Source organism: Streptomyces caatingaensis (assembly GCF_001187435.1).
Classification (GTDB): Bacteria; Actinomycetota; Actinomycetes; order Streptomycetales; family Streptomycetaceae; genus Streptomyces; species Streptomyces caatingaensis.
The window spans coordinates 916067-1143059 of sequence record NZ_LFXA01000002.1 but is presented as its reverse complement, the minus strand read 5'-3'; the positions used below and the strand labels follow the sequence as shown (position 1 = coordinate 1143059).

The 226993-nt window shown below is 74.9% G+C and carries 206 protein-coding genes and 4 pseudogenes (1 of these 210 only partly in view); 109 read left to right on the top strand and 101 right to left on the bottom strand.

Features of this window, described 5'->3' with window-relative positions:
- Positions 1–5 precede the first annotated feature (5 nt).
- Positions 6–446: a DUF2267 domain-containing protein gene (locus AC230_RS05680; RefSeq protein WP_049714782.1), complete on the top strand. Its 441-nt coding sequence runs from the start codon at positions 6–8 to the stop codon at positions 444–446.
- A gap of 239 nt (positions 447–685) precedes the next feature.
- A complete protein-coding gene (locus AC230_RS05675) occupies positions 686–1987 on the top strand; it encodes an FAD-dependent oxidoreductase (protein ID WP_078870966.1) in 1302 nt (433 codons plus the stop codon).
- Between the two features lie 40 nt (positions 1988–2027).
- On the opposite strand, the gene AC230_RS05670 is transcribed toward AC230_RS05675, so the two are convergent.
- A complete protein-coding gene (locus AC230_RS05670; RefSeq protein WP_049714781.1) occupies positions 2028–2669 on the bottom strand; it encodes a carbonic anhydrase in 642 nt (213 codons plus the stop codon).
- Positions 2670–2946: 277 nt separating this feature from the next.
- Between AC230_RS05670 and crcB (AC230_RS33450) the strand changes: the two genes are divergently transcribed.
- Genes crcB (AC230_RS33450) through crcB (AC230_RS05655) form a run of 3 tightly spaced genes read left to right on the top strand, consistent with a single transcriptional unit; the run spans position 2947 to position 4159 of the window.
- Positions 2947–3438 (top strand): fluoride efflux transporter CrcB, encoded by a 492-nt coding sequence (gene crcB, locus AC230_RS33450; protein WP_049714780.1) that lies wholly within the window; start codon positions 2947–2949, stop codon positions 3436–3438.
- Positions 3435–3788 (top strand): DUF190 domain-containing protein, encoded by a 354-nt coding sequence (locus AC230_RS05660; RefSeq protein WP_049714779.1) that lies wholly within the window; start codon positions 3435–3437, stop codon positions 3786–3788. Before crcB (AC230_RS33450) ends, AC230_RS05660 begins: the two co-directional genes overlap by 4 nt.
- A complete protein-coding gene (gene crcB, locus AC230_RS05655) occupies positions 3785–4159 on the top strand; it encodes a fluoride efflux transporter CrcB (protein ID WP_049714778.1) in 375 nt (124 codons plus the stop codon). Before AC230_RS05660 ends, crcB (AC230_RS05655) begins: the two co-directional genes overlap by 4 nt.
- A 431-nt stretch (positions 4160–4590) precedes the next feature.
- On the opposite strand, the gene AC230_RS05650 is transcribed toward crcB (AC230_RS05655), so the two are convergent.
- Positions 4591–5193, bottom strand: coding sequence for an isochorismatase family protein (locus AC230_RS05650; protein WP_049714777.1), 603 nt, complete (start codon positions 5191–5193; stop codon positions 4591–4593).
- A gap of 147 nt (positions 5194–5340) precedes the next feature.
- The gene (locus AC230_RS05645) at positions 5341–6339 is read right to left on the bottom strand and encodes a GlxA family transcriptional regulator (protein ID WP_049714776.1); all 999 of its coding nucleotides are present in this window, start codon (positions 6337–6339) and stop codon (positions 5341–5343) included.
- 317 nt (positions 6340–6656) lie between these two features.
- Between AC230_RS05645 and AC230_RS05640 the strand changes: the two genes are divergently transcribed.
- Complete coding sequence (locus AC230_RS05640; protein WP_049714775.1) at positions 6657–6869, top strand: DUF4287 domain-containing protein; 213 nt, start codon at positions 6657–6659, stop codon at positions 6867–6869.
- Positions 6870–7008: 139 nt separating this feature from the next.
- Here the strand turns inward: AC230_RS05640 and AC230_RS05635 are convergent, their stop codons facing one another.
- Entirely contained in the window at positions 7009–7788 is a 780-nt protein-coding gene (locus AC230_RS05635) for an NAD(P)H-dependent oxidoreductase (RefSeq protein ID WP_049714774.1), read from the bottom strand.
- Positions 7789–7968: 180 nt separating this feature from the next.
- On the opposite strand from AC230_RS05635, the gene AC230_RS05630 reads away from it, so the two are divergent.
- Positions 7969–8820: a helix-turn-helix transcriptional regulator gene (locus AC230_RS05630; protein WP_049714773.1), complete on the top strand. Its 852-nt coding sequence runs from the start codon at positions 7969–7971 to the stop codon at positions 8818–8820.
- 126 nt (positions 8821–8946) lie between these two features.
- Here AC230_RS05630 and AC230_RS05625 read toward each other — a convergent pair whose 3' ends face one another.
- The 7 genes from AC230_RS05625 to AC230_RS05600 form a co-directional block, all read right to left on the bottom strand.
- The gene (locus AC230_RS05625; RefSeq protein ID WP_078870964.1) at positions 8947–9381 is read right to left on the bottom strand and encodes a lasso peptide biosynthesis B2 protein; all 435 of its coding nucleotides are present in this window, start codon (positions 9379–9381) and stop codon (positions 8947–8949) included.
- Positions 9382–9483: 102 nt separating this feature from the next.
- Positions 9484–11316, bottom strand: a complete 1833-nt coding sequence (locus tag AC230_RS05620) for an asparagine synthase-related protein (RefSeq protein ID WP_049714771.1) — start codon at positions 11314–11316, stop codon at positions 9484–9486.
- Between the two features lie 6 nt (positions 11317–11322).
- Positions 11323–11466, bottom strand: coding sequence for a lasso RiPP family leader peptide-containing protein (locus AC230_RS31795; RefSeq protein ID WP_107082053.1), 144 nt, complete (start codon positions 11464–11466; stop codon positions 11323–11325).
- Between the two features lie 240 nt (positions 11467–11706).
- On the bottom strand, positions 11707–12834 hold the full coding sequence (locus AC230_RS05615; protein WP_049714770.1) for a multicopper oxidase domain-containing protein: 1128 nt from the start codon (positions 12832–12834) through the stop codon (positions 11707–11709).
- A 152-nt stretch (positions 12835–12986) separates the two neighbouring features.
- Positions 12987–13943, bottom strand: a complete 957-nt coding sequence (locus tag AC230_RS05610) for a Gfo/Idh/MocA family protein (RefSeq protein WP_049714769.1) — start codon at positions 13941–13943, stop codon at positions 12987–12989.
- 51 nt (positions 13944–13994) lie between these two features.
- Positions 13995–14834: a VOC family protein gene (locus AC230_RS05605; RefSeq protein WP_049714768.1), complete on the bottom strand. Its 840-nt coding sequence runs from the start codon at positions 14832–14834 to the stop codon at positions 13995–13997.
- A gap of 292 nt (positions 14835–15126) precedes the next feature.
- Positions 15127–16428 carry a cytochrome P450 gene (locus AC230_RS05600; protein WP_241833089.1) on the bottom strand — a complete coding sequence of 434 codons (1302 nt, stop codon included), beginning with the start codon at positions 16426–16428 and terminating at the stop codon, positions 15127–15129.
- Positions 16429–16928: 500 nt separating this feature from the next.
- On the opposite strand from AC230_RS05600, the gene AC230_RS05595 reads away from it, so the two are divergent.
- The 3 genes from AC230_RS05595 to ligD all read left to right on the top strand — a co-directional run bounded on the left by AC230_RS05595 (position 16929) and on the right by ligD (position 20475).
- Positions 16929–18731, top strand: coding sequence for an AMP-dependent synthetase/ligase (locus tag AC230_RS05595; protein WP_049714766.1), 1803 nt, complete (start codon positions 16929–16931; stop codon positions 18729–18731).
- 252 nt (positions 18732–18983) lie between these two features.
- Positions 18984–19328, top strand: coding sequence for a hypothetical protein (locus tag AC230_RS05590; RefSeq protein ID WP_049714765.1), 345 nt, complete (start codon positions 18984–18986; stop codon positions 19326–19328).
- Between the two features lie 178 nt (positions 19329–19506).
- Entirely contained in the window at positions 19507–20475 is a 969-nt protein-coding gene (gene ligD, locus AC230_RS05585; RefSeq protein WP_049714764.1) for a non-homologous end-joining DNA ligase, read from the top strand.
- Positions 20476–20490: 15 nt separating this feature from the next.
- Here ligD and AC230_RS05580 read toward each other — a convergent pair whose 3' ends face one another.
- Both AC230_RS05580 and AC230_RS05575 read right to left on the bottom strand, forming a co-directional pair.
- Positions 20491–21090: a DNA polymerase ligase N-terminal domain-containing protein gene (locus tag AC230_RS05580; RefSeq protein WP_049714763.1), complete on the bottom strand. Its 600-nt coding sequence runs from the start codon at positions 21088–21090 to the stop codon at positions 20491–20493.
- Positions 21091–21166: 76 nt separating this feature from the next.
- Positions 21167–21910: an SDR family oxidoreductase gene (locus tag AC230_RS05575; protein ID WP_049714762.1), complete on the bottom strand. Its 744-nt coding sequence runs from the start codon at positions 21908–21910 to the stop codon at positions 21167–21169.
- 70 nt (positions 21911–21980) lie between these two features.
- On the opposite strand from AC230_RS05575, the gene AC230_RS05570 reads away from it, so the two are divergent.
- Positions 21981–22907, top strand: coding sequence for a LysR family transcriptional regulator (locus tag AC230_RS05570; RefSeq protein ID WP_049714761.1), 927 nt, complete (start codon positions 21981–21983; stop codon positions 22905–22907).
- 16 nt (positions 22908–22923) lie between these two features.
- Here the strand turns inward: AC230_RS05570 and AC230_RS05565 are convergent, their stop codons facing one another.
- The 3 genes from AC230_RS05565 to AC230_RS05555 form a co-directional block, all read right to left on the bottom strand.
- The gene (locus AC230_RS05565) at positions 22924–23334 is read right to left on the bottom strand and encodes a hypothetical protein (protein ID WP_049714760.1); all 411 of its coding nucleotides are present in this window, start codon (positions 23332–23334) and stop codon (positions 22924–22926) included.
- Positions 23335–23405: 71 nt separating this feature from the next.
- Positions 23406–23954, bottom strand: coding sequence for a GNAT family N-acetyltransferase (locus tag AC230_RS05560; RefSeq protein ID WP_107082052.1), 549 nt, complete (start codon positions 23952–23954; stop codon positions 23406–23408).
- A 135-nt stretch (positions 23955–24089) separates the two neighbouring features.
- On the bottom strand, positions 24090–24857 hold the full coding sequence (locus AC230_RS05555; protein ID WP_049714759.1) for a VOC family protein: 768 nt from the start codon (positions 24855–24857) through the stop codon (positions 24090–24092).
- Positions 24858–25047: 190 nt separating this feature from the next.
- Between AC230_RS05555 and AC230_RS05550 the strand changes: the two genes are divergently transcribed.
- Positions 25048–25695, top strand: coding sequence for a TetR/AcrR family transcriptional regulator (locus AC230_RS05550; RefSeq protein WP_049714758.1), 648 nt, complete (start codon positions 25048–25050; stop codon positions 25693–25695).
- Positions 25696–25800: 105 nt separating this feature from the next.
- Positions 25801–26289 (top strand): LURP-one-related/scramblase family protein, encoded by a 489-nt coding sequence (locus AC230_RS05545; RefSeq protein ID WP_049714757.1) that lies wholly within the window; start codon positions 25801–25803, stop codon positions 26287–26289.
- 37 nt (positions 26290–26326) lie between these two features.
- On the opposite strand, the gene AC230_RS05540 is transcribed toward AC230_RS05545, so the two are convergent.
- A complete protein-coding gene (locus AC230_RS05540) occupies positions 26327–26668 on the bottom strand; it encodes a hypothetical protein (RefSeq protein ID WP_157868515.1) in 342 nt (113 codons plus the stop codon).
- A 207-nt stretch (positions 26669–26875) separates the two neighbouring features.
- Here AC230_RS05540 and AC230_RS05535 point away from each other — a divergent pair, with 207 nt between their 5' ends.
- On the top strand, positions 26876–27781 hold the full coding sequence (locus AC230_RS05535) for a hypothetical protein (protein ID WP_049714755.1): 906 nt from the start codon (positions 26876–26878) through the stop codon (positions 27779–27781).
- A gap of 66 nt (positions 27782–27847) precedes the next feature.
- A complete protein-coding gene (locus AC230_RS05530) occupies positions 27848–28195 on the top strand; it encodes a hypothetical protein (RefSeq protein ID WP_049714754.1) in 348 nt (115 codons plus the stop codon).
- Positions 28196–28237: 42 nt separating this feature from the next.
- Here the strand turns inward: AC230_RS05530 and AC230_RS05525 are convergent, their stop codons facing one another.
- The 4 genes from AC230_RS05525 to AC230_RS31790 form a co-directional block, all read right to left on the bottom strand.
- Positions 28238–28666: a lasso peptide biosynthesis B2 protein gene (locus AC230_RS05525; RefSeq protein WP_049714753.1), complete on the bottom strand. Its 429-nt coding sequence runs from the start codon at positions 28664–28666 to the stop codon at positions 28238–28240.
- Positions 28663–28920 (bottom strand): lasso peptide biosynthesis PqqD family chaperone, encoded by a 258-nt coding sequence (locus AC230_RS05520; protein WP_277816836.1) that lies wholly within the window; start codon positions 28918–28920, stop codon positions 28663–28665. Before AC230_RS05520 ends, AC230_RS05525 begins: the two co-directional genes overlap by 4 nt.
- Entirely contained in the window at positions 28917–30761 is a 1845-nt protein-coding gene (locus AC230_RS05515; RefSeq protein ID WP_157868514.1) for an asparagine synthase-related protein, read from the bottom strand. The genes AC230_RS05520 and AC230_RS05515 overlap by 4 nt, the downstream gene beginning before the upstream one ends.
- A gap of 85 nt (positions 30762–30846) precedes the next feature.
- A complete protein-coding gene (locus AC230_RS31790; protein ID WP_107082051.1) occupies positions 30847–30984 on the bottom strand; it encodes a lasso RiPP family leader peptide-containing protein in 138 nt (45 codons plus the stop codon).
- A gap of 264 nt (positions 30985–31248) precedes the next feature.
- Here AC230_RS31790 and AC230_RS05510 point away from each other — a divergent pair, with 264 nt between their 5' ends.
- The 6 genes from AC230_RS05510 to AC230_RS05485 all read left to right on the top strand — a co-directional run bounded on the left by AC230_RS05510 (position 31249) and on the right by AC230_RS05485 (position 36710).
- On the top strand, positions 31249–32067 hold the full coding sequence (locus tag AC230_RS05510; protein ID WP_049714751.1) for an SGNH/GDSL hydrolase family protein: 819 nt from the start codon (positions 31249–31251) through the stop codon (positions 32065–32067).
- Positions 32064–33254 (top strand): acyltransferase family protein, encoded by a 1191-nt coding sequence (locus tag AC230_RS05505; RefSeq protein WP_241833088.1) that lies wholly within the window; start codon positions 32064–32066, stop codon positions 33252–33254. Before AC230_RS05510 ends, AC230_RS05505 begins: the two co-directional genes overlap by 4 nt.
- Before the next feature lie 47 nt (positions 33255–33301).
- Positions 33302–33889, top strand: coding sequence for a GerMN domain-containing protein (locus AC230_RS05500; protein WP_241833087.1), 588 nt, complete (start codon positions 33302–33304; stop codon positions 33887–33889).
- A gap of 102 nt (positions 33890–33991) precedes the next feature.
- Positions 33992–34678, top strand: a complete 687-nt coding sequence (locus AC230_RS05495; RefSeq protein WP_049714750.1) for a response regulator transcription factor — start codon at positions 33992–33994, stop codon at positions 34676–34678.
- A gap of 77 nt (positions 34679–34755) precedes the next feature.
- Complete coding sequence (locus tag AC230_RS05490; RefSeq protein WP_049715054.1) at positions 34756–36207, top strand: sensor histidine kinase; 1452 nt, start codon at positions 34756–34758, stop codon at positions 36205–36207.
- Complete coding sequence (locus AC230_RS05485; protein WP_049714749.1) at positions 36204–36710, top strand: GerMN domain-containing protein; 507 nt, start codon at positions 36204–36206, stop codon at positions 36708–36710. The genes AC230_RS05490 and AC230_RS05485 overlap by 4 nt, the downstream gene beginning before the upstream one ends.
- Before the next feature lie 13 nt (positions 36711–36723).
- Here AC230_RS05485 and AC230_RS05480 read toward each other — a convergent pair whose 3' ends face one another.
- Positions 36724–37908: an FAD-dependent oxidoreductase gene (locus tag AC230_RS05480; protein WP_049714748.1), complete on the bottom strand. Its 1185-nt coding sequence runs from the start codon at positions 37906–37908 to the stop codon at positions 36724–36726.
- A 159-nt stretch (positions 37909–38067) separates the two neighbouring features.
- On the opposite strand from AC230_RS05480, the gene AC230_RS05475 reads away from it, so the two are divergent.
- Positions 38068–38673, top strand: a complete 606-nt coding sequence (locus tag AC230_RS05475; protein ID WP_049714747.1) for a TetR/AcrR family transcriptional regulator — start codon at positions 38068–38070, stop codon at positions 38671–38673.
- An 89-nt stretch (positions 38674–38762) separates the two neighbouring features.
- Positions 38763–40151 (top strand): cytochrome P450, encoded by a 1389-nt coding sequence (locus AC230_RS05470; protein WP_198535419.1) that lies wholly within the window; start codon positions 38763–38765, stop codon positions 40149–40151.
- Between the two features lie 85 nt (positions 40152–40236).
- Here AC230_RS05470 and AC230_RS05465 read toward each other — a convergent pair whose 3' ends face one another.
- Positions 40237–41787: an AMP-binding protein gene (locus tag AC230_RS05465; protein WP_049714745.1), complete on the bottom strand. Its 1551-nt coding sequence runs from the start codon at positions 41785–41787 to the stop codon at positions 40237–40239.
- A 257-nt stretch (positions 41788–42044) separates the two neighbouring features.
- Here AC230_RS05465 and AC230_RS05460 point away from each other — a divergent pair, with 257 nt between their 5' ends.
- Positions 42045–42365: a nuclear transport factor 2 family protein gene (locus AC230_RS05460; RefSeq protein WP_049714744.1), complete on the top strand. Its 321-nt coding sequence runs from the start codon at positions 42045–42047 to the stop codon at positions 42363–42365.
- A gap of 144 nt (positions 42366–42509) precedes the next feature.
- Here the strand turns inward: AC230_RS05460 and AC230_RS05455 are convergent, their stop codons facing one another.
- Both AC230_RS05455 and AC230_RS05450 read right to left on the bottom strand, forming a co-directional pair.
- The gene (locus AC230_RS05455; protein WP_049714743.1) at positions 42510–42851 is read right to left on the bottom strand and encodes a hypothetical protein; all 342 of its coding nucleotides are present in this window, start codon (positions 42849–42851) and stop codon (positions 42510–42512) included.
- Between the two features lie 55 nt (positions 42852–42906).
- The gene (locus AC230_RS05450) at positions 42907–43932 is read right to left on the bottom strand and encodes a D-alanine--D-alanine ligase family protein (RefSeq protein WP_049714742.1); all 1026 of its coding nucleotides are present in this window, start codon (positions 43930–43932) and stop codon (positions 42907–42909) included.
- A gap of 109 nt (positions 43933–44041) precedes the next feature.
- Between AC230_RS05450 and ubiG the strand changes: the two genes are divergently transcribed.
- Positions 44042–44749: a bifunctional 2-polyprenyl-6-hydroxyphenol methylase/3-demethylubiquinol 3-O-methyltransferase UbiG gene (gene ubiG / locus AC230_RS05445; RefSeq protein ID WP_053160995.1), complete on the top strand. Its 708-nt coding sequence runs from the start codon at positions 44042–44044 to the stop codon at positions 44747–44749.
- A gap of 112 nt (positions 44750–44861) precedes the next feature.
- Here the strand turns inward: ubiG and AC230_RS32415 are convergent, their stop codons facing one another.
- A complete protein-coding gene (locus AC230_RS32415) occupies positions 44862–45215 on the bottom strand; it encodes an SH3 domain-containing protein (RefSeq protein ID WP_049714741.1) in 354 nt (117 codons plus the stop codon).
- Between the two features lie 305 nt (positions 45216–45520).
- Between AC230_RS32415 and AC230_RS05435 the strand changes: the two genes are divergently transcribed.
- The 7 genes from AC230_RS05435 (at position 45521) to AC230_RS05405 (ending at position 52820) form a co-directional block, all read left to right on the top strand.
- A complete protein-coding gene (locus tag AC230_RS05435) occupies positions 45521–46720 on the top strand; it encodes an ROK family transcriptional regulator (RefSeq protein WP_049714740.1) in 1200 nt (399 codons plus the stop codon).
- Positions 46721–46753: 33 nt separating this feature from the next.
- Positions 46754–48040: a 6-phospho-beta-glucosidase gene (locus AC230_RS05430; RefSeq protein WP_049715052.1), complete on the top strand. Its 1287-nt coding sequence runs from the start codon at positions 46754–46756 to the stop codon at positions 48038–48040.
- A gap of 25 nt (positions 48041–48065) precedes the next feature.
- The gene (locus tag AC230_RS05425; RefSeq protein WP_078870961.1) at positions 48066–49178 is read left to right on the top strand and encodes an N-acetylglucosamine kinase; all 1113 of its coding nucleotides are present in this window, start codon (positions 48066–48068) and stop codon (positions 49176–49178) included.
- Positions 49179–49313: 135 nt separating this feature from the next.
- Positions 49314–50786 (top strand): MFS transporter, encoded by a 1473-nt coding sequence (locus AC230_RS05420; protein WP_049714739.1) that lies wholly within the window; start codon positions 49314–49316, stop codon positions 50784–50786.
- 364 nt (positions 50787–51150) lie between these two features.
- Entirely contained in the window at positions 51151–51780 is a 630-nt protein-coding gene (locus tag AC230_RS05415) for a DUF1707 SHOCT-like domain-containing protein (protein ID WP_049714738.1), read from the top strand.
- 23 nt (positions 51781–51803) lie between these two features.
- Positions 51804–52133 carry an antibiotic biosynthesis monooxygenase family protein gene (locus tag AC230_RS05410; protein WP_049714737.1) on the top strand — a complete coding sequence of 110 codons (330 nt, stop codon included), beginning with the start codon at positions 51804–51806 and terminating at the stop codon, positions 52131–52133.
- A 141-nt stretch (positions 52134–52274) separates the two neighbouring features.
- Complete coding sequence (locus AC230_RS05405; RefSeq protein ID WP_241833086.1) at positions 52275–52820, top strand: hypothetical protein; 546 nt, start codon at positions 52275–52277, stop codon at positions 52818–52820.
- Positions 52821–52934: 114 nt separating this feature from the next.
- On the opposite strand, the pseudogene AC230_RS30760 reads toward AC230_RS05405, so the two are convergent.
- Positions 52935–53267 (bottom strand): annotated as a pseudogene (locus tag AC230_RS30760) (N-acetyltransferase family protein); the annotation flags it as partial.
- 119 nt (positions 53268–53386) lie between these two features.
- Positions 53387–54700, bottom strand: a complete 1314-nt coding sequence (locus AC230_RS05400) for a M64 family metallopeptidase (protein ID WP_049714735.1) — start codon at positions 54698–54700, stop codon at positions 53387–53389.
- Positions 54701–54822: 122 nt separating this feature from the next.
- Between AC230_RS05400 and AC230_RS05395 the strand changes: the two genes are divergently transcribed.
- The 4 genes from AC230_RS05395 (at position 54823) to AC230_RS05380 (ending at position 61289) form a co-directional block, all read left to right on the top strand.
- Positions 54823–57171, top strand: a complete 2349-nt coding sequence (locus AC230_RS05395; protein WP_078870960.1) for an NACHT domain-containing protein — start codon at positions 54823–54825, stop codon at positions 57169–57171.
- Between the two features lie 101 nt (positions 57172–57272).
- Positions 57273–58121: a DUF4328 domain-containing protein gene (locus AC230_RS05390; protein WP_241833085.1), complete on the top strand. Its 849-nt coding sequence runs from the start codon at positions 57273–57275 to the stop codon at positions 58119–58121.
- 117 nt (positions 58122–58238) lie between these two features.
- A complete protein-coding gene (locus AC230_RS05385) occupies positions 58239–59579 on the top strand; it encodes a carboxylesterase/lipase family protein (RefSeq protein ID WP_049714733.1) in 1341 nt (446 codons plus the stop codon).
- Between the two features lie 303 nt (positions 59580–59882).
- Positions 59883–61289 carry an erythromycin esterase family protein gene (locus AC230_RS05380; protein ID WP_049714732.1) on the top strand — a complete coding sequence of 469 codons (1407 nt, stop codon included), beginning with the start codon at positions 59883–59885 and terminating at the stop codon, positions 61287–61289.
- An 81-nt stretch (positions 61290–61370) separates the two neighbouring features.
- Here the strand turns inward: AC230_RS05380 and AC230_RS05375 are convergent, their stop codons facing one another.
- Together AC230_RS05375 and AC230_RS05370 are read right to left on the bottom strand one after the other, a co-directional pair.
- On the bottom strand, positions 61371–62456 hold the full coding sequence (locus AC230_RS05375; protein WP_049714731.1) for a polyprenyl synthetase family protein: 1086 nt from the start codon (positions 62454–62456) through the stop codon (positions 61371–61373).
- A gap of 55 nt (positions 62457–62511) precedes the next feature.
- Positions 62512–64152: an ABC-F family ATP-binding cassette domain-containing protein gene (locus AC230_RS05370; RefSeq protein ID WP_049714730.1), complete on the bottom strand. Its 1641-nt coding sequence runs from the start codon at positions 64150–64152 to the stop codon at positions 62512–62514.
- Between the two features lie 432 nt (positions 64153–64584).
- Here AC230_RS05370 and AC230_RS05365 point away from each other — a divergent pair, with 432 nt between their 5' ends.
- The 3 genes from AC230_RS05365 (at position 64585) to AC230_RS05355 (ending at position 67397) form a co-directional block, all read left to right on the top strand.
- Positions 64585–65652, top strand: coding sequence for a saccharopine dehydrogenase family protein (locus AC230_RS05365; protein WP_198535418.1), 1068 nt, complete (start codon positions 64585–64587; stop codon positions 65650–65652).
- Positions 65649–66230 (top strand): TetR/AcrR family transcriptional regulator, encoded by a 582-nt coding sequence (locus tag AC230_RS05360; RefSeq protein WP_049714729.1) that lies wholly within the window; start codon positions 65649–65651, stop codon positions 66228–66230. Before AC230_RS05365 ends, AC230_RS05360 begins: the two co-directional genes overlap by 4 nt.
- Positions 66231–66530: 300 nt before the next feature.
- Positions 66531–67397: a PLL family lectin gene (locus tag AC230_RS05355; RefSeq protein ID WP_157868513.1), complete on the top strand. Its 867-nt coding sequence runs from the start codon at positions 66531–66533 to the stop codon at positions 67395–67397.
- A 15-nt stretch (positions 67398–67412) separates the two neighbouring features.
- On the opposite strand, the gene AC230_RS05350 is transcribed toward AC230_RS05355, so the two are convergent.
- Positions 67413–67865 carry an iron chaperone gene (locus AC230_RS05350; RefSeq protein ID WP_049714727.1) on the bottom strand — a complete coding sequence of 151 codons (453 nt, stop codon included), beginning with the start codon at positions 67863–67865 and terminating at the stop codon, positions 67413–67415.
- A 119-nt stretch (positions 67866–67984) separates the two neighbouring features.
- On the bottom strand, positions 67985–68611 hold the full coding sequence (locus AC230_RS05345) for a TetR/AcrR family transcriptional regulator (RefSeq protein ID WP_049714726.1): 627 nt from the start codon (positions 68609–68611) through the stop codon (positions 67985–67987).
- A gap of 94 nt (positions 68612–68705) precedes the next feature.
- Between AC230_RS05345 and AC230_RS05340 the strand changes: the two genes are divergently transcribed.
- Entirely contained in the window at positions 68706–69650 is a 945-nt protein-coding gene (locus tag AC230_RS05340) for a beta-ketoacyl-ACP synthase III (protein ID WP_049714725.1), read from the top strand.
- 33 nt (positions 69651–69683) lie between these two features.
- Here the strand turns inward: AC230_RS05340 and AC230_RS05335 are convergent, their stop codons facing one another.
- On the bottom strand, positions 69684–69875 hold the full coding sequence (locus AC230_RS05335; protein WP_049714724.1) for a DinB family protein: 192 nt from the start codon (positions 69873–69875) through the stop codon (positions 69684–69686).
- A 206-nt stretch (positions 69876–70081) separates the two neighbouring features.
- On the opposite strand from AC230_RS05335, the gene AC230_RS05330 reads away from it, so the two are divergent.
- Complete coding sequence (locus tag AC230_RS05330) at positions 70082–71629, top strand: N,N-dimethylformamidase beta subunit family domain-containing protein (protein ID WP_078870959.1); 1548 nt, start codon at positions 70082–70084, stop codon at positions 71627–71629.
- Here AC230_RS05330 and AC230_RS05325 read toward each other — a convergent pair whose 3' ends face one another.
- A complete protein-coding gene (locus AC230_RS05325) occupies positions 71630–71995 on the bottom strand; it encodes a DUF488 domain-containing protein (protein ID WP_049714723.1) in 366 nt (121 codons plus the stop codon). It abuts the gene before it with no gap.
- Positions 71996–72163: 168 nt separating this feature from the next.
- On the opposite strand from AC230_RS05325, the gene AC230_RS05320 reads away from it, so the two are divergent.
- Entirely contained in the window at positions 72164–72640 is a 477-nt protein-coding gene (locus AC230_RS05320; RefSeq protein WP_241833084.1) for a hypothetical protein, read from the top strand.
- 12 nt (positions 72641–72652) lie between these two features.
- Here the strand turns inward: AC230_RS05320 and AC230_RS05315 are convergent, their stop codons facing one another.
- The 3 genes from AC230_RS05315 to AC230_RS05305 are packed head-to-tail and all read right to left on the bottom strand — an operon-like array spanning position 72653 to position 76603.
- Positions 72653–74071 carry an NAD-dependent malic enzyme gene (locus AC230_RS05315; protein WP_049714721.1) on the bottom strand — a complete coding sequence of 473 codons (1419 nt, stop codon included), beginning with the start codon at positions 74069–74071 and terminating at the stop codon, positions 72653–72655.
- Between the two features lie 49 nt (positions 74072–74120).
- Positions 74121–75569: an aspartate ammonia-lyase gene (gene aspA / locus AC230_RS05310; RefSeq protein WP_049714720.1), complete on the bottom strand. Its 1449-nt coding sequence runs from the start codon at positions 75567–75569 to the stop codon at positions 74121–74123.
- Positions 75570–75607: 38 nt separating this feature from the next.
- Entirely contained in the window at positions 75608–76603 is a 996-nt protein-coding gene (locus AC230_RS05305; protein ID WP_049714719.1) for an asparaginase, read from the bottom strand.
- Between the two features lie 141 nt (positions 76604–76744).
- On the opposite strand from AC230_RS05305, the gene AC230_RS05300 reads away from it, so the two are divergent.
- A complete protein-coding gene (locus tag AC230_RS05300; protein WP_049714718.1) occupies positions 76745–77200 on the top strand; it encodes an Lrp/AsnC family transcriptional regulator in 456 nt (151 codons plus the stop codon).
- Positions 77201–77219: 19 nt separating this feature from the next.
- On the opposite strand, the gene AC230_RS05295 is transcribed toward AC230_RS05300, so the two are convergent.
- Positions 77220–77543: a UBP-type zinc finger domain-containing protein gene (locus AC230_RS05295; protein WP_049714717.1), complete on the bottom strand. Its 324-nt coding sequence runs from the start codon at positions 77541–77543 to the stop codon at positions 77220–77222.
- 242 nt (positions 77544–77785) lie between these two features.
- On the opposite strand from AC230_RS05295, the gene AC230_RS33445 reads away from it, so the two are divergent.
- Both AC230_RS33445 and AC230_RS33440 read left to right on the top strand, forming a co-directional pair.
- Positions 77786–78529 carry a hypothetical protein gene (locus AC230_RS33445; protein ID WP_241833083.1) on the top strand — a complete coding sequence of 248 codons (744 nt, stop codon included), beginning with the start codon at positions 77786–77788 and terminating at the stop codon, positions 78527–78529.
- On the top strand, positions 78526–79836 hold the full coding sequence (locus tag AC230_RS33440; protein ID WP_241833082.1) for a sensor histidine kinase: 1311 nt from the start codon (positions 78526–78528) through the stop codon (positions 79834–79836). The genes AC230_RS33445 and AC230_RS33440 overlap by 4 nt, the downstream gene beginning before the upstream one ends.
- A 28-nt stretch (positions 79837–79864) precedes the next feature.
- Here the strand turns inward: AC230_RS33440 and AC230_RS05280 are convergent, their stop codons facing one another.
- Together AC230_RS05280 and AC230_RS05275 are read right to left on the bottom strand one after the other, a co-directional pair.
- On the bottom strand, positions 79865–80809 hold the full coding sequence (locus AC230_RS05280; protein ID WP_241833081.1) for an alpha/beta hydrolase: 945 nt from the start codon (positions 80807–80809) through the stop codon (positions 79865–79867).
- Between the two features lie 80 nt (positions 80810–80889).
- Positions 80890–81774: a LysR family transcriptional regulator gene (locus AC230_RS05275; protein ID WP_049714715.1), complete on the bottom strand. Its 885-nt coding sequence runs from the start codon at positions 81772–81774 to the stop codon at positions 80890–80892.
- 116 nt (positions 81775–81890) lie between these two features.
- Here AC230_RS05275 and AC230_RS05270 point away from each other — a divergent pair, with 116 nt between their 5' ends.
- A complete protein-coding gene (locus tag AC230_RS05270; protein WP_049714714.1) occupies positions 81891–83090 on the top strand; it encodes a flavin-dependent oxidoreductase in 1200 nt (399 codons plus the stop codon).
- 53 nt (positions 83091–83143) lie between these two features.
- On the opposite strand, the gene AC230_RS05265 is transcribed toward AC230_RS05270, so the two are convergent.
- Positions 83144–83512, bottom strand: a complete 369-nt coding sequence (locus tag AC230_RS05265; protein ID WP_049714713.1) for an ArsC/Spx/MgsR family protein — start codon at positions 83510–83512, stop codon at positions 83144–83146.
- A 121-nt stretch (positions 83513–83633) separates the two neighbouring features.
- Between AC230_RS05265 and AC230_RS05260 the strand changes: the two genes are divergently transcribed.
- The 10 genes from AC230_RS05260 (at position 83634) to AC230_RS05215 (ending at position 96803) form a co-directional block, all read left to right on the top strand.
- Positions 83634–83930 (top strand): hypothetical protein, encoded by a 297-nt coding sequence (locus AC230_RS05260; protein ID WP_049714712.1) that lies wholly within the window; start codon positions 83634–83636, stop codon positions 83928–83930.
- A 122-nt stretch (positions 83931–84052) separates the two neighbouring features.
- Positions 84053–85864, top strand: a complete 1812-nt coding sequence (locus AC230_RS05255) for an HSP90 family protein (protein WP_049714711.1) — start codon at positions 84053–84055, stop codon at positions 85862–85864.
- A complete protein-coding gene (locus tag AC230_RS05250) occupies positions 85861–88776 on the top strand; it encodes a tetratricopeptide repeat protein (protein ID WP_049714710.1) in 2916 nt (971 codons plus the stop codon). The genes AC230_RS05255 and AC230_RS05250 overlap by 4 nt, the downstream gene beginning before the upstream one ends.
- 233 nt (positions 88777–89009) lie before the next feature.
- Complete coding sequence (locus AC230_RS05245) at positions 89010–89636, top strand: CBS domain-containing protein (protein ID WP_049715045.1); 627 nt, start codon at positions 89010–89012, stop codon at positions 89634–89636.
- Positions 89637–89674: 38 nt separating this feature from the next.
- The gene (locus AC230_RS05240; RefSeq protein WP_049714709.1) at positions 89675–90265 is read left to right on the top strand and encodes a TetR/AcrR family transcriptional regulator; all 591 of its coding nucleotides are present in this window, start codon (positions 89675–89677) and stop codon (positions 90263–90265) included.
- A 433-nt stretch (positions 90266–90698) separates the two neighbouring features.
- On the top strand, positions 90699–92423 hold the full coding sequence (gene polX / locus AC230_RS05235) for a DNA polymerase/3'-5' exonuclease PolX (RefSeq protein WP_049714708.1): 1725 nt from the start codon (positions 90699–90701) through the stop codon (positions 92421–92423).
- A gap of 53 nt (positions 92424–92476) precedes the next feature.
- Positions 92477–93310, top strand: coding sequence for a pentapeptide repeat-containing protein (locus AC230_RS05230; protein ID WP_049714707.1), 834 nt, complete (start codon positions 92477–92479; stop codon positions 93308–93310).
- 78 nt (positions 93311–93388) lie between these two features.
- Positions 93389–93994 (top strand): TetR/AcrR family transcriptional regulator, encoded by a 606-nt coding sequence (locus tag AC230_RS05225; protein ID WP_049714706.1) that lies wholly within the window; start codon positions 93389–93391, stop codon positions 93992–93994.
- Positions 93991–95175, top strand: a complete 1185-nt coding sequence (locus AC230_RS05220) for a GDSL-type esterase/lipase family protein (protein ID WP_049714705.1) — start codon at positions 93991–93993, stop codon at positions 95173–95175. The genes AC230_RS05225 and AC230_RS05220 overlap by 4 nt, the downstream gene beginning before the upstream one ends.
- A gap of 245 nt (positions 95176–95420) precedes the next feature.
- Positions 95421–96803, top strand: coding sequence for a cytochrome P450 (locus AC230_RS05215; RefSeq protein ID WP_049714704.1), 1383 nt, complete (start codon positions 95421–95423; stop codon positions 96801–96803).
- A gap of 22 nt (positions 96804–96825) precedes the next feature.
- Here the strand turns inward: AC230_RS05215 and AC230_RS05210 are convergent, their stop codons facing one another.
- Both AC230_RS05210 and AC230_RS05205 read right to left on the bottom strand, forming a co-directional pair.
- The gene (locus tag AC230_RS05210) at positions 96826–97599 is read right to left on the bottom strand and encodes an aminotransferase class IV family protein (RefSeq protein WP_049714703.1); all 774 of its coding nucleotides are present in this window, start codon (positions 97597–97599) and stop codon (positions 96826–96828) included.
- Positions 97600–97669: 70 nt separating this feature from the next.
- Positions 97670–98851 (bottom strand): annotated as a pseudogene (locus tag AC230_RS05205) (amino acid adenylation domain-containing protein); the annotation flags it as partial.
- Between the two features lie 492 nt (positions 98852–99343).
- Between AC230_RS05205 and AC230_RS05200 the strand changes: the two are divergent.
- A complete protein-coding gene (locus AC230_RS05200) occupies positions 99344–100792 on the top strand; it encodes an amidase (RefSeq protein WP_049714701.1) in 1449 nt (482 codons plus the stop codon).
- A gap of 3 nt (positions 100793–100795) precedes the next feature.
- Here AC230_RS05200 and AC230_RS05195 read toward each other — a convergent pair whose 3' ends face one another.
- From AC230_RS05195 to AC230_RS05180, 4 genes are all read right to left on the bottom strand, one after another.
- Complete coding sequence (locus AC230_RS05195) at positions 100796–101635, bottom strand: helix-turn-helix domain-containing protein (protein WP_049714700.1); 840 nt, start codon at positions 101633–101635, stop codon at positions 100796–100798.
- A 211-nt stretch (positions 101636–101846) separates the two neighbouring features.
- Positions 101847–103616: a sugar-binding protein gene (locus tag AC230_RS05190; protein WP_049714699.1), complete on the bottom strand. Its 1770-nt coding sequence runs from the start codon at positions 103614–103616 to the stop codon at positions 101847–101849.
- A gap of 89 nt (positions 103617–103705) precedes the next feature.
- Complete coding sequence (locus AC230_RS05185; protein ID WP_241833080.1) at positions 103706–105175, bottom strand: FAD-binding oxidoreductase; 1470 nt, start codon at positions 105173–105175, stop codon at positions 103706–103708.
- Between the two features lie 243 nt (positions 105176–105418).
- A complete protein-coding gene (locus AC230_RS05180; protein WP_049714697.1) occupies positions 105419–106126 on the bottom strand; it encodes an RraA family protein in 708 nt (235 codons plus the stop codon).
- A 173-nt stretch (positions 106127–106299) separates the two neighbouring features.
- Here AC230_RS05180 and AC230_RS05175 point away from each other — a divergent pair, with 173 nt between their 5' ends.
- From AC230_RS05175 to AC230_RS05165, 3 genes are all read left to right on the top strand, one after another.
- Positions 106300–106686: a CU044_2847 family protein gene (locus AC230_RS05175; protein ID WP_049714696.1), complete on the top strand. Its 387-nt coding sequence runs from the start codon at positions 106300–106302 to the stop codon at positions 106684–106686.
- Positions 106686–111092, top strand: a complete 4407-nt coding sequence (locus AC230_RS05170) for an nSTAND1 domain-containing NTPase (protein WP_049714695.1) — start codon at positions 106686–106688, stop codon at positions 111090–111092. The genes AC230_RS05175 and AC230_RS05170 overlap by 1 nt, the downstream gene beginning before the upstream one ends.
- Positions 111093–111181: 89 nt before the next feature.
- Positions 111182–111859, top strand: a complete 678-nt coding sequence (locus AC230_RS05165; protein WP_049715044.1) for a flavin reductase family protein — start codon at positions 111182–111184, stop codon at positions 111857–111859.
- Positions 111860–111880: 21 nt separating this feature from the next.
- Here AC230_RS05165 and AC230_RS05160 read toward each other — a convergent pair whose 3' ends face one another.
- Complete coding sequence (locus AC230_RS05160; protein WP_241833078.1) at positions 111881–112660, bottom strand: hypothetical protein; 780 nt, start codon at positions 112658–112660, stop codon at positions 111881–111883.
- A gap of 189 nt (positions 112661–112849) precedes the next feature.
- Positions 112850–113017: an ester cyclase gene (locus AC230_RS31770; protein WP_241833077.1), complete on the bottom strand. Its 168-nt coding sequence runs from the start codon at positions 113015–113017 to the stop codon at positions 112850–112852.
- A gap of 363 nt (positions 113018–113380) precedes the next feature.
- Here AC230_RS31770 and AC230_RS05150 point away from each other — a divergent pair, with 363 nt between their 5' ends.
- Positions 113381–115177, top strand: a complete 1797-nt coding sequence (locus tag AC230_RS05150; protein WP_049714693.1) for a chloride channel protein — start codon at positions 113381–113383, stop codon at positions 115175–115177.
- Positions 115178–115195: 18 nt separating this feature from the next.
- Here the strand turns inward: AC230_RS05150 and AC230_RS05145 are convergent, their stop codons facing one another.
- Positions 115196–115675, bottom strand: a complete 480-nt coding sequence (locus AC230_RS05145; protein WP_198535417.1) for an RICIN domain-containing protein — start codon at positions 115673–115675, stop codon at positions 115196–115198.
- A 165-nt stretch (positions 115676–115840) separates the two neighbouring features.
- Here AC230_RS05145 and AC230_RS05140 point away from each other — a divergent pair, with 165 nt between their 5' ends.
- Positions 115841–117085 (top strand): MFS transporter, encoded by a 1245-nt coding sequence (locus AC230_RS05140; RefSeq protein ID WP_157868512.1) that lies wholly within the window; start codon positions 115841–115843, stop codon positions 117083–117085.
- Positions 117086–117103: 18 nt separating this feature from the next.
- On the opposite strand, the gene AC230_RS05135 is transcribed toward AC230_RS05140, so the two are convergent.
- Together AC230_RS05135 and AC230_RS05130 are read right to left on the bottom strand one after the other, a co-directional pair.
- A complete protein-coding gene (locus AC230_RS05135) occupies positions 117104–118285 on the bottom strand; it encodes a L,D-transpeptidase (protein WP_078871014.1) in 1182 nt (393 codons plus the stop codon).
- Positions 118286–118526: 241 nt separating this feature from the next.
- Positions 118527–119399 (bottom strand): universal stress protein, encoded by an 873-nt coding sequence (locus AC230_RS05130; protein WP_049714691.1) that lies wholly within the window; start codon positions 119397–119399, stop codon positions 118527–118529.
- Between the two features lie 136 nt (positions 119400–119535).
- On the opposite strand from AC230_RS05130, the gene AC230_RS05125 reads away from it, so the two are divergent.
- Positions 119536–120117 (top strand): TIGR03086 family metal-binding protein, encoded by a 582-nt coding sequence (locus AC230_RS05125; RefSeq protein WP_049714690.1) that lies wholly within the window; start codon positions 119536–119538, stop codon positions 120115–120117.
- A gap of 51 nt (positions 120118–120168) precedes the next feature.
- A complete protein-coding gene (locus AC230_RS05120; RefSeq protein WP_157868511.1) occupies positions 120169–120900 on the top strand; it encodes a hypothetical protein in 732 nt (243 codons plus the stop codon).
- Between the two features lie 37 nt (positions 120901–120937).
- Here the strand turns inward: AC230_RS05120 and AC230_RS05115 are convergent, their stop codons facing one another.
- Positions 120938–122131, bottom strand: a complete 1194-nt coding sequence (locus AC230_RS05115) for a serine hydrolase domain-containing protein (RefSeq protein WP_049714689.1) — start codon at positions 122129–122131, stop codon at positions 120938–120940.
- A 290-nt stretch (positions 122132–122421) separates the two neighbouring features.
- Here AC230_RS05115 and AC230_RS05110 point away from each other — a divergent pair, with 290 nt between their 5' ends.
- From AC230_RS05110 to AC230_RS05095, 4 genes are all read left to right on the top strand, one after another.
- Entirely contained in the window at positions 122422–123690 is a 1269-nt protein-coding gene (locus tag AC230_RS05110; RefSeq protein WP_049714688.1) for an MFS transporter, read from the top strand.
- Between the two features lie 79 nt (positions 123691–123769).
- On the top strand, positions 123770–126172 hold the full coding sequence (locus AC230_RS30750; protein WP_078870956.1) for a phosphotransferase: 2403 nt from the start codon (positions 123770–123772) through the stop codon (positions 126170–126172).
- 162 nt (positions 126173–126334) lie between these two features.
- A complete protein-coding gene (locus tag AC230_RS05100) occupies positions 126335–126703 on the top strand; it encodes a hypothetical protein (protein WP_049714687.1) in 369 nt (122 codons plus the stop codon).
- A 122-nt stretch (positions 126704–126825) separates the two neighbouring features.
- On the top strand, positions 126826–127974 hold the full coding sequence (locus AC230_RS05095; protein WP_049714686.1) for a permease: 1149 nt from the start codon (positions 126826–126828) through the stop codon (positions 127972–127974).
- An 18-nt stretch (positions 127975–127992) separates the two neighbouring features.
- Here the strand turns inward: AC230_RS05095 and AC230_RS05090 are convergent, their stop codons facing one another.
- From AC230_RS05090 to AC230_RS05065, 6 genes are all read right to left on the bottom strand, one after another.
- Entirely contained in the window at positions 127993–128298 is a 306-nt protein-coding gene (locus AC230_RS05090; RefSeq protein WP_049714685.1) for a hypothetical protein, read from the bottom strand.
- Positions 128299–128407: 109 nt separating this feature from the next.
- Entirely contained in the window at positions 128408–129058 is a 651-nt protein-coding gene (locus tag AC230_RS05085; RefSeq protein ID WP_049714684.1) for a response regulator, read from the bottom strand.
- 29 nt (positions 129059–129087) lie between these two features.
- Complete coding sequence (locus tag AC230_RS05080) at positions 129088–130695, bottom strand: sensor histidine kinase (RefSeq protein WP_241833076.1); 1608 nt, start codon at positions 130693–130695, stop codon at positions 129088–129090.
- Between the two features lie 189 nt (positions 130696–130884).
- The gene (locus tag AC230_RS05075) at positions 130885–132138 is read right to left on the bottom strand and encodes an amidohydrolase (protein ID WP_049714682.1); all 1254 of its coding nucleotides are present in this window, start codon (positions 132136–132138) and stop codon (positions 130885–130887) included.
- A 193-nt stretch (positions 132139–132331) separates the two neighbouring features.
- Positions 132332–133282, bottom strand: a complete 951-nt coding sequence (locus AC230_RS05070) for a PrsW family intramembrane metalloprotease (RefSeq protein ID WP_049714681.1) — start codon at positions 133280–133282, stop codon at positions 132332–132334.
- Positions 133283–133377: 95 nt separating this feature from the next.
- A complete protein-coding gene (locus AC230_RS05065) occupies positions 133378–134088 on the bottom strand; it encodes a DUF998 domain-containing protein (protein WP_241833075.1) in 711 nt (236 codons plus the stop codon).
- 113 nt (positions 134089–134201) lie between these two features.
- On the opposite strand from AC230_RS05065, the gene AC230_RS05060 reads away from it, so the two are divergent.
- The 3 genes from AC230_RS05060 (at position 134202) to AC230_RS05050 (ending at position 138176) form a co-directional block, all read left to right on the top strand.
- Entirely contained in the window at positions 134202–135500 is a 1299-nt protein-coding gene (locus AC230_RS05060) for a streptophobe family protein (protein ID WP_049714680.1), read from the top strand.
- Positions 135501–135519: 19 nt separating this feature from the next.
- Entirely contained in the window at positions 135520–136020 is a 501-nt protein-coding gene (locus AC230_RS05055) for a gamma-glutamylcyclotransferase family protein (protein WP_078870954.1), read from the top strand.
- Positions 136021–136403: 383 nt separating this feature from the next.
- Complete coding sequence (locus AC230_RS05050) at positions 136404–138176, top strand: M4 family metallopeptidase (RefSeq protein ID WP_078870953.1); 1773 nt, start codon at positions 136404–136406, stop codon at positions 138174–138176.
- Positions 138177–138248: 72 nt separating this feature from the next.
- On the opposite strand, the gene AC230_RS05045 is transcribed toward AC230_RS05050, so the two are convergent.
- Positions 138249–140342: a SpoIIE family protein phosphatase gene (locus AC230_RS05045; protein ID WP_049714679.1), complete on the bottom strand. Its 2094-nt coding sequence runs from the start codon at positions 140340–140342 to the stop codon at positions 138249–138251.
- 292 nt (positions 140343–140634) lie between these two features.
- Here AC230_RS05045 and AC230_RS32410 point away from each other — a divergent pair, with 292 nt between their 5' ends.
- From AC230_RS32410 to AC230_RS30735, 3 genes are all read left to right on the top strand, one after another.
- A complete protein-coding gene (locus tag AC230_RS32410) occupies positions 140635–141135 on the top strand; it encodes a cupin domain-containing protein (RefSeq protein ID WP_053160993.1) in 501 nt (166 codons plus the stop codon).
- A gap of 2 nt (positions 141136–141137) precedes the next feature.
- Positions 141138–142583 carry an MFS transporter gene (locus AC230_RS05035; RefSeq protein ID WP_053161035.1) on the top strand — a complete coding sequence of 482 codons (1446 nt, stop codon included), beginning with the start codon at positions 141138–141140 and terminating at the stop codon, positions 142581–142583.
- A gap of 655 nt (positions 142584–143238) precedes the next feature.
- Positions 143239–143487 carry a P27 family phage terminase small subunit gene (locus AC230_RS30735; protein WP_241833074.1) on the top strand — a complete coding sequence of 83 codons (249 nt, stop codon included), beginning with the start codon at positions 143239–143241 and terminating at the stop codon, positions 143485–143487.
- On the opposite strand, the gene AC230_RS33430 is transcribed toward AC230_RS30735, so the two are convergent.
- The 4 genes from AC230_RS33430 to AC230_RS05020 all read right to left on the bottom strand — a co-directional run bounded on the left by AC230_RS33430 (position 143370) and on the right by AC230_RS05020 (position 148180).
- Positions 143370–144131, bottom strand: a complete 762-nt coding sequence (locus tag AC230_RS33430; RefSeq protein WP_241833117.1) for an NsdA family TPR-like regulatory protein — start codon at positions 144129–144131, stop codon at positions 143370–143372. The genes AC230_RS30735 and AC230_RS33430 overlap by 118 nt on opposite strands.
- Positions 144132–144776: 645 nt before the next feature.
- Complete coding sequence (locus tag AC230_RS05030) at positions 144777–145241, bottom strand: large conductance mechanosensitive channel protein MscL (protein WP_049714678.1); 465 nt, start codon at positions 145239–145241, stop codon at positions 144777–144779.
- A 138-nt stretch (positions 145242–145379) separates the two neighbouring features.
- A complete protein-coding gene (locus tag AC230_RS05025; protein ID WP_078870952.1) occupies positions 145380–146426 on the bottom strand; it encodes a hypothetical protein in 1047 nt (348 codons plus the stop codon).
- Positions 146427–146638: 212 nt separating this feature from the next.
- Positions 146639–148180: an MFS transporter gene (locus AC230_RS05020; RefSeq protein ID WP_049714677.1), complete on the bottom strand. Its 1542-nt coding sequence runs from the start codon at positions 148178–148180 to the stop codon at positions 146639–146641.
- Between the two features lie 135 nt (positions 148181–148315).
- On the opposite strand from AC230_RS05020, the gene AC230_RS05015 reads away from it, so the two are divergent.
- Positions 148316–148969 carry a TetR/AcrR family transcriptional regulator gene (locus tag AC230_RS05015; protein ID WP_049714676.1) on the top strand — a complete coding sequence of 218 codons (654 nt, stop codon included), beginning with the start codon at positions 148316–148318 and terminating at the stop codon, positions 148967–148969.
- 85 nt (positions 148970–149054) lie between these two features.
- Entirely contained in the window at positions 149055–150314 is a 1260-nt protein-coding gene (locus AC230_RS05010) for a mannosyltransferase family protein (RefSeq protein ID WP_107082046.1), read from the top strand.
- Between the two features lie 139 nt (positions 150315–150453).
- Here AC230_RS05010 and AC230_RS05005 read toward each other — a convergent pair whose 3' ends face one another.
- Entirely contained in the window at positions 150454–151356 is a 903-nt protein-coding gene (locus AC230_RS05005) for a helix-turn-helix domain-containing protein (RefSeq protein ID WP_053160992.1), read from the bottom strand.
- 118 nt (positions 151357–151474) lie between these two features.
- Here AC230_RS05005 and AC230_RS05000 point away from each other — a divergent pair, with 118 nt between their 5' ends.
- Entirely contained in the window at positions 151475–152527 is a 1053-nt protein-coding gene (locus AC230_RS05000; RefSeq protein ID WP_049714675.1) for an NAD(P)-dependent alcohol dehydrogenase, read from the top strand.
- A 271-nt stretch (positions 152528–152798) separates the two neighbouring features.
- Here AC230_RS05000 and AC230_RS04995 read toward each other — a convergent pair whose 3' ends face one another.
- Positions 152799–153872 carry a S1 family peptidase gene (locus tag AC230_RS04995; RefSeq protein WP_049714674.1) on the bottom strand — a complete coding sequence of 358 codons (1074 nt, stop codon included), beginning with the start codon at positions 153870–153872 and terminating at the stop codon, positions 152799–152801.
- 508 nt (positions 153873–154380) lie between these two features.
- Here AC230_RS04995 and AC230_RS04990 point away from each other — a divergent pair.
- Positions 154381–155781, top strand: a complete 1401-nt coding sequence (locus AC230_RS04990; RefSeq protein ID WP_049714673.1) for an FtsW/RodA/SpoVE family cell cycle protein — start codon at positions 154381–154383, stop codon at positions 155779–155781.
- 106 nt (positions 155782–155887) lie between these two features.
- Positions 155888–156694 (top strand): putative hydro-lyase, encoded by an 807-nt coding sequence (locus tag AC230_RS04985; RefSeq protein ID WP_049714672.1) that lies wholly within the window; start codon positions 155888–155890, stop codon positions 156692–156694.
- On the opposite strand, the gene AC230_RS04980 is transcribed toward AC230_RS04985, so the two are convergent.
- Complete coding sequence (locus AC230_RS04980) at positions 156679–157587, bottom strand: LysR family transcriptional regulator (RefSeq protein ID WP_049715030.1); 909 nt, start codon at positions 157585–157587, stop codon at positions 156679–156681. The two genes, AC230_RS04985 and AC230_RS04980, sit on opposite strands and share 16 nt — an antisense overlap.
- Before the next feature lie 101 nt (positions 157588–157688).
- On the opposite strand from AC230_RS04980, the gene AC230_RS04970 reads away from it, so the two are divergent.
- Positions 157689–158882: an MFS transporter gene (locus AC230_RS04970; RefSeq protein WP_241833073.1), complete on the top strand. Its 1194-nt coding sequence runs from the start codon at positions 157689–157691 to the stop codon at positions 158880–158882.
- 9 nt (positions 158883–158891) lie between these two features.
- On the opposite strand, the gene AC230_RS04965 is transcribed toward AC230_RS04970, so the two are convergent.
- The 3 genes and pseudogenes from AC230_RS04965 to AC230_RS04955 all read right to left on the bottom strand — a co-directional run bounded on the left by AC230_RS04965 (position 158892) and on the right by AC230_RS04955 (position 162233).
- A complete protein-coding gene (locus tag AC230_RS04965; RefSeq protein ID WP_157868510.1) occupies positions 158892–159830 on the bottom strand; it encodes a TIGR04222 domain-containing membrane protein in 939 nt (312 codons plus the stop codon).
- 8 nt (positions 159831–159838) lie between these two features.
- Positions 159839–161081, bottom strand: a pseudogene (locus AC230_RS04960) (MbnB/TglH/ChrH family RiPP precursor modification enzyme).
- Positions 161082–161219: 138 nt separating this feature from the next.
- Positions 161220–162233 (bottom strand): isopenicillin N synthase family dioxygenase, encoded by a 1014-nt coding sequence (locus tag AC230_RS04955; protein ID WP_049714668.1) that lies wholly within the window; start codon positions 162231–162233, stop codon positions 161220–161222.
- A 698-nt stretch (positions 162234–162931) separates the two neighbouring features.
- Here AC230_RS04955 and AC230_RS04950 point away from each other — a divergent pair.
- From AC230_RS04950 to AC230_RS04935, 4 genes are all read left to right on the top strand, one after another.
- The gene (locus AC230_RS04950) at positions 162932–163324 is read left to right on the top strand and encodes a rodlin (protein ID WP_049714667.1); all 393 of its coding nucleotides are present in this window, start codon (positions 162932–162934) and stop codon (positions 163322–163324) included.
- A 243-nt stretch (positions 163325–163567) separates the two neighbouring features.
- A complete protein-coding gene (locus AC230_RS04945; protein ID WP_049714666.1) occupies positions 163568–165316 on the top strand; it encodes a carbohydrate binding domain-containing protein in 1749 nt (582 codons plus the stop codon).
- 100 nt (positions 165317–165416) lie between these two features.
- Complete coding sequence (rodA, locus tag AC230_RS04940; RefSeq protein WP_053160990.1) at positions 165417–166607, top strand: rod shape-determining protein RodA; 1191 nt, start codon at positions 165417–165419, stop codon at positions 166605–166607.
- Between the two features lie 101 nt (positions 166608–166708).
- A complete protein-coding gene (locus tag AC230_RS04935) occupies positions 166709–167386 on the top strand; it encodes a DedA family protein (RefSeq protein WP_049714665.1) in 678 nt (225 codons plus the stop codon).
- Positions 167387–167484: 98 nt separating this feature from the next.
- Here AC230_RS04935 and AC230_RS04930 read toward each other — a convergent pair whose 3' ends face one another.
- Complete coding sequence (locus AC230_RS04930) at positions 167485–168429, bottom strand: polysaccharide deacetylase family protein (protein ID WP_049714664.1); 945 nt, start codon at positions 168427–168429, stop codon at positions 167485–167487.
- A gap of 458 nt (positions 168430–168887) precedes the next feature.
- On the opposite strand from AC230_RS04930, the gene AC230_RS04925 reads away from it, so the two are divergent.
- Together AC230_RS04925 and AC230_RS04920 are read left to right on the top strand one after the other, a co-directional pair.
- Positions 168888–170249, top strand: coding sequence for a type I glutamate--ammonia ligase (locus AC230_RS04925; RefSeq protein ID WP_049714663.1), 1362 nt, complete (start codon positions 168888–168890; stop codon positions 170247–170249).
- A gap of 1 nt (position 170250) precedes the next feature.
- Positions 170251–171381 carry an amidohydrolase family protein gene (locus AC230_RS04920; protein WP_049714662.1) on the top strand — a complete coding sequence of 377 codons (1131 nt, stop codon included), beginning with the start codon at positions 170251–170253 and terminating at the stop codon, positions 171379–171381.
- Positions 171382–171391: 10 nt separating this feature from the next.
- On the opposite strand, the gene AC230_RS04915 is transcribed toward AC230_RS04920, so the two are convergent.
- On the bottom strand, positions 171392–172819 hold the full coding sequence (locus AC230_RS04915) for an MFS transporter (protein WP_078870949.1): 1428 nt from the start codon (positions 172817–172819) through the stop codon (positions 171392–171394).
- 118 nt (positions 172820–172937) lie between these two features.
- Between AC230_RS04915 and AC230_RS04910 the strand changes: the two genes are divergently transcribed.
- Complete coding sequence (locus tag AC230_RS04910) at positions 172938–173522, top strand: TetR/AcrR family transcriptional regulator (protein WP_049714661.1); 585 nt, start codon at positions 172938–172940, stop codon at positions 173520–173522.
- On the opposite strand, the gene AC230_RS04905 is transcribed toward AC230_RS04910, so the two are convergent.
- Positions 173512–175068 carry an AMP-binding protein gene (locus AC230_RS04905; RefSeq protein ID WP_049714660.1) on the bottom strand — a complete coding sequence of 519 codons (1557 nt, stop codon included), beginning with the start codon at positions 175066–175068 and terminating at the stop codon, positions 173512–173514. The genes AC230_RS04910 and AC230_RS04905 overlap by 11 nt on opposite strands.
- A gap of 224 nt (positions 175069–175292) precedes the next feature.
- On the opposite strand from AC230_RS04905, the gene AC230_RS04900 reads away from it, so the two are divergent.
- The 3 genes from AC230_RS04900 to AC230_RS04890 all read left to right on the top strand — a co-directional run bounded on the left by AC230_RS04900 (position 175293) and on the right by AC230_RS04890 (position 178894).
- Entirely contained in the window at positions 175293–176537 is a 1245-nt protein-coding gene (locus AC230_RS04900) for a glycosyltransferase (RefSeq protein WP_049714659.1), read from the top strand.
- A 72-nt stretch (positions 176538–176609) separates the two neighbouring features.
- Positions 176610–177917: a wax ester/triacylglycerol synthase domain-containing protein gene (locus AC230_RS04895; protein ID WP_049714658.1), complete on the top strand. Its 1308-nt coding sequence runs from the start codon at positions 176610–176612 to the stop codon at positions 177915–177917.
- 47 nt (positions 177918–177964) lie between these two features.
- On the top strand, positions 177965–178894 hold the full coding sequence (locus AC230_RS04890) for an alpha/beta fold hydrolase (protein WP_049714657.1): 930 nt from the start codon (positions 177965–177967) through the stop codon (positions 178892–178894).
- Positions 178895–178927: 33 nt separating this feature from the next.
- On the opposite strand, the gene AC230_RS04885 is transcribed toward AC230_RS04890, so the two are convergent.
- The 3 genes from AC230_RS04885 to AC230_RS04875 form a co-directional block, all read right to left on the bottom strand.
- A complete protein-coding gene (locus tag AC230_RS04885) occupies positions 178928–179848 on the bottom strand; it encodes a D-alanyl-D-alanine carboxypeptidase family protein (RefSeq protein WP_049714656.1) in 921 nt (306 codons plus the stop codon).
- A gap of 198 nt (positions 179849–180046) precedes the next feature.
- The gene (locus tag AC230_RS04880) at positions 180047–181633 is read right to left on the bottom strand and encodes a phospholipase D-like domain-containing protein (protein ID WP_049714655.1); all 1587 of its coding nucleotides are present in this window, start codon (positions 181631–181633) and stop codon (positions 180047–180049) included.
- Positions 181634–181834: 201 nt separating this feature from the next.
- Positions 181835–183196 (bottom strand): FAD-binding oxidoreductase, encoded by a 1362-nt coding sequence (locus AC230_RS04875; protein ID WP_049714654.1) that lies wholly within the window; start codon positions 183194–183196, stop codon positions 181835–181837.
- A gap of 205 nt (positions 183197–183401) precedes the next feature.
- Here AC230_RS04875 and AC230_RS04870 point away from each other — a divergent pair, with 205 nt between their 5' ends.
- Entirely contained in the window at positions 183402–184061 is a 660-nt protein-coding gene (locus AC230_RS04870) for a class I SAM-dependent methyltransferase (RefSeq protein WP_049714653.1), read from the top strand.
- Positions 184062–184097: 36 nt separating this feature from the next.
- On the opposite strand, the gene AC230_RS04865 is transcribed toward AC230_RS04870, so the two are convergent.
- The 3 genes from AC230_RS04865 to AC230_RS04855 all read right to left on the bottom strand — a co-directional run bounded on the left by AC230_RS04865 (position 184098) and on the right by AC230_RS04855 (position 186762).
- Positions 184098–185357: an MFS transporter gene (locus tag AC230_RS04865; protein ID WP_049715027.1), complete on the bottom strand. Its 1260-nt coding sequence runs from the start codon at positions 185355–185357 to the stop codon at positions 184098–184100.
- Positions 185357–185980: a winged helix-turn-helix domain-containing protein gene (locus AC230_RS04860; protein ID WP_049714652.1), complete on the bottom strand. Its 624-nt coding sequence runs from the start codon at positions 185978–185980 to the stop codon at positions 185357–185359. The genes AC230_RS04865 and AC230_RS04860 overlap by 1 nt, the downstream gene beginning before the upstream one ends.
- A 77-nt stretch (positions 185981–186057) precedes the next feature.
- Positions 186058–186762 carry an SDR family oxidoreductase gene (locus AC230_RS04855; RefSeq protein ID WP_049714651.1) on the bottom strand — a complete coding sequence of 235 codons (705 nt, stop codon included), beginning with the start codon at positions 186760–186762 and terminating at the stop codon, positions 186058–186060.
- An 81-nt stretch (positions 186763–186843) separates the two neighbouring features.
- Between AC230_RS04855 and AC230_RS04850 the strand changes: the two genes are divergently transcribed.
- Positions 186844–187161, top strand: a complete 318-nt coding sequence (locus AC230_RS04850; protein WP_049714650.1) for an ArsR/SmtB family transcription factor — start codon at positions 186844–186846, stop codon at positions 187159–187161.
- A gap of 37 nt (positions 187162–187198) precedes the next feature.
- On the opposite strand, the gene AC230_RS04845 is transcribed toward AC230_RS04850, so the two are convergent.
- A complete protein-coding gene (locus tag AC230_RS04845) occupies positions 187199–188338 on the bottom strand; it encodes an alpha/beta hydrolase (RefSeq protein ID WP_049714649.1) in 1140 nt (379 codons plus the stop codon).
- Positions 188339–188520: 182 nt separating this feature from the next.
- Here AC230_RS04845 and AC230_RS04840 point away from each other — a divergent pair, with 182 nt between their 5' ends.
- Both AC230_RS04840 and AC230_RS04835 read left to right on the top strand, forming a co-directional pair.
- The gene (locus AC230_RS04840) at positions 188521–189081 is read left to right on the top strand and encodes a GNAT family N-acetyltransferase (RefSeq protein WP_049714648.1); all 561 of its coding nucleotides are present in this window, start codon (positions 188521–188523) and stop codon (positions 189079–189081) included.
- A 259-nt stretch (positions 189082–189340) separates the two neighbouring features.
- Complete coding sequence (locus AC230_RS04835; protein WP_241833071.1) at positions 189341–191404, top strand: PIG-L family deacetylase; 2064 nt, start codon at positions 189341–189343, stop codon at positions 191402–191404.
- Between the two features lie 45 nt (positions 191405–191449).
- Here AC230_RS04835 and AC230_RS04830 read toward each other — a convergent pair whose 3' ends face one another.
- The 5 genes from AC230_RS04830 to AC230_RS04810 form a co-directional block, all read right to left on the bottom strand.
- Positions 191450–192205, bottom strand: coding sequence for a thioesterase II family protein (locus tag AC230_RS04830; protein ID WP_049714646.1), 756 nt, complete (start codon positions 192203–192205; stop codon positions 191450–191452).
- A gap of 76 nt (positions 192206–192281) precedes the next feature.
- Complete coding sequence (locus AC230_RS04825) at positions 192282–193937, bottom strand: GMC oxidoreductase (RefSeq protein WP_049714645.1); 1656 nt, start codon at positions 193935–193937, stop codon at positions 192282–192284.
- Between the two features lie 180 nt (positions 193938–194117).
- Positions 194118–195518: a condensation domain-containing protein gene (locus AC230_RS04820; RefSeq protein ID WP_049714644.1), complete on the bottom strand. Its 1401-nt coding sequence runs from the start codon at positions 195516–195518 to the stop codon at positions 194118–194120.
- Positions 195519–195871: 353 nt separating this feature from the next.
- Complete coding sequence (locus AC230_RS04815) at positions 195872–198700, bottom strand: nSTAND1 domain-containing NTPase (protein WP_049714643.1); 2829 nt, start codon at positions 198698–198700, stop codon at positions 195872–195874.
- A 282-nt stretch (positions 198701–198982) separates the two neighbouring features.
- Entirely contained in the window at positions 198983–200059 is a 1077-nt protein-coding gene (locus AC230_RS04810; RefSeq protein ID WP_049714642.1) for an NADH:flavin oxidoreductase/NADH oxidase, read from the bottom strand.
- 103 nt (positions 200060–200162) lie between these two features.
- Between AC230_RS04810 and AC230_RS04805 the strand changes: the two genes are divergently transcribed.
- Positions 200163–200543, top strand: coding sequence for an ArsR/SmtB family transcription factor (locus AC230_RS04805; protein WP_049714641.1), 381 nt, complete (start codon positions 200163–200165; stop codon positions 200541–200543).
- A gap of 24 nt (positions 200544–200567) precedes the next feature.
- On the opposite strand, the gene AC230_RS04800 is transcribed toward AC230_RS04805, so the two are convergent.
- A complete protein-coding gene (locus tag AC230_RS04800; RefSeq protein WP_049714640.1) occupies positions 200568–201782 on the bottom strand; it encodes an acyl-CoA dehydrogenase family protein in 1215 nt (404 codons plus the stop codon).
- Positions 201783–201956: 174 nt separating this feature from the next.
- On the opposite strand from AC230_RS04800, the gene AC230_RS04795 reads away from it, so the two are divergent.
- Complete coding sequence (locus tag AC230_RS04795; protein WP_049714639.1) at positions 201957–202646, top strand: TetR/AcrR family transcriptional regulator; 690 nt, start codon at positions 201957–201959, stop codon at positions 202644–202646.
- Between the two features lie 56 nt (positions 202647–202702).
- On the opposite strand, the gene def is transcribed toward AC230_RS04795, so the two are convergent.
- Positions 202703–203290: a peptide deformylase gene (def, locus tag AC230_RS04790; protein WP_049714638.1), complete on the bottom strand. Its 588-nt coding sequence runs from the start codon at positions 203288–203290 to the stop codon at positions 202703–202705.
- A 166-nt stretch (positions 203291–203456) separates the two neighbouring features.
- Between def and AC230_RS04785 the strand changes: the two genes are divergently transcribed.
- The 5 genes from AC230_RS04785 (at position 203457) to AC230_RS32890 (ending at position 207973) form a co-directional block, all read left to right on the top strand.
- Positions 203457–204695, top strand: a complete 1239-nt coding sequence (locus AC230_RS04785) for a MurT ligase domain-containing protein (RefSeq protein ID WP_049714637.1) — start codon at positions 203457–203459, stop codon at positions 204693–204695.
- Between the two features lie 26 nt (positions 204696–204721).
- A complete protein-coding gene (locus tag AC230_RS04780; RefSeq protein ID WP_049714636.1) occupies positions 204722–205450 on the top strand; it encodes a type 1 glutamine amidotransferase in 729 nt (242 codons plus the stop codon).
- Between the two features lie 124 nt (positions 205451–205574).
- Positions 205575–206600, top strand: a complete 1026-nt coding sequence (locus AC230_RS04775) for a 6-phosphofructokinase (RefSeq protein ID WP_049714635.1) — start codon at positions 205575–205577, stop codon at positions 206598–206600.
- A gap of 110 nt (positions 206601–206710) precedes the next feature.
- The gene (locus tag AC230_RS04770) at positions 206711–207697 is read left to right on the top strand and encodes a cytochrome c oxidase assembly protein (RefSeq protein ID WP_049714634.1); all 987 of its coding nucleotides are present in this window, start codon (positions 206711–206713) and stop codon (positions 207695–207697) included.
- 114 nt (positions 207698–207811) lie between these two features.
- Positions 207812–207973, top strand: a complete 162-nt coding sequence (locus tag AC230_RS32890) for a hypothetical protein (protein WP_049714633.1) — start codon at positions 207812–207814, stop codon at positions 207971–207973.
- 78 nt (positions 207974–208051) lie between these two features.
- On the opposite strand, the gene AC230_RS04760 is transcribed toward AC230_RS32890, so the two are convergent.
- The 12 genes from AC230_RS04760 to AC230_RS04705 all read right to left on the bottom strand — a co-directional run bounded on the left by AC230_RS04760 (position 208052) and on the right by AC230_RS04705 (position 218009).
- Entirely contained in the window at positions 208052–208456 is a 405-nt protein-coding gene (locus tag AC230_RS04760) for an SSI family serine proteinase inhibitor (RefSeq protein WP_241833069.1), read from the bottom strand.
- A gap of 137 nt (positions 208457–208593) precedes the next feature.
- A complete protein-coding gene (locus tag AC230_RS04755; protein WP_049715025.1) occupies positions 208594–208851 on the bottom strand; it encodes a hypothetical protein in 258 nt (85 codons plus the stop codon).
- A gap of 62 nt (positions 208852–208913) precedes the next feature.
- On the bottom strand, positions 208914–209741 hold the full coding sequence (locus tag AC230_RS04750; protein WP_049714632.1) for an MOSC domain-containing protein: 828 nt from the start codon (positions 209739–209741) through the stop codon (positions 208914–208916).
- Positions 209742–209884: 143 nt separating this feature from the next.
- Positions 209885–211429: an alpha/beta hydrolase gene (locus AC230_RS04745; protein ID WP_049715024.1), complete on the bottom strand. Its 1545-nt coding sequence runs from the start codon at positions 211427–211429 to the stop codon at positions 209885–209887.
- Positions 211430–211590: 161 nt separating this feature from the next.
- Positions 211591–212496: an urease accessory protein UreD gene (locus tag AC230_RS04740; RefSeq protein ID WP_078870947.1), complete on the bottom strand. Its 906-nt coding sequence runs from the start codon at positions 212494–212496 to the stop codon at positions 211591–211593.
- Positions 212484–213176, bottom strand: a complete 693-nt coding sequence (gene ureG / locus AC230_RS04735) for an urease accessory protein UreG (protein WP_049714631.1) — start codon at positions 213174–213176, stop codon at positions 212484–212486. The genes AC230_RS04740 and ureG overlap by 13 nt, the downstream gene beginning before the upstream one ends.
- 150 nt (positions 213177–213326) lie before the next feature.
- Positions 213327–214010: an urease accessory protein UreF gene (locus tag AC230_RS04730; protein ID WP_049714630.1), complete on the bottom strand. Its 684-nt coding sequence runs from the start codon at positions 214008–214010 to the stop codon at positions 213327–213329.
- The gene (locus tag AC230_RS04725; RefSeq protein WP_049714629.1) at positions 214010–215758 is read right to left on the bottom strand and encodes an urease subunit alpha; all 1749 of its coding nucleotides are present in this window, start codon (positions 215756–215758) and stop codon (positions 214010–214012) included. Before AC230_RS04725 ends, AC230_RS04730 begins: the two co-directional genes overlap by 1 nt.
- Complete coding sequence (locus tag AC230_RS04720; RefSeq protein WP_049714628.1) at positions 215751–216062, bottom strand: urease subunit beta; 312 nt, start codon at positions 216060–216062, stop codon at positions 215751–215753. Before AC230_RS04720 ends, AC230_RS04725 begins: the two co-directional genes overlap by 8 nt.
- A gap of 18 nt (positions 216063–216080) precedes the next feature.
- Positions 216081–216383: an urease subunit gamma gene (locus AC230_RS04715; protein ID WP_049715022.1), complete on the bottom strand. Its 303-nt coding sequence runs from the start codon at positions 216381–216383 to the stop codon at positions 216081–216083.
- A gap of 419 nt (positions 216384–216802) precedes the next feature.
- Entirely contained in the window at positions 216803–217447 is a 645-nt protein-coding gene (locus tag AC230_RS04710) for an HNH endonuclease family protein (RefSeq protein ID WP_049714627.1), read from the bottom strand.
- A gap of 277 nt (positions 217448–217724) precedes the next feature.
- Positions 217725–218009: a type II toxin-antitoxin system Phd/YefM family antitoxin gene (locus tag AC230_RS04705; protein WP_049714626.1), complete on the bottom strand. Its 285-nt coding sequence runs from the start codon at positions 218007–218009 to the stop codon at positions 217725–217727.
- A 214-nt stretch (positions 218010–218223) separates the two neighbouring features.
- On the opposite strand from AC230_RS04705, the gene AC230_RS04700 reads away from it, so the two are divergent.
- The 3 genes from AC230_RS04700 (at position 218224) to AC230_RS04690 (ending at position 220154) form a co-directional block, all read left to right on the top strand.
- Positions 218224–218883: an ATP-dependent Clp protease proteolytic subunit gene (locus tag AC230_RS04700; protein WP_049714625.1), complete on the top strand. Its 660-nt coding sequence runs from the start codon at positions 218224–218226 to the stop codon at positions 218881–218883.
- A gap of 6 nt (positions 218884–218889) precedes the next feature.
- Positions 218890–219195, top strand: coding sequence for a hypothetical protein (locus AC230_RS04695; protein ID WP_049714624.1), 306 nt, complete (start codon positions 218890–218892; stop codon positions 219193–219195).
- Between the two features lie 488 nt (positions 219196–219683).
- A complete protein-coding gene (locus AC230_RS04690; protein WP_049714623.1) occupies positions 219684–220154 on the top strand; it encodes a C40 family peptidase in 471 nt (156 codons plus the stop codon).
- A gap of 60 nt (positions 220155–220214) precedes the next feature.
- Here the strand turns inward: AC230_RS04690 and AC230_RS04685 are convergent, their stop codons facing one another.
- Positions 220215–220643: an ATP-binding protein gene (locus tag AC230_RS04685; RefSeq protein WP_049714622.1), complete on the bottom strand. Its 429-nt coding sequence runs from the start codon at positions 220641–220643 to the stop codon at positions 220215–220217.
- Positions 220644–220948: 305 nt separating this feature from the next.
- Positions 220949–222172 (bottom strand): 8-amino-7-oxononanoate synthase, encoded by a 1224-nt coding sequence (locus tag AC230_RS04680; RefSeq protein WP_049714621.1) that lies wholly within the window; start codon positions 222170–222172, stop codon positions 220949–220951.
- Positions 222173–222393: 221 nt separating this feature from the next.
- Here AC230_RS04680 and bioB point away from each other — a divergent pair, with 221 nt between their 5' ends.
- The 5 genes and pseudogenes from bioB to AC230_RS04655 all read left to right on the top strand — a co-directional run.
- Complete coding sequence (gene bioB / locus AC230_RS04675; protein ID WP_049714620.1) at positions 222394–223566, top strand: biotin synthase BioB; 1173 nt, start codon at positions 222394–222396, stop codon at positions 223564–223566.
- Positions 223559–224881: an adenosylmethionine--8-amino-7-oxononanoate transaminase gene (locus tag AC230_RS04670; RefSeq protein ID WP_049714619.1), complete on the top strand. Its 1323-nt coding sequence runs from the start codon at positions 223559–223561 to the stop codon at positions 224879–224881. Before bioB ends, AC230_RS04670 begins: the two co-directional genes overlap by 8 nt.
- 54 nt (positions 224882–224935) lie before the next feature.
- Positions 224936–225658 (top strand): annotated as a pseudogene (gene bioD, locus AC230_RS04665) (dethiobiotin synthase); the annotation flags it as partial.
- A 142-nt stretch (positions 225659–225800) separates the two neighbouring features.
- The gene (locus tag AC230_RS04660; protein ID WP_049714617.1) at positions 225801–226454 is read left to right on the top strand and encodes a class I SAM-dependent methyltransferase; all 654 of its coding nucleotides are present in this window, start codon (positions 225801–225803) and stop codon (positions 226452–226454) included.
- A gap of 44 nt (positions 226455–226498) precedes the next feature.
- Positions 226499–226993, top strand: the 5' portion of a protein-coding gene (locus AC230_RS04655) for a TIGR03621 family F420-dependent LLM class oxidoreductase (RefSeq protein ID WP_049714616.1). 366 nt of this gene lie beyond the right edge of the window; only the first 495 of its 861 coding nucleotides appear in the window; it begins with the start codon at positions 226499–226501; its stop codon lies off the right edge, out of view.

The following is a 226993-nucleotide window of genomic DNA, read 5'->3' as shown; positions in this document are numbered from 1 at the left end:
CACCGATGCAGCACAGCCAGGCCCCGGCGGCGCCCGGCACCACGCCGGCCCTGTCGTACGACCGGATGCTGGAGCAGGTCCGCCGCAACGGCGCCTACGCCACCCGCGAACGGGCCGAGCACGCCGTCACCGCGGTCCTGTCCGCCCTCGGCCGCCGGCTCACGGGAGAGGAACGCGTCGAGCTGGCCGCCCGCCTGCCCCGCGAGGCCGCGGAGATCCTCGCCGCGCAGATCCCGCAGAACACGCCCATGACCGGCTGGGCGTTCGTCAAGGACATCGCCGACCGCACCGGCGCCGGCCTGGCCATCACGCGCTGGGACGTGGGGTCGGTGCTGACCGTCGTCGCCCGCCTCGCCGGCCCCGCGCTGCTCGACCGCATCCTCACCCAGCTCCGCCCCGGCTACGCGCTCCTCTTCGGCCGCGCCGAACTCCTCCAGGCGGCCTGACCCCGCCCCGGCCGGCGAGGGCGGCGCCCGCCGGCGGCCCGTCCCGCGCCGCCCGTGCGCGGCCGCCGCCGGGCGCGCGGGCGCATGGCGATGCGCGTCTGCCGATAGTCCAGCAGGGCACTCCCCTCCCGGGGCACACTGGACCTCCGGGGAGGACGTATGCGGCGTTGTGAGCGTATGCGTCCGAACCGGTCTGTCCGCGTCCGGGGAGAACGTGGCTCGAGGGGTCGGGGGGTCGGATGACGCAGGTGGTTCCGTCGCACGGTGTGCGGCACGGGTCGGGGCGGCGCAGGCCGGTGGTGGTGATCGGCGCGGGGCCGTACGGCCTGTCGGTCACCGCGCACCTGCGTGCCGCGGGTGTGGACGTCCGCGTCTTCGGTGAGGTCATGGGCAGTTGGCGCCACGCCATGGCCACGGGGATGTTCCTGAAGTCGACACCGCAGGCGACGGACCTGTCGGCCCCGGTGCCAGGGGGGACGCTGGCCGACTTCTGCCGGGCCGTGGGCGAGAGCGTGCTGACGGAGCTGACGCCCATCCCGTGCACGACGTTCGTCCGGTACGGCATGTGGTTCACCGCGCGGCACGTCGGCGAGGTGGAGAACACGCAGGTGCGGACCGTCGAGCGGTCGCGCACCGGCTACCGGGTCCGCCTGGAGGACGGCGAGGAGATCGACGCGGCGGCCGTGGTCGTGGCCACGGGGCTGGGCGCGCTCGCCCACATCCCTCCCCGGCTCCTCCCCCTGGCGCCGCGCGGCACCGGGCCCGAGGCCGCGCTGTCCCACACCAGCCAGCACACCGACCTCTCGCGTTACTCGGGACGGCGCGTGGCCGTGGTGGGCGGCGGGCAGTCCGCCCTGGAGAGCGCGGCCCTCCTGCACGAAGCGGGCGCCGACGTCCACGTCCTCGTCCGCGGCCCCCGCGTCCGCTGGGGCGAGACCCCGGTCCTCCACCGCCCCCTGCGCCGGCGGCTCCTCAAGCCGTCGTCGCCCCTCGGCACGGGCTGGGCCCTGGCCACCGTCTGCCACGCGCCCCACGCGGTGCGCGGTCTGCCGGCCCCTGCCCGGCTCCTGCTCCACCGCCGGGCCCTGGGGCCCTCGGGCGGCTGGTGGCTGCGCGAACGCGTCGAGGGCGTCGTGCCCGTGCACTGCTCCCGCCACGTCGTCCGGGCCGGTCTCCGCGACGGGCGGGCGGAGCTGACGCTTGCGGGCACGGGGGACGGCCCGACGGCCATGACCGTCGACCACCTCCTGGCCGCCACCGGCTACCGCCTCGACCTGAACGCCCTGGAGTTCCTCTCGCCGGTGCTGCGGCACCGGCTCGACCGCGTCCCCGGGTCACAGGCGCCCCGGCTGACCGGGACGTTCGAATCGTCGTTCCCCGCCCTGTACTTCACCGGCTCACTGGCGGCCCCCACCTTCGGCCCCATGCTCCGCTTCGTCGCCGGCACCGCCTTCGCCGCCCGCCGCATCACCGCCCACCTGACCGCGAGCGCCCTCCCCGCCGCGACGGGCGGGCGGGAAGGGCGGCACCCGCCGCGGTGAGGGGGGCGGGGTGTGGCCCCGCCGTCCACGGCCGGAAGGGTCAGGCCCCCGTGGCGACCGCGGTGTCGAGGCCGCGGGCCGCGACGAGCCGCGCGCTGCCGTCGGCCAGGCGGTAGGACAGGCCCACGACGGCGGCCTGCCCGGCGGCGACCTTCCCGGCGAGGGCCCGGGAGCGGTCCAGCAGCAGGTCGACGGTGTGCTTGACGTGTTCGGCCAGGATCTCGTCCGGCTCCACGCGGCCGGCGGCGCGGGCCGCCAGCACGCTGGGGGTCACCCGTTCGACGACGTCCCGTACGTACCCCGTGGCGGGCACACCGTCCTCCAGCGCGGCGCAGGCGGCCCCGACCGCGCCGCAGGAGTCGTGGCCGAGCACCACGACCAGGGGGCAGTCCAGTATGCCGACGCCGTACTCGATGCTGCCCAGCACCTCCGGCCCCACCACGTGCCCGGCCGTGCGCACCACGAACAGGTCGCCCAGCCCCCGGTCGAAGATGATCTCCGCGGCCAGGCGTGAGTCCGAGCACCCGAACAGCACCGCGAAGGGCTGCTGGCCCGGCGCGATCTCGGCGCGGCGGGTGGCGTCCTGGTTCGGGTGTTCGGGGCTGCCCGCGACGAAGCGCCGGTTACCGGCCAGCAGCAGTTCGAAGGCGTCGGAGGGCGTCAGTGTCTGGTTCTCGGTCATGGCCGCAGCCTACGAGCAGGCACCCGCCGGCCACACCGCCCGGTCCCCGTTCCCGCCCGCCGGCCGGCCGCCATCGCGGCACCCGACCGCGCACGGCTCCGATTGGGGCCGCCGCGGCCGGGCCGATATTCTGGCCGGTGGCGGTGCCCCTGCCGGGGTGCCGCGCGGCGGTGGGGCCCGCCGTACCCGAACCGCAGCACCGGCTGCTGCCAACGGTCCCTGCTTGCGATCGATTCGCACCCGCGTACGGGTGCCGGCAGGTAGGGAGAAGTGTGTCGTGACAACGCCCCGAGGAGTGCGGGCCGCACGTGAGCCCGTCGACCCGGACCCCGAAAAGGCCCGCCCCGCACCGGCGCGCCCCCGCTGGACGGCCGGGCAGGGCCCGGTCGTCGCCGTGGTCTCGCTCGGCGGCGGCATCGGCGCCGCCGCCCGCTACGGCGCCTCCGTGCTCTGGCCCACCGCCGCCGACGCGTTCCCCTGGACGACGCTGGCCGTCAACGTGGCCGGATGTGCCGTGATCGGCGTGTTCATGGTCGTGATCACCGAGGTGTGGGCGGCCCACCGGCTGGTGCGGCCGTTCTTCGGCACCGGCGTCCTCGGCGGCTTCACGACCTTCTCCACCTACGCGGTGGACGTCCAGCGGCTGGCCGGGCACGGCCGCGCGGCGATCGCGCTGGCCTACCTGGCGCTCACCCTCGTGGCGGCCCTGGCGGCGGTGTGGACGACGGCGGCGCTGACCCGGCGCCTCATCCAGTGGAGGGTGTCATGACGCGGCTCAAGGGCAGTGCGATGCGGCTGACGGTCCTCATCGGGGAGAACGACACCTGGCACCACCGGCCGCTGTACACCGAGATCGTCCACCGCGCCCACGCCGCCGGGCTGGCCGGGGCGAGCGTGTTCAAGGGCATCGAGGGCTTCGGCGCCTCGTCCCTGATCCACACCTCCCGGCTGCTGTCGCTCAGCGAGGACCTGCCGGTCGCGATCGTCATCGTCGACGGCGAGGACCGCGTCCGCGCCTTCCTGCCGCACCTGGACGAGCTCGTCGCCGAGGGGCTCGTCCTCCTGGACACCGTCGAGGTCCACCGTTACGTGGGCCGTGCCGGGGAGGACCGGCCATGACCTGGGCTCTGGTGATCATCGGGGCGATGGCGGGCGCCCCCGCCCGCTACCTGACCGACCGGGCCGTGCAGAAACGACACGACACGGTCTTCCCGTGGGGCACCTTCACCGTCAACGTCGCCGGCTGTCTCGTCCTCGGCCTGGTCACCGGCGCCGTCGCGGCCGGTGCCGCCCCGTCGCGGGTGCAGTCGCTGGTGGGCACGGGGCTGTGCGGGGCGCTGACGACGTACTCCACGTTCTCCTACGAGACGCTGCGGCTGGCCCAGGACGGGGCGCGCTTCTTCGCCGCCGCCAACGCGCTGGGCAGCGTCGCCGCCGGCCTCGGCGCGGCCTTCACCGGCACGGCCCTCGCCCAGGCCGTGTGGGGGTGACGGCCGGCGCCGGGAGACGGCACGGCACGCCGTGAGGCGTCTCACCCGGTCGTCTGCAAACGCACCACCGCCCCCGCGGCACCTCGCCCGGGATCATGACCGGCCGTTCCCGGCCGCAACGCAAGTACCGGATCGGGTGAGCGGCCACGCCCGGGTGAATCGCGCTACCGGCCGCCGGCAACCGGTTCACAAAGCACAGCAGGGGTGCGTTTGCAATTCGAACACGGCCGGCAGCCCGGCTGCCACGCGGACCTGATCCACGTCCTGGTCGCGGGCGAGCTCCGAGAAAGCGGCACCTTCGGGGAGTTGCTCGCCCCGACGGCGGCCGGCGTCTTCCGCGAGCTGTACGGCCCGAAGAGACGGCCGGGGCCGCCGCCTCGTGGTCGAGGCGGCCCCGGCGCGCGTCCCGGGTGGCGGCGGGCGCTGTCGGGTCAGCCCGTGAGGTCCCGCACGCGGGGTGCCACGAGGCCGAAGAGGTCGCCGATCGTCGTCAGTGCGGCGGTCTGGAGGGTCGCGGCGGGGAGGGCCGTGCCGTCGGGGGCGGCGAGGGTGCGGGTCGCGGTGGCCTCGGCGACGACGGTGGGCCGGTAGCCGAGGGTGAAGGCGCCCTGGGCGGTGAAGGCGACGCACATGTGGGTCATGAATCCGGCCAGTACCAGGTCGGGTCCGGCGCCCAGGTCGCGCAGGGTCTTCTCCAGGCCGGTGTCGTGGAAGGCGTCGGGGAACCGCTTGACCACCACCGGCTCGCCCTCGGCCGGTGCGACCTCCGGGCTGATGGCACCGATCTCGGCCCGGATGTCATAGGGGGTGCCCTCGCCGCCGTCGTTGACGACGTGCACCACGGGCGCGCCCTGGGCGCGGGCGGCGCCCAGCAGACGGGCGCCGGCGGCCAGCGCCTCGTCGGCCCCGTCCAGGGCCATGACGCCGGTGCGGTAGGTGTTCTGGAAGTCGATCATGATGAGGGTGGCATCGGCGAGCCCGGGGAGCCGGGGGTCCAGGCCGATGACGTCGCGCAGCGTGCTGGACATGGGCATGGTTGTCCTCTCTGTGGGCATGGCTGCCCTCTCTGGGTGGGTGAAGGTGACAGAAGGCGGTCGGCCGCGACCGGGGGCGGACCCAGCAGGGCGTGGCCACGCACCGGCGCCGCCCTCAACAGACGCCGCTGACAGGTGCGCTGGCCGTCAGGCCGGCGTGGTGGTGCGGAAGCGGCGCCGGTAGGCGGCCGGGCTCGTGGCGATCCGCCGGCGGAAGGCGCGGTGGAGGGTTTCCACCGAACGCAGGCCGGTGGCCCGGGCGACGGCCTCCAGGGGCAGGTCGGTGGTCTCCAGCAGGCGGCGGGCGGCCTCGACGCGCAGGGCCTCGACGTACGCGGCCGGGGTGGCCCCGGTCTCCCGGGTGAAGACGCGGGTGAAGTGCCGCTCGCTCAGGCACATCCGGGCCGCCAGCGCGGCCGCGGACAGATCCGCGTCGAGGTGGTCGGCGATGTGCCGGCGCAGCTCGTCGATGTCCCGGCGGGACGTGGGCGGGTGGCTGATCGGCACACTGAACTGGCTCTGGCCGCCCTGGCGTTTGAGGTAGACGACGAGCTGCCGGGCGACCGCGAGCGCGAGATCCTCGCCGTGGTCCTCGGCGACCAGGGCGAGGGCCAGGTCCAGACAAGCGCTGATGCCCGCTCCGGTCCACACCTTCCCGGAGCGGATGAAGATCGGGTCGGGATCGACGGTGACCTCCGGGTGATCGGCGGCGAGCCGGCCGGCGGTGGACCAGTGCGTGGTCGCCGCCCGGCCCTCCAACAGACCGGCGGCCGCCAGCAGATGGGCTCCCACGCACACGGAGGCGACGCGCCGCGCGTGGGGTGCGGTGTCCTTGATCCAGTCCACGACGCGGGGGTCGATCCGCGGCCGGAGGCCGTCGGCCTCCACGTCCACCGCGCCGGGCACCAGGAGCGTGTCCACGTCCGTCCCGACGTCGGCGAAGCCGAGGTCGGTGACGACCCGCACGCCCGCGGAGGTGGCCACCGCCTCCCCGGCCGCCCCGGGCCCGGCCAGCCGGACCCGGTAGCGGGCCCGGCCGCCGGACTCGCGGTCGGCCAGCGTGAAGACCTCGGCCGGCCCGGTGACATCGAGCAGATCGACGTCGGGGAAGACCGCGATCACGACGCGGTGACTGGTTTCGGACATGCCCCCATCGTCCGTCCCGGCCGGTGCGACCGCAATGACGGGCTTGTGTCACATCCGGACATCCCAGGGCCGTGCGGCCACCGGGCCGGCCGGCGCTCGGCCCGCCGGGCCCGAGGCGGCCAAGAGGGCTCCGGCACGGCCCGGTCGCAGGTGTTCTTCGATCACGCCGTCGGCCGTCGCCTCCGGTCCTCCACCGGCCAGGGGGCAGCGCCGGGACACGTCGGACACCGTTCGCGACCGCGGCGAGACGCACCGCCTGACGAGTGGACGCCCCGGCGGGCCACGTCGTTGTCAGTGGCGGCTGGCAGACTGCGGCCATGACTGAAACCGTGAAGGGCCCCGCCAGTTACTTCCCGTCGATCGAGAAGAAGTACGGCCGTCCGATAGCCGAGTGGAAGAACCTCATCCGGACTTCGCCGCTGACCAAGCACATGGAGCTGGTGGGCTGGCTCAAGACCGAGCACGGCCTGGGGCACGGCCACGCCAACGCCCTGGTCGCCCACACCCTCGCGGAGGCCGGCGGCCGGTAGCAGCGGGCCGCCGGGGCCGGGTGCGCCCGACCCGTGCGGGGAGGGGGACTTCGGCCGTCCGGAGCGGGGGGTGCCCGGAGCCGGGAGCAGATGGCCGGCCGCCTCGGCCGCCGCCCCCGCCTCCCCGGGCCACCCGCGGTCACCCCCGCACGTGCAGCCCGAAACCCGTGCGGCCCGCGGGCTCCAGCCCCTCCTTCAAGCGCAGCGAGGGGATCTCGTAGTCGCCGAAGTTCTGCGGCCGGAACGCTATCGGCTCGGTCGACTCCAGGGTGAGCAGGCGCTGTTCCCATGCCTTGGCGATGTCCGGGTAGTCCGCGCCGGTCATCCGGTCGGCACCGTACAGCACGAACGGCGGCAGCACCTCGATGCCCGGGTAGTAGAGGATGCCGTGGTGGATCGGGAACAGCAGGTCGTCGATCGGCCCGTTGATCCCGCGAGCGGCGTAGTGCGACTCCGGTCCGCCGACGGTCACGGACAGCAGAGCCTTCCGGCCCGCGAGGGTGCCTTCGCCGAAGCGCTCGCCGTACGCGGTGTCGTTGTGCTCGCCGACGCCGTACGCGAAGTGGTAGGTGAACACCCGGTCCACCCAGCCCTTGAGGATGGCGGGCATCGTGTACCACCACAGCGGGAACTGAAAGACGATCACGTCCGCCCACAGCAGCTTCTCCTGCTCGGCACGGACGTCCGCCGTGAGGTCCCCGGCGTCGAAGGCCCGCCCCGAGTCCCGGGCGACCTTCAACGGGGTCGAGGCGTGGGGGCCGTAGTCCGTGGCGTCCACCACCGCCTTCCAGTTCATCGCGTACAGATCGCTCACCCGTACCTCGTGCCCGGCGCTCTCCAAGGTGGAGACGGCGAGGTCCTTCAGCGAGGCGTTGAGCGACTTCGGCTCGGGATGGGCGTGAACGATCAGCGTCTTCATGGGAAGTCCTTCGGATCGGATGGTGCCTTGGACCGGCTTCATCGGCTTCACCGGCTTCGATTGCCTCCGATCCTGGACGCCACGGCGCCCGGCGTTCAGGGACGCCGCCACCGTCGGACGGGAGTTCCTGGGATCGGCAGGGCCACCCTCACCGGTGTGCCCGGAAGCCATACTGGGCACATGGACGATCTCGCGGGCTTCCTGCGGACCCGGCGTTCCCGGGTCGACCCGGCGGCTGTCGGCATCCCCACCGACAGCCGCCGCCGGGTCGAGGGGCTGCGCCGTGAAGAGGTCGCGCACCTGGCCGGGGTCAGCGTCGACTACTACGTACGCCTTGAGCAGGGGCGCGCGACCCAGCCCTCCGAGCAGGTCCTCGACGCGCTCGCCCGCGTCCTCGGGCTGGACGAGACCGAACGCGGGCACCTCCACCGGCTCGCACGGCAGCGCCGGCGCCGCGCGAAGGCGCCGGGCGGACGGGTCCGGCCGGAGCTGCTGCGCGTCCTCGACCTGGTCACCGGCGCCCCCGCGCTGATCATGGACCACCGCCTGGACGTGCTCGCCGGCAACCGCCTCGCCGGGCTCCTCTACGGCCGGCCGATTCCGGGCCTGAACACCGCCCGGCACCTCTTCCTCGAGGAGACCGGGTGCGGCCTCTACGCGGACTGGGAGACCTGCACCCTCGACGTGGTCGGGCACCTGCGCCTGGCCGCCGGCAAATACCCCGAGGACCCCCGGCTGACGTCGCTCATCGGCGAGTTGGCGATGGGCAGCGAGCGCTTCCGCCGCCTCTGGGCCCGCGCGGACGTCCGCGCCCGCACCCATGGGCGCAAGACGTACCGGCACCCGCTGGTCGGACTGCTGGAACTGCACCAGGAGAACTTCCCGCTGCCGGACGCGTCGGGCAGGGAGCTGCTGGTGCTCTCCGCGGCCCCCGGCAGCCCCGCCGAGGACGGCCTGCGCCTGCTCGCGGGCCTGGACGCGGCCGGCGGCGACGCCGCCAGTCCCACGGTCAACGCTCGGGTGCGCGAGTGACGCGCACGACGGCACCGTGACCGGCGGCCGGTGCGCCACCCGCCGGCGGGACCGCGTCGCCCCGCACGCGGGTCGGCGGTCGCGTCCGCCCAACTGACACCGGCCCTCAGGCCGTTCGGGACGCCGTCACGACCTGTCGTCCTGCCGCACGGCGGGGACGGTCATGAGGCGGTGGTAGTAGCCCGCCGGGTGGGGTTCGCCGACCGGCCGGCCGTCCACCTCGACCCAGGCGTGGGCACGGAACGGATTCGTCCGTACTCCTGCGCACCAGTCGGGCCATACGCCGCGCATCCGGCACAACAACGTGGTGGCGACGGACCGTTGGAGGCATCCCTCCCCCGCGCAGCGGAGGCTGACCGCGGTGACGTGCCGCCGGGCGTCGAGCGCCTGGTCGGTGGTGGCGGGGGCGGCGCCGCGCCGGACGGCCGTGAGCACGCGGCGCAGACGGCGGGGCGGGAGCAGGGTGAGCAGCCGGGCCGCGACGACGGCCAGGAGGACGGGCGGACGGCGGCGCCAGGGGACCGCCGCCCGCCCGGTCCCGTGGATCATGGTGTGGCTCATGCGGACAACACCCCCGTCCGGTTCGGAGCGCGCGGTGACGACGGGAACGGGACGCCCGGAGCGCCGCGTTCGGTGGCGCGGCGACCGGGGCGCGGGCGACGGTCACATCGGCCCTCCGGTGGCGGCGGGGCTGGACCGGCAGGCACGGAGCCAGAGTTCGCAGCCGAGGGTGGGGTCGAGGTGCCGCAGGACGTCCGGCCGGGGGCGTGAGCCGAGCAGAGCGGTACGGAGCGCAGGGGCGTCGACGAGACCGGCACGCACCAGTGCGGAGTCCCCGAAGAGGCCGGCGAGTTCCGCCCGGCCCCGGCGGATTCCCTCGTGGAGCTCCGCGGAGAACTCGCCCTTCGTGGTGCGGCAGAGGAGGGCCGGGGGCACGATGCCGCACAGGGCGTCGGCGAGGACGGGTTTGTAGCGGTCGGGCACGTTGCGTTCGGCCACGCGGACGGCCAGGGCGGCGTCGAGGACGGCGTCGTCCAGGTAGGGCGCGGCGAGTTCGGGCCGCAGGCCGGCCTGGTTCACCACGCGCAGGCACCGCCCTCCCGCCCGGAGGAGGCTGAGCGCCGCGTGCTGGCCCCGCTCGCGGGCGAGCGGTCCGGGGCCGTCGGCCGCGGCCGCCCGCAGCAGACGCGCCACCGTGTGCACCGCGTCGGGTGTGGCCCAGGGCGGCATGCGCGCCTCGTCCCCCCAGGTCAGGACGTAGTCGTCGGCGGGAACCGGGGCGGGGTCCCGCCGGGCGGTGAGGCCGTCCGCCCAGCGGGCCAGCCACCGGGCGAAGGAGTCGCGGGCGGCCAGCCGGCGCAGCAGCGGCCTCGTACGGATCCGGTGGGCGGCCCGGATCCTGCGGATCCTGGCGAACGCGGCGAGCGGGTGGCTGCGCACGTAGTCGTACAGGTGCGCGGTGGGGGCCGTGAAGAGCTCGTCCCCGCCGCCGCCGGTGAGGTGCAGCCGTGAGCCCTCCGCGGCCATCAGCGCGGCGCCCGCGGCCAGCCTCCCGCCGTAGCGCACCCACGTGCCGGGCTCGTCGGGGGTGGGACCGCCCGCGTCGGTCAGGCCGTACGGCAGGTGCGCCGGGGAGGGCGGCGGCATCACGTGCTCCGCGCCCGGCAGCCGGACGGCCGCCCGCAGGGCCCAGGAGGTGTCGTCGTTCGCCGGGTCACGGCCCGTCCAGTGCAGGGTGACCAGGCGGGACGGGCCGCGGGCCGCGAGGAAGCACAGGCTGGTGGAGTCCATGCCGCCGGACAGGTCGGCGCTGACCGTCCCCCCGCCGGCCGTGCAGGAACCGACGGCCTCGGTCAGCGCGCGACGGATCACGAGTGCCGCGTCGGCGCGCGGCCGCACCGGCTCCGGCGGGCTCCACCACGGGCGGGTACGGGCCCGGCCGTCGGGTTCGAGCAGCAGGCCGTAGCCCGGCCGCACGCCCTCGACGCCTCGCCAGACGCACCGGGTGTCCAGCGGGTACGGCGGCGGCGAGGACAGCAGGTGGAGCGCCAGGGTCTCCTCGTCGAGACCCGCGCGGGCCAGCCGCGCCAGGATGTCGGAGCGGTCGGCGGCCACTTCCGCGCCGCCCACCCGGGTGCGGAAGACCAGTCGTGTGCCGGAGGCGCTGCCGCGCACCCAGGCCCGTCCCCCGACCGTGGCCGCCACGTGGTGGCTGCCGGCCAGGCCGCGTACGGCCTGTTCCACCTCCGTGATGTCGCGGACCCGGGCCAGCCGGGCCGCGAGGCCGTCGGCGGTGACCGGGCATCGCCCGATCACCGCCAGCCGCGCCGTGCCGGCGGCGGCGACCGTCATGTGCCCGTCCGGCCAGGCCCCGAGCAGCCAGGGCCGGCCCGAACCGTGCTCGACGGCCGCCGTCGCCGTGGTGCGCAGAAGGCGTGCACCGGCGAGGCCGGCCTCGCCGTCCGGCAGGACCGCGAACCACACCTCGCCGGTCACGGGCCGTCAGCCCTGGGCACCGGCCGACGGGTACCAGGGCCACATCACGCTGTAGTCCGGCCAGTTGCCCTGCGGCACACCCCTGGTCAGCTCAGCGAATTCGCCGGCCTCCACCATGCGGGGCGGCTCGTACACATCGTTGCGCTCCATGGGAGATCACCTCTCCGGTGAGGTCGTGCTTCCGGTGCGGCGGCATTCACAGCCCCGCGATCCGGAGATGCCCCACCGTCAAGGCGATACGCCGAGAGGCCGTTTTATCCACTCGCACGAGTGGAAAGGGCTATGTATTTCTTGCTGGAAATACGGCGAGTCCGAAAGCCGGCCCGACGAGACGGTCGAAGCCGGCTTCGTTGAAGCGGTCGAAGCCGGCCCGTCGAAACGGTCAGACGGTCACTCGACGCGATAGCGGGTGATCATGCCCTCCATCATGTGCTCGTCGACGTGGCAGTGGAACAGCCAGTTCCCCGGATTGTCGGGGCGCATGTCGGCGGTCACCACGGTCGCGGGCAGCACCGTGACCACGTCCGCGCGGTGGCCGTGGACGGTGACCGTGTTGCCGTGCCAGTGGGGGCTGTGCGAGTCGTTCCTGCCGCCCAGGCCGATGACGTACCAGCGGACGGCCGTGTCCTTGCGCAGGACAAGCGCCGGGCGGGCGTCGGAGGTCCCGGCCGGGCCGTTGCCGAACATGAAGCCGTTGACGCACTGCTTCTGGTGGGCGTGCGCGAAGTCGCGGTGCCCGGTGTCGATCTTCTGGCCGCGCCCGTAGCGCCTGATGTTCTCCTTGAGGTAGGGGCTGCGGCCTTCGTCGAACTGGCAGAAGAGCGCGAAGACTTCGCGGTCGACGTCGCGGGGGACGGTGTGCCGGCCGGCCGCGCCGCGCCGGGTGATCACCATCGGCCCGACGAGCCCGGAGTTGGTGCCGGGGACGCCCATGCCGGTGCTGTGGTCGTGGTAGAGCCAGCCCAGGGACGACGGGTCGCCGGGCCCGGGCCCGGCCCGCTCCGGGACCTGCCAGACGTAGGTGTGGGTACCGCCGGGCGGCACGACGCCGCCGTCGGAGCCGGAGCCGCCGTCGTTGAACGCGACCCCCTCGTCACCCCGCGAGTAGAAGACGGCATGGGGGTGGATCGACGCCATGAAGGCCGTGTTGTTGCGGAACACCACCTTGATCGTGTCACCCACCTGAGCACGGATCACCGGCCCGAGCAGCCCCATGTACGCGTCGCCGGGGCGCGGCACCAGCTTGGTGAACGTGCCGTCGGTGTACTCGCGGTACTGCGATTTGCAGTAGACCGAGCCCAGGCGGTTGCGCCCGGGGCGGGCCTTCACCTGCTCCATGGCGGAGAACGCCTTGCCCGAGACGAGATTCCGGCCCTGGGGCACGTAATCCCACGTCACCGGGTCGGCGGCGATGTAGTAGACCTGCGTGACGGGCTCCTGCGGGTTGCCGCGCGGCAGCCCGTGGGCCATGGCGGGCGGGAGGCAGAGTCCGCCGCCCAACGCGGCCGTGAGCCCCATGATCTGACGCCGGGAATACCCTCGTTCACATGCAGTCACGAACCCGACCATACGCGGAAGGACCGGAACAAGAACGCTGAAACACCCATACGTGCTAACGAGCACCACACTGCGGGAGAACGGCGGACCACGGCCCGCCGCCACGGCGTGGGTCACGGCCGGGCGCGGCGAGCACTGTTGACCTTCCGGTCGAGGTCGAGGGTGAGCCGCAGAGCGTCCAGGACGCTGTCCGGGGCGATCCGGTTCGCGGCCTTGCCGTGCAGGACGTCCATGACGTGCCCGATCATGGCCGTGTACTGGTCGGCGGGCGGCAGGACGAGGTCGTGGGCGCCGTCGGGGGTGTAGACGGTGACGGTGCCGGAGGGCTTGCCGTCGAAGCCCGTCGTGGACGAGGCGTCCAGCACGCCGTGCTCGAACACCGCGGTGTAACCGCCGCGGGCCCCCCACGACGTGGGCATCAGGGAGGAGACCGAGCTGCGGGCCATCGCGTGCCCGAAGCGGAGGACGGCGTCGACGGCACCGGAGTCGTCATCGCGCGCCACGGTCGTCACGGTGAGGTCCTGGGGCAGGCCGAGGGTGCGGGTGATGACGTCCATGTCGCTGTGCATCGCCTCCAGCGGCAGCACCTTCAGCCCGAGGGAGGCCCCCGGCCACAGGTGCGCGGTCAGGTTCCACAGCGTCAGCTGCTCCAGCCGCCCGTGGGCGCCTTCGCGCACCGCGTCGAACAGGGCCTGGTTGGCCGGGACGAACCGTTCGAACATGTCCACGAACACCTGCCTGTCGCTGCGCGCGGCGGCCTCGGCGACCCGCTCGGCGTCCTCCATGCTGCCGGCCAGCGGCAGCTCGACCAGCACGTGCTTGCCCGCCTCCAGGGCCCGCAGCGTGTACGGGGCGTGCAGGGGGACCGGCAGGCAGATGTCCACCAGGTCGAACGAGGCGTCGTCGAAGGCGGCGTCCATGTCGGTGGAGGCGGCGAAACCGAACCGGCCGGCCACCTCGGCGGTCTTCTCCGCGTCGCGGCCGAACATCACCACGTCCACGTCGCCGCGCGCGGCGTAGACGGCGGCGTGTGCCCGGCCGAAGCCGGTTCCCAGCAGTGCGATCTTCATCGTGTCTCTCCTCGTCATGCGGTGCGGGTGGGCGGGAAGGGCGGGCCGGGTTCAGCCGGCCGCCGGCCGGGCGGGCGGGGAGAACAGGCCGAAACGGTTGCCGCGGGGGTCGGTCAGGCGGGCGTGGACCGTGCCGTCCGGGCGGGAACACGGGCCGAGCTCCGCCCGGCCGCCCAGCCTCCGTGCCGCATGCGTCGTGGCGGCCACGTCGGTGACCAGGAAGCAGGGCATCACGTGGTCGGCCCCTCCGGCGTCGTCCCGGCCGTGGTCCCACAGGCCGCCGGACGGCCACCGCGCGCCGGGGCCGAAGACGTTGAAGTACGGCGTGCCGCCTGCGGTGCCGTCCCTCTCGAACCGCCAGCCGAACGCCGCGCGGTAGAAGTCGGTGGTCTCCCGCACGTCGGCGGTGCCGATCTCGAACCGGCCCATCGCCCCCGGCTCCGGTGTGCGGGCGGTCTGCCGCATGTACGCGTCCGTCCCGGCGATCCGCTCCTCGAACCGCCGCGAGGCGGACCGGGAGAACAGGGAGAAGAGGTTGCCGCGCGGATCGGCCAGGCGGGCGAAGACGGTCACGTCCGCCACCTGCGTGGCCGGCACGACGACGGTGGCACCGAGTCCGGTGAGCCTCTCCACGTCCGCGTGGACGTCGGCGGACAGGATCGAGAGGTTGACGGCCTCGTCACCGGTGTCGCCCTGCTGGATCGCGCCCATCGGCCAGGGCGCGCCGGGGGCGAGGATGCGGGTGTAGGTGCGGCCGTCGACGGACGAATCGGGATCGATCTCGAAATTCCAGCCCAGCAAAGGGCCGTAGAAACCGGTGACGGCGTCGGGGTCGGTGGTGCCGGTGCCGATCTCGAACCAGACGACCTGACCCGGGGATATGAAACTCATCGGAGACCTTCCTTTCCACGCCTGGCTCCGCATCCAGGCCCGTCCGGACGATTCGCCGGGGGGAACGCCGGGAGCGGATCTGCCGCATCGGATGGAGCTTTGGAGGGCTTCGCTCTCCGGCGCGCGCCTTCACGTTAGGAGGCTTTTAGGACACGTCACGTCCGCAAAGCGGGGCAATGCGAAAGGCACGGGCTCGATGACGGTGCCCGCATGCGGCAGCGCACCGAGGCCGGTTCGGTGGCGTTCCACGTCCGTGGAATGGGCGGGACCGGCGACAGGACGTCGGGGGGCTTCAGCAGTTCTGCCGCCCCTGGCCGCGCGGGGTGAGGGTCAGGCCGACGCGGCCGCGCGGGGGCAGGGCGACGGCGAGGCGGGGACGGGGATCGGCGCACGACACCCGCACGTCGTAGCGGCTCAGTACGGTGGCCAGGACGAGCACCGACTCCATGAGGAAGAAGGCCTGCCCCACGCACTGGTGGAGGCCGTCCCCGAAGGGCAGGTAGGCCAGCGGGTGCCGCTCGCGCACGGCCCGCTTCTCGAACCGGGCGGGATCGAAGCGCAGCGGGTCCGGCCAGAACTCGGGCAGCCGGTGGGTGAGATACGGGGACAGGACCAGCGTGGTACCGGCCGGGACGGGCACGCGGCCGAGCATGTCGTCCCGGCGGGCGACCCGGGGGACGGCCCAGGCCATCGCGTACAGCCGCATCACCTCGGCCATCACCCGCCGGGTGAACACCAACTGCCGTGCGTGCCCGGGCCGCGGCGGCCCGCCCGCCAGCACGTCGTCCGCCTCCCGGCGCACGCGCGCCGCGACGTCGGGGTGCCGGGCCAGCATCACCCAGGCCCAGGTGAGCGTGAGGGCGCTGGACTCCGAACCGGCCACGAAGAGGGCCACGATGTCCTGCCGGACGTGCTCGTCGCCCAGCGGCCGCCCGTCGGGCCCCCTGCCGCGCAGGAGGCCGCTCATCAGGTCCGGTCCGCCCCCGCCCTGCCGGCGGGCCCGCTCGATGACGGGCGACAGGGTCCGGTTCAGGGTGCGGGTGGCCCGCAGGAACGCCCGGTCCCCCGGCATGGGCACCCGGTGCGGCACGAAGGGCATCGCCATGCGCCACAGCAACGAGCCCAGCGCCGTGGCCACTTCGCGGCCCAGCCGGTCGCACTGCGCGGGGCCGATGCGGGAGCCGAAGAAGACCGGGTTGATGACCCGGTGCACCAGCCGGGTCATCTCCACGACCGCGTCCACCGGCCGCTCCCGTGCCCGGCCGGCCAGCTCCTCCACGGCCCGCCCGACCGAGGCGGCGATCCCCTCGCCCGTCCGCCGCAGGTATCCGCCCGACATGCCCTTGCACAGGACGTCGCGGCTGGCCAGCCACTCCGGCCCCTCCCCCGCGATGCCCCGGCCGGTCAACCGCCCCAGCGCGTCCCACATGGCCGCCCCGCGGACGTAGTTCTCCGCCGCGTCGCGCAGCACGTGCCGCACGTGGTCGGGGTGCGTGACCAACAGCGGCCGGAACGGCCCGAGTTCCAGGCGCACCACCGCCCCCTGCGCCTGCCGCCCGACTCCCTCCACCAGCCCCAGCGGCCCCCCTCTCACCACCTCCCGCAGAACCCGATGAAGGGACACGGCGTGCGCACGATCGATGGCGGGTGAGGGTGAGGGCATGGAACAGCCACCTTTCAGCTCCGATTCGGCTCCGGTCGCCCGGCGAAGGACAAAGCCTGTCAAGGCCCGCTTCGGCCTGCCCGGCAGCACGGCCGAAGCGGCGGCCGTTTCACCCGCCTCCTGGCGACAGGTTCATCGCCGACGGGGGCATGGGCAGCCGGGTCGTGACCGGTCGCACAGGGCGGCGCCCTGGCCCATCTGTGCCCAGCCCGTCACGGCGCGGGCGCCAGGGCGGGCGGTCGCGTCCAGGGCCGGTCGCAGGGCTTGGCCAGGGTGACGCCGTCGCCGGTGGCCCGGAAGTGCAGGAACCCGCCCGCGCACCGGTGGCCATGCCACGAATGGCCGAATATGCGCAGGACGCGCTCTGGCCCTCCCCCGTCCCGGCACAAGACCCTCGTACTGCCGGATCTCCCTGCTTCGAGGAAGAGTTGATGACTGCATCGACGGTGTGTGAGGCGTTCCAGGCGACAGTGGCGACACGGCCGGACGCGGTCGCGTTGCGGACCCCGGGGGACGGGCGGACGGTCACGTGGGGCGAGTACGGGCGCAGGGTGCGGCGGATCGCGGCCGGGCTCGCGGCCCTCGGGGTCCGCCGCGGGGATCTCGTGGCGTTGATGCTCCGCAACCGGCCCGAGTTCCACCTGGCCGACATGGCCGTACTGCATGTGGGGGCGACACCGTTCTCGGTGTACAACACCAGCCCGGCCGAGCAGCTCCGGTACCTCTTCGGCCACGCCGGGGCCACGGTGCTGATCACCGAGGAGGCGTTCCTGGACCGCGTCCGCGCCGTCCGGCCGCGCACCGGGCTGCGGCACGTCGTCACCGTCGACGGGACGGCGGCACGGGACGTGCTGCCGCTGGAGCGGCTCGAAGCCACCGACGAGGGGCTGGACTTCGAGGCGTCGTGGCGGGCGGTCCGGCCGGAGGACCTGCTGACGGTCATCTACACCTCGGGCACGACCGGCCCGCCCAAGGGCGTCGAGATCACCCACGCCAACCAGATGGCGATGTACGACGCGTGGCGCCGGGTGAGCTCGCTGGAGGCGGGGGACACGACGCTGTCGTACCTGCCTTCCGCGCACGCCGTCGACCGGCTGCTCACGCACTACGCGGCGGTCGCGAGCGGCGCCGAGGTCGTCTCGCTCGCCGATCCGTCCCAACTGGCGCCCGCCCTGCGGCAGATCCGTCCGACGAAGTTCGCGGGTGTGCCCCGTGTGTGGGAGAAGTTCCGGACCGCGCTGCTCGCCGGGATCGCGGCCGAGCCGGACGAGGCGCGCCGCGCGGCGGTCCTGGCCGCGATCGAGACCGGCCGGGCCAGGGTACGCGCCGAGCAGGCGGCGCGGTCCGGCCACGGACCGGGCCCGGACGAGGACTTGAACCGCCGGTGCGCGGCCGCCGAGGAGCAGGTCTTCGCTCCGCTGCGCGCGCTGCTCGGGCTGGACCGGTTACGGATGGCCGCGGTGGGCGCGGCACCGTCCGCACCGGCGATGCTGGAGTTCTTCGCGGCCATCGGCGTGCCCGTCCACGAGGGGTGGGGGATGACGGAGCTGTCCGGTCTCGTCACGCTCAACCCGCCGGACGCGGCCAGGATCGGCACCGTGGGCCGGGCGCTGCCGGGCATCGAGCTGAAGCTGGCCCGGGACGGCGAACTCCTCGTCCGCGGCCCGGTCGTGACACGCGGCTACCGGAACGCCCCGGAGAAGACGGCGGAGTTGATCGGCGCCGACGGCTGGCTGCGCACCGGGGACATCGCCACCATCGACGACGACGGCTACGTGACCATCGTGGACCGCAAGAAGGAGCTCATCATCAACGCGGCGGGCAAGAACATGTCGCCCGCCAACATCGAGGCCGCGCTGAAGAGCGCCGACCCCCTGATCGGCCAGTGCGTCTGCGTCGGCGACCGCCGCCCCTACAACGTCGCGCTCGTCGTCCTCGACCCCGACGCCCGCACCGCCTTCGCCCGCGCCCACGGCCTGCCCGACACCTCCCCCGCCGCCCTGGCCGCCGACCCGCACCTGCGCCGGGCCGTCGCCGACGCGGTGGAGCAGGCCAACCGGACCCTCTCCCACGTCGAGCAGATCAAGCGTTTCGCCGTCCTCCCCGTCGACTGGCTGCCGGACTCCGACGAGCTCACCCCGACCATGAAGCTCAAACGCCGGGCCATCGCCGAGAAGTACGCCGATCAGATCGACGGCCTGTACGCCGCCGGCCTGTACGAGCACTCGACGTGACGGGCCTGTCCGCCGGCCGGTGGACAGCCGGCAGCCCGCCCGGTCGTACCGTTCCCCGCCGCGGGCCTGGGGGCTCGCAGCAGGAGGGGGATCCGATCCGGGGCCTCGGCCCGTCCAAGGGCAGGCGGACCGACGTCCGTGTCCCCCGGGGACGCCGGCGCCCGCCGGCCACGCGTACGGGTGGAATGCTGTTTCCCAGCTCGACGGCCGGTAAGACGGATGGGGGACGCATCACTCCGGGAAGGAGCCCCTGTGCTCGCCGCTCTCGTGTCCGCGTTGCTCCTGCCTCCCGCCCTGCTGGCCCTGATCCTCGCCCTCGACCGCTATGAGGAACGCGTCTTCGGCCCCCCGCCGCGCCGGGCGCTGCCGCCGGGCGCGACCGCGTCCGGGACGCCCCCGGCCGAGCCGGCGTCCGGCCACCGTCCGGCCCGGCTCCGGCCCTCGTTCGGGCTCGCGCGGGCCCGCCGCCCCCGCCGGGCCCCGCGTCGCGCGGTCACCCGCCGACGGGCCGGCCGTCCCGCGTCGCCCAGACCGCCGGAACACCGCACGGGGGACGGCCGCCCGCTGTCCGGGGACGCCGGGGTGAGGGCGCCGTGACCGCTCCGGGGAGGCGGCCGGGTTCACCGGCCCGGCCCGGCGCGGACGACCGGGGCATGCGCGGCGGGCGGACCCGTGAAACGGTGGCCGTTGCGGACCGGCCGGTGAACGGCGGGGCCCGGCAGAGGCGTTCCGGACGAGGCGGCACCCGGTGGGCGGGGCCGCGGGAGGTGAGGCGATGAGCCCGGCGCGCGGGGAAGGACGGAAGGGCGGGCGGAAGGAGGAGCTGCGCATCGGCGGGCGCGGGGTGCCCCTGACCAACCCGGACAAGCTGCTGTTCCCGGAGGACGGGATCAGCAAGGCGGAGCTGGTCGGCTACTACCGCGCCGTCGCCCGCGTCCTGCTGCCGCACCTGCGGGACCGCCCGCTGATCATGGAGCGGCACCCGGACGGATACGGCGGGAAGTCCTTCGTCCACAAGGACGTTCCGGACTACTTCCCGGGGTGGATCCACCGCCGGGTGGTCCCCAAGGAGGGCGGGACGGTGACGATGGCGGTGTGCGACGACACCGCGACCCTGGCCTACCTCGCCAACCAGGCGTGCATCACACCGCACCCCTGGCTCAGCCGGGTCGATCACCTCGACTGCCCGGACCGGCTGGTCTTCGACCTGGACCCGCCGGACGAGGACGGCGACGGCTTCGGGACCGTGCGCTGGGCGGCCCGGCGCCTGGGCGACCTGCTGACCGAGGTCGGGCTGCGCCCGGCCGTCATGACCACCGGGTCGCGCGGGCTGCACCTGCTGGTCCTGCTCGACCGGCGGACGGACTTCGGCACCGCCCGCGCCTTCGCCCGCGACGCCGCCGAGCTGCTGGCCGGCCGCCACCCGGACCGGCTGACCACCGCGGCGCGCAAGGACAGGCGGCGCGGCCGGCTCTACCTCGACGTCCAGCGCAACGCCTACGCGCAGAGCTCGGTCGCCCCCTACGCCGTGCGGGCCCGTCCGCACGCCCCGGTCGCCACCCCCGTGGACTGGGACGAACTCGACGACCCCGCCCTGGGCCCGCGGAGCTGGACGCTGCGCACCCTGCCGGACCGCCTGGCCCGGCGCGGCGACCCGTGGAAGGGCCTGGGCCGCTGCCGGCGCTCCCTGGCGGGCGCGCGCCGCCGCCTGGACGCCCTGGCCGCGGAGGAGCGCGCCCGATGAGGGGCGCGCGGGGTGTCAGGCGCCGCCCGCCACCTGTCGCAGCGTCCGCCCCGTCCGGGCCGAGCGCGCCCGCCGGGGATCCGGGGCGCCCCGCGCCGCCGCGTGCCGGTCGTTCTTCTTGACGAGCATCCACGCCTCGTCCCGTCCCTCCCTCATGCGGGTGAGCGACCAGCCGCCCCGCAGCTTCGCGCCGTCCATCCAGAAGGACGCGTGCCCGGCGCGCAGGGCGTCGGCGAAGGGCACCGGGCGGCCGGAGCGGTCGGTGGTGAGGGGGCGGTAGGTGCCCTCGTCCCAGACGATGACGGTGCCGCCGCCGTACTCGCCGGCCGCGATCACCCCTTCGAAGTGGCGGTACTCCAGCGGATGGTCCTCCGTCGGCAGCGCGAGGCGCTTGTCGTGCGGGTCGTGGGACGGGCCCTTGGGCACGGCCCAGGACTTGAGGACGCCCTCGGCCTCCAGCCGGAAGTCGAAGTGCAGGCTGCTCGCGTCGTGGATCTGGACGACGAACCGGGCCCGGCCCTCCTCGTCGCCGTCCGCCCGGCCGCCGCCGGGCTCGGGCGTCTTCGAGAAGTCGCGCTTGCGGCGGTATTCGGCGAGCGACGCACGCGAGGTCATGGGCCCTCCTCCGGGACGGGTGGCGCGGGGCGCACGGTCCCCATCATGGCGCGCGCCCGCCGGGCCCACGCGCCGGCTACGCGGCCTGGCCCGTGGCCGCGACGACCACCTCGCGCAGGGTGACGCGCTGGGGCAGCCGGTAGGCGAAGGTGATGGCGTCGGCCACGTCCTGCGGGGTGAGGATCTCGACGGAGTCCTTGAACGCCTGGTAGCCGGCCTTGACGGCCTCGTCCGTGGTGTGGGAGAGCAGTCCGGTCTCGACGGCACCGGGGGCGACGGTGATGACGCGGACGCCGTGCGGGGAGACCTCCTCGCGGAGGCTCTCGGAGAGCCCGTGCACCGCGAACTTGGTGCCGCTGTAGACCGTGTGGTGCGCGTAGCTCTTGCGGCCGGCCACCGAGCTGACGTTGACCACCGTGCCGCGCCGGCGCTCGACCATGCCGGGGAGCACCGCGCGCACCCCGTTGAGCAGCCCCCGCACATTGACGTCGAGCATGCGGTCCCACTCCTCGGCGGGCTGCCGGTGCACGGAGCCGAGCAGCATCACGCCGGCGTTGTTGACGAGCAAGTCGACGGGCCCGTAGAGGGATTCGGCGTCCCGGACGGCCTCGTCCATCGCGGCGCGGTCGGTGACGTCGACGGACCTGGTCATGGCGTCCGGCAGCGCGAGCGCCTCCAGGCGCGCGGCGTCGCGGCCCAGGAGCAGCAGCGGGTGGCCCTCCTCGGACAGGGCGCGGGCGGTGGCGGCGCCGATGCCCGACCCGGCTCCGGTGACGACGGCGAGGGGGCGGCGGCGGGGGTGTGCGGACTGTGTGTTCATGCGTCCAGCTTCGGCGGCGGCGAACGGCGGAACAACGCCCGTCCGCGAAACGATCGATAACCTGTGGGTTATGGAACGACGAGACCTCCAGATCTTCCTGACGCTCTGTGAAGAGCTGCACTTCGGGCGCACGGCGGAACGCCTGCACGTCTCCCAGGCCAGGGTCAGCCAGACCGTCAAGCAGATGGAACGGCGCGTCGGCACCGCGCTCTTCGAGAGGACGAGCAGACGCGTCGCCCTGACGCCGGTCGGCGAGCGGCTGCGGGACGACGTGCGGCCCGGTTACGAGATGATCGAGGCGGGGATCGCCCGTGCCGTCGCCGCGGGGCGCGGCCTGGCCGCACCGCTGCGGGTCGGCTTCACCAGCCCGCTGGCGGGCGAACTGGTGATGACCGCCGCCCTGGCGTACCGCGAGCGCCACCCGGAGGCGGGCGAGGTCCTGCTCCACGAGACGGCGCTGTCCGACCCGCTGGGCCCCCTGCGCGACGGCGGGCTCGACCTCGCCCTCGTCCAATTCCCGGTCGTGGAGGGCGACTTGCGCACCGGCCCGGTTCTCATATCGGACACCCGGGTCCTGGCGGTCTCCACCCGGCACCCCCTCGCGCGGCGCGACCGGGCGGACTACGAGGACCTGGCCGCCGACAAGGTCCTGATGCTCTCGGGCGCCCTCCCCTCGTACTGGCTCGACCACCTGATCCCGCCCACCACGCCCGCCGGACGCCCCGTGGAGCGCGGGCAGGCGGCGGCGACGCGCCAGGAGCTCCTCACGCTCGTGGGCGCCGGCCGGGGCATCCACCCGACCGCCGCCCACGAGGCCCGCTACTACGCCCGTCCCAACGTCCGTTACGTACCGTTCCGTGACGCGCCGCCGCTGGAGTACGGGCTGGTGTGGCGCGCGTGCGCCGAGACCGCGCGCGTCCGGGCGTTCGCCGAGGCGGCGGCGGAGGTCGTGCGGTGGCACGACGGGCCCGCCAACGTCTGCTCCGCGTGCCGGTGAGCGCCCCGTCCGCCCGTCACACGGGCCGCCGTCGCGGCAGGGCCAGGACGGCGGAGGCGGCGGCGAAGACGACGAGCGCGAGCACCGTCAGCGTCCGGTCCAGCGGCCCGTACACCCGCAGCATCCTCAGGTGGCAGACGAGGTGCAGCACGTTGAACACCAGCCAGGCCGCGCCGGTCGCGGCGACCAGCCGGTGGTCGCGGACGCGGCGGAGGGCGAGGGCGCTGAGGGCGGCGAAGGCGAGGTACGCGGCTCCGATGTCGCTCGCGAAGTGTTCGTTGTACGGCCCCAGCGGCGGGAGCCAGGAGCGGCCGAAGCCCGGGAAGCCGTCGTACCAGGACCGCGGGGCGACGTAGGCCCAGAAGCCGGTGTAGGCCCCGTAGAGCATCAGCAGGAGGAGACAGGCGCGACGGCGGATACCACCCATACCCCTGTTGACGATTCAGCGGTCCTTTCGTGACGTGCCGGCGGCACCGCGGGGCGGGCGGCCCGCCTTCTTCACCCGGACGGCCGCTCGCCCGGGTCCGGGAGGGGCTTCTCCAGCCAGGCGACGTCCCAGTACGCGCCGAACTTGCGGCCGACCTCCCGGTGCACGCCCGCCGGGCGGAAGCCGAACCGCTCGTGCAGGCGCAGCGACGCGTCGTTGGGGAGGGTGACCGCCGCGTAGGCCCGGTGGACGTCCTCCCCGGCCAGGGCGGCGAAGAGCGCGCGGTACAGGCGGCTGCCGAGCCCCCGGCCGGCGTGCCCGGGGGCCAGGTAGACGCTGGTCTCGACCGAGGTCTCGTAGGCCCGCTTGGGCCGCAGCGGGCTGCTGGTGGCGTAGCCGAGCACGGTGCCCGCCTCCTCCGCGACCAGCAGCCGGTACCGGCCGGTCGCCGGGTGGCCGGCCAGCCACCGCCGGCGGTCCGGGACGCCCACGGGCTCGATGTCGAAGGTGACCGGTGAGCCGGTCACGTAGTGGTTGTAGAGGTCGGTGAGCTGCTCCAGGTCGCGCTCCTCCCCCGCCCGGATGCGCGTCCCGGTGATGGCCCTGGTGGTCCGGTCCATGGAGTCGGTCCCTTGCGCCGGTGGCTTTCGCCGGTGTGGGTGCGGTGTTCCCGCCGGTTGCGGTACCGGCGGCGCGAGGGACCTTAACCGCTCCGTGTTACGGGAGGATGTCCCGGCGGCCGGGCGCGCCCGGTCTCACCGCGCCCAGGGCAGCGTCCGGGTGCCCTCGGTGCCGGGGAGGGAGACCACGCCGTCGGCGCGCATGGCGACGTGCGCCTCGGCGTCCCGGGGGGCGTGGATCCTGCGGAGGACGCCGGGCGGCAGGACGACGGTCCGGCCGGCCGCGACGGTCTCGGTGCGGTCGCCGCAGGTGACGTCGAGGGCGCCGGAGGTCACCGTCCAGACCTGTTCCCGGCTGGCGGAGTGCTCGGGGCCGCTCTGCCCCGCCGTCATCGAGACGGTCCAGGTGCTGAGTTCGGCGCTGCCGCGGCTGGGGGCGGCGAGGCCGGTCATCCGGGCGTTGGGGGATTCGGTGACGTTCCCGTCGGTGGGCGTGATCACCGTCATCGCGGGCGCCCCCTCGGGGCGCGCCGCCCACTCGACCAGCTGCACGACGATCCCGTTGGGGTCGGTGGTCTGGAACAGCCGCTCACCCCAGGGCTCTTCGCGCAGCGGCATGGTGATGGGCGCCCCCGCCTGCCGCAGGCGCCGTTCCTCGGCGTCGAGGCCGGTCACGGTGAGGGCGAGTATGAGGCCGCCGGCCCGCTGGTCGCGCTGCTCGGGCGGGAGGACCTCGGTGCCGCGGCGCAGCAGCACGATGTCGACGGCCTCGCCGTCGCGGGTCAGGGAGGCGAACCCGTCGGTGGCGACGGCGACTTGGTAGCCGAGGTGGGTGCAGAAGAAGTCCCGCGAGGCGTCCACGTCGGCGACGGTGAGGGAGAGGGTGGAGGTGGTGACGTTCACTGCGGCTCCAGGGTGAGAGGGGCGGATCGGCGGGGCGGCGTGAGGGGGCGCGGGCGGCCGGCGGCCCGCGCCCGGGTCCGCCGGGGAGAGCCCTTCGGTCGCCCGAGGGGAACTTTACGACGGGTGTAACTTTAGGGGCGGCCATGAAGATCGGTCAAGGGCAAATTTACGTCGGAGGTAAGATTCCTTCATGGGTACCGAGAGGGGACTCCGCGAGTCCAAGAAGCAGGAGACCAGGCGGCTGATCTCCGACCACGCCACCCGGCTCTTCATCGAGCAGGGCTTCGAGGCGACGACCATCGCCGAGATCGCGGCCGCGGCCCGGGTCGCCAAGAAGACGGTCACCAACTACTTCCCGCGCAAGGAGGACCTGGCGCTGGACCACCACGAGGCGTTCACCCAGAGCCTCGCGCGCGTGGTGGCCGGGCTCGCGCCCGGCGAGCCGCCGCTGCCCGCGCTGGGGCGGGCGTTCCGCGCCACGCTCGTGGGGCACAGCCCGGTCGCCGGCTTCACCGGGCCCGAGTTCGCCCGCATGGTCGCCGACAGCCCCACCCTCACCGCCCGGCTGCGCGAGCTGCACGACCGGCGCGAGGAGGCCCTCGCCGAGGCGCTCGCCGCGGCCTCCCCCGGCACCGTCCCGTCCATCGCACCGCGCGCCACCGCGGCCCTGATCGCCGCCGCCGACCGGCTGCTCTTCCGCCGCATCCAGGAACTCACCCTGGCCGGCCGCACGAACGACGAGATCGAGGCGGAGCTGACGCCCGAGGCGGACCACGTGTACGGACTGCTCCTCGCCGCGGTCGGCCCGGGAGCCGGCGGCGGACCCGCCGCACCCTAGGGAGGGACGGCGGCCGCCGCCCGGGCGGCCGGGCACGCGGGCGCACTACCCTCGGGGACGACGCCCCGCCACCGCCGCGGCGGGGCCGGTCCGGACGGGGGTGCCATGCGCTATCTGGTACGCGACCGGCTGCTGGCCTTCCCCGAGGAGGCGTGGATCGAGACGGAGCACCGGGAGAAGGTCTACCGGGTCGACCGGAAGCTGTTCCGCCCGCGCGCCACGTTCGCCTTCGTCGACACCGAGGGGCGCCAAGTGGCCTCCCTCGTCAGGAAGTTCCTCACCCTCCACCACGGCGTCCTGGTCAAGGCGGGCGGCACGACGGTGGCCCGCTTCGGCGAGCGCGCCTTCCCGCCCTTCGGGGACCGCTTCAAGGTGGTGCTGCGGGACGGGCGCCGGCTGCGGATCACCGGGAACCTCCGGGAACGGGAGTTCACCGTCCAGGACCGCGGCACCACCCTGGCGCAGATCTCGCGGCGCCGGTTCGGCTTCCGCGACGCCTGCACGGTCGACGTGTTCGCGGAGGAGGACGCGTTGCTGCTGCTCGTCCTGGCGGTGTGCGTGGACCACACCCTCCACGACCTCGCGGACGGCTAGCCCCGGGCCGGACCCCCGCCGCGCCGCCGCCCGTCCGTCACGCCCGGTGCGCGGTCTCCGGTCTGCACCCGACGACCACCATGGCCTGGACCATCTCGGGCCCCGTGCAGCGCAGCGTCCTGCCGGAGCAGCCGGCCGCCCCGCCACCGCCGGGGCCGGTGACCTGCTCGCAGTGCGCGCCGAGCAGCCCCGCCTTCTTCTTCGACAGGCCCGCCATGCGCAGCAGGGGTTCGGCCGCCTTCTCGGTCGACCACACGGCCTTGTCGCAGCAGTAGAGGCTGCCGGCCGGGGCGGCCGCGCGGGCGTGCGCGGGGGCGACGAGGAGACCCGCGCCGAGGAGGACGGCCGCCGGGACCGACCATGATCTGAGGGTGTTCATGCCCTCCATGCTGCTCCGCCCTCCCACCGCCCACACGCACCGTCACCCTTGCGGGGTGTGCCCGGCGGACGGCTGCCGTCCGGGGGAAACGGCAATCGGAGTGGCTCGATTTCACTTCTGCGCAAGCGATTGACCGTTCTCTCCGACCGCTGCTAACAACGCTGCTACCGACCGAGCACAGTCTCCCGGCAGACGAGGAGCAGCGTCATGCTGCGCATTGAGGTCAGCATTTTCTCCGGCCGCCCCGATCCCTCCTGGATCGTCACCGACGAAAGCGCGGTGAGAAGTCTGCTGTCGGACGTGGCCGACGCGGCGGAAGAGGCGGTGGGAATACCCGGGGCGGGGTACGACGGTCTGGGGTACCGCGAGGTGGTGGTCTCCGCCGCCGGCGACGACGTGTCCTGGCCCGGGTCGCTGCCCCGCTCCTTCGCCCTCGGCACCCTGGGCGCCCGTGACCCCGGCCGGTCCGCCGAGCTGGCCCGGCGGGCCGTCGAGGGCACGGCCCGTCACGCGGAGGTGCGGCCGGCGGACGACGACGGCCTGCGGGAGCTGGTGCTCGGCGAGATCGACGCCTTCGCGGCCGCGCCGCCCGTCTGGACCCGCTCCCCCGCGCTTCCCGCGCACCCGCTCCGCACGACCGGGCGGGAGACCGAGCCGGCCGCCACCTGCTACATCGAGTTCGGCCAGTTCAACCCCGGGTTCTGGAACACCCCGCAGGTACAGCCCCGCAACAACTGCTACAACTACGCGCGCAACCTGCGCACCGACACCTTCGCCCAGCCCGGCCGGGCCCACGGGGCGCAGACCGGCACGATGGCCTGCCCGAACGTCACGGGGGCGGCCCTCGCCGACCGCTTCGTCCGGCGCTTCCAGTGCCTGCCGGACAGCGAGAAGCCCCGCTGGCTCACGGCACTCGTCGTCTGGCCCGGCCAGGACTACCACTGGTACCGGCTCCACAGCGGCAATTTCTGGGGCCACAAGCCCGGCCAGACGGCGGCCCGCGACTACGACAACGGCGGGCACCGGATCACGAACCCGGAAACGTGCGACCGCGGGGGTTACCGCGACTTCTGCGGGTACTTCTACGCGGGACGCTCGGTCGTCATCAAATAGGCGGCCGGCGGGCCCCTGTGCGGCCGTCCGGGCCGTCGTCCCCATCGTCGTCGAATGAGCGGGCCCGTGCAGATGGAAGTGGAACTGGACGTCTACAGCGGCCGCCCCAATCCCCGCTGGCGCCTGAATTCCCGGGACGCCGGGGCATTCCGCGCGCTGACGGCCGGTCTCCCGCCCGCGACGACGACGGCCCGGCCCGCCTTCCCGGAACCGGGGCTCGGTTACCGCGGCTTCACGGTCAGGGACGGCGGCCGCGTCCTGCGCGTGGCCGCGGGCCGGCTCACCGAGGGCACCGCGTCCCGGCCCGACCCGGCCCGCTCGCTGGAACGCTGGCTGCTCAGCCGGCTCCCGCCGTCCCTGGACGACCTCCGTCCCCTGGTGGCGGCGGCGCTCGGCGAGGAACGGGGCGGCTGAGCGGGCGCGCGGTGATCCGCGTCCCGCCCGGCCGCGCCCCTCTCAGCCCCCGCCGCGCCCACCCGGCGGTGGCACCCTCACCATCGCCCGGTACACCGCCGTGTCCTCCGGTTCGCCGACGCGGTCGCCCTCGGCCTCGACCCAGGCGTGGGCGGCGAAGGGGGACGTGCGGACGCCGGAGCACCACGTCGGCCAGCTTCCGCCCGTCCGGCACAACAGGGCGGTGGCGAGGGAGCGTTGGAGGCAGTGGCGTCCGGCGCACAGGGTGCTCGTGGCGGTCACGTCCTGCCGGGCCCGCAGGGCCTCGGCGCGGGTGGCGGGCCGGGCCCCGCGGGACACGAGGCGGAGGACGGCGCGGATGCGGCGCGGCGGCAGACGGGCGACGAGCCGTGCGGCCGCGACCGCGGCGAGGGCCGCCAGGCGGCGGCCGAACGGCGGCCGGGCCCCGCCCGTCTCGAGCACCTGGCTCACGGGGCGGTCACCAGTCCCGCGCGGGTGAGGTGTTCCAGCAGCGCCGCGACGTCGGCCGCCGCGCGGTCCCGGCTCACCGGATGGGTGCGGGCGAGGAGGGCGGCGGCCTCCTCGGGGGTGGCGCCGTCCAGCAGGGCGCGGAGGACCAGGGCGCCGGTGCCGTTGAGCTGCCAGTAGCGCCCGCGGCGCTCGTCCAGCAGGACCATGCCGTCGTCGGTGGGGCAGGCGGTGACGTCGTCGCGCAGTCGGTTCACCGGGGTCCTCCTTCGTCCGCCGGGTGCGCCGCGAGATCCCGCAGCCACGCCTCGGCGCCCAGCGTGGCCTCCAGTTCGGCCGCGCCGCCGGTCAGCAGCCCCGGGGAGAGCAGGGCCCGCCGCAGCGGCTCCTCGTCCGCGAGCCCGGCGGCGACCAGGCGGGAGTCGTCCGCCCACGCGGCCAGGGTGCGCCGGTGCCGGCGCAGGCCCTCCTGCCACTCGTCGCCGCAGTGGTCCTTGGTGGTCCGGCGCAGGACGCGGGCGGGCACCAGCCCGTCCATCGCGGCGGCCAGCAGCGGTTTGTACGCCCACGGGGCCGCCGCCTCGTGCGGCCGGGCCCGCAGGCAGGCGTCGACGACGGCGTCGTCGCAGAACGGACTGTGGACGGGCAGCCCGGCCGCCGCCCCGCCGGCGAGCAGGTGGCCGGCGGAGCGGCCGGCCTCCTGCGCCCGGTGGATCCAGGCGTGCCGTCCGCGTCCGCCGGCCGGCGGCGGTCCGTCACGGGCGGCGGCGCGCAGCAACTCCCCGACGAGGCCCGCCGCTTGCCCGCTCGCCCACGCCGGCAGCCGCGGCGGCGGCCCCCACCCCTCCGGCGGGCGGACCGCGCCGCCCGGCGGCTCCTCCCGCAGCCGCCCGGCGCTGTCCGCCAGCCAGAATCCGTACGAACCGCCCGCCAGCAGCATGCGCACGGTGGCGCCCGGCGGCCACCGGTGCCGCGCCCGCAGCCCGGCCACGTGCCGCAGCCCCGTCACGGGGGAACGGCGCACCAGCCGGTGCACATAGGCGTCCGGCGGCCGGACGACGTGGTCGCCGCCGTGCCCGGACAGCCGCAGGCGGGCCCCGCGGGACCGCAACGCCTCGGCGACGCACCGCTGTTGGGCCGCGCCGCGCAGGCCGACGGACGGCTCGTCGGCGGGCGGGCGCCGCTCGTCGAGCCCGGTGAAGTGGGCGGGCAGCAGGGCGGACGGGAACACCAACTGCTCGGCGCCGGGGAGGTGTTCGGCGGCGTGGGCCGCGTAGGCGCGGTCCTGGTTGCCGGCGGCGGCCCAGTGCAGGGTGGCGGTGACGAGGCGGGCCCCCGCCTCCGCGGCCAGGAAGCACACGGCGGTGGAGTCCATCCCCCCGGACAGGTCCGCGGCCACCACCTCCCCGGGGGTCACCCGCAGCGCGACCGCCGCGCGCAGGGCCTGCCGCAGTCCGACCGCGGCCTCGGCCGGCGGCAGCCCCTCCTCGGGGGCCCGCCACCACCGCTCCGTGCGCCACCGGCCGTCGGGGGCCAGGTGCGCCGCGTCCCCCGGGAGGACGGCGTGGACGCCGCGCCACAGCGCGCCGCCGGCCAGGGGGTACGGCGCGGTGGGGCCGAGGAGCCGCACGGCGAGCTGCCCCGGATCGAGGGCCGCCCCCGTGAGGCGGGCGAGGACACGGGCCCGGTCGGCGCACACCGTGCCGCCCTCGACGGCCGCCCGGTAGATCCGCCGCGCCCCGGACGACGAGCCGCGCGCATAGGCGTGTCCGTCGGCGGAGGCGATGACGTGGAAGCTGCCGCAGGCCCCGGCGAGCGCCGTCTCGACCTGCGCGAGGCCGCTCATCCGCCCCGCCGCGGCGGCCAGTTCGCCGGCCGTGAGGGAGCAGGTCCCGGCGACCGCCAGCCGCACCTCCCCGGCGGAGGCGACGGTCACCTCGCCGGGGGACCAGGCGCCCACGAGCCAGGGCCGTCCGGAGCGGTGGGCCACGACGCGGAACGCGTCCGCGGGGGCGCACCGCCGCAGCCGCCGGAGGACGTCGGGGTGGATGTCGCAGTCCGGGAGGACGGCGAACCAGGGGTCGGGAGGAGAGCTCATCGGCTGCCCCGTGTGCGCGCGGACCGTGCTCCGCCGGGCCGGGTGCGGGCCGCCTCCCCGGCGGTCCCGCACCCGGTTCCGGTCATCAGTATCCGAAGTACCCGTACTCGCCCTCGCACGCGAAGTACCCGAATCCCTGCGTGAGTTCGGTGTAGTCGCCGGCCTCGGCCAGCAGCGGGGGCTCGTAGACGTCCAGGGCTTCGACGGCCATCGGGTCGCTCATGGCTACCACCTTCGGTCCCGGGGCGGGAGGTCCGCCCTGCTGGCACCAGTAGGAGCGCGGCGGGCACCTCGCACCATATCCCTGTCCGAGGTTCGCTCCTGTGGGCGATGCCTCCTCACCTGATTGGCGGCAGGCAAGGAAGTCCGGCCTCCCGCGGCGCTTCGCACCGGCGCTCCCGCCGCCCCGGTGACCGCCCCTTCCCCGTTGTGTGACCGATCGATGACCACGGCCGGAAGCGGCCGGACGCGCTGGTTGCCTGCCGGTATGGACAAGCACCACACCACCACCCGCAAGACCTCCCGCCGCGCCGCGCTCGCCGCCCTGCTCGCCGCCACCGCCGTGACCGGCGCCGCGCTCACCGGCTGCGGGGCCGGGGACGCGAAGGACGGCGGCACGAAGGCGGACGGCGGCGCCGCGACGGCGCGCGCAGGCAAGAAGATCCTGTGGCTGGGCGACTCGATCGCGGGCGCCGAGGCGCCGCCGCTCGCCGCGGCGCTGAAGGCGAGCGGCGTGGAGTTCAAGAACGCGTCGTCGGACGGCGGGGGCACGATCGTCGAGGGCGACAAGATGTCCGCGCCGATCGCGAAGGACACCTGGAAGGGCCTCGCGAAGAACATCGACGCCTTCCACCCGGACGTCATCGCCTACCAGATCACGACCTACGACTGGGGCAGCGCCGAGCAGCAGCGCGCCTCGTACGAGAAGCTGGCCAGGACCGCGCAGGACGCCGGCGCCGAGCTGGTGATCGTCTCGGCCCCGCCGTTCAAGATCGACGACTTCTACAAGAAGTTCGCGGGCGCGATCGCGAGCGCGCCGAAGGCCGCGAAGGAGGTGGCCGACCGCAGCGGCGGCAAGGTCCGGTTCCTCGACGCGTCCGCGCTGTGGGGCACCGACGCCGGCGCCGCGAAGGCGCAGCGGTCGTCGGACGGCATCCACTCGTGCCAGCAGGGCTCCGCCGCCTTCGCCAAGTGGCTGACGGGGAAGCTGGGTTCGGCGTACGGCTTCACGCCGGCGGCCCCGGAGAAGTGGGCGGCCGGCTCGTGGACGTCCGACGCCCGCTACGGCAAGCTCGGCTGCCGGTGAGCGGGGGCACGGGGCCCGCGGCCCGCGTCGCGCCGCTGGACGGCCTGCGCGGGCTGGCCGTCGCGGCCGTGCTGCTGTTCCACGCCGGGCGCCTGGGCGGCGGTTTCCTGGGGGTCGACCTCTTCTTCGTGCTGTCCGGCTTCCTGATCACCGGCCTGCTCCTGGCGGAGGCCGGCCGGGGCCGCGTCGGCCTGGCCGCGTTCTGGGGCCGGCGCGCCCGCCGCCTGCTGCCCGCGCTGGGCGTCACGGTGGTCGCGACCCTCGTCCTCGCCTGGGCGTTCGGGACGCCGTCGGTCCTGCTCTTCGCGCTCGACGACGTGCCGTGGGTCGCGGCCCAGGCCGTGAACTGGCACTTCATCGGCGAACAGATCGGCTACTGGAACGCCTCGGGCACCCGCGTCTTCGCCCACCTGTGGAGCATCGCCGTCGAGTGGCAGTTCTACCTGGCCTGGCCGCTGGTCGTGGCCCTGGCCGGGCGGGGCCGCGGCGGGCACGGGCGGGTGGCCGCGCTCGCCGCGGCGGGGGCGGCCGTCTCGCTCGCGCTGATGCTCGCCCACGGGGACGCCGTGGACACGACGCGGGCGTACGAGGGGACGGACACCCGGGCGTTCGCCCTGCTGCTGGGCGCGCTGGCGGCCACGGCGCCGCTGCGGCGGGGGTTCGCGCGGGTGCCGGCCCCGGCGGCGGACGGGCTGTGCGCCGCGCTGGCGTGCGGCCTGGGCGCCGCCTGGGTGCTGACGGACGGCCAGAACGCGCCGGGCCTCTTCCGCGGCGGGCTGTTCGCGCACTCGGCGGCCTGCGCCCTGCTGATCGGCCTGCTCGCCGCCCGGCCGGACGGGCGCGCGGGCCGGCTGGCCGGCAGCGCCCTCCCCCGGCGGCTCGGGGAGCTGTCGTACAGCCTGTACCTGTGGCACTGGCCGGTGTACCTGCTGCTGCCGGACCCGGTGTTCGCCCTCGGCGGCTGGGGCCGCACGGCCGTGGCGATCGGCGTCTCGCTGCTCGCCGCCCAGGTGACGAAGACCCTGGTCGAGGATCCGGTGCGGTACCGGGCCCGGTGGGCGTCCGGCCGTCGCGGCCTGCTCGCGCTCGCCGCCGGGCTCGCCGTCGCGGCGGGCGTGTGGGCGGCCGTGCCGCAGCCGCACCCCGGCGCGGGGAGCGTGGACATCGGCCGGCTGACCGCGCCGTGAGGCGCCGGTGCGCGGCCCGCGGCCGGCCCTCCGGGGAGACTGGGTCCATGCCGGGCGGGACTCCTTTGGAAAGGCGGGGCACCGGGCGAAGGGCGGCCCGGGCCGCCGGCGCGGCCCTGCTCGTCTCCTGGGCGCTCGGCGCCTGCGGCGTGCCCGACGCCGGACCGGCGGCGGGCGGCGCCCCGGCCGCCGGAGCGCGCGCGGCCGGGCCCGCCCACTGGGTGCGCGCGTACTTCCTCGCCCCGAACGGCAGTTGGCCCGTCGCCCGCCCCGCCCCCGCCGGCGCCGGCCCCCAGCGGGCGCTGGACGAGCTGCTGGCCGGCCCCGCCCCGGGGGAACGCCGCCGCGGGCTCACCACCGCCCTGCCCGCCGGCACCCACCGGGTGCGGGCCGGGGCGACGGCGCCCGGCACGGTCGACCTGTACCTGCCGTGGCTGGTGTCGGAGCTGGACCGGGCGGCGGTCAACCAGCTCGTGTGCACCGCCGCGGCGGCACCGGGGATCCCGGGCGGGAGGCGGCCGCAGGACGTCCTCGTCCGGGTCCACGAGTCGGGCCTGACGGGCGGGCCGTGGACGGTCCTGTGCGACGAGACCGGCACGGCGGCACCGGCGGAATCCCCGCGCGGAACCCGCTGACGCACGCCCCGGATCGATATGTTCACCCCATATCCGCCCTTTTTGTTCACCCCATCACCGGCCGGTGGACCGGGCGGACCAGTGAGAGGAGAGGGCCCGTCCATGACACGCGTCCTGCTGATCGAGGACGATCCCGCCGTACGCCGTGGCGTGACCCTCGGCCTGCGCCGCGGCGGCCACGAGACGGAGGCGGTCGCCACCGGCGAGGACGGCCTGGAGTCGCTCGCGCCGTTCGCCCCCGACATCGTGCTGCTCGACCTGATGCTGCCCGGGATGAGCGGCCTGGAGGTGTGCCGGCGCATCCGCGAGACGGGCGAGGTGCCCATCGTGATCCTCTCCGCCCGCGGCGACGACATCGACGTCGTGGTGGGTCTGGAGGCGGGCGCCGACGACTACATCGTCAAGCCCGCGAGCACCGAGGTCATCGAGGCGCGGATGCGGGCGGTGCTGCGCCGCGTCGCCCCGGCGCAGCCGGCCGCCGGGGAGGGCCCCGTGGTCCACGGCGGCCTGGAGATCGACGCCTCGGCGGTGCGCGTGCGCAAGAACGGCGCCGAACTCTCCCTCGCCCCCTCGGAGTTGAAGCTCCTGCTGTTCCTCTCGGCGTCCCCCGGGCGGACGTTCAGCCGGCGGCAGCTCCTGGAGGAGGTCTGGGAGCACAGCTACTACGGGGACGCGCGGCTCGTCGACGCGTGCGTGAAACGGCTGCGCGCCAAGATCGAGGACGACCAGCGCGCCCCGCGCTACGTCCAGACCGTGCGCGGCTTCGGCTACCGGTTCGGACCGCTGTGACGTCGGCCGCGAAGTCCGCCGTGAAGTCGGCCGTGACATCGGCCGTGAAGTCCGCCGCGCAGGCCGCCGGGTCCGCCGTGAAGGGCGTCCGCGCCCCGCGCCGCCTCCTCCCCCGGGGCCTGCGGGCCCGGCTCGTCGTCGCGTTCCTCCTGGCCGCGGCGCTCAGCGCGCTCGCCGCGGCGTCGCTGACGTTCCGTCAGGCACGGGCCGCGATCCTCGACCGCGCCCGGGACGACGCCGTCCACGACCTGCGGTCCCAGGTCGGCTCCCTGGCGCCCGACCTGCCGGCCGAGCCGGGCCGGGCGGACCTGCGCGCCCTGGCGCTCCAGCTCGACCGGGCCGGCGGCTCCCGCGGCTGGCGCGCCGCGGCCGCCTACCGCGGCGGCGAGCCCGTGTCCGCCACGGGCACCGGCCCGGTCGTGCCGGAGCGGCTGCGGGCCGTGGCCGGCCCGTCCCGTACGGCCGTCGTCCAGCGGTTCCACCACGGCGGCGTGCCGTGGCTGGCCGTCGGCCTGCCGGTCACGCGCGCGGACCGGCCCGGCGAGCCGTCCGGGCTGGTGGTCTACGCGTCCTTCTCGCTCGCCGGGCAGGAGCGCGACGTCGCCGCGCTCGTCGCGGCCGCGCGGGCCGGCGCCCTGCCCGTCGTCCTGCTCGCGGTCGTCCCGGCGCTGTTCGCCGCCCGCCGCGTCCTGCGCCCGGTACGGCGGCTGCGGTCCGCCGCCGAGGACATGGCGGCGGGCGCGCTCGACACCCGGATCCGGGTGACCGGGGACGACGAACTGGCCGATCTGGGACGGACGTTCAACACCATGGCGGCCACGCTCCAGGCCGACGCGGAGCGGCTGCGCACCATGGAGGCCCGGGCGCGGCGCTTCGCCGCGGACGTCTCCCACGAACTGCGCACGCCGCTCGCCGCGATGACCGCCGTCACCGGCGTCCTCGACGAGGACGCGGCCTCCGGGCGGCTGGAGCCGGAGACGGCCGAGGCGCTGGAGCTGGTGGCCGACGAGACGCACAAGCTCGTCCGCATGGTCGAGGACCTGATGGAGATCTCGCGGTTCGACGCCGGCGCCGCCGTGCTGGAGCCGGACGACGTGGACGTCGGCGAACTCGTCGGCAAGACGCTCGCGTTGCGGCACTGGCAGGGCCGGGTCGGCGCGGACGTGCCGGCCGGCCTGCGGGCCCGCCTGGACCCGCGGCGCGTCGACGTCGTCCTGGCCAATCTGATCGGCAACGCCCTGCGGCACGGCGGTCCGTCCGTGCCCGTGGACGTCCGGGCCCGGGCGGAGGGCGGCCGGCTCGTCGTCACCGTGACCGACGGCGGCCCCGGCATCCCGGCCGACGTGCTGCCGCACGTCTTCGACCGCTTCACCAAGGGCGACGCGGCCCGCACCCGCAGCGAGGGCAGCGGCCTGGGCCTCGCCATCGCCGCGGAGAACGCCCGCCTGCACGGCGGCACCCTCACCGCCGCCAACGCCCCCGGCGGCGGCGCGGTGTTCACCCTCACGCTCCCCCTGGACCCCGCATGAGACGCCGCCCGCTCGCCCTCGCCGTCGCCCTGGCCGGCTGCCTGACCGCGGCCTGCGGCGTGGACGACACCGGCCCGGACCGGGCCGGCGCCCCCGCCTCCGGGCTCCCCCGCCCCGGCGCGCGCCCGGCCGCCGCCCTCCACCTCTACTTCTCCTCGCCCGTCGGCCTCGAACGCGTCTCCCGCCTCTACCAGGGCCCCGACGCCCCCCAAGCCGCCCTGAACCGCCTCGTCCAGGGCCCCGACCCGGCCGAGCGCACCCGCGGCCTGGTCACCTTCATCCCCCCGGGCTCCCCCGCCCCCGTGGTCACCGCCTCCGGCCGCGCCGCCGCAGACGTTCGCCTGCCGCCCGCCTGGACCCCCGACCGCACCGCCCTGCGCCAGGTGGTGTGCACGGCGGCCGAGGCGGTGGGCGCGGCGGGCGGGGTCGCGCCGGGGGACGTGCGGGTGCGCGTGCACCGCGTGGCGGGCGGGGCGCCCGCGGTGGAGTCGTGCCCGGGGTGACGGCCTTCCGGCCTCAGCCGGCCTGCGGGCGGGCCGCGTCGGGGCGGCCGTCGGCCGGCCAGAGGGCGTCGGGGAAGGCCGGCTCGTCCGCGTCGGTGCCGGGCATGAGGGTGGCGAGCATCCGCTCGGCGGTCCTCGCGTGCTCGGCGGCGCGGGGCAGCATGACGTCCTCGTAGGCGGCGAGGGCCTCGTCGAGGGTGGGACGGCCGACGATCGCGCGGGCGAGGTCGGCGCCGTCGAGCAGCGCGAGGTTGGCACCGACCCCGACCGGCGGCATCAGGTGCGCGGCGTCCCCGAGCAGGGTGATGCCGGGGGTGCGCGGCCAGGAGTGGCCGGCGGGGAGGACGGACACGGGCCGGTTGACGAACCCGCCGTCGTTCTCGCGCAGGATGGCCAGGAGGCTCTCGTCCCAGCCCCGGTACCGGTCGAGGAGGCGTGCGCGGACGGCCCGCGTGTCGGCGAGGTCGAGGCCGGCGTGCCAGTCCCGGGGGCCGCGGAAGATGGCGTAGGCGCGGACGCGTCCGTCGCTGTTGCGCTGCAGCACCAGGCTTCGGCCGCCCGCCTTGGCCGACATGCTGCCGCGGCCGGCCAGGCGGGCGATGCGGGGGTGGCGGCGGTCGGCGTCGTCGAAGCGGGCCTCCACCATCGTGACCCCGGAGTAGGAGGGCCGGGCGCCGGAGAGCGCGGGGCGCACCCGGGACCGGGCCCCGTCGGCCCCGACGACCAGGTCGAAGTCCTCGGTGGTGCCGTCCTCGTGGCGCAGCCGGGCGCCGCCGCCGGGGAGCGGGGTGACGCCGCCCACCGGGCGGCCCCAGCGGACCGTGCCCGGGGCGAGCGAGTCCAGCAGCAGGGTGCGCAGGTGGCCGCGGTCGATCTCGGGCCTGCTCAAGTCGCCCTCGCCGGCACGGTCGTGACGTATCAGGGTCGCGTTCCGGTCGTACAGGCGCCACTCCTGGCCCTCGGGCCGGGACAGGGCGAGGAACGCGTCGTGCAGTCCGGCCGCGCGCAGGGCCGCCTGGCCGGTGCCCGCCTCGAGGTCCAGGGTTCCGCCCTGGCCGCGGGAGCCGTGGCCGGCGTCGCGCTCGAAGACCGTCACCGGCACGCCGTGGCGCTGGAGGACGCGTGCGCAGACGAGGCCGCCGGGGCCGGCGCCCACGACGGCGATGCGAGGGGCGGTGGACAGAGGAGGGGTGGACATGGGCGTCACGCTCCGTTCGACGGTCGGGTGCCGCGGCGGCACCGGGTATCCACGGAAGCACAACGACTCCAAAAGTACAACTGATTCGACTTCATAGCGGATAGCATTGGAGAGTTGACAGTCTTCGAGAGCGAGTCCGTGGGCGGGTAGGGTGGGACCATGCCCGAGACCACGACAGGACGCCGCGAGCGCAAGAAGGCCCGGACGCGACAGGCCCTGGCGGACGCCGCCGTGCGGCTGTTCACCGAGCGCGGCTTCGACAACGTCGGCGTGCGCGAGGTGGCCGAGGCGGCCGACGTCTCCCTGAGCACGCTGTTCAAGCACTTCCCCAGCAAGGAGGCGCTCGTCTTCGACCTGGACGAGGACCTGGAGAGCGCCCTGATCGCCGCCGTCCGCGACCGGGCCCCCGGCCGGTCCGTCCTGCACGCCCTGCGCGACCACCTCGTGGGCACCCGAACCCATGTGCCCGCCGACGACCCCATGTTCGTCCTCGTCGAGTCCACGCCCGCGCTGCGGGACTACGCCCGGCGCATGTGGTCGCGCCACGAGAAGGCGCTGGCCGCCGCCCTCGCCGAGGAGACCGGGCTCGCCGCGGAGGACCCCGCCGTCGCCGGCCTGGCCCGCTTCGCCCTGGAGGCCCCCGGCATCGCCCGTTCGGGCCAGGACCCGGCCCGCACCCTGAGCGAGCTGTTCGCCCTGCTGGAGCACGGCTGGGCCGGCACGGCCCTGGCCAGGGGGGACGACCGCGCCGGCCGGGACGGCTGACCGCGCCCCGACGGCCCGTCCCGGCCGCCGAGGGCGTGGTGAGCCCGGCGGCGGACCGGGGAAGACTGCTGTCCGGCAGGGAAAGCAGCGTGAGAACCGGGGCCGCCATGCCAGGGAAGTCCACCTCGTCACCCGACGGCGCCTCGACCGGGCGGGCACGGCCGCCCGGCCCGCGGCTGCCGGCCCCCGTGCAGACCCTGCTGTTCGTCCGGTGCCGGGACCGCTGGTTCCCCCGCCTGCGGCGCGCGTACGGCGATGTGTTCGCGCTCGACCTGGCGGCACCGGTCCGCCACCGGGTCGTGATCCTGGCCCGGCGGGAGCACGTGGACGAGGTCTTCGGCGGGCCGACCGACGTGCTGCACGCGGGCAAGGGCAACGCCGTCCTGCGGCCGGTCATGGGCGGGCGTTCCGTGCTCCTCACCGACGGGGACGAACACCGCAGGGTCCGGCGGCTGTTGCTGCCCGCCCTCAGCGTCCCGGCCCTGCGCGCGTACGAGGAGACCATGCGCGCCGTCGCCGCCGCGGAGGTCGAACGCTGGCCCGTCGGCGAGGTGTTCCCCGCCCACCGGCGCATGCGCGAGCTGACGCTGGAGGTCATCAGCAGAGTCGTCCTCGGCGTGACCTCGCAGGCGCGGCTCGCCGAACTCCGGCCGCTCACGCGCCGGCTCACCGACATGGGCCAGCTCACCCTGCTCGGACTGTCCCACCCGCACCTGGCACGGCTGCGCCCCTGGCGCCGCCTCCTCGCCGTCCGGCGGCGGCTGGACGCGCTGATCGACGCCCAAGTGGCGGAGCGCCGCGCGGCGTTGGAGGAGGGGGACGACGTCCTGTCCCACCTGCTGCGGGCGGCCGCGGCGCCGCACGGCGACGGCTTCGACGGCGCGGAGCTGCGCGACCAGCTCGTCACCCTGCTCCTCGCCGGGCACGAGACCACCGCCACCGGCCTGGCCTGGGCCCTCCACGAACTCGGCCGCCGGCCGGAGCAGTTGCGGCGGGCGCAGCGGGCCGCCGACGAGGGCGACGACGCGTACCTGACGGCGGTCGTCAAGGAGACACTGCGCCGCAGGCCGGTGGTCTACCAGGTCGCCCGGTGCCTGACCGAGCCGCTCACCGTCGCGGGCCACCGGCTGCCCGCGGGGACGACGGTCATGCCCGCGATCGGTCTGGTGCACGGCGACCCCGCGCACCACGAACGGCCGGAGGACTTCCGCCCGGAACGCTTCCTCGGCGGCCCGGCCCCCTCGCCGGCGTGGATCCCCTTCGGCGGCGGCGCGCGCCGCTGCCCCGGCGCCGGCTTCGCCCTGCTGGAGGCGACGGTGGTGCTGCGGGAGGTGCTCACCCGCTACGACCTGCGCCCCGACCGCGCCCGCCCCGAGGCGTCGCGCTCCCGCCAGGTGACGCACGTGCCGGCGCGCGGGGCCCGGATCGTGGTCTCGCGCCGCGGGGGCGGCGCGGCGGCGGGCCGACGGCCGTCGTGACGGGCGGGCGGGGAGGGAGGGAGGGGCGGCAAGGCCGGGAAGGGCAGGAAGGGCAGGGAGGAGCCCTCCTCCCCCGCCCCGCCGACTAGGCCGCGCTCCCGGCCCGTTCGGCCTCCTCGGCCCGCCGCCGCAGCGCCTTCTTGTCCGGCTTGCCGACGTCCGTCAGCGGCATCGCGGGCACGACGTCGACGCGGTGCGGTTCGTACATCGCGCCGCACCGCTCGCGGACGAGCGCGCGGAGTCCGTCCTCGGAGACCTCCGCGCCGGGCACGGTCACGATCGCGGCGTGCACGCGTTCCATGCCGTCGGCGTCCGGCACGCCGAAGACGGCGCTCTGCCGTACGGCGGGGTGCGCGTTGAGGACGTCCTCCAGCTCGGAGGTGTACACGTGCCCGCCCACCACGATGATCATGTCCTTGATGCGGTCGACGACGGTCAGGTACCCCTCGTCGTCGAGGTACCCGATGTCACCGGTGTGCAGCCATCCGTCGCGCAACACCCGTGCCGTCAGCTCGGGTTGGTTCCAGTAGCCCTGCATCACCTGGTCCGAGCGGACGCATATCTCACCGCGCTCGCCGACGGGCAGGTCGCGGCCCGACTCGTCCCGCACGGCCACCTCGACGTCGTCCAGCACCTTGCCCGCGCTGCCCAGCCGGTCCGGCCGCGCGGGGTCGTGGTCCGCGGCCGTGAGCCGGCTGATGCCGCCGGCCTCGCTCTGGCCGTAGAACTGGGAGAGGACGGGCCCGAGGCGCCGTACCGCGTCGGCGATGCGCACGGGCGACGCCTTGCATCCGCCGTAGAGGACGCGGCGCAGGCTCGACGTGTCGGTGCGGGCGGCGTCCGGGTGGTCCAGGAGCTCGTAGAGCAGCGGGGGGAGGACGAACATGTCGGTGATGCGCTCGCGTTCGACGGCGGCGAGCACCGCCGCCGGGTCGAAGTCCTCCAGCAGGACGAGCACGCCGCCCCGGCGCAGGGTGGAGTCGGCGAGGTGGCCGGCCGCGTGCGCGATCGTGGTGCACACCAACTGGCGCGGCACGTAGCCGTCCTCGGCCGGCACGGAGTGGTGCGTGTCCAGCTGCTCGAAGGTGGTGCAGATGCCCTTGGGGTGGCCGGTGGTGCCGCCGGTGTGCCGGATGGACGCGATGTCCTGGGGGCGGGCCCGGTTCGGGACGGGCTCCGCCGACTGGGCCGCGGCCAGTTCCAGCAGGTCCGTTCCGGTCCCGGCCGGCCCGAGGACCAGCACGCTCTTCACCGGGACGATCCGTGTCACCTCGGCCGCGCGCTCCGCCAGGCGCGGGTCGACGACGAGCGCCCGGGTCTCGACGTCCTCCACGATCGCGGCCTGCACCTCGGCCGACAGCTTGTCGTAGAGGTGGTTGACGCGGCAGCCGAGCAGGTGCGCGGCGTACCGCGCCGCGATGATCTCGGGCAGGTTGCCGCTCAGCAGGGTGACGGTGTCACCGCGGCCGGCCCCCTCCTCCCGCAGGGCCCTCGCCATGCGGTGGACGAGCCCGCGGAACTCCCCCACGGTCATGCGCCGCCCCTCGTGGACCAGCGCCTCGCGGCCGGCCTCCTCGCCCATGCCGTCGAGGATCCCCTCCACATGACCGCGTAAAGTCCGCACGTCGTCCGTCATCGCCGCTCCTTCGCGTCCGGGCTCGGCATCTAATTGCCTTAGGCATCTATCATATGATGCCTTGTCCGGCGAAGGGCTTCACAACACCCACCGGACGAAAGGCGCAGGCCGGACACCTGACTCCGCCCGCCGCACCCCGTCCGGACGCGTCCCGCGCGAGGATCCCGCCCGGCCGTGCTCTCCTGGAACCCACCCCCGGCCGGAGACGGCCGCGCCGCACGCCGCCACCGCGACCGCGCACAGAGGAGTCCCCGCCCGTGATCCCCGAGAGCGAGCTGTCCGACCCCGCCGTCCGCGCCCTCGTCGCCGCCATCAACGCCAACGACCACGCCGCCTTCCGGCGGGCGCTGACCGCCGACGCGACGATGTCCGACGACGGCGCGGAGCGGGACCTCGAGAAGTGGAGCGAGCGGGAGATCTTCTCCAGCCACGGCCACATGGACGTCGAATCCGAGTCCGACGACGGCCACCACCTCATCGCCCGCTTCACGAACGCCACATGGGGCCAGATGCGCACCTCCTGGCGCTTCACCGTCGCGGACGGGAAGGTCAGCCGCTTCGACACGGGGCAGGCGTAGGCGCGGCGGGGCTGCGGCCACCCCCGCGGCCGCGGCACCGGTCCGCGGCAACCGCCGGACTTCGGGCCCAGGCCCGTCCCGAGGACCGCACGACCCCGGCCTTCGCCCTGCGGCGACCATGCGATCGGCCTGACGCCGTCCGCCCTACGGCAGTTCCTCGCGCAGCAGCGCGCGGGCGAGCGGCTCCCCCGTCCGCCGTGCGTGGACCGTGCGCTCCCGGACTTCGGCGAGGGTGCGGGGACGGTAGCCGGGGCCGGTGCAACAGCCCATCGGGAAGCGGATCCCCGCGTCGAGGAGGACGGCGAGGACCCGCCAGGCCGACCGGTCGCGGCGCGGCGGTGGCTGGAACGCCGCACCGACGTGGATCAGCGCCCCGCCACAGCGTGGGCAGATCCGTCCTCCGGCGTCGTCGTGGGGGACGGGAAAGCGCTGCTTGTACGACGCGCGGCAGGGCACACAGACGAACGAGGTCTTCGCAGGGGGCACGGCCCGAGTCTACGCGCGGGTGGCCCGCGCGGGAGGGCACCGCTCCCCGCTCGGGTCAGCGCATCGCCATGTCCACGATGCGCCGGATCAGCTCCGGGTACGTCCATCCCGCCCCGGCCGCCGCGAGGGGGAGGAGGCTCGTCGCCGTCAGGCCGGGACAGGCGTTGACCTCCAGGCACATCGGCCGGCCGGCGGCGTCGCAGCGGAAGTCGGTGCGCGAGTAGGCGTCGCCGGCGAAACCGAGGGTCTCGTGGGCGCGCAGGGCCAGGTGCCGCAGGTGTTCGGCGAGTTCACGGGGGATCCGGGCCGGACAGACCTCGGTGACGGCCCCCGGCTGGTACTTGGCCGTGTAGTCGAACAGCGGGGTCGTCAGCTCGATCTCGACGACGGGGAGCGCCCGGTCGCCCACGACCGCGACGGCGAACTCCCGGCCGGGCAGGAATGGTTCCACCAGCAGCTCGGTCCCCTCCGACGCCGTCAGGGCCAGTTGCTCCGGGGTGTCGACCCGCTGGACGGAGACGCTCGACCCGTCCGCGACGGGCTTGGTCACGACCGGCCCGGCCGCCAGCAGGCGGTGGACGTCCCGGGGGACCTCGCCGGACCCGGGCCGCCACAGCACGCGTTCGGCCACCGGCACTCCCGCCGCGCCCAGGACCGCCTGCGCGCGGCCCTTGTGCCAGGCCGCCGCGCAGGCCGCACCGTTCGCGCCGGTGAACCGGACGTCTGCCTTCCGGAGCAGGTCCTGGACGGTGCCGTCCTCCCCCCAGCCGCCGTGGAGCGCGACGAAGACCAACCCGGCGCCGCGCAGCAGCTCCAGGACGGGCCCGCCCGTCAGGGCGGCGTGCATGCGGCGGCGCAGCAGCGGACGGTCCGAGGGGGACGGCGGTTCCTTCCCCACCGCGGCCACCTCCACCGTGTCACCGGGCCGCAAGGGCCCGGCCCGCAGGGGCTCCGCGGCCGCCGGATCGACCGGCAGCACCTCGTGGCCCAGTTCCAGCAGGGCCCGTGCCACCGACCCGCCCGAGGCGAGCGAGACGTCCCGCTCCGAACTCTCTCCACCGCACAGGACGACGATTCGCATACCGCATTATCACCGGGCGGCCGCCCCTGCCCCACGGGCCGTTTCCCCCGCCACGAACGGCTCGTTGGCCCCGTGAGCGGGCAGGCGGACGAAGGGACGGGAGAGGGACATGGCTGGGGACGAGCGTCCGGACGATCTGTTCTCCGGCCTGGCGCGGGACTGGTGGGGCGCGGCCTCGCCCGCCGCGCCGCTGCGGGCGTTGAACGAGCCGCGCTTCGCCTACTTCGACCGCTACGTGGAGGGTGGCTGGGCGGGGCGGCGGGTGCTGGACGTCGGCTGCGGCGGGGGTTTCACCACCGAGTACCTCGCCGCGCGGGGCGCGAAGGTCTCGGGCGTGGACGTGTCGCTCGCCCTCGCGTCCGCCGCCCGGACGCACGCGGCCGCGTCGTCCCTGGACATCGGGTACGCGGTGGGCGCGGGCGAGCAACTGCCGTACGCGGACGGGGTGTTCTCGGTGGTGACCTGTCTCGACGTCCTGGAGCACGTGCCCAGCCCCGGCGAGGTGGTGCGGGAGGTCCACCGGGTGCTGGCGCCCGGCGGGATGTTCCTGTTCGACACGATCAACCGCACGTGGCTCTCGCGCGCGGTGATGATCTGGGGGCTGGAGCGGGTCCTGCGCGCGATCCCCCGGGGGACGCACGACTGGCACGACTTCATCACCCCCGGCGAGATGACCGCCTACCTCGCCGCCGCCGGGTTCACGCCGGTGGGCCGGATGTCGGGCCTGGCGGTGGTGGGACGGCGCCCGGACGGGACGTTCCGGGCGCGGCTGACGCGGAACGTGTCGTGTACGTACCTGGGGGCCGCCCGCCGCTGACACCGCCTCGGCGGCCCGCCGAGCGCCGTGCCCGGCGGACGGCGGGCCGACAAGACGGCGGGCCGGCGGACGGCGACGGCCCTGCCGGGCGCGCCGCCGTCCGTACGCGGGATCAGTAGCCGCAGAAGGGCGGGATGATGTTCTTGTGGGCCACCCAGCCGCGGGTGCCCTTCGCCAGGCCGCCCTTGCTCCGGGACTTCAGCTGGACGTAGTCCCAGCCGCCCGACTTCTTCAGGATGCGGATCGGGTCACCGAAGTACAGCTGCCCCTTGACCGCGCCCGAGGTGCCGGCCTTGGCGCGCAGCCGCGTGCCGTTGGTGTAGATCATGGCGTTGTCCTCGTGGCACTCCTTGGCGGCCGCGGTGGTCCGCGTGGCGGACGCCGGGGCGGCCTGGGCCGGGACGGCCAGGGCGGCGGTGGTGCCGATGAGGGCGGCGGTGGTGAGTGCGAGGGATATGCGTCGCACGGTTCCTCCGTTGGTGGTTCTTGTGGGGGGGTGCGGCGGATGCCGCGCGATCACCTTAGATGCAGCGTGGGAGGGGTGTGCGGCGGGGTCGTCGTCCGCGTCGGGGCGAACGGGAGATCGCCGACACATCGGGCATCTCCGCGTGCGGTGCCCGGCCTTGACCGGGATGTCGGCCCTGTCCGCCCTCCCCTGCCGTCGCGAGCAGACCCCTTGACGCGGCCCCCTTGGCGCAGACCCATCGACGCAGACCCATTGACAACCGACTGGAAACCTTCCTAACAATTCTCGCGGAAGGGGGATCGCCCGTGACGACCGCCGAACGCCGCACCGCCGAACGCCCCACCGCCGGCACGCCGAGGCTGCTGCGTGCCATCAACGACCGCGCCGCACTGGAGGCGTTGATCGCCGAGGGGCCGCTGTCGCGGGCGCGGCTCGGCGAGTTGACGGGGCTGTCGAAGCCGACGGCGGCGCAGGTGCTGGCGCGGCTGGAGGCGGCGGGGCTGGTCGTGGCGGCCGGGACGAGGGCCGGGGGGCCGGGGCCGAACGCCCGCCTGTACCAGGTCGGTCCGGGAGCGGGACACGTCGCGGGGCTCGACGTCACCAGGACCGAGGTCCGGGTGGCGGTCGCCGGCATCACCGGGTCCACGCTGGCGGAGCGGCGGTTCCCGACGAAGGGGTGGACGGCGGCCCGTACCGTCGCGAGGACCGCGGAGGCCGTCGCCGCGACGGTACGGGCCGCCGGGCTCGCCCCGGGCGCGCTGCGCGAGGTGGTCGTCGGCATCGGCGGCGCCCTCGACCCGGCCACCGGACGCCTGCGGTACGCCGCGCACCTGCCCGGCTGGCACTCCCCGCGCCTCGTCGCCGAGTTGAGGACGGCCGTCGGGGCGCCGGTCTCCGTCGAGAACGACGTGAACCTCGCCGCCGTCGCCGAGCGGACCCTGGGCGCCGCCCGGGGTCACGACGACTTCATCCTGCTCTGGGCGGGCACGGGCGTCGGCGCGGCGGTCGTCGTCGGCGGCCGGACGCTCCGGGGGGCGACCGGCGGCGCCGGCGAGGTCGGCTACATGCCGCTGCCCGGCGCGCCCGTGGTCCGCCAGGTCCGCCGGCGGAACTCCGGCGGCTTCCAGCACCTGGCCGGCGCGTCGGCCGTGCTGGCCCTGGCCCGGCGGCACGGCCTCACCGCCCGGACCGCCGCGCGGGCCGTCGCCGAGGCCACGCGCACCCCCGGCCCCGGCGACGCCTTCCTCGCCGGGCTCGCCGGGCGGCTGGCGCTCGGGCTGGCCTCGATCGTCGCGGTGGTGGACCCCGGACTCCTCGTCCTCGCCGGGGAGATACCGGCCGCGGGCGGCGAACGGCTGCGCGGGGCGGTCCAGGACGCGCTGCACGAGCTGACGATCGCCCGGCCGGAGGTCCGTTCCGGCACGGTGCCCGGATCACCCGTCCTGCACGGCGCACTGCACCGCGCCCTGGACACCGCGAGGAACGCCCTCTTCTCCACCCTCTGACACCCCGACAGGAGTCACGTCACCATGCGCGCACTGAAGTTGGCCGTCGTCGGCGGCGGCTCCACCTACACCCCCGAACTCGTCGACGGCTTCGCCCGCCTCCGGGACACCCTCCCGGTCGGCGAACTGGTGCTGATCGACCCCGACGCCGGGCGGCTGGAGGTCGTCGCCGGGCTCGCCCGCCGGATCCTCGCCCGGCAGGGGCACCCGGCCGCCGTCACCACCACCGCGTCCGTCGCCGCGGGCTCCGAGGACGCGGACGCCGTGCTGCTCCAACTGCGCGTGGGCGGCCAGGCGGCGCGCGACGAGGACGAGACGTGGCCGCTGGAGTGCGGCTGCGTCGGGCAGGAGACCACCGGCGCGGGCGGGCTCGCCAAGGCGCTGCGCACGGTCCCGGTCGTCCTGGGCATCGCCGAGCAGGTGCGCCGGGCGGCCCCCGGCGCCTGGATCGTGGACTTCACCAACCCGGTGGGCATCGTCACCCGGGCCCTGCTCGGCGCCGGCCACCGCGCCGTCGGCCTGTGCAACGTGGCGATCGGCTTCCAGCGGAAGTTCGCCGCGCACCTCGGCGTCGCGCCGGAGCGCATCCGCCTGGACCACGTGGGCCTCAACCACCTCACGTGGGAGCGCGGCGTCACCCTGCTCGACGCCCCCGGCGCGGCGTCGGGCCGCGAGGTGCTGCCGGAGCTGCTGGCCGGCTCCGGCGAGGCGATCGCGGCCGACCTGCGCCTGCCGCTCCCGCTGCTGCGGCGGCTGGGCGCCGTCCCCTCCTACTACCTGCGGTACTTCTACCGGCACGACGCCGTCGTGGACGAGCTCCGCGCGAACGGCTCGCGCGCCGCCGAAGTCGCCCGCATCGAGCGAGAGTTGCTGACGATGTACGCGGACCCGGCGCTCGACACCAAGCCCGGGCTGCTCGCCCGGCGCGGCGGCGCCTTCTACTCCGAGGCCGCCGTCCAGCTGATCGCCGCCCTCCTCGGCACCGGCCCGCGCGGCGCGGGCGGGCCGCAGGTGGTCAACGCCCGCAACGACGGCACGCTGCCCTTCCTCCCCGACGACGCGGTCGTCGAGGTCCCGGCCGAGGTGGACGCCGACGGGGTGCGCCCGTTGCCGGCGCGGCCCGTCGAGCCGCTGTACGCGGGGCTGATCGCGCACGTCACCGCGTACGAGCACCTGGCGCTGGAGGCGGCGCTCAAGGGCGGGCGCGACCGCGTGCACGACGCGCTGCTCGCCCATCCCCTCGTCGGCCAGGAGGAGTTGGCCGAGCGGCTGACGGACCGGCTGATCGCCCACAACCGCGCCCACCTGAACTGGGCCTGATGCCGGGACCGTTGGGGGGCATCCGATGGCACGTCAGCCGAACGGCGAGCAGGTTCCCGGCGTCCTCGCGATCGACGCCGGGAACAGCAAGACGGACGTGGCGCTGGTCGCGCTCGACGGCACCCTGCTGGGCAGGGCCAGGGGCGGCGGTTTCCGTCCCCGGCACGACGCGGCGGACGAGGCGGTCGGGGGGCTTGCCCCGCTCGTCGAGGCGGTCGCCGCGCAGGCGGGCCTGCGGCCGGGCCGGGTGCTGACGACCCGGGTCAGCGCGTGCCTCGCCAACGCCGATCTGCCCGTCCAGGAGCGGCGGTTGCGGGCGGCGTTCACGGCCCGGCCGTGGGGGCTGGACGCGTGGGTCGCCAACGACACCTTCGGCCTGCTGCGGGCCGGCACCGACGGGCCGCGCGGCGTCGCCGTCGTCTGCGGCGCCGGCATCAACTGCGCCGGGCTGCTGCCGGACGGCCGGACGGCCCGGTTCCCGGCGCTGGGCAGACTCACCGGCGACTGGGGCGGTGGCGCGGGGCTCGCCGCCGAGGCGATGTGGCACGCGGCGCGGGCCGAGGACGGGCGGGGCGGGCCCACCGCCCTGTCCGCCGCCATCGGCGCCCACTTCGGGCTGGCCGGGGCGAACGCCGTGGCGGAGGCGGTGCACCTGGGGCTGCTGCCGGAGGAGCGGCTGCACGAGCTGGTCCCGGTCCTGTTCGCCACGGCCGAGGCCGGCGACCCGACGGCACGGCACCTGGTGGACCGCCAGGCCGAGGAGATCACCCGGCTCGCGGTGGTCGCCCTGCGGCGGCTCGGGCTGCTGGGGGAACCGACGCCGCTGGTCCTCGGCGGCGGCGTCCTGGCCGCCCGCCACCCCCTGCTGACCGCCGGTCTGACGGCGCGGCTGGCGGCCGAGGCGCCCCTGGCCGAGCCACGGTTCGTCACCGCCCCGCCGGTGCTGGGCGCCGCCCTGCTCGGTCTCGACCACCTCGCCGCCGACCCGGCGGCCGGCCGGCGCCTGCGCGCGGCCTTCGCGGACGCGGCGGCCCCGGCAGTCCCGGCGTCCCCGCCGGGCAGCACGGGCAGCGCAGGCGGCACGGGCAGCACGGACAGCGCGGCCCCGGACGCTTCCGGGCCCGCGTCCGGCCCCTGACCCCCGGTCAGCGGAACGGCGCCCGTGGCCGCCGGCGACACGGGCAGGCATGCGCCGGAGGCGCACGGGGCACACGTGGGTCACGTCCACCGGGGCCACGGGCCCCGCCCCGCGGCAGCTGGGAGGCATCTCGTCATGGCCGGTCAGCGCACCGACGGCAGCGGCACCCGCGCCGGCACGGTCCGCACCCGCGTCCCGGCACGGCTGGACCGGCTGCCCTGGTCGCGCTGGCACTGGACGGTCGTCCTCGGGCTGGGCACCGTATGGATCCTGGACGGCCTGGAGGTGACCGTCGTCGGCAACATCGCCTCCCGGCTGGCCCACCCGGACAGCGGCCTGGACATCAGCAGCGCCCAGGTCACCGGCACCGCCGCCGCGCTGTACGTGGCGGGCGCCTGCTCGGGCGCGCTGTTCTTCGGCTGGCTGACCGACCGCTTCGGCCGCAAACGGCTGTTCCTGCTCACCCTGGCGCTCTATCTGACCGCCACCGCCCTGACGGGCCTGTCCTTCCAGCCCTGGTGGTTCTTCCTGTTCCGCTTCCTGACCGGCAGCGGCATCGGCGGCGAGTACGCGGCCATCAACTCGGCCATCGACGAGCTGATCCCGGCCCCCTACCGGGGCCGGGTCGATCTGATCGTCAACGGCAGCTTCTGGATCGGCGCCGTCGGCGGCTCCCTGCTCTCCGTGGCCATGCTCGACACCTCCCTGTTCCCCGCGAACCTGGGCTGGCGGCTGACCTTCGGACTGGGCGTGCTGCTGGGGCTGGTGATCCTGCTGGTGCGGCGCAATGTGCCCGAGTCGCCGCGCTGGCTGTTCATCCACGGCCGGGGCGAGGAGGCGGAGGAGCTGGTGGCGGGCATCGAACGGAAGGTCGCCGCGCAGACCGGCCGCGAGCCGGCCCCCGTCGACCGCGCGATCACCATCCGCCAGCGCCGCAGCATCGGCTTCGTGACGATCGCCCGCACCGTCTTCCGGTCCTATCCGCGCCGGGCCGTGCTGGGACTGGCCCTCTTCGTCGGGCAGGCGTTCCTCTACAACGCCATCACCTTCGGCTACGGCACCATCCTCAACCACTTCTTCTCGGTGCCCCCCGGGGACACCGGCTACTACTTCGCCGTCATCGCCTTCGGCAACTTCCTCGGCCCGCTGCTGCTGGGCCGCCTCTTCGACACCGTCGGCCGCCGGGTGATGATCAGCGGGACGTACCTCCTCAGCGGTCTGCTGCTCTCCGGCACCGCCTGGCTGTTCGGCCGGGGCTCCCTCGACGCCACGACGCTGACGGCGTGCTGGTGCGTGGTGCTCTTCTTCGCCTCGGCGGGCGCCAGCAGCGCGTACCTGACGGTGAGCGAGGTCTTCCCCATGGAGACCCGCGCGCTGGCCATCGCCTTCTTCTACGCGGTGGGCACGGCCGTGGGCGGCGTCAGCGGGCCGCTGCTCTTCTCCCGGCTCACCGACTCGGGAGTCGTCTCCGACACCGTCCTCGCGTTCGCCATCGGCGCCGCCCTCATGACCGCCGCCGGCGCCGTCGCCGCCGTCCTGGCCGTACCGGCCGAACGCCGCTCCCTGGAGGACGTGGCGACGCCGCTGACGGCCGAGGACGGGCCGTAGGGCGCGGGCGGCAGGGCGGTCCCCGGGCCGTCGGCGAGCGGGCCGTCGGCGAGCGGGGCGTCCGGCCCGGGCCGGAACGGGCTCCGGGCCGGGCGGGCGGCGGCCCGTCGAAGTGGTAGGCGAGGGCGAGGCCGGCGCATCCCTCGCGGACGGCCGGGAGGCTCTCCTCCGATTCCGCCTCCAGGATCGTCGGCCCGGCCTCGGGGTGGTCGGCGGCGGACCGGGCCGGCGCCCCCGGACAGCAGCCGCCGGCCCGCGCCGGCGAAAGTGGCGGCGCCGCCGGCCGTCCCGTAGGGGACGGGTCAGGGGTGTCCCCGGGACGTCCCCGGGGCGCGCCCGCGGCCGCCGTTCCTAGGCTCGTCCCATGACAGCACACACCCCGGACGCGGCCTCCGTCCCCTGGGCCGAGCAGCGCGCCTCCCACGCCGACCGCGACGCGGTCGTGCGCCGGCTCCAGCAGGCGGCCGCCGAGGGCCGCCTCGACTTCCACGAGCTGGACGAGCGGCTCGAACAGGCGCTCACCGCCAAGACCTTCGGCGCCCTCGCCGCGCTGACGGCCGACCTGCGGGGCGCGGACGGCGAGGCCGGGGAGCCCGTGCCCGGCCGTCCGCCGGTCCTCAAGGGCGGCATGCACGGCATCGTCCGTACGGGCCGCTGGAAGGTGCCGCCCCGGCTGACCGCCTATGGCGGCATGGGCGGTGTCGTCCTCGACCTGACCCGGGTCGAGAGCCCGCCACGGGTCCTCGACTTCGAGGTGCACGGGCAGATGGCGGGCGTGACGGTCGTCATCCCCGACGACTGGTCCGCCGAGACGGACGGCGTCGAGCCCGGCCTGGGCGGCGTCAAGGACAGGACGACCCCCGACCGCTCCCCCGACGCGCCCCTGGTCCGCCTCACCGGTACGGGCGGCATGGCCGGAATCGTCGTCCGCCACCCGAAGGCGCGGGAGCGGCGCCGGCTGGAGCGCGAGGGCAGGGCGCTCGCCGCGCGGTAGCCCGGGTACGGCAGGATGGGGCCATGAGTGTTGTCAAGATCAATGTCCTGACCGTCCCGGCCGAGCAGCGCGAGGTCCTCGAGCAGCGCTTCGCCTCGCGCGCCGGCGCCGTCGAGAACTCCGACGGCTTCGAGTGGTTCGAGCTCCTCCGGCCGCTGGAGGGCACCGACACGTACCTGGTCTACACCCGCTGGCGCAGCGAGGAGGACTTCCGGGCGTGGATGGAGGGGCCGATGAAGGCCGCCCACCAGGGCGGTGGCGAGGGCGCCCCGCGGCAGAAGCCGGCCGCCTCCGGTTCGACGCTGTGGAGCTTCGAGGTGGTGCAGCAGGCGGGGCCGAAGGGCGCCGCCTGAGGCCCGGGCCCCGGAAGAGCCCGTCCGGCAGGGTGGAGGAGAAGGCGGTCCGCGCCGAGTGCGTCGTGCGGCCGCCGTTCGGCCGGCTGTTCAGGAGGGGCGCCCATGACACCCGCCGCCCCGGCGGGAGATCATCGGGACATGACGGCGATCAAGAGGACAAGAGCGGCGGCCCGGGGCGCCTGGACCGCGGTCGCGCTGCTGGCGGCGTTCACGGCCGCCGGGTGCGGGAGCGAGCGGCACGGGGACGAGGCCGGGGCGGCGCCGACGCCGAGCGCCGTCGCGGACGTGCCGTGTCCGGGCGAGAGCACCACCGCGGCGCCCGCGCACACCGCTCCGGCCGGTGATCATTACGCCGAGAACCACGGCTTCCGGGTGCCCATCGCCTTGCAGGGCAAGGCCCGGTGCGAAGGGTTCGCGGCGGCCAAGCGCATCGAGGACGCGCTCGAACCGCTGCGCAAGCGCGGCGACTTCTCCGCGAAGAGCGCCCGCCGGGCGCTGACGGGGCTGGGCTACCCGGAGGCCAAGGTGAAGGTGGACGAGGGAGGCCCCACCCGGGTCGACTTCCTGATCGACGCCTCGCGGATGTGTGTGGAGGGGTCGATGAACCAGGCGGTCGCCAAGGCGGAGGCCTTCGGCGGGTATCCGGACGGGACCGGGTGCGAGCCTCCCCGCGGGGGTCACTGATCCAGTCGCTGATCCGGTCACGGGTCCAGTCACCGGTCTAGTCACCGGTGTGCACGAGGCCCGGCGGTAGCGGACTTCGCGCAGCAGGACGCCGTCGTAGTCGTCGGACCGGACGGCGCCGTCGGCGACGTACCCGGCGCGTTCGTAGAAGCGGCGCGCCCGCGCGTTGTCGGCGAGGACCCAGAGGAGGAGCGTGCCGTAGCCGCGGGCGCGGGCGTGCACCGCGTCCAGGAGCGTGCGGCCGACGCCGGAGCCGATGCGCGGCGGGGCCACGTACAGGGCGTAGAGCTCGCCCGCCGGCGCGGGCGTCGCCGCGTCGCGGCAGGGGCCGAGGGCGGCCCAGCCGGCGACACGTCCCCGCGCGTCGGCCGCGACCAGGTCCGTCGTCCGGCCGCCGGGCGTCCGGAAGCGCTCGCGGCGCCGCCGGGCGTCGTCCTCGACCGTCATGCGGTTCAGGAAGGACGACGGGACGATCCCGGCGTACGCGGCCTGCCAGCCGGTCACGCGGACCGCCGACACGGCCTCGACGTCCGCCTCGCACATCCGCCGCACGGTCACCTGTTCCGTCATCGGGTGCGGAGCTCCGTTTCCCAACTCAGCTCGCCCTGCATCGACATGCGCACCTTGGGGTCGCGTACCGCCGCCGTCGTGTCGGTGGCCCGCGCGGTCACCCGGTGCCGGCGGCCGTCGGCGGGGACGCCGAGGGAGCGCGGGGTCACCAAGGTGCGGCCGCGCGCGGCGCGGACCTCGCGCCCGTCGGCGTACCAGCGGACGACGACCGTCCGGGCGCTCGTCCGCACGGTGATGCGGGCGGTGCGGGCGACCGGGCGGTCCGTGCGGAGGCCGCTCGTGAGGACGGCCGCGTGCCGGTGGAAGCCGGCGATCATCGCTTCGGCGCCCGGGAGGTTGAACTCCCGGCCCAGGGTGCGCATGACCGAGTTCTCGGTGGGGCGGAAGAGGCCCTTGGGGTAGTAGCCGCCGCCCTCGTACGCGCCCACCGTGCCCCCGTCGGGTGAGGTCCGGCCGAGCCAGCGGTACCACTTCGCCCGGCGCCCGGCCATGTCGCCGGCGCGGAGGGTGCTGACGTTGGCCTGGGCGGGTTCGTCGCCGGTGTAGGTGCCGTAGTCGGGGTACTCGTACTCGTCGGCGAGCTTGCCGAGCGAGTGGCCGGTCTCGTGGACGGCTATGCGGTCGGAACGGGGATGGTCGGACGACGCCGTGGCGATGCCCTCGTAACCGGCCTTCGAGACCACGTCGTTGTAGCCGGCGCCCCCGTACTTGGCCGAGTGGGACAGCACCACGACCAGGTCGGCGGCGGGCGCCTTCGCCGCGTACGCCTCGACGCGGTCCGTGTCGACGCACAGCAGCCGCTCGATGCCGTCGCAGAAGAAGGCGGACCGCAGGGCGGTGTCCTTGACGACGTCCTTGCCGGGGTCGCCCGAGACGCCCGAGTCGTGGGAGACGGCGTCGACGGCCCAGACGTTGAAGAGGTTCCGGTAGGAGGCGTAGGGCTCCACGGCGGACATCTTCTCCCACTTGGCGCGGACGGCGGCGTGGAAGTCGCCCTGCTGGGCGGCCGTGTAGCCGTCGCCGATGAAGACGACGTCGAGCCTGTGCCCGGCCGGGCCGTTCCGGACGATCGGTACGACGTCGCCGTCGCCGCGGACGGACGGCCGGAGGGGGGCGGACGGCGCGGGCGACGCGGGGACGGTGGTGTGGCGAGGGTGCCCGTCGGGCCCGGTGAAGTACTCGACGCGATGCCCGCGTTGGGGGGTGGCGGCCGATGCCGCCGGAAGGGTGGTCACGGCCGCGAGGGCGGCCACGGCGACGGCCCCTCCCCAGCGGCGTCTCCCGGTGTGCCGGCGTATTCGGGTCGGCATGGGGCTGCTCCTGACTCCTGATGCGGAAGGTGCACGAGGGAGCAGGCTAAGGGGAATTGACGCGCCGTGGGAGGGGCGCGGCGGGCGGTGACCGCGCCCGGCCGCACCTCGTTCTCCCTGGCATGAACCGGAGATGGACGGTGACCTGGGTGCTCTGCGCCGTGGTCGCCTGTGGGCTGTTGTGGGTGTGGCCGCTGCGCGACCCCGCCCGGATATCCGCCGCCGCGGCGGTGGTGAGCGCCGTCGTCGCGCTGTTCGGAGTGCTGTCCCTGTGGGCCTGGCGCGCGGACGGCGGCCGGGCCGCCGACGGCGACCAGGTCGCGGCGGCGGCGGAGGTGCTGGCCCGGACGGTCCTCGGGCAGTGGCAGGACGAGGCGGTCCTGCGCCAGTTGTACGACCCGAAGCCCCTGCCCGTGGTCTGGTCGGACTCCTCCCGGCCGGGGATCTCCGACCACCGCCGGCTGGTGGGCGGCCCGGTCGTGTGCAGTACCGGCGCCGAACCCCGGGAGCTGGCGGGGGCGTTCGGCTCGCTCCCCCGCCGGCGCCTGGTCGTCCTGGGCCCGGCCGGATCGGGGAAGACCACCTTCGCCGTCCTGCTCCTGCTCGCCCTGCTGCGCACCCGCTCCGCCGGCGACCCCGTACCGGTCCTCCTCCCGCTCTCCTCCTTCGACCCCGCGCGCGAGAGCGCCGGGGCCTGGCTGCGCCGCCGCCTCGCCACGGACTACCCGGCGGCGGCCGACACCCGCGCCCACGGGGCGACCGTCGTCGACGACCTCCTCACCGGGCACCGGGTGATCCCCGTGCTCGACGGGCTCGACGAACTCCCGGAAGGCGCGCGGGCGGTGGCCCTGGCCTCCCTCAACGACACGCTCCCGGCGGACAGCCCGCTCGTCCTGACCTGCCGCACCGACGACTTCGCACGCGCCGTGGCGAAGAGCGGCGTCCTGACCGGGGCCGCGGTGCTGGAGCCCGCGCCCGTGGCCGCCGACGACGCCCTGGAGCTGCTGAGGCTGGCCGCGCCGCCGGGCCGCCACGAGGAGGGCTGGCGCACGCTGGCCCGGCACCTGCGCGACCGGCCCGGGGGCCCTGCGGCCCGCGCCCTGCGGAGCCCGCTCATGGTGGCCCTCGCGCGGGCCGTCTACGCGGACGACGACAACGACCCCGCCGAACTCGCCGACGCGCGGCGCTTCCCCACCCCCGCCGCCGTCGAGCACCACCTGCTCGACGCCCTCGTCCCGGCCCTCTACCGCCGCGCCCTGCGCCGGCACCCGGACCGGCGCTGGGAGCCCCGGCAGGCCCGGCGCCACCTCGCCCGGATCGCGGCGGGGATGAGCGCCCGGGGCACCTACGACCTCACCTGGTGGGAGCTGTACCGGTGGACCCCCTGGCTCGCCGGGGCCTGGCGGCGCGCCTGCACGTGGGCCCTGCTGACCTGTGCGGCGCTGCTGCTGACCACGGCGGCCCTGGCGGCCGTCCTGGGCGTGCCGGCCTGGCCAGAGGCGCGGCGGTGGTTCCCCCTGTCCGTGCTGGAGGTGCCGATCGTGGCGTGCGTGCTGGGCGCCGCCGGCCTGGTTCCCGCGCGGGAGCGCGGCCTGGCCCGGACGTCCGTGCTGGCCGCCGCCGTCTCCCTGTGCGGCGGGCTCGGGGCGCCGGGGTCGTCGTGGTTCTACTACCGGGGCTTTCCCCCGGGGGTGGTCGCGGCCGCGATCGGCTTCCTCTGCTTCGGCCTGTGGCTCGTCGTGCTGGGCACCGGCCTGCCGTCCCCTCCCGCCGCGCCGAGCGGCAGCCGTCCCGCCCGCCGGCACCGGCGCCGGCGGCTGCTGCGCGCGCTCGGGCTCGTGGCCGCGGTGGTCGCCATCAGCGGGGCGGTCTTCGCCGGTTACGCGCTCGCCGGGTTCGAGTCCGCCCTGCCGCCGGGGGGAGCGCCCTGGGGGCTGGTGCTGGGGGCGGTGGCGGGGGTCAGTCTGGCCGCGCTGGACTGGGTGCGGGCGCCCTTCTCCGCCGACGAGGTGGCGACGGCCGCGTCCTCGGTCCGGGCGGACCGGCTGGTCTCGCTGATCGGCGCCGCGGCCTGCGCGGTGGTCTTCGACCTCCCCGAGGCGGTCGTGCGGTCGTTGCCCTCGGTCGCGTCCGATCCGCTGCGCACCACGATGGTCGCGGCCGTCGTCGGTCTCTTCCACGGGGCCGTCCTGGGCGCCTCGGTCGCGCTGGCCGCGCGCTCCTGGCCGTACTACGCCGTCGCGCGGCTGTTCCTCGCGGCGCGCGGTCAACTCCCGTGGCGGCTCCAGGCGTTCCTCGCGGACGCGCACCGGCTCGGGATCCTGCGGCAGGTGGGGCCGGTCTACCAGTTCCGTCACGCGCGCCTCCAGGACCACCTGGCCGGGGACGCCGTCCGCGTCCGGCCGCCGGGGCCGCGCAGGGACGGTTCTCCGGTCCGCGTACAACCTCAGGGGTCCCCTACGCGTCTTTGATGTGGTGCATCACAGGTGTGGGTGCACCACATCCCGACAAAGAGGTTGTTTTAGTGCTGTGTTCCCGATGTCAGTCCAACCCGGCCGCGGAGGAAGGGGGGTTGTGCGTCGCCTGCCGGGCAGGCGGCATCAGTGCCCCGCCGGTGCCGCCGCAGCCGTACGCGCAGCAGGTGCCGCCCGGTTACCCGGCCCCGCCGCCGTACGCGCAGCAGGTGCCGCCCGGTTACCCGGCTCCGCCGCCGTACGCGCAGCCGCGCCCGGGCCCGCCCGCGTGGCTCGCCTCCCCCCGGGGGCTCGCGCGGGCCGCCGTGGTCCTGCTGGGGGTGTGCGCGCTCGCCGACGCCTTCTCCGTGGTCGCCAACTGCAATCTGTTCTCGGTGTCGGACCGGCTGGCGGACGACGTGCTGTCCCTGGAGGAGGGCGAGGCCGACCGGGCCGATCTGCTCGTGGCCGTCGCGGGGTTCCTGCAGTCGCTCGCCCTGCTGGCCACGGCCGTCGTCTTCATCGTCTGGTTCCGGCGGGTGCGGATCAACGCTGAGGTGTTCCGGCCGGACGGGCACCGGATGCGCCGGGGCTGGGCGGTCTGGGGGTGGCTCACGCCCGTCGTCAACCTGTGGTTCCCGAAGAGGATGGCCGACGACGTGTGGGCCGCGAGCCTGCCGTACGCGCCGGACGGCTCGCCGCTCCGGGTGTCGCGCGCGGTCATGAACTGGTGGTGGGGCCTGTGGATCGCCACCCTGTTCCTGGGCCGCGGGACCAGCCGCATGTACCTCATGGCCGAGACCCCGGAGGAGATCCGCGCCGCCGCCGTCGCGATGACCGTCTCGGACGCCGTCGACGTCCTGGCCGCCGTCGCCGCCGCCCTGTTCGTCCGCCGGCTGACCGCCCTCCAGGACGAGAAGGCACACCAGGGCCCCGTGCTCCCGGCCCCGTCGCCCGCCTTCGGGTGAGCCGCCCCCGGTGAGCCCGCTCCCCCACCGGCCCCCACCCCCCTCTGGCCGGAAGCGCCGCACCCCCCGAAGATGGACCGGGCAAAGATCGGTTCCAGGACGCGGAGGCGCGAGGGCATGACCAACAGCGGTGCGGTGCGCGACAACGAGCCGGTGACCACCGTCCCGGCGGGACGGCTGCGCGGGACCGTGAACGGGACGGTCGCCGCCTTCCGCGGCATCCCCTACGCGGCCTCGCCCGTGGGCGCCCTGAGGTTCGCCCCGCCCCGGCCGCATCCCCGGTGGGACGGCGAGCGGGACGCCTCCGCGGCCGGACCGTCCGTACCGCAGGGGCCCTCGCGGCTGGCGTCGGTGATGGGCCCGCGCGTTCCCGACGGGGACGAGGACGGCTGCCTCACCGTCAACGTGTGGACTCCGCTCGCGGCCCTGGAGGCCGGGGCGCCGGCCCGGCCGGTGCTGCTGTGGTTCCACGGCGGCGGCTTCGCCGGCGGCTCCGCCGGCTGGGACTGGTACGACGGCACCCGGCTCGCCGCGCTCGGCGACATCGTCGTCGTCACCGCCAACTACCGTGTCGGCGCCCTCGGCTGGCTCCACCTCCCGAAGGACGGCGCCGACAACCTCGGCTCCCGCGACCAGGCGGCCGCCCTGCGCTGGGTGCACGAGACCGTCGGCGCGTTCGGCGGCGACCCCTCGCGCGTCACCGTCGGGGGGCAGTCGGCCGGCGCGTACTCGGCGCTCGCGCTGGCCGTGGACCCGGCCACGGCCCCGCTGGCGCACCGGGTGCTGGCCCAGTCGGGCCCCTTCGGGATGCCGCTGTGCGAGCCGGAGAAGGCGGAGGCGACGGCCCGGGAGCTGCTGGACGCCCTCGACTGCGCGGGCGACGTGGAGCGGTTGCGCGCCGTTCCGGTCGGGGAGCTGCTGGACGCCACCGCCCGGCTGACCGCGCGCACCGCGCGCCCGGGAACGGCCGCGCCGTCGTTCGTGCCCGTGCGCGGCGGGGCCGGCCATCCGCGGACTCCGCTCGACGCGGTGCGGGACGGCGCGCTGGCCGGGCGCCCCCTGCTGATCGGCGCGACCACCGACGAGTCGACCGCGTTCGGGCTCCGCGACCCGGCCGCGACCGAGCGGTTCAACGCGGCCGGTGACGAGATCGCGCGCCTCTCGGCCGCGCAGGGCGCCGAGACGTACGTCTACCGGTTCGGCCGCCGTCCCGACCCGGACCCGTCGGCCCTCGGCGCCACGCACTGCGCCGATCTGCCGTTCCTGTTCGGCACGTTCGACGCCTTCGCCGGCGCGCCGATGCTGGGCGCGGTGACCGCCGCGGACCGCGCGCTGTCCGCCTCCTTCGCCGGATCCGTCGCCGCGTTCGTCAACGGCCGTGCGCCGTGGCCGGCTTGCGGGCCGGACGGGCGGCGCGTGCACGCCTTCGGCCTCACGGCCGCGCACGGGGCGGGGTGACGGGGGGGGCGGGCCGCCGCCCGTCCTCGCGGCGCCCCCGCCGATGTCCCCGACAGCGACCCCCACCGACGACCCCGCCGACGACCCCGCGACAAAAAGATGGTGCGTGCTGCACCGGTCCTTGATACGTTGCGCCGCATGATCGCGTGCACCGCCCAGAGCTGGTTCCTCAAGCCCCGCAGCGCCGCCTAGCGGCAAGCTGCGACCGGCACGTCCGGCGGCTTCGCCGCACTCCGGTTCCCCGCCGGTGCGGTGCTCGACGCTGCCCGGCTCCGACGACGACTCACCTCGCGGAGCACCCTCATGAACGACCGGAACCACCCCACCACGCCCCCCGGCGATCTGCGCGATCTCCTGCCCCCGGCCGGGCCGGCGCTCACGGCCGCGCCCGCCGCCCTCACGCGCTGGGTCACCCGCAACGCCTCCCGGCTGGCCCCCCTAGGCCCGGGGGCGGACCCGGACGCCCCGCACGCCGGCCTGGAACCGCTGCGCGACCTCGTCGGCGACGCCCGCGTCGTCGCCCTCGGCGAGAACGCGCACCAGATCCGCGAGTTCGGCCTCCAGCGCCACCGCATGCTGCGGTTCCTCGTCGAGGAACTGGGCTTCACCGCCTGGGCGATGGAGTACGGGGCCGCCGAGGGCCGCGCCGTGGACGCCTGGCTGCGCGGCGGGCCCGGCGACATCGACGGCCTCCTCGCGCCCGGCACCACCGCGGGCCCGGCCGGCGGCACGTTCGTGCCGGGCCTGGGGCTGCCCGTCGAATGCCGGGACACCCTGCGCCGGCTGCGCCGCCACAACGCCGGGGCCGCCCGGCCCGTCCGCTTCGTCGGCTGCGACATCCCCCGGGCGGGCGGCTCGCTCGCGCCGGTCCTGGAGCCGGTCGCCGTCTATTTGGCCGCCGTGGATCCCGGTGCGCTGCGCTTCGTGGAGGCGGCGCTGGAGGTCTCCGAGCCGATCGCGGGCGGGACGGTCATGGTCCCCGCCCGCGCCCGGCTCACCCTGGACCCCGCCGCGCAGGACCGGCTCACCACCGCGCTCGCCCGGCTGCTGGGCCGCTTCACGGACCTGCGCGAGGTCTACGTCGACCGGAGCGGGCCCGCCGCGTACGCCACCGCCCTGTCGGACGTCCGCGCGGCGGTGACCACCGACCGGGCCCAGCGGGCCATGGCCGAGGCTCTGGCGGGCGCGCCCGACGGGCCGGGGTTCGCCGCCCGGGAACGCTATCTGGCGGACACCCTGCTGGAGTTCCTGGAGCGCTCCGCGCCGGACACCCGCGTCGTGCTCGTCGGGCACAACGCCCACATCCAGCGCTCCGCCAACGATGCCGACGGCCCCCTGGCCGTGACGACCATGGGCAACCTGCTCTCCCGGGCCCTCGGCGCCGACTACGTCCCCATCGCCCTGACCGGCAACGGCGGCGAGACCGTGGAGAACGTGCCCGACCCGGACCACCCGGCCGGCATGCGCTGGGGCCGGGCCGCCACCCCCGAGGCCGTGCCGGACAGCGTCGAGGCGCTGTTCGCGGAGGTCTCCGGCCGGCCGGCCCTGGTGGACGCCCGGGCGCTGCGCGCGTTCGCCCGCCGGCACGGGCTGCCGGAGCCGGTGCGCACCCGGCTGGACACGGCCTTCATCGAGATCCCGGTCCTGGAGGCGTTCGACGGGATCGTCTGCGTCCCCGGCACCTCGGTGAGCGCCGACATGCCGCGCTGACGCCGCCCGTCGGGCCCCGGCGCGCCGGGTGCGGGCGGCCGAGCCGCGGTCCCCGGGCCGCTGTTCGGTGGCCGGTGAGGGTCAGGTGACGTCCTTCGCGATGCGCAGCGGCAGGTGGGTGAAGAAGGCGACGGCCTCCTCGCGCCACCAGCCGCCCCACTCGGCCGCCTCGGCCGCGGCGCGCTCGGCGTACCGGCGCAGGTCCGCGCGGAACCGGGCGTCGGTGCCCCGGCGGCGGGCGATGTCCCTGACGCGGTCGAGGGTTTCGGGCGGGGCGCCGGGGTCGCCGAGGGCGGCCTCGACCACGGCGCGGTCCGCGGGGCCGGCCTCGGCCAGGACGGCGCGGAGGGCGTAGGTGCGGCGGCCTGCGCGCAGGTCGCCGCCCGGCGGCTTGCCGAGGGCGTCGTCGTCGCCGAAGAGGTCGAGGTGGTCGTCGCGCAGTTGTCCGCAGATCCCGGTCAGGGTGGCGTAGCGGCGCAGCCGGGCGTCGTGGGGCGCGGGGTCCTCGCCGGCGGCGAGGAGGCCGAGGCGCAGCGGGGCGAGGACGGAGTAGCGGGTGGACTTGTACTCGGTGACGGTGTGCAGGAGTTCCGCGTCGGGCAGGTCGTGGAAGTCCCGTTCCAGGTCGAGGATCTGGCCGGCGATCGCGTCGGTGGCCGCGCGGGTCTGGACGTCCAGCATGGCCTGCCGCAGCGGTGCGGGGGCGTCGGCGTCGAGCAGGACGCGGACGGACAGGAAGGCGGCGAGGTCCCCGGCGAGGACGGCCAGGCCGAGGGCGGTGCGGTCGTGGCCGGGGAAGGCGTGGCGGTAGGCGTGGTGGGTCGAGGGGCCGCCGCGGCGGACGGGCGAGTCGTCGATGATGTCGTCGTGGACGAGCCCGTGCGTCTGGAGCAGTTCGACGCTCAGGGCGGCCTCGGCCAGGCCGGGCGGGTTCTCGTCCGTGGTGACCAGGCGGGCCGCCTCGTACAGCAGGACGACGCGCAGCCGCTTGCCGCCCCGCAGCGACAACTCCCGCAGGAGGTCGAGGCATTGGGGGGTGAAGCGGCTGTGGGGCGGCGTGTCGAACGTGGCGGCCAGGCGGGTGAAGTACGCGGCGAAGGCGGCGTCGAAGCGGTGCCGGTGGGCGGCGAGTCGCTCCTCGGTGGCGGCGGCTGCCGTGGGGGTCATGGGGGCCTTTCCGGGGTGTCGGTGCGCTGCCCCAATGTACGGGGGCGCGGGGTGCTCATCCTTCGCCGGCCTCGGCGCGCACCTCCTCCGCGGTCGTCTCCCGCAGGCGGCCGTCGAGGCGCAGCCAGCGGGTGATGCCGAGGGACTCCAGGAAGCGGAGGTCGTGACCGGCGACGATCAGGGCTCCTTCGTAGGACTCCAGGGCGGTGGTGAGCCGGCGGACGCTCGCCGTGTCGAGGTTGTTGGTGGGTTCGTCGAGCATGAGGAGCTGTGGGGCGGGGTCGGCGAGCAGCAGCGCGGCCAGGGTGGCGCGGAAGCGTTCGCCGCCGGAGAGGCCGGCGGCCGGCAGGTCGGCGCGGGCGCCCTTGAAGAGGAAGCGGGCCAGGCCCGCCCTGATGTGGTTGTCGGTGGTCGCGGGTGCGAAGCGTGCGACGTTGGCGGCGACGGAGAGTTCCCCGTCGAGGAGGTCGAGCCGCTGGGGCAGGAAGCGCAGCGGGACGTGGGCCGTGGCCTCCCCGGCCGGCGGGGCCAGCTCCCCGGCGATGGTGCGCAGGAGCGTGGTCTTGCCGGCGCCGTTGCGTCCCACGAGCGCGACGCGTTCGGGTCCGCGGAGCTCGAACTCGCCGTCCACGCGGGCCCCGTGGGCGAGCCGGAGCCCGGAGAGGGTGAGGACGGTGCGGCCGTGGGGGACCGCCGTGGCCGGCAGGTCGACGCGGATCTCGTCGTCGTCGCGGAGGGCCTCGGCGGCCTCGTCGAGCCGTTCCCTGGCCTCGGCGAGCCTCTCCTCGTGCAGGAGGCGGTGTTTGCCGGCGGACACCTGGGCCTGGCGTCTGCGCTCGCCCATGACGACCTTGGGTTCGCGTTTGGTGTCCCACATCTTCTGGCCGTAGCGCTTGCGGCGGGCCAGTTTGACGTGGGCGTCGGCCAGTTCGCGCTGCTGCCGGCGCAGGTCGGACTCCGCGGCGCGCACCAGGCGTCCGGCCGCCTCCTGTTCGGCGGCGAGCTGCTGTTCGTAGGCGGAGTAGCCGCCTCCGTACCAGGTGACGTCGCCGGAGCGGAGCTCGGCGATCCGGTCCACGCGCTCCAGGAGTTCGCGGTCGTGGCTGACGACGACCATGACGCCGTTCCACGCCTCGACGGCGGCGTAGAGGCGGCGGCGCGCGTACAGGTCGAGGTTGTTGGTGGGTTCGTCGAGGAGGAGGACGTCGGGCCGGCGCAGCAGCAGGGCGGCCAGCCGCAGCAGGACGCATTCGCCGCCGGACACCTCGCCGGCGGTGCGGTCGAGCCCGATGCCGCCCAGGCCCAGCCCGTCCAGCACGGCCCGGGCGCGCTCCTCGACGTCCCAGTCGTCGCCGACGGCGGCGAAGTGCTCCTCGCGCGCGTCGCCCGCCTCGATGGCGTGCAGCGCGGCGCGGGTGGCGGCGATGCCGAGGACGTCGTCGACGCGGCGCGCGGTGTCGAGGACGGCGTCCTGCGGGAGGTGCCCGACCTCGCCGGTGACGCGGACGCTGCCGGCGGCCGGGGCGAGTTCGCCGGTGATCAGCTTCAGCAGGGTGGACTTTCCCGACCCGTTGAGGCCGACGATCCCCGAACGGCCGGGGCCGAAGGCCGTGGTGAGGCCGTCGAAGACGGGTGTTCCGTCGGCCCAGGCGTAGGAGAGGGAGGTGCAGGTGATGGATGCGGTGGTGGCGGTCATACGGGCCTCGTTCCGTCGCGCGGGGTGCACGGGGGTGGGACGTGCGGGGGGAGGGACTGCGCGGAGGGACACCGCGGGTGCGACGGGCCGGGGCGGCGGGGATCGCCGGGGATCCCCGTCCGGGGGCGGGAGGACGGCTCGATGCGTCGAGGTCGCACACGGGGCGCGGGCAGCGGCACGCGAGGGCGGCACGGCTGCGCGGCGCGGTGTCTCAGGACCTCAGACGAGCAACGGCCTTCTCCGATCGGCGGCGGCAGGGACGGTGTTCACCGTAGGGGGCGCGCCGGGGCGGGGCAACGGATTTTCGGCGGGCCCCCCGCGCGTGCCCCGCTCGTGGCCGCCGGGCCCTGCGGCCGGATCCGCCGGGTCCGCGAACTGCTCGCCGGGGTGCGGCCATTGAGTTTCCAGGTCACGTGACCTAGTCTCGCCGTCATGGACGATGATCTTCAGTACGACCCGGCCGGCCCGGTGCTCGTCGTCGGCGGCTACGGAACCGTCGGCGCCGAGCTGGCCCGGCTCGCGGCGCCCTCCTGGCCCCTGCTGCTCACCGGGCGCACGCCCGGGCGCGGACGGGCGCTGGCCAACGAGCTGGGGGCGGACGTACGGCGCTGGGACCTGGGCGACGCGGAGCCCTTCTCCGCACGGCCCCGGGCCGTCGTCGGCACGGTGAACGACCACGACGACCGGGTCCTGCGCGCCGCGCTGCGCGGCGGAGTGCCGTACGTCGACATCACGCGCTGGACGACGCGGCTGCAACGGGCGCTCGCGGTCGCGGCCGTGACGCCGCCCAGGGCGCCGGTGCTGCTGTCCTCCGGCTGGATGGGCGGGGTCAGCCCGCTCGTCGCGGCCGCGCTGGCCGACGGCCTGGGCGGGGCGTCGTCGGTGGAGATCGCCGTCCGGTACGACCTGCGGGACCGGGCGGGCGCGGACTCCGTGGAGTTCATGGACCGCCTGGGGCTGGACTACGAGGTGACCGAGGGCGGCCGGCGGCGGCCGGTCACCCCGCTGAGCGGGGCCGGCCGCGTCACGATCGGCGGGCACCGCACCACGGTCGCCCGGATCGACACCCCCGAGCAGTTCACGCTGCCGGCGGCCCTGGGCGTCGACACGGCCGTCACCCGCATCGGCTTCAGCGCCACCGCCTCGACGACCGCGCTCCTCGCCCTCGGACGGACCGGCTTCTTCCGGTGGGGGCGGGGCGACAGGTTCCGGGCGCTGCGCAGGTCGCTGCTGTACTCGCCGGGCGAGGGCGGCACCGCGCTGGTCCGCGTCGACGTGCGCGGGCGCGGCGCGGCCGGGGAGCACCGCACCGCCGTCGTCCGCGACCCGGCCGGACAGGCCCATCTCACCGCCGTCGGCGCCCTGTTGGGGCTGCGCCGGGTGCTCGGCGAGGACGGCGCGCCCGCGCCCGCCGGGGTGACCTTCCCCGAGGCGACGCCGCGGCCCGGCCTCGTCCTGACGGCCCTGGAGAAGGCGGGGGCCGAGGTGACGGTCGCATGAGCGGGGCGAGGCTGACCCGGCGCGGCGACGCCCGCCGGACCAGCCTCCTCGACGCCGCCGAGACCGTGCTCGTCGCCCGCGGGCACGCGGACGCGTCCCTGCGGGCCATCGCCGACGAGGCGGGCGTGCGCATCGGGCACCTCCAGCACTACTTCCCGGCCCGCGCCGACCTGGTCAAGGCCGTGCTGGAGCGGGCCCTGGACCGCTCGCTGGAGCGGCTGGCGGCCGCGACCGGCCCGCGGGCCGACGCCGCGGACGCGGTCGCCGTCCTCCTGGCCGAGCAGGAGGACCCCCGACTGGTGCGGCTGTACGTCGAGTTGTGGGCCCTCGCGGCGCGGGACGAGGACGTCGCCGAGGTCGTCCGGGCGTTCTACGGCACGTACGTCGGCCACGTCGAGGCGTTCCTGCGCCGGCTGCGGCCGGAGCGGACGGCCGCGTTCTGCCGGGCCCGCGCCGAGACCTTCGTGGCCCTGCTCGAAGGCGCCGCCCTGCTGCGCTCGGGGATCGCCGGGAAGCGGTCGGGGGCCGTGGACGCGCACCTCGCCGAGCAGGCGGTGCGCCTGCTGCAGGACGGGTGAGCGCCGGCCCCCTCCCTCGGGGGCCGGGGCTCCCCCCGGGGGAGGGCTCCCCGGCCGGGTGAGACGGGTGAGGGGCGCGGCGGGGCACAAGGCCCGTCCCCTCCTGCGCCACCCGGTACGGTCCGGACGGTGAATCGCCCCCGGCCTGGCCGGAATTGCGGGCTGGCCGTCGGCCTCGTGCGCCGGGAAGATACTTCCCTGACCGGAGGGACCGGACGGAAGGGCGGGGAGCGGATGGAGCCGCGGCGAAGAGGGTTACGGAGGGGACGTTCCGGGGTTCGCGGGACGGCCGGGGTGTGGGTGAGCGGCGCGCTGGCCGTGGCGCTCGCCGGAGCGGGCCCGGCGGCCGGCACGGCGGCGGCCGCGCCCGCACCGGCCGGACCGGCCGCGGCAGCGGCGGCGGCGTGCGGGACGGACCCCGGGGCCGAGGGCCTGGCGAGCCGTCCGGTGGACGGCAGTCTGGTCTCCGTGGGCCGCGCGGACGGCCGGACCGCCCAGTTCCAGCTGTTCCAGGACGCCACGGCGACGCGAGGGCTGCCGTTCGTCTGGCACCGCGAACAGGACGCCCCCGGCGGGGCGTTCGGGCCGTGGAAGCGGGTGAGCGCCGCGACCGTCGGGCCGAAGAGCTACGCCGTCACGGCGGTCGAGAACTCGGCGGGCGACCTCGAACTCCTCTTCTCCGCCTACGGCGTCTTCTGCCACACGGTCGAGGACGACGAGGGCCACTGGAGCGCGCCGGACGCCTTCGGTCTGGCGCCGACGCCCTACCACGGCGGCGTCGTGCTGTTCAAGGAACGGGACGGCGGCATCGACGCCTTCGCCTCGGGAGCGTACGGCGGCGGCTCGATGGAGGTGCGCCACCAGCAGGACGCCGACACCGGCTGGGGCCCGGTGCGTTCCCTGGGCCGGGTGCCGGAACCGGACGTGGGCCTGAGCCAGCCCTCCACCGTCGAGCAACTCCCCGACGGACGGCTCCACCTGACGGCCCGCGAGTGGAACCGGGACCGCACCTGGGAGATCCGGCAGACGGAGCCCGGCGGCGGCTGGGGCCCGTGGCGGCTCCTGACCGCGGGGGCCGCGCCGGCCCCACGGACCGCCGCCGCGGACGGCGCGCACCGTCCGCCGGCCTCCGTACCGGCCGACCAGGCGTCCGCGCCGAGGAGGTAGCGCCCGGAGGCGCGCTCAGCCCACCGCCCGCCGGACCAGCTCCGCGATGCGCGCCTCCACCTCGGGTGTCACCTCCGTCAGTGCGAATGCGGCGGCCCACATCGGGCCGTCGTCCAGCTTCGCGAGGTCGCTGAACCCCAGGGTCGCGTAGCGCGCCTTGAACTTCCCCGCGCCCTGGAAGAAGCAGAGCACCTTGCCCCCCAGCGCGTAGGCGGGCATCCCGTACCAGAGCCGCGGCTCCAGGGCCGGGGCGGCGGCGGTGACGACGGCGTGGACGCGCTCGGCCAGGGCCCGGTCCGCGTCGTCCATCTCGGCGATCTTCGCGAGCACGTCCCGCCGGGCCTCGGCCGCCTTCTCGGCGCGCGACATGCGGCGCGCGGCCTTCTTCAGCTCCTGGGCGTGCTCCTTCATCGCGGCCCGCTCCTCGGCCGTGAATCCTTCGTAGGCGTCGCCGTCCTTGCTGCTCATGGCAGGTCTCCCCGTTGAGGTCCGCTGGTGCGATCCGGTGGTCCGGGCCGGTGTTCCGGTCCGGTGGCAGGACCATAACGCGGGCCACCGACAACGGCTCTCCGGCGGCCGGGAGGGCCTCAGGCCACGGCGGCGGAGGCGCCGGGCGCCAGGAGCCGGGCCAGGGCGCGGCGGGTGCGCTCGGGGGCGCGGGGGTCGGCGAAGAGCTGGAGGTCCTGGTTCAGGACCAGGTAGAGGCCGACGATCTCGTAGGTCAGCTGCTCGGGGTCGGTGTCCGGGGACAGGTCGCCCGCCGCGACGGCGAGGCGGATCTCGCCGGCGAGCCGGCGGCGCCAGAGGCGGCCGAGGCGGACCACCGCGTCGCGGACCCGGCCGCCGCGCGCGTCGAACTCGACGGAGGCGGTGGCGAAGAGACAGCCGCCGGGGAAGGTCTCGCGTTCGCTCTCCAGATAGGCGATCCACGCCTCGCAGACGGCACGCAGCCGGGGCAGGCCGGGCGCCGCGTCCTCGGCGGGCCGCCAGACGGCGCGGACGAAGACGGCGGCCGCCTCGTCGAGGGCGGCGAGCTGGAGGGTCTCCTTGGTGCCGAAGTGGCCCAGGACGCCGGCCTTGCTCATGCCGAGGTCGGTGGCGAGGCGGCCGATGGTCAGCCCTTCCAGGCCGTCCACCGAGGCGATCGCGACGCCGCGTTCGACGATGCGGCGGCGGGTGGCGCGGGCTTCGGCGGCGGACTTGCGGGGGCTCATCCGGCCATCCTAGCCGCCCTCCTCCCATTTAGCTTCCGACCGGTCGGTTGCTATATTCCCGCCACCGAACCACTCGCGAACGAGGAGACCGACCGTGCCGGGTTCCCGCATCACCGCCCTGGGCCACTACCAGCCGTCGCGCGTCCTGACCAACGACGACCTGGCGGGCATGGTCGACACCAGCGACGCATGGATCCGCCGCCGGACCGGCATCGCCACGCGCCGCATCGCCGCCGACACCGAATCGGTCGCCGACATGGCGGCCGCCGCGGCGGCCAAGGCGCTCGCCGCCTCCGGCCTGGACCCGTCCGAGATCGGCCTGGTGACCGTGGCGACCTGCACGGCCGTGGACCGCTGCCCCTCGACCGCCGCCCAGGTCGCCGGGCGCCTCGGCATCCCCTCCGCCGTGGCCTACGACCTCAACAACGGCTGCGCGGGCTTCTGCACCGCCCTGGCCTCCGCCGACCACTCCGTCCGCGCGGGCGCGGCCCGCCACGCCCTGGTCATCGGCGCCGAGAAGATGTCCGCCGTCACCGACTGGACCGACCGCAGCACCTGCGTCCTCCTGGGCGACGGGGCCGGGGCCGCCGTCGTCAGCGCCGCCGACGAGGAGGGGATCGGCCCCGTCGTCTGGGGCTCCGACCCCACCCGCGCCGACGCCGTCCGCCTCGTCGACGACTGGCACCCGCACTTCGCCCAGGAGGGCCAGACCGTCTTCCGCTGGGCCACGGGCGAACTCCCCGCCGTCGCCCGCGAGGCGTGCCGCCGCGCCGGCCTCGCCCCGGCCGGCCTCGCGGGCGTCGTCACCCACCAGGCCAACCTGCGCATCATCGAGTCCGTCGCGCGCCAACTCGACCTGCCGGAGGGCGTGGTGGTCGCCCAGGACGTCGTGGACTCGGGCAACACCTCCGCCGCGTCCGTCCCCCTCGCCCTGGCCAAGCTCACCGAGCGCGGCGAACTCCCCTCCGGCGGCCCGGTGCTGCTGCTCTCCTTCGGCGGCGGCCTCTCCTGGGCGGGCCAGGTCGTCACCTGCCCCTGAGGACGCGCGACGCCGCGGGAAGGGGCGGCCCGGTCACCCGCCGGCGGCGCCGTCGAGGCCCTCCCCGCGCGGATCCGCGGGCCCGTTGCGCCGGGCGTACTCCGCGACCATGTCGGCGATGACCCTGCGCAGGGATATCGGCTCACCGGCCGGCCGGCGCATCCCCGTGCCGTCCAGGAACGCCGCCGCGGCGACGAGCCGGCGGGGACCGGGCACGTTCGTCATCGTCTTCCTCCCTCGGGCGGGACGGGACCGGACACGGCCGAGTGTCGCAGGCACCACTGACAACGGGGCCCCGCCGCACGCCCCTTGCGCCCCGGCCCCCGGCGCGCCGCCGTCCGCGGACCCGCCCGCCGCCGTCACCCGGACGGCCCAGCCCCGCTCCCCCGCGGTTGCCGCCCCCGCCCCCGGCGCCCGGTAATGGGAGGGCCATGACCGGCCCCGCCATGAACCGCCGCCACTTCCTCGGCACCGCCGCCGGGGCGGGAGCGGGCGCGCTCGTCGCCGGCTGCACGGCGGGCGGGGGCCGGACGCCCGCGGGCCCGGCGCCCACCGTCGCCGCGGAGAACGAGCGCCCCGGCGACCGCGATTGGGGACTGCGACGGCGCGGCGGCGACCGCGCGGTCGAGGGGTACGCGGACCGCCCGGCCGTACGGCCCGGAGAGGCGTTCCGCCTGCACGTCTCCACGACCGCCGGGGGCTTCCGGGCCGAGGCGTTCCGGATGGGCTGGTACGGCGGGGCGCAGGCGCGCCTGGTCTGGGCCTCCGGGCGGATACCCGGCGGCCCGCGGCCGGTCGCCCCGGCCACGGGCCCCACCCGTACCGTCGCCGCCGGCTGGCCCCCGTCGCTGGAGGTGTCCACCCTCGGCTGGCCGGAGGGCGCGTACCTGATACGCCTGACCGCCGACTCCGGCGCCCAGCGGTACGTGCCCCTCACCGTCCGCTCGCGCACGACCGCCGGACGGCTCGTCCTGGTCAACGCGGTGGCCACCTGGCAGGCGTACAACACCTGGGGCGGCCACAGCCTCTACCACGGCCCCGGCGGCAAGGGCGACTACACCGCCCGCTCGCTGGCGGTCAGTTGCGACCGGCCGTACGACGGCGACGGCGCGCCGCTGTTCACCACGTACGAGCAGCCGGCCGTCGCCCTGGCCGAGCGGCTGGGCCTGCCGCTGGCCTACCTGACCACCATGGACATCGACCGCGAACCGGACATCCTGCGCGGCGCCCACGGCGTCGTCTCCCTCGGCCACGACGAGTACTGGACGCCCGCCCTGCGCCGGGCCGTCACCGCCGCCCGCGACGCGGGCACCAACGTGGCGTTCCTCGGGGCGAACGCCTGCTTCCGCCGGATCCGCCTGGAGAACTCCGCGGGCGGCGACCGCCGGCTGGTGGTCTGCTACAAGACGGACGCGGCCCGCGACCCGCTGTACGGCAGGGACGACGCCGCCGTCACCACCGACTGGCGGGCGCCCCCGCACCCCGACCCCGAGCACTCCCTCACCGGCACCCTCTACGAGGCCAACCCGGCCACCGCCGACTACGTCGTGACGGAGCCGGACCACTGGCTGTTCGAGGGCACCGGCGTCCGGCGCGGAACGGCGTTCCGCAATCTGGTGGGCACCGAGTACGACCGGGTGAACGGCGGCGCGACGACGCCCCGGCCGATCGAGGTCGTCGCGCACTCGCGGCTGGTGTGCCGGGGCGTGCGCAGCTACGCGGACTCGGCGTACTACACGACGCCCGGCGGGGCGGGGGTGTTCAACACCGGCACGATGCGCTGGGTGGAGTCGCTCACCGGCGACGGCGGCCACGGCATCCCGCCGGACACGGCCCGCTTCACCGGCCGGGTCACCGCCAGCCTCTTCCGTGTCTTCGCCGCCGGACCGGCGGGGCGGTCCCGTCCGGCCGCGGACAACCTGGACGCCCACCGTCCGTACGAGGGCGACCCCGTCTGGTCCGGCCGGGACCTGTGGTGATCAGCCGCGCGACGACCGCCCGGAGAGCCGCTCCACCAGCACCGCCGCCTGGCTGTGCTCGACGTCCTTGGTGGCGGTGAGCAGCGTGAGGTCCTGGCCGGTGGCCAGTTCGCGCAGATGGTCCACCGCCCGGCGGCGTCCGGGCTCGCGGAGTTCGTCCAGGTAGCGGCGGCGGAACTCGGGGAAGCGGTCCGGCCGGTGGCCGTACCAGCGGCGCAGCTCCGTGGACGGCGCGACGTCCCGCAGCCACTCGTCGAGGTGCGCGTCCTCCTTGCGGATGCCGCGCGGCCAGACACGGTCGACGAGGACGCGGGCGCCGTCGGAGGCGGAGCTCTTCTCGTACACCCTGCGGCAGGCGACGGTCATGGCGTGCTCCTCCCTGGGATGCGCCCCCGGTCCGATTTTACGGGCCGTCCCGGGCGCCCGCCCGGCCCCGCGGGCCGCCGCCGCGAACCCGCCCGGGGCCCGACGGTTCCCCGCCCGCCCGAGTGGAAAGGGAACCAGAGACCCGGGCGGACGCGGAGGGAGAAGGGCATGACCGACGGCGAGGACCCCGGCGACCTGGCCCGGATGCGCCTCGCGGTGTATCTGGAAGCGCTCCGGGCCCGTATGCCGCGCGCGCAGTACGACCTGCTCACCGAGGTCCTGCGCATGTGGGCCGAGGCCGGCGGCGGCACCATACGGCTGAGGATGGACGACGAGGAGCGCGAGCTGTTCACCCAGGAGGTGCAGCACGAACTCCTCGTCGTCATGGGCCTGATCGGCGCCCAGGTGCCCGGCCACGAGGACCGCGCCGACCACGTCGTCGCCCGCCTCGGCGACGGCGAGCACGCCAAGGGCGTCATGTCCCTCGTCCCTCCGGACGTCGCCCGCGACAGCGCCAAGCTGCGGGCCATGCGCGACAAGGTCGACGCGGTGCAGAAGCAGCGCTCCCAGGACCTGGCCGAGACGGAGGGCATCGCCCGGGCGAGCGGGATGCTGCCGGAGCCGGCGGAGGACGAGGATCCGTGACGGCCCGGGGCCTCAGGCCGCCGCGTCCCGCTGCGCCAGCGCCGCCCGCTTGACCGCCGAGGCCACGGCCTGGGTCGCCTTCTCGTTGAAGACGCTGGGGACGATGTAGTTGGCGTTGAGCTCGTCCTCGGTGACCACGTCGGCCAGCGCCTCCGCCGCCGCCAGCATCATCTCCGTGTTCACCGTCCGCGACTGCGCGTCCAGCAACCCCCGGAAGACACCCGGGAACACCAGCACGTTGTTGATCTGGTTCGGGAAATCCGAACGCCCCGTCGCCACCACCGCCGCCGTCCGCCGCGCCACCGCCGGATCCACCTCCGGATCCGGATTCGCCAGCGCGAAGACGATCGCCCCCTCCGCCATCGCCGCCACATCCGCCTCACCCAGCACATTCGGCGCCGACACACCGATGAAGACATCCGCGCCCCGCACGGCCTCCTTCAACGTCCCCGTCACCCCCTCCGGATTGGTGTTGTCCGCGATCCAGCGCAGCGCCGACTGCGGATCCGCACCCACCAGGTCCTCGCGCCCCGCGTGGACGACCCCGTGGATGTCGGCCACCACCGCGTGCTTGACCCCCGCCGCCAGCAGCAGCTTCAAAATCGCCGTACCCGCCGCGCCCGCACCCGACATGACGACCCGTACGTCACCGATCCCCTTGTCCACCACCCGCAGCGCGTTGGTGAGCGCGGCCAGCACCACGATCGCCGTACCGTGCTGGTCGTCGTGGAAGACCGGGATGTCCAGCGCCTCACGCAGCCGCGCCTCGATCTCGAAGCAGCGCGGCGCCGAGATGTCCTCGAGATTGATCCCCGCGAACCCCGGCGCGATGGCCCTGACGATCTCCACGATCGCGTCCGTGTCCTGCGTGTCCAGACAGATCGGCCACGCGTCGATCCCCGCGAACCGCTTGAACAGGGCCGCCTTGCCCTCCATCACCGGCAGCGCCGCCTTCGGCCCGATGTTCCCCAGACCCAGCACCGCCGACCCGTCCGTCACCACGGCCACCGCGTTCCGCTTGACCGTCAGCCGGCGCGCGTCCTCCGGATTCTCCGCGATCGCCATGCACACCCGCGCCACCCCCGGCGTGTACACCATCGACAGATCGTCACGGTTGCGGATCGGATGCTTCGACGCCATCTCGATCTTGCCACCCAGGTGCATCAGGAACGTACGGTCGGACACCTTCCCGACCACCACACCCTCGATACCACGCAGCTTCTCCACGATCTCGTCCGCATGGGCCGTCGACGTCGCGGCGACCGTCACGTCGATACGCAGCCGCTCATGACCGGACGCGGTGACGTCCAGGCCGGTCACCGATCCGCCGGACGACTCCACGGCCGTGGTGAGCTGGCTGACGGCTGTCCCGCCGGCGGGGACCTCCAGTCGGACGGTCATCGAGTACGAGACGCTGGGCGCCGGTGCCATCGGGGTGGTACTTCCTTCTTGTGCTTCTGAGGGGGGGAGTTGGAGGGGGTCAGACCGCGGCGGCCCGGGCGTGCGGGCGGGCCAGGTTGTCCGGGTGGAGGATCTCCTGGAGCCGCTCGGGGGTGAGCAGGCCCTTGGCCAGGACGAGGTCGTGCACCGAGGCGCCCGTGGTGAGGGCCTCCTGGGCGACGGCGGTGGCCTGTTCGTAGCCGATGTGCGGGTTGAGCGCGGTGGCCAGGCCGATGGACTGGCCGACGAGCCGGGCCAGGTGCTCGCGGTTGGCGGTGATGCCGCCGACGCAGCGCTCGGCGAGCGTCAGGCAGCCGGCCCGCAGGTGGGCGAGGCTCTTGAGCAGGCTGTGCGCGATGACCGGTTCGAAGGCGTTGAGCTGGAGCTGTCCGGACTCGGCGGCCATGGTGACGGTCACGTCGTTGCCGATGACCTCGTAGGCGATCTGGTTGACGACCTCGGGGATCACCGGGTTGACCTTGCCCGGCATGATGCTCGAACCGGCCTGTACGGGCGGCAGGTTGATCTCGGCGAGGCCGGCGCGCGGGCCGCAGGAGAGCAGCCGCAGGTCGTTGCAGGTCTTGGAGAGCTTGACGGCGATCCGCTTGAGGACGCCGGAGAGCTGGACGAACGCGCCCATGTCCTGGGTGGCCTCGACGAGGTCGCCGGCGACGGTGAAGGGGATGCCGGTGATCCTGCCGAGGTGTCCGCAGGCGGTCGCGGCGTACCGGGGGTGGGCGTTGAGGCCGGTGCCGATGGCGGTGCCGCCGAGGTTGATCTCGCGCAGCAGGGCGGTCGCCTCGTCGAGGCGGGCGCGGTCCTCGTCCAGCATGACGGCGTAGGCGGCGAATTCCTGGCCGAGCGTCATCGGCACGGCGTCCTGGAGCTGGGTGCGGCCCATCTTGAGGACGTCCGCGAACTCCCCGGCCTTCGCGGCGAACGCGTCGCGCAGCACCGCCATGGCGTCCAGCAGGCGGGCGGCGGCGAGGTGCAGCGAGAGCCGGACGGCGGTGGGGTAGACGTCGTTGGTGCTCTGGCCGGCGTTGACGTCCTCCAGCGGGTGGAGGTGGCGGTAGTCGCCCTTGGCGTGGCCGAGGAGCTCCAACGCCCGGTTGGCGACGACCTCGTTGGCGTTCATGTTGGTGGAGGTGCCGGCGCCGCCCTGGACGACGTCCACGACGAACTGGTCGTGCAGCCGCCCGGCGCGTATCTCCTCGCAGGCCGCGACGATGGCGTCGGCCTTGGCCGCGTCCAGCAGGCCGAGGTCCCGGTTGGCCTGTGCGGCGGCCTGCTTGACGGCGGCGAGGGCGGTGACGAGGTCGGGGTGGGCGGAGATCGGGGTGCCGGTGATGGGGAAGTTCTCGACGGCCCGCAGGGTGTGGACGCCGTAGTAGGCGGCGGCGGGGACGTCGCGGTCGCCGAGGAGGTCGTGCTCGGAGCGGGTCCCGGCGGTGGTGAGGGGGTCGGGGGCGGGGGCGGAGGCCGGCATCGGAATCCGATCGGTGCGTGGGGGGCGGTGGTCGGGGGTCAGGCGGTGGCGGGCACCGGGGCGGCGAGCGCGTGGCGCAGCGCCTCGGCGCGGCCGGCCGGGTCGGTGGCGGCCAGGGCCGCGGAGAGCACGGCGATCCGGGCCTGGCCGGCGCGCAGGGTGCCGGTGAGCACCGCGCCGGCGGCCGCGAGGTCGACGGCCCCGCCGTGGGTGTAGATCTCGGCGACCGGTCCGGTGGGGACGCGCGTGGTCAGGGCGACGAGGACGCCGCGGGCGACGGCCGCCTCGACGGCGGCGCAGATCTCGGGGGTGGCGTTGCCCGCGCCGGTGGCGACCAGGACGATGCCCTGGGCGCCCGCCGCGACGGCCGCCTCGAAGAGCACCGGGTCCGCGTCGCAGTGGTGCATGACGACGTCGACGCGGGGCAGCGGGCCGGTGGCGGCGGGCACGGGCAGTGGCGCGGGGCGCTCGGGGCGGCGGTGGACGACGACGCCGTCGGCGCTCACGTCCGCGACGGGCTCGCCGGAGGGGTCGGCGAACGCGTCGGCGGCCAGCGTCTGGACCTTGACCGTGCCGCGCGCGGCGTGCGCCCGGCCGTCGAAGACGACGAGGACGCCGAGGCCGCGCACGGTGGCGGCGGTCAACAGGGCGTCGTGGAGGTTGCGCGGGCCGTCGCCCTCCGGGTCCTCCAGCGGGCGCTGGGCGCCGGTGAAGACGACCGGGCGGGGGTCGTCGTGGTGCAGGTCGACGAAGAAGGCGGACTCCTCCAGGGTGTCCGTGCCGTGGGTGACGACGACGCCGTCGACGGCGGGGTCGGCGAGCACCTCGCGCACGGTGCGCAGGAGGGCGATCTGGTGGGCGGTGGTGATGCGGGCGCTGTTGACGCTCATCAGGTCGACGACCCGTACGGTCACGCCCTCGGGGACGGCGGCCGTGGCGAGGACGTCCCCGCCCGCGGCGTCGGCGGCGTAGCCCGAGCCCTGCCAGCGGCTGGCTATGGTCCCGCCGGTGCTGATGACGACGACCTGTCCCACGTACGCGCTCCTTCTGCCCGCTGCTTGCCTGCTTCGTCCGGTGATGCCCGACCGGACGGGGGGAACTGTAGAACGAATCGCGCGCAATCGGTTTGCCGATTCCGGCGGGAAATCCCGGCGACCGTGGCGGATAATCGCGCCGTGGACCAGATCGACAGGAATATCTTGCGCGAGCTCCAGGAGGACGGCCGCCTGACCATCCAGGAGCTCGCCCAGCGGGTGGGCCTCACGGCCTCGCCGTGCATGCGCCGGGTGCGCCAGCTCGAACAGGACGGGGTCATCCGGGGCTACCGGGCGGTCATCGACCCCGAGGCGGTCGGGCGCGGCTTCGAGGTCCTCGTCTCCGTGGAGGTCAGGCGCGACCGGCGGGCCGTCGAGGAGTTCGAGGCGGCGCTCCAGGAGATCCCGGACGTCGTCGAGGCGTACCGGCTCTTCGGCAGCCCCGGCTGCCTGCTGCGGATCGCCGTCGCGGACCTCGGCTCGTACGAGCGGCTGTGGATCGAGCGCCTCACCACGCTCTCCGGCGTCACCGAGGTGAACTCGCAGATCATCATGAAGCGGATCAAGGAGCCGAAGGGGCTGCCGGTCGACGGCTGAGGGCCCCCGGCCTCGGGCCTCAGGCCCCGGGCGCCCTGGGCAGGAGGAGCGTCTCCTCCGGGAAGCACCAGGCCCAGTCCTCGCCGGGCTCCCGGGAGGCCATCACCGGGTGGTCCGTGCCGCGCCAGTGCGCGCGGGCGTGGCGGCGCGGGGAGCTGTCGCAGCACCCGACGTGGCCGCAGGTGAGGCACATGCGCAGGTGCACCCAGCGGGTGCCCTCCCGCAGGCAGTCCTCGCAGCCCTCGGTGGTGCCGGGGGTGACGTCCCGGACCTCGGCGGCGTGCCGGCAGCCCTCGTCGGTGGGGGTGCCGTCGGGACCGGCGATCACGTAGGCGGTCGGCATGGTTCCGAGCGTAGGACGTCCGCGGCGGCCGCGCCCGGCGGGGCGGCGGACGGCCGGACGGACGGGGCCGTCACCGCGGTGTGATAAAAGGGAGAGGGGGTACCGTCCGCCGCCGCACGGTGCTCCGACGTCCCGCACGCCCGACGGCGTGCTCCCGGCACCCGCGCCACCCCGGCCGGCCCGGCCCCGCGGACAACCGTCCACGGACACCCGTCACGGGCGGCCGCAACACCCTTTCCCTCATGCCGACTTCCCACAGCGAGCCCCCTCGCGCCCAGCACCCGCGCCCCGCACGGCCCTCCCGCCGCCGTGCCCTGCTCGCGACCGCCGGTGCGGCCGTGCTGCTGCCGCTGACGGGCTGCGCCGGGGGCTCGGAGCCGGTGAGCGCCGGGCGCGCGCCGACGGTCGCCGCGCCCCGGACGCTGTGGGCCGCCGGGCAGGGCGCCGGGCGGCCCGGCCCCGCGGCGGACGGGATACGGGCCGCGGACCCGCTGGCCACCGTCAAGGCCGACGTCGCCGCCGGGCCCGCCGTCCCCGACGGGCCGGAGGCGCTGGACGGGACGACCCGCGACAAGCTCGCGCGCTGCACCGCCCTCGGGCCCGGCTGCCCCGTGCGTCCCCCCGAGTACCACGACCTCACCGGCGACGGCCGGGACGAACTGATCATCGGCATCGACATGGAGGACGGCTCCACCTCGCTGCGCGCCTACACCCTGCGCGGGGGCAAGCCGGTCCGGGTGCTGGCGTATCCCGCCGCCGTCCAGTCCGTCCAGGTCGCCGGGCGCGACCTGATCCTCTGGGAGGACACCGCCACCCCCGACTACCGGCAGCGCACGGTGTACTCGTGGGACGCGGCGCAGAAGACCATGGAGTTCCAGTCGCAGGAGTACCGCCGCGTGCGGGGCGGCTCCGCCTCGCCGCCCGCGAAGAGCGGCGCCGCGCCGGGCGCCGCGCCCGAGGGCACCGCGCCGCGGGACACCGCGTGACCGCGCTGCGGAGGCTGCGGGCCTGGACGGGGACCCTGCACGCCAAGTTCGCCCTCCTGCTCACCGCGGCCTGCTGCACCGTCGCCGTCGTGATCGGCGTCCTCGTCCACGCCGACGTCGGGGACCAGACCGTGCGCCAGGCCCGCTCCGCCGCGCTGGCCCGGCTGGACGACACCGCCGACGCCTACACGGCGGGCGATCCACTGCCGCCCTGCGGCCGCCTCGACCCGCCCGAACTCCCGCGCCCGCTGCGGGAGATGGCGCTGCGCGGCGAACGCGGCACCATGCTCGGCACGTTCCGGGGGCGGCCGGTGATGTGGGCGGCGCGCCCGGCGGACGGCACCGTGCTGACCGCCCGCGCCGACTACGGCCAGGGCGCCGAGACCCTCCGGGGCCTGGACCACGCCATGGTCATCTCCGCGGGCGTGGCCATCGCCTGCGTCCTGCTGGCCGGTTCGGTCGCGGTCTCGCGCGTCACGCGCCGGCTGCGCCGGACGGCCGCGGTGGCCCGCCGCATCAGCACCGGCGACCTCACGGCCCCCGACCCCGGGACGGCGGACGCGGCCGCGGACGCCGCGCGCGGCCGCGACGAGGTCGCGGACGTGGCCGCCGCGCTGGACGCCATGGCCTCCGCCCTGCACGAACGGCTGCGCAGCGAGCAGCGGTTCACCGCCGACGTCGCCCACGAGCTGCGCACCCCGCTCGCGGGGCTGCGCGCCTCCGCCGACCTGCTGCCGCCGGGACGGCCGACCGAGCTGGTGCGCGACCGGGTGCACCACCTGTGCCGGCTCACCGACGACCTGCTGGAGATATCCCGGCTCGACTCGGCGACGGAGCGGGCGGACCTCGACTCGCACGTCCTCGGCCCGCTGGCCCGCAGCGCCGCGCGCGTCCCCGGTCAGGAGGCGGACGTCGTCGTCCTGCGGGACGCGTGCGTGGACACCGACCGGCGGCGCCTGGAACGGGTGCTGGGCAATCTGCTGCTCAACGCCCACCGCCACGGCCGGCCGCCGGTCACCCTGACCGTGGACGGTCCCGTCATCACCGTCCGCGACCACGGCCCCGGCTACCCCGCCCACCTGCTGGAGCACGGCCCCCAGCGCTTCCGCACCGAACCGGCCGCGGGCCACCGGGGCCACGGCCTCGGCCTGACCATCGCCCTCGGCCAGGCCCGGACCATCGGCGCGCACCTGGCGTTCTCCAACGCCCCGGACGGGGGCGCGGTCAGCACGCTCACGCTGCCGCGCGCCACGGGCGGCGCGGGCGAAGAGGGCGCCGGGGAGGAGGGCTCCCCGGCCCCGGACTGACCCCGCGCCGGCGCGCCGGCGCCGGTGGTCAGCCGAGCACGCAGCGGGCCACGAACTCACGGCCGCGGGCCAGTTCGCGTGCGCCGACCTCGATGGGGAACATCGTGAAGCCGTGCACGGCCTCCACCACGACCTCCAGGTCCGTCGCGTTGCCCGCGGCGGACCACCGGGCGGCCATGAAGAGCGTGTCGTCGAGGACCGGGTCGCGGGTGCCGACGACGAAGCGGGCCGGCGGAAGGTCGTGGAGGTCCGCGTAGAGGGGCGAGATGGAGGGGTCGCGCAGCTCCTCGGGGGACATGCCGGGGAACGCCCGGTCCATCAGCCAGCGGATGACCGGCGTGGTGACGAGCGGGCCGTCCTCGCCGAACGAACGGGCGCTGGGCGTCAGGGACATGTCGTAGAAGCCGTAGGCCAGGTACGCGCCGCGGAAGGCGCGGTGGGAGCCGTCGGTGTCGCGCAGGCGCAGCAGGGTGCGGACGGCGAGTTCGGCGCCGGACGACTCCCCGCCGATCACGAGGCGGTCGGTGCCGAACGCGCGGCGGGCGGTGCCGACGAGCCAGCGGGCCACGTCCTCGCAGTCGTCGGGGGCGGCGGGGTGGGGGTTCTCCGGGGCCAGCCGGTAGTCGGCGCTGACCACGGCGACGCGTGCCCCGCGGGCCAGGTCCCACAGCTGCTGGTCCTGGTACGCGGCCGAGCCGACGACGCGGCCCCCGGAGTGCAGGAAGAGATACACGCCCGTCACCTCGGGCGGCGTGAAGACCCGTACGGGGACGTCGCCGGCGCGGCCCGGCACCGTGCGGTCGCGGCCCTCGGGCAGGCGCGGCGGCGTCGCCCAGGGGCCGTCGGCGGAGCGGGCGAGGGCCACGTCGTCGATCTTGTGGAGCGGGGGGAAGCGGCCGAGGATGCGGGCCATCCTCGCGTTGAACGCCCGGGTTTCCCCGACCACGTCCTGCCCCGTGGTTGCCATCGTCATGACGGGATCATCCGGCAGCACCCGCCCGGGCGTCCCCCCGTCCGGGCAATATTGGCCACTTCCTTGCGGCGCGCGGGCCGTCAGACGCGGCGCAGTTCCTCGCGGGCGCGGGCGACCAGGGCGCGGCCGGCCGGGCCGTGGGGGCCGCCGGAGCGCCAGGCCAGGGCCAGGCGGCCGCGGAGTTCGGGCGGGTCGATGGTCAGGACGCGCAGGGTGTCGGCGCGTTCCTCGGCGAACGCTCGGGGCAGGAGGGCGGCCCCCAGTCCGTGGGCGGCGAGCTGGGCGAGGACGCCGGGGTCGCCCGCCTCGAAGGCGATGTGCGGCCGGAAGCCGGCCGCGGCGCAGGCCTCGTCGAGGCGGGCGCGCAGGCCGGTGCCGCGCGGCATGCTGATCAGCGGGCGTCCGCGGAGGGCGTCGAGGGGGATGGCGGAACGGGCGGCCAGCTCGTGGTCGTGGGCGACGGCGGCCACGACCGGCTGGTCCTCGATCATGTGCAGCTCCAGGCCGGCCGGGGCGCCGGCGCCGACGCTGATGATGGCCGCGTCGAAGCGGCCGGTGCGCAGGCCCTCGACGAGCTGGTCGGTGGTGTCCTCGGCGAGGGTGATCTCGACGGCCGGGTGGTCGCGGTGGAAACCCGTGAGCAGAGCGGGGAGTTCGGCGCTGTGCGAGGTGACGGTGCCGACGGCGACGTGGCCGCGGACGAGCCCGGCCAGTTCGTCGACGACGAGCCGGGCGCGCTCGACGGCGGCGAGGGCGGCACGGGCGTGCGGCAGGAACGCGGCGCCCACCTCGGTGAGCCCGACACGGCGGCCGGAGCGGTCGAGGAGCTCCTGCCCCAGCTCGCGCTCCAGCTTGCGGATCTGCGCGCTCACGCCGGGCTGCGCGACCCGCACCTTCTCGGCGGCGCGCGTGAAGTTCCGCTCCTCGGCGACCGTCACGAAGTACTCGAGCTGGCGCAGTTCCATAACCGGCGATGCTAGCAGCCAGACTTGTCATGTCTTGGACTTCTTGCCGCTGGTGGACGAGGGTGGGTACAGCGCAGCGCCCCCCGGAACAACCACCCAGAGCAGAGGAGTTCCCCATGACCGTACTCATCGCCGGTGGAGGCATCGGCGGCCTGACCGCCGCCCTGAGCCTGCACGCCGCGGGCATCGAGGCGCGCGTGGTGGAGAACGTGCGGGAGATCCGTCCGCTCGGCGTCGGCATCAACCTCCTGCCGCACGCCGCCCGCGAGTTGATCGAGCTCGGGCTCGGCGACGAACTGGCCCGCATCGGCGTGGCCACGCTCGAGAACGTCTACGCGGACCGGCACGGCAACGAGATCTACACCGAGCCGCGCGGCCTGGCGCAGGGCTACAAGTGGCCGCAGTACTCGATCCACCGGGGCAAGCTGCAGATGCTGCTCCTCGACGCCGTCCGCGACCGGCTGGGCCCGGACGCGGTCCGCACCGGCGTGCGGCTGGAGGACTTCACCGACACCGGGGACGCGGTGCGGGCGGAGCTGTCCGACCGGGAGACGGGCCGTACCGAGACCGTCGAGGCGCCGGCCCTCATCGGCGCGGACGGCATCCACTCGGTGGTCCGCGCCAAGCTGCACCCCGACGAGGGGCCCCTGCTGTACTCCGGCATCCGCATGTGGCGCGGCGTCACGGAGATGAAGCCCTTCCTCACCGGCCGCTCGATGGTCATCGTCCGCCACCGGGGCGTCGAGATGATCGCCTATCCGATCAGCCCCCGGCACATCAACTGGGTGTGCCTGATCCGGATGTCCGAGCCCGGCCCCCTCGTCGAGGAGGAGGCGGGCTGGAACCGCCCCGGCCGCCTGGAGGAGCTCCTCCCCCACTACCGGGACTGGGACCTGGGATACCTGAACGTGCCCGAGATGCTGTCCGGCAGCGAGGTGCTCCTGGAGTACCCGATGGCCGACCGCGAGCCGCTGACCTCCTGGGGCCGCGGCCGGGTGACCCTGCTCGGCGACGCCGCCCACCCCATGTGGCCGGTGGGCGCCAACGGCGCCTCCCAGTCCGTCCTCGACGGCCGCACCCTGGCCTCCGAACTGGCCCGCGCCGACCGCGTCGAGGACGGCCTCGCCGCCTACGAGACCGCCCGCGTCGAGGCCACCGGCAAGGTCGTCCTGGCCAACCGCAACATGAACAAGGCCGCCGAACGGGCCCGCCTGGCCCGCCAGGACTTCGGCCGCATCACCGATGCCTACCGCCGCGAGACGGGCGCGGAGGTGGACCACCTCAACGCGCGGGAGTCGCTGACGCCGGTGCGGTAGCCGCGGCGCAGGGCGGCGGAGCGGTCCCGGGCCGGGCCGCCCCGCCGCCCTGTTCAGCGCCGCGAGCGGGCCAGGGCCTCGCGTACCGCCTCCTCCGTGCGGCCCACCACGGCCGTGCCGTCGTCGGCCGTGATGATGGGGCGTTGGATGAGGCGGGGGTGGTGGGCGAGGGCGGTGATCCAGCGGTCGCGGGCGGTGGTGTCGCGGGGCCAGGTGTTCAGGCCGAGTTCCTCGGCCTCGGGTTCCCGGGTGCGGGTGATGTCCCAGGGTTCCAGGCCGAGGCGGGCGAGGACGGTGCGGATGTCGGCCTCGTCGGGCACGTCCTCCAGGTAGCGGCGGACGGTGTAGCCAGCGCCCTCGGCGTCGAGCAGGCCGATCGCCGAGCGGCACTTCGAGCAGGCGGGGTTGATCCAGATCTCCATCCCCCCACCGTACCGGCAGGGCCGGTCAAATCCCTCCTGAGCTGGGGCGATTGTCAGTGCCCGGCAGTAAAATCGAGGGGTAGTGAAGAGGTCGCACCGACCCCTCAGCAGGAGGACGCCGATGACCGCAGCAGCCACCCCGCTCCCCGATCTCCCCGCCCTTCCGACCCTGCCGAAGAAGCGGCTGCCCGCGGGCCACCCGCGCGACTGGTACGAGTCGCACAACCGCCGGCTGAAGGCCATGCGCCTGGCCATCGCCCTGCTGCACAGCGGCGCCTACCGGCCGGAGCAGGCCACCAACCGCCGCATACGGCGCACCGCCGAGCGGATCGGCGTGCGCACGCCGTCGAACACCACGTGCCGGATGGTGCGTTCGCTCCTCCTGGCGGAGGCGCCGGCCCGGGGGGTCCGCCACTGACCGCGGCGCGGGCGGGCGGGGCGGGAGCGGGGAGCCGTCGGCCCCGCCCCGCCCCTTCGCCGTTTCCCGGGGGGGCGTTAATGGCCCGCGCGCTGTCCGACCCACGAAGTAGTCTGCCGACGATGACTGAAGACCAGATACCGCACACCTTCCAGGTCGACCTGCGCGGCCTGGTGGACCTGCTGTCCCACCACCTCTACTCCAGCCCGAAGGTCTATCTGCGCGAGCTCCTGCAGAACGCCGTCGACGCGATCACCGCCCGCCGCGCCACGGATCCCGCGGCACCCGCGAGCGTCCGGCTGCTCGCCGGGGACGGCCGGCTGAGGGTCGAGGACAGCGGCGTCGGGCTGACCGAGAGCGACGTGCACGACCTGCTGGCCACCATCGGGCGCAGTTCGAAACGGGAGGGGCTCGAGTCGGCGCGCTCGGAGTTCCTCGGCCAGTTCGGCATCGGCCTGCTCGCCTGCTTCGTCGTCGCCGGGGAGATACGCGTCGTCAGCCGTTCGGCCAGGACCCCCGACGCGCCCCCCGTCGAGTGGACGGCCCGCGACGACGGTTCGTACACCGTGCGCACCCTGCCCGACGAGGCCCGCCGGGAGCCGGGGACCACCGTGCACCTCGACGCCCGCCGCGGCATGGCGGACTGGCTGTCCGAGGAGCGGGTCACCGCCCTCGCCAAGGACTTCGGCTCGCTCCTGCCGTACGACGTGCGCGTCGGCGACGTCCCGGTCACCGACCGGCCCGCCGTGTGGGAGCGCCCCCACCCGGGCCCGGCGGCCCGCAGGGCCGCGCTGGCCGCGCACTGCCGGGAGGTGTTCGGCTTCGCGCCGCTCGACAGCATCGACCTCGACGTCCCGGCGGCCGGCGTGCGCGGTGTGGCGTACGTGCTGCCGCGGGCGGTCAGCCCGGCGCAGCGCGCCGGCCACCGCGTGCACCTCAAGGGCATGCTGCTCACCGACCGCGCCGACGACCTCCTGCCCGACTGGGCGTTCTTCGTCCGCTGCGTCATCGACACGGACAGCCTGCGCCCGACCGCCTCCCGCGAGAGCCTCTACGACGACGAGCGCCTCGCCGCCGTCCGCGAGGCGCTGGGCGAGCGCATACGCGCCTGGCTGGCCGAGCTCGCCGCCGGCGACCAGGACCGGCTGCGCGGTTTCCTCGCGGTGCACCACCTCGGCGTCAAGTCGCTGGCGCGGCACGACGCGGAGATGCTGCGCACCATGCTGCCGTGGCTGCCGTTCGAGACGAGCGACGGGCCACTGTCGCTGGAGGAGTTCGCCCAGCGCCACCCCGTCGTCCACTTCACCGAGAGCGTCGAGGAGTTCCGGCAGGTGGCGCCGGTCGCCGCCGCCCAGGGCATCGGCGTGGTCAACGGCGGCTACACCTTCGACGCCGACCTCGTCCGGCTGCTCCCCCGCGTCCGTCCCGGCACGTCCGTCGCCGAGCTGGACGCCGAGACGGTCGCCGCGCACCTCGACCACGTCGACGCGGCCGACGAACTGGCCCTGTCCGGCTTCCTGTCGGCGGCCCGCGCCCGCCTCGACGCGCTCGGCTGCGACGTGGTCGTCCGGGCGTTCCTGCCCGTGACCGTCCCCGCGCTGCACCTGGACGACCGGGCGGCCCGGCACGAACGGGCCCGCGAGCAGGAGGAGTCCGCGGCGGACGACCTGTGGACGTCCATCCTGGGCTCGCTGCGCGACGGGACGCCGCGCGCCCGCCTCGTCCTCAACCACCTCAGCCCGCTGGTGCGCCGCCTGGGCTCCCTGCCGGACGGCGACCTGGCGGGCACCGCCGCCGAGGCGCTGTACGGGCAGGCGCTGCTGATGGCCCGGCGCCCGCTGCGGCCGGCCGACACGGCCCTGCTCAACCGCGCCTTCCTGGGCCTGCTGGAGTGGGCGGCCCACCCCACCACCGCGTCGGAGGAGGGCCGATGAGCGACACGACCGTCACCGCCGTCCGCCGGGCGCTCCAGGAGAACATGGGCGATCCCGAGGGCCCCGCGCGCAACGCCCGCGCCGAGCGCCTGGTCGAGGAGGCCGGGCGGACGGGCGACACCGCCCTGCTGCTCGACGCCCTCTTCAACCTGCTGTCGGCCTACAACTTCAGCTCCGAGTCGGAGAAGATGTTCGTGCCCTTCGCCCGCCTGCTGCGCATGTGGGACGACCGGCCGGAGGACTTCGACGGGTTCGCCGCCCACCGGCTGCACTGGATGTTCAAGTGGGTCTCCAGCGGCATGCTCGACCAGCCGGACATCCCCCTGGCCTCCGTCGAGAAGTGGCAGGCGGAGATGGAGCACCGCTACCGGCTGGCCGGGTACAGCGAACGGGCGGTGCGCCAGGGCGAGTTCCGCATCGCCCGGGACACCGGGGACCTGCCCCGCGCCGAGCGGGCCTTCGCCGCCTGGCTGGCCGCCGACCGCGACGAGATGAGCGACTGCCACGCCTGCGAGCTCAACACCCAGGGCGCGTGGCTCGACCTCCTCGGCCGCCCGGCCGAGGCGCTGGAGACGTGGGCGCCGGTCCTGGCCGGCGAGTTCACCTGCGCCCACGAGCCGCACGTGGCCCTGGCGTCCTCGCTCCTGCCGCTGGTGCGGCTCGGCCGCACCGACGAGGCGCGCACGCACCACCTGCGCGGCTACCGGATGATCCGCGGCATGGAGTCGATGCGCTCCTCCGTCGCCGACCACATCGCGTTCTGCGCGCTGACCGGCAACGAGGCCCGCGCCCTGGAGATCCTGGCCGAGCAGACGGGCCACTTCGCGCCGTCCGGCGACCCCGACACCCTGCTCGACTTCCTCGCCTCCGTCGCGCTGCTCGCCCGCCGCCTGGGCGAACGGGGCCTGGGCGGCCAGGAGTTGCCGGGCCCGGCCGGCCGCACGTGGACCGCCGACGCGCTGCACGCCCACGCCCGCGCCGAGGCGTCGGCCCTGGCCGCCCGCTTCGACGCGCGCAACGGCAGCTCCTTCGTCGGTGACCTGATCGCCGCGCGCATGGACGCCGCCCCGCTGGTGGAGCGGCTGCCGCTGGGGGTACGGGCGCGGGGGCTCCTCACCGGCACCGCGCCGCGCCCCGCGCCCGCCGGCCGGGCGCCCGGGGACGGGGACGTCCACGCGCTGCTGACCGAGGCCCGCCGGCGCTCCGCGGAGTTCGCTGAGGACGTGCACGAGGCGTGGGAGGCGGTCCGCCGCGCCGCCGGTCCGGCGGCGGAGCTGGACGCGCTGGCCCGCGCCGAGATCGCCGACCACGCCGCGCTGGGCGGCGACGGCCCGGAGGCGCGGATCGCCCTCCTCGACGAGGCGGCGGCGCTGTACGAGGAGGCGGGCCGGCCCGAGCTCGCGGCGGGCGCCCGGGTGCGCCGGGCGCTCGTCCTCGGGCTGACGGGCGGGGACGCCGGCGCCCCGGCCCTGATCGAGGCCGAGTGCGCGGTCCTGCGCGGGCTGGGCGCGCCGCCCCGGCAGATCGCCACGGCGCTGGTCCACCGCTGCCAGGTGCTCCTGGGGCTGTCGCGGGAGGGGGCCGAAGGCGCCCCGGGGGCCGGGGAGCTGGAGCGCGCGATCGGCGAGGCGCTGGCCTACGCCGAGGAACACGCCGCGGCGGGACGGCCGTTGCGCGCCCGCGCCGCCGACGCGTACGAACTGCGCGGCGAGGCCGCCCTGCTGGCCGGTGACCCGGCGGGCGCGGTCGCGGCCTTCGCGCGGGCCGTGGAGGTCGCGGAGGAGGCGGGCCTCTCCTGGTACGCGACCGGGCCCCGGACCGATCTCGCGCGGGCCGCGATGGCGTGCGAGGAGTACGGGACGGCGATCGGCGCGGCGCGGGCGGCCCTGGAGCACGGCGCCGGCCGGCTGTCCGAGGGCGCGAGCGCGCGCCTGCACCTGCTGCTGTGCGACGCGCTGACCGCCGTCGGGCGGCGGGAGGCGGCCGTCGCGCACGCCCTGGAGGCCGCGCACTGGGCCGACGCGGCCGGCGAGGGCGGCACGCTGGGCGCCTGGGCCCGGCTGACGCTCGGCGGGACGCTGCACCACCTGGGCCGGGCGGAGGAGGCGGCGTCCGTGCTGGAGGCCGTCCTCCCCGATCTGGAGCGCCACCACGAGGACGGCCAGGTGGTGCAGGCCCGCTGGTGGCTCGGCGAGTGCCTGGCGGCGCTGGACGATCACCGGGAGGCGGCCGGGCAGTTCCTGCGGGCGGCGGGCGTCGCCCAGGGCTGGGAGGACCAGCAGGACCACGCCGTCCTCGCCAACCTGGCCGCCGACTGCCTCGACCGGGCGGGCCGGGACGAGGAGGCGGAGCGGGCCTACGAGCGGGCGGGGGCGCTGTGGCGCGCGCTGGACCGCCCGGAGGCAGCCGTCCGCGTCCTGCGCGCCCGGGCGTGGCTGGCCCTGCGCCGGGAGGGCAGCCCGGCGGCGGCCCGGGAGCTGATGGCCGAGGCCCTGCGCGCGTGCGCGGCCGCGCTGGAGGCGGCGGAGGCCCCCGAGCGGCGGGAGGCGCTGGGCGCGGAGCTCGCGCAGACCCACCGCCAGACCGGCGAGCTGGTCGTCCGCTCCTGCGCCGGCGAGCCGGGCGACGAGGACGACGACGGCACGGCACGGGCGGCGTACGAGGAGGGGCTGGCCCACGTCGAGCGGGCCGTCGCCGCCTTCGCCGCGTGCGGCCCGGCCCTGCGGGACCAGCGCACGGCGGCGCAGTTGACGGCCGCCTGGCTGGAGGCCGATCTCGGCCGGGGCGAGGAGGCCGCCGCGCGGGCGCGGGCGGTGGCCGCGGAGTACGGCGACGAGGAGGAGGGGGTGGCGGCGGCGCGCCGCTCCGAGGCGGAGAACCTCGTCAAGTACGCGCTTACGTCGGGGGACTGACGCCCCGTCGGCTCCGCCCCGGTGGCCCGTGCCGGCCGCCGGGGCGGAGGTGTGTCCCGGCCCGGGGGCGGGCTCCGCGGCGGTCACCGCCGGCCGCCCTCTCACCCGGCGGTGTGGACCGCGGAGGCCGTCACTCCGGTCCGTCGGCGCATATGCGAGGCTGGGAGTGATCCCGGTGATCACCGCGGCCGCGCGCCCGGCCGCCGGGTGCGTACCTGAAGGGACTGGACATGTTGCAGCACAGGACCGTCGGCGACCTGATGACCCACTCGGTGGTCAGGGTGCAGCGGGGCACTCTGTTCACGGAGATCGTGCACGTCCTGCACGAACACGACATCACGGCGGTTCCGGTGGTGGACGACGACGACCGCCCGGTGGGCGTCGTCTCGGAGGCCGACCTGCTGACCAGGGCGGCCCAGCGGATGGACGGGTCCGCCTCCTCGGAGGCCGTCGCCAAGCAGGACGCGACGACGGCCGAGGGCCTGATGACCAGCCCCGCGGTGTGCGCGCGCCCGGGGTGGAGCGTCGTCGAGGCCGCCCGCACGATGGAGGAGCGGCACGTCAAGCGGCTGCCGGTGGTGGACGAGGCGGGCCGGCTGGTGGGGCTGGTGAGCCGCAGCGATCTGCTGCGGGTGTTCCTGCGCGACGACCGCGCCATCCGCCAGGAGATCATCGAGGACGTGCTGGTGCGCACGCTGCACGAGCCGCCGTCGGGCATCGGGGTCGAGGTGTCCAACGGGCAGGTGCGGCTGAGCGGTTCGGTGCGGGACGAGGGGCTGGTGCCGGTCCTGGTGCGGTTGTGCCGGAGCGTGGACGGTGTGGTGAGCGTCGATCACCAGCTGTCCGCGTCCGCGGAGTGAGCCCCGGAACGAACGCTCTACTCGGGTAGGCTCGCGGCATGAAGACCACGTCGGAGAAGCCCGCCGTCGACACGCGGGAACGGATCGTCCGGGCGGCCTCCCGGCTCATGCAGCGGCAGGGCTACGACGGCACGGGCATCAAGCAGATCTCCCAGGAGGCGGAGGCGACGCTCGGTTCGCTGTACCACTTCTTCCCCGGCGGGAAGCAGGAGCTGGCCGTCGCGGCGATCCGGCGCGGCGACGAGGAGTTCGCCGGACTGCTGCGCCGGGCGCTCGACGGCGAGCCGGATCCGGGCCGCGCGCTCGTCGCGTGCGCGCGGACCCTCGCGGCGGAACTCAGCGCCTCCGACTGGGCCGAGGGCTGCCCCGTGACCGCCACGGCCCTCGGCACGGCCGGCCGCGCCCCCGGCATCCAGCAGGCCGCGGCCGAGGCGTTCGCCCGCTGGCGCGGGCTGGTCTTCGACAAGCTGTGCGCCGCGGGGCTCGGGGAGGACGACGCGCGCTCACTCGCGCACACGGTGATCTCCACGCTGGAGGGGGCGGAGCTGGCGGCTCAGGTCTCGCGGGACGCGGCTCCGCTGCGGGCGGCGGGTGAGCATCTGGCGCGGCTGGTCGGGACGTACCGCTAGGGCCGCGGGGGCGGGGAGTTGCCACCCCGGCCCCTCCACCGGCGACCCCGCCCGCCCTCGTCCCCCGCGTCCTCGCCGCGACCGCGTTCCTGGCGGCGGACCTGCCCGGCGGCCGGCCCGGGCGGCCGCAGCGCCGGCCGTGCCCGCGCGGGAGGACGCGGGAGAACAGGGAGCGCCTCGACCGGGCCCCCGGGGCCTCACTTCGCGTCCCGTAGCACTCCACCACGGCGGTGGTGAACGGGAACCGCACCGGCGTCTCCCGGAACGCGAGCCGCCCCGCCTCGTCCCCGGCCCACCGCACGGCCGCCGCCGCCTCCTCGGCCTCCTCCTGCGCGCTCCCCCGGCAGTGCCGTGAGCCGCAGCAGGGTCGGACACCGCCCCTGGTCCCGCTCCCCGCCTCGCCGCCGGGCGGCGCCGGTGGCACGCTGAAACCATGGCCCGGCCCAACGAAGAGGTCGCGGCGGTGCTCCAGGAGTACGCCGACCTCGTCGCCATCACCGGCGGCGACGCGTTCAAGGCACGCGCCTACGAGAAGGCCGCCCGCGCCGTCGGCGGCCACCCGGCGGACGTCTCGACGCTGGACCTCGACGGGCTGCGCGGCATCCCCAACGTGGGCCGCTCGATCGCCGAGAAGGTGATCGAGTACCTGCGCACCGGCCGGGTCGCGGCCTTCGAGGAGACCCGCGCGTCCGTCCCCCCGGGCGTCCGCGAGCTGCTCACGATCCCCACCCTCGGCCCCCGCAAGGCGCTCGCCCTCTACGAGGAGCTGCGCGTCTCCTCCGTGGACGAGCTCCTCGACGCCATCCACCGGGAGCGGCTGCGCGGCCTCAAGGGCTTCGGCGAGAAGACCGAGCAGAACATCCTCCACGGCATCGAGCTGCTGAGGAAGGCCGGCGGCCGCATCCTGCTGTCCGCCGCGGCCGACGCCGCCGAGCGGATCGTCGCCGACCTCGCGGGGATCGAGGGCTGCGAGGACTGCGCCGTCGCCGGGTCGCTGCGCCGGATGCGGGAGACCATCGGGGACGTGGACGTGCTGGTGGCCGCGGCGCGCGCCGAGCCGTTCATGGAGGCGGTCAGCACCCTGCCGTACACGGCGGAGGTCATCGCCCGGGGTCCGAAGAAGACGTCCGTCCGCACGCTGGACGGGCTCCAGGTGGACCTGCGGGTGCTGCCGCCGGACGCGTGGGGCGCGGGGCTGCTGTACTTCACCGGCTCGAAGGCGCACAACATCCGCGTCCGCGAGATCGCGGTGCGGCACGGGCTCAAGCTCTCCGAGTACGGGCTCTTCCGCGTCAAGAGCGGCCGCAAGGTCGTCTCGCGGACCGAGGAGGAGATCTACGGGCGGCTGGGCCTGCCGTGGATCCCGCCGACGCTGCGCGAGGACCGGGGCGAGATCGCGGCGGGGCTCGCGGACGGGCTCCCGGAGCTGGTCACCGAGGACGACATCCGCGGCGACCTGCACACCCACACCGATCTGACCGACGGGCTGGCGCCGCTGGAGGACATGGTCGCCGCGGCCGCCGGGCGCGGCTACGCGTACTACGCCGTCACCGACCACGCCCCGGACCTGGCCATGCAGCGCATGACGCGGGAGAAGGCGCTGGCGCAGCGCGACCGGCTGCGCGCGCTGGAGGGGAAGTACGGCCGGATGCGGCTGCTGCACGGCACCGAGCTGAACATCGGGCCGGACGGCGAGGTGGACTGGCCGGACGACTTCCTGGCCGGGTTCGACCTGTGCGTCGCGTCGGTGCACTCGCACTTCAAGCAGTCGCGCGAGGAGCTCACCCGGCGGCTCGTCCGCGCCTGCGAGAACCCCTACGTGGCGATCATCGGGCACCCGACGACCCGGCTGATCGGCAAACGGCCGCCGATCGACGCCGACTTCGACGCGGTCTTCGCCGCCTGCGCGCGGACCGGGACGGCCCTGGAGATCAACGCGCATCCCGAGCGGCTCGACCTGGGCGACGAGGAGATCCTGCGGGCCCGGCGGCACGGCGTGAAGTTCGCCGTGAACACCGACGCGCACTCCGTGACGCACCTGCCCTACCTGCGCTTCGGCGTGGGGACCGCCCAGCGCGGCTGGCTGACGAAGGACGACGTCATCAACGCCTGGCCGCTGCAGCGGCTGCGCCGCTTCCTGCGGCCGGCCGCCGGATAGCGCCGGATAGCATGGGGCGTTCACCACCTGCCCAGCCGTGAGGAAACGCGCACGTGTCCGACATACGCGAAGCCCCCGCCCCCGACGACCGCTCCCTGCGCGCCGACTGCGGGAACTGCTTCGCGCTGTGCTGCGTGGCCCTGCCCTTCGCGAAGTCGGCCGACTTCGCGGCGGACAAGGAGGCGGGGAAGCCCTGCCGCAACCTGCGGGACGACTTCCGCTGCGGGACGCACGCCACGCTCCGCGAGAAGGGCTTCGCGGGCTGCACCGTCTACGACTGCTTCGGCGCCGGCCAGAAGGTCTCCCAGGTGACCTTCGGCGGCCGCAGCTGGCGGGAGGACCCGGCGACGGCCCGGCAGATGTTCGAGGTCTTCCCGGTGATGCGGCAGCTGCACGAGCTGCTCCGCTACCTGGCGGAGGTGCTGTCCCTGCCGCGGGCCCGGCCCGTCCACCGCGACGCCCGCCGCCTCCTCGGCCGCACCGAGCGCCTGACGGAGTCGGCGCCGGAGGCGATCCTGGAGCTGGACGTCGTGGCGCTGCGCCAGGACGTCAACGCCGTGCTCCTGCGCGCGAGCGAGCTGGTGCGGGCCGGCCGGGGCGGGCGGGGGAAGGAGCGCCGGGGCGCGAACCTGATGGGCGCCCGGCTGCGCGGCGCGGACCTCAACGGCGCGAATCTGCGCGGCGCCTGCCTGATCGCGGCGGACCTGCGGGACGCCGACCTGCGGTTCGCCGACCTGATCGGCGCGGACCTGCGGGACGCGAACCTGTGCGGCGCCGATCTCACGGGCGCCGTCTTCCTCACCCGGCTCCAGGTCGACGCGGCCCGCGGCGACGGCCGGACCCGGCTGCCGGAGGGCCTGTCCCGGCCCGGCCACTGGGCGCGGTAGCCGCCCCCGCTTGCCTAAGGGCTTTAGGAAACTCCATAATCGGTTCAGGCAAGGGTTCGGGCAACCGAGGGGAGCACCGTGGCACGCGCCGGACTGACCGCACAGCGCCTCGTCGAGGCCGGGGCGGAGCTGGCCGACGAGGCAGGCTTCGAGCAGGTGACCCCCTCCGCGCTCGCCCGGCGGTTCAACGTCCGGGTCGCGAGCCTGTACGCGCACGTCAAGGGCGCGCAGGACCTCAGGACGAGGATCGCCCTGTTCGCCCTGGAGGAGCTCGCGGACCGCGGGGCCGCCGCCCTGGCCGGACGGGCCGGCAAGGACGCCCTGACCGCCTTCGCGAACGTCTACCGCGACTACGCCCGCGAGCACCCGGGCCGGTACGCGGCGACCCGCCTCCCGCTCGACCCGGGGACGGCCGCCGCGAGCGCCGGCGGCCGGCACGCCGCCATGATGCGGGCGATCCTGCGCGGCTACGACCTCGACGAGCCCGAACGGACCCACGCCGTACGGCTGTTGGGCAGCGTCTTCCACGGCTACGTGAGCCTGGAGGCGAGCGGCGGCTTCAGCCACAGCGCGCCCGGCTCCCAGGAGTCGTGGGCCCGCGTCGTGGACGCCCTCGACGCCCTGCTGCGCAACTGGCCCGCCCCCGACCACCCGGACGAACCCCACCCCAGGCCGAGGCAATGAGCACCGAGTACGACTGGATCACCACCCCCATCACCGCGGACCTCGTGCGCGGCGCCCTCGAACTGGAGCGGACCGCCCGGGGGGTGCTGCCGCACCGGCTGCCGGCCCGGGCCCGCGCCCAGTGCGCCGACCCGCAGCTCGCCCTGGTCGAGTCGCAGCCCTCCGGCGTCCGGCTGGCCCTGCGCACCGCCGCCACCGCCGTGGAGCTGGACGTCCTGGCCACCAAGCGGACGTTCACGGGTATCCCGCCGCGCCCCGACGGCGTGTACGACCTGCTGGTCGACGGCCGTCCCGCCGGGTCGGCCGGCGTGGCCGTCGGCAACGTCCTGACGGTCGACATGGTCGCCGGCACCGCCGAGCACCGGCCGGGCCCGCCCAGCACCGTCCGCTTCACCGGGCTGCCCGGCGGCGAGAAGGACGTGGAGATCTGGCTGCCGCACAACGAGATCACCGAGCTGCTCGCGCTGCGCACCGACGCCCCCGTCGGGCCCGTGCCGGACCGCGGCCGCCGGACGTGGCTGCACCACGGCAGTTCCATCAGCCACGGCACCGACGCCGCGAGCCCCACCGCCATCTGGCCCGCGACGGCCGCCGCGCGCGCCGGCGTCGAGCTGGTCAACCTGGGCTTCGGCGGCAGCGCCCTGCTCGACCCGTTCACCGCCCGCACCCTGCGGGACACCCCCGCCGACCTGATCAGCCTCAAGATCGGCATCAATCTGGTCAACCTCGACCTGATGCGGCGGCGTGCCTTCGGGCCCGCGGTGCACGGCTTCCTCGACACCATCCGCGAGGGCCACCCCACCACCCCGCTGCTGGTCGTCTCGCCCCTCCACTGCCCCGTCCACGAGGACACCCCCGGGCCCGGCATGCCGGACATGGAGGCGCTGCGCGCCGGCGAGCTCCGCTTCGTCGCGACGGGCGACCCCGCCGAGACCGCGCAGGGCAAGCTGACCCTCGGCGTCATCCGCGAGGAGCTCTCGCGCATCGTCGCGCAGCGCTCGGCCGACGACCCGCACCTGTTCCACCTGGACGGCCGGGAGCTCTACGGCGAGGCCGACTTCGCCGAACTGCCGCTGCCGGACGGCCTGCACCCGGACGGCGCCGGGCACCGCCGCATCGGCGAGCGCTTCGCCGAGCTGGTCTTCGCCGCCGACGGCCCCTTCGGGGAGCGCGGGGCCTGACGGGACGGCACCGCCGGCGCCGGACCGCACGCGTGCGCACCGGCGCCGGCCGCCCGCGCACGACCGCTCGTCCGGTGCGTGCGCGTGCCATCCGGCCTGCGCACGTGCGTCACAGAAGCGCGACACCGCACCAGGGGCGCGCTCCGTACCGGCGCGACACCCCGCCCGCGGCTTCACCCCGCCTTTGCCCCCGCACACCCCACTTGCCGGGGATTCGGACGATACGGGACGGGCACGGGGACTGCGTGAAGACCACCTGCGCCTACGGCGTCGCCCCCCGCGCGCTCCCCGTACTCGGCCACGCCCTCCCCCTGCTGCGCGACCCCCTGGGGTTCCTCGCGGCGCTCCCGGGCCACGGCGACCTGGTCCAGGTCCGCTTCGGCCCGCACCGGGCGGTCGTGGTCTGCGACCCCGAGCTGACCCGTCAAGTCCTGCGCGACGACCGGACGTTCGACAAGGGCGGCCCGCTGTACGACCGGATCCGCGAGCTGACCGGCAACGGGCTGGCCAGCTGCCCGTACAGCGACCACCGCCGCCAACGCCGCCTGCTCCAGCCCGCCTTCCACCCGGCCCGCATGCCGGGCTACGCCGAGACGATGCGGCGCCAGGTGACGGAGGTCACCGGCGCGTGGACCGACGGCGGAACGGTGGACGTCATCACCGAGATGCACACGATCAGCGCCCGGACCACCATCGTCACGATGTTCGGCGGCGACCCGGCGCGGCCCGCGGGCTCCGGCGAACTGGCCCGGCTCATGGACGACTTCGCGGCCGTCGTGGCGGGCATCCCCCGGCGCGCGCTGCTGCCCCCGTCCGCCGACCGGCTGCCCACCCCCGCCAACCGCCGCTACGACCGGGCGCGCGCCCGCCTGCGCACCGCGATCGACCGGCTCGTCACCGACCACCGCTCCGGCGAACTCCACGACGGCGACCTGCTGTCCATGCTGCTGTCGGCCGGGCACGACCCGCCGGGGGACGGCCGTCCCGGGGGCCGGGGCCTGACCGACGACGAGATCGCCGACCAGCTCGTCACCTTCTTCGCCGCCGGCACGGAGAACACCGGCACCACCCTCGCCTGGTCACTGCACCTGCTGGCCCGCCACCCCCACGTGGCCCGGCGCGTACGGGCGGAGGTGGACGCCGTCCTCGACGGCGCCCCCGCCGCCGGCCCGGAGCACCTGCCCGCCCTCGCCCTGACCGGCGCCGTGGTCACCGAGGCCCTGCGGCTCTATCCGCCCGCCTGGGTGCTCACCCGGACCACCACCGACGACACCCGGCTCGGCGGCCACACCATCCCCGCCGGCACCGCCGTGGTCTACAGCGCCTATCTCCTGCACCGCCGCCCGGACCTGTTCCCCGATCCGGAGCGCTTCCACCCCGACCGCTGGCTGACCGGTGACGCGCCGCACCGCACCGCGTTCGTGGCGTTCGGCGGCGGTCCGCGCAAGTGCATCGGCGACGTCTTCGCGCTCACCGAGGCGACCCTCGTCCTGGCGACGATCGTCGCCGGCTGGGACCTGCGCCCCGCGGACGGACGCCCCGTACGCCCCGTCCCCCGGCTCGCGTTGAGCCCCCAGGAGCTGCCGATGCGCACGGTGGCGCGGGCCCGCCGGCCGGACGCGGACTAGCCCCGGGCCGGGCGGGGGGAGATCACACGGGCTCGCCCCGCAGCGCCGCGTACGCCTCCTGCAGGGCCGCGACAACCGGATGCCCGGGGTCCAGGGCGACGTCGTCCACCGCGGCGACCGCCCGTACCCCGACCGCCGCGTTCGTCGCGAACGCCGCCCGCATCGACGGCAGATCGGCGGTCGTGACCTTCGCGAGGGCGTGGTCGTCCCGCCGTACGAGGGCCATCGTGATGCCGGGGAGGACGTCGGCCTCGGGCCAGACGACCGTGCCGGCGCCGTCGACGAAGGCCACGTTCCACGTGCCGCCCTCGGAGACGCGGCCGTCGGGGCCGACGAACAACGCGTCGTCGAACCCGGCCAGTTGGGCCTCGCGGCGGGCGCGGAGGAGGCCGAAGAGGCCGACGTTCTTGAGGGCCGGGGTGTCGCGCACGTACGGCACGGTCCGTACGCGGAAGGGGGGCGCGGTCGGGGCGCCGGCCGGGCGGGTGGTGACGAGGACGTGCGGGTCGGCGGCCGCCGAGGGGTGCCCGAGGTCGAGGGACGGGTCGAAGACGGTCACCCGGACCACGAGGGAGCCCGTGGCCGGCACGGCGCGCACCAGGTAGGCGCGGACGCGGTCCGTGTCGAGCTCGGCGCCGAACAGGGCCCGGCAGGTGCCCGCCAGCCGTTCCATGTGCAGCCCCAGGCCGCGGACCCGGCCGTCGTCGACGCGCATGGTGGTGAAGTGACCGTAGTTGGTCAGCGCGAGGGTCGCGAGGGCGTCGGGGTCGGCGGGGCGTCCGTTGAGTTCCATCACGCCGCCAGTGTCGCAGGGGGCCGCGGGCGCGGGCGAGCGCCGGTCAGCACAGGCCGGCCTACGCGCCGTTCCGGCCGACGAACTGGAGCGTCCCGTCCGGCAGCCGCCGCACCAGGTCGCCGGTCCGGTACATCCGCTCCCCGGGGGCGGCGGGGTCGGCCACGAAGCGGGAGGCGGTCGCCCCCGGCCGGCCGAGGTAGCCGCGGGCGACGCCCGCGCCGCCCACGTAGAGCTCGCCCGTCGCCCCGGCGGGCACGGGCCGCAGCCGCTCGTCGAGCACGTGCGCCCGGGTGTTGGCGATCGGCCGGCCGAGGGGGGCGCAGCGGGGCAGCGGCCGGGGGTCGAGGTGGGCGGTGCAGTTGAGGGCCGTCTCGGTGGGGCCGTGGCCGTGGAGGATCCGCAGCCCGGGCAGGGCCCGTTCCATGCGGTGCAGGACGTGCTCGGGCAGCGGTTCGGAGCCGGTCAGCACGTGCCGCAGGGACAGCCCGGCGAGGCGTTCCCGGGGGGCCTCGCCGAGCCAGCGGACGCAGGCCGGGGGCAGCAGGACGCGGACGACGCGGTGCAGGCGCATCCAGTCGGTCAGCGCCGGGGGGTCGTCGCGCACCTCGTCCGGCACCAGGTACAGGACGCCGCCGGTGACCAGGGGCAGCAGCAGTTCCTGCACGGAGGCGTCGTAGCCGATGCCGGGCCACATGGCCATGGCGGCGCCGGGGGTGGTGCCGAAGCGGGCGGTCCAGTCGTCGAGGAGGTTGAGGACGCCGCGGTGGGTGGTCATGACGCCGTGGAGGACCCCGGCGGGGCCGGGGGTGTGCAGGACGTACGCCAGGTCGTCCGGCCGCGCCCGGACACCGGGGTCGTCGGTGCGGGTGCCCTCGGCGGCGACGGCGGAGAGCGAGGCCCAGCCGGGGGGCGGCTCGGGGGCGTCGCTGAGGACGAGGACCGGGCCGGCGTCCCGGGTCGTGCGGGCGAGCCGGGCGGGCGGCAGGGCGGGGTCGAGGGGGACGTAGGCGGCGCCGGCCTTGAGGATGCCGAGGACGCCGACGACGAGGGCGGCCGAGCGGCCCGTGTGCAGGCCGACGAGGTCGTCGCGGCCGACGCCGCGGGCGGTCAGGGCGTGGGCCAGCCGGTTGGCGTGCCGGTCGAGCGTGGCGTAGTCGAGCCATTCGTCGGCGCAGACCAGGGCGGGCGCGGTGGGGCGTTCGCGCACCTGCCGCGCGAAGCGCGCCGTCAGGCCCTCGGGCGCGGGGGGCCGGGCCGGGACGCGGTCCGCGGCGGGTGCGCCGGACGGCCCGGGGGCGGAACGGGGGAACGCTGGTGTGGCCGGCAAAGCTCGCCCTTCCCTCGGCGGAAGACCTTCCTGTGAGTGCGGGTGACGGCACGGATCCCTGTGCGACGGATCGATCATTGTTGAGACGGCGAAGCCGTGTCAATGGCCGATTGGCATCGCCCGCACGGGGGGCGAAACGGGAGCAACACCCCGGGGCGGACAACTCCCCGGGGGTGCACGGCCGGTGGCACCGACCGGTCGGACCGCCTTGCGGAACTCTACGGAATGAATTGCCAATTCCGCCCGCCCGGATGAAGTAACCGCTGTACGGGGGCCATTCGGATTCACTTCCTCCAGCAATTTGATGACGGTTCACATTTCTTTTCCCTGCATCATCCTGCCAACCTTCTTGTGGCACCCGGAATTCCGTGTCATACCCGTTCCCACACACGGATCCGCAGGACGGACGGGGGCGTCATGAAACGGTCCGAGTACGTGAGCTTCGATGCGGTCGGCCTCGCCGGGATGGTCGCGCGGGGGGAGGTGGAGCCGGGGGAGCTGGAGGCGGCGGCCCTCGCCGCGGTCGAGGCGGTCAACCCGCGGCTCAACGCGGTGATCGAGACGTGGCCGGGGGAGGACGTGCCGGTCCCGGGCAGTACGCCGCTGGCCGGGGTGCCGTTCCTCATCAAGGACCTGGGCGTCACGATGGCGGGAAAGCGGGCGGAGTTCGGCAGCCGGCTCGCGGCCGGCGCCACCGCCCCGGCCGACTCGTTCCTGATGCGGCGCCTGCGCCGGGCGGGTCTGGTGACCTTCGGCCGCACCTCCTCGCCGGAGATGGGCTTCAGCCTCACCACCGAGCCCGTCCTCCACGGCCCCACCCGCAACCCGTGGGACACCTCCCTCAGCCCCGGCGGCTCCAGCGGCGGCTCCGCCGCGGCCGTCGCCGCCGGGATCGTGCCGGTGGCCCACGCCACCGACGCCGGCGGCTCGATCCGCGTACCGGCCGCCTACAACGGCCTGTTCGGGCTCAAGTCGACGCGGGCCCGGGTCTCCCCCGGCCCCGAGGCGGACGAGGCGTACAGCGGGCTCGCGGTGCACGGCTGCGTCAGCCGCACCGTGCGCGACAGCGCGGCGCTGCTCGACCGGATCCAGGGCCCCGAGCCGGGCGACGCGTACGTCGCGCCCCGGCCCGTCCGCCCGTACCTGGACGAGGTGTCCCGGCACCCGGGCACCCTGCGCGTCGGCGTCCTGACCCGCCCCTGGGGCGGGCGCGCCGCGACGGCCCCGGTCGCCGCGGCCGTCGCGCGCACGGTGGCGCTGCTGGCGGAGCTCGGCCACCGGGTGGAGGAGGCCACGGCCGAACTCGGGGCGTCCTGGGAGGAGTTCGTCGTCGGCAACGCCCGGCTGTGGTGCGCGCACCTCGCGCCGTGGGCCGACGGGATCGCGGCCGCCCTCGGCCGCACGGTCGACGCCTCCACCCTCGAACCGGTCCTGCTGAACTGCTACGGCTACGGCCGGCGGACGACCGCGGCGGAGCTGGTCGAGGCGTTCGCGATGCGCAACCGGGTCTCCCGCAGCCTCGGCCGCCACCTGACCGACTACGACGTGCTGCTGACGCCGACCGTGCCCGAACTGCCGCTGCCGCTCGGCGCCTACGCCGAGGGCGCCGGGGAGCTGGACGCGCCCGGCTGGCTGGGCCGGCTCTTCGACCGGGCGCCGTTCGCGGCGGTGTTCAACATCGCGGGGACGCCGGCCATGTCCGTCCCCCTGGAGTCGGACGCGGCGACCGGCCTGCCCATCGGCCTCCAGTTCGCGGCCGGTTACGGCAGGGACGACGTCCTCTTCCGGCTGGCCGGCCAGTTGGAGCGGGCCCGCCCGTGGAGCGGCCGCCTGCCCGAGGTCTGGGCCGGGAACGACGCGGCCTGACGCTCAGCCCGCCGCCTCCGGCCACCGGTCGCCCGTCCCCAGCAGGGACCGCAGCCGGCCCGGGGGCAGCCCGGCGGTCTTGCGGACGACGTGCGTCATATGGGCCTGGTCGGTGAAGCCGAGGTCGTTGGCCAGCAGCCGCAGGTCCGTCTCGCCCTCGCTGAGCCGGTCCATGGCGCCGGCGACGCGCAGCCGGTTGCGGTAGTGGGTGAGGGTCGTGCCGGTGACGGCGGAGAAGACGCGGCTGAGGTGGTGGGGCGAGCAGCCCACCGCCCGGCTGAGCCCCTCGAGCCCGATGAGCGGGTTCTTGCCGAGGACTTCCCGGGTGTCGTCCACCACCTGTCTGCGGGCGGCGGCCGTGGCCGGCTGCCCGCTGGCCACCCGGGCCGGGGCCAGCTGCTCGAAGACGGTGCTGACGAGATCGACGGTGCGCTGGGCGAGTTCGAAGGGGTCGCCGTCCCCGGAGCGTATGCGGGCCAGTAACAGCCGGTGCATCACGTCGACTTCGGGCGTCGTGTAGGCCGATCCCTCGGGGACGACCGGGTCGCCGCCCAGGACGTCGGCCATGCTCGGCTCGGACAGCACGATCTCGGTGTACGCGACGCCGCAGCACGGGTGCGCGAACTGCCGCTCGCTGCCCATGCGCTCCAGGAAGACGTTCGTCGGGTCCAGCAGCTGCTCGACGCCCTCGACTCGGCCGCGCACCACCCCGCGTCTGACCAGCAGCAGCCCGAAGACGGCGGCCGGACGCACCTCGCTCCAGCCGTGCGGGGGATCCCCGCACCGCACGTCCGCCACGAAAACGTCGTCGGTGCTCAGATGACTGCGCCGTTCGAGTGCCACATCCGCAACTGTACGCAGCCGACGCGCCAAAATTCAGTAAACGCTTGCCAGGGCCGAAAACGAATGAGCAAGAGCTTACAAGCGTTCGCGGCGGACATCGCGTCAGGATGGCATCTCGACACCCCGTACGGGGGACGGGGTGTCGAAAGCGGGGGCACCCGGGAGGTGCCGGGGCCGAGCGCCTCCTCTTCGGCCGGCACCTCCCGGGAGTTCAGGCCCGCGGGCCTCCGGCGAGCGGCACTCCGGTGCGGCGGTACTGCTCGACGGAGGCCCGGGAGTCCGCGCTCCGCGCCGCGTCCAGCGGAAGCGTCGCGGAGCGCGGCGGACGCCCGGAGGGCGGTACGTACCCCGGCAGACGCAGCGTTCCCCACACGTACGGATCGGCCTGGGCGCCGGTGTACGGGGCCCACGCCAGACGGGACTTGCCCGTCCTGTCCCCGGTGTCCGAGTCGTAGACCAGGATGTTGGCGGTGAGCCGCTCCGGGTCGGCCGCCGCGGGGAGCAGCGCCAGCGGGATCCTCGCCTCGACCGTGTAGCCGGTGTACGGCCGGGTCACCGTGGAGGCGACGGTGATCTCCCGCGCGGGGCCCTGGTGGTTGTCGGCGTCGCGCGCGGCGCAGGCGCCGCCGCCGTGGGCGGTGAAGGGCAGGATCCCGGCCTTGAGGACGGTCGACGTGTCGTCGGAACGCCCGCCCGGGTCGAGGGCGATCTCGACGGCGTCGGTGCGCCAGTGCCGTTTGCAGTCGGTGCGGGCGTCGAGCGCCGCGCCCTGCCGGTCGTCGGTGACGCGGACGAGGACGTAGAGGTCGTCGCGGTGCCGGGTGAGGCGGGCGGTGGCGGAGCAGTCGGCCGGGGCGCACGGCGTCCCCTCCCAGTGGCCGAGCGCCACCTCCGGTCCGGGGTACTCCCCCGGAACCGCCCTGCCGTCCACGACCGGCGCCCTCGCGGCCTCGGGCACGGTGGCGGAGGGGCGGGCGGGGTAGGCGGGCTGGGCGCCGTTCGCGAGCCAGGGCATGCCCGCCCGGCGGGTCCAGTCGCGGAACTCGGCGTACAGCGGCCGCAGTCGACGCTGTGCGCGGACGGGCGCGGGGACGGGCCGGCCGCCGCGCGCGAGGACGGTGTACCACTCGCAGGGCATCCGCTCCGGGGGCGTGGTGACCTTCGCCGGCAGCGAGCCGAAGCCCTGGGTGACGTAGCGCCGGGCCGCGTCCCGCTCGATCTGCGCCCACGTCCGGCCGTCGCGGGACCGCGCGCCGGGCCAGACGCCGACGACGGGCAGGCCGCTGCGCGGGTCCTTCGCCGGGCGGGCCTCGCAGCGGGGGCCGGACGGTCCGCCGAACCCCCAGTTCTGCGCGAGCAGCCGGTCCGCCTTCCAGGGCCGGTACTTCTCGACGGCGATCTGCCGGGGGAACGCCCCCGGGTCCGCGGCCAGCCGGAAGGCGTGGGCCGCCAGCCGGCCGGCCTGCTGGTGGGCGCCGTGCTGGCCGAAGGGGCGCGGGTCCATGGTCACGACGGTGTACGGGGTGGTCGCGCGGATGATCCGCACGAGCCGTTCCAGGGTGTCGTCCGGCCGCCGCGGCGGTCTGTTCCAGGCCCGGCCGGTCAGCGGGGCCGACAGCGTGTACCAGAAGTCGGGCTTGTCCAGGTAGTAGACGTCCCGGATGCCGGCGAGCCCGACCGCCGACCGCTCCTCCGTCTCCCGGATCATCCCCAGCGGCGGCCCCTCCTCGGTCCCGGCGGCGTTGCCGCCGCCCTCGCCGCGGGTGATCGTGACGACGGCGGTCCGGGTGCCCCGGCGCTCCTTCCACTGTCCGAAGGTGGCCAGTGACTGGTACTCGTCGTCGGGGTGCGCCCCCACGAACAGGACGTCGGCGTGGGCGGGATCGCGGTGCGGGGCGGCGGAGGCGGGGGGTGCGGACAGACCGCTGCCGAGCAGTCCGGCCGCCACGGAGAGGGCGAGCAGGGAACGGTGGGGTCTCACACGAACCGTCCTTTCCCGGGGGAACGCGCGCGGGGTGGGGTGGTGCCGGCGGTGCCGGGCACATGTCTACCACCCCGCCGCGCGCGCCCTCACGCCCTCGGCGGACGGACGGACTGCTTGTGGTGGAAGACGTCCCCCGGGTCCCAGAAGTGCTTCACCGCCTGCAGGCGGCGGTAGTTGCCCTTGTAGTACAGGCGGGGATAGGCGGGGTCCGGGTCGGTGGCGACGCCCAGGTCGGTGTCGGGGTAGTTGACGTACGCGCCGTCCGTGGCACGGTCGTGGCGCTCGTCGGTGATCTCCGGCACGCCGCCGGTCTCCCGGTAGACGTCCGCGTAGAAGCGCCTCATGTAGTCGAGGTGGAGGGCGTCCTCCGCGCTGTCCGTCCAGTACGACTGGTACTGGAGCTTGAGGACGGAGTCGCGCTGCGGCACCGCCGTGTCGCCCGGAGCCGGGACGTTGATCCGGCAGCCGTAGGAGTCGGCCTGGACGAGCGTCTTCGACATGTCCGCGCCCGGGACGTCCTCGGTGAGCCAGGAATGGAGGGACGCGATCTGGTCCGGGGTGAACGGGCGCCGGTGATAGGCGGACTTGTACTTGCCCCGCTGGTTGTCGCCGGAGCCGTTCACCGTCTGGGTGGCCTGGAACCAGGGCATCCGGCGGCGTTTTTCCGGGAGATGCACCGCGATGCCGCCGACGCTGAACAGCTGCGCGGTCGAACGCGTCGTCATTCCCGCCTCCATGGCGCCGACGAAGGCGTCGAGCGGGCCCGGGTCCTCCTCGTCCCACTGGCTCAGCAGGACGACGTTTCCGTTGGCCTTGTGGGTGAGTTTCAGAATGCTGAACAGGCCGCGGTGGACCTGCTCGTCCTTTCCGCTGTGCGCGGCGAAGAACGTGCCGAAGTTCTCCACCAGCCGTGCGAAGTCCTCCGGGTGTGCCAGCAGGCCGTCGTCGCCCTGCCAGGGCCAGGCGATGCTGCTGAGCCAGACGTGCGGCGGGGGTTCGGGAACGGTGTGCGCGAAGTAGTAGCGCAGGACGACGCCGAAGTTGCCGCCGCCCCCGCCGGTGTGGGCCCAGAACAGTTCGCCCTCGGGGCCCTCGTCGTCGCGGTGGGCGCGGGTCACCTCGACGACGGGCGGCTGGTCCGGCCCGCCCCGGACGGTCACCACGTCCACCTGCGTCAGGTGGTCCACCACCAGCCCGTGGCGGCGGGAGAGGAAGCCGAAGCCACCGCCCGCGACGTGGCCGCCCGAGCCGACGGAATAGCAGGAACCGCCGGGGACGGCCTTCCCGAAGCGGCGGAACAGGGTCGTGACGACATCCCAGTTGGTGGCGCCCGCCTCCACGACGTAGGCGGGCAGGCCCCGTTTGTCGACGCCCCGCTGCACATCGTTCATGAGGCTCATGTCGAGGATGACGCCGCCCGTATTGGCGACGAAGTCCTCGTAACAGTGGCCGCCGCTGCGGACGGTGGGCCGGAGGCCGTTCCCGACGGCCTCGCGGACCGCCTGGACGGCCGACACGTCGTCATGGACCAACTGGATGTAGCGCGGCTCGCTCACCCACCGCTGATTGAATCCCTGGCTGAGCGTTTCGTACCGGGGATCGCCCCTCTCCACCCGCCATTCCATGCCGACCCCACCCTCCGGGCACCACCCCGTCGTACACGGACCACCAGGATCCGGGAAAGGGGGACCGCAGGGCAATTACTTCACGATTAGACGGATCGTCCGATTGTCGCTGTGGACCGTTCCGCCGTGCAGCGCGGAATCGGCACCTACCGTTTTCCGGCCACCCGCCCCCCCTCACTCCTCGATCGCCCCGCCCACCGACCGGAGGTGCTCGCGGAAGGTCAGGGCGGGCGTCTCACGGCGGCGGGCCAGGTAGCCGGCGAAGCCGACCTGCTCCCGCAGGGTGCGGCCGGCGCGGATCAGCTCGGCCTGGCGGTGCTCCGTGTCGCGGATCGTCCCGGCCAGGGCGAGGAGTCCGGCGGCGCGGTCGGCGGGGACGAAGAGGACGCCGTCGTCGTCCCCGAGGACGACGTCCGCCGCGCTGACCGTCCACTCGCCCACGCGGGCCGACGTCAGCGCGTCGTCGGGGCGTTCGCCGACGCGGAGGGGGCCGGCGGGGACCGACCCCAGGCTGAAGACGGGCAGGCCGATGGCCCGCACCTCGGCCGTGTCGCGGTGCAGGCCCCACACCACCAGGCCCTGGAGCCCGGCCGCCCGGGCCTCCAGCACGGCGAGGTCCCCGACGCACGCCTCGTCCAGACGCCCGCCGTTGTCCACCACGAGCACGTCCCCCGGCGCGGCCGCCTCGTACGCCTCCAGGAAGACGTCCACGCTCCCGACGTGCCGCGCCGGCCGCACCCGCCCCGCCAGCCGCGCCCCGCCCTCCACGGCGGTCAGCCCGGCCGGGCCGCACCGCACCGGCACGCCCGCGCGCACGCAGGCGTCGGCGACGTGGGCGGTGGTCAACGTCCCGAAGCGCCGCCGGAGTTCCTGGTGGTCCATCGCTCTTCCCCTCCCGGGTCATCGTCCCGCGGGGCCCGCCCGCACGGACCCTCGACCGGTTCTCATCTCCCTGGCCCCCGGCTCCCGCTGGGAGGCTGGAGGGAAACGAGCGCACAGCCGGCAGCGTAACCGCCGTGGCGGGCCGGGGCGTTCGGGGGTGAACGGGGGGAACCATGGTCTACCTGGTGGAGCTGCCGACCGGCCCGGCGGACGACGGTGCGCCGGACGTCGTCCGGGTCGAGATCGCGGACGCCGGTGACGGACTCGTCCAAGTGGCCCGCACGGGCCGGGTGGTGGCGCGGGCGTCGCGCTCCCTCGCCGACATGCTGGCCGGGATCCGGCCGGTGGCCCAGCACCTCGTCGAGGGCTTCCGCGGCATGCCCGACGCGCCGGACGAGATCGGTGTGGAGTTCGGCGTCTCCCTGTCCGCCGAGGCCGACGTGGTCATCTCCACCACCGCCGCCCAGGCCAACTTCAAGGTCTCGCTCACCTGGAACCGGCCGCCCGCCGCCGGGGCGGACACCACCGCCCCCGGCCCGGCCCCGGACGGCGCGCGCTGATGTCCGCGCCCGCGGGATCCACGGCGGGAACCGGCCCCAAGGCCCTGGACGCGGCCCTGCTGCGCATCCGCGACGCCCACGGCGCCGCTGTGGGCGTGGGCTTCCTGGTGACCGAGGACCGGGCGCTGACCTGCGCCCACGTGGTCTCCGCCGCGCTCGGCCCGGCGGAGGGCACCCCGCCGTACGCCGCCGCGCGGGTGACGGTGGACCTGCCGCTGCTCCCCGGCCCCGCCGGCGAGGCGGCCGTCGAGCACTGGGTCGCGCCCACGCCGTCCGGCACCGGGGACGTGGCCGTCCTCCGGCTGGACGGACCGCTGCCGGGCTCCCGGCCGATCCGGCTGGTCGAGGCCGAGGACGTATGGGGGCACCCGGTACGGGCCTTCGGCTTCCCGGCCGGGCGCCCGGGAGGCGTGTGGCACTCCGGCGTCCTGAGATCCCGGCAGGCCAACGGCTGGGTCCAGGCCGACCTGGCCGGGCAGGGCTACCGGATAGCACAGGGCTTCAGCGGCGGTCCCGTCTGGGACGACGGACTCGTCGGCGTGATCGGCATGGTGACGGTGGCCGAGGCGGGAGACCCCCCGGCCGGCTATCTGATCCCCACCGGCGGACTGCTGGCGGCCTGGCCCCCGCTGCGCGGCCTGACCCTGCCCCCCTCGCCCTTCCGCGGCCTGGCGCCGTTCCAGGAGGCCGACGCGGCCCTCTTCCACGGCCGGGACGCCGAGACTTCCGAACTCGCCGCCATGCTGGCCCACGAGCGGTGGACGACCCTCGTCGGCCCGTCCGGCTCCGGCAAGTCCTCCCTGGCCCTGGCCGGGGTCGTGCCCCGGCTGCGCGCGTCCGGCATCCGCGCCGCCGCCGTGCGGCCGGCCTCCGGCCGCAGCCCGGTGTCCGCCCTGGCCGCGGCCCTCCTGCCGCTGCTGGAACCGGAGTCGACCGCGACACAGCAGCTGGAGCGCACCTCCGTGCTGGCCGGAGTGCTGCGCCGGGACGGGATGGCCGACGTCGTGCCGCGGATCCTCGACCGGCACTCCGCCCGCCGGCTCCTCGTCGTGGTCGACCAGTTCGAGGAACTGCTCTCGCTCGCCCCCGCGGCCGTCGACGAACTGGCGGGGATCCTCTTCCACGACAGCCTGCCGCACGCCGTCCGCGTCCTGACCACCCTGCGGGCCGACTTCCTGGAGGAGGCGCTCGCCCACCCCGGGCTCGGCCCGCTGTGCGGCCGCCGGCTCTACGCGCTCGGCCCGATGGACGCCGACCGGCTGCGCGAAGTCGTCACCGTACCGGTCGACGCCGTCCCCGGCCTGCGCTACGAACCCCACCTGGTCGACCGCATCCTGGCCGGCACCGGCGGCGAGCCGGGCGCCCTGGCCCTGCTCGGCTTCACCCTCGACCTGCTCTGGCGGCACCAGGCCGGCGGCCTGCTGACGCACCGGGCCTACGAGGAACTGGGCGGCGTGTCCGGCGCGTTGGGGCGCCACGCCGACCGGGTCTGGGGCGAGTACGTGCCGCCCGAGGACGAGGCCGCGGCCCGCCGGCTGTTCACCCGGCTCGTCCGCGTGCCCCTGGGTTCTGCGGCGGCGACCCGCCGGACCGTCCCCCGCCTCGAACTGGACGCGGGCCAGTGGCGGATCGCCCGGGAACTCGCCCGCACCCGGCTGCTGGTCACCGACCGCGGCCCGGAGGGCCACGAGACCGTGGAGCTCGCCCACGAGGCCCTGATCACCGGATGGGGCCGGCTGCGGGACTGGACGGACGAGGACCGCGCCTTCCTCGTCTGGCGCGAGTCCCTCCGCCACGACATGGACCACTGGGAACGCGGCGGACGCGCCACCGACCTGCTCCCGACGGCCGCCGCCCTCACCGCCGCCCGCCCGTGGCTGCGCGACCGCGCCGCCGACCTGAGCGCCGCCGAACGCGCCTACCTGGAACGGGGACGCGCCCAGCGCCGCCGCCGCACCCTGCGGCGGCGGGCGGTCCTCGCCGTCATCTGCGTCCTGGCGCTGCTGGCCACCGGGGTGGGTGTGCTCGCGGTGCGGCTGCGGGAGGATGCGGCGGACAAGGCGGCGGTGGTGCGGGCGTCGCGGCTGGTCGCGGAGGCGGAGGCGGCGCGGGCCGCCGACCCGGGGATCGCGGCCCAGCTGGCGGTGGCGGCCCACCGGTCGGCGCGCACGCCGGAGACGGCCGCCGAGCTGTACACCGCGCTCCGGACGCCGCTGGACAGCGTCGTCGGCGCGACCGGCCAGGGGGTGCTGCGGGTCGCGGCCCAGCCCGACGGCCCCTTGGCCGCCGCCGTCGACCGGGACGGGCAGCTGCGGATCTGGGACCTCACCACACCGCTCGCCCCTGTCCTGCGGGCCACGCTCCGCACGGCCCCGACGGGGATCGCTCTCGGGCCGCGCGGCAGGCGGCTGCTGGCGAGCGACTGCCAAGGCGGGCCGCCGGGCGTGTGCCTGTGGGACCTGACCACCCCACGGCATCCCACTGTCGCGGGGCGCCTGCCCTGGCCCGTTGACTCCTCCCGCAAACGCTTCCAGATCGGATCGATGGCCTTCAACTCGGACGGCACCTTGCTGGCCGCCGCGACCCAACAGGGTCCGGTGCTGGTGTGGTCGACCGAGTCCCCGGCAACTCCACGCCTGGTGACGCGGCTTCAGAACCCGACGTCGTCGGACGGGCTCGCCGCGGTCGCCTTCTCCCCGCGCGGCAACACACTCGCCGCCACGATCCTGAACGGCAGGACGCAGCTCTGGAACCTGTCCACACCGTCCGCCCCGACGAGAGCCGCCGTGATCGACACCGGATACTCCGCGATCGCCTTCAGTCACGACGGCACCATGCTCTCGGCCGTCAAGCACACCGACATCGGCCTCTGGAACACCAGCAACCCTTCTAAGCCCCGGGTCATCAAGGTGGAGAGCGCCGGCACAAGAACGAACTTGATGGCGACGGCCTTCAGCGCGGACGGCCGCAAGCTCGCGGTGAGCGGGGTGAGCACCCGCGACAGCAACAGTGAACTGTGCCTGCTGAGCGTCCCCTCCGGCCCGAAACTCACGGCCTCTCCCGCATGCGCCCGGACCGGCTACTCCACCGTGGCCCTCGCACCCACGACCGGCGGTGCCCTGCTGAGCGGCGGCTCCGACGGCATGGTCCGCCTGTGGCGCTCGCCGGTGCCGGAGGCCGACGACGCGGAGGTGCACAGCACCTTCAAGGCATGGGCGTTCAGCCCCGACGGGCGTCTCATGGCGGCACCTGTGACCACCGCGGACACCACGTCCAAGGGGCCCCGCCCTTCCCCTCTCGGCGTCTGGGACCGCTCCGCGCCCGCCGGACCCGTACGCGTGGCCACGGTCACCCTGCCCGACACCGTGCAGGACGTCATGTTCCTCCGCCCGTCGCTCCTGCTGAGCGTCGCGCACAACGGGTCGGTGCAGGTGTGGAGTCTTCGTGATCCCCGCCGTCCCGTGCAGGTCGCCTCGCTGGGCACCGCCTCGTTCATCATCGGGCGCCAGGTGCTGGGAGCCGACCTGATCACCGGCACGGGAGTGGCCGCGACCCACTCCGGCGACCTGGTCTCCGTCCAGGGGGCCGATCGCAGGATGCACCTGTGGCACGTCTCCGAGTCCGGCGAAGCGGCCGAGAGCGGTTCCGTCCCCCTGCCGGACCGGAGGGCGGGCTTCGGTGTGGCCCTCCAGAGCGGCGGGACAGCCATGATCGTCGCGGCGTCCGCCATCGAATGGTGGGACATCAGCAATCCCGCACACCCGGTCCGCGGTGGGACCACGGCGCTCTCCGGAGCCATGCAGGGGATCGTGGTCTCCGCCCGCGACGCCGTTGTCGTCGCGACCCCCGCACCGGCCCCCTTCCACGACGGCCGGACCCTGCACCTCCTGCACGCCGTTGCCGGCAAGGTGCTGTCGTCGGTCACCCTGCCGGGCACCTATGGTGATCACCTGGGCATGAGCGACGACGGCCGCCGCCTGATCGCCACCGGCACCGGCGACAACACCGTCTCGCTGTGGGACATCACCGATCCCGCCCATCCGGCCCCGCCCGTCGCCATGCGCACGCTCCAGGACGTCGAAGACCTCACCATCGACGAGCACGGTCGGCGCATGGCCGTCTGGAACCTCAGTTTTTCGCAGAGCAGCAGCATTCAGCTCTGGGACATCAGCGACCGGACCGCGCCGGTGCTCAGCGCGACCATCCCGCGACCAGGTCTCTACACAGCGGTCGCGTTGCCGCAGGACCGCACGCTCCTCGTGGCGGACGGAAACGCGGTGTTCTCCTTCGACACCAGCCCTTCCGACGTGGCCGACCTCCTCTGCTCGTACACCGGGAACTCCCTCACCACCGAGCAGTGGAAGAAGTACGCGCCGGGCCTGCCACGCCAAGAGCCCTGTTCATGACGCGCTTCGCGCGCTCCCACCACGACGTCCGATGACCGCCGGTCGTCCCGGTCGGCGTGGATCAGGCTGGCCCGGTGACCACGAACACCATGACTCACACGCGCATCGAACCCGGCATCCTCTACTTCGGCACCCCGGTGGTGCTCGTCTCCACCCGCAACGAGGACGGGACGCCCAACCTCGCCCCCATGTCGTCCGCGTTCTGGCTGGGTTGGCGCGGTGTGCTCGGCCTCGCCGCGCGTTCGCAGACGGCGCGGAACCTGATGCGCGAGAGGGAGTGCGTGCTCAACCTGCCGTCGGACGTGCTGGCACCGGCCGTGGACCGGTTGGCGCTGACGACGGGCACGGATCCGGTGCCGGAGCGGAAGAGGGAGCGTGGATACCGGTACGAGCCGGACAAGTTCGGGCGGGCGGGGCTCACTCCGGTGGATTCGGAGACGGTGGCGCCGCCGCGGGTGGCCGAGTGCCCGGTGGCGATGGAGGCGGTGCTGGAGGCCGTGCATCCGGTCGGCGAGGACGACGAGCGGCAGCGCGGTTCGGTCGTGGCGCTGGAGGTGCGGGTGCAACGGGTGCACGTGCACGAGGAGATACGGATGGCGGGGACCTCCGACCGCATCGACCCGGACGCCTGGCGTCCGTTGATCATGAGCTTCCAGCACTTCTACGGGCTGGGGCCGCGGGTGCACCCCTCGACGCTGGCGAGCATTCCCGAACGCCTCTACCGGGGGCCGGACATCGAGCGCGCCCGTGCCGTGGCGGAGCGCTGACGGCACGGGCGCGCTCGCCCGTCACTTCTTCGGGTCGGTCTTCTCCTCCCGGGCCGGGGGCTTGCCGTCGTCGCCCGGGGTGGGCTTGCCCGGCGTTCCCTTGCGGGGTGCGTTGTCGGCCTTCGGCACCTCGACCTTGGTCTTGGAGACGAACGTCTTGGCGTTGTGCGCCGCGCAGGACGCCTTCTCCGCGTCGGTCATGGGCCGGGTCTTGACGACGACCACGTTCTTCACACCGTCGGTGTCGTTGGGCGCCGGGCTGGTGATGGTGTCCTGCCAGTACCAGTAGTAGTGGCCCCAGTGCGGGTCGTCGTAGTGGGTCTGCCAGGTGCCGGAAACCTGGCGCATCACCTGGGCGCGGGAGATCCAGCCGACCTCCCCGGGCTTGACGGTCATTCCCATGCTGCCGCCCTCGGAGTGCTCGGTCGACCAGGTGTGACCGTACTTGGCGGTGACGCTGAGGTCGACGATTCCGGCGATCTTTCCGCCGGAGGTGATGGAGACTTCCGCGGTGTCGCTGGATCCGATCTTGTCGGACCAGTTCAGGCCCTGGGTGGCGTCCGACGTGCTGCAGTTGTAGAGCGTGTCCGACACCTGGTGGAAATTGCCCAGGTACGCCTTGTCGACCTGCGGGTCGTTGAACGTGCATTTGCCGACGCCGCTGGCGCAGTCGGCCATCAACTCCTTGATGGTCGGCTCGTCGGCCGCGGAAGCGGGCAGAGCCGCCGCACCCACCGCCACGGCCGCGGCCGCACCCACCAGCAGGGCGCGCCCGCCCTTTCTCATCCGGATGTTCGCCATGATTGCACCTTGACCTTTCAGCCGGTGTCCGGAATTCGCGGTTCCTTTCCCGCCCGCCCACAGTGCGCGGGCATTCCCCGCCGGGGACACCAAATCCGGGTAAAGCCCCTGTGAAGTGGCCGGGTTCACGGCCCGGCGCGGCGCATAGGCATTTCCTTCAGCCGAATTCGGATTCCTTATCCGCCCATGTCATCCGGCCACCGGCCAGTCCCACCCCAGCTGGAGGAACATTCCGAGACGGTCACTGACGGCGCGAATCTCGGAAATCCGCCCGTCCGCCACGGTGAAGAACCAGATCTGTTCCACCTCGAAGGCGGCGCCCGGCTCGTCCGGTTCACCGAAACCGATCTTGTTCACGACGCTGCTGCGCCACCCCGGCGTACAGCCGCTGGCGGCCTCCCGGCCCGCCGTCACGCCCGCGACGCTGGACGCGATGGAGCACGGGCTCGGCGGCCTGGCTGCGTACGCTGGACGCCCGGCGGCATCCGCTGGTGACGGAGGCGGCGCGGAGCGGGGCGGGGACGGACGACGGGGAGCGGTTCGCGTTCGCGGTGGACGCGTTGGTGGCGGGGTTCGGTGAACAGGCGGCAGGGTGAGGGGAGTTCGTCACCCACGGGTGTCTCATCGCCCCCAAAGGCCAACAATGTCGAGGTTTTCGGCCGGTAAACCGTTGCCGGGCGCAATACTTCGGTCGTGATACCGACCCGACAGTATGACGGTATGTCCGGCCATCACCCCGCTCCCCCGTCCCCCGCGACCACCGGCCTGGGGGACTTCACCACCCGCCCCCGCGCCCTCCTCGTCGTCGCCTGGGCCCTGCCCGTGGGCGCCGCCGGGGCCGTGGCCTCCTGGTTCCTCCTCCGGCTGATCGGACTGATCGGCAACCTGGTGTTCCGGCAGCGCCTCGGCACGGAGCTGGTGGACCCCGGCCGCGTCCACCCCGCCTGGTGGCTGGTTCTCGGCGCCCCCGTGCTCGGCGGACTGGCCGTCGGCCTGCTGGCCCGCCACGGCTCGGAGAAGATACGCGGGCACGGCATGCCCGAGGCCATCGAGGCCATCCTGACCAGGGGCGGCGTCGTGGCCCCCCGCCTCGCGCTCCTCAAACCGCTCTCCGCGGCGATCAGCATCGGCACCGGCGGCCCGTTCGGCGCCGAGGGGCCGGTCATCATGACGGGCGGGGCGATCGGTTCGCTCTTCGGGCAGTCGCTGCGCCTCACGGCCGCCGAGCGCAGGACGCTGCTCGTGGCCGGGTCGGCGGCCGGGATGGCCGCCACGTTCGACGCGCCGATGGCGTCCGTCCTCCTCGCCGTCGAACTCCTGCTGTTCGAGTGGCGCCCGCGCAGCCTCGTCCCCGTCGTCGCCTCCGTCGCCGTGGCCACCGCGCTCCGGGTTCCGCTGCTGGGCGGCGGCCCGGTCTTCCCCGTGGACGCGGCGGCCGTCCACCTCACACCGCTGGTCGAACTCCTCGCCGTCCTCTGCGGGTTGACGGGCGGGGCCCTCGCCGTCGTCACGACGTGGATGGTCTACCGCGCCGAGGACGCCTTCGCCCGGCTGCCGTTCCACTGGATGTGGTGGCCCGCCCTCGGCGGCCTGGTCATCGGCTGCGGCGGCCTCGTCGAACCGCGCGCCCTCGGCGTCGGCTACGACGTCGTCCAGCAGCTGCTCGCCGGGCGCGCGACCGTCTCCCTCATCGTCGGCGTGCTCGTCGTCAAGTCCCTCATCTGGGCCCTGTCGTTGGGCTCCGGCACCTCGGGCGGCGTGCTGGCGCCCGTCCTCATGATCGGCGGGGCGCTCGGGGCCTGGGAGGGCATGCTCTTCCCGTCCGTCGTACCCGGCTTCTGGGCCATGCTCGGGCTGGCGGCGGTCGTCGGCGGGGTGCTGCGCTCGCCCCTGACCGGGGTCGTGTTCACCCTCGAACTCACCCACGCCTGGGACACCGGGCCGGCGCTCCTGATCTCCGCCACCTCCGCCTACGCGCTCTCGGTGCTCGTGCTCAAGCGCTCCCTGCTCACCGAGAAGATCGCCCGGCGCGGGCTGCACCTCACGCGGGAGTACGCGACCGACCCGCTGGAGGCGTTCTTCGTCCGCGAGGCCATGGACGCCGCGCCGTCGACCGTCGGCGCGGACGATCCCCTCGACGGCGCCCTGGCCGCCGCCTGCGCGGAGCGGCTGCGGTCACCGGACCGGCCGCAGCGGCTGATCCCCGTCCTGCGCCCGGACGGCGGCCTCCTCGGGATCATCACCCGTCGTTCCCTGCGCGCCGCCCGCGCAGGCGGCGGGACCCTCACGGCCGCGGACGCCGCCCGGCCGTGCCGGCTCACCGTCCGCGGCGACGACACCCTCCGGCGCGTGGCCTGCCTCTTCGCCGAACACGCCCTCACCAGCGCCCCGGTCGTCGATCCGGCGACCGGCCGTCCCATCGGCGTGATCGCCCTCCGCGACCTGCTGCACGCCCGCCGTCACCAGCTCGTCCAGGAGGGGCACCGCGAACGCGTCATCCGGCCGGCCGGCCGATGAGCCGCGCCCCGGGCCCGCTCACCCCGCCCGCTCCGCCGCCGGTTCCAGGTACCACCACTGGGCGGGGCTGTCGAGGTCCTCGCCCTGGCGGACGTTCGCCCCGTCGGCCCCCGAGCCGTCCGCCACCTCCAGCAGCAGCCCGCTGATGTGCGCGACGAGCGTCACGGCTCCCTCCGGCTCCACCAGCCGCTCGACGAGCCACTCCTGGGCGCCGTAGCCGTTGGCCTTCCACTGCTGGACGTTCGCCCCGTTCTCGACGGACGCGCCGGCCACGTCGAGGCGCTTGCCGCTGTTCACGTTGACGACGTGGTGCAGTCCGCTGCCGGGGTGCACGGGGCTGACGCGCCAGAGCTGCGCCGGGCCACCGGTCTCCCTGCCCTGCTGGACGTCGGCCCCGCTGCCCGTGCGGGCGCCCGCCACCTCCAGGAGGAGGCCGCTGTGGGCGTTGCGGATGCGGTAGGTGCCGTCCATGGTGTGGTGCCTTCGCCGGTCGTACATTCGAACACCTGATCGTACCCGGTGGTGCGGCGACGGCTTCCCTCTCCCCGGCGCCCGCGGACCCGACCCGTCGCCACCCCCGACCGCTTTCGGGAGAAACGGTGAAAGGGCGGGGGCGGGGAGGGACTTCGCGGGAGAAAGGAGGCCTGGGGAGGAGGGCGCCGGGTGGGCGGTGGATACGGGGCGTTGTTCCGGCGGGCCGGGGCGGGGCGGCTGGCCGTGGCCGGGCTGGTGGGGCGGCTGCCGAACGGGATGCTGGGGATCACGTTCGTCCTCGTCCTGCTCCGGGACACCGGATCCTGCGCGGCGGGCGGCGCGGCCGCCGGCCTGCACACGCTGACGGCCGCCGTTTCGGGCCCCCTGTGGAGCCGGGCCGCGGACCGCGCGGGACCGCGCGCCGTCCTGCTGGTGACGGGCACGGGCCAGACGCTGGTGCTGACGGCGGTCGGCGTGCTGTCGGCCCGGACGCAGAGCCGCCCGTCGCTCGTCGCGCTCGCGGCGGCGAGCGGGGTGCTGCTGCCGCCGCTCGGGGCGGTGATGCGGGCGCTGTGGTCGAGGACGCTGGCGGACGACCCGGCGGCCAAGGCCGCGGCGTTCGCGTACGAATCCGTCGTCGTGGACGTCGTGTTCGTCCTGGGACCGTCCCTGGTGGCCGCTCTGGCCGCGTGCGGCGGCCCGCCTCCGGCGCTGTTCTGCGCGGCGGCGGCCACGGCCGCGGGCTGTCTGCCGGTGGCCGCGAGCCCGCACCTCGGCGGGGCGCCGGGCGGGGGCGGCGCCGGAGCCCGTACGCGTCCGCGGCCGCTGCGCCGCCCGGCGGTCCTCGGCGTGCTGCCGGTCGGCTTCCTGCTGCTGGGCAGCGTCAGCGCCGCCGAGGTGTCGCTGGTGGCGTTCGCGGACGGCGAGGAGCGGCGCGACGCCGCGGGCCCGCTGATCGCGGCGCTGGCGGCGGGCGGTGTGCTCGGCGGCCTGTGCCGCGGCGGGCAGCGCGAAAGAGCCGTGGCGGCACGGCGGTTGGCGGGGCTGCTGGCGGGACTGGCGGCGGGCTGGGCCGCGCTGGCGGCCTGCCGCGGCCTGTGGCAGCCGGCCGTGGTCCTCGTCCCGACGAGCCTGCTGCTGAACGCCGCCGTCACGGCGCAGTTCCGCGTGATGGACGAGGTGGCGCCGCGGGAGGCGCTGACGGAGGCGTTCGGCTGGCTCAACTCCCTCGGCGCGGCGGGGGCGTCGGCCGGTGCCGCGGCGGCGGGGGCGGTGGCGGGCCGGGGCCCGGACCCGGCCGCCGGCTTCCTGCTGGCGGCGGGCTGCTGCGCGGCGGGCAGCGCCGTCGCCGCGGCGTGCCGGACGACGTGGCGCCGCGCCGTGCCCGCGGAGCAGGGGCCGCCGGGAGTGTTCCCCTCCCGGCGGCCCCCGTGAACGGCCCGCGCCGGCCGGTCAGTTCTTCAGCGCGCTGCGCTTCTGCCACTGCTCCCAGGTCTCCTGCCAGACCTCGAGCCCGTTGCCGACGTCGGTCTTCTCCGTGTTGGAGGTGCCCTTGACCTCGACGGTGGAGCCGATCGGCAGGAAGTCGTAGACGGTCTTGGCGTCCTCGGTGGTCATGCCGAAGCAGCCGTGGCTGTTGTTGACGACGCCGATCTGGTTGTTCCAGGGCGCCGAGTGCAGGAAGGTGCCGGAGGCGGTCATGTGGGTGACCCACTTGGCGTCCAGCATCCACTGGTTGCCGTAGCCGATGGTCGAGGAGTCCATGGTCTCGTCGGCGTTCTTGCTGCGCACGGTGTGGATGCCGCCGCGGGTGGGGGCCTCCGGGGAGCCCGCGGAGCCCTTGACGCTGCCGACCGGCTTGCCGTTCTCGATCATCGTCAGGGTGTGGCCGGGGACGTCGATGACGGCCTTGCGGTCGGCGCCTATCGTGAACGAGTAGGCGTAGTCGCGGGCGAACCAGCCGCCCTCGCCGGAGTTGACGCCGGCGAGCGAGCCCTTGACGGAGACCTTGGTGCCGCTGGGCCAGTAGGTCTTGGGCCGCCAGTCGAGCCGGTCCTGGCCGGAGTAGTCGGTCACCCAGCCCCAGGCGCCCTCCACCGAGGGGCTGGAGGTGACCTTGAAGTTCTTCTCGATCTCGGCCTTCTTGTCCTTGTCGATCTTGTGATCGAAGAGGATCGAGACGGGCATGCCGGTGCCGACGGTCTGGCCGTTCTGCGGCGTGTTGGTCAGCTTGTTGACCTTCGCCGGCTGCTCGGTGGTGAACGTCGCCGTCTCCGAGGACTTGCGGCCCTTGGTCCCCTCGGCCGCGGTCCGCACCGTGTACGTGGTCTTCGGCTTGACGTTGCCGGACGACTGCCAGGTGGTGCCGTCGGAGGCCAGTCTGCCCTCGACCTTCTGCCCCTTGTCGTCCTTGACCTCGACGGAGGTCAGCTTGCCGCCGTCTGCCCTGACGGAGATCGGCGAGCCCAGCCGGGCCTCCTTGCTGCCGCCCGCCGGCGTGACGGTCACCTTCGCCGCGGGCCCGGCGTCCTCCCCGGACGACCCCCCGGAACCGCCCGAGCAGGCGGAGAGCGCCAGCGACCCCACCAGGGCGGACATCAACAGGACGGGACGACGGCCCGATCCGACGTGCACGAGAACAACCTCCAAGAACTGCGGCTCCATGGCGGGCACGCATCCCCCCGCCACCTTTAACAGATGATCTGAAGGCGGCCATGGTTCCTGGAGATAGCGAGATTTGTTCAGTCAAAACGGAGGACAGCCATCGATTCCTTATCGGAATACCGCGTTCCATCCACGGTTCGCGGGACGCCGGCCGGAGAACCGCAGGCGCGCGTCCATGGGTACGCGCCGTCAACGACCGCGCACGCCCCGGCTATTCGGTGGCGGGGACGACCGCGACGGGACACCGGGCGTGGTGCAGCACGGTGTGGCTGACCCGGCCGAGCTGGAGGCCGAGACCGTGGTGCCGGCGCACGGCGCCGACGACGAGCAGGTCGGCCCCCTCCGAGGCGTCGACCAGCGCCCTGCGGGGCGGGCCCTCGACCGTGGCGGCGTGCACCACGACCCCGGGATACTCCTCCGCCGCCGCGCGCAGCGCGTCGTCCAGTTCGCGCCCGGCGCGCTCCTCGGCGTCGAGCGTGCCGCCGCTGGGCAGCGGATAGTGGTCCACGGACTGCCGCCCGGGGTGGCGCCAGGCGCGCAGGGCCCGTACCTCGCAGCCGCGCGCCGCGGCCTCCCGGAAGGCGAAGCGGACGGCCGCCGGGGCCTCCGCCGCGTCCCCGACCCCGACCAGCACGCGGCCGTGCGCGCCGCGGACGGCCGCGTCGTCACCGCGGACGACGACCACCGGGCAGTGGGCACGCCCGGCGACGGCCAGGCTGACCGAGCCGAGCAGGATCCCGGTCAGGGCGCCCCGCCCGGACGGGCCGGTAACCAGGAAGAACGCATGCCGGCTGGCCTCCACCAGGGCGTTGACGGGCTCCTCGGGCGCGGTGTCCGCGTGCACGCGCAGGGCGGGGTCGCGCTCCTGGGCGCGGCGCGCCGCGGCGAGGGTGACGGCCTCCTCGGCCAGGGTCTCGCGGGAGGGCCCGTCGGCGGGCGGGAGGCGGCCCTCGTAGCGCTCCCACAGGGAGGCGTACAGGAGGCGCAGCCGCACGTCGTGCCGCGCCGCCTCGTCCACGGCCCAGTCCAGGGCCGTCAGGCTGCCCGGGGATCCGTCGACCCCCACGACCAGGGGGAGGTCCATCGCCTTTCACCGCCTCACCGCGCGAGGACGCGCCGCCGCCGGCACTTTCCACCTTCGCACCGCCCGGGGGCGGGCGCGACCGGGGCGGGCGGCCCGCGGGCTCGCGCGCGCCGCCGGATGCGCGGAGCATGGGGGCATGGCCAAGGAGACCCGGGGCGAGCTGCTCGCCCACCACGAGGAGGCGCTCGGCCTGTTCGGCGAGCGGGTGCACGCCGTCCGCCCACGGCAGTGGGACGGCCCGACGCCGTGCACCGAGTGGACCGTGCGGGACCTGGTGAACCACCTGACGGCCGAACAGCTGTGGGTGCCGCGGCTGTTGGACGGCGAGAGCATCGAGGACGTCGGCCGCGAGCTGGAGGGCGACGTCCTCGGCGACGACCCGGCCGGCGCCTGGGACGCGGCCGCCGCGGGGGCGGCGGAGGCGTTCGCGCGCCGGGGCGCGCTGGGCCGCACCGTGAAGCTGTCCTACGGCGAGACGGGCGCGGACGCGTACTGCGCGGAGATGACGGCCGACGCCGTCGTGCACACCTGGGACCTGTCGCGCGCGATCGGCGCCCCGGAGGAGATGCCGGACGAGCTGGTGGCGGCGGCGCAGCGGGTCTTCGGGGCGTACGGGGACGACATGTCGCCGACGGGCCTGTTCGGCGCTCCCGTGCCGGTGCCGGAGGTCGCGGACGCGTGGACGACGCTGCTGGCCCGGCTGGGGCGGCGGGTGTGAGCGGGTTCCCGGGTCTTCTCCCGGGCGGGGGTACTCGGTTATAAGGAACCAATGAGGCTTTTTCCCCGCGCGGCGCGGCGGCGCGCCCTGGTGCGCGCGGTCGTGGCGGCGGGGGCGTGTACGGCGATGGCGATGGTGGGTTCGTGCGGTGGCGGTGCCGGGCCGGACGCGCGCGAGGACGCGCGGGCCGCCGACTCGGCCGCGGCCGCCTCCCCCGCGCCCGGCGCGGACACCGTGATGATCATTCGCCACGCGGAGAAGCCGCGCGAGAAGGACGACGGGAAGAAGCCGCCGTTCGGCGTGACCGAGGACGGCGAGAGGAACGAGCACGCCCTGGTGGTGCGCGGCTGGCAGCGGGCCGGCGCGCTGGCCGGCCTGTTCGCCCCGGACGGCGGGGCGCCGCCGCGCCCGGGGCTGCGCCGTCCGTCCGCGGTCTACGCCGCCGACGGCCACGACGGCGGCAAGGGCCTGCGGCCCGCGGAGACGGTCGCGCCGCTGGCGGCGAAGCTGGGGCTGCGGGTGGACGTGACGTACGGCCAGGGGGACGAGGCCGCGCTGGCCCGGGAGGTGGCCGGGCGGCACGGCGCCACGCTGGTCTCCTGGGAGCACCACCGGATCACGCGCATCGTCAAGGGGCTGGGGACGGTGCGTCCCGCGCCGCCGGACGCGTGGCCGGACGACCGCTTCGACCTGGTCTGGGTGTTCACCCGGGAGGGCAGGGGGTGGCGGTTCCGGCAGGTGCCCCAGCTCCTGCTGGCGGGCGACCGGTCGGACCCGGCGTAGGTCTCCCCCGCGCCGGGTCCGCGGGATTCCGCCGCGGTCAGGCCGCCGGCTTGGGGCAGAACTCGCCCCGGAAGACGTCGTTGTAGGGCTTGGTGGACTCCAGCCAGTCGCCGTTGATCTGGAAGGTCAGGGCGTGCTTGCCGTCGCGGGTGACCGCGCTGCTGGTCAGCGAGCCCCAGACGATGCCGTCGTGGCCGTAGACCTTGACGCCGCAGGGCAGCGAACGGACGATCAGGCCCAGGCCGTAGTCGAACGGGACGTCGTTGTTGGTGCCGTCCTCGGCGGGCACGGTGGTGAGCATCTCGTCGAGCTGCTTCTTGGGGAAGAGCTTGCCGGTGATGAGGGCGCCGAAGAAGCGGTTGAGGTCACCGGTGGTGCTGATCATCTCGCCCGTGGCGCCGGACCAGGCCGGGTTGTACTCGGTGGCGTCGTAGATCTCCGGGCCGGGGTCGGCGGCGTAGAGCTTGGAGTAGCCGACGGCGTGCGGGGCGGGCATCGTCGGGTCGGTGCCGGGGAAGGTCGTCCCGCGCAGGCCGAGGGGCTTGACGATCCGCTTCTCGGCCTCGCGGGCCCAGGCGTTGCCGGTGACCTTCTCGATGACCATGCCGGCGATGACGAAGTTGGTGTTGGAGTAGTGCCACTTGGTGCCCGGCGCCCAGTAGGGCGGGTACTTCAGGCCCATGGCGACGATCTGCTCGGGCGAGCGGTACTCGAAGCGGTGCTTGAGGAAGCCCGGCCCGTTCATGTACGCGTTCCACTCGGGCGTCTCGACCATGTCGTGGATGCCGCTGGTGTGGTTGAGCAGCTGACGGATCGTCACCTTGGTGCCGTCGTAGCCGTTGCCCTTCAGCAGGCCCGGCAGCCAGCGCTCGACGGAGTCGTCGAGGCCGATCTTGCCCTCGGCCTCCAGCTGGAGGAGGACGGTGGTGACGAAGGTCTTGGTGATGCTGCCCGCGCGGATGTGGTCCTGGGCGGTGCGCTTGGTCTTCTTCGCGGTGTCGGCGTAGCCGGCCGAGCCGAACCACTGCCCGTCGGGGGACGAGGTCTGGGCCGCCACGCCGGGCATGCCGGCGGCGACCAGCCCGTCGAGGGCCGCCTGCGTCTGCCGGTGGGATCCCTTCTCCGCGACCGGCTCGGCGGTGGCGGGCCCGGCCAGGGCGACGGCACCGACCGCGAGCGCCGCGGTGAGGCCAAGGGCCTTGCCCCGTATACGACGTGAAAGCTTCCGCATCTAAATCCCCTCAAAAGCACCACGAGTTGAGTGGTGTCACAACGGTCACACCTCACCGAGCAGTATAGGTTGACCCGTTCTTGACCCACCGAAGGTTTTCGGCCAGGCGGCACGCGACATCACCGTGTATGTCTGTATTTTTCCCAACTCCCTTGCCGGGCAGGAGTGATGCCGAGGCCCAGCGGCCGAAACCCTTTCCACCGTTGATCGTTCTGGTGGATACGCGGCGATGCGGCGCGCCCGCGGAAGTCAAGGTCCATCGACGTCTCGCACCGGGAGGGAAGCCGGACGTGGCGAACGACACCCCGGCGAACGACACCCCGGCGGGCGGCAGCCTGTGGCGGCACCGGGACTTCCTCCACTACTGGAGCGCCAACGCGGTGGACCTCGTTGGCAGCGGTGTCACCCAGGTGGCCCTTCCGCTGATCGCGGTGGTGACGCTGCACGCCTCCGTCTGGCAGGTCGCCCTGCTGTCGTGCGCCCAGAAGCTCCCGCCCCTGCTGGTGTCGCTCCCCGCCGGGGCCCTGGCCGACCGGTACCGCAAACGTCCCGTGATGGTGGGCGCGGCGCTGGTGAGCGGCACCGCGTTCGCCACCGTCCCCCTGGCCGACGCCCTGGGCCGGCTGTCCCTGGGGCAGCTGTACGCGGTGGCGCTGGTGAGCGCGACGGCGGAGGTCTTCGGGAACACCGCCCGCATCAGCCTCCTGCCCTCGCTGCTCCCGCGCCGGCTGCTGCTGGAGGCCAACTCCAAGCTCGGCGGCGTCAACTCCCTGGCCGACAGCGCCGGTTCGCAGCTCGGCGCCGCCCTGGTCACCGTCCTCGGCGCCGCCCGGTCCCTGGTTCTGGACGTCGCCTCTTTCCTGGCCTGCGCCCTCCTCCTGGCCCGCATCCGGAACCCCGGGACGGCCGCCGCACGGCCCACGGGCACGACCACCGTCCGCGCGGAGATCGGCGAAGGGCTGCGCTACCTGTGGTCCCACCCCACCATCCGGCCCCTGGTGCTGGCCGGCACGGCGTACGTGACGGTGGTCGCCTTCCTCACCACGCTGGCGTCCGTCTACCTGCTGCGCGACCTGCGCTGGTCCGGGGAGGCGCTGGGCACGACGCTCGGTGCGGCCGCGCTCGGCGGCTTCTGCGGGGCGCTCGCGGTCCGGCCGCTGGTCGGCCGGTACGGCCCGGCCCGCGTGATGCTCACCTCCCTGGCCCTGGCCCCGTTCACCGAGGTGCCGCTCCTGCTCGCCGCACCGGGCGGCGCGGGGCAACTCGCCGTCGCGCTGGGCCTGTTCGTGCAACTGGGATGCGCCGTCGCCCAGGGCTCGACCCAGCGCAGCATCCGGCAGGCCGTCTGCGACCCGGCCCTGCAGGGCCGGGCGTTCGCCACGAGCCGGTGGGTCATCTACGGTTCGCAGCCCCTGGCCGCGCTGCTCGCCGGCGCCTGCGGGACCTGGCTGGGCCTCTGGAACGCCCTGGCCCTGGGCACGGCCGCGCTGGCCGTCCCGTTCCCGGTCCTGTTCGCCTCCTCGGTCCGGACGCTGCGCCGGGACCTCGTCCACCCCTGATGCCCCGGCTCCACGAGGCCCTCGTCCGGAGCCCCCGATCCCGCCCGAAGCCCTCCACCGCAGAAGAAAGTGATGCCGCATGAGTCCAGGTCCAGGGGGAGCCCCCGGGCGGGCACACCCGTCCCGCCCCGCCGGCAAGTACGTCCCCGCCAGGGGGATCTACACCGAGTCGGCCCGCCTCCAGCGGCTCGACTGGCTCCGCGCCACGACCCGGCTGGACCTGGACTCCCTCCAGCACACCCAGCTGGACGCCGGAAGGCTGACCGGCAACGTCGAGGGGTTCGTCGGCGGGGTCGAGATCCCCGTCGGCATCGCCGGACCGCTGCTGTTCCTCGGGACGAACGTCCGGGGGGAGGTCTACGCGCCGATGGCGACGTCCGAGGGCGCGCTGGTCTCGTCGGCGACCCGCGGGGCCCTGGCCGTCAGCATGGCGGGCGGGGTCAGCACCCACGCCGTCTCGCAGAGCATGACGCGTGCGCCGGTGTTCGCCTTCTCCAGGATGACGAGTGCCGTCCGCTTCGCCTCGGCGGTCCGCGGTCACCTCGGCGAACTCCGCGACGTCGTCCGGGAGGTCTCGCGGCACGCCGCGCTCGTCTCGCTCGAACCCGCGGTGCTCGGCAGGACCGTCCACCTGCGGTTCACCTACACGACCGGGGACGCGGCGGGCCAGAACATGACCACCGCCTGCACCTGGCACGCCTGCCGGTGGATCCTGGACCGCCCCGGACTGGCCGGCCCGGACCTGGAGTCCTTCATCATCGAAGGGAACACCTCGGGCGACAAGAAGTCCTCGTACCAGGCCATGACGGCGGGCCGCGGCATCAGGGTCACGGCGGACTGCGTCCTGCCCGGGGGCGTGGTCGAACGCGTCCTGAAGACCACCCCCGACGAACTGGTCCGGGGCTACCACCACATCGCGGCCGGGGCCGTCCACAGCGGCGTGATCGGCTCCCACGCCAACACCGCCAACATCGTCGCGGCCGTCTTCGCCGCGACGGGCCAGGACATCGCCTGCGTCCACGAGTCCGGAGCGTCCCAGTTCATCCTGGAACGGACGGCGGACGGCGTCTACGCCAGCATCACCCTCCCCGGCCTGGCGATCGGTACCGTCGGCGGCGGCACCCACCTGCCGGCCCAGCGCGAACTCCTGGAGGTCATGGGCTGCGCCGGAGAGGGGGGCACGCTGCGCCTGGCCGAGATCATCGCCGGGTACGCCCTCGCCCTCGACCTCTCCACGGTCTCCGCGGCCGTCTCCGGCCAGTTCGCGAGCGCCCACGAACGCCTCGGGCGCAGCCGGCCCGTCGACTGGTTCCGGCCGGACGAACTCGACGGCCCCTTCTTCGAGTCCGCGCTGGGGCACGCGGGGGCGCCGGACGTCAGGGTGACGGGCGTCGAGGCCCTCGAGATCCCCATGGGACCGAGCGTCCTGTCGGAACTGACCTCCCGGACGGTGAAGAAGTCCGTCGGGCTCTTCCCGGTGCAGATCAGGGTCGACCGCGGCGGGACGGAGGAGAAGGTCGACGTCATGGTCAAGGTCAAGCCCACCGACCGGGAGGTCATCAAGATGGCCGGCCTGGCGGCCGCCCACTGCGGCGGGCCGGTGGCGACCCACTACCGGAGGTTCGAGCGGCGCCTGGGCTTCGTGGGCTGCGACGTCCGGGAGCTGGCCGTGTACGAGCAGACGGACCCCCGCTTCACCCGCCTGATGCCCGGGCTCCACAGGACGCTCCGCGACGACCGGCGGGAGACCTACGTCATCGTGATGGAGTGCCTCGACGGCATGGAGCGGATGGAGACGTCGGACCGTGCGCGCGGATGGTCGCGCCGGCACCTCGGGATCGCGCTGCGCGACCTCGGGCGGCTCCATTCGGTCTGGTACGGCAGGGAATCCGCGCTGCGCCGCATGCCGTGGATCGGGCACGTGCCGAACGCCGCGGACACGGTGGAGATGCGGGACCTGTGGCTGGCCCTGGCCGACCACTCCGCGGAGGAGTTCCCCGACATCGTCGACGCCCGGCACCACGAACGGCTCGTCTCCTACGTCGCGACGGCCGACCGCTGGTGGCCGGGGATCGAGGCGATGCCGAGAACCCTCGTGCACAACGACTTCAATCCCCGCAATCTGGCCATCCGGCCGGACGGCAGGCTGTGCGCCTTCGACTGGGAACTCGCCACCCTGCACATTCCCCAGCACGATCTGGCGGAGCTGCTCTGCACCGCCCTGGACCCGGCGGACATCAACGGCACGGTCGTGCGGGAACTCTCCGAAATCCACCGGAGGTCCCTGGAGACCCACGCCCGCACCACCATCGACCGGGGCCTGTGGGAATCCGGGTACCGGCTCGCCCTCAGGGACCTGGCGATGAACCGCTTCGGGCTCTACTTCGTGGCCCACACGGTCCGCCACTACGGATTCCTGGAGCAATGGTGGCGGAATCTCTGGGCCTTGACCGAGCTGGCCGAAGAAGGTCACGGAAACTGAATTCCTGTTCATCCGACGGTAGCCGTAACCGTGCCGTCCCCATTCCGTTAGGCCATTCGCATGACGGGGGCGGTCCACAGCGGTGCGGGGCCGCGCTCCGCATTTCCAGCGGCGCGGGACGGAGAGAGTTCCGCCGCATCCTTCGAACAGACAGGGAAACCAGTGGGTGCACTGAAGCGATTCGCGGTTCTTTCCGGACTGGCCGTGGCGGTCCTCGCCTCTCCCGCCGGTATCGGTGCCGCGAGTGCCGACACGATCGACCTCGGGGCGGGCGGCCTCCTGTCCAACATCGACGGCAGGAACTCCTCGGGCCACGCCAACCTGTGCGGCACCGGCCGGGTGAGCGTGCTCGACGAGCGGACGTGTGTCACCCGGCACGGCTCCCACCACGGCGGTCACCGGCTCACCGGCCCGAGCGGCGGCCTGCTGTCCAACATCGACTCCCGCAACGCCTCCGGCGACAGCAACAACTGCGGCAGCGACACCGTCGGTGTCCTCAACCGCACCACCTGCGTCGTCGAGGAGAAGTAGGCGGCGGCACGGGACGACGCGCGAAGGGGGCCGGCGCCGCCGTCACCGGCCGGCGGCGGCCGGGCGCCCCTTCGTCCCGTCCGTCCCCCTCCGGCCGGGCCCCGGTGGCTAACGTGGCCCCCATGCGCGCCCTCACGCACGCCGTCACCCACGCCCTCGCCCTCACCGGCTCGATGGCCTGGGAGATCGCCTGGGCCCTGGTCCTCGGCTTCGCGCTGTCCGCCGTGGTGCAGGCCGTCGTCCGTCCCGCCACCGTCGCGGGGACGCTCGGGGACGCCCGTCCGCGCACCCTCGTCCTCGCGGCGGGGCTGGGCGCGGCGTCGTCATCGTGCTCGTACGCGGCGGTGGCGCTGGCGCGTTCGCTGTTCCGCAAGGGCGCCGACTTCACCGCCTGCATGGCCTTCGAGGTGGCCTCGACCAATCTCGTCGTCGAACTCGGCGTCGTCCTCGCCCTGTTGATGGGCTGGCAGTTCACGGTCGCCGAGTACGCGGGGGGCGCGGTGATGATCGCCGTCCTGGCCGTGCTCCTCCGGGCGTTCCTGCGCCCGGAGCTGCTGGCGGAGGCCCGTGAGCAGGCGGACCGGGGGCTGGCGGGCGCGATGGAGGGGCACGCCGCGATGGACATGTCGGTACGCGGCGAGGGGTCGTTCGTCCGCCGGCTGCTGTCGCCCGCGGGTTTCACGGCGACCGCGCACGTCTTCGTGATGGAGTGGGCGGCGGTCCTGCGGGACCTGGTGCTGGGGCTGCTGGCCGCCGGGGCGGTCGCCGCGTGGGTGCCCGACTCCTTCTGGCGGTCCTTCTTCTTCGACGGGCATCCGCTGGCCGCCCGGGTGTGGGGGCCGCTGGTCGGACCGGTGGTGGCCCTGGTCTCGTTCGTCTGCTCGATCGGGAACGTGCCGCTGGCGGTGGTGCTGTGGAAGGGCGGCATCAGCTTCGGCGGCGTGGTCTCGTTCGTCTTCGCGGACCTGCTGATCCTGCCGATCCTCGGCATCTACCGGAAGTACTACGGGAGGCGCGTGGCGCTCTTCCTGTGCGCGGCCTTCTACGCGGCGGCGGCCGTCGCGGGGTGGGTGGTGGAGGCGCTCTTCGCCGTCCTGGGCCTGGTGCCGGGCCGCGGCGGCGCCACGGTCGCCATGGCGCATGTCGGCTGGGACTACACGACGTTCCTCGACATCGGCTTCCTGCTGGTGGCCGCCGTGCTCGTGGCGCGCTTCCTGGCGACCGGCGGGGCGGGGATGCTGCGCGGGATGGGCGGCCCGCCGCCCGGGTGAGGCGGGCCGCCCGGCGCGTCAGCCGAAGCGGACGCTGGAGAAGGACAGGCCCTTCGGGCCCTCCTTCCCCGGGGCGATGCGGGTCGCGGTCCCGCTGCACTTCTTGCCGCTGAAGACCGTGGCCGGCCCGCCCGTCCCGTTGTGCGGGCTCTTCGCCGCCTGGCTCATGGTGAAGCACTTGCCGTCCGGCGGGTCCTGGACGAAGAACGGCCTGCCCCCGGACTGGAAGGTGAACGGACCCTTGGCGGCGGACGCCTCCAGGGGGAAGGTCAGGACGAGGGCGAGCCCGGCGAGAGCGGTGAGGACCGGACGGACAAGACGCATCATTGATCCTTTTCTCGTACGAGGGACGTTCGGCCCGAAAGGGGCCTTCACGCAGTCAACGACCCGCGCCGCCCCGCGATACGCCCCCCCCGCCCGGCGTTCCCGCCGGTCACCCCAGGCCCGCGTCGCGCGCCAGCAGGGCCGCCTGGACCCGGTTCTCGCAGTCCAGCTTGGCCAGGATGCGGCTGACGTAGGTCTTCACCGTGGCCTCGCTCATGTGCAGCCGCCGCCCCGCGTCGGCGTTGGAGAGCCCCTCGCCGAGGAGCGCGAGCACCTCGCGCTCCCGCTCGCCGAGCCGCGCCACCCGGGCACGCGCCTCCTCGCGCCGGTCCTCGGCGGGGCCGGCGGCGAGACTGTCGGCGACGTGCCGGGTCGCCGCGGGCGACAGGTACGCGTTGCCCGCCGCGGCGGCGCGGACCGCGCCCATCAGCTCGCCCGGCGCCGAGTCCTTGAGCAGGAAGCCGGCCCCGCCGTGCCGCAGGGCGCGCAGCACGTTCTCGCGCTCGCCGAAGGTGGTGAGGATCAGCACCCGGACGTCCGGGGCCGTGCGGCCCAGCTCGGCGAGGGCGGTCAGCCCGTCCATGACCGGCATCTGGATGTCGAGCAGCGCGACGTCCACCCGGTGCCGCCGCGCCTGCTCGACCGCCTCGTGCCCGTTCGCCGCCTCGGCCACCACCTCGATGTCGTCGGCCGAGGTCAGAATCGCTCTTATGCCCGCCCGGATGAGCGGCTCGTCGTCGGCGATGAGGACGCGGATCACTGAGTCTCCTGATTGCTGCTGTCTGCTCGCTAGTCGTTCTTGACGACGAACTCGCGCTTTTCGATCAGTTTCCCGCCCTTGAAACAGAAGCGGTACACGCGGTCCCGGTCGATGTCGTCGGGGGAGTCCGTGGACAGCAGGGACAGGCACTGCGAACCCGCGGGCTCGGCGGGCCCCTTGCCCCGGACGCCGGAGGTCAGGAACGAGTCGCCGGAGGGCAGCCGCCCGCGGACCTCGGCCTCGGAGGTGCCCACCGTGATGGACCGGTACAGCCCCGGGTCCATGGACGCCTTCCGCATCTCGTCGAAGATCTTGCCGATGCCCAGCGCGACCACCACCGCCAGCACGACGAGGCACAGCAGCCCCACGCCGCAGCCGACCAGGCATCCCCGGCTCCTCCGGACGCTCACGATGTGCCGGAACTCCTCGCGCGGGTCGAGCGGGTCGATGACCTGCCCGTCCCCGGCGGCCCGCCCGCCCTCGTCCGGGCCCGGCGCGGGCGGCTGCTGCCGCAGGTCGTCGCCCGCCTCGGCCGGGGCCGTCCCGGGCCCCGCGCCGTACGGGAACACCCCCGCGAGCCGGAAGCCGCCGTCCGCCGCCGGTCCGGCGTGCACCATCCCGCCGGCCAGCCGGGCGCGCTCCCGCAGCCCGGTCAGGCCCTGTCCGCCGCTCACGGCGGCCGCGCCGGTGCTCCCGGGCGGCGGCCCGTTGACGACCTCCACGACGAGCGAGTCCGCCTCGTAGTACAGCCCCACCCCGATCCGGGCCCCGGGGGCGTGCTTGAACGCGTTGGTCAGCCCCTCCTGGACGACGCGGTAGGCCGCGTGGTCCGCCGGGGCGCCCAGCGGCCGGGGGTCGCCGGAGCGTACGAGCCGTACGTCCGTCCCCGCCGCCGCGGCCGACTCCACGAGCCCGTCGATGCCGGCCACGACCCCGGATTCGGCGCGCGCCTCCTCCACCGTGCCGTCCTTGAGGACGCCGACCACCGCGCGCAGTTCGTGCATGGCGGCCACCGACGCCTCGCGCAGCACCCCGACCGCCTCGCGCTGCTGCTCGCTCAGCCCCCGCGAGACCTCCAGGGCGCCCGTCTGCACGGCGATCAGCGCGAGTTGGTGGCCGAGGCTGTCGTGCATGTCCTGCGCGATCCGCTGCCGCTCCCGCATCCGCGCCTGCCGGGCGATCATCTGGCGTTCGCGCAGCAACTGGGCGTTGCGCTCGCGCAGGGTCTGCAGCAGGGCCCGCCGCTGGCTCCAGTAGCGGCCGGTGATGCCCGGGACGACCGCCATCACCAGGAAGAGGAGGACGGAGAACGCGATCCACACCGGCGACCGGTTCTCGACGAGGACGAACGCCTCGCAGGCCACGAACGACGCCGTGAACGCCGTCAGCGCCCGCAGTACGCCCTTGATCCTGCGGCCCGCCGACCAGGCGGCCACGACCAGCAGGAGCCCGCCGTTCGTCGCCGAGTCCAGCGCCCCGGCGGCGACCAGCACCGTCGCGGGCAGCGTGCGCCGCGCCGACGACAGCACGGCGACGGCGAGACCGGCCAGGACCGCCCTGACCGGTCCCTGGCCGGTCAGGTACTCGCCGGCCCCGGTGAGCAGCGCCAGCCCGGCGGCCAGCGCGATCTCGCCCACCACCCGCCGGCGTGACCACTGAGCCGGGTCCCTCCACCGCGCCCAAAGATCACGAGCCCCACGCGTCACACCCATGGAGGGCAGCCTAAGCAGAGCGCCCGGGCCCCGGCGTTCCCCGAAGGTCGCGGGCCGGTGTCACGAAAGTCGTACGGTCGGCGGGGCGGGCGGCGGGGGCGGGCGGCGCGCGCGTCAGCGGCGGCCGCGCGGGGGGCCGCCCAGCCAGGTCAGGGCGCCGGCGACGAGGGCGGTCACGCCGGTGGAGAGGGTCGGCTCGACGACCGGGGCGAAGTGGGCGGAGTGCGGGGCGGGGACGTCGCGGAGCGTGGTGCCGGCCTTCTCCGCCCGCGCGTACGCCTCGGGGTCGCAGCCGCCGAGGAGCCAGTGGCAGACGGGGGCGCGGGCGGCGGTGCCGAGGACGCCGAGGTCGTCGCCGGCGGGCAGCGGTCCGGGGTCGGTCACGTTGTCCAGGCCGAGGACGGAGCCGACGGCCGTCATCGTGCGGTCCGCGGCGTCCGGGTCGTTGACCAGGACCGGGCAGGAGTCGAGGGAGGTGATCTCGGGAACCTTGTCGGCCCCCGACGCGGCGGCCTCGGCCCGGACGATCCGCTCGATCGCCGCGAGGACGCGCTTGCGCACCCGGCGGTCGTACGTCCGTACGTCCAACCGCAGTTCGGCCTCGCCCGGGATGAGCCCGTCGTCGGCGCCGGCCCGCAGCGAGCCGACCGTCACGATCACGGTGTCGCGCCCGGCCACCTCCCGCGAGACGACCGTCTGCAGCCGCAGCACCGTGGCCGCGGCCATCACCACCGGGTCGACCGTGGCCTCGGGCGCGGAGGCGTGCCCGCCGCGCCCGGTCAGCCGCACGCGCAGGGTGTCGGCCGCCGCGAACGCCGGCCCAGGGTGACAGCCGACCGTCCCGGCGGGCAGGGCGGCCATCCGCTGGCCGAGCACGGCCTTCGGCCGGCCGAAGCGCTTGAAGAGACCGTCCTCGACCATCGCCTTCGCGCCCTCGCCGGTGTCCTGCGCGGGCTGGAAGACGGCCAGGACCGTGCCGGACCAGTGATCGCGCCCCTCCGCCAGCAGCCGCAGCGCGCCCACCAGGCAGGTGGTGTGCATGTCGTGGCCGCAGGCGTGCATCACGCCGTCGGCCGCCGAGGCGTAGGGCAGCCCGGTGCGTTCCCGCAGGGGTACGGCGTCGAAGTCCGCCCGCAGCAGGACGGTCGGGCCGGCGCCGCGCTTGAGGACGGCCACGACACCGGTGCGGCCCACGCTCTCGGTGACCTCGTACCCGTACGAACGGACCTTGCGGGCGACCTCCGCGGCGGTCCGGTGCTCGGCGAACGGCAGCTCGGGATGGGCGTGCAGGTCGCGGTAGAGCGCCGCGAGCTCCCTGCGACGGGCCTCGTCGAGTCCGGCCAGCACCTGTGCGATCGTGTCCGCCATGCCCGCGACCTCTCCTCCGCATCGGCTCCCCGCGGGTCAACGGTCGCCCGGCGGAAGGGAGTCCGCCACCGCTCCCGGGCCCGCTCCGGCGCGGTGCGCGGGGCCGCGGGCGCGGCGCGGCGCGGCCGGCGCACGCGGGGACGCCGTCGCGCGGGCTGCTCCGGATGGTGGACGGACGCCTGTGGACGGACGCCTACGGGCCGGGCCGGTGCGGACCGCCGGCCGGGTCGCCGGCGGGGGCGGCGCGGGCCGTCGCCAGCAGCCAGCCGACGCCGAGCAGGGCCACGATCAGCAGCCCGCCGTCCGAGAAGAGCGTGTAGAGGTGCTTCTGCTCGACCGTGGGGCGCGGCAGGTAGCCGTACTCGAAGAGGGTGCGCTCGTAGCCGGTGGCCGTCAGCTGGTAGACCAGCCAGACGGCGATGCCGTTGACCGAGTCCCACAGGGCGTGCAGCACGGACACGCCCAGGTAGGTGGCCCACACCCGGCCGGTGAGCCGGAACCTCCCGCCGCGGCGGCAGCCGAAGAGGGCCCCGCCGAGGATCGCCGTCCACAGCCCGTGCCCGAACGGCGCCAGCAGCCCGCGCAGGATCTCGGTCTCGACCAGGCCGCGCAGCGAGATGGTGCCGCGCACGGTGAACAGCGCGTTGAAGGCGTAGCCGGAGCTCTCGAAGGCGGCGAAGCCGAAACCGACGGCCGCGCCGAGCACCAGGCCGGCGCGGACGCCGTGGATCTCGCGGCGGCGCCGCACGAGGAGGACGAGGGCCGCGCCCTTGACGGCCTCCTCGATGAGGCCGACGCCGAGGAAGAGCCAGACGGAGGGGTGGAGCAGGTAGTACTCCAGGACGGACGCCCCGAGCACGCCCAGCACCCCGCCCACCACGAAGCAGCCGATGAGCAGGCCGGCGCCGAGCCGTTGCCCGTACCGCTCGGCGGCCCAGAGCGCGAAGCAGCCCGGGGTGAGGAAGCTGCCGAGCAGGATGAGGGTCGGCAGGAGGTTGGTGTTCTGGGTGGTGAACGTGACGATCACGGCCAGGACCCAGAGGGCGAGTCCGCCGAGGAGGCAGCGCAGCCAGAGGCGGGAAGGGGCGGGGGGCTCCGTCCGGGGCGGCCAGTGGGGTGGCTGGGGTGGGTGAGGCGAGGACATGTCCTCATCAGACGCCTGTCCCCGGGGGCGCGCGCTTGGTGGGGGCCGAGCGGGTGAGCGCGGCGCACGGGGCTGTGGGCGGCGGCACCGCCACCTCACCGCCTCGCCAGGCGCACCCCCACCGCCCCCAGCCACACCCCCACCAACCCCAGATGCGCCCGCTGCGCCACCCCGTGCCACCCGGGGTGCCCGAACAACGGCCCCACCGTGCACACCGCCGCCACCAGCGCCACGACCGGCACGGCCGGGGCCCACGCCCCGCCCCTCCGCCCCGGCAGCATCGCCATCGCCCCGAACAGCGCCGCGTGCACCAGCGCGCTCGTCGCCGTGTGCCAGGGATTGACCGCCTCGCACCCCGCCTCCACCGACGCCGCGCACCGCATCGGCACGATCACGTCGGCCACGGAGAAGACGCCGAACGCCACCAGGCACCACCACCCCGCCGGCTCCCTCCCCCGCGGGCCCCCGCGGCGGGCGAGCGGCAGGGCCGCGGCCACCACCAGCCCCGCCGCGGTGAGTTCGAGCGCGCTGAAGAGCAGCCGGAACGGCTGGTCGGCGGCGTAGAGCTCGCTGACGTAGGAGTGGCGCGGATCGAGCCCCGTCGGCAGGGCGAACTCCAGCAGCCAGTCGTTGTAGACGACGGCGGCCGCCAGCAACAGCCCCGCGCCGCCGGGGCGGGCGACGGCGGCGGGCGCGGCGGGCGGCGGTTCGGACGACAGGGCGTCCCTCCTGACGGTCGGGGCACCGGGGTGCCCGGAGGTCCCGCCCCGGAGCCATTGTGTGGGGCGGAACCGAAGGGTCCGCAAGCGGACGGCCGCCCGTCCCCCGGCTGCCCCGGCAGGCGGGTGACCGCGGCCGGGGGAACGTACGGTGGAGCCGGCCGCCATCGGACGCACCGGACGGGAGGCGCGCGATCCCGGTGAACCCCCCGACCCCGCTGCTCCGTCCCTCCCCCCGCGCCTGGGCCGAGGCCCTGGCCGTGGTCGCCGCGGCCCTGGCCGCGATGGGCGCGGTCGCCGCGCTGGGCCTGTGGGCGGCGGGCGCCGCCGGCCTGCCGTCCGGCGCCTTCCCGGCGGTGCTCGCGGCCACGGTCGCGTCCGCCGTGGGCGGGACGGTGGAGGTGACGGCGGGGGCGGGCCTCCTCGGCCGTACGGGCGCCACGCTGGCGGCCGTGCCGCTGTCGGTGACGCTGGCCGGGGCGCTCGCCGCGGGCGCCGCGCTGCTGCGACCGCCCCGGCACGGACCGCCGTCCGGCCCGGCGGAGCTGCCGGCCCGCGCCGCCCGCGCGACGGTCCTGTGGCTGCTCGCGCTGCTCGGGATCGCCCGCGCGGGCCGGCACACCTTCCGCGTCGGGCTGGGCAGTTCGCTCCTCGACGAGCTGGGGGAGGTGCTCGGCGCGCAGCCGACGGCGGGGTTCCGCGCGGACGTGGGCACGACGCTCGGCTGGGGCCTGGTGTGGCTGCTGGCGGTGAGCGCCGTCGCGGTCTGCGTCTCGCGCCGTACGCCCCTGCCCGCGCCGCTGATGCGGCTGCGCGAGGCGGCGGGTCCGGCGGTGCGCGCGGTGTCCGGGCTGCTGCTGGGGTACGTGCTGCTGGGGCTGGCCGTCGGGCTGGCCGTGCCGGCTGCGCACGGGCACCCGGCCCGGACGGCGGCCGTGCTCCTGCTGGGGCTGCCCAACCTGGCGTGGCTCGCGCTCGGCGTGGGCCTCGGCGGGGCGTGGGAGGGCGGCGTGCCCGGCGCCGGCATCGGCCTGCCGGTGCCACCCGCCCTCGCCGCGGTGCTGCGCGAAGGGGGCGGTGCGGACGCGACGGTGGACCTCGCGTCGCTGTCCCGGCACGACGGCCGGGCCTGGGTGCTGGTGGCCGTCGCCGCCGTCGCCCTGGCCGCGGCGGGGTTCCTGACGGCCCGTGCCTTCCCCGCGCCGCTGTGGCGGCAGGGCGTCCGCCTCGCCGTGGGACTGGCGGCCGGCCTGTGGGCCGCCGGTGCCGCCACCGGGCTCTCGGCCCGCTACGGCCTGTCGCTGCTGGGCATCGGCGAACTCGGCACGTTCGGGCAGGCGGTGCGCCTGCGCGCGCTGCTGCCCCGGCTGTGCGGCCTGGGTGCCCTGTGGGGGCTGGTGGCCGGGGTACTGGGCGGCCTGGCGGCGCGGGTGGTGCCGGGCGGGGGCCGCGGGGGAAGGATGCGCGGTACGGGCCCGGGGCGGCCGGGCCGGGGGTGACGGAGAGGGGGGACGGGCGATGACGGCGGACGGTCCCCGGCGCCCGCGGGACGGGCAGGCCGCGGCGAACGTGCCCCGGCACCCGCCGGACCGGGGACGGCCCGCCGGCGAAGCGCGGCGGCTGCCCCTCTTCGTCTACGGCACGCTCATGCCGGGCCTGCGCAACCACGCCTGGTTCCTGCGCGGCCGGACGGTCGCGGAGGTGCCGGCCCGGCTGGCCGGCGCGGTGCTCTACGAGGGGCCGGGCTACCCGCACGCGGTGGCGGCGCCGCACGGCGAGGTCCACGGCGTCCTGGTCACGCTCGACCCCGCCCGGTACGACGCCCTGCTCGCCGGCCTCGACGAGCTGGAGGGCTGCGTGCCCGGCGACCCGGGCAACCTCTTCGACCGGGTCGAGCGCGAAGTGGTGCCCGGGACGGGCGGCACCGCCCGCGCGTGGGTGTACCTCGCCTCCGACCGCGTCGCGCGCCGACTCCGCGTCACCGGCAGGCCCGTACCGGGCGGCGTGTGGCGGGGGTGACCGCCGGGCGGTACGGGTGACCGCGTCCGCGCACCGCGTCACCGTCCGTCTCACATCCTGAGCCGATCCGAACTCGGGCGACTCCGAAGCGATTTGAGCGGTCCACGAGGACAAGTGGACAGGAAGTCGCACCCTGTTCACCCATTGTCGATCTCGTGTAAAAAAGTTGATCACCTGTGTTAACACCAGGTGAACTCTCTTCTCATGCGCATGCCAACGCTGGCAGGTTCGGCGCGGGACCACAGGGTCCCGCGGTGCACAAGTGACAGCACCGCCCGAAGCCAGGCGGCCCGGCCACGCGCCGGGCCGCCACTACGCAAAGGGCGCGAACAGTGCGTACATCCCCCACAACTCGCGGACGAATACTGACTGTCGCCGTCGCGGTGGCAGCGGCGGCGACCCTGGCCGGCGCGGCCACCGCCGCCCCGGCAGGACCGTCCGCACCCGGCGCCCCCGTCTCCTCCGCCCGGGCCGGCGGCGCCGGCGCGACCCAGGCCGCCGGCGCCGACGTGGTGAAGGCGGCCCGCGCCGCGGCCACCGCCCACGCCAAGGACACCGGCGTCGGCGCCAAGGAGACGCTCGTCGTCAAGGACGCCCTCGTCGACCCGGAGGGCAAGCGCCACGTCCGCTTCGAACGGGCCTACCGGGGCGTCCCGGTCGTCGGCGGCGACCTCGTCGTCCACCTCGACGCCAAGGGCGGCTACCTGGGCGCGACCCGCGCCGTCGGCCACCGGGTCGCCGTTCCCAGCGTCACCCCGAAGCTGACGGAGCGTCAGGCCGCCGCGAAGGCCGCGGCGTCGGCCCGCGGCACCGCCGGGAAGGCGGAGCTGGTCGTGGACGCCACCGCCGGCAAGGCCGTCCTGGCCTACCGGGTGACCGTGACCGGCGGCCACGCGGCCGAGAAGGGCGCGCTGCGCGCCGTGACCGTGGACGCCTCCTCGGGCGAGGTCCTCTCCACCACCCCGCTGACCGACGCGTTCATCTCCCCGAAGCTCAAGGCCGCGCTGCGCGCCAAGGGCCGCACGGCCGCCCCGCGCACGGGCGCCACCGCCACGCCGAAGGCCCCCGCCGGCACGTCGACGACGGGCTTCCCCGCCCAGGCCACGGGCACGGGCGCCTCGATCTTCGACGGCTCGCTCCAGCTGACCACCACGCAGACCGCGCAGAACTCCTTCACGCTCAAGGACCCCAGCCGCGGCGACGCCGAGACGCGCGACGCGGGCGGCAAGGAGCTGGAGAGGTTCGCGGACGGCAAGGCGCTGACCAACAGCACCAACCGGTGGGGCAACGGCACGGCGTCCGACCCGGTGAGCGCCGCCGTGGACGCCCAGTACGGCATCACCAGCACGTTCGACTACTACAAGAGCGTGTTCGGCCGCAACGGCGTCAAGAACGACGGCAAGGGCCCCGGCGCCCTGGTGCACTTCGGCGACAAGGTGGGCAACGCCTTCTGGTCCCCGGACTGCGGCTGCATGCTCTACGGCGACGGGGACGGAGAAACGTTCAAGCAGCCGCTGGTGGCCCTCGACGTCACCGGGCACGAGCTCTCCCACGGCGTGATCGGGGCGACCGCGAACTTCCAGCCCACCCGGGTCGACGCGGCCGGCAACCAGTTCGGCGAGGCGGGCTCCCTCAACGAGTCGTTCGCCGACATCTTCGGCTCCGGCATGGAGTTCAGGACCAACAACCCGGAGAATCCGCCCAATTACCTGCTGGGCGAGAAGCTCGGCCTCGACCAGCAGTTCCTGCGCCGGCTGGACAAGCCCTCGCTCGACAGGCTGGAGGGCACGGTCGACTACTGGGACAAGGGCTCCTACGACCGCGAGGTGCACGCCGGTTCGGGCGTCTCGTCGCACGCCTTCTACCTGCTGGCCGAGGGCAGCGGCAAGAAGACCATCGGCAAGGTCGCGTACGACTCCCCCACCTACGACGGCTCGACGGTGACCGGGATCGGCCGCGACAAGGCGGAGCAGATCTTCTACCGGGCGCTCACCCGCTACATGGTCTCCACGACCGACTTCCACCAGGCCCGCACCGCCACCCTCCAGGCGGCCGCGGACATCTACGGCTCCGGCGGCACGGAGTACAAGGCCGTGGACAAGGCGTGGGCGGCGGTCAACGTGACCGCGGCCAACACCCCGTCGGCCGGGCACTGACCGGCGCCGTTCCGGCTCCGGCCCGGCGGGGCCGCTCACACCCGCCGGGCCGGTCGCACGTCCGGCCGCCCCTCACACGGCTCCGGTCAGCGGCTGCTCGGCCCAGATCGTCTTGCCGCCGGCGGTGAACCGCGTCCCCCAGCGCCGGCACAGCTGGGCCACCAGCAGCAGGCCCCGGCCCCCCTCGTCGAACGCCCGGGCCCGCCGCATGCGCGGCGAGGTGCTGCTACCGTCCGAGACCTCGCAGATGAGGGCGCCGTTGCGGATCAGCCGTAGCCGGACGGGCGGTTCGGCGTGCCGGATGGCGTTGGTCACCAGCTCGCTGACCACCAGCTCGGTGGTGAAGGCGAGGTCCTCCAGCCCCCACTCCTCGAGCTGGCCGAGGACGCGCTTGCGCGCGTCGGCCACCGAGGAGGGGTGCGGCGGCAGCTCCCAGTCCGCGACCTGCCCGCGGTCCAGCGCCCGGGTGCGCGCCAGCAGCAGCGCGATGTCGTCGGCGGGCCGCTCCGGGAGCAGCGCGCCGAGCACCTGGTCGCAGGTGCGGTCCAGCGAACCGGACGAGCGGCCCAGCATCTCCCGCAGCGTCTCCGACCCGGAGCCCGGCTCGGGGCCGTCGCCCCCGACGAGGCCGTCGGTGTAGAGGGCGAGCAGGCTGCCCTCGGGGAGTTCGAGCTCCAGCGACTCGAAGGGCAGCCCGCCGACGCCCAGGTGGGGGCCGCTCGGCAGGTCCACGAAGCGGGCCGGGCCGCCGGGCGTCACCAGCACGGGGGGCGGGTGGCCGGCCCGGGCCATCACGCAGTGGCGGGTGACCGGGTCGTAGACCGCGTACAGACAGGACGCGCCCATCTCCCGCGGCTCGTCGCCCTCGGCGGCGCGGTCCTGGCCGAGCTGGAGGACGAGGTCGTCGAGGTGGGTCAGCAGCTCGTCGGGCGGCAGGTCGATGTCGGCGAGGGTGCGGACGGCCGCCCGCAGCCGGCCCATGGTGGCGGACGCCTGGAGCCCGTACCCGACGATGTCGCCGACGACGAGCGCCACCCGCGCGCCGGAGAGCGGGATGACGTCGTACCAGTCGCCGCCGATCCCGGCCTGCGAAGTGGCGGGCAGATAGCGGGAGGTGACGTCGACGGCGCTGTGGCTGGGCAGGCGGGCCGGCAGCAGGCTGCGCTGGAGGGTGAGCGCGACGGAACGCTCGCGGGCGTAGCGGTGGGCGTTGTCGATGCACACGGCGGTGCGGGCGCCGATCTCCTCGGCGAGCGGCAGGTCGTGGGCGTCGAAGGGCTCGGTCGTGCCCGAGCGGGCGAACAGCGCGAGGCCGACGACGGAGGCACGGGCGTTGAGCGGCAGCAGGAGCAGGGAGTGGACGCCGTCGGCCTTGCCCCGGCCGTCGTCCGTCCTGTCGTGGCCGTCGCCCGCCGTACCGGACAGGAGGCCGCACGCCTCGGCCCACTCCCGGACGCCGGGTTCGTCGATGCCGTGCAGGGAGGGCTTCCCGGAGGCGAGGGCGAGGGCGGGCGGTGAACCGGGCGGCACGGTGTAGGCCGTGGCGGCGGGCGGGGCGGGGCCGTCCGCGACCGTGCGCCAGGCGGTGCGGCGCAGCACCGGGGCGGCCGCCGGGGTGCCGGACTCCAGGAGGTCGACGCCGACCGCGTCGGCGAAGCGGCCGACCGTCGCCTCGGCCAGCTCGACGGCGGTGCGGGTGGCGTCCAGGGTGGTGCCGATGCGCGCGGACGCGTCGCCGACCAGGGCCAGCCGCTGCTGGGCGCGGTACTCCTCGGTGATGTCGAGGGCGGCGATGGACACGCCCTGGACGGCGCCGTCGCCGTCGGTCAGGGGGGTGAAGAAGCACGCGGTGGCGCGCTCGTGGCCGTCGCCGGGGGCGGGGAAGTAGTTGTCGGTGCGGACGGGGTCGCCGGTGCGCAGGACGCGGGCCGCGATCTCGGCGAACTCCTCGAAGGGCTGGCCGGTGAGGAATTCGGTCATACGCCGGCCGCGCATCTCCTCCTCGGTCATGCCCACCAGCCGGACCATTTCGTCGTTGACCCGCACGAGCCGATTGTCCCGGTCATATACGGCGATGCCGATCGGGAACTGGACGAAGGCCCACTCCCCGAATGCGGCGGGGTCGTACCGCCTGTTCCTGGGATCCTGCTCGGCGTTCGTGTCCATGAGGTCTTCCCGTTTCTCGCTGTGCGGCCCGAATGCCGGCCGTCCGCTCGCTCCCGCGGCAGGTCGGACGGTGTGGTGCCGCCGTTGTCCGGGCCTTTGTGATTGTTCCCGCGCGGCCCTCCGGCCAATCGTCACGGCGGTTCCGCGGCCCGTTCGCCCTCCGATCGGTGGACGCTGTTTCCGCTGGTCCGCCCCCTCATCGGGGGATGGGGGCCGGATGACCGCCGGCCTAGCCTGGACGGGAATTCACCGGGCATTCCACGTCTTTCGCACCAACGCACCGGGAGATACCGTGACTTCGCCGAGGAATTCCTTCCACCGGGCCTTCCCCCGGGCCCGCCGCGGATCCGCCGCACGGGGCTGCCGGGCGAATCCGCGGCGGATCCGGCTGAACGGCGGCGGGCCGGCGCGGCGGCCGGTCGTGGACGAGCTGGCGACCGGGCGCTGCGGCACGGGTGCCGAGCTGCGCTTCCGGGCTCCGGAGGTCTTCGCCTTCCGCCGGCTGACCGTGCCGCCGGGCGGTTCGACGGGGTGGCACTACCACGACGGGCGGCTGCTCGCGGTGGTCGCCGAGGGCACGCTCGCCCGGTACGAGGCCGACGGCGGCGGGCCGGTGCGGTACGCGGCCGGGGAGGCGCTCGTCGAGCCGAGCGGGCCGGACACCGCGCACCTCGGGGTCAACGAGGGCCCCGGGCCGCTGGTCCTGTACGTGCTGTACCTCGGCGACCCGGGCGACCCGCCGGCCCGTCGGGTGCCGGAGCCGGTGCCGGAGCGCGTCCTCCGGGAGGGGTGACCGTGGACGGCACGCGGACGGGCCGCTTCGGCCCGGCGCTGGTGGTGTGCTGTGCGGCCGTCCTCATGGTCGGCCTCGACTCGACGGCCCTCAACGTGGCCCTGCCGGCCGTCCAGCGCGAGCTGCACGCGTCCGTCGCCGGCATGCAGTGGACGCTCGACGCGTACAACATGCTGGTCGCCTCGCTGATCATGTTCGCCGGGTCGGCGGCCGACCGGACCGGCCGGCGGCGGGTCCTGCTGGCGGGCTTCGCCCTGTTCTCGGCCGGCTCGGCGCTGTGCGGCCTGGCGTCCTCGACCGGGGAACTGATCGCCTTCCGGGCGGTGCAGGGGCTGGGCGGGGCGGCGCTCGCCCCGGTGTCCCTGTCGGTCATCAGCCACGTCGCGCCGGACCGGGCGCGGCGGGCGCGGGCCATCGGCGTGTGGACCGCCTCGTTCGCCATCGGCATGGCGGCGGGTCCGCTGCTGGGCGGGGTACTGGTGTCGGCGGCCGGCTGGCGGTCGGTCTTCTGGATCAACCTGCCGGTGGGGCTGGGCGCGCTGGTCCTGGCGGCGCGCCGGCTGCCGGAGTCGCGGGCCGCGGTGCGGCGCCGCTTCGATGTCGTCGGCCAGTTGCTGGTGATCGCCCTGCTGGGCCCGCTGACGTACGCGATCATCGACGCGCCGCACCGGGGGTTCCGCGCGCCGGCCGTCCTGGCCGCCGTGGCCGTCGCCGCGGGGGCGCTGGCCGGGCTGGTGGCGTACGAGCGCCGCCGGGCGGACCCCTTGATCGATCCGCGGTTCTTCCGCAGCGCGCCGTTCAGCGGCGCGGTGGTCGTCTCGCTGGGGGCGTTCGCGGTGCTGGGCGGGTACCTCTTCCTCGGCACCCTCTACCTCCAGGACGCCCGGGGGCTCTCCCCGCTGGCCGCCGGCGTGTGGACGCTGCCCCTGCCCCTGGCGACGGTCGCCTGCGCCCCGCTCGCGGGCCGGCTGCTGGCCCGGCGGGGCCCCCGCCCGCCTCTCGTCCTGGCGGGCGCGGCGCTGACCGCCGGCACCCTGCTGCCGGCCCTGTCCGGCCCGGGCCCGGCGGCCCTGCCGTTCCTCGCCGGTTCGGCGTGCGTGGGCGCCGGGATCGGCCTGGTGGACGTACCGGCCACGCACCTGGCGGTCGCGGGCATGCCGCCGGATCGCGCGGGCGTCGCCTCCGCGGTCAGCACGACGAGCTGCCGCGTCGGCGTGTCCCTCGGCGTCGCCCTGGCGGGCGCGGCCCTCGCCGCCTCCCTCCCCGCCGGCGCCGCCCCGGGCCTCACCGCCTTCACCACCGCGGCGGGCCCGGCCTGGTGGCTGCTCACGGGCTGCGCGGCCCTCGTCCTCTCCCTCGGCGCCCTGGTCACCGGCGCCCGGGCCCGCGCGACGGCACACCGGGCGTCCTCACGGCCCCGCGAACGGGCCATGGGCGTCCCCGGCTGAGGAGCCCCGCCAAGGGAGCGCGCCTTGACGGCGCCGGGGGGCTGGCCGCCGGGGGCTGCCCGTGCCTGGCACCCCCATGGATCCCCCGCCCTGCCCTTCTCCCGAAGCTCCGGACCGGTACTTCTGGAGTGATCACGAATGGCGACATCGTCGCAGGTCAGCGGAGTGCGGCAAGGTTTGCTCCCCACAGAACAGAGGGGCTCCCACAGAACAGAGGGGATGGGGAAGCTCCAGAACCCTCTCACGAACACCGTCTCCACCGAGACCCTGCGAGGGGTCCACTGCGTGCGCCTCTCGGTCCTGGCCGATGAGACGACCAGCCCGGAGCGGCGGCGCGAGGCAGACGACCTTGCCGCTGCCGCTCTTGGCATCGTCTCCGGCGCCGGAGACGGCCTCCGCGAAGCCGTAGGCCTTGACGCGTCGGCGTCGAAGACGTCGGGCGTAGGCGTATCGCCGGCGGGTGAGCGTATGCCCCGTGCGGACGACAGAATGCCCCGACCCGTCGAACTGGGCCGTGCACGGAGGACAGTGCGATCCCCCCAACGAAACCCCCTCGGTTGAGGGGGTTGCGTCCTTCCCCGCGTCGCGGGAGCCCACTTGGGAGCAGCCGGCGAACCGCAGTTTCCTTGGGTGATCCAGGTTGCAGGATCCGTGCGTGTACGTCGCCTGTAGCGACCATGCCGAGCGGGACCTGTCCGAACGCGGGCTGACGGTGACCGCCGAGCGCGGAACCGTGAAGAACGGCGCGGCAACGATCGCAGGGCGGTTCCGCACCCAACTTGCCTGTTACATACGCAACTTCGGACTGTCGCCGGGTTCCCGCACAGCCATCACCGCCCCGGAACCCGAGAGGACGACGACTCGGACGTGTGGGACTGACCGCCAGGGACCTTCATTGTCATGAGATTTCGATGGGTCTTCCCCTATTACGGATTCGATGTGAGCCAGCGCATCCCGTAGGTTACGTGGGGCCGCGTTCATGGACTTCCCGTTTTGTGCGGCATTACTGAGCAATCCAAGCGTGCGGGCAGCATCAATCTCGTCAGTAGTAACCCACCACGTCCAGGCGGGATCACTGCTCCGCTCACTGTCTTGGAGGAGGGAACGGGCAAGATCGAAGGATCGAACGGCTTCCGATTCCTGCCCGGACCCGGCCAACCCTTTCGCTTCGCGAACCCTGCAGATGGCTTCGACGCGGGGGGAGATGCGCCCTTGCTCGATGACGGATCGCGCAATTGCCAATTCTTCACGGGGGCGCCCTGTCCACCCTGCCTGCATGGCCATGTTCTGCATGACCAGTAGCTCAATCGCTCGGTCCCCTGAAAGCTTTGCCAAGAACAGGGCTTCTTGGTGGGACCTACGGGCAGCACTGTGTTTTTCAGCGTCGAACAGCGCCCATCCCGCAACTTCGGCCAATTCGGCTGCCGCTGCCTGGATGTCGCGTTCCTTTTTCCGATCGTAGTCACCTTCCCCTAGGCGAGGGTGAACCTTCTTGAAGGAGCGCGCAGCCACGTCTGCGATCGGTAAGCCGTTCGTTTCATTGTCCAACGCGATGAGGTTCTGCGAGAGTTCGCGGATGGCCGCATGTCTTCCGGCGCTGTGCCAGGCGCTTCCGCTTGCCTGCCATGCCCGTACTCCGTCCGGCTGCCGCCTTCCCTGGTCAGGGTAGTCCGTGCAGCCAACGTGCAGCCCAGCTGCGGCAGTTCTGCCGTGGTCCTGCTCACCGCGCTCCGGTTGGCTGGCCAGACGCAGGCACCCCCGCGACGCGGCGAACGCCCGGGGGCATGGACCACCTGAAAGAGGCAGGCAGCCATGACAAAGCATAGGCAAGTGCCACCCAGAACGGACACTGGGGCAGGAACCGACCAGGGGGGCCGATTCGGCGGCTGAGCCCTCACCGACAGGACGTACATCGTCGCCGACGCGGCTGCCCTTGCCCCAGTCGGTCACGGCCAACCCGCGTTCCCGAAGGACCCTGATCGCGCGACGAGCGGTCTCGCGCGCAACGCCACGACGCCCCGGCCTCCCGGCGCCCTCCGGGCAGCGGCCCACGCGGCCGGTGGCAGGTGCCCGACCGCACGGGACCGACCCCCGCCCGCAGCGGGCTCCACGCCACCCAGGCAGGCCGTGCGCGCCCGCGCCCCGGCGGCGACGCCCCCGCGCACGCGGGCGGAGGCGTCGCCCGACGCGGCGTCAGCGTCCCGCGGGCGGCGGCGACGACGGCGGCATCGTGCCGACGGGGGGCAGGTCGGAGCAGCAGTGGCGGCAGCGGGTGGCGGCGGTCGGGACGTCTTCCGAGAGGCAGGCGGGGCAGGTTCTGACCGGGAGGGGCTCGGCGAAGACGGTGACGCCGCGGCGGGCCTGGACGTGCCGGTAGGGCACGACGATGAGGAAGTAGACCACGGCCATGAAGATGAGGAAGTAGACGACCGCCGAGATGAACGCGCCGATGTCGAGGTAGGTGGCCTTGTTCCCCGTCCGGCCGAGCTGCCAGCCCAGGCCGAACGCGTGGCCGCCCTGGGCGCTGGCGATGACGGGGTTGATCACGGAGTCCGTGAAGGCCTTGATGAGGTTGCTCAGCGCCAGCGCGATGATCAGTCCGACGGCGACGACGACGATGTCGCCGCGCATGATGAAGTTCTTGAATCCCTTGAACATGACGGTTCCTGGTGTCGGGCATTTCGGACGAATTTCACCGAACCGTACCGTTTCACCGTCGCCATTCCCCGTCAGGAAACCGACGAGCCGCCCGGGTCGCCCCGGACGGCTCGTCGCGTCCGCTCCCGTCCGCCGCCGCTACCGGGCGCCGCGGACGGTGAAGAGCAGCCGGCGGGAGAAGAACGACTGGTCGCCGTTGTTCACCGAGATCCCGCTGTCGGCCTTGACCACGTCGCGCGGCGCGGACTTGGCGACGGACAGCCGCAGCCGGTAGACGGCCGTGGCGCCCGGTGCGAGGACCTTCTTCCCCGGACGCAGGGTCGCGCCCATGCCCGGGTCGCAGCCGCCGGCGGTCAGGTCGACCCTCTCCCAGCCGCGGCCGGGGCGGTACTGCTGGAGCAGCAGGTCCTTCGGGGTGAGCGCGTGCTGCTTGCCCGCTCCGTAGGCGAAGTAGGTGGCGCCCAGCGCCGGGTAGGCGCGGTTGGTGGTGTTGCGGACCGTGAGGGTGAAGGTCCGCGCCGCGCCGCCGCGGGTCAGGGCGGGCGTGCCCTGCCAGCCGCCCACGCTCACCTGGGGCCGGGTGGCCGTCACGGTGCGGGCGGGGGCCCGGAGGGTGCGGCCGCGGCCGTCCGTGACGGAGGCGTTGACGGTGAGACGGCCGGGCCGGTCGAGGTCCTGGAAGCGCAGCGCCACGGAGTACGGGTGGCGGGCGCTCGCGTCCTTGGCGGAGACCGGGAAGGTGAGGGTGCCGCGCTGCGGCCAGCTCCCGCCGCCGGAGCGGGAGTCGAGGTCCACCCAGGCGTGCCGGGCGGGAACGTAGCGCTGGACCGTCACCGAGTCGGTGCTGAAGCCGTGGCTGGCGAGGTCGAGCCGCGCCGTGCCCTTGGTGACCGGGGTGCGCAGGGTCAGGGCCGCCTTCGACCACAGGCCGATGGGCGCCTGGGCGTTGGCGACGGTGAAGGAGACCTTGCCGGTGGTGGCGGAGCGCGACAGGGACGGCGTCCCGTCACCGGCCGCCGCGGCGGCCGCCGCCCCGGGCGCGGCCGCCGCGGCGCGCAGCGCGCCGCAATCGGGCGCGGCCGGGGTGGCGGGGGCCGCGGGGGCGGCCTGGGCCGACCACGCGGTACCCGTGAGCACGATCCCGGCCGTGAGCGCCGCCACCGCGCCCCGGGCCGTCTTCCGCACGACCGACGAGCGTCGCTGTGCGACTCTTGATGTCATCAACTGCCCCCGCATTCGGGTTGTGTCCGCCTCTGCTCGGTTCGGCTGGGGAGAGGGAGTTCCCCCGCTCAGGGTTCCCCTCCCGCCACGGCCGGACCCACCCGTTCCCACCCTCGCCCCAAGAACGGGTGAACGCGTGTGGTTCCGGCTTCCGTTCGGCGAACACTAGCGGGCCGTCAGGAACGGCGCACCAGCGCCCCGGCCTCTTCGGCCGCGGCCGGCCGCGGGGGCCTCCGCATCAGCAGGTGGACGGCCGCCGCGGCGGCCGCGAGGAGGGCGGCCGCGGTCAGGCAGGCGGTGTGCAGGCCCGTGACGTGGGCGGTGTTGACGGCGTGTGCGGTACGGGCGGGCAGCTCCGCGGTCCGGCCGAGGCCGTGGCCGCCGCCCGCGGCGACCGCGCGGGCGAGTTCCCCGGCGTCCGTCCCGCCGGCCGCGGGCAGCCGCTCGCGCAGCGCGGCGGCGAGACGGGCCGTCAGCACGGCGCCCATGACGGCGACTCCGGCCACGCCGCCGACCTCGCGGACCATGGCGAGCGTGGCGGCGGCCATGCCCGCCCGCCGCGCGGGAACGGCCGTGGTCACGGCGATGGAGACGGGGGTGAGGGTGAGTCCGAGCCCGGCGCCGAGGACGACCAGGACCCAGGCGAACTCCGCGTAGCGCGCGCCGCTTCCGTACGCGGAGAAGGCCGCGAGGCCGGCGGCGAGCAGGGCGAGCCCGGCGGTGAGCGGCGGCCGCGGCCCGAAGCGGGCGGCCGCGCGCCCGGCGGCGACGGAGGCGACGGCCGTCGTGAGAGTGGCCGGAAGCAGGGCCCGGCCCGCCTCGGTGGGCGAGAGGCCCAGCACGTACTGGAGGTGGAGGGCCAGGTACACCACGAGCCCGAAGAAACCGAAGGCCGTCACGAACGCCGCCCACGCGGCGGTGCCGGCGACCCGGTCCGTCAGCAGCCGCAGGTCCAGCATCGGTGCGGGGACGCGCAGTTCGACGAGGACGAAGGCCAGGAGGGCGAGGACGGCGACGGCCCCGGCGCCGAGGACGCGGGCCTCGCCCCAGCCCCGTACGGGCCCCTCCACCAGGGCGTACACCAGCGCCCCCAGGCCGGTGGCGACGGTGATCTGGCCGGCCGGGTCGGGCCGGGCGCCGGCGCGGGGGATCCGGGGCAGCACACGGGCCGCGAGCAGCAGGCCGGCCGCGCCGACGGGCACGTTGATCCAGAAGACCGCGGGCCAGCCGAAGTGGTCGACGAGGGGTCCGCCGACGACGGGACCGAGGGCGAGGCCCGAGCCGGACACCCCGCTCCAGACGCCGATCGCCCGGGCCCGCTCGCGCTCCCCGGTGAAGACGTGCCGCAGGATGGCGAGGGAGCCGGGGGTGATCAGCGCCGCCCCGACGCCCTGCACGGCCCGGCCCGCGATCAGCGCCGGCGGGCTCCCGGCCAGGGCGCACAGCGCCGAGCCGCCGGCGAAGAGCGCGAGCCCGGCCGCGTGGACGGGCCGGCGGCCGAGGCGGTCGCCCAGGACCCCGCCGCCGAGCAGCAGCGCGGCGTAGGCGAGCCCGTACGCCTCCACCACCCACTGGAGTCCGGCGGTCCCGGCGCGCAGGTCCCGGCCGATGTCCGGCAGGGCGGTGGTGACGACCAGATTGTCGAGCATGGCCATGAACAGACCGGAACAGAGGGTCGCCAGGACGAGCCGCTTGCGGCCCGGCGAGCAGGTCTCCACACCTCTCCCCTAACAACGTTAGACAGCGGAACGCCGCAAGCTTCGACCTAACAGTGTTAGATTGCAAGTCCCCGTTCCCGGGCGAGGCAGGAGGCACCCGCCATGGCAGGCCGCAGGACAACCGGAGCCCCCGGCGTGACCAGGGAGAACCTGGCCGACGCCGCCCTGCGGCTGCTGGAGCGCGAAGGGCCCAAGGGACTCTCCATGCGCAAGGTCGCCGCCGAGGTCGGCGTCCAGGCCGCCTCGCTCTACTGGCACGTCCGGAACAAGGAGGAGCTCCTGGACCTCGCGGCCGACGCGCTCTGGGAGGGGTACGCCCCCCTGCCCGAGGGCCGGACGGTCACCGCGGAGGCGTGGCGCGACTGCCTCGCCGTCGCGTCCCACCGGCTCCGCGCCCACCTGCTGGCGCACGCCAACGCCGTCCGGGTGCTGGCCGGCCGCTTCGCCCCGGGACCGCGCTCGCTGGGGCCGATGGAGGAGATCCTCGCGCTGCTGCGCGGCGTCGGCTTCGGCCCGGCCGACACCGCGGACGCCGCCTACACGCTGCTGACCTGGGTGCAGGGCTTCGTCCTCCACGAGGCCGTCCCGATGTCCGCCGCCGAGGAGCACGGCGCGACCCCGGGGGAGGCGGCCGCCGAGGCGCGGGAGCGGCTGGCGGCGCTGCCGGCCGAGCGCTATCCGCACCTCGTCGAGCTGGCCGGGGAGCTGAGCGGCCCGGGCATGGACAGCCGCTTCGCGTTCGGCCTCGCCCGGCTGCTCGACGGGCTGGAGGCGCTGCGCGCCCGCTGACCGCCGCTTGGGGGCCGGGGGAACCGTGTGATGTGCTGTGGCGTCCCCCCACTCCCGTACCCGCACGTCAGGGAGGCGCCGCAGCATGGCCCGCATACCGATACCGAAGGCACCGCCGCAGGGGCGGCGTCCCCCGAAGGCGGTGCCGTCGGACGGTCCTCCCCCGCGCCGGAGAAGCACCGCGCTCTCGCGGCTCCCCGGCCTCGGCCGCTTGGACGCCACGGACCGGGCGGTCCTCGGCCTCTACGTCCTGACCCGGATCGCCGTCGCGGTCACCGTGTACTGCACGGCCTGGTTCTTCGCCCCCGGCCCCGAGGACCGGCACCCGTCCTCGTTCCTCTCCCTGTGGGAGCGCTGGGACTGGGGCTTCTTCCAGCGCATCGCCGAGAACGGCTACTTCGCCGAGCCCGGCGCGCCCGGCTCGGCCCGGCCCGACAACCGCGAGGCGTTCTTCCCCGGCCTCCCCCTCGCCCTGCGCGCCGTGCACACCGTCGTCCCCGACTGGACGGCGGCCGGTCTGCTGATCTCCTTCGCCGCCGGGGCCGTCGCCGTGGTCGCGCTCGCGCGGATCGCCCGGCTGCACCTGCCGCCGGAGACCGGGGAGCGGGCCGGGCCGCTCGCGGCGCTGTTCCTGCTGGTCTCGCCGTGCGCGGTGTTCCTCGCCGCCGGCTACACCGAGGCGCTCTTCCTCGCCTTCGCGCTGCCCGCCTGGCTCGCCGCCCGCCGCGACCGGTGGGCGCTCGCGGGCCTGCTGGGCGCGGCGGCCACCACGGTGCGCATCAGCGGGCTGTTCGTCGCGGCGGCCCTCGCCGCGCAGTTCCTGCTCTCCCGCCCCCGCGGGCGGGAGTGGCGCGCGGCCGGCTGGCTCGTCCTCCCCGCGCTGCCCGCCCTGGCCTACAGCTGGTACCTGTACGGCGGCACCGGCGACTGGATGGCCTGGAAGCACGCGCAGGAGCGCGGCTGGTACCGGCAGTTCCACACGCCGTGGGAGGCGTGGAAGCACACCTGGGACGGGGCCTTCGCCCACTCCAGCACCACCGGTTACGCCGTGATGTTCCAGGCGGAGCTGGCCGCCATGGTCGTGGGACTGCTGCTGCTGGCCTTCCTGGTGGTGCGCCGCCGGTGGCCCGAGGCCGTCTACATCGGCCTGAGCCTGTGGGCGCTGGGCACCTCGTACTGGTACATGTCCGTCCCGCGGGCGACGCTGCTGTGGTGGCCGCTGTGGACCGCCCTCGCGGTGGCGGCCGTGCGAAGACCCTGGCTGCGCGGCGCCTACCTGTGCGTGGCCGCCCCGCTGGCGACGGTGCTGACGCTGGTCTTCACGACGGGGAAGTGGGCGGGCTGACGCCCGCGCCGGGGACGCCGGCGACGCCGGGGGCGCACGGAGGGCGGCCGCCCCCGACTCCCGTGGCCGCGCGGCGACTCCCGGCGCCGCGCGGCCACGGGCGCGCCGCCCGGGCGCGCACGGCGCGCCCGGAGCCGCGTCAGCGCTCCCCCGGCACCGCCTCGCGCTCCCCCGCGCCCCGGTCCGCCGTACCCGCCCCGCCCGCCGCGTCCAGGGTCCAACTGGCCAGCAGCCGCAGGGACTCGGCCGACGGGGAGCCGGGCTCGGCGTGGTAGGTGACGACGCTCTGGTCGGGGTCCTGCGGCAGCACCAGCGTCTCGCAGTGCAGGGTGAGCCCGCCCACCACGGGGTGGCGGAACTTCTTGACCCCGTAGCACTTGTCCCGCACGTCGTGCGCCGCCCACAGCCTGCGGAACTCGTCGCTCTTCATGGACAGTTCACCGATCAGGGAGGCCAGCGCCGGGTCGTCCGGCCAGGAACCGGCGTGCATGCGCAGCAGGGCGACGATGTCGGCCGCCTTGCGGTCCCACTCCGCGTACAGCTCCCGGCTGGCGGGGTCGAGGAAGATCAGCCAGGCCATGTTGCGGCGCTGGGCCGGGAAGGCGCCGAAGTCGCCCAGCAGGGCGGCCGCGAGCCGGTTCCAGGCCAGCACGTCCATGCGCCGGCCGAGCACGTACGCCGGGACGTTGTCCATGGTGTCCAGCAGGTTCCGCACGGCGGGCCGGACGCGCTGGGGGTGTGCGGCGCCGCGCCCGGCCCGGGCGGCCGGACGGGCGAGCTGGTGGAGGTGGGAGCGCTCGGCGTCGGTCAGCCGCAGCGCGTCGGCGATGGCGTCCAGCACGGCGGCCGACACGTTCCGCCCGCGGCCCTGCTCCAGCCGCGTGTAGTAGGCGACGCTGACCCCGGCGACCTGCGCCAGCTCCTCCCGGCGCAGCCCCGGCACTCTCCGGCGGCCGCCGAAGGCCGTCAGCCCGACGTCCTCGGGTGCCAGCCGCGCGCGGCGGGAACGGAGGAACTCGCTCAGTTCGGTGGACCGGTCCATACCTCTCAGTATGCGGGGTGACCTGCGGCGCAGGGTGGTCCTGCCAGTGGTAGGACAGGCCAGCGTAGGTTCGGCGGAGGTCTGGCCCGCCCCCGTCCCCGCCCGCATGATCGGTGGCATGAGCAACAACACTGTCGCCGCCTACGCCGCTCCGGCCCCCGGGGCCCCGCTGGAGAAGACCACGATCACCCGCCGCGAGCTCGGCCCGCACGACATCCGCATCGACATCGAGTACGCCGGCATCTGCCACTCCGACATCCACACCGTCCAGGGCGACTGGGGCGAGCGCCAGTACCCGATCGTCCCCGGCCACGAGATCGCCGGCGTGGTCACCGCGGTCGGCGCCGAGGTCACCCGGTACGCGGTCGGCGACCGGGCCGGCATCGGCTGCATCGTCGATTCCTGCCGCACGTGCGACAACTGCCGCGCCGGACTCCAGCAGTACTGCACCGGCGAGCTCGGCATGGTCGGCACCTACGCGGCCACCGGGCGGGACGGCGAGCAGACCCAGGGCGGCTACGCGCAGGCGATCGTCGTGGACGAGAACTACGCGCTGCGCATCCCTGAGGGCATCCCGCTGGACGCCGCCGCACCGCTGCTGTGCGCGGGCATCACGCTCTACTCCCCGCTGCGCCACTGGCAGGCGGGCCCCGGCAAGAAGGTCGCGATCGTCGGCCTGGGCGGCCTGGGGCACCTCGGTGTGAAGCTCGCGCACGCGATGGGCGCGGAGGTCACCGTGCTCAGCCAGTCGCTGCGCAAGAAGGACGACGGGCTGCGGCTGGGCGCCGACCACTACCGGGCGACCTCCGACCCGGCCACCTTCGAGGAGCTCGCGGGCACCTTCGACCTGATCCTCAACACCGTCTCGGCCGACCTCGACCTGGACGCCTACCTGGGCCTGCTGCGCACGGGCGGCACCATGGTCCAGCTCGGCGCGCCGGAGAAGCCGCAGTCCGTCTCGCCGTTCGCGCTGGTCGCCCAGCGCAAGTCGTACGCCGGCTCGATGATCGGCGGCATTCCCGAGACCCAGGAGATGCTGGACTTCTGCGCCGAGCACGGCATCACCGCGGAGATCGAGCTGATCCGTGCGGAGCAGGTCAACGAGGCGTACGAGCGGGTCATCGCCAGCGACGTCCGCTACCGCTTCGTGATCGACACGGCGACGATCTGACCCTCAGGCGGGGCGCGCCCGGGAAGGGGTCGGCCGCACCCCGCCGTCTCACCGCTTCTTCCGGGGCGGGCCCCGGGCCGCGACCGCGCTCCGCGCGGCGGGCGGGGCTTCGCCCCCCGCGTCCCACCGGCGGCTCCGGGCGGCCCCCTGGCCCCCGGTCGCGGCAGCGCAGGGGGCGGACCCCACCGCGCGAAGCGGCCCCCGGACCGCGGGAAGGGGTGGGTCCGGGGGCCGCGAACGGGGCGACGCGTCCCGCGAACGGGGCGACGCGTCAGGGCAGTTGGGCCCCGAGATCGCTCAGTGCGTTGGTCACGGGCTGGAAGAACGTTTCGCCGCCGGACGAGCAGTCACCGCTGCCGCCGGACGTGAGCCCGATGGCCGAGGTGCCGTCGAAGAGGGCCCCGCCGCTGTCGCCGGGCTCGGCGCAGACGGAGGTGTCGATCATGCCGGTGACCGTGCCCTCCGAGTAGTTCACGGTGGCGTCGAGGCCGGTGACCTGGCCGTCGTGGACCTGGGTGGTGCTGCCGCTGCGCTGCACGTTCTCGCCCACGGTGGCCTCGGCGGCCTGGGTGATCGGCTGCTGGCCGCCGTTGTAGAGGTCCACGGCGCTGGGGTGGTCGGTGCCGCCGGTGTAGCGGACGAGGGCGTAGTCGTGGCCGGGGAAGACGGACGTGACCGTCCGGCCGATCGCAGAGCCGCCCCGCCGGTCGGACCAGGTGTTGGAGATGTTGCCGCAGTGACCGGCGGTCAGGAAGTGCGGCTGGCCGCCCTTGGTGACGTTGAAGCCGAGGGAACAGCGGGCGCTGGGCGCCCAGATGGCGTCACCGCCGGCAAGGGTGGGCCGGAAGGCGCCCTTGGTGCGCTGGAGGGTGACGGTGTCCCCGAGCGAGGCCAGGACCTTGGTGAGCCGGTCCAGCTTCGCGCCGCGCACGGTGCTGTCGGCCTTGACGACGACCTTGTTCGTCTTCGGGTCGACCGACCAGGCGGTGCCGGGGATGCGGGCGTCGGTGTCGAGGGTGTGTCTGGCCGCCGCGAGCTGCCGCGCGGTGCGGGTCACGGTGCGCGGTTCGGCGCCGGCCGCCCGGACCGTGGCGGCGGACGCGGGGTCCACCACGTTGACGACGAGCTTCTTCGCCGCGGCGTCGTAGTACGCGCCGGGCGAGGCGCCCTTGAGGTCCGCGCCGATGCGCTGGGCGAGCTTCCCCGCCTGAGCGGCCGTCAAGTGCTGGGGCTCCGGCGACGGCGTGGCGCCGGCACCCTGGGTGCCGAGCGCGGTGGCCGCCAGGACCACGGCGCCGACCCCGGCCAGGGCCGCGCGCCGTCCGGATTTCCGTGCAGATGTCAACTCGTGACCTCCTGTGAGGGGGGTGTGCCCGCTTCGGGAAGCGGGCCCGGAGGACGCAAGGACCGGACGCGACTCCGGCGGAGCACCGCCGGAACGTCGCGTTCATGCCAAACGCGAGACCGAGTATCCGGCCGCCGTGACGCACCGAACAAGAGCAAGGACCCGTCAACGCCTCCGAAACCACGGGAAAACCGCCACCCGAACCTGCGGTCATTCGGAGCCCGGACGGGTGACCCCGGCCCGTCCCCCGTCCGGGCCCGGCCGCCGTCCCCGCCAAGGTCACACGCCCGCGCCCGCGGCGGCACCGCCCCTGGCACAGACCTCCGGCAGCCGCCCCCGCCCCGGCGGGAGGCGGTCACAAATGGCCGGTACACCACCCCGTCCAGGCACACTTGCACAACAACGCAACCTTTCCCGGCTCCCGGCACTCCTTCAGAGGGGTGCGGCCCCTCCGCACGGACGAGCCAGGAGCGCGCCGGTGACGGCACGCGCGGGAACGAGGGACGGCATGGGCGCGGGAGACGGGACACCGGTGCGCGGGGGCGCGCCGCGGGCACGCGGCGCGGAACTGCTGCTGCTGGGCTTCGCGGTGGTGCTGACGCTGTGCGGCTACGCCTGCGTCGGGCTGGCGGCCGACGGTTCGGTGCCGGGCGACCTGGTGTGGTACGCCGCCGGGTTCTCGGCGGTCGCCGGGGCCGCGCACCTGGCGGTGCGCAGATTCGCCCCGTACGCGGACCCGTTGATCCTGCCGCTCGCGGTGGCGCTCAGCGGGCTGGGGCTGATCCTGCTGCACCGGCTCGACATCTCGTACGCGATCCGCTGGCACGCCCCGGCGGCCGAGCCCAACCAGCTGATGTGGAGCGGCATCGGACTGGCCGTCTGCCTGGCGATCCTGGTGTTCCTCAAGGACCACCGCCACCTCCAGCGGTACATGTACGTGATGATCTTCGGCGCCCTGGTGCTGCTCATGGCGCCGGCCTTCTTCGGGCAGGACTCCTACGGCGCGAAGCGCTGGATCCGGCTGGGCGCGCTGTCGTTCCAGCCGGGCGAGTTCGTGAAGATCGGCATCGCGGTCTTCTTCGCCGGCTACCTGACGCTGCACAAGGACGCGCTCGCCCTGGCCAGCCGCCGTGTCATGGGCTTCTACCTGCCGCGCGGACGGCAGTTCGGCCCGATCGCGGCCGTGTGGCTGCTGAGTCTGCTGGTGCTGGTCTTCGAACGGGACCTCGGCACCTCGCTGATCTTCTTCGGGCTGTTCGTGATCATGCTCTACGCGGCCACGGAGCGCGGCAGCTGGGTCGTCTCCGGCCTGCTGATGTTCGCCGTGGGCGCGGCCGTGGTCGGCTCCCTGGAGCCGCACGTCAAGGGCCGCGTCTACGCCTGGCTGCACCCCATGTCGTACTACGACACCCCCCGGCCGCCCGGCATCGTCTCCGACCAGTCGGCCCAGGCGCTGTTCAGCTTCGGCAGCGGCGGGGTACTGGGCACCGGGCTGGGCCACGGCCACTCGGACCTCATCAAGTTCGCGGGCCGCAGCGACTTCATCCTCACCAGCGTCGGCGAGGAGCTCGGGCTCGCCGGCATGATGGCCGTCCTCCTGCTCTACGCCCTGCTCGTCGAACGCGGCCTGCGCACCGCGCTCGGCGCCCGGGACGCCTTCGGCAAGCTGCTGGCCACCGGGCTGGCCACCGCGCTCGCCCTCCAGGTGTTCGTGGTCGGCGGCGGTGTGACGGGCCTGATCCCGCTCACCGGCAAGGCGCTGCCCTTCCTGGCCTCCGGCGGCTCGTCCCAGGTGGCGACCTGGGTCCTCATCGGGCTGCTGCTCAAGATCAGCGATTCGGCGCGCCGGCCCGAGCCCGAGCCCGCGCTGGGCGTGGACGAACAGGCGACGCAGCTGATCCGGCCCTGAGCGGCCCGGCCAACGTCCTTTGCCGTACGGCCTCTTGCGCTGGTTGTTCAACAATCCCTAGGGTGCGGTGCCACGGACGTCCCCCCACAGCCTCGGCGAGGTGCCCATGGGAACCACCGCACGTCCCACCGGCCCCCGGGCCTCCGTCTCCCCGGCGGACGCCCGGGCCGCCTTCCGCGCCGGGCTCGCCACCCCCACCGCGGGCTGGTCGGACGGCCGCACCCAGGCCAACCTGATCGCCGTGCCCGCCGACTGGGCCTACGACGTGCTGCTGTTCGCCCAGCGCAACCCGAAGCCCTGCCCGGTCCTGGACGTCACCGAGCCCGGCTCGCCCGCCACCGTCCTCGCCCCCGGCGCCGACCTGCGCACCGACCTGCCGCGCTACCGCGTCTGGCGCGACGGGGAGCCGGCCGGCGAGCCCACCGACGTCACCGGGGTGTGGCGGGACGACCTCGTCGCCTTCCTCATCGGGTGCAGCTTCACCTTCGAGGGCGCCTTGCGCGAGGCCGGCGTCCCGCTGCGCCACGTCGAGCAGGGCCGCAACGTCCCCATGTACCTGACGGACCGTCAGTGCCGGCCGGCCGGGCGGCTGCACGGGCCGATGGTCGTGTCCATGCGGCCCGTCCCCGCCCGCCTCGTGGACACCGCCCGCCGCCTCACCGCCCTGATGCCCGCCGTCCACGGTGCCCCCGTCCACGCCGGCGACCCGGCGGAGCTGGGCATAGCGGACCTCTCCCGCCCGGACTTCGGCGACCCCGTCCCGGCCCGGCCCGGCGACGTCCCCGTCTTCTGGGCCTGCGGCGTCACCCCGCAGGCCGCCCTCATGGCCTCCGCGCCGCCGTTCGCCATCACCCACGCGCCGGGGCACATGCTCGTCACCGACGTGCCGGACACCGCCTACCGGGTGGCCTGAGCCCACGGCCCCCGGTCCCCCGCCAGCGCCCGGGCCAGCGCGCGGAAGATCCTCACCTCGGGGCTGGTGTCGTCCGCCCGCACGGCCAGGTAGCTGCTCTCCCAGGGCGCGTCGAGCACGGGCACGAAGACCGCCCCCGGCCAGGCGTAGTAGCGCGCGAACGACTCCAGCCCGCTGCCGGCCGCGCGGCCGGTGACGACCGCGGTGAGGACCTCGTGCGGGGTCAGCGCGGTGTGCGTGCTGCGGCGCGGGGCGTCGCCGCCGAAGTAGAGGTAGTCGGTGAAGACCCGCGGGGTGTGGCCGGGGAGGCGGAAGTAGGGCAGGTCGGCGACGTCCGCCAGCCGGACCCCCGTCGCGCGGGCGTCGGCCAGCGGCGAGGTCTCGGGGACGGCGACGATGCGCCGCTCGGTGGTCAGCACGTCGCACACGATCCGCTCGTCGTCGGGGGCGGGCCGGACGAACGCCACGTCCACCCGGTCCCCGACGAGCGCGCTGACGTGCTCGGTGTAGTCGAGCTGCCGCGTCTCGACCGGGACCTCGGGGCGGGCCCGGCGGTAGGCGTTGATGGCCGCCGGGGTCAGCTCCGCCGAGCCGTGGCCCATGATGCCCACGCGCAGCGGGCGCGGGCCCGGGCGGGCCTCCGCGGCGTCGGCCACGTCGTCGAGCGCGGCGTTCGCGGCGGCCAGCAGTGCGCGGGCGTGGCCGGCCAGCCGCTCCCCGGCCGGGGTCAGGGCGACCGGCGAGCGGTGGAACAGCCGCGTCCCCAGCTCGGTCTCCAGCCGGCGGACGTGCCCGGTGACGGCGGGCGGGGACAGGAACAGCCGCGCGGCGGCCCGGCCGAAGTGGCCTTCCTCGGCCACGGCCAGGAAGGAGGACAACAGCCGCAGATCCATGCCGTCCACCCTAGGCGGCCGCCGCCCGCGCTCCGCACGGGCGTTCACGATTCGTGAACGCGGGCGGCGCGGCCCGCCGGGTGTTCCGTACAACGGCCGCCATGAGCACGATCACCTCACGCCCCGCGCCGGCCCGGACGGCGTCCCGGCCCGGCCTGCGGGCGGCCTGGATGATGACGGCCTCCGGCTGGAGCGCCAACCAGTTCTCCTCCCTGCTCGGCGTCTACCGCTCCGGGCTGGGCCTCTCCGAGTCCGCGGCCACCGGGCTGGTCGCCGTCTACGTCCTCGGCCTGATCCCCGGGCTGCTGGCGGGCGGGCCGCTGGCCGACCGGCTGGGCCGCCGCCCGGTCGCCCTGACGGCGCTCGCCGTCAACCTCGTCGCGACGGCCGTCCTCATGGCGGGGACGGCGTCCGCGTGGTGGCTGCTGCCCGGCCGGCTGCTCACCGGGATCGGCGCGGGGGCCCTCCTGGCGGCGGGCAGCGCGTGGGTCAAGGAGCTGTCGGGCCCGCCGTTCGTCCCGGACGCGGCGCCCGGTGCCGCGGCCCGCCGGCCCGGGCTGTTCGTCTCCGCCGGCTTCGCCTCCGGCGGCCTAGTCTCGGCGCTGATCGCCCAGTGGGCGCCGCACCCGACGGTCCTCGCGTACGTGCCGCACCTCCTGCTGGCGGGCGGGGCGTGGGCGGCGGCGTACGGGGCGCCCGAGACGGGCGGCGGGCCCGCGCCCGCCGCGTCCCCGGCCGGCTGGGACCGGGCGCGCTTCCGCCGCGCCGTCCTGCCGCTCGCCCCCTGGGTGTTCGCCGCGCCGACCGTCGGGTTCGTCACGCTGCCCGCCCTGGTGCACGGGGTGGCGGGCTGGCGCACCGTCTACGCGGGGATCGCCACCGCCGTCGTGCCCGGCGCCGGCCTGCTGGTCCAGCCGCCGGCCCGGCGGCTGACGGCCCGCGGCCGGCGGGCCGCCGCCCGCGCCGGACTGGCCGTCGTCGCGGCCGGGTTCGCGCTCGCCGCCGCGGCGGCCTGTGGGGGGCGGCCGGTGCTCGCCCTCGGCGCCGCGGCCGTACTGGGCGCGGGCTACGGCCTGTTGCTGTCCTACGGGCTGACGGAGACGGCGGCGGCCGCGCCTCCCGAGCGGCTGGCGCGCGTGACGGCGCTGTTCTGGACGGCGGCGTACACCGGCATGGCCGCGCCGTACGCGGTCACCCTGCTCCAGGGGACGTTCGGCGCGGCCCGGCTGATGGGCGCGGGGGCGGTGCTGGCCGCCGTCACTTGGGCGGGGGTCGCGGCCGGGAGCCGCCGGTGACGTGGGACGTCAGGACGAGCAGCTGCTGCTGCTACAGCTCGACGAGGAACAGCTGGAGCAGCTCGACCCCGACGAGCAGCCGGAGCCGCCCGAGTCGGACGACGAACCGCCGTCGCCCCACCCGGCCTCGCTCCAGCCGCCGTCGCAGGAGGCGCCGACCACCACGGAGCAGGACGCCGTCCCGTACGCGGCGGACGAGGAGGAGGACGAGGAGGAGCCGCCGCGGCGGGCGGCGCGGTCCGCCTTGTCCGCGTCCCGGAACTCGTGGCGGAGCGCCGTGCCCGTGAGCGCCTCCGTGCCGTGCACGGCGACGACGCCGGCGTGCCCCTCGGGGTGCTCGGCGGGGTCGGTGGGGCTCCACCGCATGCGCCGGGCGAGGTCCTCGCCGGCGGCGGTGTAGGGGATGCGGCGCTTGCCCTGCCGGCAGACGACGGCGACCGCCGCCCCGAGGGCGGCGACGGCGAGCACGCCGGGGAACGACGAGATGTCGGCGATCGGCGTCGTGACCAGGGTGACGACCAGCCCGACGCGCAGGGCCAGCAGGGCCCTGCGCCACAGCCGCCACGTCCGCGGGGCCGCCAGCAGTCCCTGGGCGACGAGGCCGTGGTGCAGGGGCTCCATGACGGGATGCCGGCGCAGGTCCGAGCGCACGGTGCGCAGCGCCTTGGCCCAGTCGGTGGTGAACTGCCCCAGCAGCGCGCGTTCCACGGCGTTGTCGGCGACGGGGCGCTTGACGGTGAGCCGGCCGCCGTTGACCTTGACGCGCCGGTCCTGCCACAGCTTGGTGATCACGGTGTCCGTGACCCGGCCCGCGCCGCCCCGGAGGTAGGCGGTCTCCAGCAGGCCCGGCTTGACCAGCGAGAGGGCTCCGGAGGGGTGGCGCGCTCGCCGCCAGAGCCACAGGGTCCACAGGGCGGGCGCGACGACGGCGACGAGTGTCACCACCACGGCCACGATCATCGGTTCACTGCCTTTCGTCGCAGGGCGGTCTTCAGCCGGCGGAGGCGTCCGGCGGCGGGGGCGGCGGTCCGCTCGGCCAGCCAGGCGGAGAGGGCGTCCCGGCGGGGGCCGTGCACGGCCCGTTCGGCGAGCAGGTGGCGGGCGAAGTCGAGGGCGTCGCGGCGGTAGCCGTCGGTCATGGACCGCCTGCCCGCGTAGTCGAGGAAGAGCCGGCGGTAGTCGTCCCCGAGGAGCGGGGGCAGTTCGGGCGCCACCTTGGCGACGACGCCGGCGCGCTTGGCCCCCAGCGCCCGGCGCTGCACCGCCACGCGCTCCGGGTCGAAGCCGGGCGGCGGCGGGGTGTCGGTGACGAGCGCGGCGAGCAGGGCGTACTGGGCGCGGCCGAGGCGCTCGCGGGCGGCGTCGGTCTCAGCCATGGCGAGCCCCCGCTCCGGTCATCACGGCGCGTATGGCGTCCAGTTCGGCGGCGAGCTCCGCCCCGGACGGGAAGGCGTCGTCGCGCTCCAGCATGACGCCGGGCGGGGTGACGCGGGCGCGGAGCTCGGCGAGGACGTCGAGGACGGGCCGGGTGACGGGGTGGGCGTGGCTGTCGTACCACAGGCCGTCGCGTTCGTGGCCGCCGGCGACGTGGACGTAGGCGATGGCCTCGACGGGCAGTTCGTCGAGCGCGCGGGCCGGGTCCTCGCCGCGGTTGACGTGGTTGGTGTGCAGGTTGGCGACGTCGACCAGCAGCCGCACGCCGGTCCGCCCGACGAGCTCCGCCAGGAACTGACCCTCCGTCAGTTCCTCGTCCGGCCAGGCGAAGAGGGCCGCGATGTTCTCCAGGGCGAGCGGGACGGGCAGCGCGTCCTGGGCGATGCGGACGTTCTCGCAGAGGACGTCGAGCGCGTCCCGGGTGCGGGGTACGGGCAGCAGGTGCCCGGCCTCCAGCCGGGGGCCGGGGCCGGCGGCGGAGCGCACGAACGCGATGTGCTCGCTGACGAGGGGCGACCCCAGGGCCTCGGCGCGCTCGGCGAGGGCCATGAGGCGGGCGAGGTCGGGGCGTTCGGCGCCGCCGAGACCGAGGGAGACGCCGTGCGGGACGACGGTGGTGCCGGCGTCGAGCAGCCGGCGCAGGGCGTCGGGGAGGTGGCCGGGGCAGATGTTCTCCGCCACGACCTCGACCCAGTCGATCCCGGCCAGTCCGGCTATCTCGTCGGCGATCTCCGGCCGCCAGCCGATCCCGGTGCCCAGTTCGATCCGTCCCCGCACAACCCCACCCCCCACGCCCCCGTTCCTGTGATCACGAGGTGACGACGCCCGCTCACTTTACAAATCCTTGATGGGTGTCGGTGGGGGCGGGGTGGTGACGCCGGTCTCACGGGGCGCCGTCCGGGCTCACCCGGCGGCCGCGGCCGCCAGCAGGTCGCGGTGGTGGCGCTCGGCCACGGCCGGGTGCGCCCGGAGCCAGCCCTTGATCTCGTTGCGGCCGTACTCGGCGAAGAGCGGGTTGGCCGCGTCCTGGGTGACGCCCGGGGCCCGGTCGGCGTACGGGAAGGGGACGGGCTCGATCCGGGCGTCGAGGCGGGGGTTGTAGAAGAAGGGCACGGAGTAGCGCTCGCGGGTCCCGGGCGGGCTCACCACCCGGTGGTTGGTGGCCTTGAGGTAGCCGTTGGTGGCCACCTCCAGCAGCTCGCCCAGGTTGATCACGAAGGCGCCGGGCAGCGGCGGCACGTCGATGAGGGATCCGCCGGGGCCCTCGACCTGGAGCCCGCCGACCTCGTCGGTGAGCAGCAGGGTCAGGAAGCCGTAGTCCTTGTGCCAGCCCACGCCCTGCCCGGCGCCGTCGGGGGCGCTGCCGGGGTAGCGGACGAGCTTGAGGTGCAGGTGGGGGCGGTCGGCGAAGGCGTCGTCGTAGAAGCCGGCGGGTGCCCCGATCGCGGTGAGCAGTTCGTGCAGCAGCCGCCCGGCGACCGCGGAGAGCCGGTCGATCCAGCGCAGGGCGGTGGTGCGCAGGGCGGGCAGGGCGGCGGGCCACTGGTTGGGGCCGTCCAGCCACCAGTAGCCGGGCTCGCCGGGGGCCGGGGCGTGGGGGGCGCGTTCGGCGCCGATGTCGAGCTGGTCGCGCCAGTCCGGGCTGCCCCCGGTGCGTTCGTCGCCGATGCGGGTGTAGCCGCGGAAGTGGGGCGAGTTGAGGTTGGAGATCGCGAGCCGGTCCGCCTCGGGGAGGGCGAAGAACTCCCGCGTGACGCGCATGAGTTCGGCGGTCTCGGCGTCGGTGATGCCGTGGCCCGTCAGGTGGAGGAAGCCGACGTCGCGGGCGGCCGCGTGCAGCGCCTCGTGGAAGCGGGCGCGCTCGTCGGGGGTGCCGGAGGCGGCGGAGAGGTCGATGACGGGGAGCTTGTCGTTCATGAGGTGTCCACAGCGTGCGTGAGGGCCCGTCCGCGTCCGGGGTCACCGGACGGCCCGCGGCCGCAGCGAGGGTACGCGGGCGGGGCGGGGCGCAGCGGAGGGCAGGTACGAAAAAGCCGGAGAAAGCTGGAGAAAAACGGAAAAGCTACGACGCGAGGTGTTCAGCGTCGTGGGCGCCCCGGCCCGGGGAAGACGTCGGGCAGCGGAGGGCGCCGGTCAGCCGGAGCGGCGACAGGACATGCTCGTGACGCGCTGGAAGTCCACGTGGCGTCGCTTTACAAGCAGATTCACACGGACGAGGGTATACGACCCCGCGCCTGACGTCGGTGTCCCCCTCGTCACACCCGTCCCCCTCGCCCCTTTCGCCCCGGCCTCCGGACGTCCGCCCGCCGAGGTCACAGGCCCGCCCGGGCGCGTCGCGTGGGGGCGCCGTCCGGGCGGGCCGACGACGGGAGGCCCGCCGCGTCCCGCACCGTACCAGCCGCGCGGACGCCCTTCCGCCGGTGTCACCCACATGCCGGGCCGCCCCGCGCGGTGCGGCCCGGCAAAGCCCCGGAGATACGGAGAAGCACGGCCGCACCGGCCCCGACCGGCATCGATGGCTCGAATGAGTGAAATCCCGGAACTTCCCAAAAAGGCCAGAGTTACTCAGTTCGCTTCCCGAGCGGGAAAACCCTCTTCGATCGAAAGGCATAGACGTGCTCAAGAAGGCAATCGCCACGGCCGCCGTGACGGCTTCCGCGGTCGGCGCCATGGCCACTCCCGCGATGGCGTTCGGGGACGACCAAGACGTCTACAACGCGAACGGCGCCAAGACCGGTTACGGCAACACCCACACCGGCGGCAAGGAAAGCCCGCAGATGAGCCTGGTCCAGGGCTCGCTGAACAAGCTGTGCGTCGGCATCGGAAAGGTCGGCATCCAGTCGCTCATCGGACTGCTCAACATCGGCGTCCAGGATGTGCCGATCCTCACCTCGCAGCAGCAGCAGCAGTGCACGGACAACTCGACGATCAACGACGGCGACGACCAGCTGTCGCACATCCTCGACGACATCCCGATCATCTCGGGCAACGGCTCCGCCAACGGCTGACGACGGCCTCGCGGTTCCGCGGAAATCCCCCCGCACCGGGCTTCACCGCCCGGTGCGGGGGGATTTCTTCTACCCCGGAACGCGGTTCGCGCAAAGGCCGTCAAGTACCCGGTATTGAGGCATGGTTGGCCGCGGAAATCTTTCCGTCGCGTCAGGACTCTTGACGCAACTCTGGTCCAGTCCAACGATGTTCACCGCGCGACTGCCCCCACCCCGCGCACCCCTCAGTCACCGGGAGCATCCGTGAGACGACGACGCCCCACCGTCCGCGCCGCGGTGGCCGCCCTGGCCACCGCCGTCGCGGGAGCGGCCCTGGCCCTGGGCGGCGGCGAGCCCGCCGCGGCCGCGACGCCCCTGCCCCCGCGGGTCTTCGCCCCGTACTTCGAGAGCTGGCTCTCCGACAACCCGGCCGCGCTCTCCGCCCAGTCGGGGGCGAAGCACCTGACGATGGCCTTCCTCCAGACCGAGGCCAAGGGCTCCTGCACGCCCTACTGGAACGGCGACACCGGCAAGCCGGTCTCCTCCGCCGTGTTCGGCGCCGACTTCGCCACCATCCGCTCGCGCGGCGGCGACGTCATACCCTCCTTCGGCGGCTACGCGGCCGACAACGGCGGCACCGAACTCGCCGACAGCTGCGCCGACACCGACAAGATCGCCGAAGCCTTCGAACGCGTCATCACCACCTACGACATCAGCCGCATCGACCTGGACATCGAGGACAACTCGCTGACCAACGCGGCCGGCATCGACCGCCGCAACAAGGCCGTCAAGAAGGTGCAGGACCGGGCCGCCGCCCAGGGCCGCCCCCTGCAGGTCTCCTACACCCTGCCCACCACGACCCACGGCCTGGCCGACAGCGGGCTCGCCGTCCTGCGCAACGCCGCCGCCAACGGCACCCGCGTCGACGTCGTCAACCTCATGACGTTCGACTACTACGACGGCGCCCAGCACGACATGGCCGCCGACACCGTCAGCGCCGCCGAGGGTCTGCACTCCCAACTCGCCGCCCTCCACCCGGAGAAGAGCGACGCACAGCTGTGGGCGATGACGGGCGTCACCGAGATGCCGGGCATCGACGACTACGGACCGGCCGAGACGTTCACCGTCCAGGACGCCGCGAAGGTCTACCAGTGGGCGGTGTCCAGGGACATCAACACCCTCTCGTTCTGGGCGCTCCAGCGCGACAACGGCGGCTGCCCGGGCACCAAGGGCTCCGACACCTGCTCCGGGATAGCCCAGGAGACCTGGGACTTCAGCCGCGCCTTCGCCCCCTTCACCGGCGGCGGCGGGCCCACGCGGCCCGACTTCTCGCTCTCCGTCTCGCCCGGCGCGGCCTCCGTGCCCCCCGGCGGCTCCGCGACCGCCACCGTCGGCACGGCCGTGGTCGCCGGACCGGCCCCGGCCGTCCGGCTCTCGGTGGACGGCGCCCCGCGCGGGGTGACCGCCCAGCTCTCCCCCTCCTCCGTGACCGCCGGCGAGTCCGCCCGCCTGACCGTCTCCGTCGCCTCCGGCACCCCGCCCGGCAGCTACCCCCTCATCATCACGGGCACCTCGCCCACCGGCGCCCACACGGCGACGTACACCCTGACCGTCCCCGGCGCCGGCACCCCCGGCCACGTCGTCAACGGCGACTTCGAGACCGGCACCACCGCCCCCTGGACCTGCGACCAGGGCGCCGCCGTGGTCAACGGCCAGGCGCACGGCGGCTCGTACGCCCTGCGGAGCACGCCCTCGGCGTCCGGCACCGGCGAATGCCGCCAGACGCTGACGCTCGCGCCCGGCACCTCGTACACGCTCGGCGGCTGGGTCCGCGGCGACTACGCCTTCCTCGGCGTCTCGGGCGGGGCGACGGCGGACAAGTGGGCCTCCGCGGGCGACTGGACGAAGCTCTCCGTACCCTTCACCACCGACTCCTCCGGCAAGGTCACCGTCTACGTCCACGGCTGGTACGGCCAGGGTGCCGTCCTCGCCGACGACCTCACGATCGGGTGAAACGACGGGAGGGCGGGGCCCGGCCGGGGAAGGACCCTCCCCGGCCGGTTCCCGCACAGCGCGTCCCCCCGGCCGTCCCCTGCCTCCCGGAGGACCGCCCGTGGGTATCGCACTCGTCCGGCCCCAGGCCCGCAGCCCGCTGCTGAGGGCCTTCGGCCGCTCCTCCCCCCTGTGGCACCTGGACTGGGTCCTGCTCGGGGCCATGGTGACCCTCGGCTGCGTCGGCGGCCTGCTCACCTGGTCGGCCACCGTCCACCGGCAGGACGCGGCCGGCGGCGACCCCTACTCGTACCTCAAGCGCCACATGCTCAACCTGGTGCTCGGGCTCGTCCTGTGCCTGGCGCTCGCCTTCCTGGGCCACCGGCGGCTGCGCGGCTACGCGCCCGTCCTCTACGGCGCGTCGCTCCTCTTCCTCGCCACGGTGCTGACCCCGCTCGCCAGCACCATCAACGGCGCCCACTCGTGGATCGTGCTCGGCGGCGGCTTCTCCCTCCAGCCCTCCGAGTTCGTCAAACCCGCCCTCGTCGTGATGCTGGCCGCGCTGCTCGCCGAGGACCGCGAGACCCGGCGCGGGAGCGTCCCCGGCGGGCGGCAGACCCTGATCGCGCTCGCCCTCCTCGCCGTCCCCGCCCTGGTGATCATGGCCAGTCACGAGCTGGGCACCAGCCTCGTCCTGGCCGCCATCACCGCCGGACTGCTCTTCCTCTCCGGCGTCCCCGCGCGGCTCCTCGCCCTCCTCGCCGGGGCGGCGGCCGCCGTGGTCGTCGCGGTGCTCGGCCTCCACCTGCTCAGCGCCTACCAGATCAACCGCTTCGCCGCCTTCGCCGACCCGCACCTCGACCCCTCCGGCGTCGGCTACAACACCCACCAGGCGCGCATCGCCATCGGCTCGGGCGGCCTGCTCGGCCAGGGCCTCTTCCACGGCTTCCAGACCAGCGGCGGCTTCGTCCCCGAGCAGCAGACCGACTTCGTCTTCACCGTCGCCGGCGAGGAGCTCGGCTTCCTCGGCGCCGGCGCCGTCATCGCCCTCCTGGGCCTGGTCCTGTGGCGCTCCCTGGCCATCGCCCGCCGCGCGGAGGACCTCTTCGCGACGCTGCTCGCCGGCGGCGTCGTGTGCTGGCTGACCTTCCAGTCCTTCGAGAACATCGGCATGACGCTCGGCATCATGCCCGTCGCCGGCATCCCCCTGCCCTTCGTCTCCTACGGCGGCTCGTCGATGTTCGCCGTGTGCGCGGCGATGGGGATCCTCCAGGGGGTCCACGCGGACACGCGGCGGCCGCGGAGCGGGTGAGCGTCCCGGGCCCGGGACGCGCCCGGGACGCGCCCGGAACGGGCCCTCCCCCGCGCCCGATCCCCTACAGTTCGAGCCGACCGTCTGCTCCCGCGCAGACCATGACCGCCGGAGGCCGCGCTCCCGTGTCGTCGTCATCCCCCGCCCTCGCCGTCAACCTCCTCGACGCGTCCTCCCTGCTGTCGTCGTTCGGGGCGGTGGGCGTCGGGGTCGTGCTCTTCGCCGAGACCGGCCTGCTGGTCGGCTTCTTCCTGCCCGGGGACTCCCTGCTGTTCACCGCCGGCCTGCTGTGCCGGCCGGGGGCCCACTCCGGGCCGCACCTCGTCCTCCTGGAGGTCCTCGCCGCCGCGGTCACCGGCACGCTGGCCGGCTCCCAGTGCGGGTACGCGCTCGGCCGCCGCGGCGGCCGCACGCTCCTGGCCCGCTCCCGCAACAAGCGGCTGCTCGAAGGCGCCGGGCGCGCCGAGGAGTTGCTCGGCCGCTACGGGCACGCGCGGGCGATCGTCCTGGCCCGCTTCGTGCCGGTCGTGCGCACCGTGCTCAACCCGCTCGCCGGGGCGCTGGACGTCCCGCCGCGCGTCTTCGGCACCTGGCAGGTCGCGGGCGGCGTGGCCTGGACGGCGGGGCTCGTCCTCGGCGGCTACGCCCTCGGCTCGGCCGTGCCGAGCGTGGACCGCTGTCTCCTGCCGGTGGTGGGGCTGGTGGTGCTCGTGTCGTTGCTGCCGCTGGGCGTCGAGGTTCTGCGAGGGCGCAGGGGGCGGCGGGGTGCGGGTGGGTGAGCTTCGGGCCGTGGGCGGGGCGGGCGCCACCTCGCGGGCGGGGTGGGTGGTGTGCCGCGCGGGCGGGGTGGGTGGTGTGCTACAGGGGCGGAAACGATTCAGCACTCCAGCGGGTACGGCACCTGCTCCGTCACCGGCCCCGTGTTCCGGCACATCGGGTACCCCTGCTCCCGCAGATCCCCGATGATCCCCGTCAGCGCCTCGGGAAAGTGGCTGAACAGATGCCCGAGGATCACCCCGTTCGTCTTCTCCTCCGGCGTCGCCTCCCGCACGGTCGCCCGGATCGCGTCCGCGTCCCGGAACGCCCCGCCCACCTGCTGCCAGTCGTACGTGTCGATCGTCCAGTTGCACACGCGCTGGCCGAGGCTCGCGGCGACCTCCGTCTCGCGCGGGCCGGCGTCGCCGTAGGGCGGGCGCAGGAAGTTGCCGGGCAGGCCGTTGCGCAGCTCGTCGCGGAGTTCGTCGTCCGTGAGCCGGGTGAGCTGGCGGTGGGACCAGGTGTGGCTGCCCACCCAGTGGCCCTGCCGGCGCAGGGTGGTGGTGATGCGGGGGTACTGGGAGGCGTACTTGTTGATGAGGAAGAACGCCGCGCGGACCCCCTGGGACTGGAGCTGCGCGCCGATGCGGACGGCGCGTTCGGGGTCGTCGTACGGCCAGTCGTCCAGCGACAGCAGCACCCGGCCGGAGGTGTTGCCGCAGCGTTCCCGGTCGTAGCCGGAATCCGGGTCCGGGACGCCGGCCACCGGCGCCGGCCGGACGCCGGCCGGACGGCGGGCGGTCCCGTCGGGCGCGCCGTGGCCCCCGCCCGGCCGGCGCCGGGCCGGGGCACCGGCGGCCGGGCGGGGGGCGCAGCCGCCGGCGGCCGCGGCACCCGCACCGCCGGGCGGCCGGGCGTCGCACTCCGGCGGGTCGTCCGTCGAGGTCGCCGCGTACGTCGAGCCGGCCACCAGGACCGCCGCCGCGACCACCGCCGGCAGCGGGACCCTCTTGCGGCGCCGGTGGCGTCCACGGCCGCGCCGCAGGACGCCAGGCGATTCCGACATGACTGACTCCTCAACGGTGCCGGCCCGGCACCTCATGCCCAGCGCTCGCACCAGTGCTCACTCGGCTGCTCCCCGGGCCGGAACAGGCCGTTCCGGGAGAAGCGTCCGGGCTGGATCCGTCCGGGCTGGCTCGCTGATCTCGGCTCCAGCCTCGGTGCAGGGGCGGGCTCCCGCAACCGAGGGTCGGCCGTCCGGTTCCGCCCCGTCCGGCGGGCGCCGGGGGCGACGGCGGCCGCGGCCCCGCCGCGCCGTCCATCTCCCCGGCCGGGAACCGGAGTTCGGACGGGAGCGGTGAACGCGGGCCGCACGGCGGCACCTTGACACCACCGCGTCCCCGATTCCACCGAAAGGCCCCGGTTCGAGGTGTCGCGCGGGGCGATCCGGACCAGAATCTCTGGGCGGCGCGGATTTCCCGGTGGCGCCGTCGCCGTCCCCACACCCCGCCGGAGGAGACCGCCATGCACAGGCCGGAACGCGAGCGCGCGGAGTCGGCGGCCCGGCAGGAGGCCGCGCAGCTCACCGCGCGGGACGTCCGGGCCGTGGCCCTGACCTGGGTGGACAACGCGGGCATCACCCGGGTCAAGGGCGTGCCGACCGCCCGGCTGGCGCACGCCGCGCGCTGGGGGGTGGGGATGTCGCCGGTGTTCGACGTCTATCTCACGGACGACTCCGTCGTCACCAGTCCGTACATCGGCGGCCCCACCGGTGATCTGCGGCTCTTCCCCGACCTCGGCCGGCTCACCGTGCTGGCCGCGCAGCCGGGCTGGGCCTGGGCGCCGGCCGACCGGTACGAGCAGGACGGCCGCCCGTACGCCGCCTGCCAGCGGCGGTTCGCCCGCCGGATGGCGGAGCGGGCCGCGGCCGACCACGGGCTGCGGCTGCGCATGGGGTTCGAGACGGAGTGGATCGTCACGCGCGACGACGGCCCCAACGGGGGTCCTTCCTACGCCTGTTCGGGACCGGCCTACGGGATGGCGCGGCTGGTGGAGCTGTCCGGCTATCTGCGGGACGTCCTCGACGCCCTCGCCGCGCAGGACGTCGAGGTCCTCCAGCTCCATCCCGAGTACGCGCCGGGGCAGTTCGAGGTGTCGGTGGCGGCCGCGGACCCGGTGGGGGCGGCGGACCTCGCCGTGCTCGTCCGCGAGACGGTCCGCGCGGTGTCCCAACGGCACGGCGTCCGGGCGGAGTTCGGGCCCGTCGTGGATCCCGGCGGCGTGGGCAACGGCGCCCATCTGCATCTGAGCCTGCTGCGCGGGGAGCGGAACCTGTGCCGGGGCGGCGACGGCCCGTCCGGGATGACGGCGGAGTGCGCGGCGTTCCTCGCCGGCGTGCTGCGGGAGCTGCCCGCGCTGCTCGCCCTGGGCGCCCCCTCCCCCGCGAGCCATCTGCGGTTCAAGCCCTCGCACTGGGCCGGGGTCTTCGCCTGCTGGGGACCGGAGAACCGGGAGGCCGCCATCCGCTTCGTGCCGGGCCCGCCGGACGCGGAGGACCAGGCCAACGCCGAGGTCAAGTGCTTCGACGGGGCGGCCAATCCGTACCTGGCGGCCGGGGCGGTGATCGCCGCCGGGCTCGCCGGGATCGAGGACGGCCTGACGCTGCCGCCGCCGGCCGCCGGCGACCCCGCCGTCACCGGCGGCCAGGAGCGGCTGCCCGCCTCGCCGGCCGCCGTGCTGGACTGCTTCCTGCGCTCGGACGTGCTGCGGGCCGCGCTCGGTGAGCCGCTCTTCGAGGCCGTCGCGGCGGTGCGCCGCGCGGAGGTCCGGCAGTACGAGGAGGCGGCCCCGCAGGAGATCGCCGACGCGACACGGCGGCGGTACTGACATGGGCGCCCACGCCAAGCCGTCCCCGCCCGCGCTGGTGGACCACCACTGCCACGGTCTGCTCCGCACCGAGCCGGGGCCCGACGCGTTCGCCGCGCTCCTCAGCGAGTCCGACGCGCCCGCCCCGTCCGGCACCACCTTCCTCGACAGCCAGCTGGGCTACGCCGTGCGCCGCTGGTGCCCGCCGCTGCTCGGTCTCGACCCGCACTGCGCCCCGGCCGAGTACCTCGAACGGCGCCGGGAGCTCGGCCCGGACGAGACCGCCCGGCGGCTGCTGCGCTCGACCGGCATCACCGACTACCTCGTCGACACCGGCCTCGACGACGACCTGACGGGCCCCGAGGAGCTCGCCCGGGCGGCGGGCGGCGCCGCCTGGCACGAGGTGGTGCGCCTGGAGCGGCTGGCCGAGCGGATCGCCGACGCGGCGGGGGACCGGGCCGAGTTCCTCGCCGGGCTGTCCCACGCGGTGGGCGAGGCCGCGGGCACGGCGGTCGCCTTCAAGTCGGTGGCCGCCTACCGCTACGGCCTCGACTTCGAGCCCAACCCGCCCGGCCAGGCCGAGGTGCGCGCCGCGGCGGACCGGTGGCTGGCCTGCCGCACGCCGGGCGGCCGGCTCACCGATCCGGTGCTGCTGCGGCACCTGCTGTGGTCCGCGGCCGAGACCGGCCTGCCGCTCCAGCTGCACACCGGCTTCGGCGACCCCGACCTCACCCTCCACCGCTGCGACCCGGCCCTGCTCACCGACTTCGCCCGCGCGGTGCGCCCCACGGGCTCGGCGCTGGTACTGCTGCACTGCTACCCGTACCACCGCAGCGCCGCCTACCTCGCCCACGCCTTCCCGCACGTCTACGCCGACGTCGGGCTCGCCCTGTCGTACAGCGGCGCCCGCGCCGAGGCGGTGCTGGCCGAGGCCCTGGAACTGGCCCCCTTCGGCAAGCTGATGTTCTCCACGGACGCGGCCGGTCTGGCGGAGCTGTACGTGGTGGGCGCCGAGCTCTTCCGCCGGGGCCTGGCGCGGCTGTTGGACGGCTGGGTGGGCGACGGCGCCTGGTCGGCGGGGGACGCGGCGCGCGTCGCGGAGCTGATCGGGGCGGGCAACGCCCGGCGGGTGTACGGGCTGGGGCCGGGCTGATCCCCACACCTCATGACTCCAGGGTCTGTTGGGCCGAGGCGCGCGCCGGCTCGCGCGGCGCCGGCGCGGCCGGTCCGCCCACGCGCGGGCCCGCGGACACCAGCAGCGCACCGGCGGCGGCGACGGCCGCGCCCGTCCAGAACGAGACGGTGAAGCCCGAGGCGGCGGGCCGTGAGGCGAGGATCGCGGTGGCCAGCTGGCTGCCGACCGCGCCGCCCACCGTGCGTGCCACGGTGTTGACGCCGTTGGCCGTGGCGCCGTCGGCCGCCGCCGAGACCTGGCCGACCCGGCGCGGCAGGGCGGCCATCGCCATGCCGGAGCCGGTGCCGATCACGGCGTAGCAGCCGGCGACCTGCCAGGCCGTGCCGTGCGCGAGGGCCAGCAGCGCCCCGCCGGCCGCGCCGGCCGCCAGGCCGAGGGCGAGCGGCGCGCGGACGCCCAGGCGCCGTTCGACCCGGCCGGCGAGGATGCCGGCGGGCAGGCCGCACAGCGTGCCGGGGACGAGGATCAGCCCGGCGGCCGTGACGGACGCGCCGAAGCCGGGGCCCTGGCCGGCCGGGGACTGGGCGAGCCTGGGGATGAGCACGTAGAAGACGAACTGGGTGGCGCCCAGCAGGAAGGCGCCGAGGTGGACGGTGCCCACGGCGCGCCCGAGGAGCAACTGCGGCTCCACGAGCGGGTGCCGGGCCCGGCGTTCGCGGCGCAGGAAGAGCGCCGCGAGGACGGCGCCGGCGGCGAGGAGGACGAGCACCGGGGCCGAGGCCCAGCCCCACGACGGCCCCTCGGTGAGCGCGAGCAGCACGGCGACCAGGGCGGCGCCGAGCAGGGCCGCGCCGGGGAGGTCGAGCGGCCCCGGGGCGGTGTGGGTGCTCCCGGGCACCCAGCGCAGGACGGCGAGCAGGGCGGCCGCGATCAGCGCCGCGCCGGCGACGAACAGCCAGCGCCAGGAGGCGTGGTCGACGAGGAGGCCCCCGACGACCAGCCCGGCGCCGGCGGCACCGGCGACCAGCCCGGAGGCGAGGCCGAGCCCGGCCGCCACGCGGTGCGGCGGGAGGACGTCGCGGATCAGGCCGAGGGCCAGCGGCAGCAGGGCGAGGCTGACGCCCTGGACGGCGCGCAGCGCGATGAGCGGGGCGACGCCCGGGGCGAAGGCCGCCCCGAGGGTCGCGGCGAGATGCACCGTCAGGGTCGCCACCAGGACGCGGCGTCTGCCGTGCCGGTCGCCGAGGCGGCTGATGAGCGGGGTGAGGACGGCGCTGGCGAGCAGGGTGGCGCTGAGCACGGCCCAGGAGGCGGCGGCCGGAGAGGTGTGGAGGTCGCGCTGGAGGACGCCGACGGTCGGCACCAGCATCGTCTGGACGAGGGAGTAGGAGAGGACCGCGAGGACGAGGGCGGTCAGGGCGGCGTTCCCGGAGGTCCGGGGGGCGGTGGTGGCCAAGGCGTTCCTCGGGTGGACGGGGGCGGGCGCTTTTGCGAACGCCGTTCGCACACGGGTAAGGCTAGGCTTACTTCTCCTGCCCCGCAAGGCGGTTCCGTCCGCTGTGTAAGGTGACGGCGTGACACTCCGAGGCCCCGGCCGCCCCCGCACCCTGTCCCGGGACCGGATCGTCGCCGAGGCCCGGCGCATCGCCGACGAGGAGGGGCTCGGCGCCCTGACCGTACGCCGCGTCGCCCAGCGCCTCGGCACCGGCCAGGCCTCCCTGTACCGCCACATCACCGACCGCGGCGCCCTCCTGGGCCTGCTCGCCGACGACGTCGCCGCCCGCCTCCCGCGCCCGGCCGACGGCGTCGACGACGCCCGCGAGCGCCTCACCCGGCACTGGCTGGCCGCCCACGACCACTTCCTCCGGCACCCGTGGGCCGCCCGCATCATCGCCGACGGCGAGCATCTCGCCCACGGCGCCGACGACTTCGCCGGCGCGGCCCTCGACGCCCTGGAGACCGCGGGCCTCTCCCCCGACGACGCCCCCCGCGCCTACCGCGCCCTCTGGAACCTCCTCCTCGGCCACATCCTCAACACCCACCCCCTGGGCCACACCCGAACACCCCCTCCCCCGGCCCCCGACGAGCGCTCCGACTTCGCGTGGGCGCTGCGGCGGCTGCTCGACGGGGTGCTCGGGGCGGGCGACGTCAGGAACTGAGCAGGGCGCGCAGCGCCTTCTTGTCCACCTTGCCTATCCGGGTGAGCGGCAGGGACCTCAACTGCGTGATGTGGCGCGGCTCGTAGAGCTCGCCGAGCTCGGCCACGACGGCGGCGCCCACGGCCGCCGGGTCCACCGCGTCGTCCTTGTCGGTGGCGAGGAAGACGTGGACGGCCTCGCCGTACCGCTCGTCCGGCACGCCCACCGCGGCGGCGTTGCGCACGCCGTCCAGGGAGAGCAGGAAGTCCTCCAGGACGCGGGAGTAGACGTTGTCGCTGGTGCGGCCGGTGACGATGATGTCCTTGGCCCGGTCCACCAGGTAGAGGTAGCCGTGGGGGTCGCGGTAACCCATGTCCCCGGTGGCCAGCCAGCCGTCGCGCAGGGCGGCGGCGGTGCGTTCGGGGTCGCGGTAGTAGCCCCGCATCACGGTCTCGCCGCGGACGTACAGCTCGCCGGTCGCGCCGTCGGGCAGCGCGGTGCCGTCCTCGTCCCGGATCTCGACCTCGACGCCGTCGATGACCCTGCCGACGCTGGCCCACCGCTCGGGGTGCCCGTCGTCGTAGTCGTCGGGGAGCATCAGGGTGATCCCGAGCGCCTCGGACTGGCCGTAGCCCTGCCCGATCACCGGCCCGAAGACCGCGCCCGCCTGGCGCAGCCGCTCGGGCGCCGTCGCCGCGCCGCCCACGAACAGCGACTCCATGTGCGGAAATCCGCCGGGCCGGCAGTCGGGGTGGTCCAGCAGCTCGTAGAGCATGGGCGGGACGAACATGGCGGAGTTGATGCGCTCCTCGCGCAGCACCGACAGCGCGTGGCCGGCCTCGAAGCCGGGCAGCAGCACGACGGTCGCCCCCGAGACGAGCCCCTGGACGGAGACCAGGTGCCCGCTGCCGTGGGTGATCAGGGTCGCGGCCAGGACCCGGTGGCCCCGCAGCCAGGGCGCGTTGCGCACCGCGTCGACCATGCGGTCGTACAGGGCCCGGCCCTGCCCGGCCAGCTTGGGGTTGCCCAGGGTGCCGCCGGTGTAGAGGACGGTCATGGCCTCGTCCGCGGGGAGCACGGGGGCGGCCGGGCGCGTCGCCGGCTGTCCGCCGGCCGCCGCCAGGAGGTCGGTGGCGCCGTCGGCGGGGCCGAGGCCGAGCAGCCGGGGCGGACGCTCCATCAGGGCGGGCAGCGCGGTGGCGTGCTCGGCGAAGAGGGGGTCGAAGACGATGGCCCGCACGTCGGCCTGCCCGGCCAGCGCGGCGAGTTCGCCCCGGCCCGGCTCCGGGGGCAGGAAGACGACCCGGCACCCGATGAGGTGGACGGCGAGCTGGGCGAGCACGCCCTCGGGCCGGTTGGCCAGAAACAGACCCACCGCGTCGCCGGGTTCCAGCCCCTCGGCGAGCAGGGCGTGGCCGATGCGGAAGAGGGTGTCGCGGGCCTCGGCGCGGGTCAGCCGCACCGGGCCCTGGACGAGCGCCTCCGTGTCCGTTTCCCGGTCCCACTGCTCCAGGATGTGGTCGAGGTACGTGCGCTCGTCGCGCGAGGAAACCTGTGTATCTTGCATGAGGTCATGCAAACATGACAGCTCGAACTTCCGTTCACAGGGCCTACCGGAACGATGGATTCCAGCCAGTGGGCCGGTGGCCGCCGTCGAACCGCACACACGCGCCCAGGGTGGCACCCGCGCCGTATCCGGCCGACCGCCGCGTCGTTGTTTCCGGCAGGCACCCGACCCGCGGCCGGCCGGCGGTCGCGGCGGGCGGGCCGGGCCGGGATGGAAGGCCGGACATGCGCATCGACATCATCACCGCGGGCACCACGGGCTCCGTCGCCCCCTACACCGGCCTCGGCCACCGGCTGGCCGCCGAGGGGCACCATGTGGAGATCGTCACCCACGCCAAGTTCGCCTCCACGGTGACCTGCTGCGGGATGCGCAGCCGGCCGTTGGAGGCCGACCCCTTCGAGGAGCTCATCACGGCGCACAACCGCTTCCGGAACGCGGGGCGTTCACCGCGTGCCCTGCACGACATGGCCCGCGCCACGGAACGGGCCGCGGTGCGGCTGGTGGACGGGCTGCTCACCGCCGTCGATCCCAAGGCCGACCTCGTCCTGCTGTCCACCCTCGTCGCGCCCATCGGCCGCGTGGTGGCCCGCTACCACCGGGTGCGCAGCATGGGGGTCTTCCTCCAACCCGACGCCCCCACCTCGGCGTTCCCGCCCTGTGTGCTCCCCTGGCGGCCGCCGGGGTACGGCAACCGGCTGCGCGCCCGCGCCGTCAACGCCCTGACCGACACCCTGTACACCGCGGCCGGCCGGCGGCTCCACGCGCGCCTCGGCATCCGGCACCGCAGCCTCCATCTGCTGCGCAGGGAACGGGAGAAGAGCCGCTGGCCCATCTGGCACGGTTACAGCCGCACCGTCGTGCCCCGGCCGCCCGACTGGCGGCCGGGGCTGCGGGTCGCCGGCTACTGGTGGCCGCACGAGTGTCCCTCCTGGCAACCCCCGTCCGCCGTCACCGACTTCCTCGCGGCCGGGCCCCCTCCGGTGTTCGTCGGCTTCGGCAGCATGATGCCGGAGGACCCCGGGCGGCTGGGCGAGCTGACGGCCCGCGCGCTGCGGCGGGCCGGGCTGCGCGGCATCGTCCAGGCCGGATGGGCGGGGCTGTCCGTGACCGGCGACGACGTCCTGACGGTCGGGTCCCTGCCGCACGGCTGGCTGCTGCCGCGCACGGCGGCGGTGGTGCACCACGCGGGCGCCGGGACGACGGCGGCCGGGCTGCGGGCCGGGGTGCCGGCGGTGCCGGTGCCGCTCCTGACCGACCAGCCGTGGTGGGCGGCGCGGCTCGTACGGCTCGGGGTGAGCCCCGGTGTGCTGCCGCACGACGCGCTCACCTCGGAGCGCCTGGCGGCGGCGCTGCTGCGCGCCACGGGCGAACGCCGCTTCGCGGAGCGGGCGGGCGAGGTGGCGGGCCGCCTCGCCCGGGAGGACGGGGCGGGGGCGGTGGCGCGGGCGGTGGCGGCGCTGGAGCCGTAGCGCCGCGGTCGCGCGGCGGATTCTGCGGCCAGGTCCCCCACCCCCCACCCCACCGGCCCGAGGAGGAGAACGATGCCCCCGACCCCCCTGCCCTCGATTCCCGTACCGTCGACCCCCGGGCCCCCGACCCCCATGCCCCCGCTCGACGCCTGGCTGCACAGCCACCAGGCCGACGGGGCCCTCTGCATGACCTTCGGGCTCCTGGCCCGCTTCGGCGACGGCCCGGCCCCCGCCCTCCCCGCCCTCCGCGACCGCGTCGCCCACCGCTGGCGCCACCACGCCCGTCTCAACTGGAGCTCGGGCACCGGCCGGAGCTGGATCCCCGGGCAACCCTTCGACCCCGTCCACCACGTCAACTCCCCTGACAACACAGGCTCACTGGAGGAGCGGACCGCACGCCTCATCGCCCGCCCCTTCGGCCCCCCGCGTCCGCCCTGGCAGATGCACCTGCTGCCCGCGCCGGAGGGCGGGTTCGCGCTGCTGTTGCGCGCGCATCACGCCCTGCTGGACGGGCGGTCGCTGCTGACGCTCGTCCAGGAGCTGCTGGACGGGCCGCGGTTCGCGCCGGCGCGGCGGGGGCGGGACGGCGAGGGGGCGCGGCGCCACCGCGGTCCGGGGCTCGGGGACGTCCTGCCCGGCGGCCGGCCGCTGCCCTTCCACGGGCCGGTGGACGCGCGGCGGGCCGTCGCCTGGAGCCGGGTGACCGCCGGGGAACTGGCCGCCGCCCGGGAGGCGCTGCCCTCCGGGCGGGCGTCGGCCAACGCCGTGTTCCTGGCGGCCACGGCCGGGGCGCTGCGCGGCGCCGGGGCGACCGGGCGGCTGCCGTTCCTGCCCGGGGTGAGCGCGATGGTGCCCGTGGACGTCCGCGCGGACGAGGACGGGGCGCTGCTCGGCAACCACTACGCGACCGTCCGCGTCCCGCTCCCCCCGCACGCCCGGCCGCACCGGCGCCTCGCCGCCGTGGACCGCTGGACCCGCCGGGTCGCCCTGCACGAGCGGGCCCGGGCCCAGGCCCGCGCGGTGGCCGGGACGGCGGGCCGCCCCGGCCCGCTGACCAGGGCGCTGGGCCGGTACGTGGACTCGTCGCTGTACTCGTCGCTGCTGTGCAGCAGCCTGTCGGACCGCGGCGGCCCGCGGACGCTGGGATCCGCCGCCCTGACCGGCCTGTCGCTGCTGCCCGCGCTCAGTCCGGGCCACCCCCTGGTGGTGAGCATGGTGCGGGACGCGGCCGGCGCGGCGACGCTGACCGTCGTGACGGACCACGCCCACCGGGCGCTGGCCGGACGGCTGCCGGCCCTCCTCCGCGAGGAGATCCGGGCCCTGGGCGCATGCGCGCGCCCGCCCGCAGTAACGTCCCGCCGCCGCCTCTCGTTGCCCTGATAACGGCACCCCACCAGAGCGTGAACGGGAAACGGAGACCCCTTCTGATGACGTCCACCACCCTCTCGGAAGAGGTCTTCCCGCTCACCCACGGCGGCTTCTCGTACAGCGGCCGCATCGTGCGCCGCCCGGACGCGCGGCTGGCCCCGATCGTCCTCATCGGCGGCGCGTTCCAGCACCAGGACTCGTGGGGACGGCTGGAGCGGATGTTCCTGGAGGCGGCGAGCGTGATCACCGTCGATCTGCCCGGCTGGGGCGCGGCCGACCCGCTCCCGGCCCGCTACGGCATCGACTTCCTCTGCGACGCGCTCGGCCGGCTGCTGGACAAGGCGGCGCCGTACACGGTCAACGTGGTGGGCGCGTCCTACGGGAGCGCCGTCGCCCACGAGTGGGTGCGCCGCCATCCGGACCGGGCCGAACGGCTGGTCCTGGTCGGGACGATGGCGCGGCTGACCGACCACGTGCGGGCCCGCGTGGAGCTCACCCTCCGCACGCTGGAGCGGGGCGGCCACGCGGAGTTCGTGGACCAGATCCTGGACACCATGGTCTGCCGCGCACCGCGCGTCACGGTGGCCCGGCGGGCCACCGTGCTCCGCTGCCTCACCCGCGCCCTCAACGGGCTGACGGCCGACGGGAAGCTCAAGTACCGGGAGAACACCCGGCGGTTGCTCGACCACCCGGCGCCGGCCGGCGGTCCCCCGGTGCGGGTTCCGGTGCTGGTGACCACCGGTGAGCACGACCCGCTGACGACACCGGCGCTCAGCCGCGAGGTCTCCGCCCGGTGCGCGGACGCCCGCTTCGCGGTGGTCAAGGACGCCGACCACCTCGTCCACCTGGAGCGCCCGGCGGAACTGGTGGAGCTGATCCTCAAGTTCCTCGCCGACGAGCCGCTGACCGGCCTCGACTACTGCCACCCGGTCGAGCACACGGGCCACCCGCTCCCGGTGCCGTCGCCCCGCGCCGGCGGCGGGCGCTGAGGAGCGGCCGACCGCCGTGCCGCCGGGCCGGGTTCAGTCGTCGTGCGCCGCGGCGGGCAGCTTGCGGGCCGTGAAGCGGGTGTGCGTGTGGTAGGCGTAGTCGAGCATCCGGGCCGCGTCGGGGTAGCGGTTCGGCGCGTCGTTGAGGAGGACGCCGACCACCGTCCGGCCGCCGCGGCGGGCCGCGAAGACCAGGCAGGGGCCCGAGGCGCTGGTCGTCCCGGTCTTGACGCCGAGGACGCCCTCGTAGGAGCCGAGCAGCTTGTTGGTGTTGTACCAGGTGTAACGGCGGTTGACGTTCTGGGCCTTCTGCTGGGTGCTCATCGCCTTGGTGACGGTGACGAGTGTGCTGTCGCCCAGGGCGTGCCGGGCGAGCTTCGCCAGGTCGCGGGGGGTGGAGTGGTTGCCGCCGGTGGTGATGCCGTCGAAGGAGTCGAAGTGGGTGCGGCGCATGCCCAGCCGGGCCGCCTCGCGGTTCATCCGCGCCACGAACGACTTCGTGCGCTCGGCCTCGCTGCCGCCGCTGCCCAGGGCGTCCGCCAGGGCGTAGGCGGCGTCGCAGCCGGAGGGCAGCATCAGGGCGTAGAGGAGCTGGCGCACGGTGAGCCGGTCGCCGGTGCGCAGGTCGGCGGTGCTCGCTCCGTGGCGCGTCACGTAGTCGCGGTAGGACTGCTTGATGGTGACCTGCTTGTTCAGGTCGGAGCGGCGGCCGCCGAGCGCCACCACGGCGGTCATGATCTTGGTGGTGCTGGCGATCGGCCGGGCGGTGTCGGCGTCCTTGCCCCACAGCGCCCTGCCGGAACGGCCGTCGAGGAGATAGGCGCCCCGGGCGCCGATCCCCGCCGGCCCGTCGGCGGCCTCGGCGGCGGACGGGAGTACGACGGCCAGGGCCGCGGCGGACGCGGTCAGCGCCGCGCCCCAGCGGCGGGCCGTGCTTCCCCCACGTCGGTCCATGAAGTCTCCTGATGTTCTCGCGTGTCACGTGTCGGACGGGAGAGCGCATGGTCGCACTCCCGCGCACGGGGCGGGAAATCGCTCCACGAACGGGTGAGGCATCCGCACAGGAGCCCGTTCGACACCCGAACTCCCTTGCCCGGAACGGGAGAAGCGGCACCCCGCACCGGGATGCCGCTTCCTCCTCCGTGGGACGGGTCAGACCGAGCAGACGCCGCGCTCGTGATCGACCGTGGCGGTCGCCTTCGAGAACTCCCACTCCGGGTCGAGCAGCTCGGACTTCAGCTGCGCGGCCGCCTCCGGGCTCTCGACCATGTAGCCGAAGTCCTGGAGCCAGGACGGGTAGAGGTTCTTCGACCCGACGTAGAAGGCCGATCCGTCCACCGACACCAGCTTGTGGTGCAGCGGATAGGCGTGCCCGTCCGCCCACTTGGCGCCCGGGGAGCTGCGGAAGCTGGCGAGCTGGAGGTTCGAGCACAGGGCCGACTTCGCCTTGTCCCGGTCGCCGGTGACGCGGGTGAGCCGCTCGCGGAGCACGTCGCTGATCTCCGAGAGGGACTTGATCTGCGAGTAGCCGCCGCTGCCGACCGTGCCCCGGTTCTGCGGGTCGCTGACGACGATGCGGACCTTCACCCCGGAGGCGAGCTTCTGCGCCAGGGTGTCGTAGAGCCGGACGTCGTACTTGGGGAGCGGCGGGCAGGTCGCGTTGAGGTCCTGCTGCGAGATCTCGACGTGCTTGCCGGCGCTGCGCACGAGCTCGCGGAGCGCGCTCTCCTCGGGGTTGACCGTGTCGTAGTCGCGGTCGGCGTTGGTGTTGTCGTGCACGCCCACGACGCACTTGGTGTCCGTGGCGGTGGGCAGCTTCGGGTCGAACGCCGAGGAGGCGTCCTTGTCGCGGATGCCGACGCCCAGTCCGCCGACGGCGATGACCGGCACGTTCCCGGTCGGGCCGGCGGGCTCGGGGTTGGCCTGCCTCTCCAGGTCGGGCATGCAGGACGCGCCGTCGGAGGCCGCGAACCAGACGCTCGCGACGTTGCCCTTGTTGCGGCACGTCCAGCCCCACAGGGCGTCGAGGTAGCGGCCGGCGGAGGAGGCGGCCGGGCCGGTCAGGGCGAGATCGACGTCCGTGACGGGGTGGGCGGTGTCGAGGTAGTCGCCCTTCCAGCTGTTGATGCCGCCGGTGATGGCCGAACGGCCGTCCACGACCAGCAGCTTGGAGTGGTTCCAGGAGAACGCCGTCTTGGACGTCGTCATCGACGCGGCGGTGAGCGTGACCGAACCGGCCGCCGCGCCCAGCCGCTTGCGCAGGTCGTCGACGTAGGCGCCGGGGCGTACGTTGATGTGGTAGATCGGCGCGGCGCCGACCAGGACGCGGACCTTGGGCTTGTGGCCCTTCTCCACCGACGCCTTGAGACCGGCGGCTATCGCGTCCTGGAACGCGCCGTCGGGGAAGGGCGCGAGGGTGGAGATGTCCACGGTGCGCTCGGCCGCCGCGATGTTCTCGGTCGTCTTCGCCAGCAGCCGTTTCGTCCCCGGGCGCTGGGCGCAGGTGTCGTCACCCCAGCAACCGGGCGTCTGCAGCAGCCAGTCGGAGGCGTCCGCCGCCGAGGCGTCCAGCTTGTTGCCCTCGGTGCGCTGCCAGATCTCGCCCTCCAGCCCCGGCGAGACCTGACGGAGCGTCCGCTCGACCGCGTCGAGGTGCGGGGTGGCCGGGGCCGCGGTGCTGTCGGCGAACGCCGGACCGGCGGTGGGCAGGACGGCCAGGACGACGGCGGACGTCGTCACATGGCGGACACATCGGTGTAAACGGCTGAGCCGGTCGCGGAGCAAGGCGCATCCTTTGTCACATGATGAACTGTGCGGGGTGATCCGTTGAATCCCGGGCGTCCGTTCGTCGCACGGGTGATCAACTGCGCAGAAGGTACCAGGTGCCGTCGCGCCGCGGCAGGGGCGGCCGCGGCGCGACGGGATGCCGGGGGATGCGGGTCAGGCCGGACGTACGTTGCGGTTGAGGCGGAAGGTGTTCTGCGGGTCGTAGACGGCCTTGAGGGCGGCGAGCCGCTCGTAGGTCCCCGCCTCGTACCCGGCGCGCACCTGGGCCTCGTCGACGTGTTCTCCGTCGCCGTAGAGGAAGTTGAGGCTGTGTCCGACCGTCCAGGGGGCGAGGGCCTCGCGCAGCAGGCCGTGCCGGGCGCGCACCTCGTCCGGGCCGACGCCGGGGAAGTAGCCGGAGACCGCGCCCACCAGGAAGTCCGCCCCGCGGTGGTCCACGGTGATCCCCTCGGGGCCCCGGCGCAGGGCGCCGCCCAGGTGGCGGATCTCGGTGAAGGCCGGCACCGGGGAGTCCGGGCCGACGGTCTCCAGCAGGGCCTTCAGCGCCTCCGGCGGCAGGTCGTCGAGGAACGCGCTGGTGCCGGCGTAGGCGTTGGGCTCGTCCGGGTCGTTGTGGATGCTGCCGGATTCGGTGTACGGCAGGACGCGCAGGCTGTCGTCGAGCCGGGGGCCGATCGCGCGCAGCGGCGCGACGAGGCGTTCGCCCTCCTCGGCCGGGCCGTTGAAGGCGATGCGGAAGGAGGCGACGTAGCGGCCGCGGAGGAACTCGGGAAGCTGCGGGATGTCCGGGAAGGGGATCAGGGTGACGGAGGAGGTCATCTCCTCGGGCACGTCCTCGGTCCACCGGCGCCAGGTCTCCAGCGCCTCGGCGACGAGGGGGGTGTCGAAGACGAGCTGCCCGCCGTAGAGGGTCTCGACCGGGAAGAGGTCCACCACCAGCGACGTCACGATGCCGAAGTTGCCGCCGCCGCCCAGCAGGGCGCCGTACAGCTCGTCGCCCGGGACGGCCTCGCGCAGCCGGCCGTCGGCGGTGACGACCTCCAGCTTGCGCACGTGGTCGGCGGCGTAGCCGTACTGGCGGGAGAGCAGGCCGAGTCCGCCGCCCAGGGTGTAGCCCACCACGCCGACGGTCGGCGTGGAACCGCTCAGCGGCGCCAGGCCGTGCCGGCCGGCCGCCTCCATCACGTCCCCCCACCGCGCGCCGGCGGCGATCGTGGCGGTGCGCGCCGCGGGGTCGATGCGGACGTCGGTCATCCGCCGGGTGCTGACGACCACTCCGCCGTCGGCGGCCACCGACAGCCCGTGGCCGGTCAGCTGCACGCCGGCCGGGAGCCCCGCCGCGGTGGCGTACGCCACGGCGCGCCGCACGTCCTCGGCGTCGGCCGCGCCGACGACCACGGACGGGTGGTGGGTGTAGGCGGTCTGGTAGCCGGCGAGCTCCTCATCGAAGCCGGGGTCGCCGGGGCGGAGCACCGGGCCCGTGAGGCCGGTGAGGGTCTGTGTGCTGATCTCCATGCCCTCCACGATGGCGCCCGGGGATGCATAAGTCCAAGAGCTGGTCAAGATGGTTGCCAGAACGATTTCTTATAAGCACACGCCGCTGTGTCCTGGCCTCAACTTGCCGTCGCCGCAACGGGTTTTGCCCGGCGCCCCGCACGGACTCGATCATGCCCCTGCGCACCGCCCTGCGCACCCCCCACATCAGCACGCAAGGACCCCCATGAACCACGAACGCCCCTGCTGCCCCGTCACCCGCGCCTTCTGGGAGGACTTCTACCGCCGCGACGGCCGCGGCGAGCACGTCTGGAGCGGCGACCCCAACCCTCTCCTCGTCCGTGAGACCTCCTCGCTCCCCGCCGGCACCGCCCTCGACCTCGGCTGCGGCGAGGGCGCCGACGCGGTCTGGCTCGCCGGGCGGGGCTGGCGGGTCACGGCCGTCGACGTCTCCCCGACCGCCCTGGGCCGCGCCGCCGCCCGCGCCGCGGCCTCCGGTGTCGCCGGCCGCGTCGAATGGCGCCAGGAGGACCTCGCCCGCTCGTTCCCCGAGGGCGCCTACGACCTCGTCTCCACCCAATTCCTGCACTCGCCGGTCGAGTTGCCCACCGAGCGCATCCTGCGCACGGCGGCGGGCGCGGTGGCGCCGGGGGGCGTCCTGCTGGTGGTCGGGCACGCGGGGCTCCCGCCGTGGGTGGAGGCGGATCCGGCGATGCGGTTCCTCACACCGCAGGAGGTGCTGGACGCGGTGGGGGCGACGTCCGCCCCCGGCTGGCGGGTCACGGTCCGCGAGTCCGTCCCCCGCGAGGTGGCGGGCCCCGACGGGCGCTCCGGCATCCGCACGGACCATGTGGTGAAGCTGCGGCGGGTGGCTGCCGACGGGTAGCGGACGGCCGCGGGGGCGCGGCGGGCGGCGTCCCCTTCACCGGGCCGGGCGCCGCCCCCGCTCCATCTGCGCCCACTCCTTGCGCAGTCCGCCCACGCCCACCAGGGTGCCGTGGGCCAGGCCCGCGCCGGTGAGGGTGGCGCCGAGGCCGGCCGTGGCGACGGCGGCTCCGGCGGCGAGGCCGCCGAAGGGGATGCCGGCCCAGGCCAGCGCGCCGCTCAACGCCCGTACGCGGCCGAGCATCCCGCGCGGCACCCGCTCGAAGGAGACCGCCCCCAGGATCGGGTTGAGGAAGCCCGAGCCGCAGCCGCCCACCGCGAACACCGCGGCCGCCGCCCACAGCGGCGCGTCGAGGGCGAGGACGAGGAAGCGGGGCGCCTCGGCGAGGAGGTAGCCGGCGAAGAAGACGGGACGGCGGCGGAGCCGGTGGGCGACGGCCGCCGCGAGGAGGGCGGCGCCGGCCGCGGCCGCGCCGAAGAGGGCGTTGAGCAGGCCGGCGGCCGCCGGTCCTGCGCCCGAGTCATGCGCCCAGACGGGGATGAGGACCTGGGAGAAGCCCGCCTGGAGGAAGTTGCCGGCGCCGACGACGAGCGTGATCGTCAGCAGCAGCGGGTCCCCGCGCAGGAACGCGAACCCCTCGCCCAGCCGCCGCCAGTACCCCGGCTCCGCGGGGGCGGCCGCCACGGCCCGTCCCGTCCCCCTCGGCGGCAGCACCACGATCAGCAGGGAACCCAGCGCGAAGCAGGCCGCGTTGGCGGCCAGGGCGGGGAGCGGCCCCACGCCGGCCACCAGCGCGCCGCCCGCCGCCGGGCCGGCCGTCGCGGCGAGCTGCTCGATGACGCCGGCGAGGCCGGTGGCCCGTTCGAGGGGGACGCGGCCGCGTTCGGCGGCCTCGGGGACCATGACGTCCCGGGCCAGGTCGCCGGGGCCGCGCACCGCGCCGATGACGGCGACGAGCGGGAGCAGGAGCCCGAAGCGCAGCAGACCCAGGGAGTGGCAGAGGGGTATGAGGCCCGCGGCGGCCGCGCTCAGCGTGTCGGCGGTCCAGCAGACGGCGCGCGGGCCGGCGCGGTCGACGAGCGGGCCGGTGAGCGCCTTGACCAGGACGTAGGGGGCCATCTCGCAGAAGGCGACCAGCCCGGTGCGGGTGGGGCTCCCGGTGGTGACCAGGACGAACCAGGGCAGGGCGACGGCCGATACCCGGGTGGCGGTGAGGGCGACGGCCAGCGAGGAGAGCACCGCGGCGAGCGGGCGCAGGGTGCGCGGCGGCGCCTCCCCGCGGGTGTCCGTGAGGATCACGACTCCCCCGCTTCCGGGACGGTTCCCGGCTCGGGGAGCAGGTGCATGACAACCCGCACGGGTTCGGCGCCCTCGGGCACGTCCGGGGCGTCCGGCCGCCAGTAGCGCGCCATGACCGCCCGCAGCTCCCCCGCCAGCCGCTCCGTCTCCTCCGGGGTCAGGCACAGCCACCAGTCGCTCATCTCCAGGCGGTCGCGCCACGCCTTGGACATCGACGGCGCCTGACCGAGGGCGAGTTGGGTGCGCAGGGCGTGCAGGCTCGCCACGGACGCCCGATAGGCGGCGGTGGCCTCCGGCTCGGCGTCCGCCAGGTCCTTGTCGTCGAACCAGGTCGCCTGGTGGGCCGCCCGCCACCAGCGCTCGCGGGCGTTGCCGCGCTCCTCGTCCTCCTCGACGAAGCCCGCGGCGGCGAGTCGACGCAGGTGGTAGCTGGTGACGCCGGAGCCCACCCCCATCCGTCCGGCGAGGCGGGTGGCGGTCGAGGGACCGTACGTCCGCAGCAGGCCGACGACTTGGACGCGGACGGGGTGGGCGAGGGCGCGCAGGCCCCGGGCGTCCAGGACGACGTCGGTGGCGGGGTCGGGCGTCAACCCCCGGGCGGGTTCGCGGTGTTGGTCCATGGCGGCACCCTAAATCGCCAAGGGTTCTTCGCAAAGAGGTTTTCGCGAAGAACTCTTGGCGGTCTGCGGCGGGCCGTTCAGAGCGAGCGGCCGGCGCCCCCGTCGATGCGGATGCTCTCCCCGTTGATGTACGCGGCCGCGTCCGAGACGAGGAACGCCGCGAGCCTGCCGACCTCCTCGACGGTGGCGTACCGCCCGGCGGGGATGCGGGCGAGGAAGTCCGGGTCCTCGGGCCAGCTGTCGACGTAGCCGGGCAGGATGCTGTTCATGCGGAGGCCGGAGGCGGCGTACCGGTCGGCGTAGAGCTTGGTGAACGAGCTCAGCGCGGCGCGCAGCGCGGAGTTGACCGGGATCATGCCCAGGGGTTCGAAGGCCGTGTACGAGGAGAGGTTGACGATCGCGCCGCGGCCGGCCCGTTCCATGTGCGGGGTGACCAGGCGGGCCATGCGGACCACGCTCAGCAGCAGCATGTCGAGCCCGTCGTGCCACTCCTGGTCGGTGACCTCCAGCAGGGGGCGGTTGCGGGCGTGGCCCGCGCCGTTGACGAGCGCGTCGATCCGCCCGTGGCGCTCCAGCGCCGTGTCGACGAACCGGGCGAGGTCGGCGGGATCGGTGAGCGAGCCGGTGACGGCGGTGCCGCCGAGGTCGCGGGCGAGGGCGTGGACGGCGTCGTCGACGTCCAGCAGGACGAGCCGGTGCCCGGCGGCGGCCAGTTCGGTGGCCATGCCCCGGCCTATGCCGGAGGCGGCGGCGGTGACGAGGGCGACGGGCGGTGCGTTCATGAGGTGGTCCCGGGGTCGGATACGAAGGTATGAGAGACATCATACCTTCGTATGCGGGGGTCCCGCTCGTACGATCGATCCGTGAGCTCCTTCCACCCCGACCGCGACCAGCTGCTCGTCGAGCACGTCCTGGCGGCGCTGGGCAATCCCGTCCGCCTGTCCATCGTGCGCGAGCTGGCCTCCTCCCCCGGTGAACGCACCTGCGGCAGCCTGCCCCTGGAGGTGACCAAGGCCACGGCGACCCACCACTGGCGGGTGCTGCGCGAGGCCGGCATCACCCGGGAGTCCCGGGCGGGCCGGGCCAAGGCCGTCTCCCTGCGCCGGGCCGACCTCGACCAGCGCTTCCCCGGCCTGCTCGACGCGGTCCTCGCCGCCACTCCCCCGGCCCGCGAGCCGTGACGGCGGGCCGGCCCCGCCGGGGCGGGCGCCCTCCCGCTCACCGCACCCCGGCGTAGGCCCCCAGCGCGATACGCGCGAAGTTGCGCAGCGACGCCGTGCCGGGTGCGAAGTAGCCGGTGTGGCCGTGGGCGCCGTCCGAGGCGACCGGGCGGGCGCCGAAGGACGCCGAGGTCGGGTCCGCGCCGTGGCCCAGGCCGAAGAGCTCCACGTTGGGCACGTTGCCGATCCAGTCGGCGTCGTTGCGGCGGACCGCCCAGACCCGGGCGCGGGTCTCCAGCTCGGCGGCGGAGTCCGCGTGGACGCCGGGGCTGCCGAGGACGACGAGGTCGCGGGCGGGCAGGTCGTGGGCGGCCAGGCCGCAGACGACCGAGCCGTAGCTGTGGCAGAAGACGGCGGGCGCGGCGGCGCCGGAGGCGGCGAGCCCGGCGAGGAAGCGTTCGAGGCGGGGCGCGCCCGCCTTCGCCAGCCGGCCGGTGGCCGCGTCGAGGCCGATGCCGACGGGGGTGGTGTAGCCGGCCCAGGCGACGACGGCGACGGGGGTGCGGGGGTCCTGGCGGCGCATCTCGGCGCGGAGCGACTTCGCCATGCCGGCCGGGGTGCCGTACGGGTCGTGGGCGCGGTCGAAGGAGGAGAGGTCGATGTCGGAGCCGGGGACGACGACGGCGGTGCGCCGCGCGGCGGCGAGGTCGCCGTACACCTCGGCGAGCTGCCCGCGGCCGCGCGGGTCGAAGGCGAGGATCTGCCGCCCGGGGGCGAGCAGCTCGCCGTAGCGGCCGGCGAGGTCGCGGGCCTGCTCGCGCTCGTACGAGGGCAGGGAGGCGTCCGCGGCCCGGGCGAGCTGCGCGGTGCGCTCGGCGGCGAGCGCGCGCCGGTTGGCCGCGTAGCGCAGGGCCGGGGGGACGCCGTCCAGGTTGCCGACGACGAGCGGGTGACGCTCGGTCAGCCGCTGCCGGGCGTCCTCGGGGAGGGCCGCGAAGAAGCGCGCGACCTCGGCGGGGGTGGCGGTGGCCGGGTCGGGCAGGACGCGGTGCAGGGAGTGGTCCGCACGCCAGGCGGCGGTGCCGGCCGGCGGCCCGGTGACGGCGGTCTGCTGGTGGGCGGTGGCCCATCCCGCCGTACCCGTGACCACGGTCGTCGTGAGCGCGACGGCGGCCAGCGTGCGCTTGAAGCGGCGCATTGGTTCTCTCTCCCTCGTCCTGGTGCGGTGACCGCCCGTGGCGGTGACGAGGGGGAAGGTAGGGAGACGGTGATCGCCGGGACGTCACACCGTGGTGCCGAACGGCGGGTCATACCGGGGTAGGGGGTGGTCCGGCCGGACGCGTGTTCGCCGGCGGCGGCGGGCGGCCCTACGCTACGAGGATGATCATCGAGCCCCGTACCGTCGCCCCCGGTGTCGCCCTGCGCCCCGTGACCCTCGCCGACGCGGCCGCCCTGGCCGCGGCGTACGAGGCCAACCACGAGCACCTGCGCCCCTGGGAGCCCCGGGGCCGCGACCACTTCCGCACGCCGGAGGGGCAGGCCGCCCGCCTGGCCGAGCTGCTCGAACTCCGCGACGCGGGGCGCGTGATGCCGTGGGTGCTGGACGCCGGGGACGCGGGCATCGTCGGCGTCGTCAACCTCAACAACGTGGTGCGGGGCGCCTTCCGCAGCGCGCAGCTCGGCTACTGGGTGGCCGCCGGGTGGAGCGGGCGGGGGCTGGGCACCGCCGCGGTCGGGGCCGCGTGCGCGCTGGCCGGCGAGCAACTGGGGCTGCACCGCGTGGAGGCGGGGACCGTCACGTCCAACTCCGCCTCCCAGCGCGTCCTCGAAAAGTGCGGGTTCGAGCGGATCGGCACCGCGCCCCGCTATCTGCACATCGACGGCGCCTGGCGGGACCACTACCTCTTTCAGAGGATTCTCAACGACCGCGATCCACGCTGACCTCACGACCTCGCAGGCGCCCCACGGGCATCGTCGCACCTCGCGTTGCGCGATCGCATCGGAATCTCCGTCTCGCCGAAGCACGGCTGTTACATGACAGAGGGAAAACCGCGCGTCGCGAGTCGTAAGATCTTACGGTCAACTAAGGGGGGTTGAATCGGCTTTGTCCACCATGTCCGCGTTTGCTCTACCGCGCTTCGGGCGCGGGAGATGGGAGACCCCTGTGCCGGGGCGAATATCACAGGTTCCACGCCGTCGGGTGCTCCAGGTCGCGTGCGCGGGCCTGGTCGCGGGGACCGGCACGGTCGGCGCCTGGCAGTGGCTGGCGCCCGGGGCGGCTCACGGAGGGTCCGCCCAGGAGTTTCCGGCGCGGCCCGCGAAAGCGGTCACGGACCAGTCGTTCGTGCACGTCATCGCGCACCCGGACGACTCCCTCTACTTCATGAACCCGGAGCTGGAGCAGTCCGTCCGCAGCGGCGCCCCGACCATCACCGTCTGCCTGACGGGCGGCGAGTCGGACGGCCGCAACGCGCTCGCCAACACCCCCGGCTATCCCCGACTCCCCGAGCGGCGGCCGGAGTTCGTCCGCGCCCGCATCAACGGCCTGCGCGAGGCGACGGCCCAGATGGCCACGGGCGACTGGCTGAGCCCGTGGAAGGTGGAGACGCTGACCCTGCTGCCGGGCTTCCAGGTCGAGCTGCAGACCCTGAAGGCCGCCCCGCAGGTCCAGTTGATCTTCATGGAGCTGGTGGAGGCGCGCTTCATCCGCGTCCCGCGCAAGGAGAGCCTGCGCGGACTGTGGCTGGGCGTCACGCCGAAGCTGACCACGCTCGTGCCGGCGCACAGCCCGGTCAAGCGCACCTACCTCTACAGCCGTCAGCAGGTGATCGACTCCCTGGTCGCCGTCTTCGAGCGCTACCGGCCCACGGTCGTCCGCACCCTGGACCCCAACCCGACGCACCGGGCGGTCCAGCAGCAGTTCCCGGGCGTGGCACCCGAATTGGCCGGTATATCCCACTACGACCACCAGGACCACACCACCTCCGCCTACTTCGCACAGGCCGCGCTCGCCGAGTACTGGGGCCGCAAGCACGCCCGCCCCACGGCCGTCGACAGCTACATCGGCTACGAGGTCTCCCTCCTGCCCTCCAACCTCGACGCGGCGACCACCCGGCACAAGGTGAAGATCCTCGACACCTACGGCTGGGCCGACGGCAAGGACTGCGGCGACCCGGCCGGCTGCGGCGACCGCAAGGTCGGCAAGCGCTCCAAGGACGTCCGCTGGTCCAACAACTGCCGCACCCGCGCGCCCGGCACCCAGCGCTGGGTGCAGCCGCTGCCGGACGGACGGCTCGCGGCCTTCTCCCTCCTCGACGGCGCGGCGCACTGCTGGACGGAGACCCGGCCCGGCACCGGCGGCTGGTCCCGGCCGGTCCGCGTGGGCGGCTCGATGCTGGAGGGCCAGGTGCAGGTGCTGCGCCACTCCGACGGGACGCTCCAGCTCTTCTCCGTCCGCACCCAGCTGCCGGGGCGGGGCCGCGACCACCGCCGGGACGTCGTCACCGCCCGCCAGAACGGCCGTACGCCGCGCGGCGGCACGCCCTCCTTCGGCGACTGGGAGTCCCTCGGCTCGCCCGAGGCCGACCCCGAGCGCTCGATGGAGGTCGGCCAGCCGCTGGCCGTCGCCGACAAGGACGGCAAGGTCTACGTCTTCGTCCGCGACTGGGCGGGCAACGTGCTGTTCCGCACCGGCGAGCGGGGCCGGGACTGGACCGACTGGGAGCGCCTGCCGGTCGAGGACGAGCCGGTGAGCGTGCTGGACGGCATGGACGCCGTCCTGGACGACAAGGGCCGTCTCCACGTCGTCGCCGCCGACACCAAGACCGTCCACCACTGGGTCTCCGAGTCCGACGGCGAGCCTCCGCAGCCGGCCGGCTCCACCCGCCTGCCCACCGCGAGCGGCCCCCTGTCGCTGGCCCCCCTCTCCGGGGGCGGCGTCCGGCTCGCCATGCGCCAGCCCGGCACGGCCCGGGTGATCGTCGCGGACCGCCCGGAGAACGGGCGGTGGCGCGTCACCTCCGAGTGCGCCGACATCGGCGGGTACGGGCGGGTGGGCCTGGCCGTCGACGGCCGGACGGTCGTCGTGGCGGCGCGCGACGACGCGGGGCGCGTGCGCGTCTCGAAGGGCTCGGGGCGGCCCGGGCCCTGGCATCCGGGCGGGGTGGCGCACCGGTTCACGCCGGCCGTGGTGAAGGACGCGCGGGGGCACGTGGTGACGGTGGCGCTGGGCATGGACGGTTCCCCGCGGACCGTCCGCGCGTAGGGTTCCTCTCCCGGAGGGCGTGCCCCCTCCGGGAGGGGCCGCGCGTCAGCGCAACCGCCCCGCCACCGCCTCGACCACCGCCCCCTGGTGCTGCGTCAGGTAGAAGTGCCCGCCGGTGAACACCTTCAGCTCGAAGGAGGCTTCGGTGTGGCCCGCCCAGGCGGCCACGTCCTCCACGCCCACCTTGGGATCCGCGTCCCCCGTGAGCCCGACGACCGGGCACCGGAGCGCGGCCCCGGGCTCGTAGCGGTACGTCTCCGCCGCCCGGTAGTCGGCGCGGATCGCCGGCAGCACCATGCGCAGGATCTCCTCGTCCCCCAGGAGCTGCGCGTCCGTGCCGGCCAGCCGCTGCATCTCCCGTACGAGACCGTCGTCGTCCTGCTCGTGGACGTTCTCCGAGCGCGCCACCGACGGCGCCCGGCGGGCGGAGGCGAAGAGGGCGGCGAGGACGACGCCCTTCTCGCGCTCCAGGCGGCGGGCCACCTCGAAGGCCAGCGTGGCGCCCATGCTGTGACCGAAGAACGCGAGCGGGCGGTCCGTCCAGGGCAGCAGGGCGGCGTACACGCGGTCGGCGAGCTCGGGGATGGTGTCGATCAGCGGCTCGCCGCGGCGGTCCTGGCGTCCGGGGTACTGGACGCACAGGACGTCGACGCCGTCGGGCATCGCCTTCGCCATGGGGAAGAAGAAGCTGGCCGAGCCGCCCGCGTGGGGCAGGCAGACCAGCCGGACGCCGGCGTCCGGCCGCGGCTGGAACCGGCGTATCCACAGGCTGTTGTCGTCGGTACCACGGTTGTCGTTCACGAGCGGTGCTTCCTTCCCGGGGCGGCGTCACGGCGTTCGGCGACGCGTGATCAGCACTGCCCGGCGGAAACGCGCCTCACGCGTGAGACCGGTCACGGCGGGCGGCGGGCAGGACGTCCTGCCGCAGGACGCGCTCGACGTTGCGCTCGGCGAGCGCGGTGATCGTGACGAACGGATTGACGCCGAGCGACCCGGGGATCAACGCGCCGTCGGTGACGTAGAGATGGCGGTACCCCTTCACCCGGCCGTAGTCGTCCGTGGCCCGGCCCAGCACGCAGCCCCCGAGCGGATGGTAGGTGAAGTCGTCGGCGAACGCCCGGGGCCGGGGCCCGAAGAGGTCGTAGCGGTAGTCCGTCCCGTTGGCCCGGTTCATCCGGTCGAAGAACGCCCGCGCCGAGCGGACCGCGGGCTTGCTCTGCCCGTGCTCCCAGCGCAGCCCCATCCGGCCGGTGCGGCGGTCGTAAGTGAACGTCCCGCGCTCGGGGTTGCGGGTGATCGCCAGGTAGAGGCTGATCCAGGTCTCGATGCCCGCGGGCACGGGGGTGATCTCCGCGAAGACGGGGTGCCGCGGGTCGTCCCAGGCGTCGATGCCGAGGACGGGGACGGTCGACTGGTGGCAGCCGGTGGGGTGCAGCGGCAGGTTGGCGCGGGCGGTCATCACATTGCCGTTGGGCCCCCAGCCCTCGCCGATCTCCCGGCCGAGCCGGGGCAGGGTGCCCGTCTCCCGGGCCCGCAGCAGCAGTTCGGTGGTGCCGAGGCTGCCGCCGCCGAGGAAGAGGTGGCGGCAGGCGATCTCCCGGGTGCCGAGCCGCCGGCCGGAGGCGTCCGACCGCTCGACGGTCACCACGTAGCCGTCCGCGTGCGGACGGATGGCCACCGCCCGGTGCAGGGCGGCGACGGTGACGCGGCCGGTGCCGAGCGCGGCGGCGAGGTAGGTCTTGTCCAGGGACATCCGGCCGTGGTTGTTGCCGTAGATCAACTCGGTGGCCAGCGCGGACTTCGGCGCCTTCCCGGCCGCCTCGCGGCGCATGTGGCCGAAGTCGTAGACGTTGTCGAGGAAGACGGTGCCGTGCCCGGCCCGCCCCGCCTGCTCGCGCGCGACCCGGGAGTAGCGGTACCACTCCGTCCCCTCGAACCACGCCCGGTCCACGCCGTTGACGCGGAGCCCGGCCCGGGCGCGCGGGAAGTACCGCCCGTACATCTCCCGGACGTCCACCCGCGGCAGCACCTCGCGGAGGTACGAGCGCCGGGGGACGACGGCCATCCCGCCGTTGACCAGGGAGCCCCCGCCGACGCCGCGGCCCGCGTACACGGACATCGCGCCGAAGTCGACGCGGTCCAGGACACCGGCGTACGGCTCGACCGGCCGGTCGACCACGTCGAGCCAGAGGAACGACGCCATCGGCGCGGCCGTGCGCCGGCGGAACCAGGTGGACCGCCGGTCGGGGGCGAGCATCCCGCAGAACACCTTGCCGTCCGGCCCCGGACGCGTCCACAGCTGCCCCATCTCCAGCATCAGCGTGCGGACTCCGGCCTCGGCGAGGCGTAACGCGGTGACGGCGGCGCCGTAGCCGGTGCCGACGACGAGCGCGGGGACGTACGCGCCGTCCCGCACCTGCTCCGCGGCGTGCGCCGGCCGCGGTCCGACGACGGTCTCCCCGGCGAGCGCGGCCGCGCCGAGGGCGAGGGCGCCGAGCACCCGGCGGCGGGACGGTCGGGGGTGTGCCGACATGGTCTGTCACCTGACCTCTCCGGGCCCCCTGGGCGGTACGGGTGGGACGGTCTGCGGGGCCCGGCGGTCATGGAAACAGAAGTGACGGGCGGGAAGGGCGAGTTCACCCTCCACTGCCCCCCGATTCCCCCCTATCGCTTGACACCCCTCAAGGCATTGCGATATGCACCGCGCCGCGCGTCAGAACGTCCCGCGATGCGCCATGTTCTCCATGGTCCGCACCAGGGTGCGGCCGAGCGCGGCCTTGGTGCGGCGGGCCGCGGGGGTGTCCGCGTAGATCGAGTTCATGTAGAGCCCGGTGTCGTTGCGGTGGAACCAGAAGCAGATGCCGTTCGTCCGCGACGACCAGATGTGCTTGCGCGCCCGCCACTCGGTGTGGTGCCGCGCCCCCGGCACCTTCCGGAAGTCGAGGTAGGAGAAGAAGTTCACCGCGAACGGCCAGGTGCGCAGCGAGAAGTGCTCCGGCGCCAGCAGGCTCCACGCCTTGACGAACGGCACGTCGACGTGGCGCCACATCTCGTCGAGCGCGGCCGAGACGCCGGCCATCGTCCCGTCGAGCCCCTGCCCCTCGGCGACGGAGAACTCGACGGGCAGCGTGTTGATGAACCACCCCATGGTGTGCGCGTAGGCGCCGCGGCCGCGCTCGTTGACGGGCATCAGCCCGCGGTAGACGTCCGGCCCGCCCTCCTTCCGCAACGACACCCCCACGGCGGCCAGCAGCCCCATGAACAGCCTGCCCTCCGCCTTGCGGCAGCGGGCCTCCAGCGCCTCGGTCCCGTCCGCGGACAGCAGCGGGTCCAGCTCGTTGACCGTCGGGTACAGCCGGCCGGGCTCCAGCCCGAGGTCCAGGGGGAACGGCGGGAAGAAGTCGCCGTTGCGCGCCATGAACCCCTTCCAGTGGTCGAGACGGCCGTCGTCCGCGTCCATCTCCCGGTAACGGCGCCGCTGTTCGCGGCTGTAGCCGAGGTAGCTGCCCACCTCCGGCAGGTCGGGCCGCCGGCCGCCGGCCAGCGCGGCGTAGACGGTGGCGATGTCGTGGACGGCGATCGGCGTCGACAGGCCGTCGGAGACGAGGTGGTCGCAGCCGAAGAACACGGTCGTGGACTCCTCCCGGACCACCGCGCCCATGCCGATCAACGGCCAGGAGAGGGTGTCGATCCCGCGGAAGAACTCGTGCAGGTACGACCGGACGCGCGCCGGGCTGTCGAGGTGCCCCACCTCGGCGATCCGCAGCGTCACCGCCTCCGGCTCCAGCGGCCCGCACGCCACGTCCCCCGCGAGCTCCCCGAACGTGCACCGCAGCACCTCGTGCCGCCGCACGACGTGCAACAGCGCGGATTCCAGGGCCCGGAGGTCCACCCGCCCGCTGATCTCGAACGTCCCCGCCACGTACGACGAGAACGCGTCCTCCGTGTCCCGCGCGTCCCGGGCGACACTGAAGTGCCGCACCTGGTTGTACGAGGTGGCCCCGCGCGGCGGCGGCACCTGCCCCGCCACCGCGCCCGCCGCCGTCGGGACGAGGTCCCACACGACCACCCGCCCCGGGGCGATCTCCGTTTCCTCGATCGGTACTTGGAACACCTTGGCCTTTCCTCCTGTCCGCCGGCGGCTCGTGCGCTCTTCGGAGCAACGAGCTGTTGCGGCGGGGGAAACGGATCAACCCGCCGGGGGTGCGCGGGAGTCGGCGAGATGCGCCCCGAGCAGGGGCCGGAGGCCGACGGCAGCCGGTGCGAAGATCCAAGCCGCGGTCCGGGCTTGGGGCCAGGGTGCGGTCAGGGGGCACGGGCCGGGGGCGGAGTCCCGGGTGGCGCGCGGTGCGGGGCGGGCACCCGCTGGTGGGTGGCGAGCGGTTCGGGGAGAGGGGCGGAGCCCCTGGGAAACGGGGAAAGGGCGGGGTGGGGGCAGCGCATCGCGTGCCCACTGGGCGCGCCCCCCTATCCGCAATGGAGGCCCGACTGGAGGCGAACAACCGGCGCGCAGTACCCGGCCGCGACCGCCCCCGCGTCCAGCTCCCACAACCTCCGCTCCCCGGAGGCGTACACCGCCGCGAGACCCCCGTCCCGCGTGAAGCCCAGCCCCTGCACCCGCGGCGGGGACCGCCTCCGCGCCGGCCCCCCGGCCAGCGTGAGCAGCCGCCGTCGGCCGGGCACGTCCCAGAGTTCGACGACGCCGTCGGCCCGGGCAGCGGCCAGCCTCGCGCCGTCGGCGGAGAAGGCGAGCCGGGTGAAGCCGCGGGGCGAGTCCCCGGGGGACAGGTCCGTCACCCGGTCCGCGACGGTGTCCCAGACCCGGACGGAGGGCGTGACGAAGTCGCTGATGGCCAGCGCGCGCCCGTCCGGCGAGAAGGCCATCGCCGCCCATGAGGAATGGGCGCCGCCCGCCAGGACCCCGGCCCGCCGGCGCCGCGCGAGATCCCAGAGGGCGACGCCATGCCCGAGCCCGGCCACGGCGAGCGTGCGGCCGTCGGGCGAGAACAGCGCCGCGTGCGAGCCGTGGGGCCCGTGGAGGACCGCGGTCTCGCGGCCCGAGCGTACGTCGCGGACGTGGGCGGCGAGCCCGTCCACCGTGACGAGCGTCCGGCCGTCGGGCGACAGCGCCATCGGCCCGACCGAGGCGACCCGGGGCAGGGAGGCGAGGAGGCGCCGGGTGACCGCGTCCCGGACCTCCACGGTGGCGATCCTCCGCACGGCCACGGTCCGGCCGTCGCCGGAGACGGCCCCGTCCTCCTGGAAGCGGGCACGCAGGTCCTCGTCCGCCGCCAGCACGGCGGGCAGCCGGCTGCCGTGGCCGAACTGCCAGGTCTCGAAGGCCAATGCGCCTCGAACGCGGCTCCTCATCTCGCCGTCGGCGGTGACGAGCACGCTGCGGGCCCGCCCGGTCGGGTACGCGCGGTACGCCTGCACGGCCTGCGCGACCGCCCGCTCCGGATCCCGGTCGAGCACGGCCTCGGCCTGGAGGGCGAACTCGCGCGACGTGACCAGGCGTTGCTGCTTCTGCGACGCCCTGTTCTGCCGGACGGCGAGCCCGCCGGTGACCACGGACAGGACCAGCAGCACCACGAGACCGGCGACCAGCCCGCGCAGCCGCCGCGTCCGGCGCCGTTCGCGCCGCCGCTCGGCCGCCTCCTGCGCCACCGCCCCGTCGAGGAACTCCCCGGCCAACGGCCCGAGCCCGGACCGGCGTACGGGATCGGCGGCCCATTCCCGGGCGACCGCCAGGCGCGTCCCCCGGTAGAGCAGGCCCGGGTCGCGGTCCTCGCGGGCCCACGCCTCGGCGTCCTCCAGGAGCGCCTGGCGGGTGCGCAGCCCGGCGCGGTCCTCCGCGATCCACGCCCGCAGCCGGGGCCAGGCGCGCAGCAGCGCCTCGTGGGCGAGTTCGACGTGCCCGGCGTCCAGTGTCAGCAGCCGTGCGTCGGCGAAGGCGTCGAGGACCGCCCCGGCGGTGTCCGGGTCGCCGGTGCGCTCCAGCAGCTTGGGGCGCTCCATGCGGCGGCCCGTCTCGCCGGTCTCGTCGACGTGGACGAGGTGCAGCAGCAACTGCCGTGCGGCGGACCGCCGCAGGGGCGACAGGCCGGTGTAGGCGCGTTCCGCGGTGGCGGCCACCGCGCCGGAGATCCCGCCGGTGCGCTGGTAACCGGCCACCGTCAGCGTGCCGTTCTCGCGGTGCTGCCAGGTGGCCAGGAGGGCGTGCGAGAGCAGGGGGAGGACGCCGGGGCGCAGCGGCGTCGTGAGGTCACCGGTGGTGTCGGTGGTCATCGCGGCGTCGCGGAGCAGGATTTCGACGAGGCCCGGCTCGACGGCGAGGCCCGCTTCGCGGGCGGGACCGGTGATGGCCTCCCGCACCTGCGCGAGGTTCATGGGCCCGAGCGGGAGGTGCCCGTCCCGGAGGGCGGCGACGAGTTCGGGGTGGGCGAGGCACCGGTCGTAGAAGTCGGCCCGGACGCCGAGCACGACGGGCGCGCCACGGGTGGCCAGGGCGTGCAGGGCCCGGACGAAGGTGCGGCGTTCGCGCGGGTCCGGGCAGAGGGTGAACGTCTCCTCGAACTGGTCGACCACCAGGACCGGCCGCGCGGGGCGGCAGACGGTGTCGGCGAAGCCGTCGAGGCCGTCCGGCCCGGGCGGGTCCGCGGAGCCGGCCGGGGCACCGCAGGCCGGGCGCCCGAGGGTCTCCGCCAGGACGTCCCGGCGTACGGTCGTGGCGGCCGCGATCCGGGTCAGCAGGTGCGCGACGGGGGCCTCCCCGGGTGTCAGGAGGACCACCGGTCCCGTCCCCTCCCCCGGTGGGGCCTCGTGTGTGAGGGCGGCCAGGAGTCCCGCCCCGAGGAGGGAGGACTTTCCCGCGCCGGACGGGCCGACGACCAGGAGCAGTCCGCTGCCCCGGTTCTCGGCGACGCGGCCGACGAGCGCGGCGGTGGCGCGGGCGCGGCCGAAGAACCAGCGGGCGTCGTCCGGCCCGTAGGCCGCCAGTCCCCGGTAGGGGCAGGGCCCTTCGGGCGGCGCGTCCGGCCGGGCGGAGGCGGCGAGCGCCCGTTCCAGCAGGCCGCCGGTCCCCAGTGCCCGGTCGCAGGCGCGGGCGAGGGCGGGGGTCAGCGGTTTGTCGCCGTTCTCCACCTTGCTGAGGTGGCCCTTGCTGTAGAAGGCCGCGCGGGCCAGGGCCGCCAGCGACATGCCGCGTTCCCGGCGGAGCCGCCGCAACTCCGCGGCGGCGTCCCGGGGTTCGGCGGCCGGGCCTCCCCCGCCCCCGGATGCCGGCTGATCGCGCATGCCCGTCAGGCCACCCCTCCCCGATGCAGGGGCCACTTTTCCACCCGGCGCACACCGGCTCAAGGGCGTCGTCCGGCCAGGCCGGAAGGGGTTTCCCGGTTTCCTCCTGGGCCGGGCGACGGAAAACCCCTCGACCCCGGCGGGCACCGGGCGGCAGGCTACTGCTCCCGGCCTGCGGGGGTCCGGCGTCGACCCGTTACGGGGGTACGGGTGGACGCCGGCGCCGGGCCGCGGGCCCGTCCGCCGTCGGCGTCGTCACCATCGTCGTCGGCGGCGGCGAGGTCACACCGAGCGGAGGTACTGCTCCGGCACCCGGACGTCCGCCCCGGCCGCCCGCGCCGCCTGCCGCGCCCACGAGGGGTTGCGGAGCAGTTCGCGGCCGAGCAGCACCGCGTCCGCCTCGCCGTTGGCGAGGATCTTCTCGGCCTGCCCGGCCTCCGTGATGAGGCCGACGGCCGCGACCGGCAGCCCGGTCTCGGCCTTCACCCGCGCCGCGAAGGGCACTTGGTAGCCGGGCTCGGCGGGGATGCGGACCCGGGGGGCGTTGCCGCCGGTCGAGACGTCGAGCAGGTCCACGCCGTGCGCCTTGAGGAGGGCGGAGAAACGTACGGTGTCGTCGGCCGTCCAGCCGGCCTCGTCCAGCCAGTCGGTGGCGGAGATGAAGAACAGCGGCAGTTCCCCGGGCCACACGGCGCGTACCGCGTCGACGACCTCCAGCGCGAAGCGGGTGCGGTTCTCGAAGGAGCCGCCGTACTCGTCGGTGCGGTGGTTGCTGTGCGGCGAGAGGAACTCGCCGATCAAGTAGCCGTGGGCGCCGTGGACCTCGACGACCTCGAAGCCGGCCGCCAGGGCGCGGCGCGCGGCGTCCGCGAACTGACCGGCTGCACGGGCGATCTGTTCCTTCGTCAGCTCGTCGGGGACCGGGTGTCCGTCGTCGAAGGGCAGGGCGCTCGGGGCGACGGGCTGCCAGCCGTGGGCGTCCGCGCCGACCGGGGCGCCGCCCTGCCAGGGGAGGCCGGTCGACGCCTTGCGTCCCGCGTGGGCGATCTGGATGCCCGGCACGGTGCCCTGGGCCTTGAGGAAGCCGGTGATCCGGCGCAGGGACGTGGCCTGGGCGTCGTTCCAGATGCCGAGGTCGTAGGGGCTGATGCGGCCCTCGGGGGACACCGCGGTCGCCTCGAGCAGGATCAGTCCCGTGCCGCCGGTGGCCCGCGCCGCGTAGTGGGCGAAGTGCCAGTCCCGCGCCGCGCCCGCCTCCGGGCCAGCCGGCAGGGCGCTGTACTGGCACATCGGAGCCATCCAGACGCGGTTGGGGACGGTCAGCGACCGCAGGGCATACGGCTCGAACAGGACGCTCACGGGAACTCCCTTTGCGGCGGGCGGCGTTCCGGCCCGTTGACCGGACGTTCGTACGATACTCATCGTAGTACGACATCTGTCAAACTACGACACCCCTCGTACAATGCGCCACAGCCCACCCCGAGGAACCGGAGCCGCCGTGACCAGCCCGCGCGCCGTCACCCACCCCGCCCGCGAGGAGATCCGCCTCGAAGAGGTCCTGCACGCCCTCGCCGACCCGGTACGCCTCCACGTCGTACGCCAGCTCGCCGCGGAGGGAACCGAGATGAACTGTTCCTGTATCGACCTCCCTGTCACCAAGTCGACCAGCACGCACCACTTCCGCGTGCTGCGCGAGAGCGGCGTCATCCGCCAGACCTACCGGGGCACGGCCAAGATGAACGCCCTCCGCCGCGACGCCCTGGAGTCCCTCTTCCCCGGCCTCCTCGACGCCGTCCTCAGCGCCGCCGGCCACCAGGCGGCACGCGACGCCGCGCACCGGTGACCTCCCCGCCCGGGAAGCGACCGCCTAGCGGATCGGCATCCCCGACAACGCCCGTGCTATCACGAGCCGTTGGATCTCGCTCGTGCCCTCGAAGATGGTGTAGATGGCGGCGTCGCGGTGCATGCGCTCGACGGGGTAGTCGCGGGTGTAGCCGTTGCCGCCGAGGATCTGCATGGCCTGGGCGGTGACCTCGCGGGCGGTCTCGCCGGCGAAGAGCTTGGACATGGAGCCCTCGGCGGCGGTGAAGGGCTTGCCGGTCGCGGCCATCCAGGAGGCGCGCCACACGAGCAGGCGGGCGGCGTCGATGCGGGTGCGCATGTCGGCGAGCTGGAAGGCGACGCCCTGGTTGTCGATGATGGGGCGGCCGAACTGGACGCGGGTGCGGGCGTAGTCGAGCGCCGTCTCGTAGGCGGCGCGGGCGATGCCGACGGCCTGGGCGCCGACGGCGGGGCGGGAGGCCTCGAAGGTGGCCATGGCGGCGTTCCCCGAGCCGGTGGCGCCCTCCCGGGCGCGGGCGAGGCGCTCGTCGAGCTTCTCCTTGCCGCCGAGCAGGCAGTGGCCGGGCACCCGGACGCCGTCGAGGACGACCTCGGCGGTGTGCGAGGCGCGGATGCCGTGCTTCCGGAACTTCTGCCCCTGGGAGAGGCCGGGCGTTCCGGGCGGGACGACGAAGGAGGCGTGGCCCCTGGCGCCGAGGCCGGGTTCGACGACGGCGACGACGACGTGGACGTCGGCGATGCCCCCGTTGGTGGCCCACGTCTTGGTGCCGTCGATGACCCACTCGTCCTTGGCCTCGTCGTGGACGGCGCGGGTGCGCATGGCGGAGACGTCGGAGCCGGCGTCGGGCTCGGAGGAGCAGAACGCGGCGAGTCTGACGTCGTGTTCGTCGCCGTACATCTGCGGGATCCAGGTCCCGATCTGCTCCTCGGTGCCGTTGGTGAGGACGCCGACGGCGGCCAGGCCGGTGCCGGTGATGGCCAGGCCCAGCCCGGCGTCGCCCCAGAAGAGCTCCTCGATGGCGACCGGGATGCCGAGCCCGGTGGGGTCGAAGAACTGCTTCGCGTAGAAGTCCAGCGAATACAGGCCGATTTTCGCCGCTTCCCGGACGACCGGCCAGGGGAATTCCTCGCGCTCGTCCCACTCCGCCGCGGCGGGCCGCATGACGTCGGCGGCGAAGCCGTGGATCCAGTCCCGGACGGCCTTCTGTTCGTCGTCGAGCTCCATCGTGAACTCCGCCATGGTTCCCTCCCGGCGCGACTTCCGTGCGGATTACTTGCGGTAACACGAGTCGGGACGAGTCTGTTACCGGCCAGTAGCAGGTGTCAACTCCCTTCGCCCCCGGCCCTCCGGTGCGTACCCCGGGTGTTACGTTGCGCAGGCATTTCGCACAACGAGGGGCGGGGAGGCCCAGTCATGACGACCAGTCAGCGGGAAGACCAGCAGCGCGCGGCGGAACAGCGGCGCAGGGAACTGCTGGAGGCCGCGGACCGGGTGGTGCTCAGGGACGGGCCGCAGGCGTCGATGAACGCCATCGCGGCCGAGGCGGGGATCACCAAGCCGATCCTCTACCGGCACTTCGGCGACAAGGGCGGCCTCTACCGGGCACTCGCCGCCCGCCACACGGAGGCCCTGCTGGAGGGGCTGCGGGCCGCGCTGGATGCGCCGTCCGAGCGGCGCGAGCGCGTGGAGCGGACGCTGGGCACGTACCTGGCCGCGATAGAGGCCCGCCCCCAGGTCTACCGGTTCCTGATGCACCCCGCCGAGGACAACGGCCCGTCGGGAACGGCGGAGGGCACCGCGGAAGGCACCACCGAGGGCACCCCGGAGCGCGGCTTCGACGTGGGACGGCACTCCGCCCCGCTGCTGCGCCGGCTCGGCGAGGAGCTGGCCGTCGTGGTGGCCGAGCGGGTCGACCTGGGCCCGGAGGGCACCGAGCTCGCCCGCTCCTGGGGCCACGGCATCGTCGGCATGATGCACGCCGCGGGCGACTGGTGGCTGCGCGAGCGCCCCTTCCCCCGCGAGCACCTCGTCCGCCACCTCGCGGACCTCCTGTGGGGCCGGCTGGCCACGGCCGGCGACCGGGCGGACGGGCCCGGATTCTAGGGACGCCGCGAGGCGCGCGGGCCCCGCCCGCAGGGAGGCTCCCCGAACGCCCGCGCCTACGGCGCCGTGCGCACCCCCGCCCCCGCCCACGGCGCCCGCCGCGCCGCCCGCAGGACGCGCCCGCGCCGCAGCCCGGTCAACCGGTCGACGAACAGGCCCCCGTCGAGGTGGTCGCACTCGTGCTGGAGACAGCGGGCGAAGAACCCCGTCCCGGCGACCCGCACCGGTGACCCGTCCACGGTGAAGCCCTCGACCACCGCCTCGTCCGCGCGCACGGTCGGCGCCTCCAGGCGCGGCAGCGACAGACAGCCCTCCGGCCCCCGCACCTCGCCGCCCCCGCACTCCACCAGCCGGGGATTGACGACGTGCCCCAGGTGCCGGACGTCCTCGTCGTCGGGGCAGTCGTAGACGAAGACCCGCAGCGGGACGCCGATCTGGTTGGCGGCCAGGCCCACGCCGTCGAAGGCGTACATCGTGGCGAACATCGACTCGACCAGCCCGGCCAGGTCGGTGCATCCTCCGTCAAGTTCCACGGGCGCGGAGAAATCCGCGACCTCGGCGCACGGCGCCGCCAGGACGGGGTCGCCGAGCAGCCGCACGGGCCGCACGCGTCCAGAACTTCCGGGAATGACACCTCTGCGCATGTGCCCAGCGTACGGGCCCCGCGACGACGGGTTTCGGGCCCACGGGCGGATCTCGATAGGCTGATCCCCGACCGTGGCCTCCTGGCCGGCGACTCGGCACGGAGGGGGCGTTCCACCGGCGGACCAGGAAGAGGCGACGGCGCCGGAACAAGGAGGATCTAGGACGATGGCAGGCAACTCGGGGCCGCTGTCCCCACGGGCCAAGCTGGCCGTGACGGCGGGCAAGGCCGCGGCGGCGGTGTCGCGGGCCGCGGGGCGTGGCAGCGGATCGGTGATCGGCGGCAAGGTCGCGCTCAAGCTCGACCCTGACCTGCTGGCCCGGCTGGCGACCCACCTGGACGTGGTCCTCGTCTCGGCCACGAACGGCAAGACGACCACGACGCGGCTGATCGCCGAGGCGCTGCGCGCCAGCGGCCCGGTGGTGTCCAACGCGCTGGGCGCCAACATGCCCGCGGGCATCACGTCCGCCCTGGCCGGCGGCTCGGACGCCCGCTACGGCGTGATCGAGGTGGACGAGAAGTACCTGGCGATGGTCGCCCGGGACGTCGACCCCAAGGCGATAGCGCTGCTCAACCTCTCGCGCGACCAGCTCGACCGCGCCGCGGAGACCCGCATGCTGGCCGAGAAGTGGCGCGAGGGCCTGACCGGCACCAAGGCCGTGATCATCGCCAACGCGGACGACCCGCTGATCGTGTGGGCCGCCTCCTCCTCCCCCAACGTGGTGTGGGTGGCCGCCGGGCAGGAGTGGAAGGACGACGCCTGGTCGTGCCCGTCCTGCGGCGGTGTGATGCAGCGCCCGGGCGACGACTGGTTCTGCGGCGAGTGCGGCTTCCGCCGCCCGACGCCGAGCTGGGCGCTCTCCGGCGACTACGTGCTGGACCCGCACGGCTCGGCCTGGCCGATCCGCCTCCAGCTCCCGGGCCGGGCCAACAAGGCCAACGCCACCACCTCGGCCGCCGTGGCCGCGACCTTCGGCGTGCCGCCGCAGGTGGCCCTGGAGCGGATGTACCAGGTCCAGGCGGTCGCCGGCCGCTACGACGTGATCACGTTCATGAACCGCGAGATGCGGCTGCTGCTGGCGAAGAACCCGGCCGGCTGGCTGGAGACCTTCTCCCTCATCGACGGCCCGCCCACGCCGGTGCTGCTGTCGGTCAACGCCCGCGGCGCGGACGGCACGGACACCTCCTGGCTGTGGGACGTGGACTACACCCGCCTCACCGGTCACCCGATCTTCGTCATCGGCGACCGCAAGCTCGACCTGGCGGTGCGCCTGGAGGTCGCCGGCCAGAACTTCCAGGTCTGCGAGTCCGTGGACGAGGTCGTGCGCATGGCCCCGCCCGGCCGGATCGAGGTCATCGCCAACTACACCGCGTTCCAGGACCTCCGCCGCCGCGTCGGCAACTGACCAGCGACCCACGAAGGACCATCAGCATGAGCCAGAACAGTCTGCGTGTGGTGTGGGTCTACCCCGACCTGCTCAGCACCTACGGCGACCAGGGCAACGTCCTGGTCCTGGAGCGCCGCGCCCACCAGCGCCGGCTGGACGTCCAGCGCCTGGACGTCCGTTCCGACCAGCAGATCCCCACCTCCGGTGACATCTACCTGATCGGCGGCGGCGAGGACCGGCCGCAGCGGCTGGCCGCGGAGCGGCTGCGCCGCGACGGCGGTCTCAACCGGGCCGTGGCCAACGGCGCGATCGTCTTCTCGGTCTGCGCCGGCTACCAGATCCTGGGCCACGAGTTCATCAACGACCTCGGGCAGCGCGAGCAGGGCCTGGGCCTGCTGGACGTGATCAGCACCCGTGGCGAGGGCGAGCGCTGCGTCGGCGACGTGCTCGCCGACATCGACCCGCAGCTCGGCCTGCCGCCGCTGACCGGGTTCGAGAACCACCAGGGCGTCACCCATCTCGGCCCGACCGCCCGCCCGTTCGCCCGCGTCCGCTTCGGCAAGGGCAACGGCACCGGCGACGGCACCGAGGGCGCGTTCAACGAGACCGTCTTCGGTACGTACATGCACGGCCCGGTCATGGCCCGCAACCCGCACATCGCGGACCTGCTGATCAAGCTGGCGCTGGACGTCAACGCCCTGCCGCCGGTCGACGACCGCTGGTACGAGGCGCTGCGCGACGAGCGGATCGCGGCGGCGTCCCAGCCGGCGTAGCGTCCGCCCGGCGCACGTCCTTTCGGACGCCGGTGTTCCCCGTCACCCGCCGTGGGTAGGGTGACGGGGAGTCCGCCGGACGACGGGGTCCGGTTCCCTGCCCTGTCGTAAGGCGGCCCCTGTCATGCGCATCGGTGTCCTCACCTCCGGCGGCGACTGCCCCGGTCTCAACGCCGTCATCCGCTCCGTCGTGCACCGCGCCGTCGGCGACCACGGGGACGAGGTGGTCGGCTTCCACGACGGCTGGCGCGGCCTGCTGGAGGGCGACCACCGCCCCCTCGACCTCGACGCGGTGGCCCACATCCTGGCCGCCGGCGGCACGATCCTCGGCTCCTCCCGCGTCCGCCCCGAGCAGCTGCGCGACGGGGTCGAGCGGGCCCGCGAGCACCTCGCGCGGCTGCGGCTGGACGCCGTGATACCCATCGGCGGCGAGGGCACCCTCAAGGCGGCCCGGCTGCTGTCGGACGCCGGGCTGCCGGTCGTGGGCGTCCCCAAGACGATCGACAACGACATCGCCGCCACCGACGCGACCTTCGGTTTCGACACGGCGGTGGGCGTGGCCACGGAGGCCCTGGACCGGCTCAAGACCACCGCCGAGTCCCACCAACGGGTGCTCATCGTCGAGGTCATGGGCCGCCACACCGGCTGGATCGCCCTGCACGCCGGCATGGCCGCCGGTGCCCACGCGATCGTCGTGCCCGAGCGCCCCTTCGACGTCGACGAGCTGACCGCCGTGGTCGGCAAGCGCTTCGAGGCGGGCAAGCGCTTCGCCATCGTGGTGGTCGCGGAGGGCGCCAAGCCCCGCGAGGGCTCGATGCCGTTCGAGACCGGCGGCACGGACGTCTACGGGCACGAGCGCTTCGCCGGCGTCGCCCGCCAGCTCGCCGTCGAACTGGAGCGCCGCCTCGGCAAGGAGGCCCGCCCGGTGATCCTGGGCCACGTCCAGCGCGGCGGCACCCCCACCGCGTACGACCGGGTGCTGGCCACCCGCTTCGGCCGGCACGCCGTGGAGGCGGCGCACCGCGGGGAGTTCGGGATGATGACCGCGCTGCGCGGTACGGAGATCACGCTGGTGCCGCTGGCCGAGGCCGTGGCGCGGCTCAAGACGGTGCCGGACGAGCGGTACGCCGAGAGCGAGTGCGTCCTCTGACGCCGTGAGCACATCGCCCGGCGGCCCGCGCACCCGCCCCGGGGGCCGGGGAAATCCTCGGCGCCTCTACTCTTGTCCCGGCGCTATTGGTGCGATATGGGAGAGAGCGGATGGATCACCACGGCGGGCATGACATGGGCGGCATGCATGGCATGCACGGCATGAACATGGATATGAACATGCCACCGTTCACCCTGAGCCGGGGCCTGGAGTTCAGCGGCGACTGGTTCTTCATCACCGGCTGCCTGCTGGCCCTCTTCCTCTACGGCTGGGCCGTGGTGCGGCTGCGGCGCCGGGGCGACGCGTGGCCCGTCGGCCGGATCGTGGCGTTCGTCCTGGGTGTGGCGACCGTGTGGCTGGTGATGAACACCAAGCTGAACGACTACGGCATGGTCATGTTCAGCGTGCACATGGTGCAGCACATGGTCATCAGCATGCTCTCCCCCATCCTGGTCCTGCTCGGTGCCCCCGTGACGCTGACCCTGCGCGCCCTGCCGGCCGCCGGACGCGGGCGCAAGGGCCCGCGCGAGTGGCTCGTCGCTCTGCTGCACAGCCGCTACATGCGGATCATCACGCACCCGGCGTTCACGATCCCCATGTTCATCGCCAGCCTCTACGGCCTCTACTTCACGCCGCTCTTCGACTTCCTGATGGAGAGCCGCACCGGCCACATCTTTATGATGATCCACTTCCTCGCCGTGGGCCTGGTGTTCTTCTGGCCGATCATGGGCGTGGACCCGGGCCCGCACCGCCCGGGCTATGTGATGCGGATGCTGGAGCTGTTCGCCGGCATGCCGTTCCACGCCTTCTTCGGCATCGCGCTGATGATGGCCTCCGAGCCGATGATCGGCACGTACAAGCACCCGCTGGCCTCGCTGGGCATCGACGCGCTGGACGACCAGAAGGCGGGCGGCGGCATCGCCTGGGCCTTCAGCGAGATCCCCTCCGTCGTGGTGCTGCTGGCCCTCGCGTACCAGTGGTACCGCTCCGAACAGCGCCAGGCGCGCCGCAGCGACCGCCAGGCGGAACGCGACAACGACAAGGAGCTCGCGGACTACAACGCCTACCTGGCCTCGCTCCAGGCGCGCGGCCGGTAGCCCCGTTCCTTCCCTCAGCGCTGTGGCACCCGGGCCGCGGCCGGGAGACGATGGTCTCCGGCCGCGGCCCGCGCATGTGTACGGGCCGGAGGGGCCGTCGTGAGGAGGTGCGGGATGCGCGGATCGACCCGGACGATGGCGTGGCTCACGGTGGGCGGCCTGGTGGCCGTCACCGCCTATACGGTGGCCCTGGGCAGCAACGGCTGGTTGTGGTTCGCGTGGGTGGTGCTGGGCCTGGCGACGATAGGGGCGGTGGTGGCCAAGGGGGCGGACTGAGCGGCGCCCGGGAGTGTCCGGGGCGGGGCAGGTCTCCCCGCCCCGGACACTCCTCGTCCCTGACCCCGGACTCCGGCCTCAGAACCGGAACACGGCCCCCGTGGCCGCATCCAGCGCACAGGCCCCCGCAAAGGTCCGCTTCCACCGCACCGCCCCCACCCCGCCCCACTCCCCCTCCGCCGCCGCCTCGACCGGTTCCTCCTCCGCCGGGCACAGCCGCTCCACCCGCGGCAGCGCGTCCAGCCGTCCCCGTGCCTCCGCGAGGCGCGCGCACGCCTCCGCCGCATGCGGATGCTGCCGCCCGCCGGCCGCCGGGCACACCAGCCGCACCCCGCGGATCCAGCTGTGCTCGGCCCCGGACAGCGTGAGCAGCAACCGCCCCCGCTGCTGCGGGGCGACGGCCGCCGCCGGAGCGATCGGCGGGACGAACAGACCGGTGACGGCGGCGGCCGCGGCCAGGGCCACGGTGGTGCGTACGGACATCGCGGTGTCTCCTGAGACGGGTGCGGGCATGCGCGGGCCAGGGCACCGCGCCCGCCCGGCGCCCGCAAGCGGCCGCACCGCCCGGGTCGCCCGCCCGGCCGCGCCCCGCCACCCGCTCGGCGGCCCGTTCGCGCCGGCTAACGCCCGGCCGCCCCGGAGCAGTCGGGACACCAGTAGCTCTGACCCTCCTCGACGCACATCCACCCCAACTCCTCGACGTATCCCACGGCTTGGCGGGCTTCGTGGAGCAGGTGCCCGAAGAAGTCCGTCTCCCGGTCCGGCGGCGGCTCCGCGATGACCAGGTCGAAGCTCACCCGCTTCGTGCAACCGCCCCGGTCGCAGACGAGGCGGTACCGCACGGGGCCGGGTGCGCGCCCCTCGGTGGTCAGGCCCATGGGGGCATGGTCGCCCAGCCGGACGGAGGGCGGCAAGGCTCCGGGGCTCGGGTGAGGCCCCCTCAGCGCTCCGACTCGCCCCACTCCTCCACGGCCACCTCGTCCCCGACGGACAGCTTCCCGCCCCGCACGACGGCGAACTTCGCGCCGAAGACGACGCCCCCGCCCCTGGCCCGCCGGTAACGGGCCAGCGTCCGCAACGGCTCGACCCCCGCCTTGGCACCCGCCTCCTGGTCGACCGTGGTCACGGCACAGCGGACGGCGAGCTTGGCGTACCCCAGCACGGCGTCCCCCACGACGGCCCGCCGCACACGGTCCTCGGTGTGCGGCTCGTCCCACCCGTCCACCACGACATTGGGCCGGAACCGGCTCATCGGCAGCGGCTCCGCGCCGCCCTCGGCGAGCTTGCGCCCCAGCAGCTCCAGGCTGGAGCGCGAGAGGAGGTGCACGGCGGAGCTGTCCGCCCAGCCGGACGTCCCGGGCGTCATCCCGTCCGTCACGCGGTCGTGCTCCGGCGGCACGCGGACGAGACGGCTGGGCGCACCGAGCACTCCGGTGAGCCAGGCGGCGGCTTCGTCGCCCTGATCGATGCCCCGGTAGGGGTTCTTGAAGAGCGTCACCTCACGCCGCGCCCCGCTCGTGTCCACGGCGACGTCCAACGGCGCGGCCCCGGGCGCCCGGAGCGTCAGGATCTCTCCGTCCGCCCGGACCACGGGCCGCACGGCCGCCAGCCGCGGATCCCTCCGCTGCGAACGGAACACCCCGCCCTCGTCGGTCACCATGAACGCGCGGTCGTGCGCGATTCCGGCCGGCGTCAGCACCGCCTCCGCGATGGACGTCCCCGCGCACCCCTTGACCGGGTAGTACAGCAACTCGACGACTCTGGCCATGTGTTCCCCCGTTCACGGTCCCCAGCAAGATCGATCCCACCGTACCGCCGGAGCTCCCCGGACCCAATGGTCCGCAGCAGACGCGCCAGTGCCCCGAGACACATCGCCTCGGGGCACTGGGCGTAACCGGCCGCTCGGGGAGGTTACTTGGCGGCCTTCGGCTCCGGGACGGCGTGCGGGGCGCACGTGACGTCCTTGGCGTCGACCTTGCCGGTGAGGAGGTAGGTGTCGACGCGGTTGTTGATGCAGGGGTTCACCAGGCCGGTGACACCGTGCGAACCGGCGCCCTTCTCGACGATCAGGCGCGAGCCCTTGAAGCGCTTGTGGAGCTCGACGGCGCCCTCGAAGGGGGTGGCGGCGTCACGGGTGGACTGGATGATGAGGGTCTGGGGCAGGCCCTTGTGGGTCTTGACCTCCAGCGGGGTGCCCTGCGGGCCCTTCCAGGTGGCGCAGGGGAGGTTCATCCAGGCGTTGGCCCAGGTCATGAAGGGGGCCTTGCGGTGGACGCGGGTGTTGTCGCGGTCCCACTTCGCCCAGCTCGTGGGCCACTTGGCGTCGGCGCACTCGACGGCGGTGTAGACGGCGTTGCCGTTCTCGGCGGAGACGGCGCCGGCCAGGTCGGGGCCGGCGGCCTCGACGAGGGCCTTGGTGTCGCCGGCGCGGTACTTCGCCCAGGCGTCGGCAACCGGGATCCACGAGCGGTCGTAGTACGCGGCGCTCTGGAAGAAGTTGATGAGCTCGGCCGGGCCGACCAGGCCGCCGATCGGCTTCTTCTTGGCCTCGGCGCGCAGCTTCAGCCACTGGGCGTGCACCTTGGCCTGCGAGTTGCCGATGTGGTAGACGCGGTCGTGCTGGGCGACCCAGGTCTCCCAGTCCTTGAAGCGGCCCTCGAAGGCGATGTCCTGGTCCAGGTTGGCCTGGTACCAGACGTTCTCCTGCGCCGGGTTGACGACGCTGTCCACGATCATGCGGCGGACGTGGTCCGGGAAGAGCGTGCCGTAGACGGCGCCGAGGTAGGTGCCGTACGAGACGCCCAGGTAGTTCAGCTTCTTCTCGCCGAGGGCGGCGCGCACGACGTCGACGTCACGGGCGGTGTTCATCGTCGTGAGGTACGGCAGCAGCTTGCCGCTGCGCTTGGCGCAGCCGTCCGCGTACTGCTTGGCGAGCTTGCGCTGGGCGCGCTTCTCGGCCTCGTCGGCCGGGACCGGGTCGGCCTTGGGGGCCGCCACGAACTCCTTGGGGTCCACACAGGAGATGGGGGCGGACTTGCCCACGCCGCGCGGGTCGAACCCGACGAAGTCGTACGCCTTGGCGATCTTGGCGTAGAGGGGGTTCTTGGTGGTCACCCGGCGCGGGAAGGGCAGGCCGGAGCCGCCGGGGCCGCCCGGGTTGTAGACCAGGGAGCCCTGGCGCTCCTTGGCGGTGCCGGTGGAGTGCACCCGGCTCACGGCGATCTTGATCTTCGGCCCGTCGGGCTTGGCGTAGTCGACCGGGACGGTCACCGAGCCGCACTGGATGGGCTTCTCCAGGCCCCAGGTGGCAGGACAGTCCTGCCACTTGACGCCCGCCTTCGCCGCCCGCTCGGCGGCGACCCGCGCACCCTTGGCCTCGGCCGCGCCGCCGGGCACGCGCTCGGTGGCGCCGGCCGACGGGGCGGCCAGGAAGCCCGCGACGAGGGCACCGGTCATCATGGTGCCGGTCGCCGCACCGAGTATCGCTTTACGTCTCACGTGGGAATCCCCCTGCTGGGAACGCCGCCTCGGTCGGGGCGACGATGATCACAGAGCTGCTGGGGAGGATACTTCCGCCTCCGTGGCTGTCATGGACAGGCTGTCGGGGCACATCTTTACTAATCCGTAAGGATGACGACATGGGTGGCGTCGGCTGCCGCCCCCTCGACCGCCCCCTTCGCCCGGGTCACCCCGATTTCCTCCGGGCGCAGGACTCTGCGCAGTTCCAGCGCGTCGGGGGCCACGGCCGTGAGGACCACCGCCGGGCCGGCCAGCGGCATGAGCGCCGCCGTCGGCCCGACGGGACGGGACTCCTCCGGCTCGTCCGCCAGGCGCGGGTCGACGACGAGCAGTTGCCCCACGGCCCGGTGGCCGCCGAGGACGGCACCGCCGTCCCAGCCCGGCGCGCCCGGTCCGTAGCTCAGCTCCTGGTCGTAGAGCGGACGGCCCGCGCGGCACACCGTCAGCCGGCTCCGCAGCCGGCCCGGCCGCTCGCCCGCGCGCCCCAGCACCTGCTCCTCGCGCAGCACGAGCCGGGCCGTGGGGGCCAGTTCGACCCGGGTCGTCGTCCACAGATCGCTGCCGTGCGCGGAGATCAGCGGCTCGGGCAGCCAGTGGAGGCGGGCGCCCTCGCCGACGGTGATGCGGGTGTCGTACGTGGCCCGGGCGCCCGTCCGGCCGGGGAGGGCGAGGGTGGCCGCGGTGGTGGTGAACCGCAGGGCGGCGCCGGGCTCGACCCTGACCGTCAGCGTCAGCCGGTCACCGCCCAGCGGCGCGCTCATCGCGCCGACGAGCGTCACGCTCGCCTCCGGCCCGCCGCGCCGCCCCGTCCGCCGCAGGGCGAACGGCCCCTCCCCCGCCAGCACCGGCAGGGCCGTGCCGCCCCGGCCGTCGGGGGCGGCGACGATCCGCGCCGCGGCGGTGAGGGCGGCGGGGGTGGGGGGCGATGCCGGCGCCGGCCCGGTGGCCGCCCCGCGGGCGGGCACGGTCACCGCGTCCCGCGGCGGTGCCGTCACGCCGTCCATGCCGCGAGCCGCTCGCGCACCCACGCGCGCACCGGCGCGACGCCGTCCTCCGCGGCGACGGAGGTGAACACCACGGGGAGCTCGCCGCGTTGGGCCTTGGCGTCACGGGCCATGCCCTCCAGGTCGACGCCGACGTACGGAGCGAGGTCCGTCTTGTTGACGACCAGCAGGTCGGCGGTGGTGATGCCGGGGCCGCCCTTGCGGGGGATGTCGTCGCCGCCGGCGACGTCGATGACGAAGATCTGCGCGTCGACGAGCCCCTTGGAGAAGGTGGCGGTCAGGTTGTCCCCGCCGGACTCGACGAGGACGAGGTCGAGCGGGCCGACGGCGTCCTCGAGGTCCTCGACGGCTTCGAGGTTCGCCGAAATGTCGTCCCTGATGGCGGTGTGCGGACAGGCGCCCGTCTCGACGGCGGTGATCCGCTCCGGCGGCAGGACGGCGTTCCGCAGCAGGAACTCGGCGTCCTCACGCGTGTAGATGTCGTTCGTCACGACCGCGATCGACAGCTCCTCGCGCAGGGCGCGGCAGAGGGCGGCGACGGTCGCCGTCTTCCCGGAGCCGACGGGGCCGCCGAGGCCGATGCGGAGGGCACGACGGGTGCCGTCGGGGCGGAGGGGCGAGGCGGCGCTGTAGGTGTGGCGGTGGGGGAAGGACTCGTCGAGGGAGTGGTCGAGGTGCATGGGATTCTCCTGGGGTTGGGGTGTGCAGGGGTGGGAGGTGGCGATTCGGGGGGTGGCATGGGGCCGGCGACGGGGGGTGGTTGGGGAGCGGTGCCCGTCCCGTCCCCCAACGCCGCGTGCGCGCAACCCCGCGCCCGCGGCCACGCCCCCTCACGACGCGAACAACCGCACCGGCCACCCCGCATGTCCCTCCGCCATCACGTCCGACAGGGGCCCCGACGCCGCCGGCAGGGCCTCCACGCCCTCGACGAGGGCCCGTACCGCGGCGTCGGCGGCGGCCAGGGCGACGGCGTCCACATCCGGCGCCAGCCGCGCCAGCACCCCCGTCGCCTCGAAGGGATCGAGTCCGAGCAGCCGCACCACCGCCGTCACCGGTCCGCTCACCGACTCGTAGGCGACCGCGTAGGCCGCGTCCGTCGGCCGGAGTCCGGCGGCCCGGGCCGCCACGCCGAGGACGACGGGCTGGTGCGCGCCGCGCGGCCGGGCCGCGGCGAGGGAGTCCAGGGCGGCGGACGGCCATGCCGCCCGCGCGGCGCGCGTCATCTGCCGGCCGAGCCGGCGAGCGGCGGCCCGCAGGGCGGCCGACGGCGTCCGGGCGTCCGCGGCCTCGTCCAGGAGGAGCGGGTCGAGCCCGGCGGCAGCGGCGGCGGCCAGCCCGGCGGACGTCAGGCCGGCCGTGTGCAGGCGGCCCCGGCAGAACGCCTCCAGCGACGGCACGTCCCGGATCCGGCCCGCCGCCACGGCCGCCTCCGCGCCGCCGGAGTGGGCGTGCCCGCCCGCGGGGAAGCGCCCGTCGGCCAGGACGAGCAACGGAGCCAACGACGAAGCGGCCATCAGAAGAGGAAGTACCGCTGGGCCATGGGCAGTTGCTCCGCCGGCCGCGGCTCGACGGGGACGCCGTCGACGGTGACGGTGAACGTGTCGGGATCGACCTCCACCCTCGGCCGGGCGTCGTTGTTGCGCATGTCCGCCTTGGTCACCCCCCGGGTGTCACGGATCGGGACGAAGCGCTTGCCGAGGCCGAGCCGCTCGGGGAGCCCGTCGTCCATCGCCCACTGCGTCACGAAGTTGAGGGAGTTGGCGCCCGGGGCCCGGCCGGTGGCGCCGAACATCGGCCGGGGCAGCACCGGTTGGGGCGTCGGGATGGAGGCGTTCGCGTCGCCCATCTGCGCGTACGCGATCTGTCCGCCCTTGAGGACGAGCAGCGGCTTGACGCCGAAGAACGCGGGATCCCACAGCACCAGGTCCGCGAGCTTGCCCTCCTCGACCGAGCCGATCTCGCGGTCGAGCCCTTGGGCGACGGCCGGGTTGATGGTGTACTTCGCGACGTAGCGGCGGGCCCGCGCGTTGTCGGCGGGGCCGTCGCCGGGCAGCGCCCCGCGCAGCCGCTTCATGGCGTGGGCGGTCTGCCAGGTGCGCAGCACGGTTTCGCCGATGCGTCCCATGGCCTGGGAGTCGGAGGAGACGATGGAGATGGCGCCGAGGTCGTGCAGGTGGTCCTCGGCGGCGATCGTGCCGGGGCGGATGCGGGACTCGGCGAAGGCGAGGTCCTCCGGGACGGCCGGGTTGAGGTGGTGACAGACCATCAGCATGTCGAGGTGCTCCTCGACGGTGTTGACGGTGTGCGGCCGGGTCGGATTGGTCGAGCTGGGAAGGACGTTGGCCTCGGAGACGACGGTGATGATGTCGGGAGCGTGGCCGCCGCCGGCACCTTCCGTGTGGTACGCGTGGAGGGAACGGCCGGCGATCGCCGCGAGCGTGTCGCCGACGAAGCCCGCCTCGTTGAGGGTGTCGGTGTGGATGGCGAGCTGGGCGCCGCTCTCCTCGCAGACGTTCAGGCAGGCGTCGATGACGGCGGGGGTGGCCCCCCAGTCCTCATGGATCTTGAAACCGACGGCTCCGGCGCGCAGTTGGGCGCGCATCGCGTCGTGGGAGACGGTGTTGCCCTTGCCCAGCAGGCCGATGTTGACCGGGTACCCCTCCAGTGCCTCGAACATCCGGGCGAGGTGCCAGGATCCCGGCGTGACGGTGGTGGCCTTGCTGCCCTCGGCCGGGCCCGTGCCGCCGCCGACCAGGGTGGTCACGCCGGACGCGAGGGCGGCCCCGACCGCCTGCGGACAGATGAAGTGGACGTGGGCGTCGACGGCCCCCGCCGTGAGGATCCGTCCGTTGCCCGCGATGATCTCCGTCTCGGGCCCGATCACGAGGTCGGGGTGGACCCCGTCCATGGTGTCGGGGTTGCCGGCCTTGCCGATGCCGGTGATCCGGCCGTCGCGGATGCCGACGTCCGCCTTGACGACGCCCCAGTGGTCGAGGATCAGCGCCCCGGTGATCACGGTGTCCGGGGCGCCCTCGGCGCGGGTGGCCCGGGACTGGCCCATCGACTCGCGGATGACCTTGCCGCCGCCGAAGACCGCCTCGTCCCCGGCGTGGCCGGGGCCTCCGGAGCGGTCCTCCTCCACCTCGACGAGGAGGTCGGTGTCGGCGAGGCGGACGCGGTCGCCGGTGGTGGGGCCGTAGAGGCCGGCGTAGACGGCCCGTTCGAGCCGGAGCGGCTCGCCGGGCGCGGACGCGTCACGCATCGAGTTGCCCTCCGCACTCGCCGCGCAGCCCCTCGACGATCCGCTTGCCGGCGATCGGCACGAGGTCCACCTCGACCGGGATGCCCGGCTCGAAACGGACGGCCGTGCCGGCCGGGACGTCCAGCCGCTTGCCGTGCGCGGCCGCCCGGTCGAAGTCGAGGCCGGGGTTCGCCTCCGCGAAGTGGTAGTGCGAACCGACCTGGACGGGCCGGTCGGCGGTGTTGAGGACGGTCAGCCGGGTCCGGTGCAGGCCCTCGTTGAGCCGGACGGGAGCCTCCGCGAACAGGACCTCTCCGGGAATCATGGTGCGTCCGCCCTTCCTTCAGGCTATGGGCTCGTGGACGGTGACGAGCTTGGTCCCGTCCGGGAAGGTGGCCTCGACCTGGACGTCGTGGATCATCTCCGGGATCCCCGCCATGACCTCGTCGCGCGTCAGCACCTTGCGTCCCGAGGACATCAACTCCGCGACGGTGCGGCCGTCCCGGGCCCCTTCGAGGACGTGCGCCGTGATGAGCGCCACGGCCTCGGGATGGTTCAGGAGCAGCCCGCGCGCCCGGCGCTTCTCGGCGACGTCGGCGGCCACATGAATGAGCAGTCGTTCCTGCTCGTGCGGGGTCAGTTGCACGCGTCCCACCTCACTGTCGTCCCGGTGCAGCGGGACGTTACCCCAGCTCAGCACGGTACCGATCCGGCAACGAAGCCTCCGGAACCGGTGATTGCAGGTTAATGCGCAAGCTTTTCCAACGCGTTAACTGACGCTTTGCGTCGGCATGGGTGAACGGCGGTAAGGGGGCGGGTGGGTGTGGGCCGTTGACTGCGGGCGGGATCACGCGCCCGGGGCGCGGGGTTCCGCCGGGACGGGGCGGAGTGCGGGCCGGGGCAGCGCATGGCGGGGGGAACGCTCCCCGCTCACCGGGGGCGTGTGGCGCCATACCGTATATACGGTGCTTCGGGCGGACGGCGCCGGGGCAGCCGGCCCCCCGCAGCACTTACGGCCCCGCCCGCCCAACGCAGGGGCGGGCAGGGCCGCGTGCCGAGCAGCGCTCAGCAACCAGCCAGCACGCTGACGAGCTTGTTCTTCTCCGCCGTGTCCACGGTCAGCTTGTAGTCGTGCTTGACGGTGACCCACATGCGCGCGTACGTACAGGCGTAACCTTTCAGCGGGGGCATCCACTTCGCCGGGTCCTTGTCGCCCTTGGCCTGGTTGACGCGGTCGGTCACGGCGATGAGCTGAGGACGCGTCAGGTCGTTGGCGAACTTCTGGCGGTCGGCCTTCGTCCACTCGTTGGCGCCGGAGCGCCACGCCTCGGCGAGGGGCACGACGTGGTCGATGTCGATGTCGGAGGCGTCGTGCCACGTCGCGCCGTCGTAGGGCGAGACCCATGTGCCGGAGACGGCGGCGCACTTGCTGTTCTGCTCGACGTCCTCGCCGTCGCGCTGGAGGACGACCTCGCGGGTGTTGCACTCTCCGTGCTGGGTGATCCAGTGGGGGAACCGGGCCCGGCTGTAACCGTCGAGGGAGCCTTCGGCCCGGACGGTCAGCGCCTTGGCGTAGGCGCGGGCGGTGGCCGCGTCCACGGGGGCGGGCGGGGCGGCCTGGGCGGCCGGTCCGTTCAGAACGGCGGTGCCGACGAGGGCGGCCGCGAGTCCGGCGGACAGGGATATTCGACGCGCGTAGACACGACGCATGCGCAACGCTCCTGGTGAGGGTGGATGGCTGAGGGGCCATCAGGTTGGTGGCACCACGTGTCAGGGGGGTGAGTGCCAGGCAACACAATGGAGACATGCGCATGTCAACACAAGACTTGGCGCAGTGATCTCCCTCTCGGTCCAGGAGTCACAGGGATCGCAAAGATCGCAAAGATCGCAGGGGAGCGCAGGGGAGTGCAGGGGACACAAGAGCCGCACAGGCCGCACGGCTCAACGGCGCGGGCCGGCCACCGCGGCGGGGCTCAGGGCACGTGCGTCAGTGACGCTCGCGGTGCTCGGCCGCGATGCCGAAACGGTGCGGTTCGCCGGGGGCGGACGACAGCGGCCGCGCCGTCGAGACCGTACTGATCACCGGCTCCTCGGCGACGGCCGGCTCCTCCGGCGCGCCCCCCTCCAGGCGCCGCAGGTCGTCGGCGGACACCAGGGCGACCAGCGGCTTCCCGTGCCGCGTGACGACGACCCGCTCGCCGCCGTAGACGACGCGGTTGATCAGGTCCGCGAGCTCCGCCCGGGCTTGCGTCACAGGAATCTCGTAGGTCATGCCCCCAGCTTAAGCGGCGCCCCGGACGCCCACAGGGGCCGGAGAGAGGGGTCCGCTGCGCATCGATCAGGCGGCAGCGTCCCGTCACTCACCGTCGCGTCACCCACCGTCGCGCCGATGAACCGGGGCACTGGCCCCAGTAAATGTACGTCCTGTACATTTTTTACGGACGGCCCGCCCCCAGGCAGGCCCGCACCGACGTGAGGAGCACCCCTTGACCCTCCACACCGACCCCACAACCGAACCCCGCACCGGCCCCCTCCCCACCGCCCGCCACGTCCTCCCCGAGTTCACCGAGCGCACCGCCTACGGCCACCGCACGCTGGACCCGTACTCCAAGCTGATGGAGGGGCGGATCGTGATGCTGGGGACGGCGGTCGACGACGTCGCGGCGACCGATGTCATCGCGCAGTTGATGCAGTTGGAGCACGCGGGGCCCGACCGGGACATCTCGCTGTACCTGAATTCCCCCGGCGGATCCTTCGCCGCCCTGTGCGCCGTGCACGACACGATGCGCTATCTCGCCTGCGACATCGAGACGATCTGCCTCGGCCAGGCCGGCCCGGCCGCCGCACTGCTGCTGGCGGCCGGGGCGCCGGGCAAGCGGTCGGTGCTGCCGCACGCCCGGGTGGTCCTCGGCCCGCCCGGGCTGCCGGAGCCCGTCCGGGGCCGGCCGTCCGATCTCGCCCTGCACGCCGAGGAGTTGCTGCGGCGGCGGGGGCTCCAGGCGGAGCTGCTGGCGCGGTACTCGGGGCGGAGCACCGCGCGGGTGCTGGCGGACACCGAGCGGGAGACCGTCCTGGACGCGGCCGGGGCCGTGGCGTACGGCCTGGCCGACCGGATCATCGACCACCGCTCCGCCGGACCGCGGTGACCTGCGATGCCGCCCGAACTCCCGCCGCTGCCCGCGCTCACCCGCGCCGAGGGGGAGCTGGTGGACCGCTACCTGGAGGTACTGGATCTTCTCGGCCGGATCAATCCGGCCCGCGGGCGCAACACGTACGGGGGGCTACGAGCCGCGCAGGCTCTGGTGGTCGCGGCCACCGGACTGCGCGACGCGCTGACCGTGATGTTCGAACGAGGTGAACGGGAGGTGTACGCGGGGACAATGGCGCGTGCGATGCGTGTTCTGGACGGGGAGCGGCGCGCCGCGCGGCTGATGTTGCCGCCGTCGTCCGCGAGTTGAGGAACGGAAACGCTTTTCACCTGGATTCCGTCAGACGGCGGACGCGATCGTGGACGTCACGTAGTGATCACTCTGCGCGGGACGCGCACACGGCGCGCGAGTGATCGGTAACAGGCCCAGGTGACGGACTCACCCCGCCCGCCCGGTGAGGGTCAAATCGCCGCGCGTCCACCCCAATTGCCCACAGGTGACGAGGCTCACATAACGAGGGTTCCGCTCGGCGTGGACGCCGCGGCTGCGCCAAGATCCTCGGGACGACAAGACCCCGCCACACGGCGGGGCGGTCCGGGCGGACGCCGAACCCTGCCGCCGCCCGGACGACGGGTCGACACAGGGAGTGATCGGCAGGGATGGAGGACCCGAGCACGACGGGACGGCTCCCCCGGAGCCGGCCCTTGGGGTGAAGCCGCCCTCGGCGGCCGGGCATTCTTCGCCTGCCCGAACCCGACAGGCAATCCTTCACAGGCGGCTGACGAAGGGTATGCGACATGGGCGCGCACAAACGTCCCGCAAGGCTGTCCAAAGCCAAGGCCGCATCGGCCCTGACCCTCGCTGCCGTCGGCGTCACGGTGCTGACGCCGGGCGGCACCTCCAAGGCGGAAGCGGCGTCCGTCTCGGTCAGGGCCCTGCAGATCGCCGCATCCAAGCAGGGCTCGCCCTACCGATGGGGCGCCACGGGCCCCTACAGCTTCGACTGCTCGGGCCTGACCCTCTACTCCTTCAAGCGGGCCGGCAAACAGCTGCCCCGCACGGCCGCTGCCCAGTACAACCGCACCCATCACATTCCCCGTTCGGCACGTGAGCGCGGCGACCTGGTGTTCTTCCACTCCGGGCGGGGCGTCTACCACGTCGGCATATACGCGGGGAACGGGAAGATCCTGCACGCCCCGAAGACCGGTTCGGTCGTCCGCTACGAGCGGATCTGGACGAACAACGTCTGGTACGGCCGGGTCGACTGAGGGCACCTCCCCTCGGGGCCGGCGCGAGCCGGGGGGCCGCTCCGGACACCGGGCGGCCCCTCAGGACACGGGCACCGGCCACGGCAGGCGGATCCACACCGTCTTGCCGCCGTCCTCGGTCGGGCTGACGCAGAGCCGTCCGCCGCGCTCGGCGGCGAGCCAGCGGACGATCACCAACCCCCGCCCGTTGTCCTGCTGTACGGCGGCCGGCAGCCGCCGGGGGTAGCGGTAGTGGCTGTCGGTGACTCCGATGCGCAGTTCCTCGTCCCGTTCGAGGTGGACCTCCACGGTGAAGACCGGTGACTGGCCACGGGTGTGCAGCACGGCGTTGGTGGCGAGTTCGGAGACGATCAGGCGCACCGCCTCGGCGTCGTCGGTGCCCTCCGGCAGCCCCCACTCCGCGAGCACGGACGCGACGTGGCGGCGGGCCGTGGCGACCGAGGACGGGGTGGTCGGCAGAGTGACGGAGGCTTCCTGGTGGTCTGCCATGGCGCTGTCCCTTTCCCGCCGGAGCCGTGACCGGAAGGAACCCCGGGCGGCTCTGGAAGCACAGAGTGCCACTGATAACGACCGTGATGGGAGTCATCGACCGGGATATGGAGATATCTGTCGCTCGAAGCGGTGAACTCTTCGACGGGGGACCGCATGCGGGGCCCGCCGTGGTCTATTGGCGCCCGCGCGCCACGCCTTGGCCGCAGCCTGCGGGGCACGGTTCCAAGTGGGCGGTCGCACGGGCCCTGTTGCCGCCCCCGCCGCGCCGGCCGCCGTCCGCTGCCCGTCCCGCCGGGGCCGTTTCAGCCCGCCGCGCGGCGGGAGTTGAGGAATCCGGCGGCCGCGGCCGTGTCCACCACCGTGTCGGCGGCCCGCTCGACCTGCTCGTCCGTGAGGTCCGCGCGGGCGGTCAGCCGCAGCCGGGAGACGCCGTCCGGCACCGACGGCGGCCGGAAGCAGCCCACTTCGACGCCCGCCGCCCGGCAGTCGGCCTGCCAGCGGACCGCGGCCCGGGGCGAGGGCGCGCGCACCGAGACGACGGCGGCGTCGGGGCGCGCGGCCGTAAGGCCCGCGCCGGTCAACCGGGTGTGCAGGCCGGTGGAGACGGCGCGCACCCGGGCCGCGCGCTCCGGTTCGCGGCGCAGCACCTCCAGGGCGGCGAGGGCGGCGGCCGCGGCGGCGGGGGCGAGGCCGGTGTCGAAGATGAACGTGCGGGCGCTGCTGACGAGATGGGTGATCACCCGGGCCGGGCCGAGCACCACGCCGCCCTGGGCGCCGAGGGACTTCGAGAGGGTGACGGTGGCCACCACGTCGGGGGCGCCGGCCAGTCCGGCGGCGTGCACGGCGCCGCGGCCGCCGTCGCCCAGGACGCCGAGCCCGTGGGCGTCGTCCACCAGCAGTCCGGCGCCGTGGCGGCGGCAGTGCCGGGCGAGGCCGGCGAGCGGGGCGGCGTCGCCGTCCACGGAGAAGACGGAGTCGGTCACCACGAGCGCCCGCCCGGGGTGGGCGGCCAGCGCCTCGTCCACCGCCCCCGGATCGGCGTGCGGGACGACGGCCTTGTCGGCGCGGGCGAGCCGGCAGCCGTCGATCAGCGAGGCGTGGTTGCCCTCGTCGGAGACGAGCAGGCCACGGGCGCCGCCGGGTTCGGGGGGCGGGGCGAGGGCGGTGACGGCGGCGAGGTTGGCGGCGTAGCCGGAGGAGAAGACGAGGGCGGCCTCGAAGCCGCAGAAGCCGGCCAGCGCCTCCTCCAGCCGGGCGTGCAGCGCGGTGCTGCCGGAGACCAGGCGGGAGCCGGTGGATCCGGCGCCCCAGCGGCGCGCGGCGTCGGCGGCGGCGCGGGTGACCTCCGGGTGCCGGGCGAGCCCCAGGTAGTCGTTGCCCGCCAGGTCGAGGGGGGCGGGCCGCCCGGGATGCGGCTCGGGGCGCGGGCGCAGCGTCCGGACGAGCCCGGCCTCGCGGCGCAGCCGGTGCTGTTCGTCGAGCCAGTCGAAGGTCGGGCGGGTGGGGGAAACCACGTCGTGGGGCATCGGCCGTTCCGGTTCCTGTCAGGGGTCCTCGGCAGGACGTTCTGTGGGGTTCACATAAATCCGTGCACGGGTCCCTCCGGTACGGGCACGGACAGCCTGACGCCCAAACTAGCCGCTGCGGGCCCCCGGGCGCGGTGTCGTGATCCACTCACGTCGCCGGGCGCGTGTTGTGCGGTCTCCACCTTGGCCCAGGGTGGCGGCGTGCGCGAGGATCATGGGCCATGGACCTGTTGAACACGTTGGTGGACAAGGGGCTGCGGCGCGAGCTGCCCACCCGCGAAGAGGCGCTGGCCGTGCTGGCGACCTCCGACGACGACCTGCTCGATGTGGTGGCCGCGGCCGGCAAGGTGCGCCGCCGGTGGTTCGGGCGGCGGGTCAAGCTCAATTACCTGGTCAATCTCAAGTCCGGGCTGTGCCCGGAGGACTGCTCGTACTGCTCGCAGCGGCTCGGTTCCGACACCGGCATCCTCAAGTACACCTGGCTCAAGCCGGAGGACGCCTCCAGGGCGGCCGCCGCGGGGGTCGCGGGGGGTGCCAAGCGCGTCTGCCTGGTGGCCAGCGGGCGCGGTCCGACGGACCGGGACATCGACCGGGTGGCGCGCACGATCGAGGCCATCAAGGAGCAGAACACCGACGTGGAGGTCTGTGCCTGCCTGGGCCTGCTCTCCGACGGCCAGGCGGAGCGGCTGCGCGACGCGGGGGTGTACGCGTACAGCAACAACCTCAACACCTCGGAGGCCACGTACGCGGACATCACCACCACGCACACCTATCAGGACCGCGTGGACACCGTGCGCCGCACGCAGGAGGCGGGCATGTCCGCCTGCTCGGGGCTGATCGCGGGCATGGGCGAGAGCGACGAGGACCTGGTCGACGTGGTCTTCGCGCTGCGCGAGCTGGACGTGGACTCGGTGCCCGTCAACTTCCTCATCCCCTTCGAGGGGACGCCGCTGGCGAAGGAGTGGAACCTCACCCCGCAGCGGGCGCTGCGCATCCTGGCGATGGTCCGCTTCGTCCACCCGGACGCGGAGGTGCGGCTGGCCGGCGGCCGCGAGATCCATCTGCGCTCGCTGCAGCCGCTGGCGCTGCACCTGGCCAACTCCATCTTCCTGGGTGACTATCTGACGAGTGAGGGCCAGGAGGGCCGGGCCGACCTCGACATGATCACGGACGCGGGTTTCGAGGTCGAGGGGACGGAGACCAGCACCCTGCCGGAGCACCGGCGCGGGGGCGGCTGCGGGGGCGGTCCCTGCGGGGAGGCCCCGGCGGCGGAGACCCCGGCGGAGGGGGCCGCCGCGGACGCGCCCGCGGCCGAGGGGCCGGGTGCGGCCCGTACCGACCTGGTCGCCGTGCGCCGCCGGGGCGCGGGGACGGACCTGCCGCCCAATGTCTGAACCGCTCGGCGTGGAAAGGCTGTTGGCGCTCGACCGGCAGCATGTGTGGCACCCGTACGGGCCGATGCCCGGCCGGCGGGACCCGCTGGTCGTCGAGTCGGCCTCCGGCGTCCGGCTGCGGCTGGCCGAACCGGTGCACGGGGTGCGGGAGCTGGTGGACGGCATGGCCTCGTGGTGGTCGGCCCTGCACGGCTACAACCACCCGGTGCTCAACGAGGCGGCGCGGGATCAGCTGGACCGGATGAGCCATGTGATGTTCGGCGGGCTGACCCACGAGCCGGCCGTCCGGCTCGCCGCCCGGCTGGTGGAGATCGCCCCCGAGGGGCTGGAGCACGTCTTCCTCGCCGACTCCGGCTCGGTGTCGGTCGAGGTGGCCGTCAAGATGTGCCTCCAGTACTGGCGTTCGTCCGGCCGGCCGGAGAAGCGGCGGCTGATGACGTGGCGCGGCGGCTACCACGGGGACACCTGGATGCCGATGTCGGTGTGCGACCCGGTCGGCGGGATGCACGGCCTGTGGTCCGGGCTGCTGCCCGAGCAGGTCTTCGCGGACGCCCCGCCGGCGGGCTTCGGGGCGGAGGAGGACCCCGCGTACGCGGAGCATCTGCGGGCGCTGCTGGAGCGGCACGCCGGGGAGCTGGCGGCGGTCGTCGTGGAGCCGGTCGTGCAGAACGCGGGCGGGATGCGGTTCCACTCCCCCGCGTATCTGCGGCTGTTGCGGCGGCTGTGCGACGAGCACGACGTGCTGCTGGTGTTCGACGAGATCGCCACGGGGTTCGGGCGGACGGGGGCGCTGTTCGCCGCCGATCACGCGGGGGTCGCCCCCGATGTGATGTGCGTGGGCAAGGCGCTGACGGGCGGGTATCTGACGATGGCCGCGGCGCTGTGCACGTCGCGCGTGGCGGAGGGGATCTCCCGGGGCGAGGTGCCGGTGCTGGCGCACGGGCCGACGTTCATGGGCAATCCGCTCGCGGCGGCGGTCGCGAACGCGTCGGTCGACCTGCTCCTCGCCCAGGACTGGGCGGGCGAGGTCAAGCGGATCGAGGCCGGTCTGCGGGAGGGGCTCGCGCCGGCCGCGTCCCTTCCCGGCGTGCGGGACGTCCGCGTCCTCGGCGCGATCGGCGCCGTCGAGCTCGAACACCCGCTGGACGCGGCGGGGATGGCGGCGGCCACGGAGGCGGCGGTGCGGGCGGGGGTGTGGCTGCGGCCGTTCGGGCGGCTGGTGTACACGATGCCGCCGTTTGTGACGGGGGACGGTGATGTGGCGCGGATCTGCCGTGCCGTGTGCGCGGCGACGGCGGCCGCGTCCCGCCCCTAGGGCCCGCCCGCCCTTGCATGTGCCCCCACCACACCCACCCACAAGGAGACCGAACACCCCATGCCCACCCTCCTCGTCACCGGCACCGGCACCGAGATCGGCAAAACCGTCACCACCGCCGCCCTCGCCGCGGCCGCCCTCGCGCGGGGCCGCACCGTCGCCGTGCTCAAGCCCGCCCAGACGGGCGTCGCCCCGGGCGAGCCGGGGGACGTCGCGGAGGTGCGGCGCCTCGCGGGCCCGGGCGTCACGGGCGCCGAACTCGCCCGTTTCCCCGAGCCGTTGGCCCCCGCGACCGCCGCCCGCCGGGCGGGCCGCGCCCCGGTGCGGCCGAAGGAGATCGCCGAGGCGGCGGCCCGGCTCGCCGAGGAGCACGACCTCGTCCTCGTCGAGGGCGCGGGCGGCCTGCTGGTGAGGCTCGACGACGAGGGGAGCACGCTGGCCGACGCGGCGGTCCTGCTGGACGCCCCCGTCCTGGTCGTCGCCGCGGCCGGACTGGGGACGCTCAACGCGACCGCCCTGACCGCGGAGGCCCTCCGGGCGCGCGGCCTGCACTGCCCGGGCGTGGTGATCGGCAGCTGGCCCGACGAACCGGACCTGGCGATGCGCTGCAACCTGGCGGACTTCCCGGACGCGGCGCAGGCCCCCCTGCTGGGCGCCCTGCCGGCGGGCGCGGGGGCGCTGCCCCCGGAGGACTTCCGCGCACGGGCGGCGAGTTGGCTGGCGCCGGAGCTGTCGGGCACCTGGGACGCGGCGGCCTTCGCGGCACGGACGGCCTGAGCACCGGGCGGGGGCGGGGAGCGGGACGGCGGGGCCGGGCACGCGCGCGGCAAACGCGAGAGCGGCCCCGTCCGACGGGGAAAGCGGCCCGCCGCGGGGAACAATCGCGGTAGCCGTCGTCCCCCGGAAAGGGGCCCGTGCCATGGCAGTTCACTCCTCCCCCGTCCACCACCCCCTGTTCGCCCGTTTCTACGCGAAGGCCGGGCCGGTCCTGGACCGGCGGGCCGGGATGGCCGACCGTCGCAGAGAGCTGCTGGCGGGGCTGTCGGGGCGGGTGATCGAGGTCGGGGCCGGGCAGGGGCTCAACTTTCCGTACTATCCGCGCGCCGTCTCGGAGGTCGTGGCGGTCGAGCCGGAGCGGCTGCTGCGCCGGCGGGCGGCGCAGGCCGCGGTGCGGTGCGGGGTGCCGGTGGACGTGGTTCCGGCGGTGGCCGAGGCGCTGCCGGTGAAGAGCGAGGCGTTCGACGCGGCCGTGGTGTCGCTGGTGCTGTGTTCGGTGCGGGACGTGCCGAGGGCGCTGGCGGAGCTGCGCCGGGTGCTGCGCCCCGGCGGCGAACTGCGCTTCTTCGAGCACGGGGTCGCCGACGGCGGCGTCCTGCCGGCCGTGCAGCGGGCGCTGGACCGGACGGTGTGGCCGCGGCTGTTCGGCGGCTGTCACACCTCCCGGGATCCGCTGGCCGCGATCGGCGCGGCGGGTTTCGCGATCGGGACGTGGCGGCGGCTCCGGGTGCCGGACGGGCCGGTGCGGCTGCCGTCCTCGCCGTGTGTGACGGGGGTCGCTGTCCGTCCGGAGTGATTCGGAGGTACCCTCCGGTTGTTCGCGCACACCGAGGGGGAAACGTGTCCCGTCCGTTCCGATTCGCCGTCAATCTGCTCGACGGCGGTACGGCCGCCGAGTGGCGGCGCAAGTGCCGCAGGGCCGAGGCCCTGGGCTACGACGTCGTCCTCGTCCCGGACCACCTGGGGATGCCGGCCCCCTTCCCGTCCCTGGTGGCGGCGGCGGACGCGACGGAGCGTCCGCGGGTGGGCACGTTCGTCCTCAACGCCGGGTTCCACAACCCCGCGCTGCTGGCCCGGGAGGTGGCGACCACCGACCGGCTCACCGGCGGGCGGCTGGAGCTCGGCCTGGGCACGGGGTACGCCAAGGCCGAACACGACGCGGCGGGGCTCCCGTTCGGCTCACCGCGCGAGCGCGTCGATCATCTGGAGCGCACGGTCACGGAGGTGAAGCGGCTGCTGGCCGGGCAGCGGCCGGACGCGCCGCCGCCCCTGCTGCTGGGCGGCAACGGCAACCGCGTCCTGCGGCTGACCGCCCGCCACGCGGACATCGCGGCG

What these genes read in the sequence shown, in the direction of transcription:
- AC230_RS05680 (WP_049714782.1), top strand. Translation starts at nt 6, where the DNA reads ATGCAGCACAGCCAGGCCCCGGCGGCGCCCGGCACCACGCCGGCCCTG.
- AC230_RS05675 (WP_078870966.1), top strand. Translation starts at nt 686, where the DNA reads ATGACGCAGGTGGTTCCGTCGCACGGTGTGCGGCACGGGTCGGGGCGG.
- AC230_RS05670 (WP_049714781.1), bottom strand. Translation starts at nt 2,669, where the DNA reads ATGACCGAGAACCAGACACTGACGCCCTCCGACGCCTTCGAACTGCTG.
- AC230_RS05660 (WP_049714779.1), top strand. Translation starts at nt 3,435, where the DNA reads ATGACGCGGCTCAAGGGCAGTGCGATGCGGCTGACGGTCCTCATCGGG.
- crcB (WP_049714778.1), top strand. Translation starts at nt 3,785, where the DNA reads ATGACCTGGGCTCTGGTGATCATCGGGGCGATGGCGGGCGCCCCCGCC.
- AC230_RS05650 (WP_049714777.1), bottom strand. Translation starts at nt 5,193, where the DNA reads ATGCCCATGTCCAGCACGCTGCGCGACGTCATCGGCCTGGACCCCCGG.
- AC230_RS05645 (WP_049714776.1), bottom strand. Translation starts at nt 6,339, where the DNA reads ATGTCCGAAACCAGTCACCGCGTCGTGATCGCGGTCTTCCCCGACGTC.
- AC230_RS05640 (WP_049714775.1), top strand. Translation starts at nt 6,657, where the DNA reads ATGACTGAAACCGTGAAGGGCCCCGCCAGTTACTTCCCGTCGATCGAG.
- AC230_RS05635 (WP_049714774.1), bottom strand. Translation starts at nt 7,788, where the DNA reads ATGAAGACGCTGATCGTTCACGCCCATCCCGAGCCGAAGTCGCTCAAC.
- AC230_RS05630 (WP_049714773.1), top strand. Translation starts at nt 7,969, where the DNA reads ATGGACGATCTCGCGGGCTTCCTGCGGACCCGGCGTTCCCGGGTCGAC.
- AC230_RS05625 (WP_078870964.1), bottom strand. Translation starts at nt 9,381, where the DNA reads ATGAGCCACACCATGATCCACGGGACCGGGCGGGCGGCGGTCCCCTGG.
- AC230_RS31795 (WP_107082053.1), bottom strand. Translation starts at nt 11,466, where the DNA reads ATGGAGCGCAACGATGTGTACGAGCCGCCCCGCATGGTGGAGGCCGGC.
- AC230_RS05615 (WP_049714770.1), bottom strand. Translation starts at nt 12,834, where the DNA reads ATGGGGCTCACGGCCGCGTTGGGCGGCGGACTCTGCCTCCCGCCCGCC.
- AC230_RS05610 (WP_049714769.1), bottom strand. Translation starts at nt 13,943, where the DNA reads ATGAAGATCGCACTGCTGGGAACCGGCTTCGGCCGGGCACACGCCGCC.
- AC230_RS05605 (WP_049714768.1), bottom strand. Translation starts at nt 14,834, where the DNA reads ATGAGTTTCATATCCCCGGGTCAGGTCGTCTGGTTCGAGATCGGCACC.
- AC230_RS05595 (WP_049714766.1), top strand. Translation starts at nt 16,929, where the DNA reads ATGACTGCATCGACGGTGTGTGAGGCGTTCCAGGCGACAGTGGCGACA.
- ligD (WP_049714764.1), top strand. Translation starts at nt 19,507, where the DNA reads ATGAGCCCGGCGCGCGGGGAAGGACGGAAGGGCGGGCGGAAGGAGGAG.
- AC230_RS05580 (WP_049714763.1), bottom strand. Translation starts at nt 21,090, where the DNA reads ATGACCTCGCGTGCGTCGCTCGCCGAATACCGCCGCAAGCGCGACTTC.
- AC230_RS05575 (WP_049714762.1), bottom strand. Translation starts at nt 21,910, where the DNA reads ATGAACACACAGTCCGCACACCCCCGCCGCCGCCCCCTCGCCGTCGTC.
- AC230_RS05570 (WP_049714761.1), top strand. Translation starts at nt 21,981, where the DNA reads ATGGAACGACGAGACCTCCAGATCTTCCTGACGCTCTGTGAAGAGCTG.
- AC230_RS05565 (WP_049714760.1), bottom strand. Translation starts at nt 23,334, where the DNA reads ATGGGTGGTATCCGCCGTCGCGCCTGTCTCCTCCTGCTGATGCTCTAC.
- AC230_RS05560 (WP_107082052.1), bottom strand. Translation starts at nt 23,954, where the DNA reads ATGGACCGGACCACCAGGGCCATCACCGGGACGCGCATCCGGGCGGGG.
- AC230_RS05550 (WP_049714758.1), top strand. Translation starts at nt 25,048, where the DNA reads ATGGGTACCGAGAGGGGACTCCGCGAGTCCAAGAAGCAGGAGACCAGG.
- AC230_RS05545 (WP_049714757.1), top strand. Translation starts at nt 25,801, where the DNA reads ATGCGCTATCTGGTACGCGACCGGCTGCTGGCCTTCCCCGAGGAGGCG.
- AC230_RS05540 (WP_157868515.1), bottom strand. Translation starts at nt 26,668, where the DNA reads ATGAACACCCTCAGATCATGGTCGGTCCCGGCGGCCGTCCTCCTCGGC.
- AC230_RS05535 (WP_049714755.1), top strand. Translation starts at nt 26,876, where the DNA reads ATGCTGCGCATTGAGGTCAGCATTTTCTCCGGCCGCCCCGATCCCTCC.
- AC230_RS05515 (WP_157868514.1), bottom strand. Translation starts at nt 30,761, where the DNA reads ATGAGCTCTCCTCCCGACCCCTGGTTCGCCGTCCTCCCGGACTGCGAC.
- AC230_RS31790 (WP_107082051.1), bottom strand. Translation starts at nt 30,984, where the DNA reads ATGAGCGACCCGATGGCCGTCGAAGCCCTGGACGTCTACGAGCCCCCG.
- AC230_RS05510 (WP_049714751.1), top strand. Translation starts at nt 31,249, where the DNA reads ATGGACAAGCACCACACCACCACCCGCAAGACCTCCCGCCGCGCCGCG.
- AC230_RS05500 (WP_241833087.1), top strand. Translation starts at nt 33,302, where the DNA reads ATGCCGGGCGGGACTCCTTTGGAAAGGCGGGGCACCGGGCGAAGGGCG.
- AC230_RS05495 (WP_049714750.1), top strand. Translation starts at nt 33,992, where the DNA reads ATGACACGCGTCCTGCTGATCGAGGACGATCCCGCCGTACGCCGTGGC.
- AC230_RS05485 (WP_049714749.1), top strand. Translation starts at nt 36,204, where the DNA reads ATGAGACGCCGCCCGCTCGCCCTCGCCGTCGCCCTGGCCGGCTGCCTG.
- AC230_RS05480 (WP_049714748.1), bottom strand. Translation starts at nt 37,908, where the DNA reads ATGTCCACCCCTCCTCTGTCCACCGCCCCTCGCATCGCCGTCGTGGGC.
- AC230_RS05475 (WP_049714747.1), top strand. Translation starts at nt 38,068, where the DNA reads ATGCCCGAGACCACGACAGGACGCCGCGAGCGCAAGAAGGCCCGGACG.
- AC230_RS05465 (WP_049714745.1), bottom strand. Translation starts at nt 41,787, where the DNA reads ATGACGGACGACGTGCGGACTTTACGCGGTCATGTGGAGGGGATCCTC.
- AC230_RS05450 (WP_049714742.1), bottom strand. Translation starts at nt 43,932, where the DNA reads ATGCGAATCGTCGTCCTGTGCGGTGGAGAGAGTTCGGAGCGGGACGTC.
- ubiG (WP_053160995.1), top strand. Translation starts at nt 44,042, where the DNA reads ATGGCTGGGGACGAGCGTCCGGACGATCTGTTCTCCGGCCTGGCGCGG.
- AC230_RS05425 (WP_078870961.1), top strand. Translation starts at nt 48,066, where the DNA reads ATGGCACGTCAGCCGAACGGCGAGCAGGTTCCCGGCGTCCTCGCGATC.
- AC230_RS05420 (WP_049714739.1), top strand. Translation starts at nt 49,314, where the DNA reads ATGGCCGGTCAGCGCACCGACGGCAGCGGCACCCGCGCCGGCACGGTC.
- AC230_RS05415 (WP_049714738.1), top strand. Translation starts at nt 51,151, where the DNA reads ATGACAGCACACACCCCGGACGCGGCCTCCGTCCCCTGGGCCGAGCAG.
- AC230_RS05410 (WP_049714737.1), top strand. Translation starts at nt 51,804, where the DNA reads ATGAGTGTTGTCAAGATCAATGTCCTGACCGTCCCGGCCGAGCAGCGC.
- AC230_RS05405 (WP_241833086.1), top strand. Translation starts at nt 52,275, where the DNA reads ATGACGGCGATCAAGAGGACAAGAGCGGCGGCCCGGGGCGCCTGGACC.
- AC230_RS05400 (WP_049714735.1), bottom strand. Translation starts at nt 54,700, where the DNA reads ATGCCGACCCGAATACGCCGGCACACCGGGAGACGCCGCTGGGGAGGG.
- AC230_RS05395 (WP_078870960.1), top strand. Translation starts at nt 54,823, where the DNA reads ATGAACCGGAGATGGACGGTGACCTGGGTGCTCTGCGCCGTGGTCGCC.
- AC230_RS05385 (WP_049714733.1), top strand. Translation starts at nt 58,239, where the DNA reads ATGACCAACAGCGGTGCGGTGCGCGACAACGAGCCGGTGACCACCGTC.
- AC230_RS05380 (WP_049714732.1), top strand. Translation starts at nt 59,883, where the DNA reads ATGAACGACCGGAACCACCCCACCACGCCCCCCGGCGATCTGCGCGAT.
- AC230_RS05375 (WP_049714731.1), bottom strand. Translation starts at nt 62,456, where the DNA reads ATGACCCCCACGGCAGCCGCCGCCACCGAGGAGCGACTCGCCGCCCAC.
- AC230_RS05370 (WP_049714730.1), bottom strand. Translation starts at nt 64,152, where the DNA reads ATGACCGCCACCACCGCATCCATCACCTGCACCTCCCTCTCCTACGCC.
- AC230_RS05365 (WP_198535418.1), top strand. Translation starts at nt 64,585, where the DNA reads ATGGACGATGATCTTCAGTACGACCCGGCCGGCCCGGTGCTCGTCGTC.
- AC230_RS05360 (WP_049714729.1), top strand. Translation starts at nt 65,649, where the DNA reads ATGAGCGGGGCGAGGCTGACCCGGCGCGGCGACGCCCGCCGGACCAGC.
- AC230_RS05350 (WP_049714727.1), bottom strand. Translation starts at nt 67,865, where the DNA reads ATGAGCAGCAAGGACGGCGACGCCTACGAAGGATTCACGGCCGAGGAG.
- AC230_RS05345 (WP_049714726.1), bottom strand. Translation starts at nt 68,611, where the DNA reads ATGAGCCCCCGCAAGTCCGCCGCCGAAGCCCGCGCCACCCGCCGCCGC.
- AC230_RS05335 (WP_049714724.1), bottom strand. Translation starts at nt 69,875, where the DNA reads ATGACGAACGTGCCCGGTCCCCGCCGGCTCGTCGCCGCGGCGGCGTTC.
- AC230_RS05330 (WP_078870959.1), top strand. Translation starts at nt 70,082, where the DNA reads ATGACCGGCCCCGCCATGAACCGCCGCCACTTCCTCGGCACCGCCGCC.
- AC230_RS05325 (WP_049714723.1), bottom strand. Translation starts at nt 71,995, where the DNA reads ATGACCGTCGCCTGCCGCAGGGTGTACGAGAAGAGCTCCGCCTCCGAC.
- AC230_RS05320 (WP_241833084.1), top strand. Translation starts at nt 72,164, where the DNA reads ATGACCGACGGCGAGGACCCCGGCGACCTGGCCCGGATGCGCCTCGCG.
- AC230_RS05315 (WP_049714721.1), bottom strand. Translation starts at nt 74,071, where the DNA reads ATGGCACCGGCGCCCAGCGTCTCGTACTCGATGACCGTCCGACTGGAG.
- aspA (WP_049714720.1), bottom strand. Translation starts at nt 75,569, where the DNA reads ATGCCGGCCTCCGCCCCCGCCCCCGACCCCCTCACCACCGCCGGGACC.
- AC230_RS05295 (WP_049714717.1), bottom strand. Translation starts at nt 77,543, where the DNA reads ATGCCGACCGCCTACGTGATCGCCGGTCCCGACGGCACCCCCACCGAC.
- AC230_RS33445 (WP_241833083.1), top strand. Translation starts at nt 77,786, where the DNA reads ATGCCGACTTCCCACAGCGAGCCCCCTCGCGCCCAGCACCCGCGCCCC.
- AC230_RS05280 (WP_241833081.1), bottom strand. Translation starts at nt 80,809, where the DNA reads ATGACGATGGCAACCACGGGGCAGGACGTGGTCGGGGAAACCCGGGCG.
- AC230_RS05275 (WP_049714715.1), bottom strand. Translation starts at nt 81,774, where the DNA reads ATGGAACTGCGCCAGCTCGAGTACTTCGTGACGGTCGCCGAGGAGCGG.
- AC230_RS05270 (WP_049714714.1), top strand. Translation starts at nt 81,891, where the DNA reads ATGACCGTACTCATCGCCGGTGGAGGCATCGGCGGCCTGACCGCCGCC.
- AC230_RS05265 (WP_049714713.1), bottom strand. Translation starts at nt 83,512, where the DNA reads ATGGAGATCTGGATCAACCCCGCCTGCTCGAAGTGCCGCTCGGCGATC.
- AC230_RS05260 (WP_049714712.1), top strand. Translation starts at nt 83,634, where the DNA reads ATGACCGCAGCAGCCACCCCGCTCCCCGATCTCCCCGCCCTTCCGACC.
- AC230_RS05255 (WP_049714711.1), top strand. Translation starts at nt 84,053, where the DNA reads ATGACTGAAGACCAGATACCGCACACCTTCCAGGTCGACCTGCGCGGC.
- AC230_RS05250 (WP_049714710.1), top strand. Translation starts at nt 85,861, where the DNA reads ATGAGCGACACGACCGTCACCGCCGTCCGCCGGGCGCTCCAGGAGAAC.
- AC230_RS05240 (WP_049714709.1), top strand. Translation starts at nt 89,675, where the DNA reads ATGAAGACCACGTCGGAGAAGCCCGCCGTCGACACGCGGGAACGGATC.
- polX (WP_049714708.1), top strand. Translation starts at nt 90,699, where the DNA reads ATGGCCCGGCCCAACGAAGAGGTCGCGGCGGTGCTCCAGGAGTACGCC.
- AC230_RS05220 (WP_049714705.1), top strand. Translation starts at nt 93,991, where the DNA reads ATGAGCACCGAGTACGACTGGATCACCACCCCCATCACCGCGGACCTC.
- AC230_RS05200 (WP_049714701.1), top strand. Translation starts at nt 99,344, where the DNA reads ATGAAACGGTCCGAGTACGTGAGCTTCGATGCGGTCGGCCTCGCCGGG.
- AC230_RS05180 (WP_049714697.1), bottom strand. Translation starts at nt 106,126, where the DNA reads ATGGACCACCAGGAACTCCGGCGGCGCTTCGGGACGTTGACCACCGCC.
- AC230_RS05175 (WP_049714696.1), top strand. Translation starts at nt 106,300, where the DNA reads ATGGTCTACCTGGTGGAGCTGCCGACCGGCCCGGCGGACGACGGTGCG.
- AC230_RS05170 (WP_049714695.1), top strand. Translation starts at nt 106,686, where the DNA reads ATGTCCGCGCCCGCGGGATCCACGGCGGGAACCGGCCCCAAGGCCCTG.
- AC230_RS05165 (WP_049715044.1), top strand. Translation starts at nt 111,182, where the DNA reads ATGACTCACACGCGCATCGAACCCGGCATCCTCTACTTCGGCACCCCG.
- AC230_RS05160 (WP_241833078.1), bottom strand. Translation starts at nt 112,660, where the DNA reads ATGGCGAACATCCGGATGAGAAAGGGCGGGCGCGCCCTGCTGGTGGGT.
- AC230_RS05150 (WP_049714693.1), top strand. Translation starts at nt 113,381, where the DNA reads ATGTCCGGCCATCACCCCGCTCCCCCGTCCCCCGCGACCACCGGCCTG.
- AC230_RS05145 (WP_198535417.1), bottom strand. Translation starts at nt 115,675, where the DNA reads ATGTACGACCGGCGAAGGCACCACACCATGGACGGCACCTACCGCATC.
- AC230_RS05130 (WP_049714691.1), bottom strand. Translation starts at nt 119,399, where the DNA reads ATGGACCTCCCCCTGGTCGTGGGGGTCGACGGATCCCCGGGCAGCCTG.
- AC230_RS05125 (WP_049714690.1), top strand. Translation starts at nt 119,536, where the DNA reads ATGGCCAAGGAGACCCGGGGCGAGCTGCTCGCCCACCACGAGGAGGCG.
- AC230_RS05120 (WP_157868511.1), top strand. Translation starts at nt 120,169, where the DNA reads ATGAGGCTTTTTCCCCGCGCGGCGCGGCGGCGCGCCCTGGTGCGCGCG.
- AC230_RS05115 (WP_049714689.1), bottom strand. Translation starts at nt 122,131, where the DNA reads ATGCGGAAGCTTTCACGTCGTATACGGGGCAAGGCCCTTGGCCTCACC.
- AC230_RS30750 (WP_078870956.1), top strand. Translation starts at nt 123,770, where the DNA reads ATGAGTCCAGGTCCAGGGGGAGCCCCCGGGCGGGCACACCCGTCCCGC.
- AC230_RS05095 (WP_049714686.1), top strand. Translation starts at nt 126,826, where the DNA reads ATGCGCGCCCTCACGCACGCCGTCACCCACGCCCTCGCCCTCACCGGC.
- AC230_RS05090 (WP_049714685.1), bottom strand. Translation starts at nt 128,298, where the DNA reads ATGCGTCTTGTCCGTCCGGTCCTCACCGCTCTCGCCGGGCTCGCCCTC.
- AC230_RS05075 (WP_049714682.1), bottom strand. Translation starts at nt 132,138, where the DNA reads ATGGCGGACACGATCGCACAGGTGCTGGCCGGACTCGACGAGGCCCGT.
- AC230_RS05070 (WP_049714681.1), bottom strand. Translation starts at nt 133,282, where the DNA reads ATGTCCTCGCCTCACCCACCCCAGCCACCCCACTGGCCGCCCCGGACG.
- AC230_RS05055 (WP_078870954.1), top strand. Translation starts at nt 135,520, where the DNA reads ATGACGGCGGACGGTCCCCGGCGCCCGCGGGACGGGCAGGCCGCGGCG.
- AC230_RS05045 (WP_049714679.1), bottom strand. Translation starts at nt 140,342, where the DNA reads ATGGACACGAACGCCGAGCAGGATCCCAGGAACAGGCGGTACGACCCC.
- AC230_RS05030 (WP_049714678.1), bottom strand. Translation starts at nt 145,241, where the DNA reads ATGTTCAAGGGATTCAAGAACTTCATCATGCGCGGCGACATCGTCGTC.
- AC230_RS05010 (WP_107082046.1), top strand. Translation starts at nt 149,055, where the DNA reads ATGGCCCGCATACCGATACCGAAGGCACCGCCGCAGGGGCGGCGTCCC.
- AC230_RS05005 (WP_053160992.1), bottom strand. Translation starts at nt 151,356, where the DNA reads ATGGACCGGTCCACCGAACTGAGCGAGTTCCTCCGTTCCCGCCGCGCG.
- AC230_RS05000 (WP_049714675.1), top strand. Translation starts at nt 151,475, where the DNA reads ATGAGCAACAACACTGTCGCCGCCTACGCCGCTCCGGCCCCCGGGGCC.
- AC230_RS04990 (WP_049714673.1), top strand. Translation starts at nt 154,381, where the DNA reads ATGGGCGCGGGAGACGGGACACCGGTGCGCGGGGGCGCGCCGCGGGCA.
- AC230_RS04985 (WP_049714672.1), top strand. Translation starts at nt 155,888, where the DNA reads ATGGGAACCACCGCACGTCCCACCGGCCCCCGGGCCTCCGTCTCCCCG.
- AC230_RS04980 (WP_049715030.1), bottom strand. Translation starts at nt 157,587, where the DNA reads ATGGATCTGCGGCTGTTGTCCTCCTTCCTGGCCGTGGCCGAGGAAGGC.
- AC230_RS04970 (WP_241833073.1), top strand. Translation starts at nt 157,689, where the DNA reads ATGAGCACGATCACCTCACGCCCCGCGCCGGCCCGGACGGCGTCCCGG.
- AC230_RS04955 (WP_049714668.1), bottom strand. Translation starts at nt 162,233, where the DNA reads ATGAACGACAAGCTCCCCGTCATCGACCTCTCCGCCGCCTCCGGCACC.
- AC230_RS04935 (WP_049714665.1), top strand. Translation starts at nt 166,709, where the DNA reads ATGACCGCCGGAGGCCGCGCTCCCGTGTCGTCGTCATCCCCCGCCCTC.
- AC230_RS04930 (WP_049714664.1), bottom strand. Translation starts at nt 168,429, where the DNA reads ATGTCGGAATCGCCTGGCGTCCTGCGGCGCGGCCGTGGACGCCACCGG.
- AC230_RS04925 (WP_049714663.1), top strand. Translation starts at nt 168,888, where the DNA reads ATGCACAGGCCGGAACGCGAGCGCGCGGAGTCGGCGGCCCGGCAGGAG.
- AC230_RS04920 (WP_049714662.1), top strand. Translation starts at nt 170,251, where the DNA reads ATGGGCGCCCACGCCAAGCCGTCCCCGCCCGCGCTGGTGGACCACCAC.
- AC230_RS04905 (WP_049714660.1), bottom strand. Translation starts at nt 175,068, where the DNA reads ATGCAAGATACACAGGTTTCCTCGCGCGACGAGCGCACGTACCTCGAC.
- AC230_RS04900 (WP_049714659.1), top strand. Translation starts at nt 175,293, where the DNA reads ATGCGCATCGACATCATCACCGCGGGCACCACGGGCTCCGTCGCCCCC.
- AC230_RS04895 (WP_049714658.1), top strand. Translation starts at nt 176,610, where the DNA reads ATGCCCCCGACCCCCCTGCCCTCGATTCCCGTACCGTCGACCCCCGGG.
- AC230_RS04890 (WP_049714657.1), top strand. Translation starts at nt 177,965, where the DNA reads ATGACGTCCACCACCCTCTCGGAAGAGGTCTTCCCGCTCACCCACGGC.
- AC230_RS04885 (WP_049714656.1), bottom strand. Translation starts at nt 179,848, where the DNA reads ATGGACCGACGTGGGGGAAGCACGGCCCGCCGCTGGGGCGCGGCGCTG.
- AC230_RS04875 (WP_049714654.1), bottom strand. Translation starts at nt 183,196, where the DNA reads ATGGAGATCAGCACACAGACCCTCACCGGCCTCACGGGCCCGGTGCTC.
- AC230_RS04870 (WP_049714653.1), top strand. Translation starts at nt 183,402, where the DNA reads ATGAACCACGAACGCCCCTGCTGCCCCGTCACCCGCGCCTTCTGGGAG.
- AC230_RS04860 (WP_049714652.1), bottom strand. Translation starts at nt 185,980, where the DNA reads ATGGACCAACACCGCGAACCCGCCCGGGGGTTGACGCCCGACCCCGCC.
- AC230_RS04855 (WP_049714651.1), bottom strand. Translation starts at nt 186,762, where the DNA reads ATGAACGCACCGCCCGTCGCCCTCGTCACCGCCGCCGCCTCCGGCATA.
- AC230_RS04845 (WP_049714649.1), bottom strand. Translation starts at nt 188,338, where the DNA reads ATGCGCCGCTTCAAGCGCACGCTGGCCGCCGTCGCGCTCACGACGACC.
- AC230_RS04840 (WP_049714648.1), top strand. Translation starts at nt 188,521, where the DNA reads ATGATCATCGAGCCCCGTACCGTCGCCCCCGGTGTCGCCCTGCGCCCC.
- AC230_RS04825 (WP_049714645.1), bottom strand. Translation starts at nt 193,937, where the DNA reads ATGTCGGCACACCCCCGACCGTCCCGCCGCCGGGTGCTCGGCGCCCTC.
- AC230_RS04815 (WP_049714643.1), bottom strand. Translation starts at nt 198,700, where the DNA reads ATGCGCGATCAGCCGGCATCCGGGGGCGGGGGAGGCCCGGCCGCCGAA.
- AC230_RS04805 (WP_049714641.1), top strand. Translation starts at nt 200,163, where the DNA reads ATGCGCCACAGCCCACCCCGAGGAACCGGAGCCGCCGTGACCAGCCCG.
- AC230_RS04800 (WP_049714640.1), bottom strand. Translation starts at nt 201,782, where the DNA reads ATGGCGGAGTTCACGATGGAGCTCGACGACGAACAGAAGGCCGTCCGG.
- AC230_RS04795 (WP_049714639.1), top strand. Translation starts at nt 201,957, where the DNA reads ATGACGACCAGTCAGCGGGAAGACCAGCAGCGCGCGGCGGAACAGCGG.
- def (WP_049714638.1), bottom strand. Translation starts at nt 203,290, where the DNA reads ATGCGCAGAGGTGTCATTCCCGGAAGTTCTGGACGCGTGCGGCCCGTG.
- AC230_RS04785 (WP_049714637.1), top strand. Translation starts at nt 203,457, where the DNA reads ATGGCAGGCAACTCGGGGCCGCTGTCCCCACGGGCCAAGCTGGCCGTG.
- AC230_RS04780 (WP_049714636.1), top strand. Translation starts at nt 204,722, where the DNA reads ATGAGCCAGAACAGTCTGCGTGTGGTGTGGGTCTACCCCGACCTGCTC.
- AC230_RS04775 (WP_049714635.1), top strand. Translation starts at nt 205,575, where the DNA reads ATGCGCATCGGTGTCCTCACCTCCGGCGGCGACTGCCCCGGTCTCAAC.
- AC230_RS04770 (WP_049714634.1), top strand. Translation starts at nt 206,711, where the DNA reads ATGGATCACCACGGCGGGCATGACATGGGCGGCATGCATGGCATGCAC.
- AC230_RS32890 (WP_049714633.1), top strand. Translation starts at nt 207,812, where the DNA reads ATGCGCGGATCGACCCGGACGATGGCGTGGCTCACGGTGGGCGGCCTG.
- AC230_RS04760 (WP_241833069.1), bottom strand. Translation starts at nt 208,456, where the DNA reads ATGTCCGTACGCACCACCGTGGCCCTGGCCGCGGCCGCCGCCGTCACC.
- AC230_RS04755 (WP_049715025.1), bottom strand. Translation starts at nt 208,851, where the DNA reads ATGGGCCTGACCACCGAGGGGCGCGCACCCGGCCCCGTGCGGTACCGC.
- AC230_RS04750 (WP_049714632.1), bottom strand. Translation starts at nt 209,741, where the DNA reads ATGGCCAGAGTCGTCGAGTTGCTGTACTACCCGGTCAAGGGGTGCGCG.
- AC230_RS04745 (WP_049715024.1), bottom strand. Translation starts at nt 211,429, where the DNA reads ATGACCGGTGCCCTCGTCGCGGGCTTCCTGGCCGCCCCGTCGGCCGGC.
- AC230_RS04740 (WP_078870947.1), bottom strand. Translation starts at nt 212,496, where the DNA reads ATGGACGGCGTGACGGCACCGCCGCGGGACGCGGTGACCGTGCCCGCC.
- ureG (WP_049714631.1), bottom strand. Translation starts at nt 213,176, where the DNA reads ATGCACCTCGACCACTCCCTCGACGAGTCCTTCCCCCACCGCCACACC.
- AC230_RS04730 (WP_049714630.1), bottom strand. Translation starts at nt 214,010, where the DNA reads ATGGCCGCTTCGTCGTTGGCTCCGTTGCTCGTCCTGGCCGACGGGCGC.
- AC230_RS04725 (WP_049714629.1), bottom strand. Translation starts at nt 215,758, where the DNA reads ATGCGTGACGCGTCCGCGCCCGGCGAGCCGCTCCGGCTCGAACGGGCC.
- AC230_RS04720 (WP_049714628.1), bottom strand. Translation starts at nt 216,062, where the DNA reads ATGATTCCCGGAGAGGTCCTGTTCGCGGAGGCTCCCGTCCGGCTCAAC.
- AC230_RS04710 (WP_049714627.1), bottom strand. Translation starts at nt 217,447, where the DNA reads ATGCGTCGTGTCTACGCGCGTCGAATATCCCTGTCCGCCGGACTCGCG.
- AC230_RS04705 (WP_049714626.1), bottom strand. Translation starts at nt 218,009, where the DNA reads ATGACCTACGAGATTCCTGTGACGCAAGCCCGGGCGGAGCTCGCGGAC.
- AC230_RS04695 (WP_049714624.1), top strand. Translation starts at nt 218,890, where the DNA reads ATGCCGCCCGAACTCCCGCCGCTGCCCGCGCTCACCCGCGCCGAGGGG.
- AC230_RS04690 (WP_049714623.1), top strand. Translation starts at nt 219,684, where the DNA reads ATGGGCGCGCACAAACGTCCCGCAAGGCTGTCCAAAGCCAAGGCCGCA.
- AC230_RS04685 (WP_049714622.1), bottom strand. Translation starts at nt 220,643, where the DNA reads ATGGCAGACCACCAGGAAGCCTCCGTCACTCTGCCGACCACCCCGTCC.
- AC230_RS04680 (WP_049714621.1), bottom strand. Translation starts at nt 222,172, where the DNA reads ATGCCCCACGACGTGGTTTCCCCCACCCGCCCGACCTTCGACTGGCTC.
- bioB (WP_049714620.1), top strand. Translation starts at nt 222,394, where the DNA reads ATGGACCTGTTGAACACGTTGGTGGACAAGGGGCTGCGGCGCGAGCTG.
- AC230_RS04670 (WP_049714619.1), top strand. Translation starts at nt 223,559, where the DNA reads ATGTCTGAACCGCTCGGCGTGGAAAGGCTGTTGGCGCTCGACCGGCAG.
- AC230_RS04660 (WP_049714617.1), top strand. Translation starts at nt 225,801, where the DNA reads ATGGCAGTTCACTCCTCCCCCGTCCACCACCCCCTGTTCGCCCGTTTC.